Source organism: Solwaraspora sp. WMMB335 (genome assembly GCF_049179075.1).
GTDB lineage: Bacteria > Actinomycetota > Actinomycetes > Mycobacteriales > Micromonosporaceae > Micromonospora_E.
The window spans coordinates 7,015,785-7,246,470 of the sequence record NZ_JBMHMF010000001.1; the positions used below are offsets into that span (position 1 = coordinate 7,015,785).

Annotated in this window: 202 protein-coding genes, 1 tRNA gene and 3 pseudogenes (2 of these 206 only partly in view); 126 read left to right on the top strand and 80 right to left on the bottom strand. The window is 70.9% G+C overall.

Annotation, left to right across the window (positions count from 1 at the left end; genetic code table 11):
• The 5 genes from ACN27F_RS30245 to leuS form a co-directional block, all read left to right on the top strand.
• Positions 1 to 1,358: the 3' portion of a proton-conducting transporter membrane subunit gene (locus ACN27F_RS30245; protein ID WP_421438874.1), read on the top strand. Its footprint begins 160 nt before the window's first position; the window shows 1,358 of its 1,518 coding nt (coding positions 161–1,518); its start codon lies off the left edge, out of view; the stop codon is at positions 1,356 to 1,358.
• The gene (locus ACN27F_RS30250; RefSeq protein ID WP_421438875.1) at positions 1,355 to 1,753 is read left to right on the top strand and encodes a Na+/H+ antiporter subunit E; all 399 of its coding nucleotides are present in this window, start codon (positions 1,355 to 1,357) and stop codon (positions 1,751 to 1,753) included. Before ACN27F_RS30245 ends, ACN27F_RS30250 begins: the two co-directional genes overlap by 4 nt.
• Before the next feature lie 38 nt (positions 1,754 to 1,791).
• Positions 1,792 to 2,007, top strand: coding sequence for a monovalent cation/H+ antiporter complex subunit F (locus ACN27F_RS30255; RefSeq protein ID WP_421440547.1), 216 nt, complete (start codon positions 1,792 to 1,794; stop codon positions 2,005 to 2,007).
• Positions 2,004 to 2,426 (top strand): monovalent cation/H(+) antiporter subunit G, encoded by a 423-nt coding sequence (gene mnhG / locus ACN27F_RS30260; protein WP_421438876.1) that lies wholly within the window; start codon positions 2,004 to 2,006, stop codon positions 2,424 to 2,426. Before ACN27F_RS30255 ends, mnhG begins: the two co-directional genes overlap by 4 nt.
• Positions 2,427 to 2,618: 192 nt before the next feature.
• Positions 2,619 to 5,474: a leucine--tRNA ligase gene (leuS, locus tag ACN27F_RS30265; RefSeq protein ID WP_421438877.1), complete on the top strand. Its 2,856-nt coding sequence runs from the start codon at positions 2,619 to 2,621 to the stop codon at positions 5,472 to 5,474.
• Positions 5,475 to 5,513: 39 nt separating this feature from the next.
• Here the strand turns inward: leuS and ACN27F_RS30270 are convergent, their stop codons facing one another.
• From ACN27F_RS30270 to ACN27F_RS30280, 3 genes are read right to left on the bottom strand one after another with little or no spacing between them, the layout of a single operon-like run.
• Positions 5,514 to 6,287, bottom strand: coding sequence for a TVP38/TMEM64 family protein (locus tag ACN27F_RS30270; RefSeq protein ID WP_421438878.1), 774 nt, complete (start codon positions 6,285 to 6,287; stop codon positions 5,514 to 5,516).
• A complete protein-coding gene (locus ACN27F_RS30275) occupies positions 6,284 to 6,982 on the bottom strand; it encodes a type 1 glutamine amidotransferase (protein WP_421440548.1) in 699 nt (232 codons plus the stop codon). Before ACN27F_RS30275 ends, ACN27F_RS30270 begins: the two co-directional genes overlap by 4 nt.
• Positions 6,983 to 7,025: 43 nt before the next feature.
• Positions 7,026 to 8,249, bottom strand: a complete 1,224-nt coding sequence (locus ACN27F_RS30280) for a MurT ligase domain-containing protein (RefSeq protein ID WP_421440550.1) — start codon at positions 8,247 to 8,249, stop codon at positions 7,026 to 7,028.
• A 447-nt stretch (positions 8,250 to 8,696) separates the two neighbouring features.
• On the opposite strand from ACN27F_RS30280, the gene mraZ reads away from it, so the two are divergent.
• From mraZ to ACN27F_RS30395, 23 genes are all read left to right on the top strand, one after another.
• Positions 8,697 to 9,128, top strand: coding sequence for a division/cell wall cluster transcriptional repressor MraZ (gene mraZ, locus ACN27F_RS30285; protein ID WP_421438879.1), 432 nt, complete (start codon positions 8,697 to 8,699; stop codon positions 9,126 to 9,128).
• A gap of 261 nt (positions 9,129 to 9,389) precedes the next feature.
• Positions 9,390 to 10,529: a 16S rRNA (cytosine(1402)-N(4))-methyltransferase RsmH gene (rsmH, locus tag ACN27F_RS30290; protein WP_421440551.1), complete on the top strand. Its 1,140-nt coding sequence runs from the start codon at positions 9,390 to 9,392 to the stop codon at positions 10,527 to 10,529.
• Complete coding sequence (locus tag ACN27F_RS30295; protein ID WP_421438880.1) at positions 10,526 to 11,095, top strand: hypothetical protein; 570 nt, start codon at positions 10,526 to 10,528, stop codon at positions 11,093 to 11,095. Before rsmH ends, ACN27F_RS30295 begins: the two co-directional genes overlap by 4 nt.
• Before the next feature lie 6 nt (positions 11,096 to 11,101).
• The gene (locus ACN27F_RS30300; protein ID WP_421438881.1) at positions 11,102 to 13,363 is read left to right on the top strand and encodes a peptidoglycan D,D-transpeptidase FtsI family protein; all 2,262 of its coding nucleotides are present in this window, start codon (positions 11,102 to 11,104) and stop codon (positions 13,361 to 13,363) included.
• A 76-nt stretch (positions 13,364 to 13,439) separates the two neighbouring features.
• On the top strand, positions 13,440 to 15,029 hold the full coding sequence (locus ACN27F_RS30305) for a UDP-N-acetylmuramoyl-L-alanyl-D-glutamate--2,6-diaminopimelate ligase (protein WP_421438882.1): 1,590 nt from the start codon (positions 13,440 to 13,442) through the stop codon (positions 15,027 to 15,029).
• Complete coding sequence (locus tag ACN27F_RS30310; RefSeq protein ID WP_421438883.1) at positions 15,026 to 16,477, top strand: UDP-N-acetylmuramoyl-tripeptide--D-alanyl-D-alanine ligase; 1,452 nt, start codon at positions 15,026 to 15,028, stop codon at positions 16,475 to 16,477. Before ACN27F_RS30305 ends, ACN27F_RS30310 begins: the two co-directional genes overlap by 4 nt.
• On the top strand, positions 16,474 to 17,598 hold the full coding sequence (gene mraY / locus ACN27F_RS30315) for a phospho-N-acetylmuramoyl-pentapeptide-transferase (protein WP_421438884.1): 1,125 nt from the start codon (positions 16,474 to 16,476) through the stop codon (positions 17,596 to 17,598). Before ACN27F_RS30310 ends, mraY begins: the two co-directional genes overlap by 4 nt.
• A 124-nt stretch (positions 17,599 to 17,722) precedes the next feature.
• A complete protein-coding gene (locus ACN27F_RS30320; RefSeq protein WP_421438885.1) occupies positions 17,723 to 19,369 on the top strand; it encodes an FtsW/RodA/SpoVE family cell cycle protein in 1,647 nt (548 codons plus the stop codon).
• A gap of 113 nt (positions 19,370 to 19,482) precedes the next feature.
• Positions 19,483 to 20,589, top strand: coding sequence for an undecaprenyldiphospho-muramoylpentapeptide beta-N-acetylglucosaminyltransferase (murG, locus tag ACN27F_RS30325; RefSeq protein WP_421438886.1), 1,107 nt, complete (start codon positions 19,483 to 19,485; stop codon positions 20,587 to 20,589).
• Positions 20,590 to 20,608: 19 nt separating this feature from the next.
• Complete coding sequence (gene murC, locus ACN27F_RS30330) at positions 20,609 to 22,042, top strand: UDP-N-acetylmuramate--L-alanine ligase (protein WP_421438887.1); 1,434 nt, start codon at positions 20,609 to 20,611, stop codon at positions 22,040 to 22,042.
• A gap of 50 nt (positions 22,043 to 22,092) precedes the next feature.
• Positions 22,093 to 22,827, top strand: a complete 735-nt coding sequence (locus ACN27F_RS30335; RefSeq protein ID WP_421438888.1) for a cell division protein FtsQ/DivIB — start codon at positions 22,093 to 22,095, stop codon at positions 22,825 to 22,827.
• Positions 22,828 to 23,116: 289 nt separating this feature from the next.
• Entirely contained in the window at positions 23,117 to 24,229 is a 1,113-nt protein-coding gene (gene ftsZ, locus ACN27F_RS30340; protein ID WP_421438889.1) for a cell division protein FtsZ, read from the top strand.
• Positions 24,230 to 24,233: 4 nt separating this feature from the next.
• Positions 24,234 to 24,962, top strand: a complete 729-nt coding sequence (locus tag ACN27F_RS30345; RefSeq protein WP_421438890.1) for a YggS family pyridoxal phosphate-dependent enzyme — start codon at positions 24,234 to 24,236, stop codon at positions 24,960 to 24,962.
• Positions 24,963 to 25,147: 185 nt separating this feature from the next.
• On the top strand, positions 25,148 to 25,849 hold the full coding sequence (locus ACN27F_RS30350) for a cell division protein SepF (protein ID WP_421438891.1): 702 nt from the start codon (positions 25,148 to 25,150) through the stop codon (positions 25,847 to 25,849).
• Positions 25,850 to 25,873: 24 nt separating this feature from the next.
• On the top strand, positions 25,874 to 26,179 hold the full coding sequence (locus ACN27F_RS30355; RefSeq protein WP_282228229.1) for a YggT family protein: 306 nt from the start codon (positions 25,874 to 25,876) through the stop codon (positions 26,177 to 26,179).
• A gap of 40 nt (positions 26,180 to 26,219) precedes the next feature.
• The gene (locus tag ACN27F_RS30360) at positions 26,220 to 27,035 is read left to right on the top strand and encodes a DivIVA domain-containing protein (protein ID WP_421438892.1); all 816 of its coding nucleotides are present in this window, start codon (positions 26,220 to 26,222) and stop codon (positions 27,033 to 27,035) included.
• Positions 27,036 to 27,086: 51 nt separating this feature from the next.
• Positions 27,087 to 27,710: a hypothetical protein gene (locus ACN27F_RS30365; protein ID WP_421438893.1), complete on the top strand. Its 624-nt coding sequence runs from the start codon at positions 27,087 to 27,089 to the stop codon at positions 27,708 to 27,710.
• Between the two features lie 94 nt (positions 27,711 to 27,804).
• Complete coding sequence (locus tag ACN27F_RS30370) at positions 27,805 to 28,101, top strand: DUF167 domain-containing protein (RefSeq protein ID WP_421440553.1); 297 nt, start codon at positions 27,805 to 27,807, stop codon at positions 28,099 to 28,101.
• A gap of 346 nt (positions 28,102 to 28,447) precedes the next feature.
• A complete protein-coding gene (locus ACN27F_RS30375; protein ID WP_421438894.1) occupies positions 28,448 to 28,867 on the top strand; it encodes a TraR/DksA family transcriptional regulator in 420 nt (139 codons plus the stop codon).
• Positions 28,868 to 28,918: 51 nt separating this feature from the next.
• Positions 28,919 to 29,512, top strand: a complete 594-nt coding sequence (gene lspA / locus ACN27F_RS30380) for a signal peptidase II (RefSeq protein WP_421440555.1) — start codon at positions 28,919 to 28,921, stop codon at positions 29,510 to 29,512.
• Positions 29,512 to 30,465, top strand: a complete 954-nt coding sequence (locus ACN27F_RS30385; RefSeq protein ID WP_421438895.1) for an RluA family pseudouridine synthase — start codon at positions 29,512 to 29,514, stop codon at positions 30,463 to 30,465. The genes lspA and ACN27F_RS30385 overlap by 1 nt, the downstream gene beginning before the upstream one ends.
• A 34-nt stretch (positions 30,466 to 30,499) precedes the next feature.
• Positions 30,500 to 31,432 carry a hypothetical protein gene (locus ACN27F_RS30390; RefSeq protein ID WP_421438896.1) on the top strand — a complete coding sequence of 311 codons (933 nt, stop codon included), beginning with the start codon at positions 30,500 to 30,502 and terminating at the stop codon, positions 31,430 to 31,432.
• A 133-nt stretch (positions 31,433 to 31,565) separates the two neighbouring features.
• Positions 31,566 to 33,146 carry an AAA family ATPase gene (locus ACN27F_RS30395; protein ID WP_421438897.1) on the top strand — a complete coding sequence of 527 codons (1,581 nt, stop codon included), beginning with the start codon at positions 31,566 to 31,568 and terminating at the stop codon, positions 33,144 to 33,146.
• 9 nt (positions 33,147 to 33,155) lie between these two features.
• Here ACN27F_RS30395 and ACN27F_RS30400 read toward each other — a convergent pair whose 3' ends face one another.
• Positions 33,156 to 34,766, bottom strand: a complete 1,611-nt coding sequence (locus ACN27F_RS30400; RefSeq protein WP_421438898.1) for a hypothetical protein — start codon at positions 34,764 to 34,766, stop codon at positions 33,156 to 33,158.
• A gap of 193 nt (positions 34,767 to 34,959) precedes the next feature.
• Between ACN27F_RS30400 and dnaE the strand changes: the two genes are divergently transcribed.
• Positions 34,960 to 38,499, top strand: a complete 3,540-nt coding sequence (dnaE, locus tag ACN27F_RS30405; RefSeq protein ID WP_421438899.1) for a DNA polymerase III subunit alpha — start codon at positions 34,960 to 34,962, stop codon at positions 38,497 to 38,499.
• Between the two features lie 29 nt (positions 38,500 to 38,528).
• Positions 38,529 to 39,326, top strand: a complete 798-nt coding sequence (locus ACN27F_RS30410) for a DUF2567 domain-containing protein (RefSeq protein ID WP_421438900.1) — start codon at positions 38,529 to 38,531, stop codon at positions 39,324 to 39,326.
• On the opposite strand, the gene ACN27F_RS30415 is transcribed toward ACN27F_RS30410, so the two are convergent.
• A complete protein-coding gene (locus ACN27F_RS30415) occupies positions 39,241 to 39,942 on the bottom strand; it encodes an LON peptidase substrate-binding domain-containing protein (protein ID WP_421438901.1) in 702 nt (233 codons plus the stop codon). The two genes, ACN27F_RS30410 and ACN27F_RS30415, sit on opposite strands and share 86 nt — an antisense overlap.
• An 86-nt stretch (positions 39,943 to 40,028) precedes the next feature.
• Here ACN27F_RS30415 and hisD point away from each other — a divergent pair, with 86 nt between their 5' ends.
• The 8 genes from hisD to hisF all read left to right on the top strand — a co-directional run bounded on the left by hisD (position 40,029) and on the right by hisF (position 45,950).
• The gene (hisD, locus tag ACN27F_RS30420) at positions 40,029 to 41,366 is read left to right on the top strand and encodes a histidinol dehydrogenase (RefSeq protein WP_421438902.1); all 1,338 of its coding nucleotides are present in this window, start codon (positions 40,029 to 40,031) and stop codon (positions 41,364 to 41,366) included.
• 8 nt (positions 41,367 to 41,374) lie between these two features.
• Entirely contained in the window at positions 41,375 to 42,535 is a 1,161-nt protein-coding gene (locus tag ACN27F_RS30425; protein ID WP_421440557.1) for a histidinol-phosphate transaminase, read from the top strand.
• Positions 42,532 to 43,143, top strand: coding sequence for an imidazoleglycerol-phosphate dehydratase HisB (hisB, locus tag ACN27F_RS30430; RefSeq protein WP_421438903.1), 612 nt, complete (start codon positions 42,532 to 42,534; stop codon positions 43,141 to 43,143). Before ACN27F_RS30425 ends, hisB begins: the two co-directional genes overlap by 4 nt.
• A 1-nt stretch (position 43,144) precedes the next feature.
• Complete coding sequence (locus ACN27F_RS30435; protein WP_421438904.1) at positions 43,145 to 43,318, top strand: hypothetical protein; 174 nt, start codon at positions 43,145 to 43,147, stop codon at positions 43,316 to 43,318.
• Between the two features lie 65 nt (positions 43,319 to 43,383).
• Positions 43,384 to 44,013, top strand: a complete 630-nt coding sequence (gene hisH, locus ACN27F_RS30440) for an imidazole glycerol phosphate synthase subunit HisH (RefSeq protein WP_421440559.1) — start codon at positions 43,384 to 43,386, stop codon at positions 44,011 to 44,013.
• A complete protein-coding gene (locus tag ACN27F_RS30445) occupies positions 44,010 to 44,336 on the top strand; it encodes a hypothetical protein (protein ID WP_421438905.1) in 327 nt (108 codons plus the stop codon). The genes hisH and ACN27F_RS30445 overlap by 4 nt, the downstream gene beginning before the upstream one ends.
• 55 nt (positions 44,337 to 44,391) lie before the next feature.
• The gene (gene priA, locus ACN27F_RS30450) at positions 44,392 to 45,171 is read left to right on the top strand and encodes a bifunctional 1-(5-phosphoribosyl)-5-((5-phosphoribosylamino)methylideneamino)imidazole-4-carboxamide isomerase/phosphoribosylanthranilate isomerase PriA (RefSeq protein WP_421438906.1); all 780 of its coding nucleotides are present in this window, start codon (positions 44,392 to 44,394) and stop codon (positions 45,169 to 45,171) included.
• Positions 45,168 to 45,950 (top strand): imidazole glycerol phosphate synthase subunit HisF, encoded by a 783-nt coding sequence (gene hisF, locus ACN27F_RS30455; RefSeq protein WP_421438907.1) that lies wholly within the window; start codon positions 45,168 to 45,170, stop codon positions 45,948 to 45,950. Before priA ends, hisF begins: the two co-directional genes overlap by 4 nt.
• 19 nt (positions 45,951 to 45,969) lie before the next feature.
• Here the strand turns inward: hisF and ACN27F_RS30460 are convergent, their stop codons facing one another.
• Positions 45,970 to 46,443 (bottom strand): hypothetical protein, encoded by a 474-nt coding sequence (locus ACN27F_RS30460; protein ID WP_421438908.1) that lies wholly within the window; start codon positions 46,441 to 46,443, stop codon positions 45,970 to 45,972.
• 56 nt (positions 46,444 to 46,499) lie between these two features.
• Here ACN27F_RS30460 and ACN27F_RS30465 point away from each other — a divergent pair, with 56 nt between their 5' ends.
• Positions 46,500 to 48,017 carry a beta-N-acetylhexosaminidase gene (locus ACN27F_RS30465; protein WP_421438909.1) on the top strand — a complete coding sequence of 506 codons (1,518 nt, stop codon included), beginning with the start codon at positions 46,500 to 46,502 and terminating at the stop codon, positions 48,015 to 48,017.
• 24 nt (positions 48,018 to 48,041) lie between these two features.
• On the opposite strand, the pseudogene ACN27F_RS30470 reads toward ACN27F_RS30465, so the two are convergent.
• A pseudogene (locus ACN27F_RS30470) lies at positions 48,042 to 48,260 on the bottom strand (hypothetical protein); the annotation flags it as partial.
• A 59-nt stretch (positions 48,261 to 48,319) separates the two neighbouring features.
• Here ACN27F_RS30470 and ACN27F_RS30475 point away from each other — a divergent pair.
• Positions 48,320 to 49,783 carry a PLP-dependent aminotransferase family protein gene (locus ACN27F_RS30475; RefSeq protein ID WP_421438910.1) on the top strand — a complete coding sequence of 488 codons (1,464 nt, stop codon included), beginning with the start codon at positions 48,320 to 48,322 and terminating at the stop codon, positions 49,781 to 49,783.
• 26 nt (positions 49,784 to 49,809) lie between these two features.
• Here ACN27F_RS30475 and ACN27F_RS30480 read toward each other — a convergent pair whose 3' ends face one another.
• A complete protein-coding gene (locus tag ACN27F_RS30480) occupies positions 49,810 to 51,636 on the bottom strand; it encodes an AMP-dependent synthetase/ligase (protein ID WP_421438911.1) in 1,827 nt (608 codons plus the stop codon).
• A 389-nt stretch (positions 51,637 to 52,025) separates the two neighbouring features.
• Between ACN27F_RS30480 and ACN27F_RS30485 the strand changes: the two genes are divergently transcribed.
• Positions 52,026 to 53,240 carry a S8 family serine peptidase gene (locus ACN27F_RS30485; protein ID WP_421438912.1) on the top strand — a complete coding sequence of 405 codons (1,215 nt, stop codon included), beginning with the start codon at positions 52,026 to 52,028 and terminating at the stop codon, positions 53,238 to 53,240.
• Between the two features lie 323 nt (positions 53,241 to 53,563).
• Positions 53,564 to 54,964 (top strand): S8 family serine peptidase, encoded by a 1,401-nt coding sequence (locus ACN27F_RS30490; protein ID WP_421438913.1) that lies wholly within the window; start codon positions 53,564 to 53,566, stop codon positions 54,962 to 54,964.
• A gap of 78 nt (positions 54,965 to 55,042) precedes the next feature.
• On the opposite strand, the gene ACN27F_RS30495 is transcribed toward ACN27F_RS30490, so the two are convergent.
• Together ACN27F_RS30495 and ACN27F_RS30500 are read right to left on the bottom strand one after the other, a co-directional pair.
• Positions 55,043 to 55,987: a terpene synthase family protein gene (locus tag ACN27F_RS30495; protein ID WP_421438914.1), complete on the bottom strand. Its 945-nt coding sequence runs from the start codon at positions 55,985 to 55,987 to the stop codon at positions 55,043 to 55,045.
• Between the two features lie 87 nt (positions 55,988 to 56,074).
• Positions 56,075 to 56,704, bottom strand: coding sequence for a TIGR03085 family metal-binding protein (locus tag ACN27F_RS30500; RefSeq protein WP_421438915.1), 630 nt, complete (start codon positions 56,702 to 56,704; stop codon positions 56,075 to 56,077).
• 163 nt (positions 56,705 to 56,867) lie between these two features.
• Between ACN27F_RS30500 and ACN27F_RS30505 the strand changes: the two genes are divergently transcribed.
• Together ACN27F_RS30505 and ACN27F_RS30510 are read left to right on the top strand one after the other, a co-directional pair.
• Positions 56,868 to 58,862, top strand: coding sequence for an ABC transporter ATP-binding protein (locus tag ACN27F_RS30505; protein WP_421438916.1), 1,995 nt, complete (start codon positions 56,868 to 56,870; stop codon positions 58,860 to 58,862).
• 44 nt (positions 58,863 to 58,906) lie between these two features.
• The gene (locus tag ACN27F_RS30510; protein WP_421440561.1) at positions 58,907 to 60,670 is read left to right on the top strand and encodes an ABC transporter ATP-binding protein; all 1,764 of its coding nucleotides are present in this window, start codon (positions 58,907 to 58,909) and stop codon (positions 60,668 to 60,670) included.
• A gap of 101 nt (positions 60,671 to 60,771) precedes the next feature.
• Here ACN27F_RS30510 and rpsD read toward each other — a convergent pair whose 3' ends face one another.
• Positions 60,772 to 61,383: a 30S ribosomal protein S4 gene (gene rpsD, locus ACN27F_RS30515; protein ID WP_421438917.1), complete on the bottom strand. Its 612-nt coding sequence runs from the start codon at positions 61,381 to 61,383 to the stop codon at positions 60,772 to 60,774.
• A gap of 73 nt (positions 61,384 to 61,456) precedes the next feature.
• Between rpsD and ACN27F_RS30520 the strand changes: the two genes are divergently transcribed.
• Positions 61,457 to 62,239: a DUF2470 domain-containing protein gene (locus ACN27F_RS30520; RefSeq protein WP_421438918.1), complete on the top strand. Its 783-nt coding sequence runs from the start codon at positions 61,457 to 61,459 to the stop codon at positions 62,237 to 62,239.
• Between the two features lie 51 nt (positions 62,240 to 62,290).
• On the opposite strand, the gene ACN27F_RS30525 is transcribed toward ACN27F_RS30520, so the two are convergent.
• The 4 genes from ACN27F_RS30525 to ACN27F_RS30540 all read right to left on the bottom strand — a co-directional run bounded on the left by ACN27F_RS30525 (position 62,291) and on the right by ACN27F_RS30540 (position 65,936).
• Positions 62,291 to 62,923, bottom strand: a complete 633-nt coding sequence (locus ACN27F_RS30525) for a TetR family transcriptional regulator (RefSeq protein ID WP_421438919.1) — start codon at positions 62,921 to 62,923, stop codon at positions 62,291 to 62,293.
• A 42-nt stretch (positions 62,924 to 62,965) separates the two neighbouring features.
• Positions 62,966 to 63,721: an ABC transporter permease gene (locus ACN27F_RS30530; protein WP_421438920.1), complete on the bottom strand. Its 756-nt coding sequence runs from the start codon at positions 63,719 to 63,721 to the stop codon at positions 62,966 to 62,968.
• Positions 63,718 to 64,461, bottom strand: coding sequence for an ABC transporter ATP-binding protein (locus ACN27F_RS30535; protein ID WP_421438921.1), 744 nt, complete (start codon positions 64,459 to 64,461; stop codon positions 63,718 to 63,720). The genes ACN27F_RS30530 and ACN27F_RS30535 overlap by 4 nt, the downstream gene beginning before the upstream one ends.
• Before the next feature lie 233 nt (positions 64,462 to 64,694).
• A complete protein-coding gene (locus tag ACN27F_RS30540) occupies positions 64,695 to 65,936 on the bottom strand; it encodes a hypothetical protein (protein ID WP_421438922.1) in 1,242 nt (413 codons plus the stop codon).
• A 367-nt stretch (positions 65,937 to 66,303) separates the two neighbouring features.
• On the opposite strand from ACN27F_RS30540, the gene hisI reads away from it, so the two are divergent.
• Genes hisI through ACN27F_RS30555 form a run of 3 tightly spaced genes read left to right on the top strand, consistent with a single transcriptional unit; the run spans position 66,304 to position 68,974 of the window.
• Positions 66,304 to 66,750 (top strand): phosphoribosyl-AMP cyclohydrolase, encoded by a 447-nt coding sequence (hisI, locus tag ACN27F_RS30545; protein ID WP_421438923.1) that lies wholly within the window; start codon positions 66,304 to 66,306, stop codon positions 66,748 to 66,750.
• Complete coding sequence (locus tag ACN27F_RS30550) at positions 66,747 to 68,348, top strand: anthranilate synthase component I (protein WP_421438924.1); 1,602 nt, start codon at positions 66,747 to 66,749, stop codon at positions 68,346 to 68,348. The genes hisI and ACN27F_RS30550 overlap by 4 nt, the downstream gene beginning before the upstream one ends.
• A 29-nt stretch (positions 68,349 to 68,377) precedes the next feature.
• Complete coding sequence (locus ACN27F_RS30555) at positions 68,378 to 68,974, top strand: Trp biosynthesis-associated membrane protein (RefSeq protein WP_421438925.1); 597 nt, start codon at positions 68,378 to 68,380, stop codon at positions 68,972 to 68,974.
• Here the strand turns inward: ACN27F_RS30555 and ACN27F_RS30560 are convergent.
• Positions 68,971 to 69,294 (bottom strand): hypothetical protein, encoded by a 324-nt coding sequence (locus tag ACN27F_RS30560; protein ID WP_421438926.1) that lies wholly within the window; start codon positions 69,292 to 69,294, stop codon positions 68,971 to 68,973. The two genes, ACN27F_RS30555 and ACN27F_RS30560, sit on opposite strands and share 4 nt — an antisense overlap.
• Before the next feature lie 502 nt (positions 69,295 to 69,796).
• On the opposite strand from ACN27F_RS30560, the gene trpC reads away from it, so the two are divergent.
• The 5 genes from trpC to ACN27F_RS30585 are packed head-to-tail and all read left to right on the top strand — an operon-like array spanning position 69,797 to position 75,339.
• Entirely contained in the window at positions 69,797 to 70,600 is an 804-nt protein-coding gene (gene trpC / locus ACN27F_RS30565; RefSeq protein WP_421440563.1) for an indole-3-glycerol phosphate synthase TrpC, read from the top strand.
• The gene (trpB, locus tag ACN27F_RS30570) at positions 70,597 to 71,892 is read left to right on the top strand and encodes a tryptophan synthase subunit beta (RefSeq protein WP_421438927.1); all 1,296 of its coding nucleotides are present in this window, start codon (positions 70,597 to 70,599) and stop codon (positions 71,890 to 71,892) included. The genes trpC and trpB overlap by 4 nt, the downstream gene beginning before the upstream one ends.
• Positions 71,892 to 72,692, top strand: coding sequence for a tryptophan synthase subunit alpha (trpA, locus tag ACN27F_RS30575; protein ID WP_421438928.1), 801 nt, complete (start codon positions 71,892 to 71,894; stop codon positions 72,690 to 72,692). Before trpB ends, trpA begins: the two co-directional genes overlap by 1 nt.
• Before the next feature lie 28 nt (positions 72,693 to 72,720).
• On the top strand, positions 72,721 to 74,088 hold the full coding sequence (gene lgt / locus ACN27F_RS30580) for a prolipoprotein diacylglyceryl transferase (RefSeq protein WP_421438929.1): 1,368 nt from the start codon (positions 72,721 to 72,723) through the stop codon (positions 74,086 to 74,088).
• Between the two features lie 33 nt (positions 74,089 to 74,121).
• Complete coding sequence (locus ACN27F_RS30585) at positions 74,122 to 75,339, top strand: FAD-dependent oxidoreductase (RefSeq protein WP_421438930.1); 1,218 nt, start codon at positions 74,122 to 74,124, stop codon at positions 75,337 to 75,339.
• A gap of 114 nt (positions 75,340 to 75,453) precedes the next feature.
• Here ACN27F_RS30585 and ACN27F_RS30590 read toward each other — a convergent pair whose 3' ends face one another.
• The gene (locus ACN27F_RS30590) at positions 75,454 to 76,446 is read right to left on the bottom strand and encodes a GNAT family N-acetyltransferase (RefSeq protein ID WP_421438931.1); all 993 of its coding nucleotides are present in this window, start codon (positions 76,444 to 76,446) and stop codon (positions 75,454 to 75,456) included.
• Between the two features lie 146 nt (positions 76,447 to 76,592).
• Here ACN27F_RS30590 and gltB point away from each other — a divergent pair, with 146 nt between their 5' ends.
• The 3 genes from gltB to ACN27F_RS30605 all read left to right on the top strand — a co-directional run bounded on the left by gltB (position 76,593) and on the right by ACN27F_RS30605 (position 83,793).
• Complete coding sequence (gltB, locus tag ACN27F_RS30595; RefSeq protein ID WP_421438932.1) at positions 76,593 to 81,197, top strand: glutamate synthase large subunit; 4,605 nt, start codon at positions 76,593 to 76,595, stop codon at positions 81,195 to 81,197.
• A complete protein-coding gene (locus tag ACN27F_RS30600) occupies positions 81,190 to 82,758 on the top strand; it encodes a glutamate synthase subunit beta (protein ID WP_421438934.1) in 1,569 nt (522 codons plus the stop codon). Before gltB ends, ACN27F_RS30600 begins: the two co-directional genes overlap by 8 nt.
• 240 nt (positions 82,759 to 82,998) lie before the next feature.
• Positions 82,999 to 83,793: an SGNH/GDSL hydrolase family protein gene (locus ACN27F_RS30605; RefSeq protein WP_421438935.1), complete on the top strand. Its 795-nt coding sequence runs from the start codon at positions 82,999 to 83,001 to the stop codon at positions 83,791 to 83,793.
• 233 nt (positions 83,794 to 84,026) lie between these two features.
• Here the strand turns inward: ACN27F_RS30605 and ACN27F_RS30610 are convergent, their stop codons facing one another.
• A complete protein-coding gene (locus ACN27F_RS30610) occupies positions 84,027 to 84,242 on the bottom strand; it encodes a hypothetical protein (protein ID WP_421438936.1) in 216 nt (71 codons plus the stop codon).
• 165 nt (positions 84,243 to 84,407) lie between these two features.
• On the opposite strand from ACN27F_RS30610, the gene ACN27F_RS30615 reads away from it, so the two are divergent.
• Genes ACN27F_RS30615 through ACN27F_RS30625 form a run of 3 tightly spaced genes read left to right on the top strand, consistent with a single transcriptional unit; the run spans position 84,408 to position 88,523 of the window.
• The gene (locus tag ACN27F_RS30615) at positions 84,408 to 87,182 is read left to right on the top strand and encodes an FtsK/SpoIIIE domain-containing protein (RefSeq protein ID WP_421438937.1); all 2,775 of its coding nucleotides are present in this window, start codon (positions 84,408 to 84,410) and stop codon (positions 87,180 to 87,182) included.
• A 2-nt stretch (positions 87,183 to 87,184) separates the two neighbouring features.
• Positions 87,185 to 88,105: a hypothetical protein gene (locus ACN27F_RS30620; protein ID WP_421438938.1), complete on the top strand. Its 921-nt coding sequence runs from the start codon at positions 87,185 to 87,187 to the stop codon at positions 88,103 to 88,105.
• Positions 88,106 to 88,151: 46 nt separating this feature from the next.
• Complete coding sequence (locus ACN27F_RS30625) at positions 88,152 to 88,523, top strand: Uma2 family endonuclease (protein ID WP_421438939.1); 372 nt, start codon at positions 88,152 to 88,154, stop codon at positions 88,521 to 88,523.
• A 773-nt stretch (positions 88,524 to 89,296) separates the two neighbouring features.
• Here the strand turns inward: ACN27F_RS30625 and ACN27F_RS30630 are convergent.
• Positions 89,297 to 90,880, bottom strand: a complete 1,584-nt coding sequence (locus tag ACN27F_RS30630; RefSeq protein WP_421438940.1) for a hypothetical protein — start codon at positions 90,878 to 90,880, stop codon at positions 89,297 to 89,299.
• Between the two features lie 317 nt (positions 90,881 to 91,197).
• Positions 91,198 to 92,514 (bottom strand): annotated as a pseudogene (locus ACN27F_RS30635) (ISL3 family transposase).
• 141 nt (positions 92,515 to 92,655) lie between these two features.
• Between ACN27F_RS30635 and ACN27F_RS30640 the strand changes: the two are divergent.
• Positions 92,656 to 93,591, top strand: coding sequence for a 6-phosphofructokinase (locus ACN27F_RS30640; protein WP_421438941.1), 936 nt, complete (start codon positions 92,656 to 92,658; stop codon positions 93,589 to 93,591).
• Positions 93,588 to 93,788 carry a hypothetical protein gene (locus tag ACN27F_RS30645; RefSeq protein WP_421438942.1) on the top strand — a complete coding sequence of 67 codons (201 nt, stop codon included), beginning with the start codon at positions 93,588 to 93,590 and terminating at the stop codon, positions 93,786 to 93,788. Before ACN27F_RS30640 ends, ACN27F_RS30645 begins: the two co-directional genes overlap by 4 nt.
• 131 nt (positions 93,789 to 93,919) lie before the next feature.
• Here ACN27F_RS30645 and ACN27F_RS30650 read toward each other — a convergent pair whose 3' ends face one another.
• Positions 93,920 to 95,005 carry a hypothetical protein gene (locus ACN27F_RS30650; protein ID WP_421438943.1) on the bottom strand — a complete coding sequence of 362 codons (1,086 nt, stop codon included), beginning with the start codon at positions 95,003 to 95,005 and terminating at the stop codon, positions 93,920 to 93,922.
• Positions 95,006 to 95,207: 202 nt separating this feature from the next.
• Between ACN27F_RS30650 and ACN27F_RS30655 the strand changes: the two genes are divergently transcribed.
• A complete protein-coding gene (locus tag ACN27F_RS30655; RefSeq protein ID WP_421438944.1) occupies positions 95,208 to 95,528 on the top strand; it encodes a DMT family transporter in 321 nt (106 codons plus the stop codon).
• Positions 95,525 to 96,178 carry a TetR/AcrR family transcriptional regulator gene (locus ACN27F_RS30660; RefSeq protein ID WP_421438945.1) on the top strand — a complete coding sequence of 218 codons (654 nt, stop codon included), beginning with the start codon at positions 95,525 to 95,527 and terminating at the stop codon, positions 96,176 to 96,178. The genes ACN27F_RS30655 and ACN27F_RS30660 overlap by 4 nt, the downstream gene beginning before the upstream one ends.
• Before the next feature lie 146 nt (positions 96,179 to 96,324).
• Here ACN27F_RS30660 and ACN27F_RS30665 read toward each other — a convergent pair whose 3' ends face one another.
• The 4 genes from ACN27F_RS30665 to ACN27F_RS30680 form a co-directional block, all read right to left on the bottom strand.
• Positions 96,325 to 97,155: an SAM-dependent methyltransferase gene (locus ACN27F_RS30665; protein WP_421438946.1), complete on the bottom strand. Its 831-nt coding sequence runs from the start codon at positions 97,153 to 97,155 to the stop codon at positions 96,325 to 96,327.
• Between the two features lie 254 nt (positions 97,156 to 97,409).
• Positions 97,410 to 97,892 (bottom strand): hypothetical protein, encoded by a 483-nt coding sequence (locus tag ACN27F_RS30670; RefSeq protein ID WP_421438947.1) that lies wholly within the window; start codon positions 97,890 to 97,892, stop codon positions 97,410 to 97,412.
• On the bottom strand, positions 97,889 to 98,680 hold the full coding sequence (locus ACN27F_RS30675) for a hypothetical protein (RefSeq protein ID WP_421438948.1): 792 nt from the start codon (positions 98,678 to 98,680) through the stop codon (positions 97,889 to 97,891). The genes ACN27F_RS30670 and ACN27F_RS30675 overlap by 4 nt, the downstream gene beginning before the upstream one ends.
• Positions 98,677 to 99,018, bottom strand: coding sequence for a hypothetical protein (locus tag ACN27F_RS30680; RefSeq protein WP_421438949.1), 342 nt, complete (start codon positions 99,016 to 99,018; stop codon positions 98,677 to 98,679). Before ACN27F_RS30680 ends, ACN27F_RS30675 begins: the two co-directional genes overlap by 4 nt.
• Positions 99,019 to 99,261: 243 nt before the next feature.
• Here ACN27F_RS30680 and ACN27F_RS30685 point away from each other — a divergent pair, with 243 nt between their 5' ends.
• From ACN27F_RS30685 to ACN27F_RS30705, 5 genes are all read left to right on the top strand, one after another.
• Positions 99,262 to 99,522, top strand: a complete 261-nt coding sequence (locus ACN27F_RS30685; protein ID WP_123602538.1) for a winged helix-turn-helix domain-containing protein — start codon at positions 99,262 to 99,264, stop codon at positions 99,520 to 99,522.
• Positions 99,523 to 99,645: 123 nt separating this feature from the next.
• Positions 99,646 to 99,885 carry a winged helix-turn-helix domain-containing protein gene (locus ACN27F_RS30690; RefSeq protein WP_421438950.1) on the top strand — a complete coding sequence of 80 codons (240 nt, stop codon included), beginning with the start codon at positions 99,646 to 99,648 and terminating at the stop codon, positions 99,883 to 99,885.
• A 105-nt stretch (positions 99,886 to 99,990) separates the two neighbouring features.
• A complete protein-coding gene (locus ACN27F_RS30695; protein ID WP_421438951.1) occupies positions 99,991 to 100,224 on the top strand; it encodes a GntR family transcriptional regulator in 234 nt (77 codons plus the stop codon).
• A gap of 322 nt (positions 100,225 to 100,546) precedes the next feature.
• Positions 100,547 to 101,710 (top strand): hypothetical protein, encoded by a 1,164-nt coding sequence (locus ACN27F_RS30700; RefSeq protein WP_421438952.1) that lies wholly within the window; start codon positions 100,547 to 100,549, stop codon positions 101,708 to 101,710.
• 294 nt (positions 101,711 to 102,004) lie between these two features.
• Positions 102,005 to 103,570: an IS1634 family transposase gene (locus tag ACN27F_RS30705; protein WP_421434445.1), complete on the top strand. Its 1,566-nt coding sequence runs from the start codon at positions 102,005 to 102,007 to the stop codon at positions 103,568 to 103,570.
• Between the two features lie 389 nt (positions 103,571 to 103,959).
• Here the strand turns inward: ACN27F_RS30705 and ACN27F_RS30710 are convergent, their stop codons facing one another.
• From ACN27F_RS30710 to ACN27F_RS30740, 7 genes are all read right to left on the bottom strand, one after another.
• The gene (locus ACN27F_RS30710) at positions 103,960 to 104,187 is read right to left on the bottom strand and encodes a hypothetical protein (protein WP_421438953.1); all 228 of its coding nucleotides are present in this window, start codon (positions 104,185 to 104,187) and stop codon (positions 103,960 to 103,962) included.
• A gap of 259 nt (positions 104,188 to 104,446) precedes the next feature.
• Positions 104,447 to 104,947, bottom strand: coding sequence for a HEPN domain-containing protein (locus ACN27F_RS30715; RefSeq protein ID WP_421438954.1), 501 nt, complete (start codon positions 104,945 to 104,947; stop codon positions 104,447 to 104,449).
• A gap of 2 nt (positions 104,948 to 104,949) precedes the next feature.
• On the bottom strand, positions 104,950 to 106,083 hold the full coding sequence (locus tag ACN27F_RS30720; RefSeq protein ID WP_421438955.1) for a DUF262 domain-containing protein: 1,134 nt from the start codon (positions 106,081 to 106,083) through the stop codon (positions 104,950 to 104,952).
• A 353-nt stretch (positions 106,084 to 106,436) separates the two neighbouring features.
• Positions 106,437 to 107,138, bottom strand: a complete 702-nt coding sequence (locus tag ACN27F_RS30725) for a hypothetical protein (RefSeq protein ID WP_421438956.1) — start codon at positions 107,136 to 107,138, stop codon at positions 106,437 to 106,439.
• Positions 107,135 to 107,773, bottom strand: a complete 639-nt coding sequence (locus ACN27F_RS30730) for a hypothetical protein (protein ID WP_421438957.1) — start codon at positions 107,771 to 107,773, stop codon at positions 107,135 to 107,137. Before ACN27F_RS30730 ends, ACN27F_RS30725 begins: the two co-directional genes overlap by 4 nt.
• A 20-nt stretch (positions 107,774 to 107,793) precedes the next feature.
• A complete protein-coding gene (locus tag ACN27F_RS30735; protein WP_421438958.1) occupies positions 107,794 to 108,054 on the bottom strand; it encodes a hypothetical protein in 261 nt (86 codons plus the stop codon).
• Positions 108,055 to 108,182: 128 nt separating this feature from the next.
• Positions 108,183 to 109,112 (bottom strand): HNH endonuclease, encoded by a 930-nt coding sequence (locus ACN27F_RS30740; protein WP_421438959.1) that lies wholly within the window; start codon positions 109,110 to 109,112, stop codon positions 108,183 to 108,185.
• Between the two features lie 149 nt (positions 109,113 to 109,261).
• Between ACN27F_RS30740 and ACN27F_RS30745 the strand changes: the two genes are divergently transcribed.
• Positions 109,262 to 110,389 carry a hypothetical protein gene (locus tag ACN27F_RS30745; protein WP_421438960.1) on the top strand — a complete coding sequence of 376 codons (1,128 nt, stop codon included), beginning with the start codon at positions 109,262 to 109,264 and terminating at the stop codon, positions 110,387 to 110,389.
• Positions 110,390 to 110,417: 28 nt separating this feature from the next.
• Here ACN27F_RS30745 and ACN27F_RS30750 read toward each other — a convergent pair whose 3' ends face one another.
• On the bottom strand, positions 110,418 to 111,227 hold the full coding sequence (locus ACN27F_RS30750; RefSeq protein WP_421438961.1) for a phosphotransferase family protein: 810 nt from the start codon (positions 111,225 to 111,227) through the stop codon (positions 110,418 to 110,420).
• 52 nt (positions 111,228 to 111,279) lie between these two features.
• On the opposite strand from ACN27F_RS30750, the gene ACN27F_RS30755 reads away from it, so the two are divergent.
• Entirely contained in the window at positions 111,280 to 111,507 is a 228-nt protein-coding gene (locus tag ACN27F_RS30755; RefSeq protein ID WP_421438962.1) for a hypothetical protein, read from the top strand.
• A 20-nt stretch (positions 111,508 to 111,527) separates the two neighbouring features.
• On the opposite strand, the gene ACN27F_RS30760 is transcribed toward ACN27F_RS30755, so the two are convergent.
• A complete protein-coding gene (locus ACN27F_RS30760; protein ID WP_421440565.1) occupies positions 111,528 to 112,085 on the bottom strand; it encodes a dihydrofolate reductase family protein in 558 nt (185 codons plus the stop codon).
• Positions 112,086 to 112,546: 461 nt separating this feature from the next.
• Between ACN27F_RS30760 and ACN27F_RS30765 the strand changes: the two genes are divergently transcribed.
• Together ACN27F_RS30765 and ACN27F_RS30770 are read left to right on the top strand one after the other, a co-directional pair.
• Entirely contained in the window at positions 112,547 to 114,328 is a 1,782-nt protein-coding gene (locus ACN27F_RS30765; RefSeq protein WP_421438963.1) for a hypothetical protein, read from the top strand.
• 16 nt (positions 114,329 to 114,344) lie between these two features.
• The gene (locus ACN27F_RS30770) at positions 114,345 to 115,130 is read left to right on the top strand and encodes a CHAT domain-containing protein (protein ID WP_421438964.1); all 786 of its coding nucleotides are present in this window, start codon (positions 114,345 to 114,347) and stop codon (positions 115,128 to 115,130) included.
• Between the two features lie 49 nt (positions 115,131 to 115,179).
• On the opposite strand, the gene ACN27F_RS30775 is transcribed toward ACN27F_RS30770, so the two are convergent.
• Entirely contained in the window at positions 115,180 to 115,416 is a 237-nt protein-coding gene (locus ACN27F_RS30775; RefSeq protein ID WP_421438965.1) for a hypothetical protein, read from the bottom strand.
• 13 nt (positions 115,417 to 115,429) lie between these two features.
• Between ACN27F_RS30775 and ACN27F_RS30780 the strand changes: the two genes are divergently transcribed.
• Positions 115,430 to 116,056, top strand: a complete 627-nt coding sequence (locus tag ACN27F_RS30780; RefSeq protein ID WP_421438966.1) for an FAD-dependent oxidoreductase — start codon at positions 115,430 to 115,432, stop codon at positions 116,054 to 116,056.
• Complete coding sequence (locus ACN27F_RS30785) at positions 116,011 to 116,343, top strand: hypothetical protein (protein WP_421438967.1); 333 nt, start codon at positions 116,011 to 116,013, stop codon at positions 116,341 to 116,343. Before ACN27F_RS30780 ends, ACN27F_RS30785 begins: the two co-directional genes overlap by 46 nt.
• Here the strand turns inward: ACN27F_RS30785 and ACN27F_RS30790 are convergent.
• The 3 genes from ACN27F_RS30790 to ACN27F_RS30800 are packed head-to-tail and all read right to left on the bottom strand — an operon-like array spanning position 116,340 to position 118,374.
• A complete protein-coding gene (locus tag ACN27F_RS30790) occupies positions 116,340 to 116,846 on the bottom strand; it encodes a hypothetical protein (protein ID WP_421438968.1) in 507 nt (168 codons plus the stop codon). The genes ACN27F_RS30785 and ACN27F_RS30790 overlap by 4 nt on opposite strands.
• Positions 116,846 to 117,466 carry a hypothetical protein gene (locus ACN27F_RS30795; RefSeq protein WP_421438969.1) on the bottom strand — a complete coding sequence of 207 codons (621 nt, stop codon included), beginning with the start codon at positions 117,464 to 117,466 and terminating at the stop codon, positions 116,846 to 116,848. Before ACN27F_RS30795 ends, ACN27F_RS30790 begins: the two co-directional genes overlap by 1 nt.
• Positions 117,467 to 117,489: 23 nt before the next feature.
• A complete protein-coding gene (locus ACN27F_RS30800) occupies positions 117,490 to 118,374 on the bottom strand; it encodes a S1C family serine protease (protein WP_421438970.1) in 885 nt (294 codons plus the stop codon).
• 134 nt (positions 118,375 to 118,508) lie between these two features.
• Between ACN27F_RS30800 and ACN27F_RS30805 the strand changes: the two genes are divergently transcribed.
• The 3 genes from ACN27F_RS30805 to ACN27F_RS30815 all read left to right on the top strand — a co-directional run bounded on the left by ACN27F_RS30805 (position 118,509) and on the right by ACN27F_RS30815 (position 122,713).
• Positions 118,509 to 120,749: a sensor histidine kinase gene (locus tag ACN27F_RS30805; protein ID WP_421438971.1), complete on the top strand. Its 2,241-nt coding sequence runs from the start codon at positions 118,509 to 118,511 to the stop codon at positions 120,747 to 120,749.
• Positions 120,746 to 121,387, top strand: a complete 642-nt coding sequence (locus tag ACN27F_RS30810) for a response regulator (protein ID WP_421438972.1) — start codon at positions 120,746 to 120,748, stop codon at positions 121,385 to 121,387. The genes ACN27F_RS30805 and ACN27F_RS30810 overlap by 4 nt, the downstream gene beginning before the upstream one ends.
• Before the next feature lie 147 nt (positions 121,388 to 121,534).
• Positions 121,535 to 122,713: an alpha/beta fold hydrolase gene (locus tag ACN27F_RS30815; RefSeq protein WP_421438973.1), complete on the top strand. Its 1,179-nt coding sequence runs from the start codon at positions 121,535 to 121,537 to the stop codon at positions 122,711 to 122,713.
• An 88-nt stretch (positions 122,714 to 122,801) separates the two neighbouring features.
• Here the strand turns inward: ACN27F_RS30815 and ACN27F_RS30820 are convergent, their stop codons facing one another.
• Together ACN27F_RS30820 and ACN27F_RS30825 are read right to left on the bottom strand one after the other, a co-directional pair.
• A complete protein-coding gene (locus ACN27F_RS30820) occupies positions 122,802 to 125,033 on the bottom strand; it encodes a S8 family serine peptidase (protein ID WP_421438974.1) in 2,232 nt (743 codons plus the stop codon).
• A 107-nt stretch (positions 125,034 to 125,140) separates the two neighbouring features.
• Entirely contained in the window at positions 125,141 to 126,778 is a 1,638-nt protein-coding gene (locus tag ACN27F_RS30825) for an RICIN domain-containing protein (RefSeq protein ID WP_421438975.1), read from the bottom strand.
• 174 nt (positions 126,779 to 126,952) lie between these two features.
• Here ACN27F_RS30825 and ACN27F_RS30830 point away from each other — a divergent pair, with 174 nt between their 5' ends.
• Positions 126,953 to 127,321 carry a hypothetical protein gene (locus ACN27F_RS30830; protein ID WP_421438976.1) on the top strand — a complete coding sequence of 123 codons (369 nt, stop codon included), beginning with the start codon at positions 126,953 to 126,955 and terminating at the stop codon, positions 127,319 to 127,321.
• A 96-nt stretch (positions 127,322 to 127,417) separates the two neighbouring features.
• Here ACN27F_RS30830 and ACN27F_RS30835 read toward each other — a convergent pair whose 3' ends face one another.
• The 5 genes from ACN27F_RS30835 to ACN27F_RS30855 all read right to left on the bottom strand — a co-directional run bounded on the left by ACN27F_RS30835 (position 127,418) and on the right by ACN27F_RS30855 (position 130,031).
• Entirely contained in the window at positions 127,418 to 128,056 is a 639-nt protein-coding gene (locus tag ACN27F_RS30835; RefSeq protein WP_421438977.1) for a hypothetical protein, read from the bottom strand.
• Positions 128,057 to 128,121: 65 nt separating this feature from the next.
• Entirely contained in the window at positions 128,122 to 128,553 is a 432-nt protein-coding gene (locus tag ACN27F_RS30840; protein ID WP_421438978.1) for an HIT family protein, read from the bottom strand.
• 9 nt (positions 128,554 to 128,562) lie between these two features.
• Entirely contained in the window at positions 128,563 to 129,072 is a 510-nt protein-coding gene (locus tag ACN27F_RS30845; RefSeq protein ID WP_421438979.1) for a hypothetical protein, read from the bottom strand.
• A complete protein-coding gene (locus ACN27F_RS30850) occupies positions 129,069 to 129,515 on the bottom strand; it encodes a DUF305 domain-containing protein (protein ID WP_421438980.1) in 447 nt (148 codons plus the stop codon). The genes ACN27F_RS30845 and ACN27F_RS30850 overlap by 4 nt, the downstream gene beginning before the upstream one ends.
• 165 nt (positions 129,516 to 129,680) lie before the next feature.
• Positions 129,681 to 130,031 carry a DUF4386 family protein gene (locus ACN27F_RS30855; protein WP_421438981.1) on the bottom strand — a complete coding sequence of 117 codons (351 nt, stop codon included), beginning with the start codon at positions 130,029 to 130,031 and terminating at the stop codon, positions 129,681 to 129,683.
• Here ACN27F_RS30855 and ACN27F_RS30860 point away from each other — a divergent pair.
• From ACN27F_RS30860 to ACN27F_RS30870, 3 genes are all read left to right on the top strand, one after another.
• Positions 129,973 to 130,542: a hypothetical protein gene (locus tag ACN27F_RS30860; RefSeq protein WP_421440620.1), complete on the top strand. Its 570-nt coding sequence runs from the start codon at positions 129,973 to 129,975 to the stop codon at positions 130,540 to 130,542. The genes ACN27F_RS30855 and ACN27F_RS30860 overlap by 59 nt on opposite strands.
• A gap of 69 nt (positions 130,543 to 130,611) precedes the next feature.
• Positions 130,612 to 134,040 carry a CHAT domain-containing protein gene (locus ACN27F_RS30865; RefSeq protein ID WP_421438982.1) on the top strand — a complete coding sequence of 1,143 codons (3,429 nt, stop codon included), beginning with the start codon at positions 130,612 to 130,614 and terminating at the stop codon, positions 134,038 to 134,040.
• A 5-nt stretch (positions 134,041 to 134,045) separates the two neighbouring features.
• Entirely contained in the window at positions 134,046 to 134,750 is a 705-nt protein-coding gene (locus ACN27F_RS30870) for a hypothetical protein (RefSeq protein ID WP_421438983.1), read from the top strand.
• 72 nt (positions 134,751 to 134,822) lie between these two features.
• On the opposite strand, the gene ACN27F_RS30875 is transcribed toward ACN27F_RS30870, so the two are convergent.
• Entirely contained in the window at positions 134,823 to 136,121 is a 1,299-nt protein-coding gene (locus ACN27F_RS30875; RefSeq protein WP_421438984.1) for an endonuclease/exonuclease/phosphatase family protein, read from the bottom strand.
• A gap of 337 nt (positions 136,122 to 136,458) precedes the next feature.
• Here ACN27F_RS30875 and pyk point away from each other — a divergent pair, with 337 nt between their 5' ends.
• From pyk to ACN27F_RS30890, 3 genes are all read left to right on the top strand, one after another.
• On the top strand, positions 136,459 to 137,907 hold the full coding sequence (pyk, locus tag ACN27F_RS30880; RefSeq protein WP_421438985.1) for a pyruvate kinase: 1,449 nt from the start codon (positions 136,459 to 136,461) through the stop codon (positions 137,905 to 137,907).
• On the top strand, positions 137,904 to 138,800 hold the full coding sequence (locus ACN27F_RS30885) for an acyl-CoA thioesterase (RefSeq protein WP_421438986.1): 897 nt from the start codon (positions 137,904 to 137,906) through the stop codon (positions 138,798 to 138,800). Before pyk ends, ACN27F_RS30885 begins: the two co-directional genes overlap by 4 nt.
• Positions 138,801 to 138,866: 66 nt before the next feature.
• A complete protein-coding gene (locus tag ACN27F_RS30890; RefSeq protein ID WP_421438987.1) occupies positions 138,867 to 139,328 on the top strand; it encodes an RrF2 family transcriptional regulator in 462 nt (153 codons plus the stop codon).
• Here ACN27F_RS30890 and ACN27F_RS30895 read toward each other — a convergent pair.
• The 4 genes from ACN27F_RS30895 to ACN27F_RS30910 all read right to left on the bottom strand — a co-directional run bounded on the left by ACN27F_RS30895 (position 139,325) and on the right by ACN27F_RS30910 (position 146,460).
• Positions 139,325 to 140,809 (bottom strand): pyridoxal-dependent decarboxylase, encoded by a 1,485-nt coding sequence (locus ACN27F_RS30895; protein WP_421438988.1) that lies wholly within the window; start codon positions 140,807 to 140,809, stop codon positions 139,325 to 139,327. The genes ACN27F_RS30890 and ACN27F_RS30895 overlap by 4 nt on opposite strands.
• Positions 140,806 to 141,906, bottom strand: a complete 1,101-nt coding sequence (locus tag ACN27F_RS30900) for a LacI family DNA-binding transcriptional regulator (RefSeq protein WP_421440567.1) — start codon at positions 141,904 to 141,906, stop codon at positions 140,806 to 140,808. Before ACN27F_RS30900 ends, ACN27F_RS30895 begins: the two co-directional genes overlap by 4 nt.
• Positions 141,907 to 141,992: 86 nt before the next feature.
• Positions 141,993 to 144,932 carry a glycoside hydrolase family 3 C-terminal domain-containing protein gene (locus ACN27F_RS30905; protein WP_421438989.1) on the bottom strand — a complete coding sequence of 980 codons (2,940 nt, stop codon included), beginning with the start codon at positions 144,930 to 144,932 and terminating at the stop codon, positions 141,993 to 141,995.
• Between the two features lie 298 nt (positions 144,933 to 145,230).
• Positions 145,231 to 146,460, bottom strand: coding sequence for an ROK family protein (locus ACN27F_RS30910; protein ID WP_421438990.1), 1,230 nt, complete (start codon positions 146,458 to 146,460; stop codon positions 145,231 to 145,233).
• 299 nt (positions 146,461 to 146,759) lie between these two features.
• Here ACN27F_RS30910 and ACN27F_RS30915 point away from each other — a divergent pair, with 299 nt between their 5' ends.
• The 3 genes from ACN27F_RS30915 to ACN27F_RS30925 are packed head-to-tail and all read left to right on the top strand — an operon-like array spanning position 146,760 to position 150,516.
• Positions 146,760 to 148,439 (top strand): extracellular solute-binding protein, encoded by a 1,680-nt coding sequence (locus tag ACN27F_RS30915; RefSeq protein ID WP_421438991.1) that lies wholly within the window; start codon positions 146,760 to 146,762, stop codon positions 148,437 to 148,439.
• Positions 148,436 to 149,539 carry an ABC transporter permease gene (locus tag ACN27F_RS30920; RefSeq protein ID WP_421438992.1) on the top strand — a complete coding sequence of 368 codons (1,104 nt, stop codon included), beginning with the start codon at positions 148,436 to 148,438 and terminating at the stop codon, positions 149,537 to 149,539. Before ACN27F_RS30915 ends, ACN27F_RS30920 begins: the two co-directional genes overlap by 4 nt.
• Complete coding sequence (locus ACN27F_RS30925) at positions 149,536 to 150,516, top strand: carbohydrate ABC transporter permease (protein WP_421438993.1); 981 nt, start codon at positions 149,536 to 149,538, stop codon at positions 150,514 to 150,516. Before ACN27F_RS30920 ends, ACN27F_RS30925 begins: the two co-directional genes overlap by 4 nt.
• Positions 150,517 to 150,619: 103 nt before the next feature.
• Here ACN27F_RS30925 and ACN27F_RS30930 read toward each other — a convergent pair whose 3' ends face one another.
• Entirely contained in the window at positions 150,620 to 152,938 is a 2,319-nt protein-coding gene (locus ACN27F_RS30930; protein ID WP_421438994.1) for a TIM-barrel domain-containing protein, read from the bottom strand.
• A 115-nt stretch (positions 152,939 to 153,053) separates the two neighbouring features.
• On the opposite strand from ACN27F_RS30930, the gene ACN27F_RS30935 reads away from it, so the two are divergent.
• Both ACN27F_RS30935 and ACN27F_RS30940 read left to right on the top strand, forming a co-directional pair.
• A complete protein-coding gene (locus tag ACN27F_RS30935) occupies positions 153,054 to 155,129 on the top strand; it encodes a beta-galactosidase (RefSeq protein WP_421438995.1) in 2,076 nt (691 codons plus the stop codon).
• 325 nt (positions 155,130 to 155,454) lie between these two features.
• The gene (locus tag ACN27F_RS30940) at positions 155,455 to 157,722 is read left to right on the top strand and encodes a cellulose binding domain-containing protein (RefSeq protein WP_421438996.1); all 2,268 of its coding nucleotides are present in this window, start codon (positions 155,455 to 155,457) and stop codon (positions 157,720 to 157,722) included.
• A gap of 237 nt (positions 157,723 to 157,959) precedes the next feature.
• On the opposite strand, the gene ACN27F_RS30945 is transcribed toward ACN27F_RS30940, so the two are convergent.
• On the bottom strand, positions 157,960 to 158,937 hold the full coding sequence (locus tag ACN27F_RS30945) for an LLM class flavin-dependent oxidoreductase (protein ID WP_421438997.1): 978 nt from the start codon (positions 158,935 to 158,937) through the stop codon (positions 157,960 to 157,962).
• Between the two features lie 146 nt (positions 158,938 to 159,083).
• Between ACN27F_RS30945 and manD the strand changes: the two genes are divergently transcribed.
• Complete coding sequence (gene manD, locus ACN27F_RS30950) at positions 159,084 to 160,292, top strand: D-mannonate dehydratase ManD (RefSeq protein WP_421438998.1); 1,209 nt, start codon at positions 159,084 to 159,086, stop codon at positions 160,290 to 160,292.
• Between the two features lie 44 nt (positions 160,293 to 160,336).
• Here the strand turns inward: manD and ACN27F_RS30955 are convergent, their stop codons facing one another.
• The 9 genes from ACN27F_RS30955 to ACN27F_RS30995 all read right to left on the bottom strand — a co-directional run bounded on the left by ACN27F_RS30955 (position 160,337) and on the right by ACN27F_RS30995 (position 170,383).
• Positions 160,337 to 160,918 carry a hypothetical protein gene (locus ACN27F_RS30955; RefSeq protein WP_421438999.1) on the bottom strand — a complete coding sequence of 194 codons (582 nt, stop codon included), beginning with the start codon at positions 160,916 to 160,918 and terminating at the stop codon, positions 160,337 to 160,339.
• The gene (locus ACN27F_RS30960) at positions 160,918 to 162,075 is read right to left on the bottom strand and encodes an OmpA family protein (RefSeq protein ID WP_421439000.1); all 1,158 of its coding nucleotides are present in this window, start codon (positions 162,073 to 162,075) and stop codon (positions 160,918 to 160,920) included. Before ACN27F_RS30960 ends, ACN27F_RS30955 begins: the two co-directional genes overlap by 1 nt.
• A gap of 2 nt (positions 162,076 to 162,077) precedes the next feature.
• The gene (locus ACN27F_RS30965; RefSeq protein ID WP_421439001.1) at positions 162,078 to 163,112 is read right to left on the bottom strand and encodes a hypothetical protein; all 1,035 of its coding nucleotides are present in this window, start codon (positions 163,110 to 163,112) and stop codon (positions 162,078 to 162,080) included.
• A gap of 3 nt (positions 163,113 to 163,115) precedes the next feature.
• On the bottom strand, positions 163,116 to 163,733 hold the full coding sequence (locus ACN27F_RS30970; protein WP_421439002.1) for a hypothetical protein: 618 nt from the start codon (positions 163,731 to 163,733) through the stop codon (positions 163,116 to 163,118).
• 1 nt (position 163,734) lies between these two features.
• Positions 163,735 to 164,523, bottom strand: a complete 789-nt coding sequence (locus ACN27F_RS30975) for a hypothetical protein (protein ID WP_421439003.1) — start codon at positions 164,521 to 164,523, stop codon at positions 163,735 to 163,737.
• Between the two features lie 88 nt (positions 164,524 to 164,611).
• A complete protein-coding gene (locus tag ACN27F_RS30980) occupies positions 164,612 to 165,181 on the bottom strand; it encodes a hypothetical protein (protein ID WP_421439004.1) in 570 nt (189 codons plus the stop codon).
• Positions 165,182 to 165,250: 69 nt separating this feature from the next.
• Positions 165,251 to 165,880, bottom strand: a complete 630-nt coding sequence (locus ACN27F_RS30985) for a hypothetical protein (RefSeq protein WP_421439005.1) — start codon at positions 165,878 to 165,880, stop codon at positions 165,251 to 165,253.
• A 74-nt stretch (positions 165,881 to 165,954) separates the two neighbouring features.
• Positions 165,955 to 167,532 carry an FAD-dependent monooxygenase gene (locus ACN27F_RS30990; RefSeq protein ID WP_421439006.1) on the bottom strand — a complete coding sequence of 526 codons (1,578 nt, stop codon included), beginning with the start codon at positions 167,530 to 167,532 and terminating at the stop codon, positions 165,955 to 165,957.
• 76 nt (positions 167,533 to 167,608) lie between these two features.
• Positions 167,609 to 170,383: a helix-turn-helix transcriptional regulator gene (locus ACN27F_RS30995; RefSeq protein WP_421439007.1), complete on the bottom strand. Its 2,775-nt coding sequence runs from the start codon at positions 170,381 to 170,383 to the stop codon at positions 167,609 to 167,611.
• A gap of 452 nt (positions 170,384 to 170,835) precedes the next feature.
• Here ACN27F_RS30995 and ACN27F_RS31000 point away from each other — a divergent pair, with 452 nt between their 5' ends.
• The 5 genes and pseudogenes from ACN27F_RS31000 to ACN27F_RS31020 all read left to right on the top strand — a co-directional run.
• On the top strand, positions 170,836 to 171,627 hold the full coding sequence (locus tag ACN27F_RS31000; RefSeq protein ID WP_421439008.1) for a 2-amino-3,7-dideoxy-D-threo-hept-6-ulosonate synthase: 792 nt from the start codon (positions 170,836 to 170,838) through the stop codon (positions 171,625 to 171,627).
• Positions 171,624 to 172,832, top strand: a complete 1,209-nt coding sequence (locus tag ACN27F_RS31005; protein WP_421439009.1) for a 3-dehydroquinate synthase II family protein — start codon at positions 171,624 to 171,626, stop codon at positions 172,830 to 172,832. Before ACN27F_RS31000 ends, ACN27F_RS31005 begins: the two co-directional genes overlap by 4 nt.
• Complete coding sequence (locus ACN27F_RS31010) at positions 172,829 to 173,584, top strand: amidohydrolase family protein (protein ID WP_421439010.1); 756 nt, start codon at positions 172,829 to 172,831, stop codon at positions 173,582 to 173,584. Before ACN27F_RS31005 ends, ACN27F_RS31010 begins: the two co-directional genes overlap by 4 nt.
• A complete protein-coding gene (locus ACN27F_RS31015; protein WP_421439011.1) occupies positions 173,577 to 174,905 on the top strand; it encodes a phenylacetate--CoA ligase family protein in 1,329 nt (442 codons plus the stop codon). Before ACN27F_RS31010 ends, ACN27F_RS31015 begins: the two co-directional genes overlap by 8 nt.
• Before the next feature lie 16 nt (positions 174,906 to 174,921).
• Positions 174,922 to 175,944 (top strand): annotated as a pseudogene (locus ACN27F_RS31020) (FAD-dependent monooxygenase); the annotation flags it as partial.
• Between the two features lie 131 nt (positions 175,945 to 176,075).
• Here ACN27F_RS31020 and ACN27F_RS31025 read toward each other — a convergent pair.
• The 4 genes from ACN27F_RS31025 to ACN27F_RS31040 all read right to left on the bottom strand — a co-directional run bounded on the left by ACN27F_RS31025 (position 176,076) and on the right by ACN27F_RS31040 (position 181,476).
• Positions 176,076 to 177,326 carry a LuxR C-terminal-related transcriptional regulator gene (locus tag ACN27F_RS31025; protein WP_421439012.1) on the bottom strand — a complete coding sequence of 417 codons (1,251 nt, stop codon included), beginning with the start codon at positions 177,324 to 177,326 and terminating at the stop codon, positions 176,076 to 176,078.
• Between the two features lie 103 nt (positions 177,327 to 177,429).
• Complete coding sequence (locus ACN27F_RS31030; RefSeq protein WP_421439013.1) at positions 177,430 to 179,418, bottom strand: M48 family metallopeptidase; 1,989 nt, start codon at positions 179,416 to 179,418, stop codon at positions 177,430 to 177,432.
• 4 nt (positions 179,419 to 179,422) lie between these two features.
• A complete protein-coding gene (locus tag ACN27F_RS31035) occupies positions 179,423 to 180,022 on the bottom strand; it encodes a LemA family protein (protein ID WP_421439014.1) in 600 nt (199 codons plus the stop codon).
• 233 nt (positions 180,023 to 180,255) lie between these two features.
• A complete protein-coding gene (locus ACN27F_RS31040; RefSeq protein WP_421439015.1) occupies positions 180,256 to 181,476 on the bottom strand; it encodes a hypothetical protein in 1,221 nt (406 codons plus the stop codon).
• Between the two features lie 287 nt (positions 181,477 to 181,763).
• Between ACN27F_RS31040 and ACN27F_RS31045 the strand changes: the two genes are divergently transcribed.
• Complete coding sequence (locus tag ACN27F_RS31045) at positions 181,764 to 182,858, top strand: alpha/beta fold hydrolase (protein ID WP_421440568.1); 1,095 nt, start codon at positions 181,764 to 181,766, stop codon at positions 182,856 to 182,858.
• Positions 182,859 to 182,932: 74 nt separating this feature from the next.
• Here ACN27F_RS31045 and ACN27F_RS31050 read toward each other — a convergent pair whose 3' ends face one another.
• Positions 182,933 to 183,619, bottom strand: a complete 687-nt coding sequence (locus tag ACN27F_RS31050) for a TetR/AcrR family transcriptional regulator (RefSeq protein WP_421439016.1) — start codon at positions 183,617 to 183,619, stop codon at positions 182,933 to 182,935.
• A 111-nt stretch (positions 183,620 to 183,730) separates the two neighbouring features.
• Here ACN27F_RS31050 and ACN27F_RS31055 point away from each other — a divergent pair, with 111 nt between their 5' ends.
• Positions 183,731 to 184,717 (top strand): aldo/keto reductase, encoded by a 987-nt coding sequence (locus ACN27F_RS31055; RefSeq protein WP_421439017.1) that lies wholly within the window; start codon positions 183,731 to 183,733, stop codon positions 184,715 to 184,717.
• Between the two features lie 166 nt (positions 184,718 to 184,883).
• Here ACN27F_RS31055 and ACN27F_RS31060 read toward each other — a convergent pair.
• Positions 184,884 to 184,960: transfer RNA gene (locus ACN27F_RS31060), tRNA-Leu, on the bottom strand.
• 105 nt (positions 184,961 to 185,065) lie between these two features.
• On the opposite strand from ACN27F_RS31060, the gene ACN27F_RS31065 reads away from it, so the two are divergent.
• The 10 genes from ACN27F_RS31065 (at position 185,066) to polA (ending at position 196,290) form a co-directional block, all read left to right on the top strand.
• On the top strand, positions 185,066 to 185,677 hold the full coding sequence (locus ACN27F_RS31065; RefSeq protein ID WP_421439018.1) for an ANTAR domain-containing response regulator: 612 nt from the start codon (positions 185,066 to 185,068) through the stop codon (positions 185,675 to 185,677).
• Between the two features lie 309 nt (positions 185,678 to 185,986).
• A complete protein-coding gene (locus tag ACN27F_RS31070; RefSeq protein WP_421440570.1) occupies positions 185,987 to 187,111 on the top strand; it encodes a branched-chain amino acid ABC transporter substrate-binding protein in 1,125 nt (374 codons plus the stop codon).
• Between the two features lie 100 nt (positions 187,112 to 187,211).
• The gene (locus ACN27F_RS31075) at positions 187,212 to 188,162 is read left to right on the top strand and encodes a branched-chain amino acid ABC transporter permease (RefSeq protein WP_421439019.1); all 951 of its coding nucleotides are present in this window, start codon (positions 187,212 to 187,214) and stop codon (positions 188,160 to 188,162) included.
• The gene (locus tag ACN27F_RS31080) at positions 188,159 to 189,268 is read left to right on the top strand and encodes a branched-chain amino acid ABC transporter permease (protein ID WP_421439020.1); all 1,110 of its coding nucleotides are present in this window, start codon (positions 188,159 to 188,161) and stop codon (positions 189,266 to 189,268) included. Before ACN27F_RS31075 ends, ACN27F_RS31080 begins: the two co-directional genes overlap by 4 nt.
• Positions 189,261 to 190,058, top strand: a complete 798-nt coding sequence (locus tag ACN27F_RS31085) for an ABC transporter ATP-binding protein (RefSeq protein ID WP_421439021.1) — start codon at positions 189,261 to 189,263, stop codon at positions 190,056 to 190,058. The genes ACN27F_RS31080 and ACN27F_RS31085 overlap by 8 nt, the downstream gene beginning before the upstream one ends.
• A complete protein-coding gene (locus tag ACN27F_RS31090; RefSeq protein ID WP_421439022.1) occupies positions 190,048 to 190,758 on the top strand; it encodes an ABC transporter ATP-binding protein in 711 nt (236 codons plus the stop codon). The genes ACN27F_RS31085 and ACN27F_RS31090 overlap by 11 nt, the downstream gene beginning before the upstream one ends.
• A 40-nt stretch (positions 190,759 to 190,798) precedes the next feature.
• Complete coding sequence (locus ACN27F_RS31095; RefSeq protein ID WP_421439023.1) at positions 190,799 to 191,698, top strand: ABC transporter substrate-binding protein; 900 nt, start codon at positions 190,799 to 190,801, stop codon at positions 191,696 to 191,698.
• A 22-nt stretch (positions 191,699 to 191,720) separates the two neighbouring features.
• Positions 191,721 to 192,758 (top strand): amino acid ABC transporter permease, encoded by a 1,038-nt coding sequence (locus tag ACN27F_RS31100; RefSeq protein ID WP_421439024.1) that lies wholly within the window; start codon positions 191,721 to 191,723, stop codon positions 192,756 to 192,758.
• Positions 192,758 to 193,552: an amino acid ABC transporter ATP-binding protein gene (locus tag ACN27F_RS31105; RefSeq protein WP_421439025.1), complete on the top strand. Its 795-nt coding sequence runs from the start codon at positions 192,758 to 192,760 to the stop codon at positions 193,550 to 193,552. The genes ACN27F_RS31100 and ACN27F_RS31105 overlap by 1 nt, the downstream gene beginning before the upstream one ends.
• A gap of 50 nt (positions 193,553 to 193,602) precedes the next feature.
• Positions 193,603 to 196,290: a DNA polymerase I gene (gene polA, locus ACN27F_RS31110; RefSeq protein ID WP_421439026.1), complete on the top strand. Its 2,688-nt coding sequence runs from the start codon at positions 193,603 to 193,605 to the stop codon at positions 196,288 to 196,290.
• A gap of 65 nt (positions 196,291 to 196,355) precedes the next feature.
• Here polA and ACN27F_RS31115 read toward each other — a convergent pair whose 3' ends face one another.
• Positions 196,356 to 197,855: a SulP family inorganic anion transporter gene (locus ACN27F_RS31115; protein WP_421439027.1), complete on the bottom strand. Its 1,500-nt coding sequence runs from the start codon at positions 197,853 to 197,855 to the stop codon at positions 196,356 to 196,358.
• 349 nt (positions 197,856 to 198,204) lie between these two features.
• On the opposite strand from ACN27F_RS31115, the gene ACN27F_RS31120 reads away from it, so the two are divergent.
• Complete coding sequence (locus ACN27F_RS31120) at positions 198,205 to 198,927, top strand: spermidine synthase (RefSeq protein ID WP_421439028.1); 723 nt, start codon at positions 198,205 to 198,207, stop codon at positions 198,925 to 198,927.
• 16 nt (positions 198,928 to 198,943) lie between these two features.
• On the opposite strand, the gene ACN27F_RS31125 is transcribed toward ACN27F_RS31120, so the two are convergent.
• From ACN27F_RS31125 to ACN27F_RS31140, 4 genes are read right to left on the bottom strand one after another with little or no spacing between them, the layout of a single operon-like run.
• Positions 198,944 to 199,276, bottom strand: coding sequence for a DUF3140 domain-containing protein (locus ACN27F_RS31125; protein ID WP_421439029.1), 333 nt, complete (start codon positions 199,274 to 199,276; stop codon positions 198,944 to 198,946).
• On the bottom strand, positions 199,266 to 199,535 hold the full coding sequence (locus ACN27F_RS31130; protein ID WP_421439030.1) for a DUF2945 domain-containing protein: 270 nt from the start codon (positions 199,533 to 199,535) through the stop codon (positions 199,266 to 199,268). Before ACN27F_RS31130 ends, ACN27F_RS31125 begins: the two co-directional genes overlap by 11 nt.
• Before the next feature lie 49 nt (positions 199,536 to 199,584).
• Positions 199,585 to 200,229 carry a Uma2 family endonuclease gene (locus tag ACN27F_RS31135; protein WP_421439031.1) on the bottom strand — a complete coding sequence of 215 codons (645 nt, stop codon included), beginning with the start codon at positions 200,227 to 200,229 and terminating at the stop codon, positions 199,585 to 199,587.
• Between the two features lie 10 nt (positions 200,230 to 200,239).
• Entirely contained in the window at positions 200,240 to 201,031 is a 792-nt protein-coding gene (locus ACN27F_RS31140) for a class I SAM-dependent methyltransferase (protein WP_421440572.1), read from the bottom strand.
• 588 nt (positions 201,032 to 201,619) lie between these two features.
• Between ACN27F_RS31140 and rpsA the strand changes: the two genes are divergently transcribed.
• The 3 genes from rpsA to uvrB all read left to right on the top strand — a co-directional run bounded on the left by rpsA (position 201,620) and on the right by uvrB (position 206,876).
• Positions 201,620 to 203,137, top strand: coding sequence for a 30S ribosomal protein S1 (gene rpsA / locus ACN27F_RS31145; protein ID WP_421439032.1), 1,518 nt, complete (start codon positions 201,620 to 201,622; stop codon positions 203,135 to 203,137).
• A 168-nt stretch (positions 203,138 to 203,305) separates the two neighbouring features.
• Positions 203,306 to 204,487, top strand: a complete 1,182-nt coding sequence (gene coaE / locus ACN27F_RS31150) for a dephospho-CoA kinase (RefSeq protein WP_421439033.1) — start codon at positions 203,306 to 203,308, stop codon at positions 204,485 to 204,487.
• Between the two features lie 271 nt (positions 204,488 to 204,758).
• Positions 204,759 to 206,876, top strand: coding sequence for an excinuclease ABC subunit UvrB (uvrB, locus tag ACN27F_RS31155; protein ID WP_421439034.1), 2,118 nt, complete (start codon positions 204,759 to 204,761; stop codon positions 206,874 to 206,876).
• On the opposite strand, the gene ACN27F_RS31160 is transcribed toward uvrB, so the two are convergent.
• Entirely contained in the window at positions 206,869 to 207,294 is a 426-nt protein-coding gene (locus tag ACN27F_RS31160; RefSeq protein WP_421439035.1) for a hypothetical protein, read from the bottom strand. The two genes, uvrB and ACN27F_RS31160, sit on opposite strands and share 8 nt — an antisense overlap.
• 118 nt (positions 207,295 to 207,412) lie before the next feature.
• Here ACN27F_RS31160 and ACN27F_RS31165 point away from each other — a divergent pair, with 118 nt between their 5' ends.
• The 4 genes from ACN27F_RS31165 (at position 207,413) to ACN27F_RS31180 (ending at position 209,042) form a co-directional block, all read left to right on the top strand.
• On the top strand, positions 207,413 to 208,276 hold the full coding sequence (locus ACN27F_RS31165) for a helix-turn-helix domain-containing protein (protein ID WP_421439036.1): 864 nt from the start codon (positions 207,413 to 207,415) through the stop codon (positions 208,274 to 208,276).
• 29 nt (positions 208,277 to 208,305) lie between these two features.
• Positions 208,306 to 208,494: a DUF397 domain-containing protein gene (locus tag ACN27F_RS31170; protein WP_278115065.1), complete on the top strand. Its 189-nt coding sequence runs from the start codon at positions 208,306 to 208,308 to the stop codon at positions 208,492 to 208,494.
• A 97-nt stretch (positions 208,495 to 208,591) separates the two neighbouring features.
• Positions 208,592 to 208,807: a DUF397 domain-containing protein gene (locus tag ACN27F_RS31175; protein WP_421439037.1), complete on the top strand. Its 216-nt coding sequence runs from the start codon at positions 208,592 to 208,594 to the stop codon at positions 208,805 to 208,807.
• Between the two features lies 1 nt (position 208,808).
• Positions 208,809 to 209,042, top strand: coding sequence for a DUF397 domain-containing protein (locus ACN27F_RS31180; RefSeq protein ID WP_421439038.1), 234 nt, complete (start codon positions 208,809 to 208,811; stop codon positions 209,040 to 209,042).
• Between the two features lie 60 nt (positions 209,043 to 209,102).
• Here the strand turns inward: ACN27F_RS31180 and ACN27F_RS31185 are convergent, their stop codons facing one another.
• Positions 209,103 to 209,384: a hypothetical protein gene (locus ACN27F_RS31185; RefSeq protein ID WP_421439039.1), complete on the bottom strand. Its 282-nt coding sequence runs from the start codon at positions 209,382 to 209,384 to the stop codon at positions 209,103 to 209,105.
• Between the two features lie 203 nt (positions 209,385 to 209,587).
• On the opposite strand from ACN27F_RS31185, the gene ACN27F_RS31190 reads away from it, so the two are divergent.
• The 7 genes from ACN27F_RS31190 to ACN27F_RS31220 all read left to right on the top strand — a co-directional run bounded on the left by ACN27F_RS31190 (position 209,588) and on the right by ACN27F_RS31220 (position 216,089).
• On the top strand, positions 209,588 to 209,911 hold the full coding sequence (locus ACN27F_RS31190; protein WP_421439040.1) for a PadR family transcriptional regulator: 324 nt from the start codon (positions 209,588 to 209,590) through the stop codon (positions 209,909 to 209,911).
• Positions 209,912 to 210,802, top strand: a complete 891-nt coding sequence (locus ACN27F_RS31195) for a hypothetical protein (RefSeq protein ID WP_421439041.1) — start codon at positions 209,912 to 209,914, stop codon at positions 210,800 to 210,802.
• A gap of 106 nt (positions 210,803 to 210,908) precedes the next feature.
• Positions 210,909 to 211,832, top strand: a complete 924-nt coding sequence (locus ACN27F_RS31200) for an STM4015 family protein (protein WP_421439042.1) — start codon at positions 210,909 to 210,911, stop codon at positions 211,830 to 211,832.
• Between the two features lie 20 nt (positions 211,833 to 211,852).
• Entirely contained in the window at positions 211,853 to 212,962 is a 1,110-nt protein-coding gene (locus ACN27F_RS31205) for an STM4014 family protein (RefSeq protein WP_421439043.1), read from the top strand.
• Complete coding sequence (locus tag ACN27F_RS31210) at positions 212,959 to 213,783, top strand: STM4013/SEN3800 family hydrolase (protein WP_421439044.1); 825 nt, start codon at positions 212,959 to 212,961, stop codon at positions 213,781 to 213,783. Before ACN27F_RS31205 ends, ACN27F_RS31210 begins: the two co-directional genes overlap by 4 nt.
• Positions 213,780 to 215,171, top strand: coding sequence for an STM4012 family radical SAM protein (locus ACN27F_RS31215; RefSeq protein WP_421439045.1), 1,392 nt, complete (start codon positions 213,780 to 213,782; stop codon positions 215,169 to 215,171). The genes ACN27F_RS31210 and ACN27F_RS31215 overlap by 4 nt, the downstream gene beginning before the upstream one ends.
• A gap of 36 nt (positions 215,172 to 215,207) precedes the next feature.
• Positions 215,208 to 216,089: an STM4011 family radical SAM protein gene (locus tag ACN27F_RS31220; protein ID WP_421439046.1), complete on the top strand. Its 882-nt coding sequence runs from the start codon at positions 215,208 to 215,210 to the stop codon at positions 216,087 to 216,089.
• Positions 216,090 to 216,166: 77 nt separating this feature from the next.
• On the opposite strand, the gene ACN27F_RS31225 is transcribed toward ACN27F_RS31220, so the two are convergent.
• Complete coding sequence (locus tag ACN27F_RS31225; RefSeq protein ID WP_421439047.1) at positions 216,167 to 217,441, bottom strand: glycosyltransferase; 1,275 nt, start codon at positions 217,439 to 217,441, stop codon at positions 216,167 to 216,169.
• A gap of 37 nt (positions 217,442 to 217,478) precedes the next feature.
• Positions 217,479 to 217,772 (bottom strand): antibiotic biosynthesis monooxygenase family protein, encoded by a 294-nt coding sequence (locus ACN27F_RS31230; RefSeq protein WP_421439048.1) that lies wholly within the window; start codon positions 217,770 to 217,772, stop codon positions 217,479 to 217,481.
• 377 nt (positions 217,773 to 218,149) lie between these two features.
• On the opposite strand from ACN27F_RS31230, the gene ACN27F_RS31235 reads away from it, so the two are divergent.
• Positions 218,150 to 219,151 (top strand): TerC family protein, encoded by a 1,002-nt coding sequence (locus tag ACN27F_RS31235; protein WP_421439049.1) that lies wholly within the window; start codon positions 218,150 to 218,152, stop codon positions 219,149 to 219,151.
• A 48-nt stretch (positions 219,152 to 219,199) separates the two neighbouring features.
• Here the strand turns inward: ACN27F_RS31235 and typA are convergent, their stop codons facing one another.
• Positions 219,200 to 221,065, bottom strand: a complete 1,866-nt coding sequence (gene typA / locus ACN27F_RS31240; protein WP_421439050.1) for a translational GTPase TypA — start codon at positions 221,063 to 221,065, stop codon at positions 219,200 to 219,202.
• A 227-nt stretch (positions 221,066 to 221,292) separates the two neighbouring features.
• Positions 221,293 to 223,425, bottom strand: coding sequence for an MMPL family transporter (locus tag ACN27F_RS31245; protein ID WP_421439051.1), 2,133 nt, complete (start codon positions 223,423 to 223,425; stop codon positions 221,293 to 221,295).
• Between the two features lie 159 nt (positions 223,426 to 223,584).
• On the opposite strand from ACN27F_RS31245, the gene ACN27F_RS31250 reads away from it, so the two are divergent.
• From ACN27F_RS31250 to ACN27F_RS31260, 3 genes are all read left to right on the top strand, one after another.
• Positions 223,585 to 224,121, top strand: a complete 537-nt coding sequence (locus ACN27F_RS31250; protein WP_421439052.1) for a MarR family winged helix-turn-helix transcriptional regulator — start codon at positions 223,585 to 223,587, stop codon at positions 224,119 to 224,121.
• A gap of 434 nt (positions 224,122 to 224,555) precedes the next feature.
• Positions 224,556 to 225,383 carry an N-acetylmuramoyl-L-alanine amidase gene (locus ACN27F_RS31255; protein WP_421439053.1) on the top strand — a complete coding sequence of 276 codons (828 nt, stop codon included), beginning with the start codon at positions 224,556 to 224,558 and terminating at the stop codon, positions 225,381 to 225,383.
• Between the two features lie 698 nt (positions 225,384 to 226,081).
• Positions 226,082 to 228,535 (top strand): low temperature requirement protein A, encoded by a 2,454-nt coding sequence (locus ACN27F_RS31260; protein ID WP_421439054.1) that lies wholly within the window; start codon positions 226,082 to 226,084, stop codon positions 228,533 to 228,535.
• Between the two features lie 73 nt (positions 228,536 to 228,608).
• On the opposite strand, the gene ACN27F_RS31265 is transcribed toward ACN27F_RS31260, so the two are convergent.
• Together ACN27F_RS31265 and ACN27F_RS31270 are read right to left on the bottom strand one after the other, a co-directional pair.
• Positions 228,609 to 229,181: a hypothetical protein gene (locus ACN27F_RS31265; protein ID WP_421439055.1), complete on the bottom strand. Its 573-nt coding sequence runs from the start codon at positions 229,179 to 229,181 to the stop codon at positions 228,609 to 228,611.
• 1,169 nt (positions 229,182 to 230,350) lie between these two features.
• Positions 230,351 to 230,686, bottom strand: the 3' portion of a protein-coding gene (locus tag ACN27F_RS31270; RefSeq protein WP_421439056.1) for an eCIS core domain-containing protein. The gene runs 102 nt beyond the window's last position; 336 of the gene's 438 nt are visible here — the last part of the coding sequence; its start codon lies off the right edge, out of view; its stop codon occupies positions 230,351 to 230,353.

Consider the following 230,686-nt stretch of genomic DNA (forward strand, 5'->3'; position numbering starts at 1 on the left):
GCGACGTCATCGCCACGCGGATCGGTGACTGGCCACCGGGGATAGCGATCAGCCTGGCCGCTGACGCGCTCAGCGCCTTGCTGGTCACCACCGCCGCGGCCGTCGGGCTGGCGTGCGGGGTGTTCGCGGCCGGTGCCGGCGACGACCGCCGACCGTACCTGGTGCCGCTGGTGCTGATGATGAGCGCCGGCGCCAACGGCGCCTTCCTCGCGGCCGACCTGTTCAACCTGTTCGTGCTGGTCGAGGTCATGCTGGTGCCGTCGTACGTGCTGCTGACCACCGGCGGCGGTCGGGAACGGGTCACCGCCGGACGGATCTACGTGACGGTGAACCTGCTCGCCTCCACGATCTTCCTGGCCGGCGTCGGTCTGGTCTATGCCGTCGCCGGCACGGTCGACCTCGCCGAGTTGGCCGGTGCCGCAGCCGGATCCACCGCGCTCGCGATCGCCGGTGCCGTGGTGCTGCTCGCCCTCGCGGTCAAGGCCGCGGTGGTGCCGCTGCACGGCTGGCTGCCCCGCAGCTACCCGTACGCGCCGCCGGTGGTCACCGCGTTGTTCTCCGGCATCCTCACCAAGGTCGGGGTGTACGCGATCCTGCGGATCGTCGCGATGCTCTACGACGGCGCGCCCGCCCAGCGGTGGGTGATCGGGTGTGCGGCGGTGGTGACCATGGTGGTGGGAGTGCTCGGCGCACTCGGTGAGACCGCGATGCGGGCCGTGCTGTCGTTCCACATGGTCAGTCAGATCGGCTACATCCTGCTCGGCCTGGCCCTGTTCAGCCCGGCCGGCCTCACCGCGGCGATCTTCTTCCTGGTGCAGTACATCGTGGTCAAGGCCGCGTTGCTGCTGGTCGCCGGCGCGACGGTGGTCGGTTACGGCACGGACGCGCTGGACCGGCTGGGCGGGCTCGCGGCGAACCACCGGCTGCTCGCGCTGGCCTTCATCGGCGCCGCGCTGTCGCTGGCCGGCATGCCGCCGTTCTCCGGATTCGTCGGCAAGTTCCTGATCCTGCAGGCGGCGGCCCAGCAGGCCGCCTATCCGCTGCTGGCGGTCGCCGTGATGGTGAGCCTCGGCACGCTGGTATCGATGATCAAGATCTGGGACGCGGCCTTCTGGGGCGAACCGCCGGTAGCGGCTCGATCAGCGGCGCCGGACCAGATCCGGACGCCGGACCAGATCCGGACGCCCGACCCGGTCCGACCCCGGATCGGGTTCCAGCTGGCCGCGCCCGCGGTGACGCTGGCCGCCGTCACCCTGCTGCTCGGTCCGGCCGCGCAGCCGTTGCTCGACCTGGCCGCGGTGGCCGCCGCCGGCCTGCTGGATCCGAGCGCCTACGTGACGGCGGTGACGGGTCGATGAGCAGCCTCTTCCGTGCCCTCCGCCGCACCGCCCGGGTGCTGCGCTTCCTCGGATACTTCACGGTCCGTCTGGTGATCGCCAACCTGGTCGTCGCGCGTGAGATCGTGACCCCGGGCAGCGGGCTGTCGCCGGGCATCGTCGAATTCCGACTGCGTACCCGGACCCGTACCGAGATCGTCTCGATGGCGCTCGCCGTCGGGCTCACCCCGGGCACACTCACCGTCGCCATCCGCCAGCATCCGCCGGCTCTGTTCGTGCACGGCATGCACGCCGAGGACCCGGCGAAGTTCCGCGCCCAGCTCAGCCGACTGCAGGATCACCTGCTACCGGCCCTGCGCCCGGTCGCCGCCGGACCCACCGAGCCGATCCGGTCTGCCGGCGGTGACTCGCGGTGACCGGACTCGACCTGATCCTCGCCGTACTGGCGGCGGCGATGCTGGCAGCGATCGCCCGGCTGGTGGCCGGTCCGACCGACGCCGACCGGGCCGCCGCGCTCGATTTCGGGTTCTTCGTCTTCATCGGTGGGGTCGCGGTGCTCGCCGCCCGACTACGCACGCCGGTCCTGCTGGACATCGTGCTGACCGCGACCCTCGTCGGGTTCCTGGCCACGGTCGCCCTGGCCCGGCTGGTGGAGCGGCGGAGCCGATGACCGGATGGGGCCTGCTGGCCGGGGTGCTGCTCGGGACGGGCACCCTGCTGATCGGAATCACCGCGCTCGGCATGCTGCGGCTGCCGGACGTCTACAACCGGATGAACGCGGTGGCCAAGGCCGCCAGCCTCGGGCTGATCCTGATCCTGCTCGGCGTGCTGGTGCTGCTGCCCGGCCCGCGTACCGCCGTGGTGGTCCTGCTCGCCATCGGCCTGCAACTGCTCACCGCCCCGGTGGGCGGCTACACGCTGGCCCGGGCCGCGTATCGGGCCGGGACCCCGCTCGCCGCGCAGAGCCGGTTCGACGACCTCGCCGCCGACAGAGACGGTGCGGCCGCCGCCGGGGTGCCGGCGGACCACCCGCGACGGCCCGCACCCGACAGCCGGACCGCAACACCCGACAGCCGAAGTGAAACCTGACTTGCCCACCGGGGTACACTGCCGGTATGGCCGGCGCCTTTCCGCTCCTCCTTCTCCAGCCGTGCTGACCCACTAGGCGACAGCACGGCGGCCCCTCCTGCGTGAGGGGTTTTTTCATGCCCAGGACATGCCCATGAATGTGATCCCACGGCTGGACACAGCCGACGACCGATACCGAGGTGGCGACCGACGATGAGCGAGGCAGTCGAGACGGTGGCGGACACCCCTGCGTTCCGGTACACCGCCGCGCTGGCGGGTGAGATCGAGCGGCGGTGGCAGCAGCGCTGGGAACGCGACGGCACCTTCCACGCTCCGAACCCGGTCGGTGAGCTGGCCGATCCAGCGCACCCCCGGTCCGGCGCCGACAAGCTCTTCCTGCTGGACATGTTCCCGTATCCGTCCGGCGCCGGCCTGCACGTCGGCCACCCGCTGGGCTTCATCGGCACCGACTGCTACGGCCGCTACCAGCGGATGGCCGGGCGTAACGTGCTGCACGCGATGGGCTTCGACGCCTTCGGCCTGCCGGCCGAGCAGTACGCCGTGCAGACCGGTGCCCATCCGCGGATCACCACCGAGGCCAACATCGAGCGCTACCGCGCGCAACTGCGCATGCTGGGGCTGGCGCACGACCCGCGCCGTTCGGTGGCCACCACCGACGTCGAGTTCTACCGCTGGACCCAGTGGATCTTCCTGCAGGTCTTCAACTCCTGGTACGACACGCAGACCGACCGGGCCCGCCCGATCAGCGAGCTGATCGACGCGTACGCCTCGGGTGAGCGTCCCGTCCCGACGGCCCAGCCGTGGCAGGGCCGGCCCTGGGCCGAGCTGGACTCCCGGCAGCGCCGGGAGCTGGTGGACAGCCACCGGCTGGCGTACATCTCCGAGGCGCCGGTCAACTGGTGTCCCGGCCTGGGGACCGTGCTGGCCAACGAGGAGATCACCGCCGACGGGCGCTCGGAGCGGGGCAACTTCCCGGTCTTCAAACGCAACCTGCGGCAGTGGATGATGCGCATCACCGCGTACGCCGACCGGCTGCTGGACGACCTGGAGCTGCTGGACTGGCCGGAGCCGATCAAGCTGATGCAGCGCAACTGGATCGGTCGCTCGACCGGGGCGCACATCTCGTTCCCGACCGCCGCCGCGCCGATCGAGGTCTTCACCACCCGCCCGGACACCGTGTTCGGCGCGACCTACATGGTGCTGGCCCCGGAGCACGCCCTGGTCGACGACCTGGTGCCGGCGACCTGGCCGCAGGGCACCCGACCGGGATGGACCGGCGGCCACGCCACCCCGCGCGAGGCGGTGGAGGCGTACCGCAAGCAGGCGGCCGGCCGTACCGAGGCCGAGCGGCAGACCGAGGGCCGGGAGAAGACCGGTGTCTTCGTCGGCGCGTACGCCACCAACCCGGTCAACGGCGTCAAGCTGCCGGTGTTCGTCGCCGACTACGTGCTGGCCGGCTACGGCACCGGAGCGATCATGGCGGTGCCCGGCCAGGACGACCGGGACTGGGACTTCGCCGAGGTGTTCGACCTGCCGATCGCCCGGACCGTCGCGCCACCGGCCGACTTCACCGGCAGGGCCTACACCGGCGACGGTCCGGCGATCAACAGCGGCTTCCTGGACGGGCTGACCGTCGCGGCCGCCAAGGAGCGGATCATCGCCTGGCTGGAGGCGAACGGACACGGTCGCGGCGCGGTCACCTACCGGCTGCGCGACTGGCTGTTCAGCCGCCAGCGCTACTGGGGGGAGCCGTTCCCGATCGTCTACGACTCCACCGGGCTGCCGATCGCGCTGCCGGCGGAGATGCTGCCGCTGGAACTGCCGGAGGTCGCCGACTTCTCCCCGCGCACCTTCGACCCGGGCGACGAGCACAGCGACCCGGAGACGCCGCTGTCGCGGGCCACCGAGTGGGTCGAGGTGGAGCTGGACCTGACCGGGGTGCCGGGGGCGCCGGCCGGGCGACACCGCTACCGCCGGGAAACCAACACGATGCCGCAGTGGGCCGGTTCCTGCTGGTACGAGCTGCGTTACGCCGACCCGACCAACGACGCGGCGCTGGTCGACCCGGCCAACGAGCGGTACTGGATGGGCCCGACCGCGGCGGACGACTGCGGCGGTGTCGACCTGTACGTCGGCGGGGTGGAGCACGCCGTGCTGCACCTGCTGTACGCCCGGTTCTGGCACAAGGTGCTGTTCGACCTGGGGCACGTGTCCAGCGTCGAGCCGTTCCGCCGGCTGTTCAACCAGGGATACATCCAGGCGTACGCCTACACCGACGCCCGGGGCGCGTACGTCGACGCCGCGACGGTGACCGAGCGCGACGGCCGCTGGTTCCACGGCGAGACCGAGGTCGACCGTGAGTACGGAAAAATGGGCAAGAGCCTGCGTAACGTGGTCACCCCGGACGAGATGTGCGAGGCGTACGGCGCCGACACGTTCCGGGTGTACGAGATGTCGATGGGGCCGCTGGAGGTGTCCCGCCCGTGGGAGACCCGGGCGGTGGTCGGGTCGTACCGGTTCCTGCAGCGGGTGTGGCGGGCGCTGGTCGACGAGACCACCGGTGTCTGCCGGGTGACCGACGATCCGGCCGCCGAGGAGCTGCGCCGGCTGACCCACCGGGTGATCGCCGGGGTCCGCGCCGACATGGACGGACTGCGGTTCAACACCGCCATCGCCAAGCTGATCGAGCTGACCAACGCGCTGACCCGGCTGCCGGGCACGCCGCGTGCGGTGGCCGAGCCGCTGGTGCTGATGCTGGCACCGTTCGCCCCGCACGTCGCCGAGGAGCTGTGGCAGCGGCTGGGACACACCGGTTCGCTGGCCTACGCCGACTTCCCGGTGGCCGATCCGGAGCTGCTGCGGGCCGCGTCGGTGACCTATCCGGTGCAGGTGGCCGGCAAGGTGCGGGCCCGGGTCGAGGTGCCGGCGGAGGCGGCCGAGGACGAGGTACGGGCCACCGCGCTGGCCGCCGTCGCCGAGCACCTGGCCGGCCGGGAACCGCGCAAGGTGATCGTGGTGCCCGGCCGGATGGTCAGCGTCGTCCCGTAGCCAGCTAGCCAGCCGACCCTCCCTCCGACGATCTTGGACTTATCGATCGACGATTCGGGACAAAAGTTCTCGACCAGTCCAAGATCGTCGGGGGAGGAGACGCAGCAGCAGGGCGAGGGTGGCCAGCGCGCCCAGCCCGGCGGGCGCGGCGGCCAACCAGTTCACCTCGCCCCCGGTGACCACCGCCGAGCCGAGCACGGCGTAACCGACCGCGGTGGGCGCCGCGGCGAGCACACTGCCGACCAGGAACGGTGCCAGCCGCGCCCCGGTGGTGCCGTAGCCGTAGCTGACCATCCCGAACCCGCTGACCGGCAGCAGCCGTACCGTCATCACGCCCAGCACACTGTGCGTACTGAACCAGCCGTCCAACCGGGCCAGCCGTTCGCGTACCCGCCCGCCCGGTGCCCGCCCGGCGCCGAGCTGGCCGGTCACGAACTCGCGACCCAACCATCGGCCGACGGCGAATCCGATCAGCGCGGCGAGCGCGGCGGCGGCCAGGCTGTAGCCGGCACCGGCTACCGGGCCGAACAACGCGCCCCAGGTCAGGGTGATGAACGTCCGGGGCACCAGCGCCACCAGCAGCACCGCTCCGGCCAGGATGGCGACGACCGGGGCCGCCGGGCCGAGCCCGTCGGTCAGCCGCCCCACGGCGGCCGGATCGGGGCGGGGGAGCAGCAGTACCAGCAGGCTGCCGAGGCCGATCCCGGCGACGAGTACGGCGAACCGGGCGGTCCTCGGCCGGCGCAGCGCCCGGCCAAGCCGGCGGATTCGCGATCCCCGGTCGAGCGGATCCGGTGCCGATCCCGGTGTCATGCCCGCAGCGCGGCCATCCGCTCGGCGCGCAGCCGGTCGGTCCAGATGTCGTTGAGCGGAGGCAGGCTGGCCGCGCCGATCGCCCAGCGCAGCAGCAGATCCGCCAGCGCGGGGTTGCGGGCCAGGGCGGGACCGTGGGCGTACGTACCGAGGATGTTGCCGCGCCACGCTCCCTCGCTGGCACCGTCGTTGCCGACCCCGGCGGTGACCCGGGCCAGCGGTGACACCCCGTTGCCGAGATGGGTACGCCCGCCGTGGTTTTCGAACCCGCTGAGCGCGGGCAGCCCGAGCCGGGGATCGATGTCGCCGGCCAACTCGCCGACCGCCCGGCTGGGGCCGCGGTCGGAGTGCAGGTCGAGCAGCTCCAGCCCGGCGCACCTGGCGCCCTTGGCGAAAAACGACGAGCCGAGCAGTTGGTAGCCGGCACAGACCGCGAAGATCACCGAACCCTGGCCGACGGCCCGGTGCAGGCCGCCGTCGGCGCGCAGCCGTTGGGCGGCGAGCGCCTGCGGGCCGTCCTCGCCGCCGCCGAGCAGATAGATGTCGGCCGCCTGGGGAACCGGCTGGTCGGAACGGATCTCGGTCAGCTCGACCGGGATGCCGCGCTGCTGCGCCCGGCGGGCCAGGATCAGCAGGTTTCCCCGGTCGCCGTAGGTGGACAGCAGGTCCGGGTAGAGCCAGACCAGGCGCAGCACACTGGGGCCGCCGCCGAAGGACGGGCCGATGGCCGGGAACGACTCAGTTGACACGGTCCAGCTCCGCTCGGATGTCCTGGAATGCGGTGTAGTTGGCGATGACCTCCAGTCGCCCCGGCGGTACCGAGGCGATCGCCGCGTTCAGCGACGGCACGTGCATGAACGGTACGTCGTTGATCTCCAGCCGGACCGCCAGGTCGAACGCCCGGTCCCCGGTGATCAGCACCTGACGTCCGCGCAGCGGGGCGAAGTCGACGTCGAACAGCCAGGAGGTGTCCAGCCCGTCGGGGTCGCGGGCGTTGATGGACAGCAGCGTGGGTGCCTGCTCGGCCATGTCGAACGCCTCCAGCCAGCTGGCCGGGTTCTTCGCCAGCAGCAGCCGGATGGTGCGTCCGTTGCGGACGACCTGCGCGTATCGGCCGGCGACCGAGGTCACCACGGCCAACCGGGAGACCGCGTCCACCGGGCGTACGCCGAATTCGGCGGCGACGGCCAGTGCGGTGGCCGCGTTGCCGATGTTGACCTGGCCGGGCAGCTGCAGCACGACCTTGTGCCAGGCGCCGGTCGGGTCGATCACGCCGTCCTCGTCGACGACCCACTGCGGTTGCGGCCGGCGCAGCGGGCAGCCGGCGCACCACCACTGGTCGGCCGAGCGCTCGATCGCCGAGCCGCATTCGGGGCAGACCCACGAGTCGTCGTGCCAGCGCTGCCCGGCACTGAACCAGACGACCCCGCCGGCGGCGGTGGCCGCCGCCCACACCACCATCGGGTCGTCGGCGTTGGCGACCACCCGGACCTCGGGGTGCTCGGCCAGCGCCTCCCGCCACAGCTGGGCCATCATCGCCACTTCCTTGGCCCGGTCGAGCTGGTCGCGGGAGAGGTTGAGCAGGGCGACCACCCGGGGCGTGGTGGCCTCGAGCACCTGGGCGAGGTAGTGCTCGTCGACTTCGAGCACCGCGTACGGGGTGGCGCCGGCCTTGGCCAGCGCGGAGGTGTGCCCGGTCGGCATGTTGGCGCCGTAGGAGTTGGTGGCGACCCGACCGAGGACACCGACGGCGGCGGCGGCGAGCCGGGTGGTGGTGGTCTTGCCGTTGGTGCCGGAGACCAGTGCGATGGCCCGGCCGGCGGCGAGATGGGCCAGCAGTTCCGGGTCGATCTTCAGGCCGATCCAACCGCCGATCACCGATCCGTCGCCCCGTCCGGCGGCCCGCGACAGCGCCGCGGCGGTGCGGGACACCGAGCTTGCCACCTTTGCCCGCAGGGGCATCTTCGCGTCCGTCACGCGAGCGAGGTTACCGGACCTCATCGAGGCCGGATCGGTCCTGTCAGATGTCGCCCGCCCGCTCCGCCACTTCGTCCCTCCACTTCCCTCCACCATCTCCACTTCGCTCCACCATCGCGACCGCCGGCGGCTGACGGTGTGGGTGTCAATTCGGGTGTAGCGCTACGAACCGGCCGTGGCTGGCATCCGCTGGTGCCGATTCCCTACCGCTTGTCGGAAAGCGGACCCGCCGTGGCCGGCTCCGCCCCTCCACTCGGCACCACCCCGGTTGACGTGCGGTTTTGCTGAGAAGGCGGGCGTGTCCGTGCCGCGATTCTGGTTGCAGGTGGAGGGAAGTGGAGTAGAGTGGGGCGCAATGGCGGGGCCGGGAGGGCCCGCCGGCCCGGGGGATGCGGCACCGCGAATGCCGCGAAGGGCAAGGGGGGTTGGGCCGTGTTTCTCGGCACCCATACTCCGCGCCTTGACGACAAGGGCCGGTTGATCCTTCCAGCCAAGTTCCGGGACGAGCTGGCGGGAGGTGTCGTGATCACCAAAGGGCAGGAGCGTTGTCTCTACGTGTTCCCGACGCCCGAGTTCCAACGGATCGCGGAGCAGCTCAAGGCACAACCGATGACGCACAAGGCGGCGCGGGCCTACAGCCGGGTCTTCTTCGCCAGTGCGCATGACGAGGTGCCGGACAAGCAGGGCCGGGTCACCATCCCCGGGCACCTGCGGGAGTACGCCGGACTCGGCCGGGACCTCGTGGTGATCGGGGCCAGCAGCCGGGTGGAAATCTGGGACAGGCAGGCGTGGGAGACCTACCTCTCCGAAAGCGAGGACGACTTCGCGGACATCGAAGAGGGGGTGCTGCCCGGCGGACTGTAGGGCAACGGACGGCCGAACGGCCCGGCCGGGCAGCCGGGCGTCGGTGACTGCCGCGACAGTCGCCGGTCGGCACCGGTCGCCCGACGTACCGCGAGATCTCCAGCCGCTCCCGCACCTGGCGCCACTTCCCCGGCGCCAGGCGTGTGTTTCCGGCGTCGGCTCCGGCCGGCGGGAGCAGAGCGGATGGGGATCTGGCGGTACGACGAGGCGACGTACGCAGCAACCGGGCACAAGACGGCAGGCGGGCCACTGGGGGTCGACATGGGGGAGCTACGCGGTACCCACGTACCGGTGTTGCTTGAGCGGTGTCTCGAGCTGCTCGCCCCCGCGCTCGACCGCGGCGACCGGCCGGCGGTCCACGTCGACGCGACGCTCGGTCTCGGCGGGCACGCCGAGGCGGTGCTGGCCGCGCATCCGGCGGTCACCCTCGTCGGGCTGGACCGTGACCGCGAGGCGCTGGCACACGCGCGGGCCCGGCTGGCCGCGTACGCGGACCGGATCCACCTGGTCCACGCGGTCTACGACGAGCTGCCCGAGGTGCTCGACCAGCTCGAACTGTCGGTGGTGGACAGCGTGTTGTTCGATCTGGGGGTGTCCTCGCTGCAGCTCGACGCGCCCGACCGCGGGTTCTCCTACGCCCGGGACGTCGCGCTGGACATGCGGATGGACCAGCAGGCCGGGGTCACCGCCGAGGATGTCGTCAACGGCTATCCGCCTCGCGAGTTGATCCGGGTGCTGCGTGAGTACGGCGAAGAGCGTTTCGCCAGCCGCATCGTGGCGGCGATCGTGAGGGAACGGCAACGGCGCCGGATCACCTCGTCGGCCCGGCTCGCCGAGCTGGTCGAATCGTCCATCCCGGCAGCTACCCGGCGCACAGGAGGAAACCCCGCGAAGAGAACGTTTCAGGCTTTGCGGATCGAAGTGAACGAGGAACTGGCGGTGCTGCGCAGGGCGCTGCCAGCCGCGCTGGACGCGCTGCGGGTCGGCGGCCGCCTGGTTGTCCTGGCCTACCACTCGTTGGAGGACCGGATCGCCAAGCAGACGCTGGCCGGCCGCGCGCGCAGCAGCGCTCCACCGGACCTGCCGGTCGAACCGCCCGGCACCGGTCCGACGCTGCGGCTGCTCAGCCGGGGTGCCGAGCCGGCCAGCCCGGCGGAGATCGCGGCCAACCCGCGCGCGGCGTCGGTGCGGCTGCGTGCGGCGGAACACATTGCACAGGTGGCGGTGCCCGGCACCGCCACCCCGGACACCGGCGGGGCCGCCCGCGAACGGCCCCGCCCGGTGACGGCGCTACACCAGCCCGGCGCGGCGGCGTCCGGGCGATCACGACCGGAGGGATCCGGCCGGCCGCGGCAACCGCGACGGGGCCGCGACCCGGGAGAACAGGGGGAGGGGAGATGAACGTAGCCAAGCGCGGCCGCTCGGGGCAGATCGGCCAGCGCAGCGCCGGGGCAGGCGCACCGCGGTCGGGGGGCCGGACCGCGGCGCGTCGGACCAGCCCGGTAGGGGATCGGGTCGACCCGGTGGGCGGGTACATGACCCAGGGCAGCGCGGCGTTGCAGGATCCGATCGGGATTCCTGACGAGGTTCCGCGGTCGGCCCGGCTGCGGGTGGCGCCGCCGGTGCCGGTGGCGGTGCCCCGGGCACCGTTCATCGCGATGATCCTGGTGGTCGTCGTGGGTGGGGTGCTCGGCGTGCTGCTGGTGAATACCAAGATCAACGAGAACGCCATCCGGATCGGCAACCTGGAACAGCAGCAGTCCAACCTGGACATCCAGGAACAGCAGCTGGAGAAGGAGATCGCCCAGCACGAGTCGCCGGGCAACCTGGCCGCCCAGGCCCGCAAGCTCGGGCTGGTCGAGTCCGGGCCACCGGCATTCATCCGGCTGCCGGACGGTCGGGTGATCGGCGTGCCGCAGCCGGCCACCGGCGAGCCGGCGATCACCAGCCAGGGGGCAGGGGAGTAGGCCACGGTGGCGCAACGCTCCGATCCGCCGCGCCGGGACCCGCAGGGGTCCCGGCGCGGCGCGTCCGGTACGCCGGGCAGCGCCGGACGGCGTGGTTCCGGCGGCACCACCGCAGACCAGCCCGGGCTCAGCGGGATCGCCGACGCCCGCGCCTACACCCCACGCGGGCGCACCGTGCGCGAGTCGGCCGAGCAGCGGCGGGCCGGCAGGGCCGGCAGGGCCGACCGCAGCCGTGATCCGTTCCGGCCCGTGCTCCAGGTGCTCGACGGCGGTCAGTCCCGGGAGGCCACCAAGCGGCAGCCGCGCTCCACCGACGGCCAGTCGCGTTCCGGTGGCCAGTCGCGTTCCGGCGGGGGGTCGCGCGCCGGCGCGGCGGAGTCCCGTGCCGCCGGTACCACCGGGCGGACCGCTGGTGGACGTACCGCCGGTGGCCGGACCGGCCGGGACGCGGCGCCCGCGCGGTCGCGGCGCGCGGTGCCCACGCGCACCCGGGCGATGCGACCCGCGCGCCGGGTCCTGCCCCGGCTGGCCGACCCGCGCCGGCGGCTACGGCTGGGGACGTTCCTCACCCTGAGCATGTTCGTGGTGATCGGCATCCGGCTGATCGTGCTGCAGGTCGTCGACGCACCCGCCTACGCCGACGGCGGTGTCCGCGACCGGGTGACCGCCCCGGTCGTCGTACCCGCCCCGCGGGGCAGCATCTACGACCGTACCGGCGCCGTGCTGGTGCACAGCGTCGCCGCCCGCTTCGTCTACGCCGATCCCACCCAGGTGGCGGATCCGCAGGCCGCCGCCGACGCGCTGTCGCCGCTGCTGGGGGTGCCACGCTCGCAGCTGGTGGAGCGACTCGTCCCACAGGACCGGCTCGACGGCCAGCCGTCCAGCTTCGAGTGGCTCGCCCGGGGCGTGGACATCGAGGTCGCCGAGCAGGTGCTGGCGCTGGAGCTGGCGGGCATCGGCGTCGACTACGACGAACGCCGCGAGGTGCCCGGCAACGACCTGGCCGCCAATCTGCTCGGCTTCGTCGGTGACGACATGATCGGCCTGGAAGGGCTGGAAGCGCGCTACGACGACGTGCTGCGCGGCGTCAACGGCCAGCGCATCGTGGAGAAGGGCAACCGAGAGCTGCGGGTCGCCGAGATTCCCGGCGGCTACCGACAGGAGACCGAGGCCAAGCCGGGCAGCTCGATCGTGCTGACCATCGACCGTGACCTGCAGTACGAGGTGCAACGGATCCTGGGCACCATGATGGAACAGCGCGGTGGCAGCGGCGGTGTCGCCGCCGCGGTGGTGCTCGACGCGCGCACCTTCGAGGTGCTGGCCCAGGCGAGCCACCCCTCGTACAACGCCGCGAACTGGTGGGACAGCGATCCTGCCGACCGGCAGGACATCGCCACCGCGTTCACCGTCGAACCCGGCTCGGTGCACAAACCGCTGGTGTTCGGCGCGGCGCTGGAGGAGGGCCTGATCGAGCCGGACAGCACGGTCGACCTCGCCCCGGCGATCCGCAAGGGCGACACCACCTTCCGGGACACCCATCCGGTGGCTGCGGGCACCGCCACCACCCTGGCCGGGATGATGGCCTACTCCTCCAACGTCGGTACGATCAAGATCGCCGACCTGCTCGGCCCACAGCGGCTGCACGACTACCAGGAAGCGTTCGGCCTCGGCCGGGCGACCGGGGTCGGACTGCCGGGCGAGGCCGGCGGGCGGGTGCTCCCGGTCGACGAGTGGAGCGACTCGTCGTACGGCTCGGTGCCGCTGGGGCACAGCGTCGACGTCACCCCGCTGCAGTTGGCGGCGGCGTACGCGACGATCGCCAACGACGGCGTCTACCGGCAGCCCCGCCTGGTCCGCGAGACGATCGACGAGCACGGCGTCCGGACCCCGGCCGAGGCACCGACCACCCGCCGGGTACTCAGCGCCGACAACGCCGCCGCGTTGCGGACCGTCATGGAGGCCGTCACCACGATCCCGGACGCCACCGGCACGGCCGCCGCGATCGCGGGCTACCGGGTGGCCGGCAAGACCGGCACCGGCCGGCGGGTCGTCGACGGCGCACCGGTGCCCGGCGAGGTCGCCTCGTTCATCGGCATGGCCCCGGCCGACGACCCGCGGTACGTGATCGCGGTGGTCGCGCACACCCCGGGCGGTGGCGGCGGGGACGTGTCCGCACCCGCGTTCCGCGACATGATGCGGTTCACCCTGCTGCACTACCGGGTGCCGCCGACCGGTGCCGAGGCGCCCAGCTTCGTGGTACATCCGTGAGCGCCGGCTCGTCGGGCGTACCGGCCGGGACCCGCCCGTACGGCGGGACTCACCCGTACGGACGAAACGCCCGGCGATGCGGCGCGAGCGGTACGCCGCTGCGCGGACCCGGCACGCGGACCGGGTAGGGTCTAGCGCCGTGCCCGGCAATCCACGACCCCGCACCAACCGTCCCGTCTCGCTCGCCGAACTCGCCGTGACGCTGGCGATCCCCCCACCAGGCGGCGACGATCCGCTGGTCAGCGGGATCACCCATGCCAGCGGCGAGGTCCGACCGGGTGACCTGTACGCCGCCCTGCCCGGTGCCCGCCGCCACGGTGGCGAGTTCGTGGCCGCCGCCGCCGCCCGGGGGGCGGTCGCGGTACTCACCGATCCGGCCGGCGCTGACGCCGCCACCGCAGCCGGCCTGCCGGCGCTGGTGGTAGACGATCCCCGGGCGGCGCTCGGGCCGGTCGCCGCGACCGTCTACGGCGAGCCGAGCAAGCGGCTGGCCATGGTCGGCCTGACCGGGACCGCCGGCAAGACCTCCACCGCGTACCTGATCGAGTCGGGTCTGCGGGCCGCCGGCCGCACCACCGGCCTGATCGGTACCGTCGAGACCCGCCTCGGTGACCTCGTGGTGTCCAGCGCGCGGACCACCCCGGAAGCCACCGACCTGCACGCGATGCTCGCGGTAGCGGGCGAGCGCGGCGTGGAGGCCGTGGTGATGGAGGTGTCCAGTCACGCGCTGGCGCTGGACCGGGTGGGTGGGGTGCGCTTCGCGGTCGGCGGGTACACCAACTTCGGCTCCGACCATCTGGACTTCCACGCCGACGCCGCCGACTACTTCGCGGCCAAGGCCCGGCTCTTCGACGGTCGGTGCGCGGTCGAGGTGCTCAACTTCGACGACCCGGCGCTGGTGCCGCTGCGCAAGCCGCACACCGTCACCTACTCCGCGGCCGGCGACGCGGCGGCCACCTGGCGGGCCGCCGCCGTCAGCGACGACGGCTACCGGCAGCATTTCATCGCCGTCGGTCCGGCCGGCGTCTGTCTGGAGGCCGGCGTCGGCCTGCCCGGGCGGCACAACGTGGCCAACGCGTTGCTGGCGATCGCGACCCTGGTGGCGCTCGGGGTCGATCCGGCCACCGCCGCCGCCGGTGTGGCGGCCTGTCCCGGGGTGCCCGGCCGGCTGGAGCGGGTCACCGCCCCCGGTCCGGTGCTCGGGATCGTCGACTACGCGCACAAACCGGACGCGATCGTCGCCGCGCTCGCCGCGCTGCGTGGGCTCAGCGACGGCCGTCACGGCCGGCTCATCTGTGTGATCGGCGCCGGCGGTGACCGGGACCGCGGCAAGCGGTCGACCATGGGCGCCGCCGCCGCCAGGGGTGCCGACCTGGTCATCGTCACCGACGACAACCCGCGCACCGAGGACCCGGCGGCGATCCGTGCCGAGGTACGCCGCGGTGCCGACACCGAGCCCGACGCCGCTGTGGTGGAGATCGCCGGGCGGCGGGCCGCGATCGACGAAGCGGTCCGGCTGGCCGGGCCCGCCGACGTGATCGCCCTGCTCGGCAAGGGACACGAGCAGGGACAGGAGATCGACGGAGAGATTCAGCCGTTCGACGACCGGATCGAGTTGGCCGCCGCCCTGACCACGCGGTTCGCGGCGCTGGTGGGACAGTCGTGATCCCGCTGACGCTGGCCGAGGCGGCCGACGCCGTCGGTGGGCACCTGCGCGACGCCGATCCGACGGCCCGGATCACCGGTCAGGTGGAGTTTGATTCGCGCAAGATCGGGCCTGGTGGCCTGTTCGTCGCTTTCCCCGGGGAGCAGGTCGACGGCCATGAATTCGCGGCCGCGGCGGTGGCGGCCGGGGCCGTCGCGGTGCTCGGCACCCGGCCGGTCACCGGCGCCGGGACAGCGGACGGACGAACCGCCGGTGCGGTGCCCATGGTGCTGGTCGACGACGCGCTCGTGGCAATGGCCCGGTTGGCCCGCGCGGTGCTGGACCGGCTGCCCCGGTTGACCGTGATCGGCCTCACCGGTTCCTCGGGCAAGACCACCACCAAGGACCTGATCGCCCAGCTCGCCGCCCGCCTCGGCGAAACCGTCGCGCCGGCCGGCTCGTTCAACAACGAGCTCGGCCATCCGTACACGGTGCTGCGGGCCGGCCCGGACACCCGGTTCCTCGTGCTGGAGATGGGCGCCCGTGGGATCGGGCACATCCGCCATCTCTGTGCGGTCGCGCCGCCCAGAATCGGTCTGGTGATCAACGTCGGCGTGGCGCACATCGGCGAGTTCGGCTCGGTCGACGCCATCGCCACCGCAAAGGGCGAACTGGTCGAGGCCCTGCCGCCGGACGGGGTCGCGGTGCTCAACGCCGACGATCCACGGGTGCGTCAGATGGCCGCCCGCACCCGGGCCAGGGTCGTGCTCGCCGGCGAACACCCCGAGGCGACGGTCCGGGCCGAGCAGGTGACGCTGGACCAGCGGGGACGCGCCGCGTACCGGCTGGTCACCCCGGCCGGTACGGCGCCGGTGCGGCTCGCGGTGACCGGCCGGCACCAGGTCGGCAACAGTCTGCTCGCCGCGGCCGTCGCGGGCGAGCTCGGGTTGACCGACCCGGCGGCGCTCGCGGCGGCGTTGGGTGAGCTCAAGCTGGTGTCCACCCGGCGGATGGATGTCTTCGACCGACCGGATGGCATCACCGTGATCGACGATTCCTACAATGCCAATCCGGCTTCCACCGCGGCGGCGCTGCGGTCGTTGGCCGACCTCGGCGCCGGCCGGCGCACCTTCGCGGTGCTCGGCTACCTCGCCGAGTTGGGTGACTACGAACAGCAGGGCCACGCCGAGGTGGGGCGGCTCGCGGCGGAACTCGGCGTACACCGCTTGCTGGTGGTGGGCGAGCCTGCCGCGCCGATCCACCGGGCGGCGGCTGCGGTAGCGACGTGGGAAGGGGAATCGGTGCTGGTCGCCGATCAGCAGTCAGCCATCGAGCTGCTCCGCCGGGAGTTGGCCGACGGTGACGTGGTGCTGGTGAAAGGGTCGCGGTACCGCACCTGGGACGTGGCCGACGCGCTGCGCGGGGACGGTGCGCTGCGCGGGGACGGCGCCGGGGAGGCGACGGCGTGAGGGCGGTCATCGTCGCAGCGGCCGTGGCGTTCCTGGTGTCGCTGTTCGGCACCCCGGTCGCCATCAAGGTCTTCACCCGGCTCAAGGCCGGTCAGCCGATCCGGGCCGAGGGCCCGGCGATGCACCAGGGCAAGAAGGGCACGCCCACGATGGGCGGCGTGGTCTTCATCGTGGCCACCGTGATCGCCTACGTCGCGGGTCACCTCGCCCTGACCACCCTGCCGGAGCAGCAGATCGCCCAGATCGGGCCGACCATCACCGCGTTGGTCCTGCTCGGCCTGCTGGTCTTCTCCGGCGCGGTCGGCTTCCTCGACGACTTCCTCAAGGTCCGCAAACGCAACAGCGCCGGTCTGAACAAGCGCGGCAAGCTGCTGGGCCAGATCCTGGTCGGGGCGGTGTTCGGTATCATCGCGCTCTATTTCCCGAGCACCATGGTGGACGCCACCGGCGGGCCGACCAACACCGAGACCGTCGGCAGCACCACCATCTCGTTCATCCGCGACGTCGACGCCCTCGACGTCGGCAAGGCCATCTCGGTGATCATCTTCATCCTGGTGGTGATGGCGACGACCAACGGGGTCAACCTCACCGACGGACTCGACGGGTTGGCGACCGGCGCCTCGGTGATGGTGCTCGCCGCGTACGCGCTGATCGCCTTCTGGCAGTACCGGCACTGGTGCGCCGATCCCAACTACACCGCCCGGTACTGCTACGAGGTCCGCGATCCGTTGGAGATCGCACTCATCGCCGGCGCCGCGGCCGGTGCCTGCGTCGGATTTCTCTGGTGGAATACCTCCCCGGCGCGGATCTTCATGGGTGACACCGGGGCGCTCGGTCTGGGCGGCCTGATCGCCGGCATGGCGATGGCCACCCGTACGATGCTGTTGCTGCTGATCATCGGCGGGTTGTTCGTCATCATCACCATGTCGGTGGTGATCCAGATCATCTCGTTCCGGACCACCGGCAAGCGGGTTTTCCGGATGTCACCGCTGCAGCACCACTTCGAACTCGCCGGCTGGAGCGAGGTCAACATCGTGGTCCGGTTCTGGATCATCGCCGGTATCGGGGTGGCGATCGGACTGGGCCTGTTCTACAGCGAATTCCTCGCGGTGATGGGTTAGCGCGGGTAGCGCGGGTTACGGACGCGGTAGCGACGGTCGCGACACGCGGAAGGACCGTCGTTTCCCGGCCGGGTGGCCCGCAGCGCCGATGATGGGCCGATGGGGAGGACCAGAGGCCGCCCGGATGGGCGCTGACTCGGCCCGGCCGGCCACCGCAGGCGGCGCGGCCGGCGGTGGGGCCACCGGCGGTGACGCCACCGTGGGCGTCGCCGCCGGTGCAGCGACCGGTGGTCCCGCGACCGGTGGTCCCGCGACCGCTGGCGGCGTGGCGGCGAAGGACGCCACCGCGGCGGCGGTGCTCGCGCCGGCGGCGGCGTCCGGCTCCGTCGTGTCTGGTCGGCCCGGCGGCTCGCCGCAGTTCGATCTGGTCGGCGGCTTCGCCGCGCTGCGCGGCCTGCTGGCCCGCCCGCTCGCCTCGTACTATCTGCTGATCTTCAGCAGCGGCTTGCTGCTGATGATCGGGTTGACGATGGTCTTCTCGGCGACCAGCGTGAAGGCCTACATCACCGATGGCAGTGCGTTCAGCGTGCTGAGCCGGCAGGCGACGTTCGCGGTGATCGGCCTGGTCGCGTTCTGGATCTGCCAGCGGCTTCCGGTGCGTACCTTCCGGGCCACCGGCATCCTCGTGCTCGGCGCTTCGGTCGCGCTGCTGCTGGTGCTCAACGGACTGCTGCTGCTCGCCACGGTGGCCGGCTGGGAGACGGCCCGGGTCGGGCCGATCGAAGCCGAACTGCTCTGGCTCTACTTCGGGTCGTTCCAGCTGCAACCGTCCGAGCTGGCCAAGCTCGGCCTGGTGTTGTGGGGCGCCGACGTGGTCGCCCGCAAGGGCGCCGACGTCGGCCAGTGGCGGGAGCTGGCCATTCCGCTGTTCCCGGTGATCGGGCTGCTGTTCCTGCTGGTGGGTTACAACGACCTGGGCACCATGCTGTGCGTCCTCGCCCTGGTGGTCGGGTTGCTCTGGGCCGCCGGCGTGCCCATGCGGATATTCGCCACGCTCGGTGGCGCCGGACTGGTCGGCATCGGGTTGTTGGTCGCAGCGGCCTGGCAGGGCGCCGGCTCGGGCGCGCTCGGCGCGGACAACTACCGACTGGCCCGGCTCACCTCGTTCTTCACACCACCGGACCAGTGCGTCGACGACTGCTACCAGGCGCTGCAGGCCAGGTACGCGATCGCCAACGGCGGCTGGTTCGGCGAAGGACTCGGCTCCAGCCGGCTCAAGTGGGGCTACCTGCCACAGGCCGAGGACGACTTCATCTTCGCCATCGTCGCCGAGGAACTCGGTGTGGTCGGCTGCTTCGTGGTACTGGCGCTGTTCGCGGTGCTGGCGTACACCGGGTTGCGAATCGCCCGGCGGGTCGACGACCCGTTCCGCCGGCTCGCCGCGGCCGCGGCGGCCACCTGGCTGATCAGCCAGGCGGTGATCAACATCGGCGGGGTGGTCGGCCTGCTGCCGATCACCGGCATCCCGTTGCCGTTCATCTCCGCCGGTGGCAGCGCGTTGGTGGTGACCCTGGCCGCCGTCGGCATGCTGGCCTCGTTCGCCCGCGCCGAGCCCGACGCGGCCCGGGCGCTCAACGCCCGCCCGCCGGCACCGTGGGTACGGCTAGTCTGGGCTCCGTTGCCACCGCTGCCACGCCGGCGGCACCCGGCCAAGCCGAGGATGGCGCCGGCGCCGACACGGTCCTCGCCGGCCGCCGGTCGTCCCGGCGGGGCGGGCGCTTCCGGCGGTTCGGTGCCGCCCCGCGCACCGACCCGGCGCGGCAGGGGCTAACCTACCCGGCGCGGGCGCGCCCCGGCCGGTGGTGCGCGCAGCCGCTGTCGAACGCACCGGCCCGCGCCCCCGCCACGCCCGTGGTCCGCCGAGTCGAGCGAGAGGAGATGCTGATGGGTCCGCTGCGGTCGGTGGTGCTGGCAGGTGGAGGGACCGGCGGGCACATCTACCCGCTGCTCGCTTTCGCCGACTGCCTGCGCCGGCACGACCCGAGCGTCCGGATCACCTGCCTCGGCACCCCGAAGGGCCTGGAGAACGAGCTGATCCCACCTCATGGTTACGATCTGCGGCTGATCCCCGCACACCAGCTGCCTCGGTCGGTCAACATGAACCTCGTGCGAACCCCGGACCGGATGTTCAAGGCCGCCCGCGCCGCCGGCAAGGTCATCGACGAGGTGCGGGCCGATGTCGTGGTGGGCTTCGGCGGGTACGTCTCGGTGCCGGCCTACCTGGCCGCGTGGCGCCGGGAGATGCCGATCGTGGTGCACGAGGTGAACGTGCCACCGGGGGTGGCCAACCGGATGGGGATGAAATTCACCAAGCACGTGGCGGTCGGCTTTCCGCACCAGCCGATCCAGGCGGAGTCGCTGCGTAGCGCCCGGGTGGTCGGGGTGCCGCTGCGCCGGTCGATCACGGCGCTGGACCGGCCGGCCAGCCGGGAGGAGGCCCGTACCCACTTCGGGTTGCGTCCGGACCTGCCGACGATCTTCGTCTCCGGGGGTTCGCAGGGGGCCCGGTCGATCAACCTCGCGGTTTCCGGGGCGGCGAAGGAACTCGCCCGCCACGGCGTCCAGGTGCTGCACGCCATCGGCGCGCGCAACGAGCCGGTCTCGGTACCCAACGATCTACCGGCGCCGTACGTGACCCTGCCGTACCTGTCGCAGATGGAGCTGGGATACGCCGCCGCTGACCTGATGGTGTGCCGTGGCGGCGCGATGACCTGCGCCGAGGTGGCCGCCATCGGCCTGCCGGCCGTCTACGTGCCGTACCCGCACAGCAACCAGGAGCAGAAACGCAACGCGCTGCCGGTGGTCGAGGCCGGTGGCGGCCTGCTCGTGGACGACGCCGAGTTGACCCCGGCCTGGATCGAGCAGGTCGTCGTCCCGCTGGCGCGGGACCCGCAGCGACTCGCCACGATGGGTGCCGCGGCTGCCGCGTACGGCCGCCGCGACGGCGACGAGGCGCTGCTCGACTTCGTCTACGAGGCGGTGTCCCGATGACCCGCTACGGAGGTGACATGTGAACACCACCGAGTTCGCGCCGGCCGGCACGCTCACCGCAGAGGACCTGGGCACCGTCCATCTGATCGGCATCGGCGGGGTCGGCATGAGCGGGCTGGCCCGGCTGCTGCTCACCCGCGGCATCCCGGTGACCGGTAGCGAGCTGCATGACTGGCCGTCCTTGGCCGGGCTGCGGGCCCTCGGCGGCACCATCCACGCCAGCCATCAGGCGGCCAACCTGGACGGGGTGGACACGGTCGTCTACTCGACCGCGATTCCCGCCGACCATGTGGAGCTGGCCACCGCCCGCGAGCGTGGGCTGCGGGTGCTGCACCGCTCCGAGGCGCTGGCCGCCGCGATGACCGGCCGGCGGACGATCGCCGTCGCCGGTACGCACGGCAAGACCACGACGACATCCATGGTCACCCTGACCTTGCAGCAGGCCGGGCAGGATCCGTCCTTCGTCATCGGCGGGGAGATCTCCGAGGTCGGCTTCAGCGCCCAGCACGGTACGGGCGACTACTTCGTCGCCGAGGCCGATGAGAGCGACCGGTCGTTCCTGCTCTACCGTCCACACGTGTCGATCGTCACGAACATCGACGCCGATCACCTGAACACGTACGGTGACCTCGCCGGGCTCGCCGCCGGGTTCGCCGAGTTCGCCCGGCTGACCGACCCGGACGGATTCGTGGTGACCTGCGCCGACGACGCCGGCACCCGACAACTGACCGAGTCGCTGCGCGACGAGGGACGCACGGTCCACACCTACGGCGAGTCCGCCGATGCCGACCTGCGGCTGTCGGCGATCTCCTCGGACGCCCGGGGGGTGCGCTATCTGGCCACCCTGGACGGCGAACCGCTGGGCGAGATCCGGCTGCCGGTGCCCGGGCGCCACCTCGGACTCAACAGTGCCGCGGCGGTGCTCACCGCGGTGCGGCTCGGTCTGCCCTACGGCGCGGCGGTGACCGCGCTCGGCGCGTTTCCCGGGGTGCGCCGTCGGTTCGAGCGCAAGGGTACGGCCGCCGGAGTCACCGTCTACGACGAGTACGCGTACCACCCGACGTCGATGACCGCCGCGCTGCGGACCATGCGGGAGGTGGCCGGCGACGGCCGCCTGGTGGTGGTCTTCCAGCCGTACCGGGTCTACCGGACCCGCGATCTGCAGGCCGAGCTCGCCGCCGCACTGGCGATCGCGGACGAGGTCGTCGTCATGGAGGTGTTCGGCCCCGGCGAGTTGCGCGAGCCGGGCCAGGGCGGGGTGGCGCTGACCGCGGCGGTGCCGTTGCCGGACGAGCGGAAGGTCTTCGTCCCGTCCTGGCCGGACGTATCGGCGGAGGTGGTGCGCCGGGCGCGGCCGGGAGACCTGGTGGTGACGATGGGCGCGCCACCGATCTCGTTGCTCGGCGACGAGTTGCTGGCCGCGTTGGATACTGCGGCGCCCGGGGCGGCGTGACGCCGCCGTCCGGTCCGGGCGCGACAGCCCGGACCCGGCGGTGGCGGCTGGTGCGGGCCGGCCGTGACGCGGTACCCGCCTCGGCGCGACGCTTCATGCGCCGGGCCCGCCAGCGGCGGCTGCGTGCCGCCCTGCCATGGGCACTCGTGGCCGGGCTCGTCGTGGTGACCGTGCTCGGCTGGTGGGTGGTGTCGGCCACGTCGCTGTTCGGAGTGCGCCAGGTGCGGGTCACCGGCACGGCCGTGGCCAGCGAGCAAGAGGTACGCCAGGTGGCGGACGTGCCGCTGGGCGTACCGCTGGCCAGGGTGGATCCGGCGGAGGTGGCCGGCCGGGTCGCCGGCCTGCCCGCGGTGGAGCGGGTGGTGGTCAGCCGTGACTGGCCGCGTACACTCGTGATCACCGTGGTGGAACGGGTACCGGCCGCGGTGGTGCCGCGGTCGGACAGCTTCGTCGTGGTCGACGCCGCCGGTGTGGCGTTCCAGGAGGTGGCCGTGCGGCCGGCGGAGTTGCCGCTGATCCAGCTGGCCACGCCCGAGGTCGATCAGGCGTTGGTGCGCGATGCCGTCGCGGTACTCGACGCGCTGACCGCCAAGCTGCGCGAGGCGCTGGTCGCGCTGGAGGTCGCCGGTCCGTCCGCGATCGAGTTGCGGCTGACCGACGACCGGCGGGTGATCTGGGGCGACGCCACGGAGAACCCGGTGAAGGCGCAGGTGGCGGACGCGCTGCTGGACCAGGAGGGGAACGTCATCGACGTGAGCGCCCCGGACGTGGTGACGATCCGCTGACCCGCGGGGCATCCGCGTGATTTCAGGACGGGTCGGCCCAGAAGGTACATTACGGTGTGCCGCAGTCGGCTCAGTCCGGCCCTGCGGGCGACACGCCGTCGTGGTCCTTGGATCGCGCCGTACGTGCGCATACGTTGCCCCGAGAGGTTCAGTGGTTGACATAACCCTAAGCCTCTAGTAGAGGGTGAGGGTTCCGCCCTCGCTCTCGTGCACCTAGGGTCTGTCCTCCGTGGTCCCACTCGGGTCAGGTCAGGCCGGCGCCCGCCGATCTCGAAGGGAAGGCACCCCGATGACACCTCCGCACAACTACCTGGCGGTCATCAAGGTCGTCGGCATTGGCGGCGGCGGCGTCAACGCCGTCAACCGGATGATCGAGGTCGGCCTCAAGGGCGTGGAGTTCATCGCGATCAACACCGACGCCCAGGCGTTGCTGATGAGCGATGCCGACGTCAAGCTCGACGTCGGCCGGGAGCTGACCCGAGGGCTCGGTGCCGGTGCCAATCCGGACGTCGGCAAGAACGCCGCCGAGGACCACCGCGACGAGATCGAAGAGGTTCTCAAGGGCGCGGACATGGTCTTCGTGACCTGCGGCGAGGGTGGCGGCACCGGCACCGGCGGGGCACCGGTGGTCGCCAACATCGCCCGCAAGCTCGGTGCGCTGACCATCGGCGTGGTCACCCGGCCGTTCTCCTTCGAGGGCAAGCGGCGGCAGGTCCAGGCCGAGGCCGGGATCGAGGAGCTGCGTAACCAGTGCGACACCCTGATCGTCATCCCCAACGACCGGCTGCTCGCGCTCGGCGACCGGGGGATCAGCATGATGGACGCGTTCCGTCAGGCGGACCAGGTGCTGCTCTCCGGTGTGCAGGGGATCACCGATCTGATCACCACGCCAGGTCTGATCAACCTGGACTTCGCCGACGTCAAGAGCGTGATGAGCGGTGCGGGCAGCGCGTTGATGGGTATCGGCAGCGCCCGTGGCGAGAACCGGGCGGTCGAGGCGGCCGAGGCGGCCATCTCCAGCCCGCTGCTGGAACAGAGCATGGACGGTGCCCGTGGCGTGCTGCTGTCCATCGCCGGTGGCTCCGACCTCGGGCTGTTCGAGATCAACGACGCGGCTCAGCTGGTCACCGACGCGGCCCATGCCGACGCCAACATCATCTTCGGGGCGGTGATCGACGACGCGCTGGGCGACGAGGTACGGGTGACCGTCATCGCCGCCGGGTTCGACGGCGGGGCTCCGGCGTACAAGCCGGCCGAGTCGCGCAATCCGGTCTCGCCGGCGGCGCCTACCGGCCCGGCCGTACCGCCGGCGCAGCCGGCACCCACACCGCCCACCCCGCCATCGCGGCGGGTGCTCTTCGACGACGTCGACGTGCCGGATTTCCTGAAGAACGGCTCCTGACCGGATGACCGACCGGCGGGCGGAGCTCGCGGACAACCTGACCCGGGTCCGCGCCCGGCTGGCCTCGGCGGCAGCCACCGCCGGCCGCGATCCGGCGGGCATCACGCTGATCGCGGTGACCAAGACCTACCCGGCGACAGACGTGCGGCTGCTGGCCGAGCTCGGCGTCACCGACATCGGGGAGAACCGTGACCAGGAGGCCGCGCCGAAAGCGGCCGAGCTGCGTACGGACTCCGCCATGCCGCCGCTGCGCTGGCACTTCATCGGCCAGCTGCAGCGCAACAAGTGCCGGTCGGTGGCCGGCTACGCCGATGTGGTGCAGTCGGTGGACCGGGTCTCGCTGGCCCGGGCGCTCGGCACGGCGGCCGGTCGGCTGCGGGATCGCCCGCTCGCAGTCCTGATCCAGGTCAGTCTGGACGGGGCGACCGGCCGGGGCGGGGCGCTGCCCTCCTCGGCGGATCCCGAGCACGGCTTCTGGCCGGTGGTCGAGGCGGTTCTGGCCGAGTCCGGATTGCGACTCGACGGAGTGATGGCGGTGGCCCCGAGTGAGCAGCCGGCCGGGCCGGCGTTCGCCCGATTGGCTCAGGTGTCCGCGCAGCTCACCGCGCAGGTGTCCGGGGCGTGCGCGATCTCTGCCGGGATGAGTGGCGACCTGGCGGAGGCGATCGCGAACGGCGCGACACAGGTGCGGATCGGCAGTGCCTTGCTCGGAAACCGACCAAGGCTACGGTAGCCTGGCGGCGGACACCAAACTACATCAGTGTTGTTCGGGCCCTCCCCTGTCGTCGGGGGTCGACGCCTGGGGCCCATGTGCCGCAGGCCAGGAGAGGTGTTCCGGACCGGTGGGCACTGCAGTGTTCACGCGCGACAGCGGCACGCACGGGGGCGCGTGCCGCACGGCGGACGGAGGGGCGCGGCATGGGTGCACTGCGCAAAGCGGGGGTCTGGCTGGGCCTGGTCGAGGAGGACGACGACCGGGGCTACGACGACGATGCGTACGACAAGGGCGGATATCGTGAGTCGCGGTATCGCGACAGCAGGTACGTCGACGAGTTCGCCGACGACGAGGAACCGGACGAGCCGCCACCACGCGCCCGTACCGTGGAACGGCTACGTCCGTCGGACCGGTTGCACGCACGGGTCGCTGAACGTGAGCGACGACTCGCGGAACGCGAAACCGAATCGGCCGACGGCGATCGGGTCGAGCGGTCCAGTGTGCGTTCCATCACCCGAACCGGCAACGACGCCGCGCCGGCCGCCGCCTTCCCGACCCGGGACAACCTGGCGTTGGCACCGCAACCGGTGGTCCGGGAGCGGGTGGTGGTCGCCGAGGAAGAGCAGCGGTACCAGATCACCACACTGCACCCGACGACCTACCGGGAGGCCCGCACGATCGGTGAGCACTTCCGCGACGGCACTCCGGTGATCATCAACCTCACCGAGATGGACGAGGCGGATGCCCGCCGTCTGGTTGATTTCGCTGCCGGTCTGGCGTTCGGTCTGCGCGGTACCATCGAGCGGGTGACCAACCGCGTGTTCCTACTCTCGCCGGCCAACGTCCAGGTCACCGCGGAGGACAAGGCCAAGATTGCCGAGGGTGGGTTTTTTAGCTTGAGCTAGCCCTGACCGAGGACCTTGTCTGCCGTGTTGTCGATCTTGTTCCAAGTCCTGTATCTGCTTCTGTACGTCTTTCTGCTCACCCTGTTGGCGAGGTTCGTCCTGAGCGCGGTGCTGCAGTACGGGCGGCGCTGGCAGCCGGGGCGCGGCGCCGCCGCAGGAATGGAATCGGTGTGGAGCGTCACTGATCCCCCCCTTAAGGCGTTGAGGCGGGTGATCCCACCACTGCGAATTGGTACCGTGAGCTTCGACCTGGCCTCCCTTGTGCTCCTGGTTATCCTGTTCGTGCTGATCACGTTCGTGGTGGAGCCGCTGATCAGGGCAACCAACTGACCGGCGCGCTACGCGGCCGCAACTGACCCGAGGAGTTTCGATGCCGCTAACCCCGGCCGACGTCCACAACGTCGCCTTCAAGAAGCCCCCGATAGGCAAGCGGGGGTATGACGAGGAGGAGGTCGACGCCTTCCTGGACGAGGTCGAGCGTGAGCTCGCCCGTCTGATCGAGGAGAACAACGAGCTGCGCGCCCAGGTGGAGCGCGGCGGTCGGGGTGGACCGCCCGGACCAGGTGCCGATCCACGGATGGCCGCCGAGCTCAACGACCTCAAGGCGCAGCTCGACCGCATCCAGCGGGACAAGGCCGCCGCTGAGCAGGCGGCACGCGCGATGCAGGCCGAGCTCGAGCAGGTCAGGTCGACCGGGGGCCCGCCGGGCGTCGGCGGCGTCGGCGGCGACGGTGAGCAGCAGGCGTTGCGGGTGCTGATGATGGCCCAGCGCACCGCCGACGACCACCTCTCCGACGCCCGGCGCGAGGCGGACAAGCTGCTCTCCGACGCGCGCACCAAGGCCGAGGAGGTCACCCGTGAGGCCCGGGCCAAGGCTGACGCCCTCGAGCGTGATGCCCGCCAGCGTCACCAGGAGGCGATGGGTGGTCTGGACGCGAAGCGCACCGCACTGCAGAAGCACATCGAGGAGCTCAAGCAGTTCGAGCGTGAGTACCGCACCCGGCTCAAGGCCTACCTGGAGAGCCAGTTGCGTGACCTGGACGGCCGCGGCCAGGGACTGGAGGCCGAGATGGGTCGGGGAGGCGAGGGCGGTCGTTCCGCCAGCGGTTCCGGCGGTCTGGCCGCTGCCGGTCTGGCCGGTTCCTACGGCGGTGGCCGGTCCAGCGCACTCGAGGCGGGACGCTGAAGCCCTGCCTGTACGGGGGGCCGACCAGCAACGATGCGGCGGGGGTGAGCCGTGATAGTCGCAAGCCTGTTGCTCATCCTCGTCGCTGTCACGCTGCTCGTACTCGGCCTGGTCGGCGGATCCAGCGCGTTGCTGGTCGGCTCGATCGTGGCCAGTCTGCTGGCGGCGGTCGCGTTGGTGGTGGGTGCCCGGCAGGCGGCGACGGCGCGATCAGCCGGTGCCGAGCCCGGCACGACCGCCGGCGGCTGGCGCGAGCGTGACACCACCGTGGCAGCGACGGAGTCGGACCGATCCGCGTGGTACGGGTCCGATCAGCTGCCGCCGACGGCCGATGAACCGGTCGACGCCGGTCGACGCGTCGCGCTCGACGATCCGCCCGCCAGCGTCGACACCGCCAGCGTCGACACCGCCGGAGCCGACACCGCCGACGAGGATCCACCGGACGAGCCCGCCGCCGAGGAGACCAGCGAGGTGGACGCCGCCCTGGTAGCACGCATCGACGCCGAGGTGGTCGTGGTGGACGGCCGTCCCAGGTACCACCGGGCGGTCTGTGTACATCTGCTCGCCCGGCAGGGTGAAGCGCTGCCGGTACGCGAGGCGATCGAACTGGGGTTCACTCCGTGCAGCCTGTGCGAGCCGAACAGCGTGCTGCTCGCCGAGTCCGGTCGGGTCTGACCGGGCACCCGTGTCACCCTCCGAGTCCCGCCGCCCGGCCCGCCCGGATGCCCGCCGCCCGGCCCGCCCGAACACGGGCGAGGTCGCGGTCGATCTGGTGATCGCGGTCCGGGTGAAACCAGCCGCCGCACGTGGCCGAGTCGGTGGGAGCCACCCCGGCGTACACGGCCCGGCGCTGGTCGTCGCCGTGACGGCGCCGCCGGTGGACGGCCGGGCCACCGAGGCCGCCCGCCGCGCGCTGGCCGCGGCACTGGACGTAGCCCCTCGGCGGGTGTCGCTGCGGACCGGAGCCGGTAGCCGCGACAAACTGTTCGTCGTCGCGGTGGACCCGGGTGACCCGGCGGGGACACGGCGACTCTCCGACCGGCTCGACCAACTGCGCGCTGGCTGAGCGCTGGCTGAGCGCTCCAATATATTTCATTATATCGGGGTTTATCTGTCCTATTGGGTCTCGGTGGGACAATCGTGGTATTCGGCGTGCTGTGGTGCGCCGTTGTTGTCGGATGTCTTCACGTTCCGTATCCTTGCGGTTCTCCGGAGTGTGCAACGGATCTGTTGTACACCCGTTTTGTGCTTTGGGAGCAGCATGGCCACGGTGACGGAAGCAGCGAACAGGTCGTACCGGGAACACCCGGGTGCGGCCGGTCGCCGCGACCCGTTCCAGCTGCCAGCGCCGCAGGGATCCCAGACAGGCACCGCCGACCGCCGCGCTGCTGGGCGCGGCTGAGGGAGCGACGATGGCGAAGTCAGCTGAGACGAAGACCGCCGCCCGCCGGCCGGCCGGACGGACGGCGCGTAGTGCCGCCGAGACTGCCAAGATCCAGTCCGCGCTGCAGGCCCGCTGGGACGAGTTGCGTACCGAGTATGATCAGACGTTGAGCGAGATCACCGAGCTGCAACGGGAACGGCTGACCGACTCGGCGGGCGACGACCAGGCCGACACCGGCACCAAGACGTTCGAGCGGGAACAGGAGATCTCCCTCGCCAAGAGCATCCTGGAGCGCATCAACCAGGTGGAGCGGGCGCTGGAGCGGTTGCGGGAGGGCAACTACGGCTGGTGCGAGCGGTGCGGCACGGACATCCCGGTCGAACGGCTCGCGGCCTTTCCCTCGGCGACTCTCTGCGTGGCCTGCAAGCAGATTGAGGAGCGACGTTAGCGTTGCGGCGCCGACGTGCACGGTCGCTCCCGTGACGGAAGGGAGAGGCCGCTGTCCGCGGATCGGGAGGTGGACCGGAAGCCGGGCGTGCCGGCACCTGACGCCGGCACCGCCGACCCGGCGGCGCGGCCGGCCGGTCGGCACGCGTCGCGGGTCCTGGCGGTGGTCGCCGTCCTGGTGCTGCTCGTCGACCTCGGCACCAAACAGGTGGCGCTGAGCCTGCTGGCCGATCGCGAGCCGGTCCGGCTGCTCGGCGGTGCGCTGTACCTCACCCTGATCCGCAACAGCGGCGCCGCGTTCAACCTCGGTTCCGGCTACACCTGGATTTTCCCGCTGGTCACCGTCGTGGTCGTGGGGTGGATCGGGTGGCTGGCCAGAGGGCTGCGCTCGGTTCCGTGGGCGGTCGCTCTCGGTCTCATCCTCGGCGGTGCGCTCGGCAACTTGCTGGACCGTGTGTTCCGGGCGCCCGGCCCGTTTCTCGGACACGTGGTGGACATGTTCAGCGTGTTCCACCCGCGCGGGCAGGTCTTTCCCATTTTCAATGCCGCCGACAGCGCGTTGGTCGTCGGGGTCGCGCTCGCCGTACTGCTGGAACTGACCGGTCGCCAGCGCGATGGCCGGCGGCTGACCGCAGGAGGCCAGTGATGAGTCAGCCCACCGGACTCGGCACCGTCGGCGGCCGGCGGGCCTTGCCGATCCCTGACGGCCTCGACGGCCACCGGCTCGACCAGGCCGTCTCCCGGCTGTTCGGACTCTCCCGTACGGCGGCCGCGGCCCTGGTCGAGGCCGGTGACGCCGCGGTCGACGGGGTGCCACGGGGCAAGTCCGACCGGGTCAGCGCCGGTGCGTGGCTGGAGGTGGTGCTGCCCGCGCCGGCGCCGCCGCCGGCCGGAATCGTCGCCCAGCCGGTGGACGGCCTGCGGGTGGTCCACGCCGACGAGGACATCGTGGTGGTCGACAAACCGGTCGGGGTCGCCGCCCACCCCAGCCCCGGGTGGACCGGTCCGACGGTGCTCAGCGGTCTGGCCGCCGCCGGTCACACCGTCGCCACCAGCGGCGCCGCCGAACGCCAGGGCATCGTGCACCGGCTCGATGTCGGCACCAGCGGCCTGATGGTGGTGGCCAAGAGTGAGCGGGCGTACTCGACGTTGAAACGGGCGTTCAAGTACCGCGAGGTCGACAAGCGTTACCACGCGGTGGTGCAGGGGCATCTCGATCCGTTACGCGGGACCGTCGACGCGCCGATCGACCGCCACCCCACGCATGACTACCGGTGGGCGGTGGTGTCCGGGGGCAAGCCGAGCATCACCCACTACGAGACCATCGAGGCGTTTCCCGCGGCCAGCCTGGTCGATGTCCGCCTGGAGACCGGCCGGACACACCAGATCCGGGTGCACTTCTCAGCGCTGCGCCACCCCTGTGTGGGTGACCTGACGTACGGTGCCGATCCGACACTCGCCGCCCGGCTCGGTCTGACCCGGCAGTGGTTGCATGCCCGTGCGCTCAGTTTCCTACACCCCCGTACGGCGGAAGAAGTTCGCTTCCACAGCGACTACCCTGACGATCTGAGGCGGGCCTTGGCCGTGCTCGGCGAGTGAGCTCGCGGCCTGCCGCGGGAAAGGGGAGTCGACCGTGCGTGCCGGCGACCTGCTGCGGCAGATCGACAGGAGGCTGCTGCCGTTGCTGGCCGACGCCGTGGCCCGGTTCGCCCAGCGACCGGTGCGGCCACAGCTACTTGGTGCGGTCGTGCTGCTGTCGGTCAGCGCGGTGCTGGTCACCGCGGTGTGGGCAGCCGATCATGGACGGGTCACCGGGGTGCGGACAATGGACGACGTGGTCCGGGTCGGCGTCGCCGAGGGCGAGTCCATCCCCGACTACCTGCAGGCCGTCCGGAGCGAGCTCGCCGCGATGTCCAATGACGATACGTCGTCCGGTCCGGTCACCGGCACCTACGCGTTGGTCACGCTCACCGACTACCTGCCACCGCAACGGCTCGCCGCGGTCCTGTCCGGAGTATCGGTCGTGGAGGTCTACACCCGGGTGCCGTTGCGGCGGACCCCGACCCAGGTGGTCCGGATGCCGGCCTTCGGGCTGCCGGCGGACGTGCTGACAGGGATGGACCAGGTAGCCGAACGCAAGAGCCGGGAAGCCCGCGACTACCGTCGGCGGGCGGCGGAGCTCGGCCGGGCGGCTGAACTGGACCTCTGGACGGCGTACGACGCCGCGGCCCGGGTGGCCACCGCCGAGGCCGAAGCGTACCGGGCACATTGCGCCTGCGTGTACGCGGCGGTGGTGCAGGGCTCGCCGGCGGCTCTGCGGACGCTCGCCGGGCAGGTCGAGATCCGGGCGGTCGACCCCGCACCCGAGGTACGCCGGCTGGACCGCGCGGTCTTCCTGCCGCCGCTGCCCGAGTACGACCAGGTGGTGCCGACCGGGGCGGCGGCGTTGACCAGTGCCGGGCTGCCGCCGGGCATGTCGGACGCACCGGCGGCCGGGCCGGGATCAACCGGACGGCCACCTGTTCCGTACGCTACCCCGGGTGCCGTCGAGACCAGCACCGGGTGACTTTCCGGGTGCTGGGCGGCGGGCACCGGCGCAGATGTTGCGTCTGGGCATTCAATAGCCTTGCCCTGTGGCCTGAACAGGTTTTGCTTCGTAGCCTGTCAGGCGGGGACCGATAGCGCTGGGAGGGTGAGCCGTGGACGGCACCGAGACCGGCTGGGGCCGGCCGGCGGAACCAGCGCCGCGCTGGCGGGCGCTGCTCGACCGTGCGCGACTCGGTGGTCGTACCGGCGAGCAGCCTGAGGTCGCGCAGCGCAACGGCGTCGGTCCGGGGCCGCGCGACGGAGCCCGTGGCGGACCGGACGCTGCCCGGGGGACGGCATCGACGGCGAACGGATCGGCGCCGGTTCCCGGCTACCGGCCGGACCAGGGCTATCCACCCGACCAGGGTTATCCACCCGACCAGGGCTACTACGACCAGGGCTACCCGCCGGAGCCAGGCTACCGGGCTGGGCCGGGCTATCCATCCGACCAGGGCTATCCACCCGGCGCGGGCGATCCGGGCTATCCGCCCGAGCCACGGTCACCGTTGCCGCCGCCGAGTCCGGCGGCCGGCCGCTACTCCGCCCTGGCCCCCGCGCCGACGGCTCCGGGCGGATACGCACCGAGCTATCCGGTGATGCCAGGTCCGGGGCCCGACCGGGGAAGCTACCCGGCACCGGCACCGCCGCAGTCCGAGCCGACATACCCGCCGCAGTCCGAGCCGCCGTACCCGCCGCAGTCCGAGCCGCCGTACCCGCCGCAGTCCGAGCCGCCGTACCCGGCGCAACCCGGCGGGTACCCGGGCGCACCTGACCCGCCCTACCCCGGCGGACCTGGACCCGGACCTGAGCCAACCTACCGCACGGCAGGCGCCGAGTCCGGCGGCTATCCGGCCCGGATCGAGTGGCGCGAAAGCCGGCCGGACGCGGATGTCGATCGGGCGGCCGGCGTGCTTCGGCGTAACCTCGGGATCCCTCGGGTGCTGGCCTTCGCCAACCCCAAGGGCGGCGTGCACAAGACAACCGCCACCGTGCTGGCCGCCGCGACCATCGGTAGCGTCCGTGGCCGTGGGGTGCTGGCCTGGGACGACAACGAACTGCGCGGCACGTTGGGGTTGCGCGCCGGTAGCGCCCGGCACGCCCGTACCATCCGTCATCTCGTCTCCGACCTGGTGGGGATCGAGGCGGCGCACGGGTACGAGCTGACCGACCGGCTCGACGATTACCTGCGGCACGCCTCCGACGGCTCGTACGACGTGTTGGCCGGCGAGGAGAGCCCACGGTTCGCCCAGCGACTCGATCCACAGACCGTCCGGCGGGTGCTGGAGCTGCTGCGTCGCACCCACGATGTCATCTGCGTGGATACCGGCAACAACGTGGAGAGCGCCAACTGGCAGACCGTGCTGCAGGCGGCCGATCAGCTGGTGGTGACCTGCGTGCCGCGCGAGGACGCGGCGTTCACCGCCGACTGGATGCTCGACCTGCTCGACGACGTCGGCATGGGGGACCTGGTGGAGAACGCGGTCACCCTGCTGTCCTGCCCGAGCCCCGGGCCGGCACCGCTGCTGGAGGACCTGCGCCAGCACTTCGCGACCCGGACCCGCGCGGTCGCGGTGGTGCCGTACGACCCGGCGCTGGAGACCGGTTCGTCGATCGAGTATGTGCAGTTGCAGCCGGAGACCCGTCAGGCCTGGCTGCAGGCGGCGTCGGTCATGCTGGAGCCGTTCGTCCGCTAGCCGACGCGGTCAATCGGCGGGTGGGCTGCTGGTGGCCGGCGGGTCGGTGGCCGGCTGGCAGCCGTGTCGCGCACCCCACCGCGAGCAGCGTCCGTCCGGGTACGGCTGCAGGTGCGCCACCCAGGCGAAGTAGCCGGTGTGGTCGGTACGCCCGTCCGGCAGGTACCGGTCGACGGTGGCCGAGCCGGCCGAGGCGAGTACGAACAGCAACGGGATGAGCAGCAGGCCCACCGGTGCGATACGAGGGCGCTGCGCGGCCGTCGGCCCGGCCCGCTGCCCGGCCCGGACGGCGAGCAGGATCCCGAAGCCGGCGAGCACCAGCAGACAGTAGAGCACCACGGCGGTGGTGCGCGGGTAGAGCCGTACGGTCTGGGTCTGCCACTGTTCGCTGGCCAGCCACATCCGCAGGAACCAGGCGCTGGCCGCGCAGGCGCCCACGGCGACGACGATGGTGCGTCGCCAACCCAGCGCGATCGCCACACCGAGCCCGGCGGCGAGCAGCAGGGTGAACACGCCGACCCCGCCGAGTTCCCCGAGCGGCGGCCAGACCTCACCCACGTCGGCCGGGCGGTCGTTGCGCCACATCGCGATGTACGTCGGCTCGGTGTCGGTGTCGAAGTAGAAGTAGTCGTCTGAGGTGCCACCGGTGGGCGCGAGCAGCCCGCGCAGATGAACCCAGGCGACCAGCACGAAGGTGACCATCGTCGCGCCGCCGTAGGCCGCCAGCTGTCGCCAGCCGCGTCGCCAGGGAGCCAGCAGGGCGATCGTCAGCAACACTCCGCCGGCACACCACACGAACCAACCCGAGTAGAGCAGGAACAGCATGCCCAGCCCGGCACCGGCGAGTGCGCCGTAGCCCACCGCACGGGGCAACCGGAGTCGGTCGACGTGCCGGGCGGTGTCCAGATACCGGACCAGTACCGGGACCAGTATCACCAGGGTGAGCTGCGGGTACGGCTTGACGGGTTCGATCAGCGGGAGCATCGCGACCACGCCGATGGCCAGTGCCGACACTGGGCGCAGCACCAGACGCCACGCCAGGTAGGCCGCTGGGCCGAACAGCGCGGTGCCGGCCAGTTGGAGATCCTTGAGTGCGAAGATCAACGGTTCGTCGGTCAGCCGGGCCCAGCCGCCGATCAGCCAGAAGACGACCGGCGGGTAATGGTCGGAGATGTCCTCGCCCCGCCACAGCCGGGCGGTCCAGTCGAGGATCCACTGGTAGTCGCCGCCACCGGCCCACAGCGACAGCCGGGTGCCGCGCAGCGCCACGTCGATGCCGCCGGCGATCAGGCCGGACGCGAGGCCGGCGACGGCGGCACAGCCGGCCCGTACGGCGTACGCCTGCGTCGTCGCACCGAGTAGTCGGTGCGCCACGACCAGTGCCACGACCAGCGCCGCCGCCACCATCGTGAACCGCAACTGCAGCGCCGCCAAACCACTGACCTGACCCTTGCGGTCGAGGGGGTCGACGTCGATGGTGCGGCTCCAGGCCAGGAACCCGGCCGCGACACCCAGACTCACCAGACCTTCGATGGCGATCCCGAGCACCCGGGGGTGTCGCCCGACGGTGATCCCGGATCGCCGGAAGCGGCGGTTGCGCGGTCCGTTTCCCTCGGTCACACAGCGACCGTAAACCTTACGTAGTGACAATGCTGCATTCTGTCGTGATCCGCCGGACCGGCGGTGCGACGATGGGGTGAGTTGGGTGGATTGCCGCCTGGTGACGAGTTGGCCCCGCGCGCCGCCGGCGGCCAACCGAGGCGACCGGGATAGGGTCGTTTGGTCGTAGCCGGGACGGAGAAGGGGGCGGCCGGTGTCCGATTCGTTCGTGCACCTCCATGTGCACACGGAGTATTCGATGCTCGACGGTGCGGCCCGGCTGAAGGAGTTGTTCGCCGAGGCGAACCGGCTGGACATGCCGGCGCTGGCGATGACCGACCACGGCAATCTGTTCGGTGCGTACGATTTTTTCAAGCAGGCGACGGGTGCCGGTGTCAAGCCGATCATCGGTTTGGAGGCGTATCTCACGCCGGGTACGGATCGACGGGACCGGACCCGGGTGCGGTGGGCCGACGGTGGGGAGAACGACGTCTCCGGTGGTGGGGCCTATACCCACATGACGATGCTGGCGGCGGATGCGGACGGGCTGCGTAACCTGTTCCGGTTGGGGTCGCGGTCCAGCCTGGAGGGCTACTTCTACAAGCCGCGGGCGGACCGTGAGCTGCTGCAGTCCTACGGTAAGGGGATCATCGCGACGACCGGGTGCCCGTCGGGCGAGGTGCAGACGTGGTTGCGGATCGGCGATTTCGACAAGGCGTGCGCGTCGGCGGCGGAGTTCCGGGACATCTTCGGGCCGGACAATTTTTATCTGGAGTTGATGGACCACGGTCTGGACATCGAAAATCGAGTCAGGGCCGATCTGATCCGGCTCGGCAAAAGGTTGAATCTGAAGCCGATCGCGACGAATGATCTGCATTACACGCATGAGCGGGACGCGGAAGCGCACGAGGTGTTGCTGTGCGTACAGTCGGGCTCGACGATGGCGGATCCGAAGCGGTTCAAGTTCGACGCCCGGGACTTCTATCTGAAGTCACCGGAGGAGATGCGAAAACTGTGGGATTCGGAGGTGCCGGGGGCGTGTGACAACACCCTCGAGATCGCCGAGCGGATCGGCGACTATTCCGCGTTGTTCGGCTCGCGGGACCTGATGCCGCAGTTCCCGGTGCCGGCCGGGGAGACCGAGGAGTCGTTCCTGCGCGCCGAGGTGATGCGCGGGCTGGAGCACCGCTTTCCCGGCGGTGCCCCGGAGGGGCACCGCCGGCAGGCCGAGTACGAACTCGACGTGATCATCAAGATGGGCTTCCCGGGGTACTTCCTGGTGACCGCGGACCTGGTGGCGTACGCGAAACGGGAAGGGATCCGGGTCGGCCCGGGCCGTGGCTCGGCGGCCGGCGCGCTGATCGCGTACGCCTTGGGCATCACCGAGTTGGACCCGATCCCGCACGGCCTGCTGTTCGAGCGGTTCCTGAACCCGGACCGGGTGTCGATGCCGGATATCGACATGGACTTCGACGAGCGTCGTCGCGGTGACATGATCCGGTACGCGACCGAGCGGTACGGCGAGGAACGGGTCGCACAGATCATCACCTACGGCACGATCAAGGCGAAAGCGGCGATCAAGGACGCGGCCCGGGTGCTGGGCTATCCGTTCGCGATGGGTGACCGGATCACCAAGGCGATGCCGCCGCCGGTGATGGGCAAGGACATCCCGCTGACCGGCATCTTCGACGCCAAGCACCCCCGCTACCCCGAAGCGGTGGAGTTCCGCCAGCTGTACGAGTCCGACGGCGAGGTCCGCAAGATCGTCGACACGGCCAAGGGCCTGGAGGGGTTGAAGCGGCAGTGGGGGGTGCACGCCGCCGGGGTGATCCTGTCCCGCGACCCGCTGGTCGACGTGCTGCCGATCCAGAAGCGGGAGCAGGACGGCGCGATCATCACCCAGTGGGACATGGGCGCCTGTGAGTCCATCGGCCTGCTGAAGATGGACTTCCTCGGCCTGCGCAACCTCACCGTGATGGACGACTGCCTGGCCGGCATCAAGGGCAACCGGAGCCTCGACCTGGTGCTGGAGGACCTGCCGCTGGACGACAAGCGCGCCTACGAGTTGCTGGCCCGTGGTGACACGCTCGGGGTGTTCCAGCTCGACGGCGGGCCGATGCGCTCGCTGCTGCGCTCGATGGTGCCGGACAACTTCGAGGACATCTCCGCGGTTCTGGCCCTGTACCGGCCGGGTCCGATGGGTGCGAACGCGCACAACGAGTACGCCGACCGCAAGAACAACCGCAAGCCGGTGGTGCCGATCCACCCCGAGCTCGCCGAACCGTTGGCCGACATCCTGGGTGACACCTACGGCCTGATCGTCTACCAGGAACAGGTCATGGCGATCGCCCAGCAGTTGGCCGGCTACACCCTCGGCGCCGCGGACCTGCTGCGTCGGGCGATGGGCAAGAAGAAGAAGGAGATCCTGGACAAGGAGTACGTGCCGTTCTCGCAGGGCATGCGGGACAACGGCTACTCCGACGAGGCGATCAAGACGCTGTGGGACATCCTGGTCCCGTTCTCCGACTACGCGTTCAACAAGGCGCACACCGCCGGCTACGGACTCGTGTCGTACTGGACCGCCTACCTGAAGGCGAACTATCCGGCCGAGTACATGGCCGCGCTGCTGACCAGCGTCGGTGACGACAAGGACAAGGCCGCGGTCTATCTGGCCGAGTGCCGCCGGATGAAGATCAAGGTGCTGCCGCCGGACGTCAACGCCTCCGGCGCCCGGTTCACCGCCGTCGGTGAGGACATCCGGTTCGGCCTCGCCGCGGTGCGTAACGTCGGCACCAACGTGGTCGACGCGATCGCCCGGGCCCGCCGGGACAAGGACGCCTACACCGACTTCTACGACTTCCTGCGCAAGGTCGAAGCGGTCGCCTGCAACAAGCGCACCATCGAATCGCTGATCAAGGCCGGTGCCTTCGACTCCCTCGGGCACACCCGCAAAGGGCTGCTGACCGTGCACGCCGACGCGATCGACTCGTTCATGGACCTCAAACGCAACGAGGCGGTCGGCCAGTACGACCTGTTCGGCGACGCGTTCGGCGCCGCCGACCCGGCCGGTGGCGGGCAAGCGATGGTGGTCACCCCGCCGATCCCCGACGGCGAGTGGGACAAGACCGACCTGCTCACCTTCGAGCGCGAGATGCTCGGCCTGTACGTCTCCGACCATCCCTTGTTCGGCGTCGAGCACGTCCTCGCCGCTGCGGCGGACATGTCCATCGCCTCCCTGGCCGAGGAGGGCGCGGTCGCCGACGGCACCGTGGTCAACCTCGCCGGCATCCTGTCCGGGGTGCAGCGGCGGATCACCAAACAGGGTCGGGCGTGGGCGTCGGCCACCCTGGAAGACCTCGGCGGCGCGGTCGAGGTGTTGTTCTTCCCCAACACCTACGAGTTGGTCGGCCAGTACATCGCCGAGGACGCCATAGTCGTGGTGAAGGGCCGGGTCGACCGCCGCGACGACCAACCCCGGCTGATGGCGATGGACCTGTCCGTACCGGAGATCACCGCCGTCGACGAGATCAAACCCATCGTGATCACCCTGCCTCCGGCCCGGTGCACCCCACCCCTGGTCGACAGCCTCCGTGACGTGCTCACCAGCCACCCCGGCTCCGCCGAGGTGCACGTCAAACTCGTCAACGGCACCCGCGCCACCCTGCTGCGCCTCGGCCCGCACCGGGTCGCCCCCACGACCGCGCTGATGGCCGACCTCAAGGCGCTCCTCGGCCCCGCCGCCGTGGCCGGCTGAGCCGACGTGGGACCTGAGAGGATCACCGGGTGAGTTCACCCACCGACACCGGCCCGGCTGACGACGCAGGCGCGGACCGGGGTGCGGAGCCGGGCGGGTCGGTGCCGGCCGCGGCTCGCCCCGCCCGTCCGCGTGCCCGGCTGTCACGTCCGGCGGTGCTGACCGTCGTGGCGATGACCGCGGGCGGGGCACCGTTAGGGGTGCTCTGGTCGATGTTGGCACCGTGGGTTCCGGTGGTGAAGACCGAGCAGGGCGCCGCGGTACGCGGCGGCGACCCGGAGTACTTCGTCGCCGCCGACGGCTGGTTCACCTTTCTCGGCCTCGGCCTGGGGATCGCGGCCGGAATAGCCATCTGGTTGCTGCTGCCCCGGCTGCGTGGTCCGGTCGGGCTGTTCGCCGTGGGCCTGGGTGGGCTCGGCGCGGCGGCGGTGGCGTGGGTGCTCGGCCGCCAGATCGGCCTGGCCGACTACCGGCGTACGTTCGACGCCGCGGAACTGGGTGCGCAGCTGCAGCGACCACCGGACCTGCAGGCCGGCGCCTTCGACCTGTGGCTCGGGGTGGTGCCCGCGTGGACCGGTGCGGTGCTCGCCCCGGCCTTCGGTGCCGTCCTGGCGTACACCATGCTGGCCGGCTGGTCGCGCTATCCGAGCCTGCGACCCGAGCCCGAACCGGTCGAGCCCGAACCGGCCGGTGGTCCGGCGGACCCACCGCCGGCGGTGCCCGGGCCCGGTGCCGGGCCGGTCAGTTCGAACTCGCCGGCACCGCGAGCTCCGGCAGCGGAACCGGCACCGCCCGCACCCGGCGTAACAGGGACACCTCCCGATTGAGCATCCGTAACTCGGTACGCAGCCGCCGTGCCGTGTCCGGCTCCGCCAGCAGCGCCTGCCGCTCGGTGATGGTCAGCGCGGTGGTCGCCGCCACCAGGTGCGACAGCACGGTCGGCTGCTCCGGCAGCTGTTCGGTGATGTCCGCCGAGTCGGTGCGCACCAACTCCAGATACTGCCGGAACACCGCGAGCACCTGCGGTGCCAGCCGATCGGCCAGCTCCTCCTGGCCAACCGGCTCCGGCAGCCACTCCACCGCGGCGCTCAGGTACGGCGTCGGCTCGTCGACCAGGTCGGTGATCCGGAACCGGCGCCGGCCGACGGTGACGATGTCGAACCTGCCGTTGGGCAACTCGGTGACCTGGCGCAGCTCCGCGGTACAGCCGACCTCGTGCAGGCTCACCGCGGTAGGTGCCGGCGCCGTCGGCGGACCGGCGCTCGGTAACACCTCCCAGCCGCGCCGGATGGCCACCACACCGAACTCGCGGGTGACCCCTTCGGGCAGGCTGGTCAGGTGTCGGACCAGCTCCCGGTAACGGTCCTCGAAGATGTGCAGGGGCAACACCAGCCCGGGAAAGAGCACCGTCCCGAGCGGAAAGACCGGTAGCCGCTGACCCACCGGTCGAGCCTAGCGTGGCGACGCTCACCGTCCCGCCGGCTGGACGGCCCGAGTCCGCTGCGTGGGAGCCGCCTAGACTCGCAAGGGTGTTGAACCGGATCGACCTGCGAGGCGGGTCGCGCGACCCGCGCGGTCTGCTGCCCCGCGCCCAGCTCGACGTCTCGGCGGCGGTCGAGCGGATCCGCCCGCTGGTCGAGGCGGTACGCGAGCATGGCTACCCGGCGATCCGGGACGCGGCGCAACGGTTCGACGGGATCAGCCCGCACCAGCTGCGGGTGCCGGCCGACGCGATCGCCGCCGCCGAGCGTGACCTCGATCCGGACGTACGGGCCGCGCTGACCGAGTGCATCGTGCGTACCCGCCGGGTGCACGCCGACCAGCGACGGGCCGACGTGACCACCCAGGTGGTGCCCGGTGGCACCGTCACCGAACGGTTCGTGCCGGTCGGCCGGGTCGGGCTGTACGTGCCCGGCGGGCTGGCCATGTACCCGTCGACCGTGGTGATGAACGTCGTCCCGGCCCAGGTCGCCGGGGTGGGGTCGCTGGTCGTCACCAGCCCGCCGCAGCGGGACAACGACGGTCTGCCCGACGCCCGGGTGCTGGCCGCCTGCGCCCTGCTCGGGGTCGACGAGGTGTACGCGGTCGGCGGTGCCCAGGCGGTGGCGATGCTCGGCTACGGCGCCGCCACCGGCCCGGACGGCGACCAGCGGTGCGAGCCCGTGGACGTGATCACCGGACCGGGCAACATCTGGGTCACCGCCGCCAAGCGGCTGTTGCGCGGAGTCGTCGGCATCGACGCCGAGGCCGGCCCGACCGAGATCGCCATCCTCGCCGACGACACCGCCGATCCGGTGCACGTCGCCGCCGACCTGATCAGCCAGGCCGAGCACGACCCGCTGGCGGCCAGCGTGTTGGTCACCCCGTCGACCGCGCTCGCCGACGCGGTCGACGCCGAACTCGTCCGCCAGGTGCCGGCGACCAAACACGCCGAGCGGATCACCACCGCCCTGGGCGGCGACCAGTCCGGCACCGTGCTCGTCGACGACCTGGCCGCCGGCCTGGCCGTGGTCGACGCGTACGCCGCCGAACACCTGGAGATCCAGACCCGCGACGCCCGGCAGTGGGCGTTGCGGGTACGCAACGCCGGTGCGGTCTTCGTCGGCGCCCACTCGCCGGTGTCGCTGGGTGACTACTGCGCCGGCTCCAACCACGTGCTGCCCACCGGCGGGTGCGCGCGGCACTCCGCCGGCCTGTCGGTGCAGTCCTTCCTGCGTGGCATCCACCTGGTGGAGTACGACGCCACCGCGTTGCGCGACGTCGCCGCGCACGTGGTCACCCTGGCCACCGCGGAAAACCTGCCGGCACACGGCCAGGCGGTCCGCGCCCGGTTCACCGACCCGGCCGTCCCGCAGGTGCCGGCGTGAACGCCCCGATCACCCTGGACGACCTGCCGATCCGCGAGGAGCTGCGCGGTCGCAGCCCGTACGGCGCTCCGCAGCTGGACGTGCCGGTGCGGTTGAACACCAACGAGAACTCGTACCCGTTGCCGGACGAGGTGGTCGAGGCGATCGCCGCGGCGGTCACCGCGCAGCTGCGTCAGCTCAACCGCTATCCGGACCGGGACGCGGTGGCGCTGCGCACCGACCTGGCCGGCTATCTCGGCCACCAGCTCACCGCCGACGAGGTGTGGGCCGCCAACGGTTCCAACGAGATCCAGCAGCAGCTGCTGCAGGCGTTCGCCGGGCCGGGCCGGGTGGCGTTGGGCTTCACCCCGGCGTACTCGATGCACCCGCTGCTGTCGGTGGGCACCGGCACCGGCTGGATCGACGGCCACCGTGGCCCGGACTTCGGCCTGACCGCCGCGCACGCCGTCGCCCAGATCCGCGAGCACCAGCCGGACCTGGTGTTCCTCTGCTCGCCGAACAACCCGACCGGCACGGCGCTGGACCCGCAGGTGGTGGACGCGGTGCTCGCCGCCGCGCCGGGCATGGTGGTGGTCGACGAGGCGTACGCGGAATTCGCCCGACCCGGCACGCCGACGGCGCTGGCGTTGCTGCCCGGACACCCGCGGCTGGTGGTCACCCGGACGATGAGCAAGGCGTTCGGTTTCGCCGGCGGCCGGTTGGGCTATCTGGCCGCCCACCCCGCGGTGGTCGACGCGGTCCAGTTGGTTCGGTTGCCGTACCATCTGTCCGCGCTGACCCAGGCGGCGGCCCGGGCCGCGCTGGCGCACCGCGACACCCTGCTCGGCACGGTACGTACGATCATGGTCGAGCGGGACCGGATCGTGACCGGTCTGCGCCGGCTCGGGTTGTCGGTGGCCGACAGCGACGCCAATTTCGTGTTGTTCGCCGTCGATGCCGGCCCGTCCGGCACCGACGGGCCCGGTGGCGACCAGCGTCGGGTCTGGCAGGCGTTGCTGGATCGCGGGGTGCTGGTCCGCGACGTCGGGCTGCCCGGCTGGCTGCGGGTCACCGCCGGCACCCCCGAGGAGACCGAAGCGTTCCTCACCGCGATGACCGACCTGACGGCGGAGGCGAACCTGACGGCGGAGGCGAATGTGACGGCGACAGCGAACGGAGTGACGAGATGAGCCGCACGGCGCGGGTCGAACGGACCACCGCCGAGACCAAGGTGCTGATCGAGCTGGATCTCGACGGCACCGGCCAGGGCGACATCAGCACCGGTGTCGGCTTCTACGACCACATGCTGAACCAGATCGCCCGGCACGGCGGGTTCGACCTCACCGTGCAGACCATCGGTGACCTGGAAATCGACGCCCATCACACGATGGAGGACACGGCCATCGCGTTGGGCGCCGCGTTGCGCGAGGCGCTGGGGGACAAGGCCGGCATCCGGCGCTACGGATCGGCCACCATCCCGATGGACGAGGTGCTGGTCCGGGCTGCTGTCGACCTGTCCGGCCGGCCGTACGTGGTGCATGACGAACCGTCCCTGGCGCCGTACATCGGTCCGGTCTACCCGACCAGCATGACCCGGCACATCTGGGAGTCCTTCGGCCACTCGGCGCTGGTCACGCTGCACGTGACGGTGCTGCGGGCGGCCCGCGACGGCGGCCACCCGGACGCCCACCACGTGGTGGAGGCCCAGTTCAAGGCGGTGTCCCGGGCGCTGCGCGAGGCGGTGGCGATCGACCCACGGTCCGCCGGCGCGGTGCCCAGCACCAAGGGCGCGCTGTAGCGTGGGTACCTTCCTGCCGGTGGCGCTGTTCGCGCTTGCCGGAGCGCTGGTCGGCGGTGCCCGGTCGCTGCACCGCCAGGGCGCCGGTCGTGGCGCGGTCGGCCTGACCGTCGTACTCGCGGTGCTCGCCGTCGCCGGTGGGGTGCTGTGGCTGCTTCCCGGAGGTGACCGATGACCGTCCCACCGCCACCGCCACCGCCACCGCCACTGGCCGTGCCGCCCGCGTCGCCGCCGCGGGTCGTGGTGCTCGACTACGGATCCGGCAACCTGCGCTCGGCCGAGCGGGCGTTGGCCCGCGCCGGGGCCGCCGTCACGGTCACCGCCGACCTGGCCGCAGCGGCTGCCGCCGACGGCCTGGTGGTGCCCGGTGTCGGGGCGTACGCGGCCTGCATGGCCGGTGTCGACGAGCTTGGCGCCGGCCCGGTGATCGCGCACCGGGTGGCCGCCGGGCGGCCGGTGCTCGGCATCTGCGTCGGCATGCAGATCCTGTTCGAGTACGGCGAGGAGCACGGCGTAATCACCAAGGGTCTGGGCCTGCTGCCCGGCGGGGTGCGGCGGCTGCCCGCCGAGCGGGTGCCGCACATGGGCTGGAACACCGTCGACGTGCCTGCCGGCAGCACGCTGTTCGCCGGGCTGCCCGGTGACGCCCGCTTCTACTTCGTGCACTCCTACGCCGCGCTCGACGCCGAGCCGTTGATCGCAGCCGGCACACTGGTCACCACCAGCGACCACGCGGGCAGGTTCGTCGCGGCCGCTGAGCGCGGGCCGCTGAGCGCGACCCAGTTCCATCCGGAGAAGTCCGCGCAGACCGGGGCGACGCTGCTCGGTAACTGGCTCGCGACCGTGGCCGGTGCCGGTGGGCACCGGTGAGCAAGGAACGTGCCCGTCGCCGGGCCGCCCGCCTCGCGCAGGCCGAGCGCGAACGGTCCGCCCGGGCCCGGGCCGCCGCCCGGCGGGAGCGCCGTCGCGCCATGCTGCGCCGGGTCACCCCACCGCGCCGGGCCGGGCGTACCGGCCGGCTGTTCATCCGGCGTAGCCCGGCGCAGCGGGCCGGGATCGCGGCGCTGACCGTGGCGGTGCTGGCCGTCGTCTGGCTCGCCGTACCGGATCTGGCCCTGCGCCTGCTGCTGACCACCGTGCTGCTGCTCGCCGCGCCTGCGGTCGTGGTGATCGCCCTGGGCCGGCGGACCTGACCGGGAGCCGACACCATCCCCGAGCCGACACCGTCCACCATCGAGGAGACGTCCCGTGACCCTGACCCTGCTTCCCGCTGTCGACGTCGTCGACGGCCAGGCCGTGCGCCTGGTGCAAGGTGCCGCCGGCAGCGAAACCTCCTACGGTGACCCGTTGGAGGCGGCGTTGGCCTGGCAGCGTGACGGGGCCGAGTGGATCCACCTGGTCGACCTCGACGCCGCGTTCGGTCGGGGGAGCAACGCCGACCTGCTCGCCGAGGTGGTGCGTCAGCTGGACGTGGCGGTGGAACTGTCCGGCGGAATCCGCGACGACGAGTCGCTGGCCGCCGCGCTCGGCACCGGCGCCGCCCGGGTCAACATCGGTACCGCCGCGCTGGAGGACCCGCTCTGGTGCGACCGGGTGGTCGGTGAGTACGGCGACCGGGTCGCGATCGGGCTGGACGTGCGTGGCCGTACCCTGGCCGCACGCGGCTGGACCCGCGACGGTGGTGACCTGTTCGAGGTGCTGGAGCGGCTCGACAAGGCCGGTGCGGCCCGGTACGTGGTCACCGACATCACCAAGGACGGCACGATGCGTGGGCCGAACCTGGAGCTGCTGCGCGAGGTGTGTGGGCGCACCGGTGCCCCGGTGATCGCCTCCGGCGGTGTGTCCACCCTGGATGATCTGCGGGCGCTGGCCACCCTCGAACAGATCGGGGTGGCGGGTGTGATCGCCGGCAAGGCCCTCTACGCGGGAGCGTTCACCGTCGCCGAGGCACTCGCCGCGCTGCGCGCCGCCGGCGCGACCGGTGGTGTCGACCCGGCTGGTGGTGCTGCGGCGGGTGGACGGCCATGAGCGTCGCGGTGCGGGTGATCCCCTGCCTCGACGTGGACGCCGGCCGGGTCGTCAAGGGGGTCAACTTCGTCGATCTGCGCGATGCCGGTGACCCGGTGGCGCTGGCCGCCGCGTACGACGCGGCCGGTGCCGACGAGCTGACCTTTCTCGACGTGACCGCTTCGTCGGACGACCGGGGCACCATGCTCGACGTGGTCCGGCGCACCGCCGAGTCGGTGTTCATCCCACTGACCGTCGGCGGTGGTGTGCGCTCGGTCGCCAACGTGGACACGCTGCTGCGCGCCGGCGCGGACAAGGTCGGGGTGAACACCGCGGCGATCGCCCGCCCCGAGCTCATCGCCGAGATCGCGCAGCGGTTCGGCCGGCAGGTCCTGGTGCTGTCGTTGGACGTACGCCGGGCCGCCGCGCGGACCGTGGCCGCTGGCGACATCCCGAGCGGGTTCGAGGTGACCACGCACGGCGGCCGGCGTGGCACCGCCCTGGACGCGGTGTGGTGGGCCCGGCGCGGTGCCGAACTCGGTGCCGGGGAGATCCTGCTGAACTCGATGGACGCCGACGGGACCAAGGCCGGCTTCGACGTGGAGCTCATCGCGGCGGTCCGGGCCGCGGTCGACATCCCGGTGATCGCCAGTGGCGGGGCCGGGGCAACCGCGCACTTCCCGCCGGCCGTGGCCGCCGGTGCCGACGCGGTCCTCGCCGCCAGCGTGTTCCACTTCGGCGAGTTGACCATCGGCGCGGTCAAGCGGGAGTTGCGTGCCGCCGGTCACCCGGTGCGTTGACGGTCGCCGCCCGGCCGGTTCAGGACGGCGAGCGGTTGGCGGTGGTGTTCTCCACCGACCGCCGTGGCGCGGGCGGGCGGAACCGGCCGCTGTGCTCGAGTATCGCCGCGGTGTGCTCCTGGTCGTCCAGCTGCCACTCGCCGTCCTGGGCCGGGTAGCGACGGCCGAGTACGCCGTGCACGCTGTCCACCGTCGTGGTCAGCCCGCTGCGCGGGCGGTCGCGCCAGAGCTGCTCGCCGGCGCCGGTGAGCTGGAACCAGCCGTCGGCGACCGAGATCAGATCGGCGGCGAGGAGCCGACGGACGCCGGTCTCGATCTCCTGCCGTACGGGGACGGCATGGTTGAGATGCTCGGCGGTGGACAGCACGTCGGCCAGGCGGACTCCCTCCGGCCGCCGGCTCAGCGGTGACCGCCGGTGCCGGCCGACCTTTCCCGCGATGGCCACCGATACGAAGATCCACGCGTCCGACCAAGCCCACCCCTCGTCCGTCATCCGCCCATGATGCCGCGCCGTGCCCGTCGACGGAACTCCTGTGCTTGGCTGTTGTCATGCTTTTGCCGCGTCCTACCCGGCTGATCCGTGAGGCCGGACATTTCGCCCTCGGGCCGGCGACCGGGGTACACGCCCCCGACGAGATAGCTGACCTGCTGCGGGAGCTGATCACTCCGGCTACCGGGCTGCCGCTGCCACCGGCGACCGGCCCCGCGACGGGAGTGATCAGCCTGCGGCTGGCCGCCGACGACGCGGAGCTGGGCGCGGAGGGCTACCGGCTGGCGGTGGAGCCGACCGGGGTACGGGTGGTGGCCGCCACCGAGGCCGGCCTGCGCTGGGCGGTGCAGACCCTGCGTCAGTTGCTGCCCGAGCAGGTGTACGCCACCGGGCCGGTGCGCGCAGTCGCGTGGTGGCTGCCCTGCGTCGAGATCGTCGACGTCCCGACGTACGCGTGGCGTGGCTCCTTGCTGGACGTCGCCCGCTGGTGCCACCCGCTGCCGTTCCTCTACCGCTACGTGGACCTGCTGGCCCTGCACAAGCTGAACACGCTGCACCTGCATCTCACCGACGACCAGGGCTGGCGTTTCGAGGTGCGCCGTTTTCCCCGGCTGACCGAGATCGGCGGTTTCCGGGCCGCGTCCCCGGCCGGGCACGCCCGTGACGGCCGCACCGATGCGGTGCCGCACGGCGGTTGGTACCGCCAGTCGGACCTGCGTGACCTGGTGACGTACGCGGCGCGGCGCGGGGTGCGGATCATGCCGGAGATCGATCTGCCCGGCCACGCGCAGGCGGCGATCGCCGCGTACCCCGAGTTCGGCAACGACCCGCACCGGCGACTGACGGTCGGCACGACCTGGGGGATCTCCACCCACGTGCTGAACCTGGAGCCGGCCACCTTCGCCGCGGTCTGCGACATCATGGACGAGGTCGCCGACGTGTTTCCGTTCGAGTACCTGCACGTCGGCGGGGACGAGGTGCCGACCGCCGAGTGGGCGGCCAGCCCGGCGGCGGGCGCCCGCGCCGCCGAACTCGGCCTGTCCCGGGTGGCCGACCTGCAGGGCTGGTGGACCGGACAGCTCGCCACGCACCTGGCCGGCCGGGGTCGGCGGATCGGCGTCTGGGACGAACTGCTCGACCGGGCGGTGCCCGCCGGAGCGACCGTGTTCGCCTGGCGGGGCACCGACCGCGTCGACGCGGCCCGGGCGGCCGGGCTGCCGGTGGTCGCCGCGCCCTACACCCACACCTACTTCGACTGGGCCGAGGCCGACGGCCCGGACGAACCGTTGGCCATCGCCGGGGTGCTGCCGCTGGAGCAGGTGTACGGGTACCAGCCCGGTGCCGTACTCGGGGTGCAGGGGCAGTTGTGGAGTGAGTACCTGCCGACCCCGCAGTTGGTGCAGTGGCGGGCGTTTCCCCGGTTGGCGGCGCTGGCCGAGGTCGGCTGGAGCGGCCCGGTCGACCTGGACGGCCAGGGCGAGGTGCCGCCCGGCACGCTGACCGAGTTCCGGACCCGGCTCGGCCGGCACCTGCGCCGGCTCGACCAGCTCGGCGTCGGCTACCGGCCGCTCACCTGAACGGCCGGAACCGGTGCCGGGGCGCAGGGCACCGTACACGGCGATTCCGATGACCACGACGTTGCTGATCGTGCCGAGACCGGGACGCTGCCGCAGCGGGATCCACAGCAGCAACACGACGGCGCCCACCAGCGCAGCCACGGTGCCGAAGCTCATGCTCGCGCCGTACAGCACGAGGCCGAGGTAGAGCTGGCCGAGCCGGTGGGGAAGTCGGCCGCTGAGGTCATTGCCAATCTTCTTCACGCATGCCACTCTGGTGGCCAATATTTCGGGTGGGTATGGCCAATTGGGGGTAGGTGGCTGTGGCGGTCGTGGTCCGAGGCAGCCAATTGGCTCGGTTGCTCGGGCAGTGGCATGCCCTTCCGGGGCGGCGACGCAGTCCGGACTACGCGGCGCTCGCCGCCGCCGTCCGTGGGCTGCTCGCCGATGGCCGGCTGCCGCTGGGGGTACGGCTGCCGGCCGAACGCGAACTCGCCGAAGCGCTGCGGGTCAGCCGGACCACCGTCACGGCGGCGTACCGCAGCCTGCGTGAGAGCGGTCACCTGACCAGCCGGCGCGGGGCGGGCAGCTGGACCACCCTGCCCAGCGGCCACCAGGTGGCCAGTTCCGGGCTGTGGACCGCGACCACCGATCTGGACATGATCGACCTCGGATACGCCGCGCTGGCCGCCCCACCCGAGCTGGTTCCGGCGGCCCGGGCGGCTACCGAGGATCTGCCCCGATACCTGCAGCACGTCGGCTACTTCCCGACCGGGCTCGACGAGCTGCGGGCGGCGGTCGCGCAGGGCTACACCCGGCGTGGCCTGGCCACCAGCGCCGAGCAGATCATGGTGACCAGCGGCACCCAGCACGCCCTCGACCTGGTGTTGCGGCTGTTGCTGCCGCCGGGCGCGCCGGTGCTCGTCGAGTCACCGACCTATCCCAACGCCCTGGCGGCACTGGCCGCCCGTCGCGCCCGGATCAGCACCCACGGCCTGGGCACCGAGGGCGGCAGCGGGGGCTGGGACGCCGAGCTGCTGCTCGCCGCGATCCGGCAGGACCGGCCACGGCTGGCGTACCTGATCCCGGAGTTCCAGAACCCGACCGGGCACCTGATGTCGACGCAGTTGCGGGAGCGGATCGTCGCCGCCGCCCATGCCAGCGGAACCGATCTGGTCATCGACGAATCGTTCGTGGACCTGCCACTGGACGGCACGGTGGTACCGCCGCCGACGGCCGTCTTCGACCGCCACTCCCGGGTGATCTCGATCGGCGGGATGAGCAAACCGTACTGGGGTGGGCTGCGTATCGGCTGGGTCCGCGCCTCGGCCCCGCTGGTGCAGCGCCTCGCCGCCCTGCGGGTGGGGGTCGACATGGCCGGACCGGTGCTCGACCAGTTGGTCGGGGTGCATCTGCTGGCCGCCGCGCAGACCATCGTGCCGGCCCGGATCGCGCAGTTGACCGCCCAGCGGGACGCGCTGCTGGCCGCGCTGGCCGAGGACCTGCCCGAGTGGCGGGTGAGCGTCCCGCACGGCGGGGTGACCCTGTGGGCGGAGCTCGACGGCCCGATCTCCAGCGCGCTGGCCCGCGCCGCCGAGGAAGCCGGGGTACGCCTGGCACCCGGCCCACGGTTCGGCATCGACGGCACCTTGGAGCGGTTTCTCCGGTTGCCGTTCACGCTGCCGGTGCCGGAGCTGATCGACGCGGTGCGCCGGATCGCCGCGGTCCGCTACGACCTGGACCGCACCAGCCGCCGCCAGTGGCGGGAACCCGCCATGATCGCCTGACGGCGGCTGGTGCGCCGACCCCACGGTCAGATCTCGGCCAGCTGCCCGGCGTACATCCGATCGATCTCGGCGGCGAAGTTGTCCTCCACGACCCGCCGCTTGATTTTGAGCGATGGCGTCATCTCGCCGTCCTCGATGGTGAGGTCACGGGTGAGGATGGTGAACTTCTTGATCGTCTCCCAGCGGTTGAGTTTGCCGTTGAGCTCGTCGACGTAGCCCTCGACCAGGTCGTGCAGCTCGGCGGAGGCGACCACGTCGGCGTACGGCTTGTCAGCCAGCGACCCGCCGGCCGCCCAGCCGGCGATCGCGTCCGGATCGATGGTGATCAGCATCGTACAGTAGTTGCGGGCCTGTCCGATCACCACCGCCTGGGAGGTGTACGGGCAGGTCGCCTTGAACAGCCCTTCGATGTGCGAGGGCGCGATGTACTTGCCGCCGGAGGTCTTGACCAGGTCCTTCTTGCGGTCGGTCACGGTCAGGTAGCCGTCGTCGTCGACCATGCCGATGTCGCCGGTGCGGAAGAACCCGTCGTCGGTGAACACCTCGGCGGTCTCCGCCGGCAGGTTGTGGTAGCCGCGCATCACCGGTACGCCGCGCAGCAGGATCTCGCCGTCGGCGTCGATACGGCACTCCAGGTCGCCGAGGGCCTGCCCGACCGTACCGATCTTGATGCGACCCGGCCGGTTGACGAAGTTGGCCGCGCTGGCCTCGGTCAGCCCGTACCCCTCGCAGATCGGCAGGTTCGCCGCGGCGAAGAACTCGGCGATGTCCTTGCTCAGCGGCGCCGACCCGGAGACCAGCACCCGGATGTGCCCGCCGAGGCGGGCCTGCAGCTTGCTGAAGACCAGCTTCTCGGCGATCGCGTACCTCAGTTTGAGGCCGCCCGGCACCGGGTCGCCGGCCTGCTCCAGCGCTACCTTCCGCTTGCCGACATCGACGGCCCAGCCGAAGATCTTGGCCTTCGCGCCGGCACCGTCGCGGGCGGTGGTGACGGCCTTGTTGTAGACCTTCTCGAAGATCCTGGGTGCCGCGCACATCAGGGTCGGCCGGACCAGACTCAGCATGTCGACCAGCCTGTCCACCCGGCCGTCCACAAAGGTCGGTAGCCCTACGTGGATGATGCCGCAGAGCAGTGTCTTGCCGAACGAGTGCGACAACGGTAGCCAGAGATACTGCAGATCGTCCGGATTCATGATGTTGAGGTCGGCCTGGGCGACCGCTTCCCAGCACCAGCCCCGGTGCAGCAGCTCGACCCCCTTGGGCCGCCCGGTGGTGCCCGAGGTGTAGATCAGGGTGGCGAGGTGCTCCGGTTCGATGCTGGTGGCGATCCGCTCGACCAGACCGGGCTCGGCGGCGAGCACCTCGGCCCCGCGGGCCTCCAGATCGGCGAGGGTGAGTTGCGGTACGGCCGCTGCCGGGTCTGGTACGCCGTCGATGAGCACCACGTGGGTGAGCGTGAGCGACTCGGTGCCGGTGATCTTGCCAGCCTGGTCGGGATTCTCCGCGATGAGAACCTTGGAACCCGAGTCGCCGACGATGTACGTCGCGCCCTCGGGTTCGGTCGTCGGATAAACCGTCGTCGTCGCGCCGCCCGCACACATGACGCCGAGGTCGGCAAGCACCCATTCGATCCGGGTGCCGGAAAGGATCGTGACCCGGTCCTCGTTGCCGATCCCGAGGCTGTACAGGCCGGCCGCGATCGCCTTGGTGCGCTGGGCGACCTGGCTCCAACTCAGCCAGGTCATGCCGGAATCGTCTGGAGTGGGGTGGGCGAAGGCGTTCTTGTCCGGCGTCGCGGCTACCCGCTGGAGGAACATATCGGGAATCGACCTGTATGGGACGTCGAGAGCCATCTGGTGCGTCGCCTCCGGTATGTGATCGTGAGCGCCGTCACGTTAATTCGGTGTTACCGAACAGTAGTGCCAATGTCGCCTTCCGGGCTAGTCCCAAGCCTGCCTGGGCGACGCGAGTGCGTCCAGAACCGGGCGGCTCATGGTTCGTCTCGGCCGGACGAAACGCGCGCGGCACACCGGCGCCGGTCGGGTGCGCGCGGTACCGCCGGACCCGCGTCGCGGCGCCATCGCCGGTGTAGTGGATCACACGTCGACAGTATGGCCATATCGATATATAAATCTGCCGACGTCTCCCGCATACGATCCCATCGATCGATATCCCGATCGTCCACCCGCGAGTGAACGGCCAAAAGCCGTCGCGGGTGTCCGGCATCTTGAAGGGACAGGGGATGACAAGTCTCCGCACACACAGCCGACGGCTGCTGCTCGTCGGCTGTGCCGCCGCGGTCGCGACCGCACTGGTCAGCAACCCGGCTGCCGCCGCCCCAGCTGGTGAGATCCAGCAGGCCGGTGGCACCACCGCCGTCGCCGGCAGCTACATCGTGGTGCTCAAGGACACCATGGTGGCCGGCAAGGCGGGCTCGGCCCGCGCCGCCGCGATCACCGACCGCGCCGACAGCCTCGCCGGCCAGTACGGCGGTGCGGTCAACCGGGTCTTCGCAACCGCGGTGAACGGCTTCGAGGCGACGCTGTCCGCGGCTGCGGCCCGGCGGCTGGCCGCGCACTCGTCGGTCGCGTACGTCGAGCAGAACCACACGGTCTCCCTCGCCGCCACGCAGACCAACCCGCCGTCCTGGGGTCTGGACCGGATCGACCAGCGCAACCTGCCGTTGAGCCGCAGCTACACCTACCCCACCACGGCCACCAACGTCACCGCCTACATCATCGACACCGGCATCCGTACCACCCACAACGACTTCGGCGGCCGGGCCCGCGCCGGCTTCGACGCGTTCGGCGGCACCTCGGCCGACTGCAACGGGCACGGCACGCATGTCGCCGGCACGGTGGGCGGCGCCGCGTACGGTGTGGCCAAGGGCGTGCGGTTGGTCGCCGTGCGGGTACTCAACTGCTCGGGTAGCGGCACCATCGCCGGGGTCGTCGCCGGCGTCGACTACGTCACCGCGAACGCGGTCAAGCCGGCGGTGGCCAACATGAGCCTCGGCGGCGGGGCCAGCAGCACCCTGGACGCCGCGGTGACCCGGTCGATCTCCTCCGGCGTCAGCTACGCGGTGGCGGCGGGCAACTCCAACGCCAACGCCTGCAACTACTCGCCGGCCCGGGTTCCCACCGCGATCACCGTCGGCGCGACCACCAGCACCGACGCGCGGGCGTCGTACTCGAACATCGGCAGCTGCCTCGACCTGTTCGCACCGGGATCGTCGATCACCTCCGCCTGGTACACCAGCAACACCGCGACCAACACCATCAGCGGCACCTCGATGGCGTCCCCGCACGTCGCCGGCGCCGCCGCCCTGGTGCTGGGCCGGTTCCCGTCCTACACGCCGGCGCAGGTCGCCAGCTACCTGGTCACCAACGCCACCACCGGCGTGGTGACCGGCGCTGGTAGCGGCTCGCCGAACCGCCTGCTCTACGTCGTCAACTGAGCTGGCGGTTGGGCCGATCGACTCGATCGGTCGACCCGGTGAACTGAGTGGATCACGCGGCCCCCGGGAACTCCCAGCGTCCGGGGGCCGCACCAATACCGGATACGCGTTGTCGTGAGTCCCGGAACGAGCGATGTGCACTGATCGCTAGATCAGGGCAATGTGTAGCTGAATAGATACTGTGAGTTAGATGAGGGAATCGGTATAAGGGTTCGTCGACCAGAACCGGCCTAGGATCGGTCCGATCGGCATCGCCGATCGTCCATGTGTCCGAAGTGGTTACCTCCGCGCCACCGGACACGTAGACCGACGGAAGGACGGAGATGACACCCCTGCGCACGTACGTCCGGCGCGCCCTGGTGCTCACCGCGACGGCGACCGTGGCCACCGCGATGGTCGCTCCCGCGGCCGCCGCGGCCCCGACCGGCGAGATCCGCCAGGCCGGTGGCGCCACTGCGGTAGCGAACAGCTACCTCGTCGCCCTGCACGACAGCGCCGTGAGCGGCGCCAACGAGACCCGCATCGCCCGGATCGCCTCCCGGGCCGCCAACCTGGCCGGCGCCTACGGCGGTGTGGTCAACCGGCTGTACGGTTCCGCGTTCACCGGCTTCGAGGTGAAGCTGTCCGCCGTGGCCGCCCGACGGCTGGCGGCGAACTCCGCCGTCGCCTACGTGGAGCAGAACCACACCGTCTCGCTGGCCGGCACCCAGCCCAACCCACCGTCCTGGGGTCTGGACCGGATCGATCAGCGTTACCTGCCGCTGGACCTGTCCTACACCTACCCGAACACGGCGCCCAGGGTCACCGCGTACATCATCGACACCGGGATCCGGTTCGACCACACCGACCTCTACCCGCGAGCCACGCCCGGATTCGACGCCTTCGGTGGCACCGCCGCTGACTGCAACGGGCACGGCACCCACGTGGCCGGCACGGTCGGTGGCACCAGGTTCGGGGTCGCCAAGGAGGTGCAGCTGGTAGCCGTACGGGTGCTGAACTGCTCGGGCAGCGGCACCCTCGCCAGCGTGATCGCCGGTGTCGACTGGGTCACCGCCAACGCCCGCAAACCGGCGGTGGCGAACATGAGCCTCGGCGGCGGGGCGAGCGCCACGCTGGACAGCGCGGTGAGCAACTCGATCGCCTCCGGGATCACCTACGCGGTGGCGGCGGGCAACTCGAACGCCGACGCCTGCGGCTTCTCGCCCGCCAGGGTACCGACGGCGATCACCGTCGGCGCCACCGACCGCAACGACAACCGCGCACCGTACTCCAACTGGGGTCGTTGCCTGGACCTGTTCGCCCCGGGCTCGGCGATCACCTCCGCGTGGCACACCAGCCCGACGGCCACCAACACGATCAACGGCACCTCGATGGCGTCCCCGCACGTCGCCGGTGCCGCCGCCATGGTGCTCTACGCCTATCCCAGTTACACCCCGGCCCAGGTGACCGCCTTCCTCCTACGGATCGCCACCCCCGATGTGGTGATCAACCCCGGTACCGGATCGCCCAACCTGCTGCTCTACGTACGGTTCCGGACCGTGGTCCCGACGGTGATCCCGACGCTGACGGTGCGGCCGACGGTCATCCCGACAGCGACGGTGCGGCCGACGGTGATCCCGACGCTGACGGTGCGGCCGACGGTGGTCCCGACGGTCATCCCGACGTTCCCGACCCTGTCGCCACGGCCGACGCTCCCACCGCTGACGCCGGTGCCGCTGGACTGACGGGCCGAGTAACGACGATCGCCGGGGCGGGTCCGCCACGCCCCGGCGATTCGCCGTCAGCGGTCGCGGCCGGCCAGGTCACTGGTATCGGCTGGAGTTCATGGACCAGTCGTAGGTGCCCCGGATCCAGTGGCGGCGGGCGGCGACGAGACGGACCACCGGCGGCGGTGCGTCGGCCAGCACCTCCGCCTGGAGCCGTAGATACAGCGCCAGGCCGTCGTTGAAGGCCGTCACCGCGTCGGCGAGCGCGTTCACCGGATCCTGTCCGGTCTGGTGGGCGATGACCGCGGCCAGGTTGTGATTGTCCTGGTCGCGTTCCTTGTCGTACGAGAACAGATCGTTGCACCAACAGACGAGATCCGCGGCGACAGTGTTCAGCCTCGCGAGCTTCGGGTCAACCCGGTGACGGGAATGCGGCAGTCCGCCTCCGGCGAGGTCGGTGAGCGCGAAACTGGGCAGTACCGCGCCGGTGTGCCGGCGCATCTGTACGTACTCGGCGACTGTCGGCACCCGTCCCTGCTCGCGGTTGCCGGCCTCCCAGACCAGCGCGAAGAGGTAGTGGTGCAGCGAGGCGGCGAAGCGCAACAGGGCTCCGGGCCGCCCCTGCCGCCGGATGCGGCCACAGATGTCGGCCAGCGCCGTGGCCAGTGGCGGCCGGTCCGTCGCCGGTGCCCCGGCTGGCTCGCCGAGCTGGTCGAGAACCTGCATCAGCACGCTGACCAGCGGCGAGATCCGGCCAGGATCGGCGCCGATGCCGTCTTCGTCACAGACGTCGTCGAGCGCGAACAGCCAGGTGATGAGATCGCTCAGCAGCTGCAGCCCGGTCGGGTTGGCGTCCGGTGCGGCCCGGGCGGCCAACTCCGCGGCGTTGGCCCGGCGCAGCCGCTGCGCGGCGTCCGGGTCGGCGGCCAGGCCGTGGCGGGCGGCCCATCGCACGGACGCACGGGCCAGCACCGGTTCGTACGGGCTCGCCCGTGGGTGGAAGGGCGGAGCGACGACGGCAGTGGGCGCGAACGTGCGCATTGGTCCTCCCACCGGGCGCCCGGCGGAGGGATGGCGCACCGTGGTGATCATCATCGCGGCCGGCAGGGGCAGCGGCGAGTATCACCACTAGAAGCCGAAGGCGGCGTTACGCAATCGTTCTTCGAACACGGACGGGCAGTCGATCTCGACTCGGGAGACCCGCTGCCGCCCGGTCAGGAACATCACCAGCTCGCCCGGCGGGGCACTGATCAGTACCGGGTCGTCACCGACGCCGACGGCGAACTCCCCGTAACCGTCGGCGAGCACCCGTACCCTGCCCGGGAAGCGACGCAGGTGCAGCTTGCCCAGTGCCACGACACGCTTCCACAACGCTGCCTGCTCACCGGGCGGTACGTCCCGAGGCTGCCAATCGGGCTGGGCACGGCGTACGTCCTCGTGGTGGATGAAGAACTCCATCAGGTTGGCGACCTCGTCGGTGACCGGGTTGCTCATCGGGCTCCACGCCGGTGGTCGGCGGACCAGCTGGACCAGCTCCGGGAAGGGCCGCGCGGCCAGGCCCGTGCGCACCCGCTCGCTGTGTCGGCGCAGCAGCGGCAGCCAGATCCCCGGCATCGCGTCCGGGCGGCGTTCCCGCACGACGAGATGCGCGGCCAGGTCCCGGGTGGTCCATCCGTCGTTCACCGTCGGGGCATCCGGACCGACCGCGAGGAACAGGTCGGCCAGGGACTGACGTTCCATCTGTGCGAACCGCGCCATGTGTCGATCCTAAGGGCGAGTACGGCGACATGCCGGGGCAAGCCCCGCATCGGGTGGGCCGGACCGGACACGAGATGTGGCGGTGGACACAGTCACCGCGGCGTGACGGGGCGGCACTGGTAAGGATGGGTTTGGATGTTTGTCACTTACAACCGGGGGACGTGTGAGCAGTCGGACAAGCCGTGACGTGCTGGTACGTGGGCTGTGGGTGCTGGGCCAGGGGATCCGCGAGCAGTCTGGACTGTTCACCATCGGGGTGGTCGGCAGTGTGCTGTTCGGATTGCTCACCATCGCCAGCGCGTACGTGGTCGGGGCGATCGTGGGCGAGGTGATGGTCCCGTCGATCGAAGCCGGACAGGTGGAGACGGGCCTGCTCGCCGCCGGCGCCGCCGCGCTGGTCGGGGTGAGCGCCATCAAGGTGGTGGGGATCTTCGGCCGCCGGCTGGGCGCCGGGTTCATGCAGTACCGGTTACAGGCCTCCTACCGCCGCCGGGTAACCCGGCGCTACCTTGACCTGCCGATGTCCTGGCACCAGCGCCACCCGACCGGCACGCTGCTGTCCAACGCCAACTCCGACGTCGAGGCGACCTGGTTCCCGATCGCGCCCCTGCCGTTCGCCGTCGGCACCGTGGTGATGCTGGTCGCCGCGATCGGCGCGCTGTTCGCCACGGACTGGGTGCTGGCCCTCGTCGGCTTGGCGGTCTTCCCCGCGCTGTTCGTCCTCAACGTGGTCTACTCCCGCCGGATGGCACCACGACAGGTCCGGGCGCAGCGGCTGCGTGCCGAGGTGAGCGCGATCGCGCACGAGAGCTTCGACGGCGCGTTGGTGGTCAAGACCATGGGCCGGGAGGCGCAGGAAACCGTCCGGTTCTCCGACCGGGCCGCGCAACTGCGCGACGCCTTGATCTCCGTCGGCCGGCTGCGAGGGTTGTTCGACCCGTTGCTGGACACCCTGCCGAGCCTCGGCACCCTCGCCGTGCTGCTGGTCGGCGCGCTACGCCTGCGCGAGGGCGCGATCAGCGTGGCCGATCTGGTCAGCGTCGCGTTCCTGTTCACCGTGCTGGCCTTTCCGGTGCGGGCCATCGGCTGGGTGCTGGCCGAGTTGCCGCGCAGCGTGGCCGGCTGGGACCGGGTGCGGCACGTGCTCACCGCCACCGGCGAGATGCCGTACGGCGACACTGTTCTGCCCGGCGACACCCTCGCGCCCGGTGGCGCCACGGTCCCGGCGAGCCTGGTCTTCGACCGGGTCTGGTTCAGTTACCGGCCGCCGGCGGTGGAACCGGCGACGCCGCAGGCCGCGGTCTCGGCGGTGGACCCGTCGGTGGACCCGACGGCGGTGCCGGACCAACCGGCCGTCCTGCCACCGGTCCTGCGTGAGGTGTCCTTCACGGTGCCGGCCGGACGGACCGTCGCCCTGGTCGGCCCGACCGGATCGGGCAAGTCGACGATCGCCGCGCTCGCCGCCCGCCTGGTCGACCCGACATCGGGTCAGGTCGGCGTCGATGGCGTGGACCTGCGCGAGCTGACCGCGGATTCGCTGGCCGGCACCGTGTCCCTGGTCGCCCAGGTGCCCTTCGTCTTCGACGACACGGTCCGGGCCAACGTCACCCTCGACCGGGCCGGGCTGACCGACGAGACGGCGTGGTCGGCGCTGCGGCTGGCCGAGGCGGACGGGTTCGTGGCCGCGCTCGACGACGGGCTGGACACCATGGTCGGGGAACGCGGCACCACCCTGTCCGGGGGCCAGCGGCAGCGGCTCACCCTGGCCCGGGCGCTGGCCGGCCGCCCGCGTCTGCTGGTCCTCGACGACGCCACCAGCGCGGTCGATCCCCGGGTCGAGGCGGCGATCCTGGCCGCGTTGCGGGCCAGCGAGGTGGCGACCTCGATCCTGGTCGTCGCGTACCGACGGGCCACCATCGCGCTGGCCGACGAGGTGATCTACCTGGACCAGGGGCGGGTGGTGGATCACGGCACCCACCGCGAGCTGCTGGCCCGCTGCCCCGGCTACGCCGACCTGGTCACCGCGTACGAGCAGGCCGAAGCCGAGCGGGAACGGACGCGGGCCGACGGGACGCACAGCGCTGGTCCGGGTGGCGTCAGCGCGGGCGGCACGGGCCCGCAGGAAGCCGGCTCCCGGGCGGCGGAGGTGATCGGGTGAGCACCCCGCTGCGACGGCGGTCGGAACGCGTTGAGTCGGCCCGGGTGGAACCGGCCGAGTCGACGTGGCGGACGCTGCGTCGCGGGTTGGCGCTGTCCCCGGAGCTGCGTACCGGGCTGGCCGGCACGCTGGCGCTGGCACTGGTGTCGATGATCGGACGGGCCGCTGTCCCGGTCGCCGTGCAGCAGGCCATCGACAACGGGCTGCGTGCGCCGGGCGGCCCCGATCTGACCGTGGTCGCCGTGATCGTCGCGCTGACCGGGGCGGTCCTGGTATGCACCACGACCGCCGGCTACTTCATGATGCGGCGGCTGTTCACGGTCAGCGAGACGGCGCTCGCCGCGGTGCGGACCAGGGCCTTCCGGCATGTGCACGACCTGTCCATGCTGCACCAGCAGGCCGAGCGACGCGGTTCGCTGGTCAGCCGGGTCACCAGCGACGTGGACCAGATCACCCAGTTCCTGCAGTGGGGCGGCGTGATCCTGCTGATCAGCATCGGCCAGGTGGCGGTCACCGCCGTCGTCATGTCGGTCTACTCGTGGCAGCTCACCTTGGTGGTCCTGGCCGCGTTCGTCCCCGCGTTGCTGATCATCCGGGCGTTCCAGCGCCGGCTCGCCGCCGCCTACGGCGTGGTCCGTCAACGGACCGGCACGCTGCTGGCCGCGATCGCCGAGAGCGTGGTCGGTGCGGCGGTCATCCGGGCGTACGGAGTGTCCCGGCGTACCGCCCGGCGGCTCGACGAGGCCATCGAGGGCCAGCGTCGGGCCCAGCAGCACGCCCTGCGGACCAGCGTGATCAGCTTTTCCACCGGTGAGATCGCGGCCGGTCTGGCCCTGGCCGGCGTCGTGGTGATCGGCATGCGGATGGTGGTGGCCGGCAGCCTGACCATCGGGCAGCTGACCGCCTTCCTGTTCCTGGTGACCCTGTTCATCCAGCCGGTGCAGATCGCCACCGAGGTGCTCAACGAGGCACAGAACGCCATCGCCGGCTGGCGGCGGGTGCTGGATGTGCTCGATGTCGCCCCGGACGTGGCCGATCCCGGCCGCGACGGGGTGGACCTGCCGCGTGGGCCGCTCGACGTACGGTTCGAACAGGTCTGCTTCGCCTATCCGGGTGGCCCGCAGGTGCTCTCCGACGTCGACCTGGAGATCCCGGCGAAGACGCGGGTGGCGGTGGTGGGGGAGACCGGCAGTGGCAAGACGACCTTCGCCAAGCTGCTGACCCGCCTGATGGATCCGGTCGTCGGCCGGGTGCTGCTGTCCGGCGTGTCACTGGACCGGATTCGTTTCGAGTCGCTGCGTTCACGGGTGGTGATGGTGCCGCAGGACGGGTTCCTGTTCGACGCGACGGTCGCGCAGAACGTCCGCTTCGCCCGGCCGGAGCTCACCGACGACCAGTTGGCCGCCGCCTTCACCGACCTGGGGCTGGCTGACTGGGTGGCCGGTCTTCCGCAGGGTATGCACACCCCGGTGGGGGAGCGTGGTGAGGCGTTGAGCGTGGGCGAACGCCAGCTGGTCGCACTGGTCCGGGCGTACGTGGCCGACCCGGATCTCCTGGTGCTCGACGAGGCGACCAGCGCGGTCGACCCGGCGACCGAGGTACGCCTGCAACGCACCCTGGAAGCGGTGACCCGTGGACGGACCACGGTGGCGATCGCACACCGGCTGTCCACCGCGCAGGCGGCCGACGAGGTCATCGTCGTCGACCGTGGCCGGGTGGTGCAACGTGGCCGGCACGAGGAACTGGTCGCCGAGTCGGACTCGGTGTACGGCCGGCTCTTCGCCTCCTGGCTGGAACAGACGCGCTGACCCGAGAGGTGCCGGACCGGGCCTGCCCAGGCGCCGGACCGGTACCTCAGCGGGAGCGGCAGACGCTCAGCGGGAGCGGCAGACGCTCAGCGGAAGGGGAATCAGCGGGAGTAGAACTCGACGACGAGCTGCTCGTCGCAGATCACCGGAACCTCCCGGCGGGCGGGCTCACGAACCAGGGTGGCGGTCAGGTCGGTGAGGCTGACCGACAGGTACGGCGCGGTCGGGCCGTCACCGGCGTGTGCCCCGGCGGCGGCGATCTGGAACGGTGGCTTGGTTCGGCTACGCTCGCGTACCTGCACGACCTGGCCTGGCCGCAGCCGGTACGACGGACGGTCCACTTTGCCGCCGTCGACCGCGAAGTGCCCATGGCTGACCAGCTGGCGTGCCTGGTAGATGGTGCGGGCCAACCCGGCCCGGTGCACGACCGCGTCGAGGCGCCGCTCCAGCAGGCTGACCAGTTCCTCGCCGGTCTTGCCGGCGCCGCGGACCGCGTCGTCGAAGGCGCGGCGCAGCTGGGTCTCGCTGATGTTGTACTGGTGGCGCAACCGCTGCTTCTCCAGCAGCCGCACCTGGTAGTCGGAGGGCTTGCGGCGTTGCCGGCCGTGCACGCCGGGCGGGAAGGGCCGCCGTTCGAAGTAGCGGGTGCACTTGCGGGTCAGCGGGATGCCGAGGGCGCGGGAAATCCGCGCTTTGGGTCTTGGGTGGTTCACGTGGACGTCTCCGGTCAAGTAGGTTAGCCTGCCCTCACTAAGGTGAGCCTAACTGATCTCGGAGGTCCGTGTCATGCAGCCCAGCCCCGCGGAGATCGCCCGGACCCTGGTCGCCGGCCGACTGCCCGGCACGGCGCACGTCGCCTGCCGACCCGGCCCGCACGCCGTACGGCACGCCACCGACCCGATGGGCCAGATTCTGCTGCTGACCGGGGAGACCGACCCGATGGGTGCGGCGCTGCGGCCGACCGACGGCGCCGCAGACACGGCCGTGGTCCTCGACGTGACCGACACCCCGCCGGTGGCCGGCGCGCCGTCGCGCGGACGGGTGTGGGTTTCCGGATGGGTGAGTCCACTCGACGGCGCACCCGCCCGGCTGGCCGCGTTGGACTTCGCCGACGTGCACGCCACCGGCGACCTGCTCGACGTCGGCCGGGGCGCCAGCATCTACCGGATGGAGGTGGCCGAGATCAGACTGGACCAGAGCGGGGTGACCACCGACGTGGACCCCGACGAGTACGCCGCCGCGGAGCCAGATCCGCTGGACGGGATCGAGACGGAACTGCTCACCGACCTCGCCGACCACCACCAGCCGGAAATGTCCGCGTTCATCCGTCGCCAGCTACGCGACGTCGGGCACCGCAGGTTCGCCGGCGAACCACAGGTGGTCCGGCTGGACCGGTACGGCTTCGTGGTGTCGCTGGGTACCGGCGGACCCCGCGCCCGGCTGGCGTTCCCGGCCCCGGTGCGCGACCGCGCCGAGCTGGCCCGGCTGCTGCATCCGGTGCTCTGCCGCCGCTGCGCCTCGCCGGCCACCGCCGGCCGACACACCTCGGCCGACCCGGCCGGCAGCTGAGGCTGACTGGCCGCCGGCTGGCAACCGGTCGACGTGCTATCGGTCGACGGGCTATCGGTCGGTCGGCTTGTCACCGGCCGGCAGTGGCACCGCTGCCAGGTCTCCGGTCAGGTAACGCTGGACCGTCGGGCCGACCATGGCGGCGGCCACTGCCGGATCGGCCCCGGCGAGCGGCTCCAGCCGCAGGATGTAGCGCATCACGAGCAGCCCGGCCAGCTGCGAGGCGACCAGCGCCGTACGCATCGGTATCTGCGCCGGATCCACGTCCAGTTGCCCGATCACCCGGCGCAGGATCTGACTGGTGACGAACTCGCGCAGCATCCGGGCGGTCCAGTCGTTGCTCAGCGCCGAGCGCAACAGGGCCAGCGCGGCGGTGCCGGCGGGGGAGTCCCACACCCCGAGCACCAGCCGGACCAGCCGTTCGCCGATCTCGTCCGGCCCGCCCGCGAACGCCTGCGGCAGCAACTCGCCCGGGTCGATCGGCGCGTTCATCGCGGCCAGGAACAGCTTGTCCTTGGTCCCGAAGTAGTGGTGCACCAGCGCCGGATCCACCTCGGCGGCGGCGGCGATCGCCCGTACCGAGGCCTGGTCGAAACCACGATCGGCGAAAACCCGCCGGGCGGCGGTGAGGATCCCCTCGCGGGTGTCGGGATTGCCCGGCCGTCGCCCGGTCCGTCGTGCCATCGGTCGTAGTCACTCCTTTTCGCGCCAGCCGCGCTGCGACGGTCAGCCGGTGCGCCGCCGTAGCGTGGCGGCGGCCAGGACCAGGGCGGCGACCACCGCACCGGCGACCACGGCGAGATCGCGCCAGAGCGTGGCCGTCGGCTCCGCGTTGGCACCCACCTCGGTCAACGCCGACACGGCGTAGGACAGCGGCATGACGTTGCTGATCGCCTCCAGCCAACCCGCCATCTCGTCGCGGGCGACGAACAGGCCGCAGAGCAGCAGTTGCGGGATCACCACAACCGGCATGAACTGTACGGCCTGGAACTCGGTGCGGGCGAACGCGCTGCACAGCAGGCCGAGGGCCACGCCGAGCAGTGCGTTGACCACCGCGATCAGGATGACCAGCGCGGGACTGCCGGCCGTGCTCAGATCGAACAACCAGTACGCGGCGGCGCTGGCCAGACTCGCCTGCACGGCCGCGGCCAGACCGAACGCGATGCCGTAGCCGAACAGCAGGTCGAGCTTGCCCAGCGGGGTGGTCAGCAGTCGTTCCAAGGTGCCGGTGGTGCGTTCGCGCAACATCGCGATGCTGGTCACCAGGAACATGATCACAAACGGGAAGACGCCGAGCATGACCAGTGCGATCCGGTCGAACATCTGCGGTTGTCCAGGCGGGGCGGGCTGGTCGCCGTACATGTAGTACAGCAAGGTCAGCAGCAGGGCCGGCACCACCACCAACAGCGCGACGGTACGCCGGTCGTGACGCAGTTGACGCAGGATACGCCCGGTGGTCGCGGCGAGGAGACGGCCGTTCATCGGATCCCCCCGGTGGTGGCGGTCTCGGCACTCTGGCGGTCGCGGATCAGGCGCAGGAACGCCTCGTCCAGGTCGTCGGTGCCGGCGGTGGCGCGTACCGCCTGCGGGGTGTCGTCGGCGATCAGCCGGCCGTCGCGGATCAGCAGCAGCCGGTCGCAGCGGCTCGCCTCGTCCATCACGTGGCTGGAGACCAGCAGCGTCGTGCCGGCCGCGGCCATGGCGTGAAACCGGGCCCAGAGGTCGGCGCGCAGCACCGGATCCTGCCCGACGGTAGGCTCGTCGAGCACGACCAGTTGAGGACGGCCGAGCAGGGCACAGGCCAGCGAGGCGCGGCTGCGCTGCCCGCCGGAGAGGGTGGCGACGAGTTGCCCTGCGGCGTCGCCGAGCCCGACGTCCGACACGGCCCGCTCGGCCTCGGTCACCGGCAGGCCGTACAACGCGGCGAAGTACCGTGCGTTCTCCCTGACCGTGAGGTCGGCGTAGACGCTGGGGGCCTGCGTGAGATACCCGACGGTACGTCGTAACGCGGCGGTGCCGGCAGGCTGGCCAAGGACCCGTACCTGTCCGGACCGGATCTTCTGGACTCCGACGATGGCCCGCATCAGCGTCGTCTTACCGCTGCCGCTCGGCCCGAGCAGGCCGGTCACGCTACCCCTGGCGATCGTGCAGGAGACGCCGTGCAACACCTGGCGTCGGCCGCGTTCGACCACGAGGTCGTCGATCTCGACGACGGTCTCCATCGTGCCCTCCGAATAATTCATCGAGTGTTGAAATCAACGATAGATGAATTACTCCGCCGGGCGCATTCGCGCAACCCGTCGGATCCAGTGGCCTACGTCACCCGCCACGCGCCGCCGGCGGGTGACCGACCACGGCGACGGGATGTCCGGTACGAGGCCAGACAGGGCGTGGGCCGTAGCGGTCGGATACCGCTACGGCCCACGCCACCGTCGGTTGCGGGCTGTTGGCAGGTTCAGATCGCCAGCAGCCGGTCCAGGAACTCGCGGTACTGGCGCAGCGCCACCCGCATCGACTCCGTGTCCGGCGCCTCGTCGTCGCGGCGCGGGTCGAGCTCCAGCTGTTCGGTCGACAGCCGGTCGGCCAGCGTCCGCACGGCGTGTGCGACCAACGACTGCGCTTGGGCCAGCGCGACATCCGGCTCGTCCACGAACCGGGCCTTGATCTCGTGCCACTCGTCGCGAAGCTCGTCGGCGGCTTCTTCGGTCCAGATCGTGATCGGCGGCAGGGACACCTCGCCCGGCCGCTTCGGTGCGGCCACCGGCTCCGCCTCCGGCGCGGCTGCCCGGTCGGCCTGTTCGTCCACTGCGGTCAGCACAGCATCCAGCTCCTCGTCCTCGTCCTCGTCGTCTTCCTGGTCGTAGTCGTCGTCGTAGAACAGGTCGCCGGCATCGCCGTGCGCGCTGAGGGCATCAGCGTCGTCGTCGCCGGTCTCGACGGCGTCGTCGGCCTCGGCGACCCCGACCGGCTCGTCATCGTCGTCCGGCTCCGCCCGTTGCGTTGACGCCGCCGGCTCCGCGGCGGATCCCTCGGCCTCCGGGGTCGACTGGCCCGGCGCTGCCGAATCCGCCGGCCCGGACGTCACCGCTGACTCCGATTCGGGCTGTTGGTCTGTTTGCGCATCCAGCGCCGTGTCGGCCGTACCTGCCGTCTCGACCGATCCGGCCCCGACCGCAGCCGGTCCCTCCTCCGGATCCTGATCCGCTGGCTCGCCGTCGGCCGCCGCTGGCTCGCCGTCGGCCGCCACTGGCTCGCCGACGGCCGTCGTCGGCTCCGTACCTGCCGTCGGCTCCGTTCCCGGCTCCGGCTCGGGCGCCGTCTCCGCTCCGGAAGGGTCCACCTGCTCCGCCTGGTCAGCTTGATCGGCTCGCTGGGTCTGGTCGTCCGGGTCCGTTCGGTCGTCCGGGTCCGGCCGATCCGCCGGCTGGGCCGGTGTCGGCGTGGCGACCACCAGCGGTGGGGTGTCCGTTCCACCGAGTAGCGCGGTCGCGATCGGCGGCAGCGGGTTCGGCGTCTGCTGCGCCGGCTCCTTCGGCACGATCAGCGGGATCTCGGTGGTCGCTTCGTTGATGACATTGCCGTCGACCACGGGCCGGGGCGCCGGCACCGGAGTGCCATGTGCCGGAGCGTCGCCGGCCCCGGCATTCTCCTCCAGCTCCGCCGGCCCTGGATGTTGAGGGATGGGCATGGGCTGCATCAGTGATCCTCCGTCCGCTCTGGTGGGTATCCGATCGGGGGTACGACCGGACGATGCCCGTGCGCGTGTGGCTGGGGTGGTACGCGGACTCGCCGCGCCGACCCGATCGGGTCGGCGCCCGCGACGCCCGTCATCAGCCCGCGACCAGGTCCCGAACAGGGGTGCGACCGACGGGATGCCGGAACCGGTGGGGTGCTGGGGCGCGCCGGCTGAACCTGGACCGTGGCGGCGCACCGACAAAGTACTCCGGATGCCGCACGGGCACAGCCCCCGAACCGTCGAATCCATCCGCCTGGTGTCGGTCACCTGACACCGCGTGCGGGAGGCGCTGCGACAGCCGTCCGGCCGTACGGAACAATCGGGCACTGTGTCCGTACCAGATGAGTCGCCAGCCGGCGCCCTGACCAGCGGCCCGCCCGCCGCGTCGCCCGACCCACCACGGCCGGCCGCCCTCGACCCGTCGATCGCGGCCCGGCTGCGTCGCAATTCCGACGGTCTGGTCGCCGCGGTCGTACAGCGGCACGGCACCGGTGAGGTACTGATGATGGCCTGGATGGACGACGAGGCGCTGCACCGCACCCTCACCACCGGTCGGGCGACGTACTGGTCGCGTAGCCGGCAGGAGTACTGGGTCAAGGGGGCGACCTCCGGTCACCACCAGTACGTTCGCTCGGTCCGGCTCGACTGCGACGGCGACGCCGTGCTGGTCGGCGTCGAACAGGTCGGACCGGCCTGCCACACCGGCGCGGCCACCTGCTTTTTCGACGAGTTGCCGATCACCGGCACGATCGCCCGGCCCGAGGAGACCCGATGATCACTGGTGCCGTCAGTCCGGACGAGTCGACCTTCCGCGAGCTGGCCCGGGACCGCCGGGTGGTGCCGGTCGTGCGCCGGCTGCTCGCCGACGGCGAGACCCCGGTCGGGGTGTACCGCAAGCTGGCCGGCGGTCCCGGCACCTTCCTGCTGGAATCGGCCGAGCAGGGCGTCGGCTCGGCGGGCACCGCCTGGTCACGTTACTCGTTCGTCGGGGTACGCAGCGCGGCCACGCTGACCGAATCCGACGGACGGGCCTGCTGGCTGGGTGATCCGCCGGCCGGGCTGCCCGCCGACGGGGACCCGGTCGACGTCCTGCGTGCCACGGTCGCCGCGCTGACCGGGCCGCCACCGGCTCCGGTCGCTGGCGCGACGTTGCCGCCGCTGACCGGTGGGCTGGTCGGTTACCTCAGTTACGACTTCGTCCGCCGGCTGGAACGGCTTCCCGAACTGACCGAGAACGATCTGCGGCTGCCCGAGTTCGGCCTGCTGCTGGCTACCGATCTGGTGGTGCTCGACCATTTCGACGGTTCGGCCATCCTGGTGGCCAACGCGGTGCTGCCGGCCGTGGACACCATACCGGCGGCCGGTGCCGAAACGGACACGATGCCGGCGGCCGGTGCCGAAACGGACACGATCGGCGCGGCGTACCACCATGCGATCGGCCGACTCGACGCGATGACCACCGCCCTGTCCCGGCCCAACCCGCCGATGGTGTCCACGGTGGATACGCCGGCGGTCGGCGCGGCACGCAGCCGGACCGCTGCCGGTGCCTATCCGAAGGCTGTCGAGGAGGCCAAGGAGGCCATCCGGGCCGGTGAGTGCTTCCAGATCGTGCTCGCGCAGCGGTTCGAGCGGCAGACCCACGCCGATCCGCTGGACGTCTACCGTGTGCTGCGCACGACGAACCCGAGCCCGTACATGTACCTGCTGCGCTTCGACGACTTCGACGTGGTCGGCTCGTCACCGGAGGCACACCTGAAGGTGACCGTCGTCGACGGGGGCACCCGGCGGGCGCTGCTGCACCCGATCGCCGGCACCCGCCGACGTGGGGTGACTCCGGAGGAGGACGCCGCCCTGGCCGCCGAGCTCATCACCGATCCGAAGGAACGCGCCGAGCATGTCATGCTGGTCGACCTGGGTCGCAACGATCTCGGCCGGGTGTGCCGGGCGGGCAGCGTCGAAGTCCCCGAGTTCGCCACCGTGGAGCGCTACAGCCACGTCATGCACATCGTCTCGACGGTGGTCGGTGAGCTGCGGGCGGACCAGAGCGCCTTCGACGCGCTGGCGGCGACGTTTCCCGCCGGGACGCTCTCCGGCGCTCCGAAGGTCCGCGCGATGGAGATCATCGAGGAGCTGGAGCCGACCCGTCGCGGGCTGTACGGCGGCACGGTGGGCTATTTCGGCTTCGGCGGTGACCTGGACATGGCGATCGCGATCCGGACCGCGCTGATCCGGGCCGGCCGGGCGTACGTGCAGGCCGGCGCCGGGATCGTGGCGGACTCCGATCCGCAAGCGGAGGAACGGGAGACCCAGAGCAAGGCCGCCGCGGTGCTGGCCGCCATCGCCGCCGCCGAAACCCTGCGTCCGGCACGGTGACCACCTCGCCCGGCAGTCGGCGCCAGACGGTGGGCGCCGCGCGCGTCGGCCGGCGCGGGTTGGTCGTGTCGGTCGCCGTCTGCCTGGCCGGTTCCGGCCTGGCGCTGTACGCCGCCGGCCGGGGCTGGGCGGTGGTGAACACCGAGCGCCCAACGCCGCTGCCCGACGTGGTGACCGTGCGTACCGGGGCGCAGCTGTTGCCATGGCTACCGGCGGTCGCGCTGGTGGGACTGGCCGGGGCCGGCGCGGTACTGGCCACCCGGGGCTGGCCCCGCCGGCTCGTCGGGGTACTGCTCGCTGGCGCCGGTGCGGTGCTGGCCGCCGGCTCGTCGGCGTTCATCGCCGGCATGGTCGCCGTCGACGACAGCGCCGCAGGGACGGTGCGCACCGTCGTGAGCTGGCCGGTCGCGGCGGCCGGTGGTGCGGTGCTGCTGGTCGCCGGTGGTCTGTCGACCATTCTGCGCAGCGGTCCCTGGCCGGCGATGGGTGCCCGCTACGAACGGTCAGCCGGACGACGTCGGCCCGACCGTCCCGCCGGGCCGGCAGGCTCGACGTCGCACACCCGGGCAGGCTCGACGCTGGACGCCTGGAACGCCCTCGACCGGGGCGAGGACCCGACGGACTAGCCGGCCACGGTAGCCGCGGTAGCCGCCGCCGGTGCTGCCAGCCCGTCCGGAAGGGGCTGACCGGCGACATCCCGCGCGGGCTGATCCGTCCGGGCCGCGGTCAGCGCGGCCACCAGCCGGCGGATCTCGTCCCGCTGGTGGGCGCGGGCCCGGTCGGCACAGATCGCCTCCCAGGCGTTGCCGGCCGCGGTGCGTACCCGGTCACCGCCGACCACGGCGCGTTCCATGGTCTGGACGACCTCTGCGGCCAACGAGACGACGGCCCGGGGGATGGCGATCAGGTCGACGCCCGCGTCGCGGTCGCGTGGTGCGGTGTTCATGGCCTCCCCCAGACGATCTGCGCAACCGACGGCTACCGCCGCTCAGTCTGCCCGAACGCAATGCTCGCCGGGGGCTGTTTCGTAGCGGTGACCCGTACGTCAACTATCGCCGTCGGGCGCGCCGAACGCCCGTCCGGCCAGCATTGATCTGCACCACACCGCGATTGATCTGCACCACACCGCGCGGATCCGATACCGCACCGTGGGCCGGGTCCGGCTGACACGATACGATTTTTGTCGATGGAGCGCCGATGGAGCGTCAAGGGGGTTCGGGATTGCTCCGCATCGTGCGTTCCGGGGGTCGCGCGTTGGCACGTTGGGTGATGGCTCTCTCACCGGAGGTTCGGCATTATGCCGCAGGCCGTTTCGTGAGGCGCGCCATACCCCCGACTCTGGCTACCCTGCGCCGCCCCATAGCATCGGGCGCATGACACCCGGAGGGAGTCCGTTGGTGACTGCTGACCAGGACGATAGCGCCGGACCGGCCGTGCCGGCGCTCAGCGTGCTCGATGAGATCCTCGCTGGCGTACGAGCCGACGTCGAGCGGCGCGAGCAGACGGTTCCGCTGAGCCGCATCCGTGAACTCGCCGCCGCCGCGCCGCCGCCGATCGACGCCTGCGCGGCACTGCGTCGGCCGGGCGTCGGGGTGATCGCCGAGGTCAAGCGCTCCTCGCCGTCGAAGGGTGCGTTGGCCGACATCCCGGATCCGGCCGAGTTGGCGAGCGAGTACGCCGCCGGTGGTGCCCGCTGCATCAGCGTGCTCACCGAGGGCCGCTGGTTCGGCGGCTCGCTGGACGACCTCACCGTGGTCCGGGCCGCGGTCGACGTGCCCGTGCTGCGCAAGGACTTCATCGTCTCCAGCTACCAGGTGCACGAGGCCCGCGCCTACGGCGCCGACCTGGTGCTGCTGATGGTCGTCGCCCTTGAGCAGAACGTGCTGGTCGGTCTGCTGGAGCGGATCGAGTCTCTGGGCATGACCGCGCTGGTCGAGGTGCACACCGAGGAGGAGGCCGACCGGGCGTTGGAGGCCGGCGCCCAGGTGATCGGGGTCAACGCCCGCGACCTGCGGAGCCTGGAAGTGGACCGGTCGGTGTTCGAGCGGATCGCCCCGGGGCTGCCCAACAACGTCGTCAAGATCGCCGAATCCGGCGTGCGTGGCCCGCACGACCTGATCCGGTACGCGTCGGCCGGTGCCGACGCCGTCCTGGTCGGGGAGGGCCTGGTGACCCAGAAGAGCCCACGCGCGGCAGTCGCCGAGCTGGTCAACGCGGGTAACCACCCGGCGACCCCGAGGCCGGCCCGATGAGCGCCCCGGCCGGCACCTCGGCCGGCTCGCGAGCCGGCGGTCCGCGAGCCGACGGTCCTCAGGTCGATGGTCCGCAGGCCGACAGCCAGCTGCCGGACGGCACCGGGCACTTCGGCCGCTACGGCGGGCGGTTCGTGCCCGAAGCGCTGGTCGCCGCCCTCGACGAACTCGACGTCGCGTACCGGCAGGCGATGGCCGACGACGGCTTCCGGGCGGAGTTCGATCGGCTGCTGCGCGACTACGCCGGCACCCCGTCGATGCTCTACCCGGCGCACCGGCTGTCCGCCCAGGTCGGCGCCCGGGTGCTGCTCAAGCGGGAGGACCTCAACCACACCGGGGCGCACAAGGTGCGCAACGTCCTCGGTCAGGCCCTGCTGACCCGGCGGATGGGCAAGCCGCGGATCATCGCCGAGACCGGCGCCGGTCAGCACGGTGTGGCCAGCGCCACCGCCGCCGCCCTGCTGGACCTCGAATGCGTGGTCTACATGGGTGAGGTGGACACCGAGCGACAGGCGCTGAACGTGGCCCGGATGCGGATGCTCGGCGCCACGGTCGTCCCGGTCACCACCGGTTCACGCACCCTCAAGGATGCCCTCAACGAGGCGCTGCGCGACTGGGTGGCCAGCGTCGACCACACCCACTACCTGATCGGCACGGCCGCCGGGCCGCACCCGTTCCCGGCGATGGTCCGCGATTTCGTCCGCGGCATCGGCGACGAGGCCCGCCAGCAGTGCCTGGACGGCTACGGCGGGCTGCCGGACGCGATCGCCGCCTGTGTCGGCGGCGGGTCCAACGCCATCGGCATCTTCCACGCCTTCGTCGGCGACGAGCAGGTGCGGCTGTACGGCTTCGAGGCCGGCGGGGACGGGGTGACCACCGGCCGGCACGCGGCCAGCATCACCGGCGGTGCCGCCGGAGTGCTGCACGGTGCCCGCACGTACCTGCTGCAGGACGCCGACGGACAGACCCTGGACTCGCACTCGATCTCGGCCGGGTTGGACTACCCGGCGGTCGGGCCGGAGCACGCCTGGCTGCACGACACCGGCCGGGCCCGCTACCGCCCGGTCACCGACGCCGAGGCGATGGAGGCGTTCCAGCTGCTGTGCCGCACCGAAGGGATCATCCCGGCGATCGAGAGCGCACACGCCCTCGCCGGCGCGGTGAAGATCATCCCGGAGCTCACCGCCGAACTGGGCCGCGAGCCGACCGTCGTGATCAACCTCTCCGGCCGGGGCGACAAGGACGTGCACACCGCCGGCAGCTACTTCGGCATCCTCGACGGGCAGGACTGATGAGCATCACGGTCGCGTTCGACAAAGCCCGCGCGGAGGGCCGGGCGGTCCTGGTCGGCTGCATGCCGGCCGGCTTCCCGACGGTCGACGGCAGCATCGCCGCGATGCGGGCGATGGTCGACGCCGGAGTCGACGTCATCGAGGTCGAGCTGCCGTACTCCGATCCGGTGATGGACGGTCCGGTGATCCAGCGGGCCAGCGACATCGCCCTCGCCGGTGGGGTCCGCACCGCCGACGCGCTGCGGATCATCGAAGCGGTCGCCGCCACCGGCGCCCCGGTGGTCACCATGACCTACTGGAACCCGATCGAGCGGTACGGGGTCGACGCCTTCGCCCGCGACCTCGCGGCGGCCGGCGGCACCGGCCTGATCACCCCCGACCTCATTCCCGACGAGGCCGGCGAGTGGCTGGCCGCCTCCGACGCGTACGGCCTGGACCGGACCTTCCTCGTCTCCCCGTCGTCCACCGACGCCCGGCTGGCGATGACCGTGCGGCACTGCCGGGGCTTCGTCTACGCGACCGCGCTGATGGGCGTCACCGGTGCCCGGGAGCAGACCTCCAGCGCCGCGCCGACCCTGGTCCGGCGGCTGCGCGAGGTCACCGACCTGCCGGTGGGCGTCGGCCTCGGGGTCGGCAACGGCGCCCAGACGGCCGAGGTCGGTTCGTTCGCCGACGGGGTGATCGTCGGCAGTGCGCTCGTCCGCTGCCTGCTCGACGCGCCGGACCAGGCCGCCGGGCTGTCCACGCTGCGCCAGCTCAGCGCGGACCTGGCCGCCGGGGTCCGGGCGGTGCGACGCTAAAACGCGACATCACGGCGCTAGACACGCGATGTCAACCGGGACCGGGGTGCCCGGTTCGCGGTCCGCGACGGTAGCGTGTGCACCCGTGACACTCGCCGCGATCCCCAGCCCGGCCACCGCGGTCTGGCAGCTCGGTCCGATACCCATCAGGGCGTACGCGCTCTGCATCGTCGCAGGCATCGTCGTGGCCTGCGCGGTCACCGAATACCGGCTGCGCCAGCGCGGTGCCCGGCCGTGGGCGGTGCTCGACATCGCCATCTGGGCGGTGCCGTTCGGCATCCTCGGTGCCCGGCTCTACCACGTGATCAGCTCGCCGCAGGGGTACTTCGGTGCCAACGGCAACCCGATCGAAGCCTTCTACATCTGGCAGGGCGGCCTCGGTATCTGGGGCGCGGTCGCCGGCGGCGCGGTCGGTGCCTGGCTGGCCGCCCGTCAGCTCGGCATCCCGCTCACCGTGGTCGCCGACGCGCTGGCTCCCGGTCTCCCGCTCGCCCAGGCGGTCGGCCGGTTCGGCAACTGGTTCAACAACGAGCTGTACGGCGGCCCGACCACCCTGCCGTGGGGGCTGCAGGTGCACCAGATGGATCCCGTCAACCCCGGCCAGGCGTTGCGCGGCCCGGACGGCGAACCGGTGCTGGAGCCGGGGCTCTACCATCCGACGTTCCTTTACGAGGCGGTGTGGAACGTCGGGGTCGCCGCTGTGGTGATCTGGGCGGAGCGCCGGTGGAAGCTCGGTGTCGGGCGGGCGTTCGCGCTGTACGTGATGGCGTACACCGCCGGTCGATTCTGGATCGAGATGATGCGCACCGATCCGGCGACCGAGTTCGTCGGCATCCGGGTCAACGTGTTCACCTCGGTGCTGGTCTTCCTCGGCGCGCTGGTCTACCTGCTGCGGGTGCACGGTCCGCAGCAGTTCCTCATCCCGGTCGATGCCGCCGGGCAGCCGTTGCCACCGGCCGAAGCACCGACGGCGACGGGAGCACCGGCGCCAGCCGAAGCACCGACGGCGACGGGAGCACCGGCGCCAGCCGAAGCACCGACGGCGACGGGAGCACCGGCGCCAGCCGAAGCACCGACGCCGGCCGCCGACGGCCAGGCCCAGCCGGCGCCGGCCGCCGACGCCGAGCCGGCGGGCGGGGTCTCGCAGGTCGACGTTTCCGGCAAGCCGGCGCCGAGCAGCGAACCCGCCGGCTACCGGCCGGTCACCGAGCAACAGTTCCGTGAGTACGAGCGAACCGGCGCGCTGCCCGCAGCGGTTACCGGCGATGACGCGGCCGACCCGGAACCCGTGTCCGCCGCGGCCGATGCCGTCCCTGAGGCCGATGCCGCCACCGACTCGGGCACGGCCGCCGATCCGGTCGCCGTCGCCGACACCGATCACAAGACCGACCGATGAGTGCCGGCAGCTAGCCATCCAGGGGGCGGGCGGATGCGGACAGCCGTCGTGGTGGGGGCCGGGATCGGTGGTCTCGCGGCCGCAGGTGCGCTGGCGCGTACGGGTTGGCGGGTCACGCTGCTGGAACGCGCGGACCGGATCCGGTCCGATGGCACGGCACTCGTGTTGTGGCCCAACGGGGTGCGTGCGCTGACGGCGCTTGGCCTCGGCGCCGGCCTCGACGCTGTCGCGACCCCGCTGACCGAGACCGGGGTACGTCGCCCGAACGGGCAGTGGCTGGTGCAGCCCCGGTCCGCGCCACCGGAGCGGACTCCGGTGGTGGTGCACCGTGAGGACCTGTACGACGCGCTGATGGCCGGGCTCGGCGAGCAGGTGGAGATCCGTACCGGGGTCTGCGCCCGTGGGCTGCGGCCGACGTCGGCGGACCAGTCGGCGGACCGGCCGGCGGTCGTCACCGACCGCGGCGCGGTCGACGGTGACCTGGTGATCGCTGCCGACGGGGTACGCAGCACGCTGCGTCCGGCGCTGGCTCCGGCGAGTGCGGTGATCAGCTCCGGCTGCGCCGCGTGGCGCGCGGTCATTCCCTGGTACCGGGCACCGCAGCTGCCGGCGGACCGGCCCGTGTCGGGCGACGTTCTCGGCGCCGGCTACCGGTTCGTCTCGGCGTCGCTCGGGGAGCGCGGCTCGGCGGGGGCGTCCAGCCGGGGCGGGATCTACTGGGTGGCCACCGCGGCCGGCGCCTCGCGTCCGGAGCCGCCCACCACCCAGTTGACGCTGCTGCGCCGCTGGTTCGCCGACTGGCCGAGTCCGGTCGGTGAACTGCTCGCCGCCACCGAGCCGGACGATCTGGTGCAGCAGGAGGTCCGCGAGTTGCGGCCGTTGCCGCAGGCGTACGGCTTCGTGGCCGGACCGGGCGGCGTGGCGTTGCTCGGCGACGCGGCGCACGCCATGCCACACCATCTGGGGCAGGGTGCCTGCCTGGCCTTCGAGGACGCGGCGACGCTGTGCGCCCTGGTCCGGGACGCGGTGCCGGGTCGGCAGCTCAACGCGGCGATCGAGGAGTACGGCCGGCTGCGTCACCCCCGGACGGTGGCCGTGGTGCGGCAGACCCGTCGGATGGCCGCGGTGCTGCAGGCACGGGGCCGGCTGATGCTGCGGGCCCGGGACGCCCTGCTCGACACCCTCAGCCCACGCCTGATGGGCAGCGTCGCCGACACCGCCGCCCAGTGGCAGCCACCCGCACCGCGCTGATCCACCCCGTCACCCCTCACGCGCGATCCTGGACTTGTCAAGCGACAAAGCCGACAAAAGCGCGCGACCAGTCCAAAATCGTCGGGGACGTGGCGGGGCGTTAGGGGTCAAGGATCAGGGGTGGGTGCTGGGGGCGGCGATGCAGGAGGTGCCCACGCGGCGGAAGCCGAGGCGGTGGTAGAGCACCGCCACGTCGTCGTCGTTGGCGGCAAGGAAGATCAGCTCGACGCCATCGGCCAGGGCGTGGCCGGCCAGCGTGAGGGTGACGGCCGAGGCGAGCCCGCGCCGACGGGCCGCAGGCAAGGTGCCCACGCCGGCGATCTCGGCGACGTCGCCGACCCGATGTAGCGAGCCTGCCGCGGTGGCCCGTACGTCGCCGGGCAGGCGGGCCAGGGCGATGGCCCGGGCACCGGAGCGGATCGCGAGCCGTTCGGCCGTGACCAGCCCGGCGACTCCGGCAGCAGCCGGATCCGCCACCGCCGCCAAGCCGTCGGCGCTGTCAGCGGCGCTGCCGACGGCACTGTCAGCGGCACCGGCACCGTTCGCGTCGGCCTGAACCGTGCCCGAATGACCATCATCGACAGTGGGAAATGTCACTGTAACAATCTCCGGGCTCTCCGACGCGACTGACGGCAGCGCGGTGGGGCCGTCGGCGTGCGATCCGAAGGCGGCCTGGGTGACCGCGTACCAGGTGGCCAGTTCGGCGGCGAAAGTAGGCGAATCCGGGTCGAGCAGCCGCACGGACAGGTCGGCGAACCGGTCCGTCGGCGCCAGCGCGGCCGGGTCGAGGACCATCAACGGTGCCTGCTGTACGCCGAGACCGGCCGAGCGCGCCACGGCCAGCAGGTCCGGGTTTCGTTCATGGATCCATTCAAAGGACTCGGGCAGGCCCAGTTCTCTTTGTCGAGCGCGTACCGTGGTGATGTCGGCGGCGGCCGGCCGTGCGGTTACGCCTACCCGGGGGCGGGCGTAGAAGGGCCAACCCGCCGCCCCATCCCGCACGAAAAGTACATAATCGCCCAGCTCTTCGAAATGGGCGGCGGCACGCGGCACGGCATCGCAGAACCGGTCCAGCCGGGCGAGGAGTCCGTTCTCCTGGTTGGCCACCTTGTGAGACTACACGTCCCAGATCGTGGACCTGTGATCAATTCGCACTGGTGGTGTCCGGTGGCCCCTCACGTAGACTCTATAAACTCTCCAGGGCCGACGTCGTCCCGATTTCTGTACGACCGCGAGTGACGACAGGAGGCCCGGTGGTTCTTCCGTACCCGCAGGGACCGCACAGTTCCCTGCCGCAGGCGCAGGGTCTCTACGACCCGGCCCAGGAGCACGACGCCTGCGGTGTGGCCTTCGTGGCCGATCTCAACGGCCGTCGCTCGCACGACGTGGTCGCCAAGGGGCTCGGCGCGCTCTGCCGGCTGGACCACCGCGGCGCCCGGGGCGCGGAACAGAACACCGGCGACGGCGCCGGCATCATGATCCAGGTGCCGGACGGTTTCCTGCGCGCGGTGGTCGACTTCGAGTTGCCACCCGCCGGCCAGTACGCCACCGGTCTGGCCTTCCTGCCGACCGACGACGCCGACGAGGCCCGCGCCCGCCGGATCATCGAGAAGTACGCCCTCGTCGAAGGTGCCGAGGTGCTGGGCTGGCGGGACGTGCCGATCGAGCCGGACGACCTCGGCGAGAGCGCCGACGCCGCCCGCCCCCGGATCCGGCAGCTGTTCCTGGCCGCCGAGCGGCTCACCGACTCGCCGTCCGGGGCGGCCGGCACCCCGTTGACCGGCCTCGACCTGGACCGGGTCGCGTTCTGCGTCCGCAAACAGGCCGAGCGGGAGAGCGCCGAGCGCGGGATCACCGCCTACTTCCCGTCACTGTCCGGGCGCACCATGGTCTACAAGGGCATGCTCACCCCCGACCAGTTGCCGCAGTTCTACCCCGACCTGCGTGACGAGCGGGTGGCCAGCGCGATCGCCCTGGTGCACTCCCGGTTCTCCACCAACACGTTCCCGTCCTGGCCGCTGGCCCACCCGTACCGGTTCATCGCGCACAACGGCGAGATCAACACGATCCGGGGCAACAAGAACTGGATGAACGCCCGCGAGGCGCTGCTCGCCACCGCCGACATCGCCGGCAACATCCGCCGGCTGTTCCCGATCTGCACCCCGCAGGCCTCCGACTCGGCCAACTTCGACGAGGTCCTCGAACTGCTGCACCTGGCCGGGCGGAGCCTGCCGCACGCCGTACTGATGATGATCCCCGAGGCGTGGGAGAACGACCCCGGGATGGACCCGGCGAAGCGGGCCTTCTACCGCTTCCACGCCAGCCTGATGGAGCCGTGGGACGGCCCGGCCTCGGTCGCCTTCACCGACGGTGAGCTCGTCGGTGCCGTGCTGGACCGCAACGGCCTGCGGCCCGGCCGCTGGTGGCGCACCAGCGACGGCCTCGTCGTGCTCGGCAGCGAGGCCGGTGTGCTCGACCTGGACCCGGCGACCGTGGTCGCCAAGGGCCGGCTGCGTCCCGGCCGGATGTTCCTGGTCGACACCGTGGCCGGCCGGATCGTCACCGACGAGGAGATCAAGGCCGAGCTGGCCGCCGCCCAGCCGTACGCCGAGTGGCTGCACGCCGGCCTGATCGAGCTGCGGGACCTGCCCGAACGCGACCACATCGTCTACGCCCACGACTCGGTGCAGCGCCGCCAGCAGACCTTCGGCTACACCGAGGAGGAGCTGAAGATCCTGATCGCGCCGATGGCCCGCAGGGGCGTCGAGCCGATCGGGTCGATGGGCACCGACACCCCGATCGCTCCGCTGTCCACCCGGCCGCGGCTGCTGTTCGACTACTTCCATCAGCTGTTCGCCCAGGTCACCAACCCGCCGCTGGACGCCATCCGGGAGGAGATGGTGACCAGCCTGCAGTCCACCATCGGCCCGGAGGGCAACCTGCTCGCCCCGGGCGCGGCCAGCTGCCGGCAGATCGTGCTGCCGTACCCGATCGTCGACAACGACGAGCTGGCCAAGATCCTGTCCGTGGACGAGGACGGCGACCTGCCCGGCTTCAAGGCGGTGCGGGTCTCCGGGCTCTACCCGCTGCGCGACGGCGCGGCCGGCATCAAGGCCCGGCTGACCGAGATCTGCCGGCACGTCTCCGAGGCGATCGAGGACGGCGTCCGCATCTTCGTGCTGTCCGACCGCGACTCCACCCCCGACCTGGCGCCGATCCCGTCGCTGCTGCTCACCGCCGCCGTGCACCAGCACCTGGTCCGCGAGCAGACCCGCACCCAGGTGGCGCTGCTGGTCGAGTCCGGCGACTGCCGCGAGGTGCACCACGCCGCCGTGCTGATCGGCTACGGTGCCGCCGCGGTCAACCCGTACCTGGCCTTCGAGTCGGTCGAGGACCTGATCGCCACCGGCGCGCTGCCCGGCATCAGCTCGACCGAGGCGGTGCGCAACTACGTCAAGGCGCTCGGCAAGGGCGTGTTGAAGATCATGTCGAAGATGGGCATCTCGACGGTCTCCTCGTACTGCGGGGCGCAGGTCTTCGAAGCCGTCGGCCTGGACCCGCGACTGGTCGAGCGCTACTTCGCCGGCACCCCGGGCACCGTCGGCGGGGTCGGCCTGGCCGGCATCCACGCCGAGATCGCCGTCCGGCACGCCCGCGCCTACCCGGCGAACAGCGCCGAACGCGCCCACCGCCGCCTCGACGTCGGCGGCGAGTACCAGTGGCGGCGCGAGGGCGAACTGCACCTGTTCAACCCGGAGACGGTGTTCCTGCTGCAGCACGCCACCCGCTCCGGGCAGTACGACGTGTTCCGCCGCTACACCCGTACCGTCGACGACCTGGCCGCCCGGGCCGGCTCGCTGCGCGGGCTGTTCACGCTGCGCGCCGGGGTCCGCGAGCCGGTGCCGATCGACGAGGTCGAACCGGTCGGCGAGATCGTCAAGCGGTTCGCCACCGGGGCGATGAGCTACGGCTCGATCTCCGCCGAGGCGCACGAGACCCTGGCGATCGCGATGAACCGGCTCGGCGGGCGGTCCAACACCGGCGAGGGCGGCGAGGACGTCGATCGGCTCTACGACCCGGCGCGGCGTTCGGCGGTCAAGCAGATCGCCTCCGGCCGGTTCGGCGTCACCAGCGAGTACCTGGTCAACGCCGACGACATCCAGATCAAGATGGCGCAGGGCGCCAAGCCGGGCGAGGGCGGGCAGCTGCCCGGCAACAAGGTGTGGCCGTGGATCGCCAGGACCCGCCACGCCACCCCCGGCGTCGGGCTGATCTCCCCGCCGCCGCACCACGACATCTACTCCATCGAGGACCTCGCCCAGCTGGTGCACGACCTCAAGTGCGTCAACCCGGTCGCCCGGGTGCACGTCAAGCTGGTCAGCGAGATCGGCGTCGGCACCATCGCGGCCGGGGTGGCCAAGCTCAAGGCCGACGTCATCCTGATCTCCGGCCACGACGGCGGCACCGGCGCGTCGCCGTTGAACTCGCTCAAGCACGCCGGCACCCCGTGGGAGCTGGGCCTGGCCGAGACGCAGCAGACGCTGCTGCTCAACAAGCTGCGCGACCGGGTCACCGTCCAGGTCGACGGCCAGCTCAAGACCGGCCGTGACGTGCTGATCGCGGCGCTGCTCGGCGCCGAGGAGTACGGCTTCGCCACCGCCCCGCTGATCGTCGAGGGCTGCGTGATGATGCGGGTCTGCCACCTGGACACCTGCCCGGTCGGCATCGCCACCCAGAACCCGGTGCTGCGGGAACGCTTCACCGGCCGACCGGAGTTCGTCGAGAACTTCTTCCTGTTCCTCGCCGAGGAGGTCCGTGGCTACCTGGCCGAGCTCGGCTTGCGCAGCCTCGACGAGGCGATCGGCCGGGCCGACCTGCTGGACACCGCACCGGCGGTGGACCACTGGAAGGCCCGGGGCCTGGACCTGTCCCGGGTGCTGCACGTGCCGGCGCTGCCGGCCGGGGCGGCGCTGCGCGGCGTCCGTGCCCAGGACCACGGGCTCGACAAGGCACTCGACAACACGCTCATCGCCCTCGCCGCGCCGGCGCTGACCGAGCGCGCCAAGGTCCGGGCGGCGGTGGCGGTGCGCAACGAGCACCGCAGCGTCGGCGCGATGCTCGGCGGCGAGGTGACCAGGGTGGCCGGCGGCGCCGGACTGCCCGACGACACCGTCGAGTTCACCCTGACCGGCACCGCCGGGCAGTCGTTCGGCGCGTTCCTGCCGCGCGGGGTGACGCTGCGGCTGGTCGGCGACGCCAACGACTACGTCGGCAAGGGCCTGTCCGGTGGCCGGCTGATCGTGCGGCCGGACCCGGCTGCCCCGTTCGCCGCGCCCGGTGGCGCCGGCGCCGAGGAGCAGATCATCGCCGGCAACACCATCCTGTACGGGGCCACCGCCGGTGAGCTGTTCCTGCGCGGGCGGGTCGGGGAGCGGTTCGCGGTGCGCAACTCGGGCGCGGTCACCGTCGTCGAAGGCGTCGGCGACCACGGCTGCGAGTACATGACCGGCGGTACGGTCGTGGTGCTCGGCACGACCGGGCGTAACTTCGCCGCCGGCATGTCCGGCGGTACGGCGTACCTGTGGCGGTTGGACCCGGACCGGGTCAACCGGGAGCTGGTCGAGCTGGAGTCGGTGTCGCCCGAGGCCGAGGTGCTGCTGCGCGAGCTGGTGGAGCGGCATTTCGCCGAAACCGACTCGGCGGTTGCCGAGTCGCTGCTCAAGCGCTGGCCGGAGGCGGTGGAGGAGTTCACCGCCGTGGTGCCACGGGACTACAAGCGAGTGCTGGACGCGATGCGGGCCGCCGAAGCCGCCGGCCGTGACGTGGATGAGGCCGTCATGGAGGTGGCTCGTGCCTGACCCGACCGGTTTCCTACGGATCGGGCGGCGGCTGCCGGCACGCCGCCCGGTGCCGGTGCGGATCTCCGACTGGCGGGAGGTCTATCCGCCGGCCACCGACGAGCTGATCCGCGAGCAGGCCACCCGCTGCATGGACTGCGGCATCCCGTTCTGCCACGACGGCTGCCCGTTGGGCAACCGGATCCCGGACTGGAACGACCTGGTGCGCACCGGTGGCTGGGCGGCGGCGATCGAGTCGCTGCACGCCACCAACAACTTCCCGGAGTTCACCGGCCGGCTGTGCCCGGCGCCGTGCGAGGCGGCCTGCGTGCTCAGCATCGCCGGTGGCGCGCCGGTGACCATCAAGCAGGTCGAGGTGGAGATCATCAACCGGGCGTTCGGCGCAGGCCTGGTCACTCCGCAGGTGGTGCCGGCACCGTCGGGTAAGCGGGTGGCGGTGGTCGGCTCCGGCCCGGCCGGTCTGGCCGCCGCCCAGCAGCTGGCCCGCGCCGGGCACGCGGTGACCGTGTACGAGCGCGACGACGCGATCGGCGGCCTGATGCGTTACGGCATCCCCGACTTCAAGCTGGAGAAGGAGCACATCGACCGGCGGCTGGTCCAGCTGGAGGCCGAGGGCGTGCAGCTGCGTACCGGGGTGAACGTCGGGGTGGACGTGACCGCCGAGCAGCTGCGGGCCGACCACGACGCGGTGCTGCTGGCCTGCGGCGCGCTGGCCGGCCGGGACACGCCGGCCACTCCGGGTCGGACGCTGCGCGGGGTGCACCTGGCGATGGAGCACCTGGTCGAGTCGAACCGGGTGGTGGCCGTCGCGGCGGCGCGGGCCCGCTCGGCCGAGGCCGCCGGCGTGGTCGCCGTCGAGCCGCCCGCCGGCGATGATTCGTCGCATGTGGACGGCGTACCGGTGGGGCGGCCGGCGATCGACGCGGCCGGCAAGCATGTGGTGATCATCGGCGGTGGTGACACCGCCGCCGACTGTCTCGGGGTGGCGCACCGGCAGGGCGCGGCCGGGGTCTACCAGCTCGACCTCTACCCGGAGCCGCCGAGCGCCCGCGACGAGGCCCGGGACCCGTGGCCGACCTGGCCGTGGGTGCTGCGCGAGTACCCGGCGCACGAGGAGGGCGGCGAGCGGGTCTTCGCCGTCGCGGTGCAGGAGTTCGTCGACGACGGTTCCGGCGCGGTGCGGGCGGTGCGCATCGCCGAGGTGACGGTGACCAAGCGCGACGGCGAGCGGATCCTGACCGTCGTCCCGGGCACCGAGCGGGAGCTGCCGGCGGACCTGGTGCTGCTGGCCATCGGCTTCGAGGGCACCGAGCGGCAGCCGCTGCTGGAGCAGCTCGCGCTGGTGCGTAACCGGCGGGGCGCGATCGACTCCGACGGCACCTGGCAGACCGCCACCAAGGGGGTCTTCGTCGCCGGCGACATGCACCGGGGCGCGTCGCTGATCGTGTGGGCGATCGCCGAGGGGCGGGCGGCGGCCGCGGCCATCCACTCGTACCTCGGCGGGGTGGGGGAGCTGCCGGCGCCGGTGGAGCCCTCCGCCCAGCCGCTCGCCGCCCGCTGACCGCCCTCACCGCCCGCCACCCTCGCCCGCCACCCTCGTCCGGCTCCCGCCGCCCCGGCGATCTCGGACTTATCGAGAGCTTTTGTGCCTTTTGTCCATCGATAAGTCCAGGATCGTGAGGGTGGATGGCTTCCGGGTATGTCGATGTTTCGATAGCATTACCGACTAGTAACAACAGTTACTTCCCACGGCCACGCGCGCGGCCACGAGGATCCCCCCATCCTTCGTGGAGGTCCGTCAATGACCCTGCGTCCCCTGGTCCGCGCCGCTGTCGCGCTGGCCGTCACCCTCGGCGCCGTGCTCGTCGTCGCCCCTGCCCAGGCCGCCCCCACCCAGGCCGTGCACTACGTCGCCCTCGGCGACTCGTTCTCCTCCGGCGTCGGTGCCGGCTCGTACGAGACGAGCTGCCTGCGCAGCGACCGCGCGTACGCGCCACTGTGGGCGGCGGCCAACTCGCCGGCCAGCTTCCGCTTCCCCGCCTGCACCGGAGCGGTCACCTCGGACGTCATCAACAACCAGGTGTCCGCGCTGGACGCCGGCACCACGATGGTCACCATCACCATCGGCGGCAACGACGCCGGGTTCGTCGACGTGGTGCTCAGCTGCCGGCTGGGCAGTGAGTCGTCGTGCGCCAGCGCGGTCGACCGGGCCGAACGGTTCGCCACCGACCAACTGCCGGGCCGGCTGGACGCCACGTACGCCGCCATCAGGCAGCGGGCGGCGAACGCCCAGTTGATCGTCCTCGGCTATCCGCGGCTGTTCGAGGAGTCGCGCTACTGCGGACTGCTCAGCATGAGCCTGTCCCGACGCGCCATGATCAACGATGCGGCGGACCTGCTCGCGCAGATCATCGAGGGTCGCGCCACGGCCGCCGGGGCGACCTTCGTGGACACCCGGGGGCAGTTCGCCGGGCACGGGGTCTGCGGCGCGAGCCCGTGGATCAACGACTTCTCGGCGTTGGTCGCCGCGTACCACCCGAACGCCGCCGGATACCGCGAGGGCTACCTGACCGCGCTGCGCACGGTCACCGGCTGAGTCCGGCTCCGGCGCTACGCCGGGCCGGCGATCGGGCCGGGCGGTCCGGTCCCCGACCGCACCACGGGGACCGGGCCGCCACACCCCGGGCGGTCCGGGTGGGAACCTCACCAGCTCCAGGCCTTGGGCGAACGGATCCTGGGCGACCATCCGTTGCCCGGTGATCGTGGTGAGCGTGACGTCATGCAGCGCCTGAATCTCAGCACCGGGACGGCCAGGAAGATCAGCTGCCATCAGTTGCGCCGCCGGAAGCGGCCGGGGTGGTGGCGGGCCAGCCAGGCGCGCAGCGAGAACTCGGCGACGACGACCGCCCACAACACCCAGCTCGCCACGACCAACACGGCCGACGTCGTCGGGTGGGTGCTGACGAACTGCCCGATCACCAGGAGCAGGAACAGGACACCGAGGACACCGAGCGGCTTGTCGAGCCGATCGACGAGCCGGCGCAACTTTCGACAGTTGTGGTCCTGCGCAGATTACGAATAGTAGGTGCATTTCGGGTACCTTGACGTCATCACCAGCCGCTCCGGAGTGTCGGGCAGACTGTCGGTCCAGGCGACCGGGCGGTCCGGTGGCCGGCTTAACAGGGCGTGGCCGATTCGGATAGTGTTCCCGTGGCTACCCGAGTGCACGGTGGGGGTGCGGGTGAACGGTCTGCGCAGGGCACCGTCCCGGGCGGGCGCGGTGCCGTCCCGGGCGGGCAGGGCACTGCCGGGGGCGATACCGCAGAAGACGACACCGCAGGGCACGGCGCGATCGGGGACGGCGTGATGAGCTTCGGTGCCGCGTACCGTCGGGCGGTGGCCGCCCACCGGCAGGCAGCGGCCCACCTGGCCACCGCGCGATCGGCCATAGCGGACAGTCCCGCACCGGCACCACCGGACCTCGGCGACGTCACCGATCAACTGCGTGCCGTCGGCGAGACCCTGACCACCGGCGCCACCGGGTCCGTGCAGGACCTGGCCGCCGGGCCGGCCCCGGTACGGGTCGGCATGGCCCGCCCCGGCACGCTCGGCAGCGCTGTGTCCGGCCGCCCCGGCGGCGGTGCCGTCGAGTTCCCCGCGCTGGTGCCGCTCGGCGCCGGTGCGCACCTGGCGATCGACGCCGACGCCCGCCAGCCGCGCATCGCCGCGCTGCTGCGCAGCCTCGTCGTCCGGCTGCTCGCCGCCGCGCCGGCCGGCACCGTGCGGGTGCTCGCCCTGGACACCACCTCGATGGGCGCCACGTTCCTGCCGCTGCGTCCGCTCGTGCAGGCCGGGGTGATGGGGCCGCCGGCCGCCACCGACGCCGAGGCCAAGGCGCTGCTCGACGACGCCGACCAGCATGTCCGCGCCGCCCAGTCACGCACCGGCGCGACCGGCGAGCTGCTGGTCGTGGTCGCCGGAGCGCTGCCGGACAACCGGGGCGACCTGATGCGGCTGGCCGCGTTCACCCACGCCGGCACCGCCGCCCGGGTCTGCGTGGTGGTCGCCGGCTACCCGCCGCAGGGCACCGGGGTGCAGCCACCGGCGCTGGGCGCCGCCACCCAGCTCAGGTTGGACGGCAACCGGGGCTGGCTGGGTGATCCGCCCGGACACCCGTTCAGCTCCGACGGCACCGGCCTGGCCGCCCCGGTCGCCCTGGACGGCGACCCGCCCGCACGGGTGGTGGAGGCGATCGCCGACCGCCTCGGCGAACTGCACCGGCGCGGCACCGCCCTGGAATTCGCCGACCTGCTGCCGCCGCAGACCTGGACCGAGAGCTCCGACACCGGCCTGCACACCGTGGTCGGCCGGGCCGGCAGGGAGCCGGCGATCCTCGCCTTCGACGACGCCACCCCACACTGGCTGGTCGGCGGGCGCACCGGTGCCGGCAAGACCGTCTTCCTGCTGGACCTGCTCTACGGCCTGGCCGCCCGCTACCCACCCGACGAGCTGGCGCTGTACCTGCTCGATTTCAAGGAGGGCGTCAGTTTCACCGAGTTCGTGCCGACCGGGCGGGACCCGTCGTGGATTCCGCACGCCCGCGCCGTCGGCATCGAATCCGACCGCGAGTACGGCGTGGCGGTGCTGCGCGAGCTGCGCCGGGAGCTGAACCGGCGGGCGTCGGCGATGAAGCGCCACGGCGTGACCAAGCTGGCCGACCTGCCCCGCGACGGCAACCCGGTGCCGCGCACCGTCGCCGTGATCGACGAGTTCCACGTGTTGTTCGAGGGCAACGACTCGGTCGCCCGGGAGGCCGCCGCGCTGCTGGAGGAGCTGGCCCGCAAGGGCCGCTCGTACGGCGTACACCTGGTGTTGGCCAGCCAGAGCATGTCCGGCATCGAGGCCCTGTACGGCAAGACCGACTCGATCTTCGGCCAGTTCCCGTTGCGGGTGGCGCTGCCCGGCGGTGGCGGGGTGCTCGACGTGCTCAACGACGCGGCCGGCGCGCTGTCCATCGGCCAGGCGATCGTCAACGCGTCCGCCGGCATCGCCGGTGCCAACACGGTCATCCGCTTCCCGGACGCGCACGGCGGCGCCCGCCGGGTCGCCGCGCTGCGCCACGAGCTGTGGCAGGCGCGGGCGTCCGGCTCCCGGCCCCCGGCGATCTTCAAGGGGTACGAGGCGGCGCACCTGGACGACGACCCGACGTACCGCTCGTTGGCCCCCGGCGGGCGTCGCCCGCTCGCCCTGGTCGGCCGGCAGGTCGACGTGGACCGCACGTCGGCGCTGTTCGCCCTGGACGCCTCCCCGGGCCGGCACGTCGCGGTGGTCGGCACCACCGGGCACGCCGCCGACGTGCTGCACGCCGCAGTGGTCAGCCTGGCCAGGCAGGAGCCGGCCGGGCAGGCCCGGTTCCTGCTCGCCCCGCTGGTCGCCAGCGCCGACGAGGTCGCCGAGACCACCGCCGACGTGCTGCACGCGCTCGGGCACCCGATCACCCGGCTGGGCGCCGCAGACCTGCGCGAGGAGCTGCGTCAGCTGGCCGAACCGGACGCCACCCCGCCGGCCGGTGCCGGCCGCACCGACCAGGGGCCGGCCGGTGCCGGCCGTACCTATCTGGTGGTGTTCGGGATGGACGCCGCCGCCGGGGTGCTCGGCGCCAAGGACGACATGTTCAGATCTGGGCTGGACGACCTGCAGGTGGTGCTGCGCCAGGGGCCGGGTCACGGCGTACACCTGTTGGGCTGGTGGCGCGGGCTGCGCCGGCTCGCCGACGACCTCGGCGGCTCGCACAACCGCGACGACCTGGCCTGCCTGGTGGCGTTGAACGTGCCCGGCGGTGAGCTCGGCTCCTACCTGGGCACCCACGACGTGGCGTACCGGCCGCGACCCAACCGGGCGCTGCTGATCGACCGGCACGACCAGCGGACCCGGTTGATCGTGCCGTTCGCGCTGCCCGGCCGCGAGCTGGACGAGGAAGGCTGAGCGTGGTGAGCGACTTCGACGAGTACGCCGCACTGGCCCGCCACCTGCACGACCTGCACCGTACCGGGCAGGCCGGTGCCGCCCACCACGTGACGAGCCGGCAGCGGCTCACCGCGCACGCCGACCAGCTCGGCCAGCGGCTCTACGCCCAGCGGCAGCGGCTGGCGGCGATCGGGCAGGCCGCGGGGGAGCAGGTGCCGGCCGCACCGCCGCCGGTCGCGGTCACCCCGGCCGCCGCCGACCCCGCCGGCCCCGCCGGGGGCCAGCCACGATCCGGTGGGTACGCCGTACCGCCGCCACCGCGCCGTCCCGAGGTCGCGCCCGGCCCGCCGCAGCGGATCCCGTTGCCGTCCGGTGGCCCGCCGGTATTCGGTGGCCCGGCGACGCCCGGTGGGTTGCCGGTGCCCGGTGCGCCGAGCTCGGCCGCCCCGGCGGCCGGTGATCCGGTGCCGGGTGGCCCGGCGGCGGCCGGATCCGCCGCGACCGTCGACGGCGCCGGCCCGACCGACCCCGAGCAGGAGCTGGCGGCGGCCCGCCAGCGGCTCGACGAGGCCGACGCGGCGGCGTACGAGGCGGAGCAGGCCGCCGGCCGACCGCCGCTGCTGCCCGGCTGGTCACCGCTGGGCCGGGCGGTCGCCGTCTATCTAGGGTTCGCCGTTGCCGTCGCCGTCCTGCAGTTCACGTTCTTCCTGAACCCGTTGACTCTGACCGTCGACTACAGCACCAAGTGGATCTGGTCCTGCTCCGGCTTTCCGGCGGTGGGGTTCTTCGCCGCGTACTTCGTGATCAGCAAGTGGGGGCGGTCGCGATGGGAAACCGACGGCGGCCCGCGCTTTCCGAAGCTCGGGTTCCTGATCAGCTTCGGCGGTGCCGCCGCCTCGATGGTCCTGCTGCTGGTGTTCCTCAAGATCGGCCCGCTCTGATACGGTCGGCCAACTGCTGGCGGTGCTGCCGCGAGACGGGGTGCGGGTGACGACCGCGACCCTGCCGACCGGGGAATCCTTGCCCGATCCTGACTGCTGGGTGCGTCGGGCCGGCGCTGATCCGGTGGGGACCGTGGCTGCACGGCTGTCGGTCTGGGATGCCGCCGATGTGCTGCTCGCGGTCGAGGCCGCCGACGAGACGACGATCCAGGACCTCAACGTCAAGACCAGGCTCTACGGCCAGGCGGGCTACCCGGTCTACTGGGTGGTCACCCAGCGGGCGATCTACGAGCACACCGGGCCGATCCCGACGGGATACCGGACGCGGGTCGAGTACCTGCATGGGGAGCGCATTCCGGTGCCGTACACCGCGTCGGAGCTTGCCGTCGACGACCTGATCGCGGCGCACTCGGGCTGAGCGCGGCGCTGCGGGCGGCCGAGTGGTCGCCCACAGCGCCGGGGCTGGTCGGGGCGGTCGGCGGCGGCACTTTACGGTTCTTCCTCTGAGCAAATCGAAGCGTTGCGGACGCCTGTGCCGTAGCGGAGTAAAATATGTCCTCGTCATGAAGATGTCATTTTCGGGACAGTAGATTGACTAACGTGCAATATTGAGCGTATATAGACTTTGACTTCCATGAGTGTCATGATTGTCCATATCATCGATACGCACACGGGGGCAATGCGATGGTTAATCGTTGTTTGTTCCCGTGCAGAGCTACGGGAGGCGCAGATGGTTTCGAATTCGCGGATCCGCCGCTTTATCAGGCGAGTCGGGGTGGTAGGAGCGGCTTTCGCGCTGATCTCCGCAGTGGCAGTAGCACCATCCGCAATGGCAGCCCCGCCAGCATCCGGCGCCGCGGTCGTGGTCCCGAATGACTGGAATGGGTACTGCCAGACGGACAAGTACAGCACGAGCGCCTGGGGCTGGTGCGATGGCACTGGCCCGCAGCGCTACCGAATCTGGGTTATTTGCAGCAATAGCGTGGCGTACGGGAGCTCTAGCACCCCCTGGTTCGGTGACCGGAATGGCGCAACTGCCTACTGCCCGAGCGGAACCACAGCGGTTTCTGCTTTTGGTACACGGGCCTGAGATCTGCCTCCAATAGGGGTCGGAACGGCCCGGAGCTTCACGCTCCGGGCCGTTCCTCGCTAATCCGTTTATCCTGACATGGCTTAGCTACTCGACATGGCTTAGCTACTCGGGAAGTAAATGTGGTAGCCGGGTACGTTCACGACGGTAGGTACGGATTGACTCGTTGAAAGGAGTTGAATAACTAGCGGGTTGGCGGGCGAATCGACAGGAAGAACATATGCTGGATCGTTTGAATCCTGCACGGCTTCCAGATATGGCAAGTATCTGTTTAGGCCCGGAGTCAGGTCGCCCTCGTCAATGACAGCGCACGCGATGCGCTCGTTTGTCGCGAACGTGATGTTATTGCATGTCCAGTACTCGCTATATACATGGGTTACACCTAGCTGATCGAGCCGTGCAGTCATGTTATCCCGTTGTCGCGCAAGATCTTTCATGTCGGGGGCAATCATTGCGACGCCAACGGTGGCAACAAAAGCTGATGCTGCGGTGGCGGTAAGAACGGTGGCTGATACCATCCACCAAAATACCGTGCGACGTTGCGGTGATTGCCAAAGTGGCCACAACACGGCTGGCATGGAAATTAGTAGGCACGAGAGGTACCTGGCACTTTCTACTGGGGTGTCTGCTGCGGCGCTGCTCCGGACATATGCGAGAACCGTCAATACTGCGCTGAGTAACAAACCTAGGTGGGCTACCGAGCGAAATTTCTGACTTCCCACCTGGTGTCGAATCGAAGCTAGCGCAGCTATTGCTGCAACCAGGAGAAGCAGCGGAAAGGCGAGTCCCCACCAGAGTTGCCACGGTGCACACTTACTCGGCGCGCAGAATCCCATCCCCATTGGGATGCCAAATATCACGCCGCCATACAGGTGATCCAACCATGGCGACGCCTCACCGCCCCCGCTCAAATTAAGCAGAACGGAAATTGGATTGGTGCGGTAGCCGATTGAGTGCGCGATGAGGGGTGCTGCGCCCACCAGGGTGCCCCCAGCAAGAAGGGCGCCGGACCTCCCGATGATCTCCTTCCTTGTGAAGATAACTAGGACCGCACCTGCGCAAAGAATATATGGCAGGACAAGTGGGTCAACCCATATCATCAATCCTGCGATGAGTCCCCATGTCGCGAAGGCGACGCCGCGAAGGTGAAACCGGTTCGTCGCGAGCCCAACTGCGAGCAACATCAACCCGGCGCCCGCCGGATTCATTTCGGGATAGCCGCCACCGGCAATCATTTGATTTTTCAGCAACCGGTCCGAGCCGAGTGCCAGAATTCCGACTACCAGTAGAGTAAACCAACGGCTGCCGTAGAGCTGGTCGACGAGCCGCCACATTATGACGAGAAAAGCGCCAAAGAGGAACAGGTTCGGGATTCGCAGCGAAATTACCGATGGGCCGAATAGTGCAAATATCGGTGCGGCCAGATAGGCTTCGAGTGTTCCCATGTAGTTTTGCCCATAGAAAAATGTTGGGAAACTCTCGGCCTTCGATATGTGGATCGCGGCCAGTCCCATAGTCGCTTCATCGCTGTTGGTAGGTGGCACACTCCACAACAGTGCAAGGAATCTGTATAGGACGCCAAGTGTGACAAATAAAGCGGTCAGAATCGTTGCCGGGTGAAGTCTACCGGCGACTCGCAATCGAATGTCGTCCGACCGAGCACTGTCCACGGTGAGCGCTGCCATGCTCAGATGATGTCATACGCCCTCAGACCGCAAGTAATCCCAGGTCTCGTGGGCATACTGACGGTCGGCGTGGCCGGGTGCGGCGGCGCCGTGGTGGTGGGGTGCGGGTGCCAGCCGGTCGGGGCCCCGGGTGTGCAAGCCGGCGGAGAGGAATTGTCACGTACCCGCCGTCGCGATCACCCGATGACAATCCTGGCTGCCAGCAGGCTCCGGATTCGGGCTAACGCAGTGGTGAACATCGATCATCCTCGTGGGCTGAAGGTGGCGAACCTGGCAAAGTCCAGCACCGGATCCCGGAGGTTGGCGGCTCTTCGAAGTTAAGCGGGGTTGAGGTGGCCGCGGCTTTTTCGGGTGGTCGCGCAGCGGGTTCGTAGGCGTTGGTTGATCGGGTTGCGGAAGCCGTAGGCGTCGCGGGCGACGGTCTTGATGACCCGGTTGGTGCCTTCGGAGCCGGCGTTGGTGATACCGGTGTGCAGGAACGCGAGGATCTGGGGCCACCAGATCTCGATCGTGGTCGCGAGGCGGGCAAGCTCGGGTAGAGCGCTGTCGGCGCAGCGTTGGTAGAAGCGGTGCAGCAGCCGGGCGACGTGTTCCCGGTCCGGGTGGGTGCGGGCCAGGGCCAGCAGGTCGAGGAGGTCTTCCTTGGCGTTCCACGCGGCGAGGACCGGCACGCTGATCCCGGCGGGTAGCCCGGCGATCTCGTCGCAGAGCGTGTCGACGCGGTCAGCGCGCATCCGCCTCGCGGAGCGGGTCAGCCGGTTACGCAGGTCCCATTCGCGGTCACCGGCGCGACCCCGGCGGCCCCGGACCTGCACGGTGACCCGACGGCGGACCTCGTTGAGCGCCTGGTGGGCGAGGCGCACGACGTGGAAGTGATCGACGACGAGGACGGCGTGCGGCAACGCCTCACGGACCGCGGACTTGAAGATCGCGTACGTGTCGATCGCGACGTACCGGACCTGGTCGCGCCACGCCTGGCCGCGTTGGCCGAGCCAGTCGACGACCACCTGGGCGGTGCGGCCCTCGACCTGGCCCAGGAGTCCCTGACCGCCGGACAGGTCACACATCCCGACGTGTCACCGGTCCACACTGCTCTGCCACGCCTGGCTGGCCTGGTCGAAGACCCACTTCGGCCGGCCCCGGCGGGTCTCGTCGATCCCGAGGACCTCCACCGGTTCCGGTTCGTCGGGCAGCACCACGCCCGCGTGGGCGGTGAACGCCGCCGCGACCACCGGCCAGGACAGGTCATGATCGCGGGCCGACTGCACGATCGTGCGGGCGCCGTCGGCGACCGCCGCCCCGGCGGCCTGCCGCAACCGGGCGGTCACCCGGTGCCGGGCTGGGATCTGCGCCACCTGCTCGGTGAACGTCCGGCGTCGGCATCCGCCCTGGTCGCAGTGCCAGCGGCGTTTGCGCCACCGTAGCCGCGTCGCCCGGCCCGCGACGGGCAGGTCCCGGGGCCGGGTCGTCACCCGGTCCTTGACCCGCCGGGCCCGCGTGCCGCAGTCCGGGCAGCATCGTGCCTGCTCATCGGCGGTAGACAGAGCGACCACCGGGACACCGTCGGGGTCCAACCTGACCCGGTCCACCACCAGGCCGTCCAGGCCCAGCAGCCGGGTCGTATCGTTGACCATGCTCGCAGCTCTCCGCTTGTGACCATCCGATCTAGACACTCAGATGGTCACCGAAGGGCTGCGAGCCCTCTACGCCAGGGTCGCCGTCAACCGCGAACCCCGCTCAACTTCGAAGAGCCAGGTTGGCGTGAGTACTGTTGCGTGGCGTTCAAATTGGTGTGGCGGCTACTCACCCGGCGCTCGGCCTGGGACAGTCGCTGCCGACCCGTCCCGTTTCTTGATCGGGGAGTACCTGGCCGACCTGGCCGACCGGGCCGGGCGCTGACCGAGCTGAAGCTGTACCTGGCCGCAGCCCGCAGCCCCGAGCTGCGGCCACTGGCCCGCGCCTGGCGGGACCGTCTCTGCGAGACCCTGACGCCGCTGACCGGCGACCGCGCGGCGTACGCGGTCGCTGTCTTCGTCGACGGTGTCCTGCTGCAACACTTCGCCATCGGTGAGCCGCTGGACGCCGCCGTCGAGTCGTCGATCGCCGCCCTGATCAGGTCGGATCAGCCGCGGGTGCGGTTCGGTAACTCCGTTGAAAACTACGGCCGGGACCATGGGCGGATGGTCGACGAGGCGGTGCGAGTGGAGATCCGGACGCTGGGCGGGTGCCTGTTCGACTCGCCGCTGGCCCGGCTGCTGCTCGGGCGCAACACCAGTTGGCACTACGTCGACGAGTCCGACCGGGTGCTGCTCGACGACACCGTCGGGATGCTCGCCGGCCGGGGTGAGCCCGTTGACGAGTTGCCCAGCCTGGAGCCGGGCGGACCCCGGCAGAAGATCTTCTTCGAGCCCGCCCGGACCCAGGTCGGGATCGTGACCTGTGGCGGGCTCTGCCCTGGTCTGAACAACGTCATCCGGGCGCTGGTGTTGGAGTTGACCACCGGCTACGGGGTGCGTCAGATCGTCCGTTTCCGTAACGGCTACCAGGGGCTGGTCGCCCGGTACGGCCATCCGGTGGTGCCGTTGACCCCGGCGGTCGTCGACCGGATCGACGAATACGGCGGCACGATCCTCGGTACGGCGCGGGGCGACCAGGATCCGAGGAGATCGCCGACGCCCTCGACCAGCTCGGTATCGACATCCTGTTCGTGATCGGTGGCGACGAATCGATGCGTGGCGCGTCGCGGATCAGCAAGGTGCTCGCCCGGCTGGTGGTGGGTCGGTGGCGGGGCAGGTTCGTCCACCTGCCAATGCCGCTGGTGGTGCGTGCCCGCAACCAGGTCGACTCGTACGGCGACCTGTGGCTGTCGGCCCTGGAGGCCACCGGCCAGCCGCCACCGATCGCCTGATCGAGCGGTCGAGTCGGCCGTCGACGACCTGATCGCGCCGTACGCGAGCTGAGCGAGGCGCGCGTCTGAACAAGGTGTAGTGGGCGGCCGGTTGGCCGCCCACTACACCGAGGATGCTCACCAGCAGCGGCTCACCACCACTGGCGTACGGTCACGGTCGCGGCTCCGCTGTTGTCGCTGAGGTTGTTGTCGTTGATCGTGACCTGGAACCTTCCGCCGGCCAGCCCGGCGGACTCGTACAGCAGGCACGGCGAGGTCGACGGCGTGCCGGTGTCCCTGGTGCCGACGATCGGGAACCAGCTGCCGGCCTCGTACCATCCGCGTCCGCTGACGAACGTCGCGCCGGCCGTCACCGAGCCGATCAGGGAGTAGGGAGGCTCGCCGGGTGCCGGGTAGCCGGGTACGGCGTGCTCCCAGGAGTATCCGTGCACCGGCTTGACGCTGCCCCAGAAGTCGGTCCTGATCTCGCCGGTCGCGTCGACGCGCAGGGCGTCGCCGTTCTCCAGGCCCATCCGTGCCGACCAGGTGCTCACGTGGTTGCCGGGGGCAGACCAGGGGTCGGACGTGTGGTTGGGCGTGGTCGTGGGCGGTTGGCATCTCTGCAGGGTCGACGACTCCGGGGGCAGCAGGTAGCCGGTCTCGCGGCGGTACAGGCCCCAACCGGCGGCGGGCGAGCTGTAACCCGTGACACGGTTCCACGTCGCCAGGGCGGCGTTGTCCTCGGTGGCCGGGTTCCAGTAACTGTAGAGGGCCATGCCGCCGCCGACTGGCAGCGCGATCGGCACGTAGCCTTCGATCCGGAACAGCGTGTACTCGTGGCCGGATGTCTTGCGGTCGCCGATGTTGCCGGCCCAGCCGGGGTCGGTGGTGAGGAAGTTGTCCGCGCGATCGGGGCTCCACCAGTGGTAGAGCGGGGTGGTGCCGGCCGGCTGGGGGTTGTCGGGGTTGAAGACGTGCCCCTGGATGCCGACGCTGTGGTAGAGCGGGTCGGGCGCGCAGCCCGCGAGGCGGAAGTATTTGCAGGTCCACGCCGACTGGCTGGTGGTGAAGTGGTCACCCCGGGCGGGGCTGTAGAAGGTGACGAGCGGGACCAGGGTGGGACCGCCGGCAGCGGCCGGGGGTGCCGCGAACGTCACCGCACCCGCCGTCGCGATCGTCCCGGCGATGATCCCGGCTGCCAGCAGACTCTTCATCCGGGCTGACGCTGTGGTGAACATCGATCCTCCTCGTGGGCAGAAGGTGGCGAAGCAGGCACAGTCCAGCACCGCATCCCGGTTGTTGGCGTGAGTACCGGGTCGCTCAAGTTCTCGCGGCGGATACTCACCCGGGCCGCCGGCGATGAGTAGTCGGACGGAACCCGGACGCCGACATCTCGTGTACGTTAGTACATGTACGTATGTACAAGAACGGAGACCGGCCATGGCCTACCTGCTCCTCGCCGCCGCGATCACCGCCGAGGTGATCGGGACGAGCCTGCTCAAGTCGACCCACGGCTTCACCCGGCTGTGGCCGACGCTGGCCCTGATCGCGGCGTATGTCACCGCGTTCGCCTGCCTCGCCCAGGCGGTGAAGACGATCCCGGTCGGTGTCGCGTACGCGCTCTGGGCCGGGCTCGGCACGGCGGCCATCGCCGCGGTCGGCGCGGCATTCCTGGGCGAGCCGTTGACCCTGGCGAAGGTGACCGGGATCGGGCTGGTCATCGCCGGTGTGGTGGTGCTCAACCTGGGCGGTGCCCATTGACCGCCAACCCGCGCGGCGCGGCCGGTCGCCCGGCCGGCAGCCCGGACCGCCGCCCGGTGCGGCCCCGGGACCCGGAGGGCCGGCGCCGGGCGCTGACCGCCGCCACCCTGGACGTGGTCGCCGAGGTCGGCATCGGCCGCACCACGCACCGGGCGGTCGCCGCCCGCGCCGGTGTCCCGCTCGGAGCGACCACCTACTATTTTCCGACCCTGGCCGATCTGATCGTCGCCGGGCTGCGGCAGGCACAGGCGGACGTCGAGGCCGAGCTGCACCGCTGGGCGGACCAGCTCGGCGACGGCACCGACCTGCCGGCCCGACTCACCAGCCTGATCGGCGGATATCTAGCCGATCAGGGCCGCGCGCTGACCGAGCTGGAGCTGTACCTCGCCGCCGCCCGCAGCCCCGAGCTGCGGCCGCTCGCCCGGTGCTGGCGCGATCGCCTCTTTGAGATCCTGGCTCCGCTGACCGGCGACCGGGCGGCGCACGCGGTCGCCGTCTTCGTCGACGGGGTCTTGCTGCAACACTTCGCCATCGGTGAGCCACTGGACACCGGCGCTGTCGAGTCGGCGATCGCGGCCCTGGTCCGGTCGGACCCGCCGAGCCCCACCGCGCCAGTGCCGACCGGCAGCCGCCGTCACCGCCGTCAGTGACGACACAGCCGTCAGTGACGACACAGCCGTCAGTGACGACACAGCCGTCAGTGACGACACAGCCGTCAGTGATGACACCCGACCTGACGGCGGGGGTGGTCGACGGCCGGTGTGGACGTCGCCGGGCCCTGCGGTCCGGCGATCCGTCACACGATCCGGCCGGTCGCCCCGTAACCGAGCTGTCGTGACGGCGTCTGGGCATCCACGTCCTGGCCGGGGGTCGGACGCCAGTCGGCCATCAGCGTCACCCCCGGCTCCACCAGTTGCATCCCGTCGAACCAGGAGGTGAAGGTGGCCTTGTCCCGCGTGTACAGGTTGGCGTTGACCCCGGCGCGGTAGGCGGCGATCATCCGGTCGACCTGCTCGCAGGTCTGGGCATCGGCGGTGTCGACGCTGAGATGTGAAATCGCGATGAAACTGCCAGACACCAGCGCGTCCCGATACGCCGCGACCACCCCGGCCGGGTCCTCGTGGTCCTGGACGAAGACCAACAGCCCGCCCATGACCACCCCGATCGGCTGGTCGCGGTCGATCAGCTCCTGGACCGCCGGGTGTGCCCACACCTGCCTGGCGTCCTTGCCGTCGACACCCGCCATGGCGGCGAAGGGCTCACCGGCGAGAATGTCGTTGCCGTGACGCACCGCCGTCGGCTCGTTGTCCACGTAGACCACCCGGGCTCGCGGGTCGATGGCGTGCGCCACCTCGTGGGTGTTGCCGGCCGTCGGCAGCCCAGAGGCGAGGTCGATGAACTGCCGAATCCCCTCGCCCATCAGGTACCGCACGGAACGGCGGAGCCAGTCCCGGTTGGCGCGGGCCAACAGATCGACGCTGGGAAGCATCGACTTGATGCGTTCCGCCTTTTCCCGGTCGATGGCGAAGTTGTAGAGGCCGCCCAGATAATAGTCGTATATCCGGGCGATGTTGGCATCCTGCACCTCGGCATCGGGGTGCAGCGGATAGTCGGCGGTCGTCGTCATCAAAGCCACCTCTCCTGTGCCGGGCCCGTCCGACGGCGTACCCGAACCCGAGGACAATGCGATCACTATAGACACTCGACGAGGAATCACCGTGCCTGCGAACAGCTTTCGCAGGTGGTGGCCGCGAGCCGCAGCCACCACCGGGTACGAGCGATCACCTGGGTGAAAACGATTGCCCGACGGATTCGAGACACCCCACCCGCTGATGCCCGCAACGATGCCTCGAATCGGCACGGTGGGTGGTCAGGCCGGAGTCAGGTCGGATCTGTCGGCTGGTGGTCGGCCGGCTGCCCGTCCGGGGTGACGGCGGCCGGCTGGTCCGGCTCGGCGGCGAGCATCGTGGTGGTGTCGTCGATCAGGTCGGCCAGTCCGGCCGGGCTGAGTCCTTCGTCGGTGACCAGAGCGACGACGAGTAGCGTCTGCGCGGTGATGGTTTCGGCGGTGGCGGGCAGGGTGTCGTGCTGGCCGAGGGCGGCGTGCATCAGGGTTTCGGCCACGGTCGGGTCGATGGCGGTGCCGGCGGGGTCGAAGCGTTCCCGGACGCTGGCGACGAAGCGGATCACCGCGGCCGGTTCGCCGGGCCGGAAGCGTCGGTCCACGGTGAGCACGAACAGCCCGCTGAGCAGGTCAAGATACTCCTGCCACTGGTCGTCGTCGAAGCGGGCGAGTTGGCGTTCGTGTGCGCCGGTCTGCCCGGCGACCAGGTAGGTCAAGGCGGCGGTGGGTGCGCTGGTCACCGGCTCCTCCAGGTGTGGAAGGCGTCTTGCCAGATGTGGTGGCGGACGAGCTGCCAGAAGGTGCGGAACCTGACGTGGTGGCGGCCGGTGGCGACCAGCGACGCGGCGGTACGGGCGGCGAGTCCGCGTACCTCGGTCGGTGGCTGCCGTGCGGCGGAGTCGGCACCGTCGCCGGGCGGATTGCCGTCGGCGTCGGTGGCGGTGGCGGGTGGGGTGCTGGTGAGCGGGCGTCGTGCGGCCAGCCGGCGCAGCCGCTGCTGCGGCGGGTCGTCGCCGTTGGCGAGGGCGTTGAAGTAGCGGTCGAGGGCGCCGGTGCCGACGCCGAGGCTGCCGCCGAGCTGGTCGAGGCGGGCCAGGGCGGAGCGTAGCCGAGCGGCGGCGGCCTGGGCGTACGGGTCGTCGCTGCGGGCCAGGCGGTCGGCGGCGGCCAGCACCCGGGGCCGGGCGTCGCCGGTGGTGCCGGCGGCGTGGCCGGCATGCTCACGGGCGATCCGCAGGCCGCGCATGATGGTGGTGACGCCGACCGGGCGGCTGCCCGGCAGCTGCGGCCGGGCGACGGTGACGGCATCGAAGACTTCGCCGTACGCCTCCCACGCCTGGTGCAGGGCTTCCTCGTAGCGGTCGACGGTGAGCCGGGCGTCCGGGGCGAGCGTGTGGGCGTCGCCGAGCTGCTCGGTGACGTGGGTGACGGCGGTCTCCAGGGCCAGGCAGACCGCCCGCAGCGCGCCGATCGTGTCGGCGGCGACCTGCAGGGCAGCGGCGTCGGCGGCGTACTCCCGGGTACTCATGCCGACCTGCTCAGCCAGGAGAAGCGCGGGCGGTCGGGGGTGTCGGCGACCCGGCTGGGGTCGAGCAGGGTCGCGCAGGGCCGGCGGAACGGCAGCCGGTGGTAGCGGTGCATCGTCGCTTCGGCTTCGGTCAGGTCCGCGCACGGTCCGGGCCGTCCACAGCCGAGACAACAGCCGGTGTACGCCGAGGTGGTGTGACTGTCGATGGTGCGTTGCGCCTCGACGACGCGGCTACGGGCGTACCGGGTGTAGTAGGTCGCGGAACGCTGGTCGCCGGCCGGGCGCTGCCGGGTGGGTGGTGGTGGGACGGTCGGGGTGGGGCGGGGGTCGGGTGTCACCGGACGTTGCCTCCCGTACGCGTGGAGATGGCACCCACCGCTGATACGACTGTTGTCGCAGGTGGCGGGCAGGTTGACGCACCCGGCCGACCGACAGGCGGCGCCGGCCGACCGGGCTTCTTGCGGGGCAACCACTCCGGTTTGCAGACCAGGGAGCGGCGCGAGGACAGCTTTACATATGCGCACATGCCAAGCAACCCATGAGCGCCAATTTTTTGCCATACAAAGCTGGCGCGTGATCAAATGGGTGCGCAGATCAGGGAGCCGCCCATGCCCGCCAAGCCCAAGTGGGAGAAGATCGCCGACCACCTCCGGAGCCAGATCGTCTCCGGTGAGCTGGCACCAGGCGACAAGCTTCCGTCCACCGCACAGCTGTGCAAGGAGCACGACGTGTCGGCGATCGTCGTGCGCCAAGCCATCTTCAAGCTGCGGACCGAAGGGCTGATCGAGGGCGTGCAGGGCGTCGGCGTGTTCGTCGTCGACCCGAACGACCAGCAGGGCTGAACCCCTGCTGGTCGGCAGGGTAGACGTTCAGACGCCCTGGTGGCCTGGCGGACATTGACGGTGACCTGGCGAGTCAGCCGCTACCGGCCGAGTGGCGACAACGTTGATCAGGGGAGGGCTGGCGTGCCACCGAGTGCCAAGTGGGTGGAACTCGCCGCCCACATCCGCAAGCAGATCGCGACCGGCGAGCTGTCGCCCGGCGCGAAGTTGCCGTCCACGTCGCAGCTCTGCGCCGAGCACAACGTGTCGGCGATTGTCGTCCGCAACGCGATGATCGCGCTCAAGGCCGAAGGCCTGGTCGTCGGGGTGCCCGGTGTCGGCGTCTTCGTCGTCGACACCAACGAGGCCACCGGTGGATTGTAGCTGGAAGCCCGCGTTTGTATCTGCGAACGGCTTGACTGGCCGTGGTTTGGCTACGCTGGGTTCGTTGCCCATCTACTCGGGTGCTTGGAGTGGTGACCTCGGATCATGCCTTACGCCGTGCCCCTTTGGAAATCGATCCGTGATGACCTCCGTGCGCAGGTCAAAGCAGGGCTGTTGAAGCCGGGCGACCGGATTCCGACCACCCGGAAGCTGATGGAGCAACACTCGACGACCTCGGCAACCGTGCGCCGTGCCGTCGACTCGATGATCGAGTGCGGCGAACTCGTCGGCAGGCAGAGCCTCGGCGTGTTCGTCGCCGATCGATCGGACAACGTCTGATCTTTGGCCTGCTACAGAGCTGCGGCGTCCGCTCCTGCCGAATTGAGGACGCTGGCACGCCGCGAACAGACTCTGCACAGCGACGTCGCGCTGGATGTCATGCCTCAACGTTCAGAGATCGAACCGGGGGACCGGACTGGCGCGGCCTGCTGTCGCTATCGCGGTCCGCTTCGGTGACGTGGAGCCGACGGAGACGGTCGTGACGGCCGGGGTCGGGGATGTGACTGCCGGCGGAAGGTTGAGCATGTCCCGATACATTCCGTAAAACTTCGATGGCGGCCCCGTGATCGCTAGAGTTAGCGAGACTTTGTACGCTCGTGCGATGTTGTCCGACGCGGAGCAGCCGACCCGCTACAAAACTGTGCTCATCGTTCTTGCCCTTGCGCTCACCTGCTCGGCGGCGATGTTGTCCTACAAGATTGCGTCCGAGCAGTTCGCGGAGGCGCCGCGAATTGGAAGCCCCGGAACCATCGGCATCGCGGCTGAGACGCCTTCAGCGAAGCAGCCACCGCTCGACATTCAGATGTACTTCGACGCCGACGAGGATCCGGGGCGGACATCGGTGGAAGTCTCGATTACGCAGATCGTGGCAGACTCGTCGCTAGACGAGTTGCGTGTCCGGATCTTTCTATGTGGCGCGGCCTCCTCGGATCCAAGGTTTACCGACAATGTAGGACGTCAACTGACCTGGCTTCCGTTCCCGGCGAAGGAGGGGGTCACCATCTTCGCCCAGCCTCTAGGGTATCTCGAGCAATGCGTCTATACATCACTTCCCGTTAACGCATCATCAGGCTCTAGTGGGTTCCGGCAAGCACTAATGATCGGGACCAACGGAAAGCGGCCGAGTGAGACATCCGGTGTGCGGACCACATACGCGATTCCCGGCATAGCGCAGCTACCGGCACTTCCCAAGGAGATGGATTTCCGATATACTCAACTGCCGGCTAGGTCGTCGGTAACAATATCGTTGCACGATCTTCCTGGCGATCTCGAGAGCGTGAGTACAAGCCCGCAGGTAGCCGACGCCGGACGCCTAGAATGGAAGTACTCGCTCGATCCCGCTACAAGGCCGGTAAGCAACATCCGGCTCACGGGGCAGCGCGCCAACCTCCAGGCGGCCCGCGATCGGAACATCTTCATCGCCGGTGGCCTCGTCGGCGTCGCAGGTAGCGGACTCGTCTGGTTCCTCGAGCTGTCGGCCGCAGAGATTAGCTCACGAATGTCACGCAGGCGCAAGGAACAAGTCGACCCCGATGCAGGGGAGCCCTCCCTCGACACGCCCGACGGCATTGAACAGGCGCAATCATTGAGCAAGGTCGAGGAGGTAGTGCACCCTCGTGTTAGGAAGCCTTCATGGCAGAGTCGGCTGCCATGGGTCCTGGCCGCGATATTTGTCGCTGTAGGCCTGGTCGCCGCCGCCCGCCGAGCCCTTCACTCAAACAATCCCCGCTATTCCGACCGTCGCGATCCTAGGCAACCTCGATAGGCCAGGCGATGCTGTCGTGCAGGCACCATCTAGCGGTCCGCCACGCGGGCCGACCCGGCGCGATCTGATGACACTGTGTGAAGAGAACGGCCTCAATTGACCGCGTCCGGCTCGTCCTCATCGCTGTCAGCTCGGGAGAGGGCTTGAGGATGCCCCGCCAGGGTGAGCTGTCCCCTCGGACTCGGCCCGGCCCGACTTGGCTCACGGTTGGCTGATTTCGGGGTCTGCGGGGCTGTGACCTGGGGTGTTGTGTCGGGAGGCACGCACTAAACGGCCGGGTTCTAGGGTGTCGGCGTGGCGTACGTGCGGACGGTGAAGACCGCGTCGGGGGCGCGCGCGGTGCAGATCGTGCACTCGCAGCGGCGGGGATCGCGGGACATCGAGCACATCGGATCCGCGCACACCGACGCGGACCTGGAACTACTCAAGGCGGTAGCCCGGCAGCGACTCGCCGCCGGGCAGGGCGAGCTGGACCTGCGTCTGCCGGACCAACCGGCCAACGGCGGCGCCCCGCTGCCGATCACGTCATCGCGGGCCGGGCACCTGCTCGACGCGTTGGGCCGCGGCTACGAGACGCTGGGATTCGCTCGGGCCACCGGCCGCGATGAGGTGTTCAAGGCGTTGGTGCTGGCCAGGATCATCGAGCCGACCAGCAAACTCGATTCGGTGCGGGTCCTCGACGAGGCCGGCGCGTGGGCGCCGTCGTACGCGACGATCAAACGGCGGCTGCGGGTCTACGCCGGCGGTGACAGCGCCTCCGACCCCGCAGCGCCGGCCGGCGCCGAGACCCCAGCGGATGCGGCGGGTGGCCCGTGGCGGGCACGGCTGGCGCGCGCCTGCGCCGAGCACGTGCGGCTGGGTCCGGCGACCCTGCTGCTCTACGACGTCACCACGCTGTACTTCGAGGCCGACGAAGGTGACGGGTTCCGTGAGCCCGGCTTCTCCAAGGAACGGCGTCTGGAGCCGCAGATCACCGTCGGTCTGCTCACCGACGGGGCCGGGTTCCCGTTGATGGTGCACGCGTTCGAGGGAAACCGGGCCGAGACCACCACCATGCTGCCGGTCCTGCGAGCGTTCCTGGAGGCGCACCGGCTGTCCGACGTCACCGTGGTCGCCGACGCCGGGATGGTGTCCGAGGCGAACAAACGCGCCATCGAGGCCGCCGGTCTGTCGTTCATCCTCGGCGCCCGTGTCCCCGACGTGCCCTACACCGTCCAGCAGTGGCGCGACGCCCACCCCGAGGCGGAGATCCCCGACGGGCACGTGTTCGTCCAGCCCTGGCCCGCCGGCCGTGGCGACAACCGCCGTGACCACACGTTCTTCTACCAGTACCGCGCCGACCGGGCCCGCCGCACGTTGAAGGGGATCGACACCCAGATCACCAAGGCCGTCAACGCCGTCGCCGGCCGGACCCCGGTCAAACGCAACCGGTACGTACGCCTGACCGGCGCGACCAAGACCGTCAACCGCGCCCTCGAAGCGAAAAACCGCGCCCTGGCCGGGATCAAGGGCTACGTCACCAACCTGCCGAACCCCGACCCCGACCAGGTCATCAGCGCCTACAGCCGACTCCTGCAGGTCGAGAAGTCCTTCCGCATGTCCAAGACCGACCTGGCCGCCCGGCCGGTGTTCCACCACACCCGCGAATCGATCGAGGCCCACCTGACCATCGTGTTCGCCGCCCTGGCCGTGTCCCGCTGGATCGAGAACACCACCGGCTGGAGCATCAGACGCTTCGTCACCACCGCCCGCCGCTACCGCACCGTCACGATCCAGGCCGGCGACCACACCATCACCGCAGCCGACCCCATCCCCGACGACCTCCACACCGCACTCAACGCCATCCACCGCACGCACTAAATGAGCCAAGTCGGGTTGACCGCGTCCGGCTCGTCCTCATCGCTGTCAGCTCGGGAGAGGGCTTGAGGATGCCCCGCCAGGGTGAGCTGTCCCCTCGGACTCGGCCCGGCTCGAATGGGGCTACCGCCTCCTGATCGGGGGCGGGGTCATCCGGAGTTATCGCGCGTTGGGCGAGGATGGAAACGCGTTTAGCAGTCAGCCGCAACCAACGGACATGCCGCTGACCGAGCGTCACGGTGAGTGATGGATGCGCGGTGGCGCTCGACGCGCGGTCGTTGCCACAAACCGGTCGTCACCGTGGGTCACGGTGGTGCCGATCGCCGCCTTCCTGGCGTGCTGATGAGAGCTCACCCGATCATCAAACCGACGGCGTAGGCATCGCGTAGGGATTAAGGACTCTGGTTCCATACCTTGGGCGAGGGATGGACGTCCTTCGTGCTCTTATGGGTCAGTCCCGCGGCGGTGGTCCGGCGAAGCGTCTCGTCCGGGACGGCGATGCCGATGACGTCGTGGGCGAACGCCGCCGGAGCGTTGGCATATTCGGCGAACCTGTTCAGCGGGGTGATCAGTGCCGTGGCAGACCTCCATTGCGGGGCTTGGTCGCGGGGCGGCTGCATGGTCGAATGATCACTCCCGGGGCCAGATTCACCTGATTGATGACGATGCGAGATACCCTGCTTTGATCCGCGTATGGCCAAGAAGAAGCACCGCAAGCTGCTGCGCAAGCGGGAGAATCTGGATCTCGCTTGTTCGTACTCCACGATGCCAACCCGTGAGCGATTCCGCTGCTGGCGCGGAATCGCGAGTGGCTTTGCGGAGACGGACGGGGTCGCGTCGGACACCGGCATGGGTCGGACCGTTGCTTTCAGGACGCAGTCACCGTGGATCAAAATTGAGGATGAACCAGTCCGTCAACGTCCTGGAATGTTCCAAAAGACTCAGAGCTTTGCGGGAACCGATACCCTCGCTCTCGCCGTGGGCAATGGCGTTTCGCTTATCGATCAGAAGCGAGATCTCTCGTTTCAGTTCGAAGTCATTCGCTTCAAATAGCGCTCGTAGATCACTCTGAAGGCCCGGGTCGAATCGGCCAACTAGCTCAAGGAGGCGTTCTGGTTCCGGGTTATTCATTCTGGCGAGCCAGGAATGTGAAAACAGTTTTATCCGCCCAAAAGATTTGTTCTCAACATATGCCCGAAGGCACTCTTGGACCGTCTTCTCCAAGTGGCCGCAGGTCCGAATAATCAAGAATCTGGCCAACGCCCGCGTCACGTCATCTGGCTCATTTGGGCTAGGGCGCTCCACCAACGAAGCAACGCGACTCAGGCCGCGATCGAGGTTTTGAATTGTCAATGACGGCCATGCGATGACAGTCGGCATTGTTACATTCTCGCAAACCGCTTAGTTGCTATTTCGAGGCGCGTCTTGACTGCCTCTTCGTCGGCCGTTGATCTACTAATGGCGTCATTGAGCCTCGGATCCTGTCGAATGTCGCTGATTGCGCTCGCAACAGCGTTTACGGCCACATCTCCATCGAAGTTGAGCCGACGCATCAGTCCGACGAATAGGGCCTCGGCGAGGGCCACATTCACCTGGCTGCTCTGAAAGCGCACCGCCCGACGACCGGCGGCGTTTGCTATCAATCTGCTCGCGCGTTCGAAGAGTCCACTAAGTCCGTCGTGGTCGAGCCTTTGAAGATGCCGGTGTTCGGCGGCGAAAGAGTTCAAGAATGTCTTGAGGGGGCGTCTGTACGTCGGGGCTACCGCATAAAGGGCGAGAATTCGCAGAATGAGCTCCTGGTCCCGCAGTCGCGGAGACACCTTACCGTATACCGAGCGCCAAGTATCAATCCTGTTAAGTCGCTCTAGGAAGTCGATAAATGGGCCGGCATACAGGGCAACCCGTATTTCATGCGCCGTTAGCTGCGTTCCACCTGAGTTGAGCCTTTCGAAGATTTGATATACTGCTTCCAAAGACTCCCGCGAGCCGTCAGTATCCACAACGGTGGCCTGAAAGAATGTATTGTCAAGCAATCTGCGCTGATTTTCGGGTAGTGTTCTGTAGGTAAGCCCATGAGAAGCCTCGCCCACATTGCGGAGGGAAAACTCCTTGCCGCCCACCGCTCCGCCATAGAAGTGCTGCAACGTTCTCAATCGCTGTTGCCCATCGAGAACGAGATAGCGCCGATCCGCTTGGCGAACCAGGAAGATGCCGGGTATCGGGTAGCCAAGTAGCAGGGATTCAATAAACCGATCCATCTGGGGTCGGGTCCACACGAAACCGCGCTGAAATCCTGCAGACGTGATCCGTGCGTCGTCATGGCCAAACGTAGGTACTAAAATGTCGCCTTTGTCCAACCGGCGGACCAAGCCCTCAACGTCAAAGTCTTGTCCCGAGTAAGTGACCGGCTGTGGTGTGGGTTCCGGCTCCAAGAGATCAAGTTCTTCAGCCTCGACCAGCCCGCTGGGCTCGTCGACTTCTTCCTCAACTTGCCCAGAAGCGCTCTCGTTGGTCACGTCGAAGAAGACTACACACCATCCCGCACCGAAGTGACCCCCCGGGCTGTCAGAGAAGGTTGGGGATGCCAGATGGTGACTGACGGATCGGTCCTCTCATGCGACTCATGCGACGCGGCGGACTCGGGCGGTGTGGAGTTGAAGGGTGAGCCCGGCACTGCCGCGCCGCAATGGCAGGCGGTGTTGCGGGAGCAGGTGGGCTCTTCGCCGACCTGTCCAGGCGGTTGGCGTCCGCCCAGATCCTCGGGCGGCAGTAGGTTGAGCAGCCACCGCCGGCCGGCCACGCAAAACATGGCCAGCAGTGCCCTACCGCCTCACTCATTTGCCGCGATCCGGGCGCAACTCGTCCCGAGCTACAGGTTGGACAGATATCCCTTCAGGCTCTCCTTGGCCTGGTGGGTGAGGACGGCAGCGTCTTCGATGTTGGCGCGGGACAGCTCGGCCCAGGTGTAGATCTCCTGCGTACGGTCCTGCCGGCCGCCTGCGAGCAGCTGCGCCAAGCCGAGCTGGCTGGCCCGCATCGCGTTCGCAACGTTTGCCAGCTTGGCCTGCTGGGTCTCGATCTCGTCGAGGATTTGCCGGAGTCGCCCGAGGTATCCGGCGGCCGGCCCTACCTCCGACCCGGCCCGGGGCTGAGTCAGCCGACGCGGCCGGTGTGGTGGTGCGCGTCGCGGCTCCCGTCTCGCCGGGTCGATCGCACGAAGGACCTGCTTTGGCTCACCCGTACCCGGGATCGCTGTTTGCGGCTTGCCGCCCGATGTCTCTTGCTTGCCCTCGTCGGCCTTCCGGCTCATCAGGCGGTCCACGGCTGTACCGGCGGCTGACTTGCCCAGGATCCCGAGCATCGCGCCCGCGATCGCGCCACCGGTCGCGGCTGTCGACGGCGGCACGGGAAGACCGGCCTTCGTCGAGGCCAGCCCCAGCAGCATGCCGACGGCGGCACCGCCCAGCTCGGCCAACTTGCCGAGTGACTCCTTCGACAACTCCCGGCGGAACTGCTGACCGTAGGTCTCGGCCTGCTGCTGGCCCTTGCGCTGCTTCCGGCCGTACCTCATGTCCCGACGACCGGATCAAAGAAGGCGCATCCGGTGACGACCATCATCGGGAGGTTGATCGCTACGTCGCGGGCTACCCCCGCTGCCGTCAGGTCCATCAGCTTCTCGCCGGCAGCTTCCTCCTCCGACTGGTCGGCGTAGAAGGCGCACGCGTCCCACAAGTTGGCGTGCAGGAAGGCGTACGACCATTGGGTGTAGACCTGGATGGGCACCGCGACCGCCGCCTTGTCGCCGACGCCGATGCGGTGCAGGTCGGGTTCCTCGGGCGTTGTGCCGAGGCCCTGGGCGAGGGGGAGCAGCTTGTGGCGGCTGAAGACTGGTTGCAGGTCGCCGTCGGGGTCGAACTCGACCAGCAGGCCACGGGCGATCAGGTCGTCGACGTAGCGTGCGGCGTGCGGCTCCGGCTTCGGCGCGGTCTCCAACATGCGTACCAGGGAATCGCGGTTGACCGTGAGCTTCGCGTGCTGGTCCGGGTAGAGGAAGGCGGCGGCCCAGACGGCGGCCTCGATTTCGGTCAGCTCCACCAGGTCGTCACCGAGATGCACCTCGTAGCACTCCGGGGTCGGGTCCGGCGGGCGGACGTACCGGTAGCGGGGACCCATGCTCAGCCCGGCGGGCACGATCACAGTCGACATCAGGTGATCCTCCCAGCCGGTCAGAAGCTCGCCGCGTAGCCACGGCTGGACTCGATCGCGCTCTGCGTCAGCGCCGCAGCCTCGGCCAGCTTCTGCTTTGCCTGCTCGACCTTGGCGATCGTGTCGGACACCTGCGAGTGGCTGGACCCGCTGGTGATGCCGCGCAGCGCGGCCGTGCTGCGGTCGAGGGCTTCCGCGCTGGCCCGGATCGCGCCCACTTGCTGGCCGACCTCGTCACCGAACCGGGCGACGCCCGCCTTGACCTCTTCAACCGAACTCACGCCGACATCCTCCCCATCGGACCGTCTTGGCTACCCTGACCGTACAGCGAGTGAACAACGGGAGCCATGACCTCCGGTAGGCACCCGGTGCACGGATCATGGGACAGACTGCCGGGTGGGCTGCAGTGTCAGCGCTTGAAGACTGTGTCGGTGTGCCATTCGAGCAGGTCGTGGTCGGGGCGGCGGGCCTTCTGCTCGGGCACGGCGATCTGGGTGCCGGCGCGGGCGTAGAACTGCTCGCCGTTGCCGAAGTCGTCGCGCAGGCGTCGGCTGACGAGCAGCCGGTACTTCGGGTCGACGCCCAGGTAGCCCTGGTCGAAGAGGATGTGCACGTCGGCCCGTAGCAGCATGCCATTGTCGATGCGGTGCTCGCCGCCAGCGGCCACCGGGCGGATGTGCGCGGCCTGCAGCGCCGGCCGCAGCTTGCTGTCGGTGATCGCGCAGCGTCGGGAGTACGTGTCCAGGACAACCGCCTTGAACGACTGCTGGCCCAGGCGCTGCGGCCGGATCCGGGGGTCGCCGAACACCGGCCCCGGCCGGTGCCAGGAGCCTTCCGGGTCGACCCGCACCTCCCCACCGAGCAGCAGTTTCGTCAGGTGCTCGAAGTACTCGAAGTGCGTGCCTGACGACAGGCCGTACGTCTTGCCCCGGGTGAGGTTCGGCGAGAATTCCGGCGGCGGCTCCGGCTGCCGACCCTCGGGGAAGAAAACTGTGTCGCGGATGAAGATGCAGCCGATGACCGGGTCCTCGCCGGGGCCGATCGGGTCCTTGCGGTACTTGCCGATGTCGCGGGCCATGTCGGCGAGGGAGCCCGCGCCGTTGGCCTCGCCGAACAGTCCCCAGGCTTCCGAGAGCCGCAGCTTCGCGAAGCCGCTGAAGAAGCCGCCGCCGACAATCCGGTTGTGCGGGTAGCGGCTCTTGAAGAAGAACGGCTCGCCGGGGGTGAGGGTCTTGAAGCTGCCGCCGCCGGGCCGCCAGAAGTTGACCTCGTTGATCTGCGGCCGGGCGGCGAGGAAGCTGCGCCACTCGCCGTCGGTGACCCCCACGAACGCCTTCACCCGGCCACATTGCTCGGCAGGCGGCACAGCCCGGAATGGGCCGACCGGCTGACAGTCGAGAGTGCACCGCCGCGACGGGTGATTCGAGAACTCGCCGTAGGTGAGGCGGCAGGCGCGGGCGGTTGACGGCGGTGGTTAGCGTCGGGCGCATGATCAGTGGGCTTCTCCGACGAATCGCGACCGTCCTTGGTGCCGCGGCGGTCGGCGCTGCCGCCACCGTCACGGCGGCTGTACCGGCTGCGGCGGACGTCACCCCGGCCGTCACCAGCTACGTGTGGGCCAGCAACCCCACCGCCGCCAGTTACACGGTGCCGACGTGGACCTCCGGCGGCCACACCTACTACTCGTACGCGAAGAATCCCGGCGGCGGGCCAATCACCGTCACCAGGTCCGGTGCCGGCGCCTACCAGGTGCGTTTCGGTGGGCTCGGGTCGCTGGTGACCAGCGGCGGGGGAGTGGTGCACGCCCAGGCGTACGGCGCGGCGGCCCGGTTCTGCACAGTCGGCTCCTGGTATCCGTCCGGCACCGATCTGCTGGTCAACGTCTACTGCTTTGGGTCCAGCGGCGCCCGGCAGGACGCGTACTTCGTGGCGAACTTCGTCGAGGCCAGCGGCTCCACGCTCGCCGCCGACGGCGTGTCGTACCTCTGGTCCAACAATCCGACCTCGCCGATGTACACCCCGAGCGCGTGGTACCGCTACGACGCCGGCGGCGGCACACCGTGGGTGGCGCGGGACGCGCCCGGCTCGTACGCGGTGGAGCTGCCCGCCTCGGCCGCCCAGACGCAGACCACGTTCTACCAGATCACCGCCTACACGTCGGCGGCCGTGAAGTGCAAGGTGGACTCGTACCTCGCCGACGGGATCGCCCGGGTACGGTGCCGGGACGCCTCCGGAGCCTTCGTCGACTCCCGGTTCACCATCACCTGGACGATCCACAACCTGCTGCAGCAGATCGCTCCGACGGCGTTGGCGACGGTCGACGACACGTACCCGTCAGGTGGGCCGGCACCGGCGATCACCTGGACCAACGACAGCTCGGTGAGCGGCGACTACGCCGTCACCCGGACCGGCACCGGACGGTACGAGATGTTCTTCCCGCAGATCATCGACTACTCCGGCCACGCCGTGGCCCACGCGTTGGGCTATCAGGACGCGCACTGCCACGTGCAGTACTGGCACCCGGTCGGCACCACAGACATGAAGGTCGGCGTGACCTGCCTGAACAGCGCCGGCAGCCCGGTCAACACCCCGTTCATGGTCGGCTTCACCTGGTAGGGCAAGGCGCGCAGACAACCGGCGGGCGTCAGGATTTCCGGAGTTGGCTCAGCCACTCGATGCCGAGCCGGTGGCCGTCGGGGAACTGGTCGTCGCGATCCCAGCGCCAGGTGGTGATCATCGCCAGCACGAGGGTCCGGCAATCTCGGAGCAGGTGGTGATCGACGCCCGGGTACCGGTCTGCGACCTCGTCGGGTGCGTGGGCCAGGTCGAACTCGACCGGTCCCCGGCAGCACGTCTCGAAGTCGACGAAGAGCAGGCCGACCGGGGTCGAGAGCAGGTTGCCCGGGTGGGGTTCGCCGTGCAGGAGCTGTTCGGGCCGGCCACTGTCGCTGACCACCCGGCGCAGCCGGTCCAGCGTGCCCGCCAGGAAGATCCGGTCCGTGTCGGCCAGCCTCGGGGTCCGGTCGCGGTCCGCCACGAGCGTTTGAGCCTCGGAAACCCGGTCGGTGAAGTGCGGGGTGGGCAGGTCGACCCGGCGCATTCCGGCGTGCAGACGTCCGAGCGCTTCGGCGTAGCCCGCAGGTGGGATCGCTCGATTCAGCGGTTCGTAGTAGGTCCACAGAGTGACCACGTAGTCGTCCCGGGCGAAGACCTCGGGAGCTTCCAGCGCGGCCACCGGGCTGCCGACCTCGAACAGTCGCTGAGCGATGTCCACTTCACGCTGGGCGTACTGGTGCGCCGCCGGTGCCATCTGCGCCAGCACGTCGCAGGGCCGCAGCCGCAAGGTGAGCTTGTTCGAGTTGTGCAGGACGACGGAGTCGTAGACGGTCAAGCCGAGCGATGAGGCGATCGACACGGCGGCCTGCGTCGCCTGCTGGGCCGCCTCCACCTGCATCGGATCACCGTAACGTCAGCTAGGTTTCACGGCCATGAGCCACGATTGTCAGGTGGGCAGGGTGCGGCTGGTCGCCGAGGTCGTCACCGCGACCCCACGGTGCGTGGTCCCGGCGCTGCGCCACGGCGACGGCGAGCCGGATGTCGCGCTTCTGCAGGTGCTGAGCCGACACAACCGTCTGCGCCTGGCGGCTGTCGGTGTTCTGCCGTGTGCCGGGGTATACGCCCGGCCGCTGGAGTTCGGCGTCATTCACTGCGGTGACCCGGTCGAGTTCTGCTGACCGTACCCGTACCCGGTGACTCAGCGCGCGCGGCGGTAATGCATGGCCACCGCGCCGTTGCGCAGCGGCTGCGCCGAGAGCAGTTCGAGCTGGCGCGTGCCGGGCAGCCCGCCCTGGTACAGCGTCGGGCCGTGGCCGGCGATCCTGGGATGGACGAGCAGTTGGTACTCGTCGATCAGGCCCAGCCGGTCGAGCTCGGTCGCGAGCGTGCCGCTGCCGAGGAGGACCCCGGCCGGGGTCGCGTCCTTGAGCCTCTGCACGCCCTCGCGCAGATCACCGGCGATGTGGTGGCTGTTGGTCCACGGGAAGTCGGTGCGCGTCGACGACACCACGTACTTGGGTTTGGCCTCCAGCTTCACCGCCCACTCGCGGATGGCCGGCGGCGCCTCCTGGTCGCCGCGGGCGACGGCCGGCCAGTAGCGTTCCATCATCTCGTAGGTGACCCGGCCCCACAGCATCGCCCCGCTCTCGTCCATGAGCCGGGTGAACAGGGCGTGCGTCTCATCGTCAGCGATCCCCTCCTGGTGGTCGACGCAACCGTCCAGGGTGAGGTTGAGGCTGAAGGTGAGCAGACCCATGGCCGGCGAGTCTAACGCCACTACAGCGTCCTGGCAGGCCCGCTGGACGTAGGTGCGGTTGCCGGGCGCGGTGACGTCGATGTCGCCCAACGGTCACCCTGGTCCCGCCCGATCAGCGCTTGGCCAGGTACGTCTCGAGGCTTTCCGCATCCTGACGGGTGAGATAGCGTCTTTATGATCTTGATTTGACGTTGTCGGGATGTCGATAGAGCAGCGCCATGCTGTTGAAACCAGAAATGATCGATAATTGACGATCTGGCCTGATGGTTGGCGGGCAGTATCTCAAAGCGCGCATGATCGAGACCGAAGTGGCTCGAACCGAGTCGTAATATCTTGGTACCTTCGGCCAGGCCGGTCCTCCCGTGTGGACGACAACTGCGGCTGATCTCTTGATCCTGGGGTGTCGCGTCCGGCTCTAATCTGGCCGTCCTTCGTGTAGTCACCGACCTTGGGACGCTTTCATGATCGATAGTACGGAGATCGATGAAACGAAGCCGGGAGAGCAGCCCGTCCCGTTCTTCTACACGCCACCGCCGCCGCAGCCTCCGCCCACGTTCAGCACGATTACCCGGATGCTGTGCAGCGCGGCCTATCTCAACAACGACTTCGCCCGTACGGTGATCGACGAGGTGGTCGGAGACGAGCAACGCGCCGTCGCGAACTCCGTCGACTTCGACCTCGATCCAGTGGTCCGGCACTCTTTCCAGGCCCGGAAGATGCTGGTCATCAGGGATTCCGTCCTGACCGGGCTGCTGCTGGTCGGCCTCATCACTTTCCCGTTCGTGACGCTCGCCTGGATTTTGGTGGCGGCGGGGCTGCTCCACCGGAGTAAGTACCGCGGAGCCCCCAAGTACACGAGGGGACCTCGTGGTGCGGCGTACTTCGTCGCAGCGGCCATCGTCTTCTGCTGCCTCGGCATCTACTCGCCGCTCCTGCTCCTGTTCGCCAGTTTGGCGCCAGAAAACAGCGATCCGACAGGGCTGGCCGGCGATGACCCGTTGAGTGGTGCCCTGCCGGTGATCGACGCGTTCTTCACGTTCGCGCTGGCCCTGCCGCTGGCCCTCGCGGTCGGCACCCTGGCGGCCCTCGCCGTGCACCGGATGATGGCCTTCCGGACGATTCTGCAGGCGTTCGGCGCGGATGTGCCGGGCACCGCTCCGCAGTTGCCCAACGAGCGGATCGCGCAGCGGCTGCACTGGGTACGCGGGACCCAGAACGGCAACGTCACCGTGCATGCCCGTAACCCGCTCCTCGGAGCGGGCGCCTCGGTCGGCAACGCCTCGTGGACGATGGCCCTGAGCCTGCGGTCCGACCCGACCCTGCTGCCCCCCACGGATTCGACGCCCCAGCCGCGCGTCAGCGTCCACGACTCGGTCGATCCGTACGAGATCCACGTCGCGATCCGCAAGCGGGTCTGGGCGCTCACCGACTCCGCGCTGCCCGAGCACCAGCGGGTGCCCGGCGTACGGGTAGCGGACCACATCGTCGCCGACGGCGAGCGCCGCGAGGGCGACCCGCTCCTGGACCCGGCCCACCGGCCGCACTCGGTGGCCTCACCCGAAGCCATCGCCGCGATCATCCGCCACCCGCAGGGCGGACTGCGCTACTACCAGCGCATCACCATCGGCGTCGAGGGCAAACCGGTCGTCACCGGCGACGGACGCCTGGTGCTGCCGGCGCAGAACCAGGAAGTCGTCATATCCGCCTTCGTGCATGTGGCGGTCGAAGGCGGCCGGCTGTACGCCGAATTCCTCGGCATGATGTTGCCGCCGATCGTCGAGGAGTACCACGTCGCCGACCGGCTGCGGAAGTCGGCGGCACTGCGGCTCGGTGAGGCGGTGTCGAGCGCGCTGAAACTGTGGCCGGAAACGATCAAGGCTCCACTGCACGCGGCGCGGTCACTCTGGCAGATCATGACGCTGTCGAACCGGATGGACCGGGCACGCGACGACAGCCAGCAGAACCTCATCCACGACTACGGTGCGCGGATCAGCGTGCGGGAACTGGCGAGCGAGGAGACCCCACAGAAGTTCCTCCAGTCCCTGGACGCCGAGAAGTACCTGAAGCTCGTCGAAAAGGCGGTGTCCGAGGCCCTGATCGACTACCTCGAGGAACACCACGTCGACACCTCCGAGTATCGGACCCGGATGACCTACATCCAGAACAACAGTACGACGATCTCGGAGAGCACGTTTGTCAACAGCGCGGTGGCCGTCGGCTCTCAATCGTCGGCAAGCAACTGAGAGGTGTGGCCGAACAATGGGCGGTGACAACTTCAACATCAGCAATATGAACGTCGATGAGTCGGCGGTGGCCATCGGCAATAACGCGAAGGCCGAAAAAAGCGCCGCGAAAGCCGAAAGGAGCGCGCCGTCCGGCGCCGGCCAGGCGCCGGTCGCCAGGGTCGACGCGGCGCCCACGACCGGTGTCCCACAGGCGGCCGGGTCGCTGCGAATCCTGTACCTGACCGCTGCCCCCCACGGCGACCTGCGGGTGGACCAGGACCTCCGGATCGTCCGGGAAGCGGTGCGGGCAGCCACGTACCGGGAGATGGTCGCCGTAGAACCGATGACCGCCGCCACCGGTACCGATCTGCTGGACGGCCTGGCGCGCTGTCGCCCGCACGTCGTCCACTTCTCCGGACATGGCAGCGGATCCATGCTGGATTTCGACAGCGGCAGCGGTCCGCTCGCCTCCGGGTCGGCGATGAGCGCCCGGACGTTCGTGAACGCGTTGAACGCCGTCGACCGGCCGCCCCGCCTGGTGGTGCTGAACTCGTGCCACTCGGCGGCACAACTGGAGGTGCTGACGACGGTGGTCTCCGCCGCCGTCGGGATGAGTGATCGGATCAGCGACAAAGCGGCGATCGCGTTCGCCGCCCGCTTCTACGCCGCCCTGGCCGAGGGTCAGTCGGTCGCCAGCGCTCTGGCGTTGTCCAGGGTCGGTCTTGAGATGAGCGGGTTTCCCGACGCGGAGCTGCTGACTCTCCGCACCGCACCCGGCGTCGACCCGGCGAGCCTGTTCCTGGTCGACGCAGGTCGATAACCTAGGCTGAAAGGTTTGACCAGGCGGGACCCGCGCAGGTCCCGTCTGGTCAGAGATTCGAGGCCACCGTCCCGGCGAGGTACTGGATCCGCCACGGCGTCATCGCGTATGCGGCGAGACCGGCCACGCACAGCCCGACCGCCAGCAGCAGGCTCGGCAGATGGCCGGCCGGCTGGACGGTGAATCCCACCAGCGGTAGGGCGGACGGCACCGCGAACGCGCCGCCGAGCACCCAGCCGCGCAGCCGGTGGTACGCCGCCCCGCCAGCGGCTTCCAGGGCGTGCATCGGGCTGGCCAGGGTGAGTACGGGCAGCGTGCCCGGCCGCCTCGCCCAGCGGCTCGACCCCACAGACGTCGCCGTCACCGTCGTCAACGCCGAACCCGACTTCGTCGAACGCGTACGGATGCACCAGCTGGCGACCGGCCAGGACCTCAAGCCCCGGCCACTGCGCGACATGTTCGCCGGCACCGGAGTCGACCTGCGGATTGCCACGGTCACCGGCGTGCTCGGCTACGACACGCTCGTCTACGCCCTCGGCAGCAGCTGGAACCCCGGAGCCGTCCCCGGGCGTCGCCGAGTACGCCGCCGAGATCGCCGGCCGACCGGGGCGCTGCGGCTGCGGGACCGCCTGACCCGCCTCGCCGCCGGCCGATCCGTCGTCGTGGTCGGCGGCGGACTGACCGGCCTGGAAGCCGCGACCGAGATCGCCGAGGCCCGCCCCGACCTCGACGTCGCCCTCGCCGACGGCGGCACCATCCCGGCCGCGGTCACCGTCTGGACCGCCGGCTTCGCCGTACCGACGATCACCCGTACGACCGCACTGACGCTCGCCGCCACCGGCCAGGTAGCAAACCGCTGCGGATGTCGTGCGCCTCGGGCGTGCCGACCGCGTGGCAGGTCGCCGACGCGGTCGCCGCCCGACTGACCCGCGGGAAGCTGCCGAACGTCCCGATCCGCTACGTCAACCAGTGCATGTCGCTGGGCCGCCGCCAGGGCCTGATCCAGTACGTCACCGCCGACGACCGGGCCAGGCCGGCGGTGCTGACCGGGCGGACCGCCGCCGTCTACAAGGAGCTCGTCTACAAGGAGCTCGTCTGCAAGGGCGCAGCCTGGGGCGTCGTCAACCCGACGCTCGGGCTGCCGAGCCGTCGTCGTCGCGTCACGCGGCCGGATGTCGCCGCCGGTTCGACGGTCGACAGCCGGGCGCTCTAGCCGACGCCCAACGCCTGACGCAACGCCTGCTCGCGTTCGGCTATGACGGCCTCGGTCCTGGGCTGCAGTTCGTCGAGCGTGGACTCCAGCGGAGCTTTCGAGAAGAATCCGGCGGCGTTCACCATGAGGATCCTGCCTGCCTCGATCGCGTTCGCCAGCTGCGTCGCGGCCTGCTCGGCTTCCGCGGGGAACTCGATGGCGGCCAACGCCTCACCGTAGGCGACGAACAGGTCCGCCAGGGCCCGGGCGTCCTGCTGGGCGGCTGACAGCCCAGGGTCGAGCAGCCCGTCGCCGGCCCGGTTCAGGTTGGCCGCGAGTTGCTCCGCCAACGGCTCGTACTGGCTGTGGAACCGCTCGGCGGCCTCGTCGAACTCGTCGGCGGGGCCGCCACGGGTCAGCAACGACACCACCACGACCGCGGCCACGGCCAGCACCACGACCAGCGCGCCAGCTACCGCGATGACGGCGACGGGGGAGCGACGGCGCTCATCCATGGTGGTCATCAGGAATCCACGCCCGCCTGGGCCCTGCTGCAGGCGGTGTCGGCCTGGCGGAGCGCGGCGTCCAACTTGGCTTCGTCTCCGGCGCGGGCCGCGTCGAACATCTCCTGCGCCCGCCGCATGCACGGCAGCAGGACGTCGCGTTCCTCGGTGACGCCGGACAGGTTCTCCTTGGTGCTGTCCAGCTCCTCGGTCAGCTCGCCGACCCGTACCTCGGTTTCAGCGATCTTCTCGTCCCGTTCCGTCACGATGTCGCGCTGCTCCTGCAGTTGGGTGCTGAGGTCTGATCTGGTCTCGCGCAGCTCGCCGCGCTCGTTGAGGTACAGGCCGAAGCCGACGGCTCCGAGAGCGAGCAGCAGCACCGACAGGACCGCCAGAACCACGGTGGCGCGTCCTCTCGGCGCGGGCGGCGGCGCCTGCGCGTACGGTGCCTGCGCGTACGGTGCCTGCGCGTACGGCGGCGGCCCGTACTGCGGTGGCGGGGATGTCGGCGGGACCGACGTCGGCGGGGCGGAGATGGGCGGCGGTGCCGCCGGTGGGAAGGCGTTGGCCGGGTGGGTCGGTGCAGGAGCCGCCGGGGCGCGGTACTGACGGTCCTCCGGCCCGTACGACGGGTACGACATCAGTTTCCTCCGATGTTTTTCGATCAGCAGACGTGGAAGGTCTCGCAGGCGGTCTGGATCGGAACGGCGAGCCCGATGCCCTCGGCGTCCCGTGCCTTCGCGTTGGCGATCCCCACGACCTCCTTACGGGTGTTGATGACAGGGCCACCGGAGTTGCCGGGATTGACGGACGCATCGAACTGGATCACCGATCCGGGCCCGTCCGTGCGCTCACGCACCGCGCTGACCACGCCGGTCGTGATCGTCTGGGTGAGACCGAGTGGCGCGCCGACGACCAGGACGCTCTCGCCGGCACCGGGGGGATCGGCGGCGGCGGGCAGGCCGGCGAACACGGTGTCGACCCTCAGCAGGGCGATGTCCTGCGACTGGTCCACATCCGTGATCACCGCCGTGTACCGCTTGCCGTCCCGCTCGAGCCGCACCGATCTGCCGTTGCCCGACCAGACCGCCTCGATCACGTGAAAGGCGGTCAGGACGTTGGTGCGGCCGGTGCCGCCGGACGCGGTCCCGCTGGACGACCCGACGGCGAACGCGCTGCCGGTGACGTCGTCCGCGATCACCTGGAAGACGCTGGGCAGGACGGCGGCCGCGACCGCCGGCGGGTCGAAGTCCTGCTGGTTCTGATCCTCGACCGCGGCCAGCCGACCGTCCAGACTGTCCAGCCGCTGGTCGGTCCCGGCCGCGGCCTCCTGCGCGCTCTGTCGTGCCCCGGCCACATCGTCCCGCAGCTGGTCGATCTGCGCCGCCTGGATGGCGACGGTCACCGCGAGCGCGATCAGGACGGCGGTGACCCCCACCGCCGCGACCCGGCGCAGCGCCCCCGCCCACCGTCGCCCGCCGACCGGACGAAACGGCGCGGGCGGCCGGGGCGGAACCTGAGCGCTCCAGTACGGCCCTCCGCCTGCCATGGCACCCCCCGTCCAGCCCCCACGGCATCGCCTGCGTCATCGCAGCGTATCGATTCCGGTGGGTCACCAGTGGTGGTCGTTCGACCCCCATCGGCAGGCCGGGGAGGTGGCCCGACGGCGATACCATCAGCCGCGTGCCGGGTGCGGTGGAACAGCGGCTTCTCCGTCAGGGGCTGATCTACGCTCTCGGTCTCCGTTGCGTCGTCATCAGCCTGTCCAGTGTGGTCTCCTTGGCGCTCGCCCCGATGCCCGACCGGGCGGTGGCGGTGGCGGTGGTGGCGGCGTTCAACGGCTGGAGTCTGTGCTACGCCGTCGCGCTGGTGCGGGGCTCCCGGCCCACCCGTCGCTGGCTGCCGCCGGTCGACGTCGCGGTGGTGTGCGCGGCCTGCCTGACGCAGCCCTGGACCGTCACCTCGGACCCGCGCGGGGGAGCGACCTGGATTCTCATCGTCGTGAACCTGGTCGTCGTCACCTACCCCTGGCAGGTCGACTGGCCGGTGCTCACCGGGGCCACCGTCGCGATCGTGACCGCGTACTTCGTCGGCGCGACCCTGGCGGATCCGGGTGGCTGGCTCGGCGACCCGGCGATCGCACCGTGGACGGCGGCGCAGGCGGCACTGTCCTGGGGACTGTACCGGTTCGTCCGGCGCGGTGCCCGCGCCGCGGACCGCGCCGTCGACCGCGCCGCGCAGCTGCGGCGCGCGGCGGTGATCGCGGCGGCCCGGCGGCGCGACGAACGGGAATACCTCGCGGCGCTGCATGACACCGCCGCCGCGACCCTGCTGATGATCGGCAACGGCGTGGTGGCCCGCACCGAGCCGTGGCTCGCCGAGCAGGCCCGCCGCGACCTGCGGGAACTGCGCCGTTCCGAGGAGGCCGCCCAGGGCGAGGCGGATCTGGTCCCGCTGCTGCGTGACGTCGCCGGCACCGTCGCGTTGCGCATCGCCTGGCGGACCCCCGGCTGTCTGCCGTTGCCGGCGGCGGACGCCGTGTCACTCAGCCGCGGCGTACGCGAGGCGTTGACCAACGTGGTCCGGCACGCGGGGACCGGCCAGGCCGGGATCCGGGTGGACCACGACGCCGAGCAGGTCACGGTGACGATCACCGACCAGGGCGTCGGGTTCGACCCCGCACACGTCGCCAGCCACCGGTACGGGGTGGCCCGGTCGCTCGTGGAGCGGATGATCCAGATCGGCGGGCAGGCCCGGATCGACAGCCGCCCCGGCCATGGCACCACCGTCACCCTGACCTGTCCCCGCGCCGTTCCCGACGTCGGCCGCAGTGACCGGGGTGTCATCGCGTCCTCGTTCCAGCGAGGGCTGCGCTGGGCCGTCGTCGTGATGAGCCTGGCGATCCTGGTCTTCCTCGACCTGCCCCGGCTGCTGGCCAGCCGGGAGGCGTACACCGTTCTCTGGCCGCAGTTCGTCACCTGGTCCGGCCTGCTGGCGGTGACGGTCACCGTGGCCGTCGCCACCTGGCGTGACCGCCCCCTCGGCCGGTGGCGTGCGCCACTGGTCGTGCTGGTCTTCGTGCTGTCCGCGTTGGCGACCTCGTCGGTGCGGCCGGAATACCTGCTCGGCCCCGCGCACTGGTCCGAGGGTGACGCCGGCTGGCAGGTGGTGCTGCTGATGATGGACGGCCGGATCGCCGCCTTCGCGGCCGTCCTGGCCGCCCAGTATCTGATGACGTTCGGGCAGGCCGTCCTCGTCGGCGAGGCGGCGTTGAGCGTCGCCGGCGCGGTGAGCGCCACCTGGGCGGTGCTCGCCTTCCAGTTCGCGATCGCGATGATCGCCGCCGTGCTGCAGGGGATGGCGACCTCGTCGGCCCGGGCGATGGGCGCCGCCGAGCGGGTGCGCACCGCTGAGGCGGTCGCCCGGCACCTGCACACCGACCGGGCCGACCGGATGTCGGCGCTGGCGGCCACCACCGTACCGTTGCTGGAGGGCCTGGCCAGCGGAAAGCTGGACCCGGGCGACGGGTCGGTGCGCGGCTCGTGCATGGCCGAGGCGGCCCGGATGCGGCGGCTGATCGCCGAGGACGCCGCCACCGCCGATTCCCTGTCGCACGAGCTGCGGGCCTGCATCGAGCTGGCCGAGCGCAACGGCGTCACGGTCTCCTTCGCCGAGCGTGGCACCCGCCCCGAGTTGTCACCGCCGGTGCGCCGGCGGCTCATCGAGCCGGCGATCGCCGCCCTCGCCACGGCCAGCGGCAAGGCCCGGCTGACGGTCGCCAGCACCCACGAGTCGGTGACCGTCAGCGTCGTCGCCGCGTGCCCGCCTCTGCCGCCGATGCCCGACGGCGACGGGGTCCGGCAGTCCAGCGTGGTCTCCGGTGGCCGGCTGTGGGTCCAGGCGACCTGGCAGGGGGAGCGATGATCACTGCGGTAGTCGTGGACGACCATCCTGTCGTCGTCGCCGGGGTGCGCACCTGGTGCGCCCTGGCCGACCCGCCGATCGAGGTCGTCGCCGCCGGCCCGACCGTCGCCGCCGCCTGGCTCGAACCCGGCGACAGGGCCGACGTCGTCGTCCTCGACCTGCAGCTCGACGTCACCGGCCCCGCCTACGGCGACCTCAAGCGGCTCGTCGATGCGGGCCGCCAGGTCGTCGTCTACAGCATGCGCGACGACCGGGACAGCGCCCTCACCGCTCTCGACATCGGCGCCTCCACCTATCTGACCAAGGCCGAGGGCGAGGAGCACCTGGTGGCCGCGATCACCGCCGCAGCGGCCGGTACGCCGTACACCCCGCCGGCGCTCGCCGGCGCGTTCGGCACCGACGAGCGTTCCCAACGCCCTCGGCTGTCCCCGCGCGAGCAGCAGGTCCTGATCGAGTGGTTCCACTGCGAGTCGAAGGAGATGGTCGCCCACCGGCTGCGTGTCACCGTCCGCCGGGTCAACTCCTGCCTGGAACGGGTGCGCGTCAAGTACGCCAACGTCGGCCGGGAGGCGCCCACCAAGGCCGCCCTGGTGGCGCGCGCCCTGCAGGACGGCCTCATCACCACCGACGAACTCTGACGCGCTTTCGACGATGAGTTCTGTGGTCATCAGGCGGGGTCCTTCCCGCGTGGCCGACCCGGACCTCCGCTTGGCCTGCGGCAGGCTCCGCAGCCCAACAGGGTCGGGCCTGCCTGCCCAGGGCCGTGCAGTGGGTAAAATGCCGCGATGGGTTCGTCAATCTACCGCTTCGGACCATTCGAACTGGACCCGACCGGTGGTCAGCTCTGCCGCAACGGACAGCCGGTCCGCCTCGGATCTCGGACCCTCGCCCTGCTCTGCCACCTTGTCGAGCACCGCGACCGGCCGGTGTCCAGTAAGGAACTTCTGCGCGCCGTCTGGGGCGACGAGTCGGTCACCGGGGCCGCCGTCACCACCGGGCTGTACGCCCTCCGGTCGGCGATCGGCGACACCGGCCGCCAGCAGCGGTTCATCCGCACCTTTCCCGGACGCGGCTACCGGTTCATCGCCTCGACCTGGGCGTTGCCGGCCGGGTCCCGCGACATCATCCAGTTCTGCCGGACGGCGGACGGCACCCGCATCGCCTGGGCCGCCACCAGCAGCGGGCCGCCGCTGGTCAAGACCGCCAACTGGATGAGCCGGATCGACCTGGAACGTACGACGTCGCTGTTCACGCACTGGTTCGAGGGCCTGGCCCGTGGCCGACGATACATCCGGTACGACGAGCGTGGCTGCGGACTGTCCGACCAGACGTCGGGCTTCACCCTCGACGAGTGGATCGAGGATCTCGACGCGGTGGTCGACGCGGCGGGCCTCGACCGGTTTCCGCTGCTCGGCGTCTCGCACGGCGGTGCCCTGGCCGTCGCGTACGCCGCGCACCGGCCCCACCGGGTCAGCCGGCTGGTCCTGAACGCGGCGGTCGCCCGTGGCCGGCTGGCCAGGGCAGACGAGGACGCCGACACGGACGCGGCGGACCTCGACCTCAAGATTTCCCTGACCGGATGGGACACCCACGACCGCAGCTACCAGCGGTTCCTGAGCACCCAGTTCTTTGCTGGGAGCCCGCCCGAGCAGGGGGACGAGTTCATCAGCTTCCTGCGACGCTCGGTGTCAGCCGACAACGGCGCGCGGTTCCTGGAGGCGTTCTCCCGGATCGACGTGGCGGACCTCGCCCGTCAGGTCCGCTGCCCGACGCTGGTCACGCATTCCCGCGATGATCCACGCAATCCCGTCTCGCAGGCGATGGAACTGGCCGAGCTCATCCCCGACAGCCGGCTGGTCCTGTTCGACGGCCGCAACCATCTGCTGACCGCCGGCGAACCAGCCTGGCCGGCGTTCCTGGCCGAACTGGACGCTTTCCTGGCCGAGGAGCCCGGCAGCGGCTGAGCGGGCGTTCCTGCCGGCCGCGGCGACGGCCGGTCCCCGCAACCGGGTGACCGGCCGTCGCCGCCGCGTACCTCCCGTCACCGGCCGGTCAGAAGGTCAGCCTCCAGCTGTCGATGTACGCCGGCCCGGACACCCCCCAGTAGTGGTCCTCGACCCGTAGCTTCCAGGTGCCGTTCGCGGGTTGCCCGGACGGGTTGACGACGAAGGTCCGGAACATGTTCGGCAGACCCATGCCGTTCACGCCCTGCAGGGTGAACACCTGCCCGTTCGGCGCGACGAGCTGGTAGCTGAGATCCCGGGACCACGGGTGCACCACGCGTACGTCCACCCAGGCGCTGCGGCCCGGGGCGCGGTCGCACCCGGTCACCGCGATCGGGCTCTCGGCGACCTCATGGTCAGCGATCGGCACGTCGGCGGTCGCCACACCGCCGCACACCGGCACGGGCAGGTCGGCCCCGGCGAGGTTCAGCGCCCAGGAGTCGAAGAATCCGGTGCCCTGCGGGCCGGCGTCGCGCACCTGCAGACGCCACGTCCCGTTGGCCAGCTTGTCCGACAGGTCGTAGGTGAACGTGTGGTCGACGTCGGGGCCGGCCCCGTTGCCGGTGCGGGCCAGCAGGAAGTAGCGGGTGCCGTCCGGCGCGAACAGCTCCACCTGCAGATCGAAGATGGCGGTGTGCTCGATGCGCACCTCGACGGTGCTGTTGGCGGCGGCGTTGCCCGCACAACCGGTGATGTGGATGGGAATGTCGACGGCTCCGCTGAACGGCAGCGGCGTGTCGGTGTCGTTGACGGCGGCACAGCCCGGCAGCGCCTCGACGGTGAGGGTGAACCTGGTCGTCCGGGTGGCGTCCGTGCCGGTGCCGACGATCAACAGCGGGTACGTGCCGGCACCGGTGAGCGCTCCGGTGGTGATGGTCAACGTGGTGCTGCCGGCGGAGCCGATCGAGGCCGGGGCGAAGGTGGCAGTCGCGCCCCGCGGCAGCCCGATCGCACCGAGGCTGACGGGCTGCGTCGCGCCGGCGGTGACCGTCGCCGTGACAGTGGTGCTGACGGTGCCGCCGGCCGGCGTGGTGGCGCTCGCCGGGCTGGCGGTCAGGGTGAAGTCGTCGTCGGCGGTGACGTCGTCGACGTAGAGCAGCCGGTTGGGTGAGCCGGCGCCGGGATCGGTCACCACACCCGGCGTGGCCTCGGCGAGCAGCTCGGCGGTGACCTGGGCCGGGGTGTAGTCGGGATGGTCGGCGAGGATCAGCGCGGCGGCACCGGTGACGTGCGGCGCGGCCATCGAGGTGCCGCTGGCCGGCCCGGCGGCGGTGTCGCTGTCGAGGTACGCCGAGACGATGTCGACGCCGGGGGCGAAGATGTCGACACAACCGCCCACGTTGGAAAACGGGGCACGGGCGTCGTCGGGTCCGGTGGCGGCGACGGTGATCGCCTCCGGCACCCGGGCGGGAGAGCCGGCGCACGCGTCGGCGCCGTCGTTGCCGGCCGCGACCACGTAGGTGATGCCGTCAGCGATGGATCGGGCCACGGCCTGGTCCATCGGGGTGTACGCGAGCCCGCCGAGGCTCATGTTGGCCACTGCCGGCTCGCCCGGATCGTGGTCGGCGGTGACCCAGTCGATGCCGCCGATCACGGTGGCGACGTTGCCCTGACCGTCGCAGTTGAGCACCCGTACGGCGACCAGCTCCACGTTCTTGGCCACCCCGTAGGTGGTGCCGCCGACCGTACCGGCGACGTGCGTGCCGTGCCCGCGACAGTCAGTCGCGTCGTCGTCGCCGTCGATGGTGTCGCGTCCGGAACGCACCCGTCCGGCGAACTCGTCGTGGGTCAGCCGCATCCCGGTGTCGATGATGTAGGCCCGCACGATCGGCGCGACGTCCGGATAGGCGTACGTGTCGTCGACCGGCCGGGTCCGCTGGTCGATTCGGTCGAGACCCCAGGACGGCACCGGGGTCTGGATGTCCGACGCGGTCACGGTGTGGTTCTGCGTCACCGACGCCACCCGGGGGTCGGCGGCCAGCCGGCGAGCCTGGCGCGGCGAGAGCCGGACCTCGAAACCGCGCAGCGCGTGCCGGTAGACCTGGGCGACCGCACCCCGGTAGCGCTCGGCGAGCGAGTACGCGGCGCGCGCGACCGCGTCGCCCTCACCGGCACCGGCGGTCGCCGCGTCGGCGAGGACGACGACGTACGAGTCAGCCACGGCGGTCGGGCCGCCGACGGCGTGCACCGTCGCCTCGGGCGGTGCGGCCACCGCCGGCGTGGTCGGGACCAGGGCCAGCAGCGCCGCCGCCACCAGCACCTGTGTTCTTGCCGATACCATCGCTCGTTCCTCCCAACGCGTCGAAAGCGGCGTTTCCATGGAGCTGCGCCAATATGATGCGTTGGGAAATTCAGAGCCTTCTGAGAGCCGGTGTCAGCGGGCCAAGGTCAGCACCAGCTCAGCGACGAGTTGACCCGGGTGACGTTGCGGATGACGTTGTTCGCTCCGCCGCAGGGGTTCTGCACGATGTTGGTGTTGGTGACGGTCAGGTTCTGGAAGGTGATCCCGGACGAGATCGGGAACTCGCTGCGGGCCGCGATGCGCACCTCACCGCCGCCGGTCACCGTGCCGGATACCCCGGCGATGGTGACGTTGTAGCAGTTCTCGATCAGGATCGAGTTGTTGCCGGTGTTGGCGATGGTGACCCGGTCGATGACCGCGCCGCCGCTTTCGGACACGCAGAAGATGCCACGTCCGCCGCCGCTGGCGATGACGTTGCCGACCCGGATGTTGGTCGGGTAGCTGCTGCCGACCCGGCCGTTGCGGTTGGCCATCCGGAACGCGGCGTAGCCGGTGCCGGTGCCGGCACCCTGGGCGTCGACCGTGCCGACGGTGGCGTTGATGGTGTCGTTGAGCAGCAGGCCGGAGTAGCCGGTGTTGCGTGCGGTGACGGTGCCGATGGTGACGCCGTCGACGCCGTACGTCTCCACGCCGTGCGCGCTGGTGCCGGAGACGTACACGTTGTCGATCCGCACGTTGCGCACCTTCACCGCGCGGTCGCCGCCGTGGTTGTCGATCCGGACGCCGAGCCCGCCCGACAACCGCATGTCGATCTGGCCGAGAGTGAGGTTGTTGACGTTGCGCATGAAGATGCCGTACAGCGGCGAACCGGTCAGCCGCAGGTTCTGCACCTCGACGTCGGTGGTGCCACGGGAGTACACCGGGGCCATGTCACCGGAGCCGGAGCCGGTCACGTTGATGGTCCCGCACACGTCCAGCACGGTGTAGCTGGGTAGCGAGAGCCGGGAACTGGCCGGCACGTTGCCGGAGCCCCGGACGACGACCCGCTGCTTGCTGGTCCGGCCGGCGCTGAGACCGTTCACTGCGGCCTGCATGGCCGCGAGCATGTCGCCACCGGTGTAGCGGACCGTGCTGCCGTTGCGGGCGGTCCAGGTGCTGCCGCTGACGGTGACCTCGCCGTGGAACGTCCCGCTGCCACAGCCGCTGGGCGGCGGGGTGCTGCCGCCGTCGATCCGGACCAACTGCCACTGCTGGTTGGCGCCGTCGAGATCGTCCCACTGCGAGATCCGCCCGCCGTCGGCGGTGGACCACTCGAAGACCTCCAGGGCCATGTTGCTGTTGCGGTTGATCAGTCGGACGTATCCGTCGGCCGAGTCGACGAGTCGGAACTGCTGGTTGGCGCCGTCGGTGTCGGTCCACTGGACGACCTCGGCGCCACCGGCGGTGGACCATCCGTAGATGTCCAGGACCTTGCCGCTGTGCCGGGACCGCAGCCGGTAGTAGCCGCCGCCGGAGTCGACGAACTGCCACTGCTGCTGGTTGCCGTCGTTGCGGGCCCACTGCACGATGGGCGCGCCGTCGCTCGTGTCGAAGTTGTAGAGGTCGAGTGCCTTGCCGCTGTGCCGGTTGACCAGCACGTAGTACGCGGACGTGTCGACGGTGGCGGCGGCGGCCGGCTGGACGGCGATGGCCGTGCCGGCGACCGCGAGGCCGGCGGTGACGGCCAGGGCGAGCGCGGCACGCCACCGGCGCCCGGGTCTGGCCTGGCTGGTACGTAGTCGCATGGGGTCTCCAGGTGGTGTGGACGGTTCGCCGGACGGAGTGGCAGTCTGCCCGGCGTCGAAGCAGGTGCGGAGCTACCGATGTTGGCGCTAACATCGATATTCGTCAAGACCTGAGTGGGTCGACGATGAAGGTGAAACCGCGCTCGACGTGGCTCCGGGCCGAGGAGGGTGCTGATGGCCACCGGTGGAGCTGGTCGACGCCTGAGTGCCCACCTCGTCGGCGGTGCCGACGCTGACGGGCTGCGCGAGCGCGCCGAGGCACTCGCCGCCGATCGCGGTCGCCGGTCCGCCGGTCCACACGAAGCCACGGACACCACCGGCATGGTCGGCGTGACGGTCGACGACCGTGCCCGGGTCCTCGATGTCGCCGTCGCCCGCCGCTGGCGGGAGCGCCTGCCGCCGTCCGGCTTCGCAGAGGCGCTGCACGAGGCGTACGTCGGGGCGGTGCGGGCGTCGTTCGAGTCCGCCGCGCTCGCCGCCGAGGCAGGCGACCATTCGCGGCTGCCGGATGGCTCGTGGCCGCGCGCGGTGCGTAACGGCTAGCCGCCGGCGGCCAGGTGGACCGAGCGGTGACCAGGTGGACTGAGCGGTGACCAGGCCAGCCGGACGGCGCCCAGATCACTGCCGATGCGGCAGCTGTCACGCGTACGGCACCAGGGCGAGCGTCGCCTCGGCGATCGTTCTCGTCGGGGTCGCGAGTTGTTCGCCCGGGACGAACTCGTTCCCGCCGACGGCCAGCCAGACCAGGACCATCAGATTGGCGAGCTGAACGTGGATCATGTATTCGGCGTACTTGAAGCCTGGCTCCGTCCGCCGGGAGAACGCCGCAGCCTGGTCACCGAGGCCCGGCACACCGCCCTCCGGCAGCATGACGGTGAACTCACCCCGGTCGTGGTACAGCTTCTCGGCCTCCTCCACCGTCGCCGGCGTCGACGTCTCCACCCGCAGGTTGGCGAGGTGCCCACTGCGGGTGACGAGCTTGAACAGGCACGCCGCGCCGGGCGCCGACTGCGGCGGCGTGGCATCGGTGGACTCCACGGTCAGGGCGAGAGCCGCCAGCGGATCGAGGTCGACCAGCCCGCACAGGTCGAGGCCGGTGGCGCCGTACCGGGCACCGGCGGGCGTCGGCTCCGACTCGACCGTCGCTGTCGACGATGCCGATGCCGATGCTGGGAGCGTCAGCTCCGGTAGGGACGACCCATCGCCGCATCCACCCACGAGCACGACGACGGCGAGCGCCACCGCTGCCCGCCACCAGGGACCGTCCGATCCAGCCATCGCTGCTGACGGTAGCCGTTGATGCTGGTGGTAGCTACCCGGTTACTCAGTCATGTCGATTCTTGTCATCGCGGATCCGGACCGGGCGGCAGTGCGGCGGTGATCCGTTCGGCGTACCGCTGGGCCTCGGTGTCGTCGGCGTAGCGGGTGCGTGGCCAGAAGAAGCCGCGCAGCCCGTCCCCCTTGGTGCGCGGCACCACGTGGGTGTGCAGATGCGGCACCGACTGCGACACCCGGTTGTTGACCGCCACGAAGGTGCCGCCCGCGCCGAGCCCCGCCTCCACCGCCGCCGCGACCCGCTGCACCAGCGCGAAGTAGCCCGCCACCATGGTCGGTGGCAGGTCCGTCAGTGTCACCAGGTGCGGGCGCGGGCAGACCAGCACATGTCCCCGGAACACCGGCCGGGTGTCCAGGAAGGCGACCCCGGCCGGCTCGTCCGCCACCCGCCAGGCCGGCGCGTCGGCCGTGACGATGGTGCAGAACACGCATCCGCTCACCGCCGCAGCCTAGTCTCCGGTTGGTCCGGCGGATGTTTCGACGAGCAGGTTCCAGCGCACCTCCGGGCCGGTCTCGACGCGGATGGTGACCGGCCCGCCCGGGTGGTCCTGGTCGAGGTCGCGGGTTCGGGTCACCGTGTCCCCGGCGCACTGGAACTCGACCCGGATCCGCGGCTCGACGACCACCACGAGATCGCCGGGGCCGCTACCGGCCCGGACACAGTCGACGCTGACCCACAGCCGGCCGGCAGCCGTTTCCACCGTGCCGACCCACGCCGGCCCGCTGGTGGCGGTCACCGCGGCGACTCTCCCGGTGCCGGGCACCGCGTCGGGCAGCGGTGCGATCGTCGGGCCGGGGACGACCGGCGGGGTCCGCCGGGGTGTCCGCTCGACGGTCGGGGAGACAGTCTCGGCGGCTGCGTCGGCGGGCGTGCCCGGCGGCGTGGCGGTGCAGGCCACGATGGTGACCCCGACGATCGCGACGAGGACGGCGACCACGCCGGCCCTGGCGCTGCTCACTCGTACCGCTGCAGAATCTGCTTCATCTGGTCGATCTCCTCCTGCTGCGACTCGACGATCTGCCCGCACAGTTCAATGATCTCCGGGTCGGTGATGTCCGACCGCTCGCACACCAGGATCGCCCGGGAGTGGTGGGGGATCATGGACTTGAGGAACTGCTCGTTGCCGATGAAACTCTCCTGCCGGCCGAGAAAGAACGCGACGCCGAACAGCGCGACGAAGCCCAGCATCAGGACGATGTTGAGGGTACGGTTCCTGAACATCAGCCACATCACCGCGAGCATGATCACGCCCATCGGCGCGACCATCATCAGCGCCATGTAGGTGTTGCTCAGGTTCAGGTAGAAGTCGTCGATGGTCCAGATCATCGAGTACGTCAGCAGCAGCATCACCACGAAACTCAGCACGAGCGCGACACCGAGCCGCAGGTAGCTCCGGTTCATCGTGGTTCCTTCCGCACGGGACAGCCCGGTCGCGGCGGCTCACCCGACCGGACGGACCGCCGTGACCTTCGCATACCCCTTCTATCGGCGCGGAAACGTCCAGAACACGGCGCGGACACGGTTACGCGACGCGACGTCACCCCGCCGCGGCGGCAGCTGTCCTGGTTACCGCTGACCAGATAGAGGGTCTGGACGGTCGGTGCGGCGTCGCCGATCGGATCGGCCGAGATCTCCACGGCCGTGGCAAGCATCGCCCATCGCCACGCTTGCCATGATCGCGACCGAGTTGACGAACCCGAACGCGCCGATGCTGCCGGCGGCCACCGCGTCGGCGGTGCGGAAGAGGCGGTAGAACCAGACGGCGGCGAGCGCCTGGGTGACGACGACGCCCAGTTCGAGCGCGACACCGTTGCGCCAGCCGTCTACCCTGGAGCCCGTCGACGCGACGGGAGGTGCGATGTCCCTGGTGGAACACCTGCCGACGATCCTCGCGGTGGTCGTGGGCGGGGTGCTCACCTACGTCGGCACCGGCATCACCGAGCGCAACCGGTGGCGCCGTGAACAGTCCGTCCGCTGGGACGAGCGGCGGCTCGCCGGATACGTCGAATTCGCCGCCACCGCCAAGCAGATCGCCCTGCTCACCTCCCGGGTGATGGCCAGCCGCGGTCTGGTCACCGCGATCAGCCCGATCGGCCGTGCCGAAGGGCTGGCCCTGCTCGGGCAGGCCGAGTCGGACCGGTCCGTACGGTTCGAGTCGATCCTGCTGCTCGCCGACGGGCCGACCATCGCCGCCGCGCAGTCGCTCACCGAGACGCTGTGGCGGCTGGAGGGGTTCGCCACCGGTGACGAGCCGGTCGACGAGCAGATCTGGCGTGACGGGTTCGCCGACTACCGTCGCGCCCGGGCGCAGTTCTACCAGCGGGCCCGGCTCGACATGGGGGTGCGCGCGGCGCAGATCCCGATGAACGCGATCGCCTCCCGCGACGCCCGCCCGCCGGGGTCGCTCGCCGCCACCGGCACGGACTGACCGCTCGGCCGGCTCCGCCGAGGCAGGGGCACGGCCGGCCGGTTGACCGCCGACGGCAGACTGTCCCCTGTGACCGAGCGTGGACCCAGCGTCAGTTTTCGTGTCGACCGCCGCGAGTTGCTCGCCCAGGGCCGGTACGCCGAAGCGCTGGCCGCGGTCGCGGCGGTCGCGCCGTCCGCCGTCGACTATCCGGCGGCCCGGCTGCTCGGCCTGCGTACCCTGCTCGAACAGGCGCGATTCGCGGACCTCGCCGACTGGCTCGCGGCGACGGAGGCACGGGCATACACCGCCACCGGAGCGGGCGCGGAACTCGCCTGCTGGCGGGCGTACGTACAACTGCTCACCCTGACCGGCGACGATCCGACCGGCACGGCCGAGCGACTGCTCGTCCCGCTCCAGGCCGACCGTCCCGATCGCGTCTACCAGCCCGATCGCGTCGACCGTCCTGACCTCGCCGACCGCGCTGACGGCAGCGCCGACGGCGCAGACGGCCCGCCATCGGCCCAGCAGGTGGTCGCCGCCGACCTCGCCACGCGGGCGATCCGGCTCCAGGTGGTCTACGCCGAACGACCGGTCTCGGCGCTACCCGCCGCCGCCGACGCCTTCGCCGAGGTCGCGCACGCCTATCGACGCCTCGGTCGGCACCTCGACTCGTGGCAGGCGACGTTGTCGCGGGCCGCGACGCTGCGGGCGGTGCCGTACCAACCGGACCGGCCGGTGCTGCACCTGCTGGACGACCTGGTCAGCCGCACCCGCTCGGCCGGCGATCCGCTCGCCGAGGCGCAGGCGCGAATCGCCCGCCTGGAGGTGACCGCCACCGCCCGATTGTCCACTCCCGGAGCGGCCGACCTGACGATGGAGATCGCCGAGACCGCGGCGATCGAGGAACTGCTCACCGACGGTGGTCACGCCTTTCCCGCCGCCCGTGCCGGCTGGCCACTCACCGCCGTGCTGCTGCGCCACGGTGCCGAACCCGCCGTCGACCTCGCCCGCCAGTGCGCCGAGCAGTTCCACGCGGCCGGCGCCGATCACCTGGCGCACGAGGTGTGGCGGGCCCTGCACCAGTGGCACGCCTGGCGGGGCGAGACCATCGAGCAGCAGGCCGCCGCAGAGCAGGCCGGGCGGACCGGAGCCGGCCAGGGCTGGCAGATGTACGACCTGATCGACGCGGTCGGCACCGCCGACGGGCTGTTCCGCGCCGGGCAGGTTGGCCGGGCCCGCGCACTCGTCGCCGAGGCACTGACCCGGGCACCGCACCGCGCCGCCCGGGTGTCGCTGCGGGTGATGCTGGCCGCCAACCTGTCCGCCGTCGGCCGGGACGTCGACGCCCGCGCCACCCTCGACGCCGCCCGTGACGACCTGGCGCAGGTCGGCCCGACCCCGCTCACCGCTCAGGTGCTGGGCCAGCTCGCCGCCCTGTCAGTCGCCAGCGACCCGGCGGCGGCGCTGCGCCTGACCGGTGACGCCGCCGACGCGGCCCGCGCGCTGGCCGACCATGCCGAAGCCGGCCGTTTCCTGGCGCAACGGCTGCTGCTGCGGGCCCAGATCCGACACCGGCAGGGGAGTCGGCCGGTGGTCGACACCGCCGGCGCGGACGACTTCGCCGCCGCGCTCACCGAGGTCGAACCACTGACCACGATGGAAGGCCGTCGGGCGCTCGCCACCGCGCACCAGATCCGTGGCCAGGCCGCGTTCCTCGACGACGATCCGCAGACCTGGTCCCGGCACTTCGCCCTCGCCAAGGAGATCGCCCGCGCCTGTCAGTTGCGTCCCGAGCTCGGTTTCACCCTGGCGTACGAGGCGATGGCCGGCCTGTCGCTCGCCCGGCGGCGTGCCGACCCGGCCGCGTTCGACGCGGTCACCGCCGTCTTCCACGACGCGCACCGGGCGTTTCGCGAAGCCGACCTGAACGCGGTGGCCTGGCGGGCCCGCTGGCTCGCCGCCGACGCGCAGATGGAGGCGGCCGCGCGCGACCCGGACCCGGACGGCGTGACGCGGCGGCTGGCCGAGGCAGCGGCCGGATTCGAAGAGACGGTCTGGGAGATCGACGTGCTGCGGGGCGCGGCGGCCGGTCCCGACGCCGCCGACCCGGTGGAGGACCAGCTCACCCGGATCGGGTTCGGCGTCGACAAGCAGCAGGTCTACCGGGCCGGTTTCACACTCGCCGTGGACCATCTCGGCGACGTGGCGCTGGCCTCGCGGTGGCTGGAACGTATGAAGGGACGCGCTCTGCTCGACGCGCTGGCCGCGGCGACCCTGCCGCAGCAGGCGGTCGCCGGGCATCAGTTGCTCGTCGCCGAGCGTGAGCTGCGCGCTGCGGCGCGCCGCGCCACCCGGTACGCCCAGCTGGCCGACCTGCACCGGCGGCTCGACCAGCTCTTCGAGCGGATGGCCGCCGATGCCACGACCGCCGGTTACGCCGCGCTGCGCCAGGCACGGCCGCCACAGTGGTCGCAGGTACGGGCCGCGCTGGTCGCCGAGGCGGACCAGCCGCAGGGGCGTCGCCTGGTCGTCGCGCAGTACCACTGCCCGCCCGAGGGGCCGCCCATGCTGATCGCCTCGGCACCCGACTGGGACGCCCCCCGGCTGGTCCGCCTCGACGTCGACCTGCCGACGCTGGCCGACTTCGCCGCCGCCACCTTCCGCACCTCCGGCGGGGTACGCATGCTGATGCAGGACAGCCCCGACGGCGGGTACGCCGACTGGGCCGGCTTCGCCGGGCTGGTCGCCCCGCTGGCCGGCTGGGCGGGCGCGGACGACGTGGTCTATCTGGTGCCGCACGGGATCCTGCACGACCTGCCGTTGCACACGCTGCCCGTCGATGGCCGTCCCGACGGCGTGCCGCTGGGCCGGCGCAACCCGGTCTGCTACGCGCCGAGCCTGTCGGTGCTGCTGCACACGCTGGGCCGGCCGCGGCCGCCGGCGGTGGCCGCCCGTCCGGCGGTGTTCGCCGATCCGTCCGGTGACCTGCCCTGGGCGCGGGCCGAGGCGGCGACGATAGCGGCCACGCTGCGGGCCGGCGAGGTCGTCTCGGGTGCCGCGATGACCCGCGACGCCGTGCTCACCGCGCTGCGCGACGCCACCACGGTGCACATCGCCGGACACGCCCGCGCCTCGGCCACCGACGGGCTCGTCTCCGGTGTCGACCTGGCCGGCGGCGACCTGCTCACCGCGGCCGACGTGCTCGTCAACCCGGTCGGTGCCGATCTGGTGGTGCTCAGCGGCTGCGAGACCGGAGTCAGCCAGCGGCGGCCCGGCGACGAGTTGCTGGGGCTGCCCCGGGCCCTGCTGCACGGTGGGGCCCGAGCCGCCCTGACCACCCAGTGGCGGGTCGACGACCGGTCGGCTCAACTGCTGCTGACCGCGTTCCACCGAGGTGACCGGACCCTGTCGCGTGCGGACGCCCTGCGACAGGCGATGCGCGACACCGCGACCCAGCCGGGTCGGGCGCACTTCTACCATTGGGCCGGCTTCGTGCTGACCGGCGACTGGAGGTGACCACAGTGGATCAGTGGCTGGCTGTCGACCTCGACGTAGACGACGCCGCCCTCACTGAACGTGCGGTGTGGGCGGACCCGACACATCCGGACCCGAGCCGGTCCATCCTGCCGGGCTCGATCGTGCTCGACGAACCGGTGCGGGCGCTGCTGCGGGAGAACCGGCTGTCGTTGTGGCGGGCCGCGCCGGTCCCGGTCACCGGCACCGACGGAGCCTCAGGCCTGGACCTGGCCCTGCGGGTCGTCGCGCACGCGCACCCGGACTGCCGGTTCCGCTGGGTACGCTGCCGCGTCGACTTCACCGCCCCCGGCGCCCGGGTGTGCGATCTCAGCCCCCGCGACGAGATCGCCACCGAGCCGGTCAAGGTGACGACCACCCGTGGTGTCGGGTTGACCTTCGAGATCGCGACCGTCCCGCTCGGCCCGCAGGCGGCCCTGTCGCGGGTACGTGAGCAGGATGTCTTCCTGCCCAAGGTGACCGCGTCCGGAGTGCGGTTCCGCCACGCGCTGTGGGACTTCACCGCCGTCGGTGAGCAGCCGCTGCACGTCGACCGGGGCCTGCGGGTGCTGCTCGCCGTGCCCGCCGCGACCGACGCGCTGCCGGTCAGCTTCACCTTGCGCGCCTCGGTCGCCGTCGCCGGCCTGCCCGGTGTGGTTCCGCTGCTCGGCCGGCGCAGCGCCGAGTTCCGGGTGCACCAGCACCTGCTGTGAGCCGTACCCGACCGGCGGCCAGCGGTGACCACCGGCCGGGTGGCCCGCACGGGGCCACCCGGCCGGTGCCGATCAGCAGCGCAGGTCGAGCCAGACGAGCCGGTGGTCCGAGGTCGGGAACCCGCCCGGCAGCGCCGGGTCGTAGTCGCCGACCAGCCGGAACAGCGGATCCTCGGGCACCGGCCAGAACACCCCGCCGCCCGCCGTGCGCAGGCCCCGGCTGGGCAGCACGTAGTCCACCCGCAGGTTGCCCGGAGTGCCGTCGGCGAAGTCGGCGGTGTCGTAGCGCGGATCGCCCTGGTGGGTCAGGTTCGCCCCGCCCTGGCGTTCGGTGGCGGCCGGTCCGCCCGCGCTGGTCGGTGCACGGCGGTCGTCGACCAGCGGGTGCCCGGTCAACTGCTGGGCCGCGCCGGGGATGCTGTCGCCGTCGTACGGATCGGAGTTGAGGTCGCCGGCGATCACGAACTGCGCTCCTGGGCGCAGCCCGCCCCGGCGGCCCCGGTCGTCGTAGATGTAGCCGGACCGCCACGGCGAGACGTAGTCGGCCCAGAACCGGATCTCGTCGTGGTTGCGCCGACCGTTGCGGTCCTCCGGGCCGTCGAACACCGGCGGGGTGGGGTGGCTGGCCAGCAGGTGGACGGTCTGCCGGCCGATCCGGACCGGCACGTCCCAGTGGCTCTTGGACGACAGCCGCACGTCGGCCAGCGCCTCGGGGGAGTACCAGTCGGCCGGTTCGGGGGTGTCCGGGTCGTCGGGCAGCAGCGCGTTGGGCATGTCCCGCCACCGGAACGTCTGGAAGGTCCGCAGCGACCGCCGGTCGATCGGGTGGCGTGAGTAGACCGCCATGCCGTACTGGCCCGGGAACAGTCCGAAGCCGTACGCGTCGTCGGGGCCGCCGATCGTGCCATCACGGTTGAGGTCGTGTCCGGACGCGACGCCGGTGTTCGACGGCGCGCTGAACCGGTACGGGTAGTGGATCGGCTTCGCCCCGCCCTGACCCCGGGACAGGTAGTTGCGCTGGAACAACTCGACGGCCAGTCCGTCGGGGTCGTAGTCGAACTCGTTGATCAGCAGCACGTCCGGTCGTACCCGCTGGATCACCTCGGCGACGTTGGCCGCCTGCGTGTTGCCCGTGGTCGACAGGTCGGCCACCAACGCACCTTCGGTCGCCCGGTTCAACGACGCGTTGAACGTCGCGAACCGGGCCCCGCCCGTCTGGCCCGGTCCGCCGTGTCCGCTGCTGGCGGCGGCCGGCCCCGCTGCCAGGCCGGCGCCGAGCAGCGCGACCAGTCCGACGGCGAGCCCGGCCGAGCGCCCAACCCGTTGCCCGCGTCGCGTACCCGTTAGTTGATCGTGCTGTTCCACCTGCACCTGACCTCCCCGGCCATGCCGGCCGTCACCTGTCCGTCGTCGTAGCCGCACCGGCGCGACCAGCGTCGATCGCGGCGTGAGTGACCAGTTAACCGGGCCGATGTGACGGCGTGGCAAATGATCGCGAAACGATGTGGCCGTACCGTCGGGACCCGCCCGCACGGTACGCTGGCAGGCGCGGTCGTCGATGCCCGCTGGTCCACCACCGCTGTAGCGCCCGCCAGTACGATGTCCTGCGGATGTGGTGTGCCACGGCGCAGGCGGGCCGTTGGCGGGCACGTCCGTTGGACATCCGTCGGGTCGGCCAGCGAGCCGATCAAGGGGAGAGACTAGCCTGATGGCCGTGACACGCCGCGCGAAAATCGTCTGCACGCTTGGCCCTGCGACATCGTCTCTGGAACGCATCCGGGGGCTGGTGGAAGCGGGCATGGATGTGGCCCGGCTGAACTTCAGCCACGGCAGCCACGCCGATCACGAGCAGGTCTACCGCCTCGTCCGCGAGGCGGCCAAGGCATCAGGGCGGGCCGTGACGGTCCTCGCCGACCTGCAGGGTCCCAAGATCCGCCTGGGCCGGTTCGCCGACGGGCCGCACGAGTGGCGTACCGGTGACTCGGTCGTCATCACCAGCGACGACATCCTCGGCACCCGGGACCGGGTGTCCTGCACCTACCGCCGGCTGCCGCAGGAGGTGCGCCCCGGTGACCGGCTGCTGATCGACGACGGCAAGGTCGCCGTCGAGGTCAGCGCTGTCGACGGCAACGACATCCGGGTGCTGGTCGTCGAGGGCGGGCCGGTCTCCAACAACAAGGGGGTCTCGCTGCCGAACGTCGCGGTCAGCGTGCCCGCGTTGTCGGACAAGGACGCGGCGGACCTGCGGTTCGCGCTCGGACTCAGCGCCGACTTCATCGCACTGTCGTTCGTCCGATCGCCTGAGGACATCAAGCTCGTCCACGCGATCATGGACGAGGAGGGGGTGCGCCGTCCGGTTCTGGCCAAGGTCGAGAAGCCGGAGGCGGTCACCCATCTGGAAGCGATCATCGACGCGTTCGACGGGGTGATGGTCGCCCGGGGCGATCTCGGTGTCGAGATGCCACTCGACGAGGTGCCGCTGGTGCAGAAGCGGGCCGTGCAACTGTGCCGGGAGAACGCCAAACCGGTCATCGTGGCCACTCAGATGCTCGACTCGATGATCGAGAATTCACGGCCGACCCGGGCGGAGGCCTCCGACGTCGCCAACGCGGTGCTCGACGGCAGCGACGCGGTGATGCTCTCCGGAGAGACCAGCGTCGGCAAGTACCCGGTGCTCACCGTCAGCACGATGGCGAAGATCGTCACGACCACCGAGCACGGCTCGATCATGGTGCCCCGGCTGCAGCACGATCCCCGTACCCACGGTGGCGCGCTGACCTCGGCCGCGTCGAACATCGCGCGGGCCATCAACGCCCGGGCGCTGGTGGCTTTCACCCAGACGGGTGACACCGTGCGCCGGCTCTCCCGGCTGCACTGCGAGCTGCCGTTGCTCGCCTTCACCCCGGTCGCCGAAGTGCGTGACCAGCTCGCGCTGTCCTGGGGGGTGGAGACCTTCCTGATGCCGTTCGTGCAGCACACCGACGACATGTTCCGCCAGGTCGACCAGGCGCTGCTCGGGCTCGGCCGGGCCCACCCGGGCGAGTACGTGGTGATCGTCGCCGGCAGCCCGGTCGGCACCCCCGGATCCACCAACACGCTGCGGGTGCACCAGTTGGGTAGCCTCGTCGACGCGGCGGCGGCCCGGGCGTTGCAGTGAGCGACGAACCGGCGCAATCCGATCCGATCAGCGGCCAGGCCGCGGTCGATCATCTGCTGGAGGTCCTCGACCTGGCCCCGACCGGCCCGGCCGCTTTCCGGGGCATCAGCCCGAAGGTCGGGCCGCAGCGGCTCTTCGGCGGGCAGGTCGCCGGCCAGGCGCTGGTCGCCGCCGGTCGCACGGTCGACCGGGAACGGCTGGTGCACTCGCTGCACGGCTACTTCGTCCGGCCCGGTGACAGCACCGAGCCGATCGACTACGAGGTGGAGAACATCCGCGACGGTCGGTCGTTCTCGGTCCGCCGGTCCGTGGCGTACCAGCACGGCAAGCCGATCTTCTTCATGTCGGCGTCGTTCCACCGTCATGAGGAAGGGCTGGAACACCAGGCGCCGCAGCCGCCGGACGTGCCGGCCCCGGAGACCGTGCCGACGATGCGGGAGCGGCTGGCCCGCTATCCGGAGCGGCTCGGCGTGTGGGCGGTCGTACCGCGGCCGATGGAGGTCCGGTACGTGGGCGAGCCGGGTTACGTCGCCCCGGGCGCGCGACCCGCCGACCCGTACCAGCGGGTGTGGATCCGCGCCGACGGCAAGCTGCCCGACGATCCGCTGCTGCATGCCTGCGTGCTCACCTACGCGTCGGATCTGACGTTGCTGGACTCGGTGCTGTCGGTGCACGGCGAGGTGTGGGGACCGGGCGGCGTGGTCGGGGCGAGCCTGGATCACGCGCTGTGGTTCCACCGGCCGTTCCGTGCCGACGAGTGGTTCCTCTACGACTGCTGGAGCCCGTCCGCCGCCGGCGCGCGAGGGTTGGCCACCGGCCGGTTGTTCACCCGCGACGGCCGGCACATCGCCAGCGCTGTCCAGGAGGGACTCGTCCGCCGGGTCGGTGGGTGATCGTCGCGGACGGTGTGCGGACGTTGCTCTGTCCGTCAGTGGAAACCGTGCCGTAACCTGACTGGTATGCGCCTCTCCGCTCGGGTGGACTACGCGTTGCGGGCCGCCGCCGAGTTGGCCCTGGCCGCCGCCGCACCGGTACGCACCCTGCTCACCGCCGAGCAGGTCGCCCGGGCACAGGGCATCCCGCCGAAGTTCCTGGAGAGCATCCTGCTGCAGCTGCGTCGGGCCGGTGTCGTGCAGGCACAGCGTGGTCCCGACGGCGGCTACTGGCTGGCCCGGCCGGCCGAGCAGATCAGTCTCGCGGAGCTCATCCGGGTGATCGACGGCCCGCTCGCCCACGTGCGCGGGCACCGGCCGGAGGAACTCGGATACCAGGGCGCCGCGGCCGCACTGCAGGAAGTCTGGATCGCGCTGCGGGCCAGCGAGCGGGAGATCCTGGAGGCTGTCTCCGTGGCCGACGTCGCCACTGGAAAGCTGCCCGAGCGGGTCCGCGATCTCACCGCCGACCCGAACGCCTGGAGCTAGCGCCGGTCGCGGGCGAGCAGCGCGGTGGCGGCGTCGGCGAGCAACCGCCAGGCGTCGGCGACGTGCCGCCGCTCGGTACGCGGCGCGCCCACCGCCAGTCGTAGGGTGAACCGACCAGCCACCCGGGTGTGCGTCAGGAACGCGTGGCCGCTGGCGTTGACGCTGGCCAGCAAGGCCGAGTTGATCTCGTCGGACTGCTCGCGCAACCGGAAGCAGACCAGCGAGAACGGTGCCGGAGCGACGAGTTCGAACCGGTCGTCGGCGCGGACCTGATCGGCGAACCAGGCCGCGTGGGCCACCGCCGAGCGGATGTGTGCCTGCAGCCCCTGCGCGCCGTAGTGACGCAGCACGAACCACAGTTTCAATGCCCGGAACCGCCGCCCCAGCGGCACCTGCCAGTCGCGGTAGTCGATCACCGCGCCGGCGTCGGTCACCGCGTTGCGCAGGTACTCCGGCATCACCGTCAACGCCTCGACGAGCCCGGCCCGGTCGGCGACCCAGAAGGCGTCGCAGTCGAATCCGGTCAACAACCACTTGTGCGGATCGAAACAGTAGGAATCGGCCCATTCCAGGCCGGCATGCGTCCATCGCAGCTCAGGGCAGACCGCTGCGGCGCCGGCGTATGCGGCGTCCACGTGCAGCCAGACGCCGTACTCGGCGCAGATCCGGCCGATCTGCTCGACGGGGTCGATCGCCGTGGTGGAGGTGGTGCCGATGGTCGCGACCACGATGGCCGGGCGCCGTCCGGCCGCCCGGTCGGCGGCCAACGCCGCCCGCAACGCCTCCGGCCGCATCGCCAGGCTGTCCGGGTCGGCCTCGACCAGCCGTACGCCGTCGTCACCGAGCCCGGCGATCCGGGCTGCCTTTTCGATCGAGGAGTGTCCCTGCGATGAGGTGTAGACGACGTACTCGCCGTCGACGCCGGTGCCGCGCCAGCGGCCCTCGCTGACCCGGTGCAGGGCGGCCAGGGTGGCCACCAGGGTGGCCGAGGACGCGGAATCCTGGATCACCCCACCGCCGGGCGAACCGGAGCGGAACCGCTTCGGCAGGTCCAGCAGCTGCGCCAGCCAGTCCAGCATCACCGTCTCGACCTCGGTGCACGCCGGGCTGGTCGCCCAGAGCATGCCCTGGACACCGAGTCCGGCGCTGACCAGGTCGCCCAGCACGCTCGGCCCGGAGATGTTGGCCGGGAAGTAGCCGAAGAAGCCGGGGTGCTGCCAGTGGGTCAACGCCGGGGCCACCACCCGGTCCAGATCGGCGAGGATCGCCTCGAACGGCTCGCCGGTGCCCGGCGGTGCGCTCGGCAACGCTGCGGCTACCGCTCCGGGATCGACGGCCGGCGCGACCTGGCGCCCGTCCAGCGATCGCCAGTAGTCGGCGATCCAGTCGACGACGGCGTACCCGTGGCGGCGGAACTCGTCGGCGTCCCAGTGCCCGCCGGCCGCCGACGCCGGGGCGGTGGGAAGGTGGTCGTCGGTCACCCACTGACCGTACGCGCGGCTGGCAGCGTCGCGTCGCCGGCCTCACCCCGGCGGCCGGTCCCGCCGGCCACGTCGGTGTCCCCCCGGTCGCCGCCCGGCGGCGGCACGGTGCTGGCCCGTACGGTCAGTCGCGGGTCGAGCAGCGTGGCGGCCGGCACGCTCTCGCCCTCCACCTTGCGCATCAGCAGGCTGACCGCCTGCCGGCCGACCTCTTCGGCGGGGATCAGCACCGAGGTCAACGCCGGCCCGGCCCGCTCGGCCACCTCGTCGGGACAGATCGCCACCACCGAGATGTCCCGCGGGACCTGCCGGCCCAGCGTCGGCAGGGCGGCCAGGACGTGCCCGACCGCGGCCTCGTTGTGCACCACCAGTCCGGTCAGGCCGGGACGGCCGTGCAGCAGGCTGGCCAGTTCCCTGCGGATCGCGGTGTAGTTCTCCTCGCCCGGTGCCGCCACGGCGGCCAGCCCGTGCCGGGCGGCGGTCTCGGTGAAGCCGGCCCTGGTCCGGTGGGCGAAGCCGGTGTCCCGTTCGTACACCACGGCCGGTGCCCCGAGCAGCGCGATCTCGGTGTGTCCGAGGGCCGCCAGGTGCTCGACGCATGCCTGGCCGGCCCGGTAGAAGTCGAGGTCGACGCAGGTCAGGCCGGCCGCCTCGGCGGGGAAGCCGATCAGCACGCTGGGGCGTTCGAGCTCGCGCAGCAGCGGCACCCGGGGGTCGCGCATCTCGACGTCCATCACCACGATGCCGTCGACCATCGCGCTGGCCGCGATCCGGCGCAGCCCGGCCGGGCCCTCGTCGGCGGTGACCAGCAGGACGTCGTGGTCGAACTGCCGGGCGGTGGTGACCACGCTGGTGGCGAACTGCATCAGCACCGGCAGGTGCATGCCGGAGCGCAACGGCAGCACCAGGGCGATGACGTTCGCCCGTCGGCTGGCCAACGCCCGGGCACCGGCGTGCGGGTGGTACCCGAGGACGTGGATGCTGGCCAGAACCCGTTCCCGGGTGGTCGCCGAGATCGCCCGCTTGCCGCTGAGGACGTACGACACCGTGCTCACCGCGACGCCGGCGTGGCGGGCGACGTCCGCGATGGTGACCATGTCGGCCCGCTTGCCGCCGGCGCGGGCCGGTTCGGCGGCGGGCATCCCGGCCGGGCCGGCTGCTGGCGGCTGGGTCGGGGTGGACACTAGGCGCCTCCCTCCTTGTTCCCGGCCGACCCGTTGTCTGTCGAGCCGGCGAAACTCAGGTAGCTCACCGTAGCGCCTGCGGTACTGAACAATAGATACAGGTCCCGCACTCCGGACGCGCCGTGCAATTCGCCCCGTACCTCCGCCCAGTCGTGCGGCCCGCCGGTGGCCGGTACCGGCAGGGTACCCGCCACCGGTCCGGCCAGCGGATCGTCCAGCCGCAGGGTGAGGACCGCCGGGCCGGCGGCCGGGTGTGGTCGCCGCTGGGCCACCCGGGCGGTGACCATGGTCGATCCGGCACCGAAATCGACCGCGCTGAACGCGATCCAGCCGCCGGCCTCGGCCGCGCCGATCGCCGCGTCGCGGTCGTCGACCGGTGCCGTCCCCGCGTAGTCGTCGTTGTCCGCCGCCCGCAGCGGCCCGGCCAACGGATCGCGCGGGCCGATGCGCTCGCCGCGGACGGTCAGCGTCGCGGTCACCAGCACGTCGGTGCAGGAACGCCCGACCGACACCGTGTGCCGAGCGGACTCCACCACCGGCCGGCCCTGGGTGACGTCCCAGCTGGCCAGATCGGCGGCGGCCAGTCGGAACCGGACCGTGGCACGCTCACCCGGTGGCAGGTCGAGCTTGTGGAAGCCGCGCAGCCGGCGCAGCGGCTGCTTCACCCGCGAGTGCCGTTGCCTGGTGTAGAGCTGCACCACCTCGGTGCCGGCACGGTTGCCGGTGTTGCGTACCGTCACGGTGATCTCGACCGTGCCGTCCGTGTCCACCGTGCTGCTCGACAGCCGCAGATCGGTGTACTCGAACGTGGTGTAGCTCAGTCCGTGGCCAAAGGGGTAGCGCGGCTCGCCGCGGAAGTAGAGGTAGGTGGCGTCCGAGGCGATGATGTCGTAGTCGAGCAGGTCGGGCAGGTCGGCGGTGTGCCGGTACCAGGTCTGGGTGAGCCGCCCGCCCGGATCGGCGTCGCCGCAGAGCACCTCGGCCAGCCCGGTGCCGTACTCCTGGCCGCCGTGCGCGGACCAGACGATCGCCGGGACGTGCCGGTCGGCCCATTCCACGGCGTACGGGTAGCTGCTCGTCACCACCAGCACGGTGCGCGGGTTGGCGGCGTGCACCGCGCGCAGCAGCGCCTCCTGCGCCCCGGGCAGGTCCAGACCGGTACGGTCCTGGGTCTCCCGTCCGCACACCATCGGATGGTTGCCGAGCACCACGACCGCCACGTCCGCGTCCCGGGCCAGCGCCGCGGCCTCTCGGGCACCGTCGCTGACCAGCTCGACGGTGAACGTGCTGGCCGCGTCGACGCTGGTGGCCTCGGCCCGCAACACGCCGTCCGGGTCGATGATCACGTACCGGTCACGGGCCAGGTGATGCAGCGCGAGCCGGCCGTCGGCGGTGCGTACCAACCGGAAGGTCTCGCGGACCACCCAGCCGCCCGGGCCGGTGCGGTCGTTGACCAGCACTCCGTCGTCGTCGGCGGCGAGGTAGCGCCCGTTGGCGACACTGCGTAGCGCGATCACGCCATCGCCCCAGTTGAACACGTCGAACCAGCTCTCCGGCACCGCCTCGGGGGCGGTGGCGCGCAATGGGCCGCCGTCGCTGGAAGCGCCGGCCCGCAGGTACGCCGCTGCGGCCCCGGCCCGCAGGTAACCCGCCCCACCGCCGACCCGCAGCGCGATCCGGTCGACGCCCTCGTGGTGCACCACCGTGGCGTCGGCCAACCGGCCGGCCAACCCGGCCCGTGGGGTGACCGCGTACGGCAGGGTGCCGCTGTACCAGTCCTCCAGCACCGTGTCGGCCAGCGGGCCGACGACCGCGACCCGCCGGGTGCCGGCCGCGTCCAGCGGCAGCAGCGGTGGCCGCCCGGCGGCGACCGGCGCGTTGCGCAGCAGCACCACCCCCTGCCGGACCGCGTCGCGGGCGAGCTCCTGATGCGCCGGACAGTTGATCACTTCGGTGCCGGTTCCGGCGTACGGGTTGTCCTCGGCCGGGTCCAGGTCGCCCAGTCGGATCCGGACGGCCAGGATGCGCCCGGCCGCCCGGTCGATGTCGGCCTCGGTGAGCAGCCCCTGGGCTAGGGCCTGGGTGACCCGCTCGATGGTGGGCGTCGGGTCGGCGTCGTCCTCGGTGAAGCTGTCGACGCCGGCGCGCAGCGCCGCCGCGAATCCGGTGACGTGGTCGGGGCAGTAGCCCTGGGAACCGGCCAGGTTGCTGGCCGCGCCCGCGTCGCCGACCACCAGGATGTCGTCCTGGCTCCACCGGCGCAGCTCGCTGTCGATCAGCGGACTGAGGTGCGCCGGCCGGCCGTTGACCAGGTTGTACGAGGCCATCACGGCGACCGCGGCGCCGGCGGCGATCGGGGCCCGGAAGGCGGGGAGTTCGTATTCGTGCAGTACCCGGGGTGGCAGGTTGCTCGATGTACGGTCTCGGTCGGTCTCGTTGTTGTAGCCGAGGAAGTGTTTCAGCGTCGGGGCGGTACGCAGGTACGTCGGGTGGTCGCCGCGCAGTCCACGGGCGTAGGCGGTGGCGAGTTCACCGGTCAGCCAGGGGTCCTCGGCGTACCCCTCCTCGTTGCGTCCCCACCGTGGGTCCCGCAGCGGGTTGACCACCGGCGCCCACACGTTGAGGCCGGCACCGGCCGGATCCTTGTGGTGCAGGGCACGTACCTCGGTCCCGACGGCCTCGCCGACCGAGCGCAGCAACTGCGGGTTCCAGCTGGCGCCGAGCCCGATCGCCTGTGGGAAGACGGTGGCCGGGCCGAGCCAGGCGACGCCGTGCAGCACCTCGGTGCCGGTGCGGAAGCCGGTCAGCCCGAGCCGTGGCACCGGCGGCTGGTGCTGGTGCAGCAGCGCGACTTTCTCGTCGAGGGTGAGCTGGCGGAGCAGGTCGGTGACCCGGGCGCCGACGGGCTGGTCGGTGTCGCGGAACGTGCTGTCGCTCATCGGTTGATCGCCTTCCGGGATCTGCGAGGCGCCCGCGCACCGGTCGCCGCGGTGCCCTACCGCTGCGACCGCCGTGCGGCAGGCAGGCGGCGGTGCGATGTGGACCCGGTGGCCGCCAGCCCGGGAAGCGCCGAGCTCGAAGCGCTTCGACGACCGTCCGAAAAATACTCCACCGTCGACACCATTTCGCACGTGTTAACCGCGGAGCCCTTTGAGGTTGACATCCACCCATGGCAACGGTCAAGAGCCCGTACGCCACGAATTGATGTCAGTCAGCCACCGGCGTCGTGTCCGCAGGTCAGCCGGCGGGCTTGGCGAGCGGGGTGGGCATCCGGCCGCTGTCGATCGCGGCGATCGCCCGGGCCGCGCCGCCGGTCGCCGCCGCGCCACCGGACAAGGTGGACGCGGCCAGTCGCGCGCCGCCGGCCGCCGGCGCCACCGTGCGGGCGGTGAGCTCGTCCTGCGCGGCCGGCAGCAGCCACGGCGCCAGCGGCACGAAGTAGCCGCCGAGCAGCACGACCTCCGGGTTGACCAGGTTGGCCAGGATCGACACCCCGGTGCCCAGGTGCCGGCCGATCTCGGCGAGCGCGGCCAGCGCGGGCGCGTCGCCGGCCCGGGCCAGCGCCCGTACCCGGTCGATCTCCGGCGCGAAATCGGTGACCGGGCCGTCGATTTCGGCGTCGGGCAGCACCCGGCGGATCAGCGCCGGGATCCCGGCGAGCGCCTCCAGGCAGCCGTTGGCCCCGCAGCGGCAGGCCGGCCCGCCCGGGTCGAGCTGGACGTGCCCGATCTCCCCGGTGAATCCCCGCGCACCGTGCAGCAGCCGGCCGTCGATCACCAGGCCCGCACCGATGCCCGCGCCACCGGTGAGATGTACCAGGTTGGCGGTGCCGGCGTACGGACCGTGCCGGTGCTCGGCCAGGGCGGCGAGCTGGGCGTCGTTGTCCACCACCACCTCGTACCCCGGTGCGCGCAGTGCCCGGATCAGGTCGGCGCGCAGGTCCACGTCGCGCCAGCCCAGCTCGGGGGAGAGACAGACCCGGCCCTCGTGGTCGACCAGCCCGGGCACCCCGACCGTCAGCCCCAGCACCTGGCGACCGGCGCGCAGCACCCGACCGACCGCCCGGCCGGCCAGCGCGGCCACCGTGCTCGCGGCCCTGCCCGGGGTGGCGGCCAGTCCGGTGAACGCGCGCCGCCAGGAGAGCACCTCGCCGCCGGCCAGGTCCAGCGCCACCGCGGTGAGGTGGTCGGCGCTGATCTCGATGCCGATGGCGGCGTACGCGTCACCGTCGATCACCAGCATCGTGGCCGGCCGGCCGATGCGGTGCTCGGTGAGCCCGGTCTCGCGGACCAGCCGCCGGTCAATCAGGTCGGCGACCAGGCTGGAGACGGTGGCCTTGTTGAGACCGGTGGCGGCGGCGATGTCGGCCCGCGAACACGGCGCGTGGGCGCGTACGTAGCGCAGTACGACCGCGAGATTGGTGGCGCGTACGTCGGTGAGGTCCGCCGGCTGCGGGCCGCTCTGCATGGTGATCACGTTACGCCCCGGCCGGCGGGCAGTTCCGGCAGCGCACCGGGTGCCGGAGCGGGGCCGTCGGGTGGGCGCGACAGGTCGTCGGAGGAGGCCCGCTGCTGGTCGGTCGCGTCATGTCGGCCTCCCTCGTGGTACCCGCCTTGTGGCACCTGTCACCGTCGGCTACTTTGTTTAGTCATCAGACGAACTAACTCTAGCGTGCAAACCGTACCCCCACATCCCCATTGCGAACCGGGTCCCACCCCACGCCCACGCGCCGGGACACCCGCTCGCCGATACGAAGGGAGCGCGCCGTGGATCCATCCCTCGCGGGCGCGGCCACCAACCGACGTCGATTCCTGGGCCTGGTCGGCCTGGGCGCCACCGCGATGGCCGGTGGCGGATTGCTCGCCGGCTGCAGCCGGCAGGCCGGGACCGAGGGCGCGGCGACCAACGTCGACGCGATCAGCGCGGTCCTGCCCAAGTACCAGCCGGTCGATCTCGTCACGCCGGACATCACCGGGGTCCGCCCGATCGCCGACGGCTACCTCAACTACCCGAGCGAACTGGTCAAGGCGGTCACCGACACGCCCGGCGGCAGCGGTGAGACGATCACCGCGATGACCCCGTGGTGGGGGCCGACCCCGCCGGGCATCGACCGCAACACCTACCTGCAGGCGGTCAACGCCGAACTCGGCGTGCCGGTCGACTTCAGCGTCCAGGACGGCAACACGTACGCCGACAAGCTCAGCGCCGCTCTCGGTGCCCGCGACGTGCCGGATCTGCTCTGCGCGCCGAACTGGGAGATCGACAAGATCCCGAGGTTCTCCGACGCGGTGTCGGCGCTGTTCGAGGACCTCACCGACTATTTGGCCGGCGACGCCGCGCTGGCCTACCCGCATCTGGCCAGCTTCCCGACCGGTGCCTGGCAGTACGCGGTCTGGGGCGGGCGGCTGGCCGCCGTCCCGTGGCCGACCGACGGCCCGTTCCCGTACGCGCTGTTCTACCGCAAGGATCTGACCGACGCCGCCGGCGTGCAGGCTCCGAAGAACATCGAGGAGCTGTACGAGTTCGGCAAGGCGATGACCGATCCGGGCAACGGGGTCTGGGCGTTCGGCTCGGTGTTCCACATGGTGCAGATGTTCTACGGTGTGCCCGGCTCGCAGGGCGGCTGGCGGCAGACCGACGGCGGTGGTCTGGAGTTCAAGTACGAGACCGAGGAGTACCGCGCGGCCCTGGAGTTCACCACCAAGCTGTTCGCCGAGGGTCTGGTGCATCCGGACGTGGTGGAGAGCAAGGGCTCCGATACCAAGCAACTGTTCAACAGCGGCCGGCTGATCTGCTACGAGGACGGTGTCGGCGCCTGGCGGGGGATGTACTCCGAGCAGCGGCAGATCACCCCGACGTTCGACATGCAGCCGGTGCCGATCTTCTCCGCCACCGGCGACGGCGACCCGATCGCCTGGGGCGAGGAAAAGCCGGTCTTCTACACCTTCATCAAGAAGGGACTCGGCGCCGAGCGCACCGAGGAACTGCTGCGGGTGCTCAACTGGTGTGCCGCCCCGTTCGGCTCGCAGGAGTACCACCTGCGTCAGTACGGCGTGGCGGGCGAGCACCACACGATCGGTGACGACGGCAGTCCGGTGATGACCGAACTCGGCCGCCAGGAGATCGCCGACCAGTACACCTTCATCGTCGGACGGTACCCGGCGATCGTGCAGACCGCCGATGTGCCCGGCTTCGTCGAGGATCTGCTGGCCTACTCCAACGAGACGGTGAAGTACCTGGAGTCCAATCCCTGGGCCGGAATCAAGCTGGAGTTCCCGGCGAACTACTCCCGGGTGCTGCAGCCGACCGAGGACAAGATTCTCGACGTGTTGCGTGGCCGGCGTCCGACCAGCGACCTCGACCAGATCATCAGCGAGTGGCGCAGCGCCGGCGGTGACGAGGGCCGCGACTTCTTCGCCAAGGCTCTCGAAGACAACGGTCGATGACGTCCACCGACACCGGCGTGATCGCTGGCTCCGGCGACCACCGGAGCCAGCGGTCTGCCGGCCACGAAGCCGACCGACTCACCGACCCGCTCACCGGTCGACGATCCGCCCGCCGGCCCGCCCGCCCGCGCCTGCCGTCGGTGTTGGGCCGGGGTCGCGGTCGGGCCACCGGCAAGCCGCCGCTGCGCGCACGGCTACGCCGCGACTGGCCGCTGCTGCTGATGGCCGCGCCGGCCGCGCTGCTGCTGCTGGTCTTCCACTACCTGCCCACGCTGGGCAACGTGATCGCCTTCCAGGACTACAACCCCTGGGTCGGTGACAACGCGTTCGAGGCGTTCGTCTACAGCGAGTGGATCGGCTTCGGTAACTTCGAGACCCTGTTCCGTGACCCGGCGTTCTGGGACGCGGTGGTCAACACCCTGACCATCACCGCGTTCCAGCTGGTGTTCTTCTTTCCGCTGCCGATCCTGCTGGCGGTCCTGCTGCACAGCGTCCTGTCGACCCGGGTGCGCGGGTTCATCCAGAGTGTCGTCTACCTGCCGCACTTCTTCAGCTGGGTGCTGGTGGTCACGTTCTTCATGCAGATGCTCGGTGGGGCCGGCCTGCTCGCCCAGCGGATGCGCGACGCCGGCCTCGAACCGCCCAACGTCATGGGCAACCCGGACACCTTCATCGTGCTGGTCACCGCCGAGGCGGTGTGGAAGGACGTGGGCTGGGGCGCGATCATCTTCCTCGCCGCGCTCAGTGCCATCGACCAGAATCTGTACGAGGCGGCGGCGGCCGACGGCGCCGGCCGGTGGCGCCGGCTGTGGCACATCACCCTGCCCGGCCTGCGTCCGGTGATCATCCTGCTGTTGATTTTGCGCCTGGGCGACGCGCTCACCGTCGGCTTCGAGCAGTTCATCCTGCAGCGTGAGGCGGTCGGCCGGCAGGCCGCGGAAGTGCTCGACACGTACGTCTACTACCAGGCGATCATTCCGCAGCAGTGGGGGATGGGTGCCGCCGCGGGCCTGTTCAAGGGCGTCATCGGGCTGGTGCTGATCATCGCTGCCAACAAGTTCGCCCACCGGCTCGGTGAACAGGGGGTGTATTCCAGGTGAGCATCGCGAACCAGCCGATCCAGGACCGACGCGGCCGGGACCGACGCGGCCGGGACGGTGGCGGCCAGGCCCGGCGCGGGCCGTCGCGTCCGGTGTGGGAGGAGCCGCCGAGCCCGGCCGGCCAGGGCCTCAAGGGACTCGTCCTGACGGCGATGGTGCTCGCCGTCCTCTTCCCGATGTGGTCGGTGCTGGTGACCAGCCTGTCCTCCCGGGAGACGATCAACGCGGCCGGCGGCATGGTGGTGGTCCCACGGGAGCTCGACCTCTCGGCGTACGTGAACATCTTCTCCGGTGGTCAGGTCAGCCGGGCGGTGTGGGTGAGCACCATGGTCACCGTCGTCGGCACCCTGTTCAGCCTGGTGCTGACCGTGCTGGCCGCGTACGGGCTGTCCCGCAAGGACTCGGTGGCCCACCGCCCGCTGCTGTTCCTGTTCCTGCTCACCTTCCTGATCTATCCGGGCATGGTGCCCAGCTACCTGGTGGTCACCGGACTCGGGCTGAAGAACAGCCTGTGGGCGCTGATCCTGCCGACCGCGATCAGCGTGTTCAACCTGGTCGTCATCCGGGCCTTCTTCATGAACGTGCCGGCCGAACTGATCGACGCGGCCCGCATCGACGGCGCCGGAGAGATCCGGATCCTGTGGCGGATCATGCTGCCGCTGTCCAGGGCGGTGATCGCGGTCGTCGGTCTGTTCTACGCGGTCGGCTACTGGAACGCGTACTTCAACGCGGTGCTCTACATCGACGACAACGACAAGTGGCCGATCCAGCGGGTGCTGCAGAGCTACATCCTGGCCGGCCAGTCCCCGTCGGTGACCGGCGCTCCGGTGAACATCCCGGGCGTCACCGCGTACCCACCGACCCTGGCGGTCAAGATGGCCGTGGTGGTGATCACCGTACTGCCGGCGATCGTGATCTTCCCGTTCGTACAGCGGCACTTCACCAAGGGCGTGATCACCGGCGCCGTCAAGGGCTGACGCTGACGGCCCGCCACCCCTGCCCCGGCGATCGTGGGCTTGTCGACGGACAAAGCCGACGAAAGCTCTCGACCAGCCCACGATCGCGGCGGAGCGGGAGCGGTCAGGTGGGGATGCCGTTGACCGACACCGTGGTCGGTGGCTCGGTGCCGGCCACCGGGGCGCACCGTACCCGGCGGACCGGCAGCGGACCGTCGACGGTGACCCGCAGGGTGTCACCGTCGCGGACCGCCCGTACGGTGGTGTCGCCGTCTGAGTCGCAGACCACCGTCTCGGCGTCGACGCCACCCCAGCTCACCACCGTCACGTCGGAGAACGGGCCGTCGCCGACGGTGTCGCGTACCTCGGTGGTCGGGATCAGCGCGCCGTACCGGACGAACAGCGGCACCTGCTCCAGCGGCGCCCGCACCCGCAGGTAGCGGCCGCCGGCGTGCACCTCACCGGTCCAGTAGTCGATCCACCGCCCGGCCGGCAGGTACACCTGGCGCCGGCCGTCCGGGTTGATCATCGGAGCGACCAGCAGGTCGGTGCCGAGCCGGTACTCCAACTCCGCGCCCCAGGCCGCCGGGTCGGCCGGCGAGTCGACCAGCAGCGCCCGCAGCATCGGCGCACCGGTACGGGCGGCGGTCACCGCCGCCGAGTAGATGTAGGGCATCAGCCGGTAGCGCAGTCGGATCGCCTCGACCGCGTGCCCGGCGGCCTCGTCGGGAAAGTCCCACGGCAGCCGGCTGGTGGTGCCGTGGAAACGCACCAACGGCGACAGCGCACCGAACTGCGCCCAGCGTACGTACAGGTCAGGGGTCGGGGTGCCGTGGAAGCCGCCAGCGTCGTGACTCCAGAACGGCACGCCGGACAACCCGTGCGACAGGCCGCCGCGCAGGGTGCTGGCCATCCCCGGGTAGGTGGCGTTGACGTCGCCGCTCCACTGTGCCGCGTGCCGCTGCCCGCCGAGGAACGACGAGCGGGCCCACACCATGGCGTGCCCGGCGACCTCGCGGGTCACCGCCGCGACCGCGTCGTTGAACAGCAGGGTGTAGACGTTGTGCAACTCGACGCCGGTCATCCCGTTGTGCGCCACCGCGTCGGCCGGCACCCCTTCGGCGAAGTCGGTCTTGAACACCATGACACCCTGGCGCAACAGGTCGCGCAGCAGGCCGGTGAACCAAGCGGTGGCCGCCGGGTTGGTGAAATCGACGATGCCGCACACCGGATAGGAGCCGTGCCACACGTCGGCGATGTAGGTGGAGCCGTCCGCGCGGCGCAGGAAGTATCCGGCCGCGTCGGCCTCGGCGAACACCGGGCTACCGGTCATGACGTACGGGTTCATCCAGAGGCTGACCTTGAAGCCCTGCTCGGCGAGGGTGGCCAGCATGCCGGCCGGGTCGGGAAAGGTGCTCGTGTCCCAGGCCAGATCCGACCAGGCGCCGTCGACCTGCCAGTAGCAGTCCAGGTGCAGCACGTCGCACGGGATGCCACCGGCGCGGATTCGCCGGGCCCGCTCCAGCACCTTCTCCTGGGTGTCCACGAAGAAGCCCGAGGAGATCCAGGTGCCGAACGCCCACTTGGGCGGCAGCACCGGCCGGCCGGTGAGCCCGTCGTAGCGGTCCAGGATCTCGGCGGGGGTGGGACCGGCGATGACGTAGTAGTCGATCAGGTCGTCCGGCACCAGGATCTGTACGCAGCTGTGCGTGGACGAGCAGATGTCGAACTCGACCGGCATCCCGCTGTCGACCAGCACCCCGTAGCCCCGGTCGGACAGGTACAGCGGGATGCTCTTGTGCGAGCGGTCCGACTCGCTGCCGAAGGCGTCGAAGTTCCACATCAGCGCCCGCTGGCCGCGCTTGTCCAGCCGGGTGAACTTCTCGCCGAGCCCGACGAAGCGTTCGTCGCCGGGGGCGTCGAAGCATTCGTGGTACGCGGCGACCGAGCCGTCCACCAGGGACCGGCCGAACGGGAGGGTGCGCAGCCGGCCGCTGATGTCGCGCTCGCCCCGGTTCTGGGCGATGAGCACCCGGCCGTCGGGGCCGAGGAAACGCAGGTGCCACGGGTCGAGACGGATTTCCGCGACGACCCCTCCGGCGTCGACCCGTACCAGGTCGCCGGCCACGGTGATCCGGGCCGGGTACGGCTGAGGTCGGGGCTGGGGGTCGACCAGGGACAGCGCCCGGGCGGACCGGCTGCGCGCGTCCGGCGTGGCGCTCAGCCGCACCCGGATCACGCCCTCCCCGGCGGCGCTGACCACGACCGCCAGCGACTCACCGTCGGCGGTGGTGCCCTTGCAGGTCACTCCGGTGCCGTCGGTGCCGGAGACCTCGGCGCGCACCAGCGCGGAGAGACCCTCCTCGCCGGGCCGGCGTACCGGCAGGTCGGGCGGATCGGCCACGAACGTCTCATGGGGCACCAACGGCGGACGGTACGGCATGCGGTCTCCTCGTCGGAACCGGCGTTCCGCACCTGTCGGGACGGCCGGCATCGGGATCGACTAATTTAGTTTCTTTGCCAACCCAACAAACTGTCAACGGCGGGAGGGGTCGGCGATGCGCTGGCCGAGAGGGCTCGACGGGCTCTGCTACGGCGGGGACTACAACCCCGAACAGTGGCCGGAACAGGTCTGGACCACCGACCTGGCGTTGATGCGCCAGGCCCGGGTCAACCTGGTCACCGTTGGCGTGTTCGCCTGGTCACGGCTGGAACCGCAACCGGGGCGCTACACCGTCGACTGGCTCGACCGGGTGCTCGACCTGCTGCACCAGGGCGGGATCAAGGTCGTACTGGCCACCCCGACCGCGTCACCCCCGCCGTGGTTCTCCCTGGCCCACCCGGACGCGCTGCCGGTCACCGCCGACGGGGTACGGCTGCACCACGGCAGCCGCGACACGTACTGCGCGGCGGCTCCGGCGTACCGCGACGCGGCCCGGCGGATCGCCACCATGCTCGCCCGGCGCTACCGCGACCACCCGGCGCTGGCCATGTGGCACGTGCACAACGAGTACGGCACCACCTGTCACTGCGGGCACGTGGCCGAGGCGTTCCGGCGCTGGCTGCGGGACCGCTACGGTGAGCTGGGCAGGCTCAACGAGGCGTGGACCGGGTCGTTCTGGAGCCAGTGCTACTCGGACTGGGCCCAGGTGACCACCCCGCGCGCCACCCAGTACCTGGCCAACCCCACCCAGGTGCTGGACTTTCGTCGGTTCTGGTCCGACGAGCTGCTCGCCGCGTACGTGGAACAGCGCGACATCCTGCGCCGGCTCACCCCGGACGTGCCGGTGACCACCAACTACGTCTTCGGTGACTGGGTGCCGGTGGACCACGCCCGGTGGGCGCGGGAGGTCGATCTGGTCGCCATCGACCACTATCCGAGCGAGACCGACGGGCGGGCCGAACAGCAGACCGCTCTCGCCGCCGATCTGGCCCGCTCCTGGTCGCGACCGGCACCGGCACCGGCACCGGCACCGGCACCGGCGGCGGCGGCACACGGCGGATCCGGGGTGCCGGCGCGGCCGTGGCTGCTGATGGAAAGCGCTCCCGGCCAGATCCACCAGCACGCCGACGGCGTGTCGTACGCCAAGGAACCCGGCCGGATGCTGCGGCACAGCCTGGCCCATGTGGCCCGGGGCTCCCGGGGCGCGATGTTCTTCCAGTGGCGGGCGTCGCGCGGCGGCGCCGAGCTGTACCACTCGGCGCTGGTGCCGCACGCCGGTGCCGACAGCCGGGCCTTCCGTGAGACGGTGACGTTGGGGGAGATCCTGGCCCGGCTGGGCGACATCGACGCCGGTGCGGTGACCGCCCGCGCGGCGATCGGCTGGGACGCGGCCAGCGGCTGGGCGTTGCAGCACCCCGGCCTGCCGTCGCGGCACATCTCGTACGCCGACGAGGTGGCCGCCGCGCACCGGGCCCTGTGGCACTGTGGCATCGTCACCGATTTCGCCTGCCCGGCGGCGGTGCCCCCGGGTGCGGAGCTGGACCTGTCCGGCTACCGGATGCTGGTGCTGCCGGCGCTGTACCTGATGAGTGACGACCTGGCCGCCAGCCTCGGTCGGTGGGTGCACGACGGCGGACACCTGGTGGTCAGCTACCTCAGCGGGGTCGCCGACCCGTCCGCCCGGGTGCGCCTCGGCGGCTACCCGGGCGCGCTGCGCGACCTGCTCGGCGTACGCAGCGAGGAGTTCCTGCCGCTCGGGCCGGCGGGTACGGTCGCGCTGACCGGCGGCCGGACCGGTCGGCGATGGCGGGAAGCGGTCGAGTTGCTCGGCGCCGAAGCGGTGTACGACTACGTCGACGGGGTGCTGGCCGGCCGCCCGGCGGTGACCCGACGACCGGTCGGGGCCGGCGCGGCCTGGTACGTGTCGACCCGGCTCGACGAGCCCGGCTACCAGGAACTGCTCGCCGTCGTGGCGGCCGAGGCCGGGGTGGCGCCGGTGCTGCCGACGGCGCCGGCCGGGGTCGAGGCGGTGCGCAGGGTCGCGGGGGAATCGAGCTGGCTGTTCCTGTTCAACCACGGCTCGGCGCAGGTCACGGTCCGGGCCTCCGGCCATGATCTGCTGACCGGGATGACGGCCAGCGGCCGGGTGCGGCTGGCGCCGGGTGGGTTCGTCGTACTGCGGCAGCGGTGACCCGAGGACAGTGGCGACCCGAGTTGAATCCTTCAAATCGTGGCCTGTCGATGTTGAACTGAGGAAAGCGATTGCCCTAGCATGAGCGCCACGGGAGCCGACCCCGCGCGCCGCCGTCGCCACAGCCGACCTGATCGCGCACCGACCGCTGGCGACGCACCGACCCTGGCCTGGGCAGCCAGGACGCCCTCGGCCATGCGGTGCGAAGCTGTCGCCGCCTTCCCCGGAGTCAACCATGCGGAAATCCCGCCCCCCGTCCGTCCTCCGCTCCCTGCCCGTCCTCCGCCCGTCGTCCGGAAAGCTCCGGACGACCAGGTTGGCCGCGTTGACCGCGGTCGCCACGGTCGCCGGCGCCGGCGTCCTCACCACGATCGTCGCCACGTCCGCCGCCGCGGCCGCCGGCTGCGCGGTCGACTACCGCGTCACCAACCAGTGGCCCGGTGGATTCGGCGCCAGCGTGACCATCACCAACCTTGGTGATCCGCTCAACTCCTGGCGGCTGACCTGGGCCTTCGGCGCCGGTCAGACGATCACACAGGCGTGGAACGCCACCGTGACGCAAAACGGTGCCCAGGTGAGCGCCGACAACGTCAGTTACAACGGCAACCTGGGCACCAACGCCAGCACCTCGTTCGGTTTCAACGGATCCTGGAACAACAGCAGCAACCCGGTGCCGGACAGCTTCGCGCTCAACGGCGTCACCTGCACCGGCGGGGTGGCGCCCACCACCACCCCACCCCCGACGACGGCACCGCCGACCACCCCACCCCCGACGACGGCACCCCCGACCACCCCGCCGCCGACCACGGCACCCCCGACGACGCCACCACCCACCCCGGGACCGGGCGCCAAGCAGATGGAAGATCTCGACCGAGGTGTGATCAGTGTCCGGTCCGGCTCCGGCAACCTGGTTTCCTGGCGCCTGCTCGGCACCGAGGCGGCCAGCACCGGGTTCCACGTCTACCGCGGGTCGACCCGGCTCACCTCGACGACGATCACCAATTCGACCAACTACTACGACTCCGGCGCCGCGGCCAGCGCCAGTTACACGGTCCGGGCCGTGGCCGGCGGTGTCGAGCAGCCCGCCTCGCCGCCGTCGTTGACCTTCGCCAACGGCTACCTCGACGTACCGCTGCAGGTGCCGGCGGGTGGCAGCACGCCGTCGGGGGAGGCCTACACCTACTCGGCCAACGACGCCAGCGTCGGTGACCTCGACGGCGACGGCCAGTACGAGATCGTGCTCAAGTGGGACCCGTCGAACGCCAAGGACAACTCGCAGTCCGGCTACACCGGCAACGTCTACGTCGACGCGTACGAGTTGACCGGCTCCCGCCTGTGGCGTATCGACCTGGGACGCAACATCCGGGCCGGCGCCCACTACACCCAGTTCCAGGTGTACGACTACGACGGCGACGGCCGGGCCGAGGTGGCGATGAAGACCGCCGACGGCACCCGCGACGCCCGCGGTACGGTGATCGGCAGCGCCAGCGCCGACCACCGCAACTCCTCAGGCTACGTCCTCGCCGGGCCGGAGTACCTGACCATGTTCGACGGCCAGAGCGGCGCCGCCGTGTCGACCGTCAGCTACGTGCCGGCCCGGGGCAACGTGTCGTCGTGGGGCGACTCGTACGGCAACCGGGTGGACCGCTTCCTCGCCGGCACCGCCTATCTCGACGGGCAGCGTCCGTCGCTGATCATGTCGCGTGGCTACTACACCCGAACGGTCATCGTCGCCTGGGACTTCCGTAACGGCAGCCTGACCCAGCGCTGGGTGTTCGACTCCAACAGCTCCGGCAACGGCAGCTACGCCGGGCAGGGCAACCACTCGTTGTCCATCGCCGACGTCGACGCCGACGGCCGGGACGAGATCGTCTTCGGCGGCGCGACCATCGACGACAACGGCCGGGGCCTGTGGAACACCAGCCTGAACCACGGTGACGCCGGCCACGTCGGCGATCTCGATCCCGGCCGCGCCGGACTGGAGTACTTCAAGGTGCAGGAGGACGGGGCGAAGCCGTCCTCGGCGCTGGTCGACGCCCGGACCGGGCAGATCATCTGGCAGACCCCGACCGGCGGCGACAACGGCCGAGGCGTGTCGGCCGATATCTGGGCCGGCAGCGCCGGAGCCGAGTCCTGGTCGGCCTCGGTCAGTGAGCTGCGGTCACCATCCGGGTCCACCGTCGGGCGCAAGCCGTCGTCGATCAACTTCGTGATCTGGTGGGACGGTGACCCGGTGCGGGAACTGCTGGATCAGACCCGCATCGACAAGTACGGCACGTCCGGCGACAGCCGGCTGCTGACCGGATCCGACGTGGCGTCGAACAACGGCACCAAGGCCACCCCGGCGTTGTCGGCGGACCTGTTCGGCGACTGGCGCGAGGAGGTGATCTGGCGGACGAGCGACTCGCGCGCGTTGCGCATCTACGCCACCGGGCACACCACGGACCGGCGGATCCACACCCTGATGCACGACGCGCAGTACCGGGTGGCCATCGCCTGGCAGAACACGGCCTACAACCAGCCGCCACATCCGTCGTTCTTCATCGGCGACAACATGCCCACCCCGCCACAGCCCAACGTCTACCTGCGCTGAGCTGGCCCGACGGCTGAACAAGACGTTGGCGGGGGACCGGAACCCGGCCCCCCGCCAACGGACGCGACGACATCCACCCCACGCGTGATCTCGTGCGTCGAACCATCACCTGGCACAAACCTTAGCCAGCCGATGGTCGCGTGGCGGTGACCAGCTGATGAAGCTCCTGTTTCGCGATCGGCGGGTCCGTGTCGACGGTCACCCGACCCAGGTCAGGTCGGCACGAGCTCGAACGAGTCACGTCAGCACGAGCTCGAACGAGCGCACCCGGTCCTCGATGTCGTACACCATCGTGGTCAGCATCAACTCGTCGGCGCCGGTGCGTTCGCGCAGGTCGGCGAGTGCCCGTCGGACGGTCTGCGGCGATCCGATCGCCTGGCCCGCCAGCCGCTGGCGCACGAAGTCGCGCTCCAGATCGGTGTACGGGTAGGCGGCCGCGTCCTGCGGGCTGGCCATCGGTTCCGGTCGTCCGGTGCGCAACCGCAGGAACGACAGGCCGGCCGGGCCGGACAGCCACTCGGCCCGCTCGTCGGTCTCGGCGCAGACCACGTTGACCGCGACCATCGCGTACGGCCGGTCCAGCCACTGCGAGGCGCGGAAATGCTGCCGGTACAGCGCCAGCGCCGGCAGCGTGTTCGCCGCGCTGAAATGATGCGCGAACGAGAACGGCAGCCCCAGCGCACCCGCCAGCTGGGCGCTGAATCCGCTCGAACCGAGCAGCCAGATCGCCGGCATCTGCCCGGCCCCCGGCGTCGCGGTGATCGCGCCCGGGTCGCCGCGGAAGTAGCTGATCAACGCCGCCAGCTCCTGCGGGAACGACTCCGCCGTCAACCCGGCCATCGTGCGGCGCAGCGCCAGCGCGGTCGCCTGGTCGGTGCCGGGCGCGCGGCCGATGCCCAGGTCGATCCGGCCGGGGTGCAGCGCCTCCAGGGTGCCGAACTGTTCGGCGACCACCAGCGGTGGATGGTTGGGCAGCATCACCCCGCCGGAACCGACCCGGATCGTGGCGGTGGCCGCGGCCAGATGGGCGAGCAGCACGGCCGGGGCGGCGCTGGCGATCGCCGGCATGTTGTGGTGCTCGGCCACCCAGAACCGGTGGTAGCCGAGCTGCTCCACCCGGCGGGCCAGTTCGGTGGTGTGCCGCAGCGCCGCGCCGGTGGTTGCGCCGGCGGCGACTGGGGCGAGGTCGAGGACGGAAAGCGGTACGTCGGTCACACCGCAGCCCAACCACGCGGCCAGCGGCGATCTTCCCGGCGGTGGTCCGGCGGGCCCGGTGACGTCACCGGGCCCGCCAGGTGTCGGGTTAGCCTCTGCGGCGGACCGGTGGCGCAGCGCCGCCGGGCGATGCGAGGAGCTGGCTGATGCGGATCGTGGACGCCCGGGTGATCGTGACCTGCCCGGGGCGAAACTTCGTCACCTTGAAGATCGTCACCGCCGACGGGGTGACCGGCGTCGGTGACGCCACGCTCAACGGCCGGGAACTCGCCGTCGCCAGCTACCTGCGCGATCATGTGGTGCCGACGCTGATCGGGCGGGACGCGACCCGGATCGAGGACACCTGGCAGTATCTGTACCGGGGCGCGTACTGGCGGCGGGGCCCGGTGACGATGAGTGCCATCGCGGCGGTGGATACCGCGTTATGGGACATCAAGGGCAAAACCGCCGGATTGCCGGTCTACCAACTGCTCGGCGGCCGGTGCCGCGACGGAGTGACCGTCTACGGCCACGCCAACGGGGAGACCGTCACCGAGGTGCTCGCCGAGGTGGCCCGCTACGTCGATCTGGGCTACCAGGCGGTCCGCGTCCAGTCCGGTGTACCCGGGCTGACGACGACCTACGGCGTCGGCAAGGACCGGATGTTCTACGAGCCGGCCGACGCTGCGGTCCCCACCGAGGCCACCTGGTCGACCGAGCGCTACCTGGTGCACGTGCCGCAGGTGTTCGCCTCGGTGCGTGACGAGTTCGGCCCCCACCTGCGGTTGCTGCACGACGCCCACCACCGGCTCACCCCGATCGAGGCGGCCCGGCTGGGCAAGGACCTGGAACCGTACCGGCTGACCTGGTTGGAGGATCCGGTGCCGGCCGAGCTGCAGGAGGGTTTCCGGCTGATCCGCCAGCACACCACGACTCCGATCGCGGTGGGCGAGGTCTTCAACACCATCTTCGACTGCCAGCAGCTCATCCGGGAACAGCTGATCGACTACGTCCGTACCACCGTGGTGCGCGCCGGTGGCATCAGCCACCTGCGGCGCATCTTCGACTACGCCGCGCTGCACCACGTACGCAGCGGGTCGCACGGCGCCACCGACCTGTCGCCGGTGTGCATGGCCGCCGCCCTGCACGTCGACCTGAGTATCCCCAACTTCGGGCTACAGGAGTACATGCGGCACACGGAGGACACCGACGCGGTGTTTGCCCACTCGTACCACTTCGCCGACGGCTACCTGCATCCGGGCGAGGAGCCCGGCCTCGGGGTCGACATCGACGAGTCCGCGGCGGCCCGCTACCCGTACCGGCCGGCGTCGTTGCCGGTCAACCGGCTGGCCGACGGCACCATGCACAACTGGTGACGCGGGCGCGGTGCGGCGACCGCGGTAGCCACCCGGCTCGCAGCTCAGCCCTGGTCCCGGTCGTCGGTCGTGGTCCGGTCGTCGGTCGCGCCGCTGAGCACGGCCACGATCCGACGGGTCACGGCCTCGGCCCTGGCCGGGGCGAGGCCGGCGCGTCGGGCCAGCCACCGGCAGTGCCGACCGATTCGCTCGGCTTCCGTCGACGACAGCACCGGGACGAGGCTGTACTCCCCGGCGGGAGCTCGGCGCCGGTACAGCCGCCAGGCCAGTCGCCAGCGTGACCACCGGTCGGTGCCGGGCACGTCGAACGCGCCGCTGGTGACTCCGTCGAGGATGACGAGGACGAGCTGTGGCGTGAGTGGATTGCGTGCCGCGTTCATCGCGGTGGCGCTGCGCCCGCGCGACCAGCCGAGCACCGCCCGGACGATGCGTCGGCGTGTCGCGGGAACCGTATGGTACGAGTGAGTGGCGACCGACAGCACCGCCCGGTCCACCGCGTCCTCCGGATCGAACAACACCGGTGCCAACCGGTAGATCGGGCGTGGCGGACACCCGCGTTCGGCACCGGCACCGGCACCGGCACCGGCGGAGTCGGAGTCGGGGCCGGGCCACCCGGGTGCCGCCATCAACAGCTCACCGTCAGCGTCACCCGGCGGTTCAACTGGTCGGACCGGGGGTCCGGCGGGGCGTCCGGGGTCGGGTACGGCCCCCAACCGGCACCGGTGGCGCGAATCCGTCCCGCGGCAACGCCGAGGTCGACGAGAATCGCCTTGACCCGGTCGGCGCGCTGCTGGGACAGGCCGGTGCCGGTCGCGCTCCGGCTGCCGTAGTGGGCCACCGTGCCGACCAGCTCGACCGTCGCGCTCGGATGTTCGGTGAATCGCGCGGCGACCTGCGCCAACGTCGAGCGGGCGGCGGCGAGGTCGGCGAGCTCGGCGCTTTCCGGCGCGAACCCGACGGCCCCGTCGTCCCACAGGATGAGGTCCAGGTCACAGGTGGGCGGCAGGGTCGCCACCGCGCCGACGTCCACCGAGGCGACAGCCGGCTCCTCGGTCGCCGCGACCTTCGTGTTCGCCTCCTCGGCGACGGTGACCTCGACGGCCCCGCTCGCCTCGGCGATCTGCGTCCACAGGGCGACCAGCCGCCGACGCCGGGCGTCGTCCAGATCGGGCTGAGGTGCCGCCGTGTAGCCGATCCCGGCCAGGACCACCCGCCGGTCGGTCAGGTCGGGCAGCAGGTCACGCTGCCGCAGGTCCGCCACGACGGCGCCCGGATCCGCGTCGAGCAGCGCCGGGTTCTCCGCGAAGTTCAGCGGTGCGACGGTCTGCAGGCCCGAGTCGACGAGCAGCACGGTGCCGCCCGGAGGCCCCACGGTCGCCGCGTAGCTGAGCGCCCGCAGCGGGTCCGCCTCGGGCTGCACCGACCGCACGTCCGCCAGCGCCGCGTGCACGAAAGCCTGGTACGCCCGCCGCTCCGCCGCCTTGCCGTTGGTGCTCTGCGCTTCCTGGTTGAAACGCATCCCGCAGGCGATGGTGGGATCGCCGTCGACCCGGATCGCGGTGAAGCCCTGTTCGGCGTCCATCACCTGGTCCAGTGCCTCGTCGAGGGAGGAGGGCAGCACCGGAGCCGGGCTGTTGGCCCGGGCCCCGATCGCCACGGCCAGGCCGGCCACGGCGGTGTCCGGGCAGCCCGATCGCTCCGACGCCCCGCAGCCGGCGAGCAGGCCGGCCAGGACGACGAGCGCGGCGGTGCCCGCGAGACTGCGGTCAGGTCTGGTTGACATCTCTAGCTCCTGTTCGGGTGGTGGGGCGGTGTGGGATCGGCGGGCGGCGCCTCAGCCGGGGCCGTCGCCGGTTCCGGCGGAGCCGGCCGCGATGCGGGGGCGTTCCACCTGCCGGTGCCGCGTCGGCCGTTGCTCGGCCAGGCCGAGTTGGTGTTGCGTGTGTCGGGGCCGGTCGGCTCCGCCGGGCCGGCCGGTGCCGTGCGGCCGGCGTCGCGCGTCGGACCGTGCTGGCGTAGCGGTCGCCAGTCCGGCTGGGTCATGCCGTCGGTCGCCGACGGGTTGTTCAGGTGAGCGGCGATCAGGATCTCCGAGTAGCGCTTCAGCTCCTCGGTGAAGGCGAGCCGGCGGTCACGTTCCGCCGCGTAGCAGGCGTCGTCGCGGACCACACTGAGCCGGTGCATCTCGTAGACGTGCTTGGCCCGCTCGACGGGCGGGTGCAAAGAGCGCAGCTTCCTGACCGCCCGCCGGTGACCGCGCAGCGCGCGGCGGTAGCCGGACCGTAGTGGGTTGTGGCTGAAGAACTCGCCGAGCGCCGCGACCAGACCGGACGCCAGATAGAGCGCACCGAACAGCAGCGCCCCGGCCACCTGTTCCTGCCGGCCGCCGCCGGAGTCGAAGTCGGTCGCGCCACCACCGGTGTCGACGGTGGCCAGCAGGCGTACGGCGACGGCGGCGGCCCCGAGCACCGCCCATGGGACGACGCACAGCGCGAGTCCCCAGCGGTTCGCGCCACCGTAGCCGGCCAGCATGTCGCGGGCGATCCGGCCGGCGAAGTGGGCCAGCATCACCGCCGCGACGGTCAGGCCGGCGACCAGCATGAGGTGGAGCCGGTCCGCCAGGTCGGCGAAGAGCAGCGTGACGACCTGGTAGAACGCCACGACGTCGGCACCGGCGGCGATCATCAGCGGGACGAGGTAGAACAGCTCCGCCACGGAGCGGCCGGACACCTCCGCCGGGCCCTGGTACGAAAAGCGCGGCTCGGGGCGGGCATCGGCCAGGGCTGCCGCGCGGCCCGTGTCTTCGTCAGCAGCGGTCATCGGTCACTCCATCTCGTCCGTACGCTGATCCGTACGCTGATCCGTACGCCGACCCGCAGGCCGACCCGCACGGCCGTTCGCGCGGCCGATCCCACCGTTGACGTCCGGACCGTGCAGACCCAGGTCGATGGGGCCGATCGCGGAGCGCCGTGCCTCGGCGCTGAACGGGTTCGGTTGCGCATCGACCCGGTCGGCGGGGCTGTGGCCGGTCAGCTCCTCGAAGGCGAGCGCCAGCGCGGTCTCGGCGTGGCTGGCCCGTACGGCGGCGGACTTGAGCCGCTCCCAGCGTCGGACCAACTCCTCGGCCGCCATGCCGAGCAACACCCGACCGACGGCGCGACGCTCGTCACGCGCCACGTCGAGCTCGGCGAGGCTCTGCTCGCCGAGCTCGTTGATGAGATTGGCGAGCACCTGGCGGGAGCCGGCGTCCAGGGCGCCCTGCTGCAACGATCCGATCAGCTCCCGTACCCGGGCCCGGTCGGCGTCGAGCTGGTGTTCGGGGCGCTCGTACGCCGGCGGCACGAGCAGGTCGAGCGGCGTGCCACCGCGACTGGCGAAGGCCGGGCGGCGAACCGCCCGCGCAGTGTCGCGGCGACGCCGCGGCCACGCGACGATCGGCATCTCAGGACACCGCCGCACGGGTGTGCCACGCCGGGGCGTCGGCGGGTGGCGCCGTGGTCGCCGGCTGATGGTCGGCGCGCAGCCACCGCGGTGGCTGCGGCCAGGTCGGGCGCAGCAGAGTGTTGAGCCGGGCACCCTGCGGGTGCCGCCGGACCAGCCGGGTCAGGTACGCCGCCTCCCGGCGCCGCACGTACGCCTCGATCATCGCGGCGCGTCGCTGGGTGACCCGTAGCCTGATCGCGATCTGCTCGTCGAGGTACGCGATTCGGGTCTGGGTCGCGTGCAGCGCCTCGACGAGCCGACCGACCTCGGCGGCGACGCGCTCCCGGCGGTCGGCCTGCTCACGGCGTCGGCGTTGGGCCACGATCGCCGCGTCGGTGTGCTGCTCCCCGGCGAGTCGGACGGTGGTGTCGGGCGGCTGGTCGGCTTGGCGTAGCCGGTCGCGGGCCGGCGCCAGCTGCTCGACGAACGCGTCCCGCTGTGCCTCGGCGTTACGCCGTCCGGCTGTCAGATCGGCGACTTCGGCCTGGTAGACGATCCACTCCTTCTCCCATCGGCCGGCCCCGAGCTGGCCGAGGAACATCATCCGGGGGGTGTTCAGGTGGGGTTCCGTGTCGGCGGGCGTCGACCCGGCCCGGGCGTCCTCCGGCGGCAGCTGAGGGATCCCTTTCCGGGCGTCCCGAGTGGCGCACCACCAGTCGGTGAGACGGGCGAACGGCCCGTACGGGATGGCCCGTTCCGATCGCTTGGTCCATCGGCGGCTTCGCCGACGTGCATCTCTTCTGCTCATCGATGCTCCAAAGTGGTCGACATCAGTCCGGCGCCGGGCCGGCCGCAGGGCGAGGGCGCAGGGCGAGGGCGCAGGCGGGAAAGGGTCGTCACGAAACGGCGGTCGTCGTCGCGACCCGGGTGCGCCGTTGGCCGGTGACGCCGCCGAGGACCTCGCCGTGGACGACGACGGAGTCGAGCAGGCCACGGTGCTGCCAGCCGATCGCCCCGGTCGGTACGACGGCGTACGTCCGGGTGTGGTCGGCCCGCCTCAGCGCGGCGTCGAGCGTCGCCGGGTCGTCCAAGAGAACCGTGGACGGCAGGTCACGATCGCCGAGTCCGCGCCGGGCGAAGCCGAGCGGCTTGCGTTCGGCCTGCTCTCGCTGCGTGGTGTGGGTCGTCATCGAGCCGGGGACGTCCACCGCCTCGTCGAGGTAGACCGGGCCGGTCACCCGCCGTGGTCCGGCCAGCACCGAGGTCGCCAGACTCCGCGGCTTGTCGTGCTCCGCGCAGGCGATCAGGGCGGCGAGCGACGCGATCGGGGCGAGCGGCGCCAGTAGCAGCCGCAGCCGCAGCGACCACCGGGACATCCGTCGACCTGGTGGCGGCTGACGGGGCGCGTGGGACAACGGGGATCGGGTGAAGACGTCGTGTCGGATGGACCAGGCGGGGTGGGTCATGTGGTTCGGCTCCTGGGGCGGCCGTGGACCTGACGCATCCGAGTGTTGCCACGGCCCGCCCCGCTGCCATCACGTGAACGCGTGCACTTCGCGTGGTGCCGTGTCGCGCAGCAGGTCGCCCAGCGCCTTGACGCTGCGCGACGGTGCGGTCTGTCCGGCCCGGATCACCACCAGATCCTCGGCGGCACACGCGGGCGGCGCGGCGTCGAGCGTCGCGGCCAGCCGAGGATACCGGTGCGCCCAGTCGCGTACCTCGTCGACCAGCGCGGCTTCCACGTCGGACCCGGACATCGGCCGGGCGGCGAGCCTGGCGAGCAGCCGCTCCCGGTGCGGCCAGTACGACCACACCTTCGTCTCGTCGAGCAGTTGACTGATCGCGTCGGACCGGTGGTAGCACAGGGCGAGCTGGATCGAGTCGCAGGCCCCGTCCTGGATGAGGTCCCGGATCAGCGGGTGCCGTGCCTGCCCGCCGGTGACCTCGTAGAACGTGCTGCGGTTGCCCAGCGGCGCGGCGGCGTCCACCACGCTGCGCCAGGTGAGGGTGTGCTCCGGTTGTCGGGCCACCAGGTCGGCCACCGACCGGAAGTAGATTGTCTTGGTCCGCCAGTGACTCCGCCTGCCGGACTGGTTGCTCGTCAGCCGGCGGTGCCACCGGCTGACGACCGTGTTCCGCAGCAGGTCCGGGGTGATTTCGCTCATCGTGCCCGCTCTTCTCGACGGCCGTGGACGCCTATGAGCCTGGCGAAGGTGGCCGTCGGGGCACCATCACGTGTTTACGTGGTCTGGTGACCGGTGACCCGGTCGAGCACGGCCGGCCAGTTGTCCGGCACGGTGGCGGACCGCCAGGCGATGTGCTGGTCCGGGCGGACCAGCACCAGTGGACGGTCCCAGCAGGACCGTACGGCCACGTCCTCGGTCGACAGGTGCGCCATCGGCACGCCCTGGCTGCGCGCCGCGTCGACGAGTCGGCCACCTGCCGCGTCCGGAGTCAGGTCGACCAGGGTGAACTCCGGGCCGAACCGGTCGAACATCGCGGAGCCGTCGAGCAGCCGTACGGTCGGAGCCCTGCTACCCGGCCAGGTCGCCGACCTCGATCCACGGACGCCGTCCAGCGGCTCGGGCTCCGGCCAGATCACGGCCGAGTGGCCGTACTGATGACCGGAGTGCAGGTCGAGATCGCCGATCTGCGGCAATTCCTGACGCATCAACCGCACCAGGAACTCACTGGTCGCGCCTGCGGCGTGCAGGCGGCGGTACCTGCGCAGGGTTTCCTGCGCCCGGGCGAGAATCTCCCGGTCGATGAGCGCCCCCGAACGGCGCTCCATCTCGTAGCTGGCCAGCAGCGCCGGTCCACCCCACCCGTTGATCATGGCGGCCAGTTTCCAGCCGAGGTTGACGGCGTCGCCGATGCTGGTGTCCACCCGGTCGGTCACCGGGTGGAACGGGTGGGCGGCCTCGCCGGCGAGATAGACCGGCCCCCGGCCGTACCTGGTGGCGACCGAGAGCGCGGCGTCCCATTCCGTGACACCGAGCACCTCGGGTCGGTCGAGCTGGATTCCGAGCCGCCGCCGTAGCGTGTCCACCGGATCCGTGGCCGGTCCACTCCCGGCCACCGGTAGGTGCCCGATCCAGGTGCCGTCGCCGGTGGGGGAGAGCAGCACCATGTCTCCGATGACCAGGGTGCGCTGTGCGTGGCTGCGCGGCCGCAGTCGTGGGTCGTGACTGCGGAAGTGCACCGAACAGTACCGCTGGGACGGCCCGAGCCGGTCCAGCGTGATGTCCAGGCAGCTACGCACGGTACTGCGCGCGCCGTCGCAGCCGACGACGTACGTCGCCGTCACGGCGTGGCGGTGCCCGGAGTGACCGGCGAGGACGCTACCCACCGCGCCGTCGCCGTCGACCCGTAGCCCGGTGAAGGTCCAGCCCTCCCGCAGGTCGATGAGCCGGTCCCGGCGCATCGCGTCGCGCAGCTCAGTGGCCAGCGCCGTCGCGGACACCTGGGCGTACGGTTCCAGCGTGGTCCGGCCGTCAGCGGTGAACGCGTGTCGCCGATTGGGCGGGCGACGGGTCAGGTAGACCGGGGGATGATCGAGATCCTCGGTCCACTCCACCCGGCAGGGACGGCTCGGATCGACCTCGCGTTGGCGGATCCGGTCGGCCAGCCCCAGCCGGCGGAGCAGTTCCATGCTGCGGCTGCCGAGGACTTCCAGCGTCGGCGTCCGGAGTCCGCGAACGGCGCGTTCGACGACCATGCACGGGATCTTGTGATGGGCCAGTTCCAGCGCGAGCGTCGCGCCGACCACGCCGGCGCCGACGACGAGCACCCGGGTGCGCAGCGGTGACATCGCCATGAGTCCAATCTCCAGTCGCGCAGAGTGATGTGGTCTCTCCACTCCGCTATGCTTGGGGTTCGGGCCGTCCGGCGCATCACGTACTTCCGGGATTGTCCCGCAGGTCCTCGGCGATCAACCTGGCCAGCTCCGCCCGTCGCCGTACCCCGAGCTTGATGAAGATCTTCCGCAGGTGGCTGTCGACGGTGTGGCGCGACAGGTACAACTTCTTGGCGGCGTCCCGGTTCGTGGTGCCTTTGCCGATTTCGAGGGCGACCACCCGCTCGGCCGAGGTCAGCTTGTCCAGTCGGGAACCGACACGTCCGCCGTCAAGCCCACGGCCACCGCGGAATCGACCGGCCAGCCGGGCGACGATCCGATGCGCGCCGATGTCGGTGGCGATGCGTGCCGCCTCCTCGGCGAGATCTTCGCGGTCGGGGTCGTCCGGTCCGGTCAGCGCCGCGTCGGCCAGGGCGCCGGCCAGCGCCGTCCGTCGCGGAGTCCGTCGGAACTCGTCGACCGCGGTGCGCAACGCCCGCGGATCGGATCGCAGCACCCCGTCAGCCTGTGCGGCCGCCGCGACGAGCGAGCGCACCTGTGGATTGCGGCCGGCCAGGCCACGGGCGGCGGTGACGACCAACCGTGCGCGACGCTGGTCGTCGGCCCGGGTCGCGATCCGCACCAGCGTCGCGGCCGCCGCCGGCTCCTGGCTGATCAGCACCGGACGGTCCGGCAGCGTGTCGTACAACCCGGCCAGCACCGCCATCGCCGCGTCCGCCCCGTCGGTGGCGTCGAGCAGCATCCCCTCGGCCCAGACCACATCTTCGGCGGCGGCGGTGACGCCGGTGGCCATCCGCCGGCGCATGTCGGCGCGATGACCGTGGGCCTGCTCAAGGTCGTCGCGCAGCACCGAGATCCGGATCAGCATGCCGAGCAGCGGCACGGCGAGCTGAACAGCGGTCGATCCGTCCGCGATCGACACGCCGGTCGTGGCCTCGGCGTGGGCGTCGTCCAACTGACCCCGGGCGATCAGCGCCGACGTGTTGTAGTAGTGCCACAACGGCGTCGACCAGGCGGTGCCCAACCGTTCGGACTCCGCGCGCCCCCGCCCCAGCGCCGACTCCGCTTCGTCGAACCGGTCCGCCGCCAGCAGGGCGTTGCTCAACCAGATGCGCGGGTGCCGGTGCGCGGCTTCGCCCTTGACCCGGTCGGCGATGTCGGTGGCCTGCTGTGCGTACGCCAGCGAGTCGGCCAACCGTCCCTGGGCCTGCGCGACGAGGCTGCGCGCCGCCAGGCCGAACACCGCCGCCGCGCCCACCTCGGTCGCCGCCTGCGCGTCGTGGGCCGCCGCCGCGGAGGAGTCGGCACCGGCGAGATCGCCCATGTAGAACTGGGCGTGGGCGCGGATCGCCAGGAGCCTGCCCCGGGTCGCGTCGGGCAGATTCGCGAGGCGTATGGCCCGGTCGGCGTACTCGACGGCGGTGCGGTTCTGTCCGGCGTGTTTGAAGGCCTCGGCGAGACCGAGAAGCAACGTCGCCTCGGTCGGCGGGTCGAGGCCGGCGTGTAGGGCCGCCTCGCCGAGGCGGTGCGCCGCGTCGAGCCGGCTCGACGCGGCGAGTAGGCCCACCGCGTCGGCGATCAACCGAGGCCGCAGCGGATCGGACTCGGCCAGCACGTCCAGCGCGGACAGGATCAGATCCGCCGCGGTGCTCGGTGCCGCGTCGCGGACCTGGCGGGCGGCCTCGCGCAGCATGCCCACTGCTTCGTTGGTGGACCTGCCGCCCTTGATCAGGTGCTCGGCCACCTCGACCGGGGACCGCCCCTCGTCGTGGGCCACCTTCGCCGCCTCGCGGTGGTGCACGGTGCGCGCCGCCGGTCCCATCGCGTCGTAGATGGCCAGACGTACCTCCTGATGGTTGAAGGTGAGCCCGTCGGCGCTGTCGACCAGCAGGTCGGCCCGGGTGGCCTCGGCGATCTGTGGCAGCAGCGCGGTGGGCCGCACGCCGAGCAGCCGGGCGAGCGCGTCCACGCTGAACGGCCGACCGAGCACCGACGCCGCCCGGACCATGCGCTGGGTATCCACCGTCAGTCCGCCGACCATCTGGTCGATGACGGTCACGAAACTGGACGGCAGCTCCCCACCCACCACTGTGGCCACGCCGTCGCTGACGATCAGCTGGCCGGTCATCCGCAGGCTGCGCATCAGCTGCACGATCAGCAGTGGGACACCGTTGCACCCGCTGGCCAGGGCGAGGACGGTGTGGTCGACCTCGGCGCCGGCCAGTTGGGCACACAGGCGCGCCACCGCGTCCTCGTCGAGGCGGCGCAGCTCGATCTGCGCGGTGTCCTGCCGGGCCAGCGCGTCGACCAGGCGACCGCCCGGAGTGTCGGCCGGTACCGGTCGGCGGGCCATCAGCCACCGCACCGGCGCGGCGGTCAGACCGGTGATCAGCCTTGCGACGGCCAGGGCGCTCAGCTCGTCGATCCACTGGGCGTCGTCGATGGCCACCACGAGGGGACACGCGGCGGTGTATTCCTCGAACGCCTCGACCAGCCGCTCGACCCTGCGGTACGGGTCGATCTGATCCTGTCGCAGCCAGTCGAACGACTGCGTCTCGGGCTCGATCCGACGCAGTGTGGAGGCGAGGGTGATCAGCGGGGCCGCGCGGTCCAACTCGGTCGCCGCGAAGTGGACACGCGCCACACCGAGCTCGGCGGCGTACTCGATCGCGGTTCTCAGCAGATGTGACTTGCCGATTCCCGCCGGGCCGGTAACCACCGTGCAACCACCGACCCCGTCCGCGGCATCGGTAATAGCGCTATGCAGCGTTCCCAGTTCCCACTGGCGGCCGAAGATGGTCAGGTCGATCACCCCGAAGTGTCGTGCGTGAATAGTGCAGGTGATTGTCGACTGTTTCGATGATCGACATGATTGCCCATTCGGGCGAGTCGATCATCGCCGTCAGGTGTCGTTCGCCGGCTGTCGGTCCGGGTCAGCCGGCTCAACGTGGACCGAACAGCCGAGGGGAGGCGTCACTGCCGGTCCCTCGGTCACACCAACCGTCGTTCTCGCCGACACGCCTCGTCGGCTGGCTTCAGCGTAGCCGCGTGCCGCCATCGGCCGTCCCGGCGGACTACCGTCGGGAATTGTCTCGGCGCGTCCCGGTGGTCGGTCGGTGCGCCGGCCGGGATTCCACCGGCACGACTACTCGAACGAGTAGTCCGTGGTCGGCTGCTCGTCCGAGTAGTGGAGTCCGGCGCCGGCGGATGGTTAGCGTTTCCTGCACGTCATCGACAAATGTCGGCGGTTGAGGAGGCGCGACGTTGGCAACCACGGTGAGTTTTGGCCGGCGGCTTCGTCTGCAGAGCCTGTACCGGCACGACCCGGCCGGGCTGCTCGTCGTGCCGTTGGACCACCCGGTCACCGCGGGACCGATCGTGCACGGCACCGGGATGGACCGGTTGGTGGGGCAACTGGCCGAAAACGGGGCGGACGCTGTGGTCCTTCACAAAGGAGTGCTGCACCGGCTCCAGTCCCGGTGGTTCCGGTCGTTGGCGCTGATCGTGCAGCTGAGCGCCGGAACCCGCATCGCGCCCGACCCGGACGCCAAGTACCTGGTGGCCTCGGTGGAGGAGGCGCTGCGCGCCGGGGCGGACGGGGTCAGCGTGCACGTCAACCTGGGCTCGTCGACCGAAGGGCGGCAGATCGCCGACCTCGCCGCCGTCGCCGAGGCGTGCGACCGCTGGGGCGTACCGCTGCTGGCGATGGTCTACGCCCGAGGTGCCCGACTCGCCGAACATCGCGCGGCGGATCTGCTGGCGCACGGCGCGGCCGTCGCCGCCGACCTCGGGGCCGATCTGGTCAAGTCGGCGATGCCGGCGGATCCGGTGATGATGGCCGAGGTGGCGCGGGCCTGTCCGATTCCGATGCTGGCCGCCGGAGGTGCCGTCGACGCGGACCCGGCGGCGGCGCTGCGTCGGTTGGCCGGCGCGCTACGGGCCGGCGCCGGTGGCATCGCGGCCGGCCGGCTGGTCTTCACCGCGGACGATCCGGGTCTGATGGTCCGTCGGCTTGCGGCCCTGGTCCATGACCGGGTCCCGGTGTCGACGCGATGAGCGGCGCCACCGTGCACCAGCGGCACGACGCCGCCCCTGCCCCGGCGGGCCTTCCCCCTGCCCCGGCGGGCGCTCCTGCCGTGGCGGGCGCTCCTGCCGGGCGCCGACAGGCCTGGCTCGATGTCCGGTCGGCGGGTGCGGACCTGTCGGCGCTGTGCCAGGCCGCGATCCACCACGGCTTCGACGCCATCGTTTCGGCCGATCCGGCCGACCTCGAGCCGTTGCCGCCGACCATCCGTCGGGTCCTGCTGGTCGGTCAGGCCGACCCACCGCAGGACGTCGGCGTGGCCGACGTCGTGCTGGTCGACGTGACGGCACACCCCGACCCGGACCGGCTGACCCGCAGGTATCCAGAACGGGCGACCGGGCGCTTTGTCGAGGTCAGCGACGCACGGACACTCGCCACCGCGTGCGACAGCGCGCGCCGCTGCGGCTGGACCGTGCTCCAGTTCCGCGACCCCACGAACATCCCGCTGGAGATCGTGCTCGCGGCGGCCGCCGACGCGGCCGGAACGGTCGTGTCGGTCGTGGAGCGTGCCGCCGACGCGCCGGTCCACCTGGGGGTGCTCGAGCACGGCCCGGACGGAATCATGATCGGGGCCACCTCGCCCGCCGAGGTCGGGCGGCTCGCGGCGGCCGTGCGCGCCGCATCACCAGAGGTGGCACTGGCCACTCTCACCGTCGACGCCGTGCGACGCGTCGGCATGGGTGACCGGGCGTGCGTGGACACCTGCACCTACCTGCGGCCGGACGAAGGGCTCCTGGTGGGTTCCTGGGCCAGCGGGCTGGTGCTCTGCGTCAGCGAGACGCATCCGCTGCCCTACATGCCGACCCGTCCGTTCCGGGTCAACGCCGGCGCGATCATGTCGTACACGTTGGCCGATCACACCCACACCCGGTACCTGAGCGAGCTGCGTGCGGGTGACAGCGTGCTCGCGGTCGGCGCCGACGGGCGCACCCGGGCGGTGACGGTCGGCCGGATCAAGATCGAGCGGCGTCCGCTGCTGTCGGTCACCGCGGTGGCCGGCGACGGACAGCGGGTCAACGTGATCGTCCAGGACGACTGGCACGTGCGCATCCTCGGCCCCGCTGCGGCCGTACTCAACTCGACCGAGTTGACGTCGGGGGACCGGATCCTCGGAATGCTCCCGGGACGGGCACGCCACGTCGGGCATCCCATCGACGAAATGTGTCTCGAACAGTGATCTTCGATTTCCACGCCCGGCTGACGGCCGCGCCGGACGCGGTGCCCGCCATGCTGGCCACCATGGCGGGCACCGGCATCGCCCGGGCCGCGGTGTCCGCCGGCGGCGTGGTGGACCTCGACCGGTTGTCCGACCTGATCGTCGAGGGCGGGCGCGCCGACGTCGCCGTCGACAACGAACGGGTACGCCGCGACTGTGCCCGCTCCGGCGGGCTGCTGCTGCCCTTCTACTTCGCCGACCCGTACCGTGACGTGGCCGACTACCGGCGGGTCGCGCCGTCGTACCGGGGTCTGGAGATCTCACCGGCGGTGCACGGCTTCCGCCTCGACGATCCGCCGGTCAGCGAGCTCGTCGCGGTGGCCGGGGACGTCGGCCATCCGGTCTACCTGGTGTGCCTCGGCCGTCCCGGTGCCCGGACCACCGACCTGGTGGCACTCGCCCGCCGGTTTCCCGGCGTGACCTTCGTGTCCGGCCACTGCGGGCACACCGGCCTGGACGCGGCCGGTCTGGCCCTGATCGCCCCGCTGCCCAACGTCGTGGTGGAGACCTCCGGATGCTTCACGGCCGTCGCCCGACTCGCGGTGCACCGCCTCGGTGCCGACCGGGTGCTGTTCGGCACCGAGTACCCACTGCAGCACCCCGAGGTCGAACTGGCCAAGCTCACCGCCCTGGACCTGACCGCGACCGAACTGCACCAGGTGACGAGCGGCAACGCCGCGCGTCTGTTGGGAGAGGAGAGTCCTGTTGACTGATCCGTGCCGACCGGACGACGCCGACCAGCGGCCACGTATCGGCGACTGGAAAGGGTACGGCGACCTCGCCGACCTGCAGGACGCCCGGCTCGCGGCGACGGTGGCCGCGGCGGCACGCTCGCCGTTCTACCAGCGGCGCGACGGCGGACGGCTCCCTGCCGACCGGGCCGGCCTGCACGCCTTGGCGCTGACCACGAAACAGCACCTGCGCCAGGCGTACCCGTTCGGGATGCTCGCCGTCGACCGGTCGCGGCTGGCCACGTACCACGAGTCGAGCGGCAGCGGTGGCACCCCGACCGCGTCGTACTACACCGAGACGGACTGGGCGGACCTCGCCGAGCGGTACGCCCGCAAGTGGGTGGGCATCTACCCGTCCGACACGTTCCTGGTCCGCACCCCGTACGCGTTGATGATCACGGGCCACCTGGCGCAGGCGGCGGCCCGGCTGCACGGCGCCACGGTGGTGCCCGGCGACAACCGGACGCTCGCCATGCCGTACTCGCGGGTGGTCCGGGTGCTGCGTGACCTGGCGGTGACACTGACCTGGTCGCTGCCGACGGACACGTTGCTGTGGGCCGCCGCCGCCGAGGCCGCCGGACATCGTCCCGACCAGGACTTTCCCGCCCTGCGTGCCCTGTTCGTCGGCGGTGAGCCGCTCAGCGCCGCCCGGCGGGACCGGATCGCCCGGATCTGGAACGCGCGGGTCGTCGAGGAGTACGGGGCGACCGAGACCGGCAGCCTCGCCGGGGAGTGCCCCTACGGGCGGCTGCACCTGTGGGCCGACCGCAACATCTTCGAGGTGCACGACCCGCGGTCGGGTCGTACGACCGGACACGGCCGCGGCCAGCTGGTGGTGACCCCGCTCTACCGCGAGGCGATGCCCCTGCTGCGCTACAACATCGAAGACGACGTCGAGGTCGCCTACGAGCCGTGCGAGTGCGACTGGTGGCTGCCGACGGTGCGGGTGCTGGGCCGCAGCGGCTTCGTCTGCCGCACCGGTGCCGTCGAGATCACCCAGCTGGGCGTCGAGGAACTGGTCTTCGGCCTGCCGGCCGGCTACGGCGTCATGTTCTGGCGCGCCCGACTGGTCGGTGAGCTGCTGCGGATCGAGATCGAGGCGCGCGAGCGCTACCGCGAGGCCGCCGCCGACGAACTGGTGGCCGCGGTCCGCCGCCGCTACGGCCTCGACGCCGAGGTGTCGGCCCGGGCACCGGGCGAGCTGGTCCCGCACGCGTTGCTGACCGCCGGCGGCGACGTGCTCAAGCCGCGTGGGCTGTACGGCCCGGACGAGGACTGGGACAAGGCACTGCAGTACTACTGATCCGGATCCGTGATGAATGATCCGAACTTATGGGGGAAGGGGGCGTCTGGTGCCCGATCGCATCCTGGTGGTGGGTGCCGGCGTCGGCGGACTGACGGTGGCCGTCGCGCTGGCCCGGCGGGGTCTACCCGCGACCGTGGTGGAACAGCAGCCGTCGGTGTCGACAGCCGGATGCGGGATCCAGATTCCACCGAACTGCGCCCGGATTTTGCACCGGCTCGGCCTGGCGTCGGTGTTGGCCGCACGGGCGGTGCGGCCCGTCGCGCTGGAGCTACGCCGGTGGCTGGACAACCGCCTGATCAGCCGGGTCGAGCTCGGCGCGGCGGCGGCGCGCCACGGCGCGCCGTACTACACGATGCGCCGTGCCGAACTGACGGCGGCCCTGCTGGCCATGGTCAGGGCGGTACACGGGGACGAGGCGGTCCGGTTCGGCCGGCGGGTCACGACAGTGGGCGCGTCGGCGCGGCGCGCCCGGCTGCGGCTCGACGATGGCACGTCCGTCCCGGCACGGCTGGTGGTCGGCGCCGACGGCCTGCACTCCCTGGTCCGGCGGCAGCTGATCACGGACGTGCCACGCTACACCGGACACACGGCGTACCGGACGGTCCTGCCGCCCGAGCGGGTGCCGCCCTGGCTCGGCGGCGACGCGCGGGTGACGGTCTGGCTGGGTCCGGGCCGGCACTGCGTCTGCTACCCCGTCGATCCCGGCGGCACCCTGAACGTCGTGGCGACCGTGCCCGAGCCGGCCCCACCGGTCATCGCCGACAGTGCGGGGTTGCGACTCGCCCCGGCGTACCGTGGCTGGCACCCGGCGGTGACCACGCTGCTCGGCGCGGCCGACGAGTTCCTGCACCACGGCCTGTACGACCGGCCCGTGCCCGACCGGTGGCACCGCGACCGGATGGTGCTGCTGGGCGACGCCGCGCATCCGATGTTGCCGTTTCTCGCCCAGGGCGCGGCCCAGGCCGTGGAGGACGCCGCCGTCCTCGCCGCGGTCTTGCCCGGCCGCGGCGGCCTGACCAGGTACGAAACCATTCGCCGCCGCCGCGTCGGCGAGGTAGGGGCGGCGGTACGGGCCGGTGCCCGTGACCACCACCTGCCCGACGGCCCGCGCCAACGGGCCCGCGACCGTCGCCTGGCCGGCGGCGGGCTGGCCACGATGGACTGGCTCTACGGGTGGCGCGAACCCGACGAGGAGACCAAGACGCGGGCCGCTGCGGCGGAGTCGCGGACCAGCGCGGCCAGCGCGGCCAGCGCGGCCAGCTCGACCCGCGAGGTGAGGTTGAGTTTGCGGAAGATCTGACGGAGGTGGTAGTTGACCGTGTGCGGGGAACGGCCGATGCGGTGGGCGATCTGCTGGTTGGTCATCGCCCGTCCGACCAGGTGGGCTATCTGTCGCTCCTGCTCGTTGAGCGTGTCCAGGTCGGCAGCGGTGCCTCCGGGTGTGGCCAACCGATCCCGCCGCAGCGCGACCGCCACCGGACGAGGCAGCGACGCCTCGACGATCCGTCGTACCTCGTCGTGGCTGAACGCGAGGTGCTCACCGACGCCGACGACGAGACCGGACGCCATCGCCTCGTCGATCGCCGGCAGCAGCGTCGCGGCACCGCGGCGCATGGCGTCGGCCACGTCGAGCAGCCCGAAGGTCGATCCACCCGTCGACGCGACCTGGAGCAGGTGCCGGGCGGGTGCGGAGAGCGTGGCGAGGCTGCCGGCGATCCGGGCTCGGGTTCGCGCCGGCAACCGGCAGGTCCGCAACCGTGCCTTTCCGCCGTGGACGATCACGAGCTGTTCCTCACGCAGCCCGGTGACGAACTCGACCAGCGCGCCCGGGTTGCCGGCGGCGACCGCGGCCAAGGCCAGCAGATCAGTGTCGGGCAGGGCACCCAGCAGCCTGGTCACCAGCTCCGACACGGCCTCGTCGGTCAGTGGGGCGAGCGCGATACGGGTCATCCCGGTGGGCCCGAGCAGCCGGGTTCCCGGCCAGCTGACCTCGGGCGGTCTGGTCAGGACCGCCAGGACCGGCGCGGTGGCCGCCATGGCGGCCACCGCCGCCCAGGTACGCGGCTCGATCGGATCCGGATACTCGGCGACGACCAGCTGGGCCGGCGTACCCGCCGCGCGGCGGGTCCGGTCCCGCCCCGCCCAGCACGCGAGCGGGGTCACCGGGTGTCCCGCCCGGCGGGCCGCGTCGGTGAACTCCTCGATCAGGTGGGACTTGCCGCTGCCGGGCGGCCCGACGACGACAGCGACCGTGAGACGGCCGGGTACGGCTCGGTCGAGGGCCTCGGTGAGCTGGCGTGTCTCGTGGGCCCTGCCGACGGTCGTCGGGGCGCAACGGCGGCCGGGTGACGTCCCGGGTGACCGGGGTGGCCAGGATACCCGGGACGTGACCGGTTCAATCTCGGCGTCGACCTGCATCACCTGCTCCTCGTGTCGATGCGGTGATCCGATGATGGCGTCGACGCCGACGGTGAATACCGGAGAATGAGGTGGTTGGGAGAAATCCCGACCGGTGCGAAGGTCAGTACGCCGATGGCGGTAGCGGGCTGTGCAGCAGCAGGCAGATCGTTCGCAGCAACTCCACCTCCGGCACGGTCATCACCCCGTCATGGCCGATCACCGTGACGGCGGCGGCGATCAGCTGGGCCTTCTGCTCAGGCTGCAACGTGTCCAGCTGCGGCCAGACCGCTTCCAGGTCGAGCACCCCGTCCCCGGTCGGCGTCAGTCGCGCCGGACCAGGTCGTCGCGGTGCGGGCAGCTGCCGGACACCGGCGGCGAACGCACGGGCGGCGGCGTCCGGGTCGGGCTGCCCGGCCCGCGCCAGCACGCTCAGCAGGGTGGTCACGGCCGGCCAGGTGTCGCGTAGTCGGCGCCGTCCCGTCCCGGCCCGGGGCGCGGGCCGCAACGAGTCCCGCAGCTCGCCGATGAGCAACCGGGACAGACAGTACTCCGAGACGCTGATCCGTCCGTCCGCGTGCACCAGGGTGGCGACCGTGTCGATGACCGCCGTGCGCTGCGCGGGCGGGCGGTGCCGCAGCGCTGGCAGTGCCACCTCGGCCAGCGGCAGCCGCAGCAGCGGGTGCAGCGCGGCGGTCGCGTGACCGGCCCGCAAGGCGGCGTCGGCGAGGACCTTGCCGTGCCGGTCGAACAGCTGGGCGTGCTGCCGGGTGCGTACCTCGTCGTCGGCTGAGAACAGCAGGCCGAGCACCAGCGGCACCACCGCGTCAGCCTGCCGGGCCTGGGCCAGCAGGTCCGGCGGCAGCTGACGGAGCAGCGCGGCGGCCTGCGGATGGGCTTCGGGCGGGGCCGTGCCGATCTGGTCGACGACGCCTTTCGGGTCGGCCGGCACCCGATGGCCGACATCGGGCAGCGCTTCGGCGGCCCCGGCCATGCCAGCGGGCCCGGATGCCGGGCCGGCGGCCCCGGACGCCTGCTCCCCGGTCAGGCCGAGGGCGCGGTCCTCGGCCTGACCCGACGGGAGAGTCGTGGCCCACCGACGGGACAGGCCCGCCACTTCGGCCGGGTCGAAGCGGGGATCGAGCGCGGCGATCCGGTCCAGGACCGGCGGGTGGGTGGCGAACAGCGCCGAGACCCGCGACAGCGCCGGGTGCCGGATACCGGAGCCGAAGAGCATGTGGCCGACCTCTTCGGCCCGCGGGCTGGCCAGCGCCGAGCCGGCCGGCAGCCCGGCGATCTTCTTCAACGCGCCGGCCAATCCGGTGGTCTGCCGGGTGAACTGGACCGCCGAGGCGTCCGCGAGGTACTCCCGCTGCCGGGAGACCGACGCTTTGATCAGCCGGCCGACCAACACCCCGATGTAGCCGGCGGCCACCATGACCAGCCCGACCAGGGGCAGCGGGTTGCCGCCCCGGTTGTCGCCGCGCGCCCGGCCGGTGGCGTACCCGGTGCGCAACAGCCCTCGCCCGATCACCGCGAGGAACAGGATGCCGAACAGCAGGCCCATCAGCCGGATATTGAGCCGCATGTCGCCGTTGACCACGTGACTGAACTCGTGGGCGATGACTCCCTGCAGCTCGTCGCGGTTGAGCCGGTCCAGTGCGCCGCGGGTGACCGCGATCGCCGCGTCGGAGGTGGACCAGCCGGCGGCAAAGGCGTTGATCCCCTGCTCGTCCGGCAGCAAGTACACCTCGGGCACCGGCACGCCGGAGGCGATGGCGATCTCCTCGATCACGTTGCGCAGCCGGCGCAGGTGCCAGTCGGTGGTGTCCGGGGGTACGAGGACACCACCGAGCTCCCGGGCCACCCGGCCACCACCACCGCGGAGCGTGACCGTCCGGATCAGCGCGGCCAGGCCGATCACCGCGACCGTGGCCAGGCTGGTCACCACGAGCAGCGCCGCCAGCTGCGCGGCGGGTAGCGCGGCACCGTTGAAGCCGATCAACACCGCCAGGTCGACCACCGCGACGATGCCGAGTACGGCGACCACGAACAACGCGACCAACCGGACGGAGACCCGCCGGACCTGCCGCTGGCGTTCGAAGAAGTTCATGCCGTCAGAACGTCACCCGGGGGGCTTGGCGCTGCTGCGGATCCTCCGCCTCGAACGGCGCCGCCGGGCCGAACGAGAACATGCTCGCCACCACGCTGCCCGGGAAGCGTTCCCGCTTGTTGTTGTACGCGGTCACCGCGTCGTTGTACGCCTGACGGGCGAACGCGACCCGGTTCTCCGTGGAGGTCAGCTCCTCGGTCAACTGCATCATGTTCTGGTTGGCCTTGAGATCCGGGTAGGCCTCGGCGAGCGCGAAGAGCCGACCCAGGCGTTGGGTCAGGACGTTCTCCGCGCCGGCGAGTTGTCGCATCGCCGCCGGATCTCCGGGCCGGCCGGTGGCGGCGGCCTGGGCGTCGACCGCGCCGCCCCGGGCGGCGATCACCGATTCCAGCGTCTCCCGCTCGTGTTTGAGGTAGCCCTTGGCGACCTCGACGAGGTTGGGCACGAGGTCGTGTCGGCGGGTCAGTTGCACGTCGATCTGCGCGAAGGCGTTGCGGTAGCCGTTGCGCCCGGTGACCAGGCCGTTGTAAACGGCGACGCCGTAGCCGGCGAAGGCCAGCGCAACCACCGCTATCAGGCAAAAGAGGGCAATGACGAGTTCCATCGGCTCCCGGATACCTCCTTCTGCGCTGGCCATGGCCGGGCCGCTACCCGCGGTGATGCCCGTACGAGCGTACGCCACCTGCTGGAACGCGGCCGGCAACCGCGACCGGACGCCGACCCACCCCTGGCTCCCGGTCGGGCACGGCTCCCGGTCGGGCACGGCGACCGACCCGAGTCGGCACGGCGACCCGGGTCGGTGGGCATGCGGCCGGCCGCGCGCTGCGGCCGGCGTTGTCAGCTGGGGAAGTACGAGTTGGTGGTGGCGCTGCTGTACGGGGAGTAACTCCAGTAGTGGTACATCAGCGGCAACTGGCCCCACTTGGAGCGGACGTAGTCGCCGGTGCCCACCCTGATACCCGAGTGGTCGTCACTGGAGTAGGAGATCTTCATGTTGGCGAACCAGATGTACGGCACCTGCCAGCGGGTGTAGCTGCCGTCCAGCCAGTACTTGTCGTCACCGGGGGTGTTCATCCACCGGTCGTTCGACGACGAGGTGCTGTACCACGCGTACGAGTGGCAGTTGTACTTGCGGGAGGCGTTGCGTTCCCGTGTCGCCGACGGGTAGTTGCTCGCCACGTAGCTGTTGTAGCTGGTGATCTGGGCGCTGGTCAGCTCGCTGGTCATGGTGATCACCGACACCGGGGTGCCGTAGGGCGTGTAGACGGTGCTGGCGTAGTCCAGCGTGCCGAAGCCGTCGTGCAGCTCGTGGGTGACCTCGGGGTCGGCCAGGTGCTGGCGGACCGCGGTGACGGTGGCGCTGACCGCGCCAGGGTGCACGGCGACGCCTTCGCGCAGCAGGTGCGACTGCGACCAGTTCCAGCCTTCGCGCAGCGCGAGGGCCCGGCCCAGCAGCACCGCGGTCGGCTCCAGGCCGGCCTCGCCGTAGGTGGCGGCGTCGGCCCGCTTGGCCCGGTGCTTCGCCAGCCCGAGGCGCAGCAGGGCGGTGGACTCCTGGTGGTCGAGCGTGGCCAGCACCGTCGGCTGGGCCAGGATGCTTTCCAGCTTCCAGGCGGCGAGCGCGCGGTCGCCGGCCTGCGCGAGAGTCTCGTCCGCCGGCACCGCAACGTCCAGGTCGCGGTAACGCTGCAGCAGGACCTGCCCGGCGTCCGGGCGGGTGAGCAGTTCACCGAGGCCGCTGAAACGCCGCGCGACGACGTCGAGGCCCTGCTGGACGCTGTTGAACGCCAGCGCGTCGGGCAGCAGCGGGTAGGCCAGCACCGCGTCGACGAGTTGTGTGGTGCGCAACCGTTGCGCGAGCGCCGGCGGCATCTGCACCGCGTCCACCATCTCCTGATGGCTGCCGAACGCCCGCCACTGCGCGGTGCCCGGCCGGATCTGGTACTCGAACCGCTGATCCGCCGCGTTGGCGGGTGTGCCCGGCGCCAGCGTGGCGACGACGGCGGCGGTGACCGCGACGACGATGCCACGCCGGGTGAGACGAGCAGGACTGATCATGCTCGATCCTCTCGTGAGAACGGCCGGTCGCCTGAGGTTGTCGATCGATGACCGGCGATGACCTGATCGAGTCGAACGTATCAGTGACTGTGGATGTGGGAGTAGTTCGAGTGGGGGTCAGGATTCATGTGTTGTCAGCAACGCGCCATGACGCCGGTAGGAAGAGGGCCGACTCGCCCGATGACCGGGGTCGCCTCATCCGTTCAGTTGGGAAGACTCAACCCGTAACATGAAGCGCCGACTTCGCGGGAAGAATAGGGACATCCACGAGCCGGGACAGGAGCGTGATGAGAACGAGCAGGAGCAGCGCGGGCTGGAAGAGCGCCCTGATCGCGGTCGGCAGCGCGGCCGCCGGCGCTGGGGTCGGCGTTGCGCTCGTCAAGCGAGCCATCGATAGATACGTCGATCCCTGGAAGGGGAGAGTTGCCGCGGCCGGACTCGTCGTGAAGTCGGCTCAGGTCGGCGAGGTCGGGCTCAGCTATGCGGAAGGGCCGGATAACGGGCCGCCCCTGGTGCTGCTGCATGCCCAGCATATGGACTGGTTCAGCTACAGCCGCGTCCTGCCGGGCCTGTCCGAGCGGTTCCACGTCTTCGACATCGACTACCCGGGTCATGGTGCCACCACCGTGCCCGCGGACTACCCCATGTCCGCGAACCGGATCGGCGCCGACCTCGCCGCGTTCATCGAGACCACCGTCGGGGGTCCGGCCTTCGTGACCGGCAACTCCTCCGGCGGGCTCCTCGCCGTCTGGCTTGCCGCGAACCGGCCCGAGCTCGTGAAAGGCGTCGTGCTGGAGGATCCACCGCTGTTCTCCGCTGAGTACCCGCGGATCGCGACCACGATCGCCGACCGGTCCTTCGCTACCTGCGCCGAAGCCGTCCGCGCTGGGATCACCGCCGACGACGACTTTCTGCTGTACTGGATCGCCAGCAACAAGAAGTTCTTCACGAACAACGTCGCCCCCGGCACCGCATCCCTGCTCACCGCCGCGATCAAGACGTATCGGCGCGCTCACCCAGGTGAGCCGGTCGATGTGGGGCTGCTCCCCAACGACACGGTGCGATTGCTCCTGCGCGGCATGGACCGGTTCGATCCTCGGTTCGGCGCCGCCTTCCACGACGGCACATGGAACAAGGGCTTCGACCACGCCGACGCCCTCGCGGACGTCAGCTGCCCGGCACTTCTGCTCCAGGCCGACTTCTCGATCCTCGCCGACGGCACCCTCAATGGCGCCATGAGTCAGGAGGACGCCGACCGGGCCGTCTCGCTCCTCCGCACGGGCAGCTATCGCAAGATCGACGCCACCCACGTCATCCACCTCGCCCAGCCCGAGTTCTTCGCGCGCACCCTGGAAGAGTTCTTCCTCGACCACGAGGCATGATCCCCGGGCGTGCCTGGCCAGTCCGGCGGTCCTTTTCATTCAGGGCCCGGACGTTCCCCTGGGCCTCGGGTCTCTCACCGACGCGGGGGCAGGATCCCGGTCATCGCCTCGTCGAGTTCGGCTCCGCTGAAGGCGCGCCCCGGCAGCGGGACTGCATCCCTGGGACGGATCCCTTCGAGCAGGACCGGGAGGAACCGGCGCCAGGGGTCGATCGGGCCGGATCGTGGTGAGGCGGGGAGGGCGAAGAGCATCATCTGCACGAGCACCACATCGGTCGTCTCGACACCGGGCCGTAGCACACCGGCGCTCTTCGCCCGCTCCACGACCTCATCGAGCCGCGGGCGCAGCCGGCCCTGCGCCTCGTCGTCCAGCCGCCGGGCGCGAGGCGAGGTGAGGAAGATCTCCTTCAGACCCCGGTCGCCGGCATGCAGAGCGAGCCAGTCCTCGAGATAGCCGACGATCGCCCGCCACGGATCGGGCTCGGCCAGCGCACGGTCCAGGATCGCACCGACGCCCGCGATCCTCTCCTCCGACAGGGCGACGATCAACTCGTCCTTGTTGACGAAATGCCGGTAGGCCGTGCCCACGCCGACCTGGGCGCGCTCGGCCACATCGTCCATGGTGACCCCGAAGCCGCGCTCCGCGAACAGCTCCCGTGCGGCGTCGAGCAGCCGACGCCGGTTCCTTTCGGCATCACGGCGACGCGGACGCGACGGCGCCCGAGCGCCACCGTCCGCTGCTGATCCCGAAATCTGTGCCATCGCGAGGAGTCTAGCAAAACGATAGTTGCGCCTCCGATTCTGCTAGCATGGACGAAGCGGAGGTTTACCTCTCACTTCAACCGGGCTTCGGCCCATGGAAGGACCACCACCATGCGCTACACCAAGTTCGGCTCGACCGGGATGGACGTCTCGGCGATCTGCCTCGGCGGCATGTCGTTCGGCGACCCCGCGCTCCCCGAACACGACTGGACACTGCGCGAGCCCCAGACCCGCGAGATCGTCAAGCAGGCCCTCGATGCCGGCATCAACTTCTTCGACACCGCCAACATCTACTCCGGCGGCACCAGTGAGAAGTACGTGGGACGGGCGCTGGCCGACATGGCCAACCGCGACGAGGTCGTCATCGCGACCAAGGTCGCCGGCCCGACCCGCCGCGGCCCCAACGGCTACGGCCTGTCCCGCAAGGCGATCCTCGCCGAGATCGACAACAGCCTGCGACGCCTGGGAACCGACTACGTCGACCTGTACATCATCCACCGCTGGGACCACAGCACCCCGATCGAGGAGACCATCGAGGCACTCAACGACGTCGTCCGCTCCGGCAAGGCCCGCTACATCGGAGCCTCCGCGATGTACGCGTGGCAGCTCGCCACCGCGCTGGCCACCAGCGAACAGCACGGCTGGGCACGCTTCGTCTCGATGCAGGACGCCTACAACCTGCTCTACCGCGAGGAGGAACGCGAGATGCACCCGCTCTGCGCCGACCGCGGACTCGCGGTCACCCCCTTCAGCCCCCTCGCCCGCGGCAAGCTCACCCGCCCGTGGAGCGCCCAAACCGAACGCGAGAAGAAGGACGCGCAGACCGCGAAGCAGTACGGTGCGACGCTCTACCAGCCCGAGGACGAGCAGATCGTCACCCGTACCCTCGAGGTCGCCAACCGTCTCCGCCTACCGCCCGCACAGGTCGCGCTCGCCTGGCTGCTCTCCAAGCCCGTCGTCACCGCACCGATCATCGGCGCCAGCAAACCTCACCACCTCACCGACGCCATCGCCGCCCTCGACCTCCAGCTCTCCGACGACGACATCGCCGCCCTCGAAGAGCCCTACCGGCCCCACCCGATCGAACACAACCGCTGAGCAGACCCCGGAACGCGCGCTGCACGCCTCCACGCCGCCACTTCAGTTCCTCAGAAACCCCATGTGGCGCGGCCCCATCCGTTGCCCCGTCGCGGAACGAGGTCGAGTGAGGTCAGAGTTCGAGACTCACTCTGCCGGGTTGAGGCAGCGCACAAGGCTCGAACTGTGGTGCCCCCGGTGGGATTCGAACCCACACTGTCGGAGGTTTGAGCTCCGCCTCTCTACCGGTTGGAGTACGGGGACTTTGTCGGGTCTGGGGCCTGGCTCCGCTAAGCCTACCTACTACGCTGATGGCTGCGACACCCAACCCGGTGGGTGTCGGTTGGCAAGCGTTGGGGGTAGGGGTACGTGGCCGAGACGCAGGCGGGTACCGAGCGCAGGCGGGTGTTGATCGCCGAAGATGAGGCGTTGATCCGGCTCGATCTGGCGGAGATGCTCGTCGAGGAGGGCTACGACGTGGTCGGCGAGGCCGGCGACGGCGAAACCGCCGTCCGGCTCGCCGAGGACCTCAAGCCCGATCTGGTGATCCTCGACATCAAGATGCCGATCATGGACGGGCTCGCCGCCGCCGAGCGGATCGCCGACGGACGGATCGCACCGGTGGTGATCCTCACCGCGTTCAGCCAGCGCGAGCTGGTCGAGCGGGCCCGGGCGGCGGGCGCGATGGCGTACCTGGTCAAGCCCTTCCAGAAGAGCGACCTGGTGCCGGCGATCGAGATCGCGCTGTCCCGCTACGCCGAGTTGGCCGCGCTGGAGTCCGAGGTCGCCGGGCTGACCGACCGGTTGGAGACCCGCAAGTTCGTGGAGCGGGCCAAGGGCATGCTGATGACCTCGTACGGGATGACCGAGCCACAGGCCTTCAAATGGATCCAGCGGATGGCGATGGACCATCGGATGACCATGCGTGACGTCGCGGAGCGCATCCTCGCCGAGACCCCGGGGGACACCCCCGGCCAGTAGGGCGGCGACCGCCGGCCTCCCCGGGTAGGGACCGGCCTCCCTGGGCAGGTATTTCGATGGCAGCCCGGGCCTGGTGTTACAGCCAGGCGGGCGATCAGGCCACGCTACGTAACGTTTTTGTCAACGGCCCTTCCTGGACCTTACGGCGTGCCCGGCAGGTGGGATAACGTCCCGCCCCAAGGCCGGGATAGCGGCTGGGTGCGTGCTTCCCGCAAGAGCCAATCGGCAGTGGGTGGCTCGGACCAATTGGATCGAGGAGGGTTTCGAGCCTTGAAGCGTAGTCTTGTACGCGTGCTCGGCGGCGTCGCCATGATGGCGCTCGTCGCGGGCGGTGCCGCCTGTAGCAGCAGCGACGGCGAGAGCACGGAAGCTGGCGGCGATGCGTGCGGTTACAAGATCGCCTTTTTTGGGGCGCTGACCGGTCCTTCGGCGGCGCTCGGCATCAACGAGAACAACGGAGCGGCCCTCGCGGTCGAGCAGTACAACGAGGAGAACTCGGACTGCACCGTCGAGCTGGTCGGCCTGGACTCGCAGGGCAGCCCGGACCAGGCGCCCGGCCTGGCCCAGCGGGCCATCGACGACGAGAAGCTACTCGGCATCGTCGGTCCGGCGTACTCCGGTGAGTCCGAGGCGGCGGGTCCGCTGTTCGCCGAGGCCGGACTGCCCACCATCACCCCGTCGGCGACCCGGCCGAGCCTGGCCGACCAGGGCTGGCCGACCTTCTTCCGGGGCGTGGGCAACGACCTGAGCCAGGGCCCGGCGGCGGGTGTCTACATCCGTGACGTGCTCGGTGCCGAGCGGGTCTTCGTCATCGACGACCAGTCGGCGTACGGCGCGGGCCTGGCCGACGAGGTCAAGAACGTCCTCGGCGACCTGGTGGTCGACTCGGACAAGGTGCAGAGCGAGGGCAAGCAGGTCGACTTCTCCGCCACCGTGACCAAGGTGCGTTCGGCCAACGCGGACGCGGTCTTCTTCGGCGGCTACTACCAGGAAGCCGGGCTGATCCGTAAGCAGCTCACCGACGCCGGTATCACCGCGATCATGGTCGCCGGCGACGGCGTGAACGACCCGGCCTTCGTCACCTCCGCCGGCGCAGCGGCGGCCGAGGGCACCATCCTCACCTGCCCCTGCCAGCCGGCCACCGAGGCCCGGGGCAGCTTCGCGGAGGACTACGAGGCGCTGCACGGCACCCCGCCGGGCACCTACAGCGACACCGCCTACGACGCGGCGAACATCTTCCTGCAGGGCATCGGGGAGGGCAACACCACCCGTGAGGCGATGCTCGAGTGGGTGCGTGGCTACGAGGGCGAGGGCGTCGCGGCCAACTACAAGTTCGACGACAAGGGCGAGTTGGACGCCTCGCAGGTGGTCGTCTGGGCGTTCAAGGTCGAAAACGGCGAGGTCGTGCCGGACCAGGAGATCCCCAAGGCCTGACCCGCCGCCCGATCGGCAGGTCAGCTGTTAACGGGTGCGGCCGGGAGCACGCTCCCGGCCGCACCCGACTCTTTTCCCAGCCCTTGATGGAGCACCCTCCTTGGACGTCAACGGACTGCTCTCGAACTTCGGAGAGCTCACCACGACCGGCTTGACACAGGGCGCCATCTATGCCCTGGTCGCTCTGGGTTACACGCTGGTATACGGCGTACTGCGACTCATCAACTTCGCCCACTCCGAGGTCTTCATCGCCGGCGCGTTCGCCGCGTTGTGGACGTGGTCGGCTCTTGGACTCACCCAGAACTCGGTGGTCTCCGGAGTCGGTCTGATCATCTTCTACTTCCTGATCGCCATGGTCGCCGCGGCGCTGGCCTCGGCGGCGACCGCTACCCTGGTCGAGCGGGTGGCGTACCGGCCGTTGCGCCGGCGCAACGCGCCGCCGCTGGCCTTCCTGATCACCGCTATCGGCGCGTCCATCGTGATGTCCGAGGCGTTCGGCGTCTACACCCGCCGGCTGCCGCAGGGCCTGCCGACCATCGTCAGCAACGAGCCGTGGTTCCACGTCGCCGGGGTGCCGATCAGCATCGTGCAGGTGCTGACCGTCGTCGCCGCGCTGGCCATGATGATCGGCCTCGACTTCTTCATCAACCGCAGCCGGGTCGGCCGTGGTGTGCGTGCGGTCGCGCAGGACCCGAACACCGCCGCACTGATGGGGGTCAACAAGGACCGGATCATCATGATCATCTTCGTACTGGGTGGTCTGATGGCCGGTGTCGCCGGCCTTCTCTACAACGTCCGCATCGGAGTGCTGACCTACAGCGTCGGCTTCCTGCTCGGACTCAAGGCGTTCACCGCGGCGGTGCTCGGCGGGATCGGCAACCTGCGGGGTGCGTTGCTCGGCGGTTTCCTGCTCGGCGTGGTGGAGAACTACGCCTCCGGCCTGTTCGGCACGCAGTGGAAGGACTTCGTGGCCTTCGCCGTCCTGGTCGTCCTGCTGATGTTCCGCCCGACCGGACTGCTCGGCGAGTCACTGGGGAGGGCACGGGCATGACAGACCTGCGGGCCAAGCTGCACGACGCACGCGGCAAGTTCGCCGACCGGTGGCACGACATGCCCAAGTGGGTGCGTTGGGCGCTGATCGCCGCCGTGGTGGTGTTCTTCTACGCGTTGCCCAACGAGGGCTTCTACCAGTACCTCGGACCGATCCCGACGACCGAGTCCAACTTCGCGCAGGTGCTGTTCACCGTCTCCATCTACGTGCTGCTGGCGGTCGGCCTGAACATCGTGGTCGGCTTCGCCGGCCTGCTGGACCTCGGCTACTTCGGCTTCTTCGCCGTCGGGGCGTACACGGTCGCGGTGCTCACCTCGCCCAGCAGCGACCTCAAGACCGAGTGGCAGTGGCTGGCGGCGCTGCCACTCGCCATCGGTATCACCATGATCTCCGGGCTGCTGCTCGGCACGCCGACCCTGCGACTGCGCGGCGACTACCTGGCGATCGTCACCCTCGGCTTCGCCGAGATGATCCGGATCGCCGCGGTCAGCTCCGAGTTCCTCAAGGGCCAGCGTGGGCTCAACCAGATCCCGCACCCGCCCGGCGAGTACGCCGACGGAAAGCCGGTCTTCGGCGTGCTGGACGCCCGGCCGTACTACTGGCTGGTGTTGACCCTGATCATCGTGGTGGTGATCGGAGTCCACAACCTCAGCAACAGCCGGGTCGGCCGGGCCTGGATCTCCATCCGGGAGGACGAGGACGCCGCCCAGCTGATGGGCGTGCCGACCTTCAAGTTCAAGCTGTGGGCGTTCGCCATGGGTGCGGCGATCGGCGGCCTGGCCGGCGCGTTGTTCGCCGGCAAGCAGAACTTCGTCAGCTCGCAGAACTTCGAACTGCTCAACTCGATCATCATCCTGGCCGCGGTGATCCTCGGCGGCTCCGGCAACATCGTCGGGGCGATCGTCGGCGGCGGCCTGGTCGCGTACCTGATCGAGCGGTTCCGCGGCATCGAGCTGTTCGGCATCGAGCTGTACGAGTACCGGTTCCTGGTCTTCGGGCTCACCCTGGTGGTCATGATGATCTTCCGGCCGCAGGGTCTGATCGCCAGCCGCCGGCGTTCGGCGGAGTTCAAGGACCGGCGTAAGGAGGTGGCAGTCGGTGGCTGAGAACGAGAACGGCGCACGTGAACCGCTGTTGGAGGTCGACCACGTCACGCTGCGCTTCGGCGGCGTCGTCGCCCTCGACGACGTGGACTTCACCCTCTACAAGGGGGAGATCCTCGGCCTGATCGGCCCCAACGGTGCCGGCAAGACCACCTGCTTCAACGCGATGACCGGCATCTATCGCCCCACCGAGGGCGAGATCCGGTTCCGCGGCCAGCGGATCACCGGCAAGAAGCGTCACCACATCACCAGGATGGGCATGGCGCGTACCTTTCAGAACATCCGCCTGTTTCCCGAGATGACCGCCCTGGAGAACGTCCAGGTCGGCGCCGACGCCCACCACAAGACCAGCGTGATCTCGGCGATGCTACGCCTGCCACGGCACTGGCGTGAGGAACGTGACGGCCGTGCCAAAGCCCGCGACCTGCTGGACTTCGTCGGCATCGGGCACCGCATCGACGAGATGTCGCGCAACCTGTCGTACGGCGAGCAGCGTCGCCTGGAGATCGCCCGGGCGCTCGCCACCGACCCGGTGCTGCTCTGCCTCGACGAACCGGCGGCCGGCTTCAACCCGGCGGAGAAGGAGGACCTGCTCCAGTTGATCCGCCAGATCCGCGACCGGGGCGTCACCGTGCTGCTGATCGAGCACGACATGCGCCTGGTCATGGGGGTCACCGACCGGATCGTGGTGCTGGAGTTCGGAAAGAAGATCGCCGAGGGCCTGCCCGCCGAGGTACGGGAGGACCACCGGGTGATCGCCGCCTACCTGGGAGTGCCGGACGATGCTGCTTGAGATCGAGGACGTCAGCCTGCTGTACGGGCGGATCCAGGCGCTGCACGGCATCAGCCTGACCGTGGACGAGGGCGAGATCGTCGCGCTGATCGGTGCCAACGGTGCCGGCAAGTCCACCACGATGCGGGCGATCTCCGGGATCCGCGCGATCGCCTCCGGGCGGATCCGCTTCGCCGGTGAGGACATCAGCAAGCTCCGGGCCGACCTGCGGGTCCGTCGCGGGCTCTGCCAGGCGCCGGAGGGCCGGGGAATTTTCCCCGGCATGTCGGTCCTGGAGAATCTGGACATGGGGGCGTACACCCGGCACGACCGGGCCGGCATCGCCGCCGACCTGGACCGGGTGCTCACCCTGTTCCCCCGGCTCGCCGAGCGGCGCAGGCAACCCGGCGGCACCCTCTCCGGTGGCGAGCAGCAGATGCTCGCGGTCGGCCGGGCGCTGATGAGCCGGCCGAAGCTGCTGCTGCTCGACGAGCCGTCGATGGGGCTCGCACCCATGCTGATCCAGCAGATCTTCGACATCATCGTGGAGATCAACCAGCAGGGCACCACCGTCCTGCTGGTCGAGCAGAACGCCCAGCAGGCACTGTCCCGGGCACACCGGGCGTACGTGTTGGAAACCGGTCGGATCGTCAAGTCCGGCACCGGTGCGGACCTGCTGCACGACCCCGCTGTCAAGGAGGCGTACCTGGGTGTCGCCTGACCCGGCACCGGTACGACCCGACCCCCTCTGGAGAGACATCGTGACAACCGCATACCACCGGACCCGGCGCGCCGCCGCCGGGATCGCCGGTGCCCTCGCCCTGGTCTTCACCCTGGCCGCCTGCGGTGAGCAGGAGGCCGTCGAGCAGCCCGGCGCCGGCGCGCCGAGTGCCGAGGCCGACGACGATCTGGCCGCGCTGGTGCCCGACGAGATCGTGGCCGACGGCAAGATCCTGGTCGGCATCGACGCCACCTACGCCCCGGCCGAGTTCCTCGACACCGACGGCAGCACCGTCATCGGCTTCGACGTCGACCTGTTCAACGCCGTCGCCGGCAAGCTCGGCCTGACCACCGAGTACGTGCCCAGCCAGTTCGACGACATCATCCCCGGGGTGATGTCCGGCAAGTACGAGATCGGGGTGTCGTCGTTCACCATCAACGACGAGCGCAAGGCCCAGGTCGACATGGTCTCCTACTTCGCCGCCGGCACCCAGTGGGCGGCACGGGCCGGCGAGACCGTCGACCCGGACGACGCCTGCGGCAAGCGGGTGGCGGTCCAGGCCGCCACGGTGCAGGTGGAGGATCTCGAAGCCCGCTCCGCCGACTGCGTCGCCGCCGGCAAGCCGGAGATCACCATCGAGCAGTTCCAGGGCCAGGACCAGGCGACCGCGTCGGTCGTCACCGGCAAGAACGACGCCATGCTCGCCGACTCGCCGGTGTGCGCGTACGCGGTACAGCAGACCGACGGCGAGCTGGAACTGGCCGGTGACATCTACGACTCGGCCCCGTACGGCTACGTGGTGGCCCAGGAGCAGACCGAGTTCGCCGAGGCGCTCGCCGAGGCACTCACCGCGGTCATCGACGACGGCGCCTACGAGCAGGCGTTGAGCAACTGGGGTGTCGAGGCCGGCGGGATACCCGACCCGGCCGTCAACCCCTGATCGGCGTACCTGTCCGATGTCGGTGAAGTCCCCATCCGCTGCGGACGGCCCGGCGCCGTCCGCAGCGGGGCGGGCGCGCCCCGAACCGATCAAGGCGGTTCCGGTACGTCACCCGGGTCGCTGGGTCGCCGTCGGTGTGCTCGCCGTACTCACCACGATGTTCGTCCACCTGCTGGTCACCAACCGCCGGTTCCAGTGGGCATTCATGATCGACAACATGTTCCGGCCGCCGATCGTCGAAGGTGTCCGGACCACCATCACGATGACGCTGATCGCGATGGTGCTGGGCGTCGGCCTCGGCGTACTGGTCGCGGTGATGCGGTTGTCCGGCAACCCGATCCTCGCCGCGGTCGCCTGGCTCTACACCTGGTTCTTCCGGGCGGTCCCCCGGGTGGTGCTGCTGGTCCTCTTCGGCAACCTCGGCATCCTGTGGGAGCGGCTGGAGTTCGGCCTGCCGTTCGACCGGCAACTCGGCGCGTTGTTCGGCGTCGCCGACTTCGAGGCCCGTATCTGGGGATTCGACGCCCGCACGGCGCTCAGCGGCTTCGTCGCCGGGCTGCTCGGACTGGCGTTGTCCGAGGCCGCCTACATGGCGGAGATCGTCCGCGCCGGCATCCAGTCGGTCGATCCGGGCCAGGCCGAGGCGTGCGCCGCGCTCGGCATGAGCCAGGGGCTGACCCTGCGCCGGGTGGTCTTGCCGCAGGCGATGCGGGTGATCGTGCCGCCGACCGGCAACGAGACGATCGCCATGCTCAAGGACACCTCGCTGCTGGCCTTCGTACCGGTCACCAATGAGCTGTTCTTCCAGCTGTCCGCCGTCGGCGCCCGTACCTTCCAGGTCTTTCCGATGCTGGTCGCGGCCTGCCTGTGGTACCTGGCGCTGACCAGTGTGCTGATGGTCGGCCAGTACTTCGTCGAACGGTGGTTCTCCCGGGGATTCGGCAGCACCGGTCGGCGGCCCAGGCCACGGGCCGGTGCCGGGCCCGACCCGTCGGCCGGGCCCGGGCCCGACGAGGTGACCGCCGGCCGGCCGGCCGGGCCTGACCGGGAGGGGTCGTGATGAACACGACGGACGCCGGCGACGCCGGACCGGCCGGCACGATGGTGTACGCGGAGAACGTGCACAAGTCGTTCGGCCAGCTCGACGTCCTCAACGGGGTGGACCTGACGGTGCGCCCGGGGGAGGTGTGCTGCGTGATCGGGCCCTCGGGCTCCGGCAAGTCGACCTTCCTGCGCTGCGTCAACCACCTGGAGAAGATCAACGGCGGGCGGATCTGGGTGGATGGCGCGCTGGTCGGTTACCGCGAACACGGCGGCAAGCTGCACGAGTTGCCGGCCCGGGAGGTGGCCGCCCAGCGTCGCTCGATCGGCATGGTGTTCCAGCGGTTCAATCTGTTCCCGCACATGACCGCGCTGGCCAACGTGACCGAGGCCCCGCTGCGGGTACGCCGTCAGCCCAGGACCGACGTCCGCGAACGCGCCCTCGCCCTGCTGGAACGGGTCGGCCTGGCGGGCAAGGCGGACGCCTATCCCGGCCAGCTCTCCGGCGGCCAGCAACAGCGGGTCGCGATCGCCCGCGCCCTGGCCATGCAACCCAAGCTGATGCTGTTCGACGAGCCGACCAGCGCGTTGGATCCGGAGCTGGTCGGCGAGGTCCTGGACGTGATGCGCGACCTGGCCCGGGACGGGATGACCATGATCGTGGTGACCCACGAGATCGGGTTTGCCCGTGAGGTCGGCGACTCGCTGATCTTCATGGACGGCGGCGTGGTGGTCGAGGCCGGGGCGCCCCGGCAGGTGCTGGCCGATCCGCGGCACGAGCGCACCCGGTCGTTCCTCAGCAAAGTGCTGTGACCACGTGAGCCGCCCGGCGTGGTGTCGTATCCGGCGACTAGAGTCGCGGCGTGACCGACGACGCACCCCGCCTGCTGTTGCTGGACGGCCACTCGTTGGCCTACCGGGCGTTCTTCGCCCTGCCGGTGGAGAATTTCTCCACCAGCACCGGGCAGGCCACCAACGCGGTCTACGGCTTCACCTCGATGCTGATCAACGTGCTGCGCGACGAACGGCCGACCCACATCGTGGTCGCCTTCGACGTCTCCCGTCGTTCCTTCCGCACCGAGCGCTACGCCGACTACAAGGCCGGCCGGGCGGAGAGCCCGGCGGATTTCGCCGGTCAGGTCAGCCTGGTCCAGGAGGTTCTCGCCGCGTTGCGGATCCCGGTGGTGAGCAAGGAGAACTACGAGGCCGACGACGTCATCGCGACCCTGGCCCACCAGGCGCGTGACGCTGGCATGCAGGTGCTGATCTGCACCGGCGACCGGGACGCGTTCCAGCTGGTCGACGACCGGACCACGGTGCTCTACCCGCGCAAGGGCGTCTCCGACCTGGCCCGGATGGACCCGGCGGCGGTCACCGCCCGGTACGGTGTCGGCCCCCAGCAGTACCGTGACCTCGCCGCGCTGGTCGGCGAGTCCAGCGACAACCTGCCGGGCGTGCCCGGCGTCGGCCCGAAGACCGCGGCCAAGTGGATCAGCCAGTACGGCGACCTCGACGGCGTGATCGCCCAGGCCGACAAGATCAAGGGCAAGGCGGGGGAGAGCCTCCGGGAGCGACTCGCCGACGTGATCCGCAACCACGAGATCAACTGCCTGGTGGCCGACCTGGAGCTGCCGCTGACCCCGGCGCAGGCGAAGTGGACCGGCTGGGACCGTGAAGCCGTCCACCAGGTCTTCGACACGTTGCAGTTCCGGATCCTGCGGGATCGGCTCTACCAGTATCTCGACGCCGTCGAGCCGGAGGCCGAGGCCGGATTCGACCTGGCCGGTCAGGTTCTCGCCGCCGGGGCGGTGACGCCCTGGCTCGCCGCGCATACCCCGGCGGGTGCCGCCGTGGGCATCGCGGTCGCCGGCGCCTTCGGCCGTGGCACCGGCTCGCTCACCGCGGTGGCGGTCGCCACCGTCGACGGCGCTGCCGCCTGGTTCGACCCGGCGACGCTCGACGCGGCCGACGAAGCCGCCGTCGCCGCCTGGCTGGCCGATCCGCAGCGGCGCAAGGTGCTGCACGACAGCAAGCCGGCCCGGTTGGCCTTCGCCGCCCACGGCTGGGCGTTGGACGGCATCGAGCGCGACACCGCGCTCGCCGCCTACCTCGCCCGACCGGACCAACGGTCCTACGACCTGGTCGACCTGGCGCTGCGCTACCTGCACCGGGAGCTGCGTGTCGACGTCCCGGACAACGGCCAGTTGATGCTCGACGGGCTCGGCCCGCAGGGCGAGATCGAGCAGAACCTGATGCTGCGTGCCCGGGCGACGCTCGACCTGGCCACCGCCATCGACGCCGAACTGGCCCGCGACGGCGACGCCGCCACCCGGCTGCTCGCCGACGTCGAGTTGCCGCTGGTCGAGGTCCTCGCCGGCATGGAACAGGCCGGCATCGCCGCCGACACCGACTACCTGACCGACCTGGAGACGCTGTTCGCCGCCGAGGTCAAGGCGGCCGCCCAGGCGGCGTACGAGGTGATCGGCCGAGAGTTCAACCTGGGCTCGCCCAAGCAGCTGCAGGAGATCCTCTTCGGCGAGCTGGGCCTGCCCAAGACCAAACGGATCAAGACCGGCTACACCACCGACGCCGACGCGCTGCAGTGGCTGTTCGCCCAGACCGAGCACCCGCTGCTGGCCCATCTGCTGCGCCACCGCGACGTCGCCCGGCTCAAGTCGACGGTCGACGGACTGCTCAAGTCGGTCTCCGACGACGGCCGCATCCACACCACGTTCAACCAGACCGTCGCGGCCACCGGTCGGCTCTCCTCCACCGACCCGAACCTGCAGAACATCCCGATCCGCACCGAGGAGGGCCGCCGGATCCGTCGCGCGTTCGTCGTCGGCGTCGGGTACGAGTCGCTGCTGACGGCCGACTACAGCCAGATCGAGATGCGCATCATGGCGCACCTGTCCGCCGACGCGGCGTTGATCGAGGCGTTCAACTCCGGCGCGGACTTCCACGCGGCGACCGCCTCGTCGGTGTTCCAGATGCCACTGGAGTCGGTCAGCGCCGAGCAGCGCCGCCGGATCAAGGCGATGAACTACGGCCTGGCGTACGGGTTGAGCGCTTTCGGCCTGTCCCAGCAGCTCGGCATCGCCACCGACGAGGCCCGCGCGCTGATGGAGGAGTACTTCAGCCGCTTCGGCGGGGTGCGCGACTACCTGCAGGCGATCGTCGCCCAGGCCCGCACCGACGGCTACACCTCGACCGTGCTGGGCCGCCGCCGCTACCTGCCCGACCTGGTCAGCGACAACCGTCAGCGACGGGAGATGGCCGAGCGGATGGCGCTCAACGCCCCCATCCAGGGATCCGCCGCCGATCTGATCAAGGTGGCGATGCTGCACATCGCCGCCGCGCTGCGGGCCTCGACGCTGCGGTCCCGGATGCTGCTGCAGGTGCACGACGAGCTGGTCTTCGAAGTCGCCCCCGGGGAGCGGGCCGAGTTGGAGACGCTGGTCCGCCGCGAGATGGGATCGGCGTACCCGCTGTCGGTGCCGCTGGAGGTCTCGGTCGGTGTCGGCACCGACTGGCACAGCGCCGAGCACTGATCGGCACCGACTGGCACAGCGCCGAGCACTGAATCCGGCCCAGCCGGCCGCCCGAGGCCGATCGATCAGTGGCCGAGTCCCAGTTGACCGGCGAGGCTGCCGTGGATCCGGGCACTCGGCTGATTCAGTTCGACGATCTCGGCGGTCTTGCCGCGCGCGGCGTACTTGGTGGTGATGGCGTCGAGCGCGGCGACCGACGAGGCGTCCCAGACATGCGCGTGGGTCATGTCGATGATGACGTGGTCGGGGTCGCCCAGGTAGTCGAACTGGTAGACGAGATCGTTGCTGGAGGCGAAGAAGAGTTCGCCGTGCACCGAATAGATCCGGGTGCCGCCGTCGGGGTCGAGCACGCTGGTGACTGCCACCATGTGCGCCACCCGGCGGGCGAAGATCACCATCGCGACCAGGACGCCGACGACGACCCCGATGGCGAGGTTGTGGGTGGCCAGCACCGCCGCGACGGTGGTGACCATGACCAGTGTCTCGCCCCACGGCATCCGCCGCAGGGTGGCTGGGGCGACACTGTGCCAGTCGAACGTCGACACGGCCACCACGATCATGACCGCGACCAGTGCGGCCATCGGGATCGTTGCCACGACGTCGCCGAGCGACACCACCAGGACGAGGAGGAAGACCCCGGACAGGAAGGTCGACAGCCGGGTGCGGGCGCCGGCGGCCTTCACATTGATCATCGTCTGGCCGATCATCGCGCAGCCGCCCATGCCGCCGAACAAGCCGGTGACGACGTTGGCGACGCCCTGGCCCCACGACTCCCGCGTCTTGTTGGAGTGGGTGTCGGTGATGTCGTCGACCAGCTTCGCGGTCATCAGCGACTCCATCAGCCCGACCAGCGCGATGCCGAGCGCGTACGGGGCGATCACCTGCAGCGTCGCCCAGGTGTACGGCACCTGCGGGAGACCGGGTACGGGCAGGCTGTCCGGCAGGGCACCCTGGTCGCCCACGGTCGGCACGGCCAGGTTGGCCGCGACGGTGACCACGGTCAGCACCACGATGGCGACCAGTGGTGCCGGAACCGTCCTGGTGAGTCGGGGGAGCCCCACCATGATCACCAGCGCGGCGCCGACCAGAGGATAGACCAGCCACGGCACCCCGATGAGGTACGGCACCTGAGCGGCGAAGATCAGAATCGCGAGCGCGTTGACGAAGCCGACCATCACGCTGCGCGGAATGAACCGCATCAGCCGCGCGACACCGAGCACGGCGAGGACCACTTGGACGATGCCGCCGAGGATCACCGCGGCCACCAGGTGACCGAGCCCGTGATCACGGGCCAGCGGCGCTACGACCAGCGCCACCGCGCCCGTCGCGGCGGAGATCATCGCCGGCCGGCCGCCGCAGATCGCGATGGTGACCGCCATGGTGAACGAGGCGAACAACCCGACCCGTGGATCGACCCCGGCGAGGATCGAGAACGAGATCGCCTCCGGGATCAGCGCGAGCGCGACCACCAGCCCGGCCAGGACCTCGGTTCGCAGCACCCGTGGCGACAGCCACGAGGGACGGGACAGGCGCGGTCGAAGCACCGCAGGCAGCAACGCAGACATACCGTCGTTTCCGGATCAGGCGCGCATCGGCGCGCGACGTTTCTTCGGGCCCGCCGCCGCTCGCGCGAAGCGCACGGCGTAACCCGGCGGCGAAGGGCGCCTCGACGCACTCCGACAGGTGATCTCCCCCCACCCTGCCGGTCGGACGTGACCGCCCTGTTTCCATCCGCCGTCGCCTCGGCTACCAGCGCCATCGGCTATCGGAACGGCCGTCGTCCGGCGGGCCCGAGCGACCTTATCCACCTGGCCGATCCGATCGCAGTCAGCGGTGACGATCGTCACGGGCGTACCGTGGACCGGCGCGCCCAACAGTTCGCGGTGCGCGATACCCGGCCCGGGAGAGGTGTCGATGCCGGCGCGCTTGCAGGAACTCGACTGGCGGAACACCCCGATGGGGGAGATCAGCCTGCGACGCCGGTGGGATCCGGTCGTCGGCCAGGACGTGTACGAGGTCAAGCTCGGCGACGAGTACCTCATGTCGAGCCTGTTCACCGTCGCCGAGGTGGAGATGGCCCGGCTGGCTCTCGCCGCCGTACCGGCCGGGAGCACCGAGGTGGACGTGGTCGTCGGCGGGCTCGGTCTCGGCTACACCGCGTCCGCCGCCCTGGACGCCGCCGTCGTCCGGTCGCTGATCGTGGTCGAAGCGGCCGACGCGGTCATCGACTGGCACCGCCGGGCGCTGGTGCCGGCCGGCCGCCGGCTGACCGCCGACCCACGGTGCACCCTGTCGCAGGCCGACTTCTTCGCTCTGGCCGCCGGCGCCGCCGGATTCGATCCGCGCTCACCCGGGCGGCGGTTCCACGCCGTCGTCGTCGACATCGACCATTCGCCCCGGCACCTGCTGCACCCCGGGCACGCCGAGTTCTACCGCCCGGCGGGGCTGCGCCGGCTCACCCGCCACCTGCACCCGGGCGGAGTGTTCGCACTGTGGTCCGACGACCCACCCGACGAGGAGTTCCAGGCCGTGCTGACGGAGGTTTTCGTCACCGCCCGAGCCGAGGTGGTCACCTTCGCCAATCCGCTGACCGGAGGAACCTCGGCCAACACCGTCTACCTGGCGACCTGCCGCTGAGCGCGGTTTCTGCCGGTCAGGACCGCAGCGGATCGTGGCCCCAGTTCATCAGCGAGTACCGCCACCGGGTCTCGGTGACGTCACCGGACGGGCGCTGGGCGAGGTGGCGGTGCACGTACCCGACGACCTTGCGCATGTGCGCGTAGTCGTCGTCGGACAGTGCCTCCCGCTTGGTCCGCAGCAGCTCCACGATGCGCCGGCCCGACGCATGCCCGACGGACTCGCCGCCGTCCTTGTGCTGACCGGCCTCCTGGGACTGCGAGCTGCGCAGCCACTTCTCCAGGTCGCCGGGACTCATGTTGACCGCCTCGACGAACGAGCGGTACGCCTGCGCGCCGTCACCGTTCATGGCGCAACGCCTCCGGCCGGTGCACCGCGTCCCGCCCCGACTTGTCGCTGCGGACCCGGTACTGCGGATGCTCGGGGTCGGCGGCCACGGTCCGGCCGGCGGCCCGTCGGCGGGAGGTGATCTCCTCCTCGACCGTGCCGGGCACGGTCACTCCGTGGCTACGCCAGTTGACCCGGTCCCCGGGGCGCGGGTGTCGTACGGGCTCGCCGGGACGCTGCTCGGGGCGGTCGCCCTCGCGGGGTCGCTTGTTCCTCGCCATGCCGACCGTCTACCCACCGTGTCGGCCGCGAACCGCGTCGGCCGGCCGGCTACGGGGTGATCTCGTCGATCGGCAGCTTCACCGGGAACGGGTGGTCGAGCTCCAGCAGGTCGGCGCTCTCGGCGACGAGGGCGTACTCCCGCTCGCCGCTGGCGCCGGGCCGGTCACCGGCCCGGTACGCGTAGATCCGCACCGGGTCCTGTTCGACCCGCCAGTAGTGGGCGATGCCGGCCGCCGCGTACCCGGCGGGCTTGTCGAACCGGTCCCGCCGCCGGGTCGCCGGGGAGACCACCTCGACGACCAGCAGCACCTGGTCCGGGGTGAGGTAGTGCCGGTCGCCGCTGCCTTCGGCGCGGTACACCAGCACGTCGGGCTCGTAGGTGTTGCGGGGGCCGACCGCGATGCCGACCGCCTGGGTGGCGCGGTACCCGTCCGGCGCGTGCCGCCGCAGCCACAGCCACAGCAGGCTGGCGATGTTCTGGTGGTCAAGAGTGGGGGAGGGAACCACGGTGAGGACTCCGTCGAGGAGCTCGACGCGGGGGGCGTCCGCGGGCAGGGCGAGGACGTCTTCCAGGCTGTAGTCGGCCAGTCGCTGCCGGATCGGGTCCGGCTGCCAGGGCGCTGGCTGCCAGGGCGCTCCGGCCCCAGCCGCGCCGCGCTGCGGCCCGGCAGGAAGCATCGGCTCGGCGCTCACCTTTGTCACCCTACCCGTGACGGGCCCCCGACGGGCGGCACCCGGCCGGCTTGTCCGCGACGAAGACCGCGGTGCCGGGAAACAGCCGTCCGCGCAGCGGACTCCACTGCCCCCAGAGTTGGTCGTGCCCGTCCGGCCACTCCGGCTCGACCAGGTCACGCAGCCGGAAGCCGGCGCCGACGAGTTCGCGGATCCGGTCACCGAGGGTGCGGTGCTGTTCGACGTAGCTGGGCACTCCGTCGGCATCGGTCTCCACGTAGGGGCGCCGGTCGAAGTAGGAGTGCACCGCGGTCAGGCCGGCCTCGCCGGGGTCGTCGAGGAAGACCCAACGCATCGGGTGGGTGATGGAGAAGATCCAGCTGCCGCCGGGACGCAGCACCCGGTACGCCTCGCGCATCACCGCCGCCGAGTCGGCGACGAACGGCACCGCGCCGAACGCCGTCCACACGGCGTCGAACGCGCCGTCGACGAACGGCAGCGCGAGGGCGTCGGCCTGCACCAGCGGTACCCGTACGCCGGTGCGTCGGGCGCCCAGCGTGGCCTGGCGCAGCATCCCGCCGGACAGGTCGAGCGCCACGGCGTGCGCCCTGCGACCGGCGAGCCAGCGGCTACCGGCCGCCGCGCCGCAGCCCAGTTCGAGGACACGTCGGCCGGCGACGTCGCCGAGCAGCCCCACGTCGGCCTCGCGCAGTCCTTCCGGGCACCAGCGCAGGTCGGCGTCGCCGAGGAAGTCGCCGTGTTCGGCCTGGTAGTCGTCAGCGTCGCCGTCCCACCAGCGGCGGTTGGCCCGCTGGGCCTCCATGTCGGTCACCGGCCGCCGGTCGACCCGGGGCCGGTCGACCACCGGGGCGGTCGGCGCCTGGTCGACCGACGCCTGCCCGACCGGTGCCTGGTCGCCGGTCACTGCGGGTAGGCCTACGGGTTGTCGGCCGTCGGTCCGAGCCGGTGCGGTGTCCACGGACCTGACGGTACGACCCGGGCGTCATGGGAGCGCGCCCGGCCGGTCGTGCTAGGGTTGACTCTCACTTCATGCTGTGTGATCTCGGTCACATCTTTCCTGAAAAGCGGCCTGGAACCTCGCCGGTGAGCCCGATTTTTCCCAACCCTCGCACACCTCGGCCGGATAGCTCCCGGAAGGGCTTGCACGCTGTGGTAATGCAACCGGTAGGCTAGTCGATGCGCTCGCGGATCGTGTGCCTCGGCAGGGAGCAGGTTCGCGGTCGGCGGTTACATCCCGATGATGGCAGCGGCGGTCGATGATCCTCCGGTCACGTTCGGTGACGAAGACGTCATCGTCGCGATGTGTCCGCCGGCGGATCCGTGAGCCACGCCAGGTCACCGCAATGACAAACCAGCTGTGACAACCATCCGATCCGGAGCAACCGCCCACATGACGAGCAGCATCGAGGCCACCTCGAGCGCACCCAAGGTCACCGTCGACGACCTCGGCACCGAGGAAGCGTTCCTCGCGGCCATCGACGAGACCATCAAGTACTTCAACGACGGCGACATCGTGGAAGGCACCGTCGTCAAGGTCGACCGGGACGAGGTCCTGCTCGACATCGGCTACAAGACCGAGGGCGTCATCCCCTCACGCGAGCTGTCGATCAAGCACGACGTGGACCCTGCCGAGGTGGTCTCGGTCGGCGACCACATCGAAGCACTTGTCCTGCAGAAGGAGGACAAGGAAGGTCGGCTGATCCTGTCGAAGAAGCGTGCGCAGTACGAGCGCGCGTGGGGCACCATCGAGAAGATCAAGGACGAGGACGGGGTCGTCCGCGGCTCGGTCATCGAGGTGGTCAAGGGCGGTCTGATCCTGGACATCGGGCTGCGCGGCTTCCTGCCCGCCTCGCTGGTCGAGATGCGGCGGGTGCGTGACCTGCAGCCGTACGTCGGCCGGGAACTCGAGGCCAAGATCATCGAGCTGGACAAGAACCGCAACAACGTGGTCCTGTCCCGCCGGGCATGGCTGGAGCAGACGCAGTCCGAGGTGCGCACCGAGTTCCTCAACAAGCTGCAGAAGGGCCAGGTCCGCAAGGGCGTGGTGTCCTCGATCGTCAACTTCGGCGCCTTCGTCGACCTCGGCGGCGTGGACGGCCTGGTGCACGTCTCCGAGCTGTCCTGGAAGCACATCGACCACCCCTCCGAGGTGGTCGAGGTCGGCCAGGAGGTCGAGGTCGAGGTGCTCGACGTCGACCTGGATCGCGAGCGGGTCTCGCTGTCGCTCAAGGCGACGCAGGAGGACCCCTGGCGCCAGTTCGCCCGGACCCACGCCATCCAGCAGATCGTGCCCGGCAAGGTCACCAAGCTGGTGCCGTTCGGGGCCTTCGTCCGCGTCGACGACGGCATCGAGGGCCTGGTGCACATCTCCGAGCTGGCCGAGCGGCACGTGGAGATCCCCGAACAGGTCGTCCAGGTCGGCTCGGACGTGATGGTCAAGGTCATCGACATCGACCTGGAGCGCCGGCGGATCTCGCTGTCGCTCAAGCAGGCCAACGAGGGATTCGTCGAGGGCGAGGAGCACTTCGACCCCACCCTGTACGGCATGGCCGCGACGTACGACAACGAGGGCAACTACATCTACCCCGAAGGCTTCGACCCGGAGACCGGGGAGTGGCTGGAAGGCTTCGACAAGCAGCGGGAGACCTGGGAGCAGCAGTACGCCGAGGCCCGTACCCGTTGGGAGGCGCACACCCGGCAGGTCCAGACCGCCCGCGCGGCCGACGCGGACGCGGCCGCCAACCCGGCGCCGCCCGCTGCCGCCGCCAGCGGTGGTGGCAGCGGCGGTGGTGGTGGCGCGGCTGCCAGCGCGGCCCCGTCGCGGGCCAGCGAGGAGCCGTCCGGCACCCTCGCCACCGACGAGGCACTCGCCGCGCTGCGGGAGAAGCTGGCCGGCGGTAAGAGCTGACCCGTACCGCCTGAAACACCACGACGGTCCTGCCGGGCATCCCGCCCGGCAGGACCGTCGTTGTCGTCCGGCCGGCTCGTCGTCCGGCCGGCTCGTCGTCGGGCGGGCGACCGTCGGCAGCCACCCCGATCGTGGGTGTGGCAGGGCGGATCAGGTTCACTTGACAGCATGCTGAGGGTGGGACTCACCGGTGGGATCGCGGCCGGCAAGAGCGCGGTCGCTGCCCGGCTGGTCGAGCACGGTGCCACGCTGATCGATGCCGACCGGCTGGCCCGGGAGGTGGTCGCGCCCGGCACCGACGGGCTGGACGAGATCGTCGCGGCCTTCGGCGCAGCGGTCCTCGACGCCGATGGCGCGCTGGACCGGCCGGCGTTGGGCGCCCGGGTGTTCACCGACCAGAGGGCCCGGGGCAGACTGGAGAGCATCGTGCACCCACGGGTGCGGTCCCGGACCGCCGAGCTGACCGCAGCCGCGCCGCCGGACGCGATCGTCGTCAACGACGTACCGTTGCTGGTCGAAACCGGGCTCGGGGCCACGTACCATCTGGTGGTCGTGGTGGCCGCGGCGGCGCAGCTGCGGATCGAGCGGATGGTCCGTGACCGGGGGATGAGCCGCGACGACGCCCAGGCCCGGATCCAGGCACAGGCCAGCGACGCGCGGCGGGCCGCCGCCGCCGACGTGCTGGTGCGCAACGACGGCACCCACGAGGACCTGCACACGGCGGTGGACCTGCTCTGGCGTGACCGGCTGGTGCCGTTCGAGGCGAATCTGCGGCTCGGGCGCCCGGCGGCCCGCCCGCCGCTGGCCAGCCTCGCCGCGCCGGACCCGACGTGGCCGGCCCAGTACGACCGGATCGCGGCCCGGATCCGGCACGCGGTCGGGGCCGACCGGCGGGTCGACCATGTCGGCTCCACGTCCGTGCCCGGACTGGCGGCCAAGGACGTCATCGACGTCCAGCTGACCGTCGCGTCGCTCGCCGACGCCGACGCCTGCGCCGGCGCGCTCGCCGACGCCGGGTTCCCGCGCATGCCGGGCGAGTGGTGGGACGTGGCCCGGGCGGACCCGACCACGGACCGGTGGCCGAAGCGGCTGCACGCGAACGCCGACCCCGGCCGGGCGGTCAATCTGCATGTCCGGGTCGCCGACTCGCCAGGCTGGCGGTTCGCCCTGCTGTTCCGCGACCAGTTGCGCGCCGACGGGCAGGAACGGGCCGACTACCTGGCTCTGAAACAGCAACTGGCGGCGCTTGGCATACCGACCCGGGAGTACGCCGAGGCCAAGGAGCCGTGGTTCGACCAGGCCTGGCACCGGGGGCAGCAGTGGGCTCGCGACACCGGCTGGCGACCCTAGCGGGAAAGTGGGGCGCTCGCGGCGGGCGGGTCACGCGTCGCGTGACGACTCCGGGTGCGCTCGCCGGCTGGTGCCGGGGCAGCTACCCGAACATCCGGACCCGGCGCGCCCGGTGTGGGGCGCTGCCGCCGATCCGCGCGGCCGCCGCGAGCGGCCTACGGCGTAACGGTAGCGCGGGTGAGGTTACCCACACAACGACAATATCGAAGCTGATCGGCAGCGCTGCGTACACCGCCGGCAGGTTGTCGGATCCGGGGCGTACGTTTGTGCCATGGCGCTCGACATCCCGCGACTGGACGGCCGCTTCCAGGTCGTCAGCGACTACTCGCCGGCCGGCGACCAACCGGCCGCCATCGATGATCTTGAGCGTCGAGTGCGTCGCGGCGATCGGCACACCGTGCTGCTCGGGGCGACCGGCACCGGCAAGAGCGCGACCACCGCCTGGCTGGTGGAGCGGCTGCAGCGGCCCACCCTGGTGATGGCCCCCAACAAGACCCTCTGCGCCCAGCTGGCCAAGGAGTTCCGCGAGCTGATGCCGCACAACGCGGTGGAGTACTTCGTCTCCTACTACGACTACTACCAGCCCGAGGCGTACATCCCGCAGACCGACACCTACATCGAGAAGGACTCCTCGATCAACGAGGAGGTGGAGCGGCTGCGGCACTCGGCGACGATGTCGCTGCTCACCCGCCGCGACGTGATCGTGGTGGCCACCGTGTCGGCCATCTACGGCCTGGGCACCCCGCAGGAGTACCTCGACCGCGCGGTCCGGGTCGCCGTCGGTGACGAGCAGGACCGCGATTCGTTGCTGCGCCGCCTGGTCGACATCCAGTACGCCCGCAACGACCTGGCCTTCAACCGGGGCACCTTCCGGGTCCGTGGCGACACGCTGGAGATCATCCCGGCGTACGAGGAGCTGGCGGTCCGGATCGAGTTCTTCGGTGACGAGATCGAGCGCCTCTACTACCTGCACCCGTTGACCGGTGACGTGGTCCGCGAGGTCGACCAGCTGCTGATCTTCCCGGCCACCCACTATGCCGCCGGACCCGAGCGGATGGAGCGGGCGATCCGTGACATCGAGGCCGAGCTGGCCGACCGGCTCGCCGAGCTGGACCGCCAGGGCAAGCTCCTGGAAGCGCAGCGGCTGCGGATGCGTACCACCTACGACATCGAGATGATGCGTCAGGTCGGCTTCTGCTCCGGCATCGAGAACTACTCGATGCACATCGACGGCCGCAGCTACGGCAGCCCGCCGCACACCCTGCTGGACTACTTCCCGGACGACTTCCTCACCGTCGTCGACGAGTCACACGTGTCGATCCCGCAGATCGGCGGCATGTTCGAGGGCGACGCCTCCCGCAAGCGGATGCTGATCGACCACGGGTTCCGGCTGCCCAGTGCCGCCGACAACCGGCCGCTGCGGTTCGACGAGTTCCTGGAGCGGGTCGGCCAGATGGTGTTCCTGTCCGCCACCCCCGGGCCGTGGGAGCTGGAGCAGTCCGCCGGCGAGGTCGTCGAGCAGGTGATCCGCCCGACCGGCCTGGTCGACCCGCAGGTCGAAGTCAAGCCGACCAAGGGCCAGATCGACGACCTGATGCACGAGATCCGGCTGCGCACCGACCGCGACGAGCGGGTGCTGGTCACCACGCTGACCAAGAAGATGGCCGAGGACCTCACCGACTACCTGCTGGAGCACGGCATCCGGGTGCGCTACCTGCACTCCGAGGTCGACACGCTGCGCCGGGTCGAGTTGCTGCGCGAGCTGCGTAAGGGCGACTACGACGTGCTGGTCGGCATCAACCTGCTCCGTGAGGGCCTGGACCTGCCGGAGGTGTCGCTGGTGGCGATCCTCGACGCCGACAAGGAGGGCTTCCTACGCAGCGGCCGGTCGCTGATCCAGACCATCGGCCGGGCGGCCCGTAACGTCTCCGGCGAGGTCCACATGTACGCCGACAAGATGACCCCATCGATGGCGGACGCGATCGACGAGACCAACCGGCGCCGGGCCAAGCAGGTGGCGTACAACGAGGCCAACGGCATCTCACCGGAGCCGCTGCGCAAGAAGATCCACGACATCCTCGACGACATCTACCGGGAGGCCGACGACACCGACGGCGCGCTCGCCGGTCGGTCGGTCGGCGGCTCCGGCCGGCAGATGTCGCGCGGCAAGGGCCCGGTGCCGGAGACCCGCAGCAAGGGCCGGGGCACCGCCACCCCGTCCAGCGCCGGGATGGCCCGCGCCGACCTGGCCCAGCTGATCCAGGAGCTCAACGACCAGATGCTGAATGCCGCACGCGAGCTGCAGTTCGAGCTGGCCGCCCGGATCCGCGACGAGATCTCCGATTTGAAGAAGGAGCTACGGGCGATGGACGTCGCCGGCGTCAGCTGAGCCGCTGCCCGGGGCGGTACAGCTGGGCCAGCTCGGCGCCGGGGCGCTGACTGGCCCGCCACAGCAGCCCCCACGTGTCGTCGAAAACCGCCTCGTCGTCGTCTCGCTGGTCGGCGGGGTCGTTGTCGGGGGCCGCCTGCCCGAGCGGTGGTGTCGCCTGGGCAGGTGGGGCGGGCCAGCCCGGCTCGCCGGGGCGGATCAGCTCCAGCTCACCCCATTGCAGGTAGAAATCCCAGGCGTCCTCGACGGTACGGAATACGCCGACCTCACGGATCTCCCGCTGCGGGTGCCGGAAGTAGACCAACGCCTCGTCGGTGTACTCCAGACCCCACCCGACGGCCGGAAACTCAGGTGCTCCGTCCGCCGGGTCGACCGGCTCGATCAGCAGGAACTGCACCGGAACCGAGGTGTCGCTCACTGTTCCTCCAAGTTGTGTTTCATGGGATTCCCATGTTTCTGGAGGTATGCCAGACATTCAAGCCTTGAAGTTTGGCGATGCTCCGCTTACCCTCTGTCGCGGATGGAGGTGGACAGAAGTGGCGATGCCTGCAAGTCCCACGATCAGACGCCAGCGGCTCGGCGGTGAGCTGCGGCGGCTCCGCCGCGCGGCCACAATGACGCTGGAGCAGGTCTGCGACCAGCTCGGCTGGGCGTCGACGTCGAAGCTGTCCCGGCTCGAACTAGGCCAGAGCAGACCCGATCTGGCCGACATCCTGGACCTGCTCGACGTCTACCACGTCGTGCCGGCCGAGCGGGAGAAGCTGGTCATCATCGCCCGCGACGCCGCCGCCACCCGTGGCTGGTGGAAGGCGCTCGGGTCGATGGGTCAACGCCAGCGTGGCTACACCGAGCTCGAAGCCAGTGCTGCCACGATCTTCGAGTACCAGCAACTGCTGGTGCCTGGGCTGCTGCAGACCCCGGAGTACGCCCGGCTGAGGGTCCGCTCCGGTCGCGACGTCTACGGTGACCTCGACATCAACGCTGACACCTTGGCGCGTACCGCCCGACAGGAAGTGCTGCGTCGCGAACATCCGCCGCACTACGAGGCGGTCATCGACGAGAGCGCACTGCTGCGGGCCAGCGTGCCACCCGAGACCCGGCGCGGCCAGCTGCGCCACCTGACCGCGCTCAGCGAGCTGGACAACGTCACCATCCAGGTGCTGCCGCTCGAAGCGGTCGTGCACGATTCGTTCATGCCGCACACCAGCTTCTCGCTCTACTCGTTCCCCGACCCGGCTGATCCCCGCACCGTGGTGCTGGAGACGTTGACCAGCGACATCCACCTCACCGACGACGAGGACGTGGTCCTCTACGCCCGGATCGGCCGCTGGTTGCAGCAGGCGGCGCTGCCGGTCGATGACAGCCGGGATCTGCTGGCTAAGCTGGTGGCAGAGAGTTGATTGAATCGCCTGCCGAAAGGGGGTGCGGCATGGAGTCGACCCCAACCGAGTGGCTGCGTTGGCGTAAGAGCAGCCGCAGCAACGCCAACGGTAACTGCGTCGAGGTCGCCCCGGCCGGCGGGGTGGTGGCGGTCCGCGACTCCACCGACCCGACCGGTCCACGGCTGGCCTTCCCCGCCACCGCCTGGCGCTCCTTCGTGGACGGCCTGCGCGGCTGACCAACTGCTTCGGTGCCTTGCGAACGTCAGTGTCGAAGCTTTGATCAGCACGCGTTGAGGGACATGGTTCACCAGGCAGATGAGGAGCTACTCCCAGATGTATGACCTGACCGGAGCGGTGTGGCGCAAGTCCAGCCGCAGCAACAACAGCAACAACTGCGTCGAGGTCGCGACCGGCGTACCTAGCTGCGACGGGGTTGTCGCCGTACGTGACAGCAAGGAGCAGAACGGTCCGGCGCTGATCTTCGGCCGTGACGAGTGGAGGGCGTTCCTCGTCGGCGCTCACGCGGGCCACTTCGACCTCAAGCCGTGACATGACTCGCCTACCGACAGCTTCCGTACCAGCTATCTCTGGTTCATCGGCAGGTGACCCCACCGAGCCGCTGTGGTGGCGCAAGAGCAGCCGCAGTAACGCCAACGGTGACTGTGTCGAGGTCGCCCCGGCCGGCGGGGTGGTGGCGGTCCGCGACTCCACCGACCCGACCGGTCCACGATTGGCCTTCCCAGCCGCCGCCTGGCGCTCCTTCGTGGACGGCCTGCGCGGCTAAGGCCCTGTGGGTGAACCAGAGCTGCCGGGAGCTACGACTGGCAACCGGTCTGGTGTCCGGTCACGACTCCTGGGTGCCGCCGAGCCCTTCGAGTAGCCGCACGATCTGTGCCACCCCGGCTTTGATCTCCGCTGCGTCTGCCTTGTGCTCGGCGTAGTGGTCGAGCTGTGTCTCCCGCAAGGCCGACAGCACCCGCGTGTGCCCGCGCAACTCCGCCCGGTACTCGGCGACATCGCGGTCCGCGCCGGCCGCCAGTGCCCGCGCGGCGGCGGCTTCCTGCCGCACGACCGCGAGCTCGGCCTCCATCGCCGAGATCCGCCGCTCCAAGTCCTCCAGACTCATGACGGCGATTCTCCCAGATCCGAAGAGCCTCAGACCACAGACCACCGCCCCATCGAGGTCGGCGCCAGTCTGGCCCGGCCCGGCGCGCGTTGCACGGGAAGCCCGCGCTCCTTCTGTCTGCGTGTCTGCGATGGGCGGCCTGACAGTCGGACCGGGTCCCCAGCACTGGACGAGACTGTGTGCCGCACAGTACTGTGTGCTGCATGGTTGGCGACAGGCTGGAGCTTGAGCTGCGCCGGGGCGTTGTCGTCCTGGCGGTGCTGTCACAGCTGGGCGAGTTCCGCTACGGCTACGAGCTGCGCCAGTCGCTGTCCGACAACGGCCTCCCGATCGAGGAGGGCACGCTCTATCCGCTGCTGCGGCGGCTGGAGAGTCAGGGCGTCCTGGTCAGCGAGTGGCGGACCGAAGGGCAGCCACGCCGCTACTACCGCCGCAGCCCCGCCGGCGAAGAGCTGTACGACCGGCTCCGGGACTCGTGGTACGGGATGAACGAGGCCATGGGCCAGCTGCTGAAGGGTGACAGGTAGATGCTGACCACCGAGGAACTGATCGACGCGTACGTGGCCGACGTGGCGCGGTTGCTGCCGCGCCGGCAGCGTAGGGACGTGGCCCTCGAACTGACGACGCTGCTGCGCGACGAACTGGCCGACAGCGACGATCCGGTGGCCCGGCTGCGGGCCTTCGGCCGCCCCGCCGAGGTGGCCGCCCGGTACGGGCAGCCGCCGATCGCCGTCGACCCGGCCGACACCCGCCGCTTCGTCCGGCTCGGCGTCGCCGGTGTGCTGGTGATCTGGCTGCTCGGCGTGGCCGCCGCGTCCGACGTCGTCGACTGGTACCGGACGTACGGCCTGCCGGCGTTCTGGTGGCCCGGATTCCTCGTCGTGGCGTTCGGCCTCGGCGGCTGGGCACGGCGTCGGTGGCCGGACCGCTTCGCCTGGCGGCCCCGCAGATCAGCCGCCGGCCGGATCGTCCGGTCCGGTCGGATCGCCGCCTTCGCGTTCTACGTCGCCGGTACGGTCGTCCTGGTCAACGCCGCCTGGCTGCTGGATCAGCTCGGGGCCGCGCCGCAGGCCGTGCAGGCACTCACCTTCACCCGTGAGTTCGCCCAGTTCCGCGGCCCACTCGTACTCGCCCTGCTGACCGCCACGCTGGTGCACCATCTCGTGGTCACCATCCACGGCCGGTGGCGGCCGGTCACCCGTACCGTCGGGATGCTCCTCGGACTGGCCATCTGCGCCGTGCTGACCTGGGTGCTGTTCGCCGGACCGGTCTACCTGAGCGCGGATGCCGACCGTACCGCCAAGTTCTGGGTCGCCGTCATCGTCGCGGTGAGCCTCGTCGACCTGCTGATCGAGGTCGGGCGGCTGGTGCGGCAGCGGGCCGCCGGGCCGATGGCGCCCCCGCTGGGCGCGATCTGAGCTGACGAACCCACGGCACGACAGCGCGGGTACGGGCAGCGGGGCGTCGTACCGGATTGTTATCGTGCCGGGTCCGCAGCCCCACGCCCTCCCCGGAGCGCCGCCGATGACGATCAACGAGCACATCACCACCTTCGCCGGCCTGCCGGTGGTCACCTTCGATCCGAGCACGCCGCCGACCGACCCGGCTGCGCCGGCCGCCTGGCGGCTCAGCGTGACCGAGGACGAAGGCGGGGACGCCTTCGCGGAGCTGGCCGCCGCCTGGCTGGACGTCGTCGACCCGACCAGCGTGCAGGCACTGGTCATCGGCGACTGGGGCGAAGCCTGGGACCGGGCGTTTCCGGTGCGGGTGCTGGTCGACGCCGCGCCCCGGCTGACCAAACTGCGGGCGGTCTTTCTCGGCGAGATGACCTTCGAGGAATGCGAGATCTCCTGGATCCTGCAGCCGGACGTCACGCCCCTGCTGGCCGCGTACCCGCACCTGGAAGTGCTGCGGGTGCGCGGCACGTCGTCGCTGGAACTCACCCCGGTGCGGCACGCCGGGCTGCGGGAGTTCGCCATCGAGTCCGGCGGGCTGCCGGTCACCGTCACCCGTGCCCTCGCCGACAGCGAGCTGCCCGCCTGCACCCACCTGGAGCTGTGGCTGGGCACCGGCGACTACGGCCGGGACACCACCGTGGACGAGCTTGGGCCGATCCTCGACGGATCGCGGCTGCCCGCCCTGCGTACCCTCGGGTTGCGCAACGCCGAAAACGCCGACGAGGTCGCCGCGGCCCTGGCCACGGCGGCGGTGGTGCCCCGGTTGGACACTCTCGACCTGTCGCTCGGCACGCTGACCGACACCGGGGCGGCCGCGTTGCTGGCCGGGCAGCCGCTGACCCACCTGCGCCGGCTCGACCTGCACCGGCACTACCTCAGCGCGGAGATGACCGCCCGGCTACCGGCCGTCCTGACCGGAGTCGAGGTGGACGTCACCGACCGGCTCGAAGCCGACGAGTACATGGGCCGGTACGTGGCCGTCGGCGAATGACCGGTTGTTAACCTCGCCGGATGAACCACAACCCGCCGCTGGTCGTGGTCGGCAACCCGGACAACCGGCGGGTCGGATCGTTCCGGGCCGCCGCGCACGCCGCTGGCCTGCGGGTTCGGGTGCTGCCCTGGCGGTGGCTCGCCGGCGGGGAGGCCAGCCTGCCGCAGCGGGCGCTGGTGCGCGTCGACTCGCCCGGCGAGGACGCCGAGGTCGACCGGTTGCTGCGCGGCGCCGACCGGCCGCTCGCCCTCGGTGAGATCGGCGGCGCCGCCGCCTGGTACGTCGGCCTGCTCGCCGCCCTGGACCGACTCGTCGGTGCGGCTCACCAGGCCGGGGCGACGCTGCTCAACGACCCGGCGGACATCGCGGTGCTGTTCGACAAGCGTGCCTGCCAGCGGCGGCTGGCGGCGGCCGGGGTGCCGCAACCGGCCACGCTGGACGCCGCGCCCGTTGGGTGGGCGCAGCTGCGCTCGGCGCTGGCCGAGGCCGGTTGGGCCCGGGTGTTCGTCAAGCCGGTGCACGGCTCGTCCGCCTCCGGCATGCTGGCCCTGCACGTCACCGCCCGCCGGGTGCAGGCGGTCACCTCGGTGGAAGTCGTCGGCGACCGGTTGTTCAACTCACTGCGGGTCCGGGCATACCGTAGTGAGCGGGAGGTGGCGACCATCGTGGACCAGTTGGCGCCGGACGGGTTGCTGGTGCAGCGCTGGTTCCCGAAGGCCGGCCTGCACGGGCGGGTCGTCGACCTACGGGTGCTGGTGATCGCCGGCGAGCCGGGCCACGTGGTGGTACGCGGCAGCGACGGCCCGCTGACCAACCTGCACCTGGGCAACCGGCGCGGTGACCCGGCGGCGGTGCGGGCGGCGTTCGGCCCGCGCCGGTGGGCGGCGGCGCTGACCGACTGCGTGCGCGCGGCCCGTTGCTTCACCGGCAGCCTGCACGTCGGAGTGGACCTGATGATCGGAAGTGACTGGCGGCGGCACGCCGTGGCGGAGGTGAACGCCTTCGGCGATCTGCTTCCCGGGGTGTACGACGCCGCCGGGCGGGACAGCTACGCTGCCCAACTGCACGCCATGCGTACCGGCCGGTCCGCCAGCTGGCGGGGCACGGCCCGGATGGAGAGGTCGGCATGAAGGACCTGATCGGCAGCCACGACCTGCTGTTCGTCACGCTCGACACGCTGCGCTACGACGTCGCGGCCGAGCTGCTCGCCGCGGGACGCACACCCCAGCTGGGCCGCGCCCTGCCCGGTGGGCAGTGGCAGCGCCGGCACAGCCCGGCCAGCTTCACCTACGCCGCGCACCAGGCCTTCTTCGCCGGGTTTCTGCCGACACCGGCCGAGCCGGGCAGCCACCCTCGGCTGTACGCCGCGAAGTTTCCCGGTGCCGCCACCACCGACGAGCGGACCTGGGTGTTCGACGCCCCCGATCTGGTCACCGCGCTGCGCAAGGAGGGCTATCACACGGTCTGCGTCGGCGGGGTCGGGTTCTTCAACCGGTCGTCACCGCTCGGGGCCACCCTGCCCGGACTGTTCGCCGAGGCGCACTGGGAGTCGTCGTTCGGGGTGAGCGCGCCCGGCTGCTTCGAGGCGCAGCTGGATCGGATCGCCGAGGTCGTCCCCGGCGTGCCGGGCGACCAGCCGCTGTTCCTGTTCGTCAACGTCGCCGCCATGCACCAGCCCAACCGGCACTATCTGCCGGGCACCGAGCGGGACAACCGGGACTCGCACGCCGCCGCGCTGGAGTACGTCGACCGGCACATCGGTCGGCTGTTCGCCCTGGCCTCGTCACGTGACCGGCCGTGCATGGTGATCATCTGCGCCGACCACGGCACCGCGTACGGCGAGGACGGCCACAGTGGCCACCGGGTCGGTCACGAGGTGGTGTGGACGGTGCCGTACGCCGACTTCGTGCTCGCCCCGGGTGAGTGGGCCGACGCCACAGACACCCCGTGACCGCGGTCCATCCTGGTACGGCGTACCTCGACGGCTCGCCGTACCAGGGATATCTGTACGGCTACCCGCACAAGACCGCGTACCGGCCGCTGCGCCCCCGCCCGGCGCTGCGCGACGTCTGGTCCGCCCAGCGCGACGGCCCACGCTCGCTCTACCTGCATCTGCCGTTCTGTGAGATGCGTTGCGGTTTCTGCAACCTGTTCACCCGGGCCAACCCGCCGGCCGGGCAGGTCCGGGCCTACCTCGACCAGCTGCGCCGGCAGGCTGCCCGGGTGTCCGTCGCGCTCGACGGGCTTGGCCGGACAGCCCGGGTCACGATCGGTGGCGGCACTCCGACCTACCTCGACGCGGCGGAACTCGCCGAGCTGTTCGACATCGTCGACCTGTTCCTGCCTGCCGGTGGAGCTGGCACCGTGCCGATCGCGGTCGAGACGTCGCCGGCGACCGCGACCCCCGACCGACTCGCCGTGCTCGTCCGGCGCGGCACCACCCGGGTCAGCATCGGCGTGCAGAGCTTCCTCGACAGCGAGGCCCACACCGCCGGCCGGCCGCAGCGGCGCGCCGAGGTGGATCGGGCGTTGGACGCCATCCGGGCCCACCCCGGCCTCGAACTCAACATCGACCTGATCTACGGCATCCCCGGGCAGACCGCCACCACCTGGGAATATTCCCTGACCGCCGCACTGGACCGAACGCCGGAGGAGGTGTACCTCTATCCGCTGTACGTACGCCCGCTCACCGGGCTGGCCCGGCGCACGTCGGCCGGCAGCCCGGACCGGAACCCGGACTCGGACCCGAACTCGGACTGGGACCGGGACTGGGACGCTCAGCGGCAGGCGCTGTACCACCAGGGTGCCGACCGGTTGCGGGCGGCTGGCTACCAGCAACTGTCCATGCGCCACTTCCGCCGCCGCGACCTGCCCGCCGACCCGGCCGGTGCCGACTACTCGTGCCAGGCCGACGGCCTGGTCGGACTCGGTTGTGGCGCCCGGTCGTACACCACGACGTTGCACTACTCGTTCGACTACGCGGTCGGCGTCAGCCAGGTCCGGGCGATCGTCGACGACTATCTGCGCCGCCCGGCGTCCGACTTCGACCACGCCGAAATCGGGTTCCGGCTCGGCCCGGACGAACAGCGGCGACGCTGGCTGATCACCTCGCTGCTGCGCGCGGACGGCTTGGACGTCGCCGGTCACGTCGCCCGGTTCGGTCGTCCACCGATCGACGACTTTCCGCAGTTGTCCACCCTGGCCGACCGGGGCTGGCTGGCCGTTACCGGGGACCGGTTGGTCCTGACCAGCGCCGGGCTGGCCCGGTCCGACCTGATCGGCCCGTGGCTGGTCTCCGCACCGGTACGGGCGGCGATGACCGCGCGGGCGGTCCGGTGAGCGCGCCCGGCAGCCGACGACGGCGTGGGTGACCGGGTGGACCTGAGCATCCTCTACCGAGGTCCGCTGGCCAGCTGCAACTACGACTGCGCGTACTGCCCGTTCGCCAAGCGTCGCGACGACCCGGCGGCGCTGCGGGTGGACCGGGCGGCGTTGGAACGGTTCGTCGACTGGGTGGCCCGCAACCCGGACGGCGACCGGATCTCCGTGCTGTTCACCCCCTGGGGCGAGGCGCTGACCCGGTCCTGGTATCGCCGGGCACTGCTGCGGCTGGCCGGGCTCGCGCAGGTGCGGCGGGTGGCCATCCAGACCAATCTGGCCGCCCGGCTCGACTTCCTCGCCACCGCGACCGCCGGACAGGTGGCGCGGCTGGCGTTCTGGGCGACCTACCATCCCGGTCAGGTGAGCCGGGGAGCCTTCCTGCACCGGTGCGCGATACTGCGTACCCACGGGGTGCGCTTCTCGGTCGGGATCGTCGGCCTGCCGGCGCACCTGGCCGAGGCCCGATTGTTGCGGGCGGCGCTGCCACCCGAGGTCTATCTGTGGGTGAACGCGGCGGACGGGCACCGCTACAGCGCGGCGGAGGAGTTGGCGTGGACGGCCATCGACCCGCTGTTCGGGTTCAACGTCCGCCCGCACCCGTCGCTCGGCCGGTTCTGCCGCACCGGGGAGTCGGTGATCTCGGTCTCCGGTGACGGTACGGTGCGCCGCTGCCACTTCGTCGCCGAGCCGCTGGGCAACCTGTACGACGGTTCGTACCGGCCGGCGTTGCGGCCCCGGCCGTGCCCGTTGGCGTCCTGCGACTGCCACATCGGCTACGTCCACCTGCGGGCGCTGCCGCTGTACGAGGTGTTCGCCGGCGGCATCCTGGAACGCATCCCCGCCCACGACCCCCGCGATCTTGGACCTGTCGACTGACGAAACGGACAAAAGTTCTCGACGAGTCCAAGATCGTGCGGGGTGGTCAGGGCGGGAGGCGGCCAGGCGCGGAGTGGTCAGGGCGGGAGGTCGGCCAGGGCACGGCGGACCGCCGTGGTGCCGTCCTCGGCGGCGATCCGGGTGGCGATCCGCCGCGCGTTGGCGGCGATCTCCGGCCGGTGTACCGCGTCGCGGATGGCGGCGGCCAGCCGGCCGGCGCCCGACCTGCCCGTGCCTGACCTGCCCGTGCCCGAGCCGTCGACGGTGAGCAGGCGGACCGGCACGGGACGGGTACCGGCACCGAGCCGGGCCAGCCGGCTGGCCCAGAACGGTTGATCCGCCAGCACCGGCACCGGCACCGCCGGGACCCCGGCCCGCAACCCGGCCGCGGTGGTGCCGGCCCCGGCGTGGTGCACCACTGCGGCGACCCGGGGCAGCAGCCAGTCGTGCGGCACCTCGCCGACGGTGAGCAGATCGTCACCGTCGACCCGCAGATCGGACCAGCCGGCCTGGACGATCCCGCGTACCCCGGCCTGGCGTAACGCCTGCGCGACGACCCGCGCGGTGGTCGCGCCCAACCCGGCCATGCTGCCGAAGCTCACCAGCACCGGTGCCGGCCCGGCGGCCAAGAAGTCGACCAGGTCGGCCGGCGGCTCGACGTGCGGCTGCGCCGGTGGCCACCAGTAGCCGACCATCTCCAGGCCGGGACGCCAGTCGGCCGGGCGGGGCAGCACGGCGGGGCTGATCCCGTGCAGCACACGCCAGCGTTGCCGCTCGGCGCGCCGGTTCAGTTCCGGCAGGTCCACCGAGGGCAGGCCGAGGCGGGCGCGCAGCCGCCGGGACACCTCGGCGTAGGCGCGGGCACTGACCGCGCCGCCCGCCCGGCCGAGTGCCCGGTTGCCCCATCGCCCCCAGGACCGGCGGCCGAGTACGACCGGCGGGAAGTCTCCGGTCGGGGCGGCCGGTTGCAAAAACACCCCGAGGCTGGGAATGCCACGTCGCTCGGCGACCGAGTAACCCAGTGGCGCGGCGGCGGTGGCGAGCAGCAGGACGTCCGCGTCGGCACCGGCGTCGAGCAGACCGGTGCCGAGTTCGTCGAGGAAACGCCGGCCGAGCCGGAGGAACTCGACCGCGCCGCGCAGACCGCCGCCGTGGCGGTGCAGCCGGGCGCCGGCAGGGGAGCGCTGGGCGGCGAGCGGGTCGCCGGGCAGTGGGCGAAACGCCAGCCCGGCCCCGGTGACCAGGCCGTCGAAGATAGCGTGGGTGGTCACCGTGACCTGGTGTCCGGCGGCGTGCAGCGCCTGTCCCAGGCCGGCGTAGGGCGCGACGTCGCCGCGGGTGCCGGCGGTCACGATCTCTACCCGCATCGGTACGGGGCCGGTCGGCCGGTCAGCCGGGCACGTCGACGTAGTGTTCGACCTGCGGTGGCGTGGCGAAGTACGGCCCGATCAGCGCCCGCCACCGGTCGAACCGGTCGCTGGCCCGGAAGTTGTCCTCGTGCGCGGCGAGCGAGTCCCATTCGACCAGCAGCACGAACCGGGTCGGAGTCTCCACGCCCCGCGTCATCCGCACCGAGCGGCAGCCCGGCGTGGTCGCGAGCAGTTCCTGCCCGATGGCGTACGCCCGGGTGAAGTCTGGTTCCTGGCCGGGCTGGACGTCGATGAGGGCGATCTCTAGCACCATGGCGGGAAGCCTCGCACACCGTGTCACGGCGCAGGACGGGTGACCGCCATTTCCAAAATCCAGCTAGCCTCCTAGGACACCTAGGAAAGGTGCAAGTCGTCACTCAGCGCCGGCCTGGTGTGTTCTTTCCACCTCCGGTGCGCCACAATGGCGGGAAAGGGAGGGGAGTATTCCCTCGCGCTGGTGTCGTCAGCACGGTTGGCCCGGTTCGCCGGACCGGCCCGGCACAGCGGTCACCGCCTGCCGACTGGCGACTCAGTGGGACAGCGGTGGCGGAAGAGACCTCCGTCAGTCACTGCTGTGTGCATCTCCACAGGTCGGGCCGTTTCGCGATCCGACCATGTTCGGCGGTGCCATGTGTCTGCCGGAGGTCCGAGTTGAATATCCCCGCCTGGGTGTGGCTGGCGACTCTGGTCGTGCTCACGGCCGTACTCATCGCCGATTTACTGATCATCGTCCGTCGCCCGCACGAGCCGAGCATGCGGGAATCGGCGGCCTGGACCGTGCTCTACGTCGGGCTGGCGATCATCTTCGGGTTCGGCGTGTGGGCGGCCTCGGGCGGCCGGTACGCAGGCGAGTTTTTCGCCGGATACGTCACGGAGAAGAGTCTGTCCGTCGACAATCTGTTCGTCTTCGTGATCATCATGAGCCGGTTCGTGGTACCCCGCAAGTACCAGCAGAAGGTGCTGCTGGTCGGGGTCGTCCTGGCGTTGATCCTGCGGGGTGGCTTCATCGCCGCCGGTGCGGCGTTGATCACCCAGTTCTCGTGGGTGTTCTACATCTTCGGGGCGTTTCTCATCTACACTGCGGTCGGACTGGTGCGCAACGGCGAGCCGGCGCCGGACGAGTACTCGGAGAACGCGCTGATCCGCTGGAGCCGCCGGGTACTGCCGGTCTCCGGTTCCTACGACGGGGGCCGGCTGACCACACTCACCGACGCCGGTCGGCGGATGTTCACCCCGATGCTGATCGTGATGATCGCGATCGGCACCACCGATGTGATCTTCGCGCTCGACTCCATCCCGGCGATCTTCGGCATCACCCAGGAGCCGTACCTGGTCTTCACCGCGAACGTGTTCGCGTTGATGGGGCTGCGGCAGCTGTACTTCCTGCTCGGCGGCCTGCTGGACCGCCTCGCCTATCTCAGCTACGGGTTGGCGATCGTGCTCGGCTTCATCGGCGTCAAGCTGGTGCTGGAGGCCTTGGCCGACAACACGCTGTTCTTCCTCAACGGTGGTGAGCCGATCGGCTGGGCGCCGCACATTCCGATCTGGCTCTCACTCAGCTTCATCTTCGTCACGCTGACCGTGACCACGGTGATCAGCCTGGTCAAGTCTTCCCGGGACCGCAAACGGGAGCTCGTCGACATCATGACGTGAGCGACATGACGTGAGCGGCGGCGACCGGCTCGCCGCGGCGGCGACGGTTCAGTTCTGGTGTTTGCGCCGGGCCGCGGCGCGGGCCCGGACCGTCTGGTCGAGCACGACCTTGCGCAGCCGGACGGCCTCCGGGGTGACCTCCACGCATTCGTCCTCGCGGCAGAACTCCAGCGCCTGTTCCAGGGACAGCCGCCGCGGCGGCACGAGCCGTTCCAACTCGTCGGCGGTGGAGGAGCGCATGTTGGTCAGCTTCTTCTCCTTGGTGATGTTGACGTCCATGTCGTCGGCCCGCGAGTTCTCCCCGACCAGCATGCCCTCGTAGACCGGCGTGCCCGGCTCGACGAACAGCGAGCCGCGTTCCTGCAGGTTGAACATGGCGAAGCTGGTCGCCACCCCGGTCCGGTCGGCGACCAGGGAGCCGGTCGGGCGGGTCCGCAGCTCACCGAACCAGGGCTCGTAGGACTCGAAGACGTGGTGCAGGATGCCGGTGCCGCGGGTCTCGGTGAGGAACTCGGTCCGGAAGCCGATCAGGCCGCGCGCCGGGACCAGCCACTCCATCCGGATCCAGCCGGTGCCGTGGTTGACGAGTTGTTCCATCCGGCCCTTGCGGGTGGCCAGCAGTTGGGTGATGGCGCCCAGGTACTCGTCCGGTGCGTCGATGGTGAGCCGCTCGACCGGCTCGCAGGTGCGTCCGTCGATCTCCCGGGTCACCACCTGCGGCTTGCCGACCGTCAGCTCGTACTGCTCGCGGCGCATCTGCTCGACCAGGATGGCGAGCGCGAGTTCGCCGCGGCCCTGCACCTCCCACGCGTCGGGACGTTCGGTCGGCAGCACCCGCAGCGACACGTTGCCGATCAGTTCGCGGTCCAGCCGGTCCTTGACCAGCCGGGCGGTCACCTTGGCACCCTTGACCTTGCCGGCCAGCGGCGAGGTGTTGGTGCCGATGGTCATCGAGATCGCCGGCTCGTCCACGGTGATCAGCGGTAGCGGCCGCGGATCGTCGGCGTCGGCCAGCGTCTCGCCGATCATGATCTCGGGAATGCCGGCGACCGCGATGATGTCGCCGGGGCCGGCGGAGTCGGCGGACTTGCGTTCCAGACCTTCGGTCATCAGCAGTTCCGAGATGCGGACCTTCTGCACGCTGCCGTCGGTGCGGCACCAGGCGACGGTCTGGCCCTTGCGGATGTCGCCCTGCCGGATCCGGCACAGCGCGAGCCGGCCGAGGAACGGAGAGGCGTCGAGGTTGGTCACGTGTGCCTGCAGCGGAGCCTGTGGGTCGTACGCGGGCGCGGGGATCGTCTCCAGCAGGCTGCGGAACAACGGCTCCAGGTTGTCGCTGTCGTCGGGCACCGAGCCGTCGGCGGGCTGGGTGAGCGAGGCGATGCCGTCGCGGGCGCAGGCGTAGACGATCGGAAAGTCGATTTGTTCCTCGTCGGCGTCGAGGTCGAGGAACAGTTCGTACGTGTCGTCGACGACCTCCTTGATTCGGGCGTCCGGTCGGTCCACCTTGTTGATCACCAGGATGATCGGCAACCGGGCTCGCAGCGCCTTGCGCAGCACGAACCGGGTCTGCGGCAGCGGGCCCTCGCTCGCGTCGACGAGTAGCAACACGCCGTCGACCATGGTGAGCCCACGTTCGACCTCGCCGCCGAAGTCGGCGTGCCCCGGAGTGTCGATGATGTTGATGGTGACCGGGTCGCCCTGGTCGGGCAGGTAGCTGATCGCGGTGTTCTTGGCCAGGATGGTGATGCCCTTTTCCCGCTCCAGGTCCATCGAGTCCAACGCCCGGTCGGGCAGCTCGGCGCGGGCGTGCAGTTGGCCGCCCTGGCGCAGCATCGCGTCCACCAGGGTCGTCTTGCCGTGGTCGACATGCGCGATGATGGCCACGTTGCGGAGATCGGAGCGGGTCTGCATACGCCTATCCTCCCGGTCTCCGGTCCTCGGCCGTGCAGCGGGGCCACCGACTGGCCGGGTCGTGACCGGGACCCCGCCGTACGCCGTCGGCCACGACGCTCGACCGACGGCGGTACCTGTCCGGGGCCGTAGACCACCATGGGAGGCCGAGATGCCGGTACGGCGTGCTGGTGCGTTGCCGGCACCGACCGGGTGCGTACCGAGCCGGTCCGGTCCCCGAACGCCCGTTACGTGGAGAACGTGCGGGCGCTGATGACCGGCTGCGAGTGCTTGTCGTTCTGAACGGCGTCGTGCGGTGGGTCCGGCTGGCGGGCGAGCGGGCTGGGCCACCAGAATCGGCGGCCGGTCACCATCGCGATCGCGGGCACCAGCAGGGTCCGTACCAGCAGGGTGTCCAGTAGCACCCCGAAGCCGACGATGACACCGATCTCGGTGAGGGTGACCAGCGGCAGTACGCCGAGGACCGCGAACACCGCGGCGAGCAGGACGCCGGCGCTGGTGATGACGCCGCCGGTGACGGCGAGCGCGGTCCGCATGCCGTGCCGGGTGCCGACCGACGGTGCCTCCTCGCGGGCCCGGGTGGCGAGGAAGATGTTGTAGTCCACGCCGAGCGCGACCAGGAAGAGGAAGGCCAGCAGCGGCACGCTGGTGGCCAGCGCCGGGTAGCCGAGGACCCTGGTGAACAGCACGGTGGCGGCACCGAGCGCGGCGAAGTAGGTCGCCACCACGGTGCCCACCAGGACCAGCGGGGCGACCAGGGACCGTAGCAGCACGACCAGCACCAGCAGAACCATGACCAAGACCAGTGGTACGACGACCCGCAGATCGCGCAGGGCCGCGTCGCGGGTGTCGAGGTTGGCCGCGACGGTGCCACCGACCAGCGCCTGCGCGTCGGCAACGGCGCCGACCGCCGCGCGCAGGTCGCGGACGGCCTGGTAGCTGGCGGCGCTGTCGGGTTCGGCGCGCAGGACGACTTCGACGACCGTCAGGTCGGCGTCGCCGCCGCCCGGGTGGACACTGGCCACGCCGTCGACCGAGCCGGCGGCGACGAGCACCTGCTGCTGATGGTCGGCGTCGGCGACGACGATCACCGGGTCGGCGGTGCCGGGTGGGAAGGATCGGGACAGGGTGGCCAGCCCGTCGATCGATTCGGCGCTGACCCGGAACTGTTCGGTCTTGCTGAGCCCGAGCCGGGTGTCGACCAGGCCGGTGGCGAGGACGGCGAGCAGCAGCAGCGAGCCGGCCAGGACGGTCCGGGGGCGACGGCTGACCAGGTCGCCGGCTCTGGCCCAGAGTCCGGTGCGGGTGGGATCGGGCTGGCCGGGCCGGGGCACGAAGGGCCAGAACAGGCCGCGGCCGCAGACCGACAGCCCGGCGGGAAGCACGACCAGGGCGTACAGGGCGGCGGTGGTGATGCCGACGGCGCCGGCGAGGCCGATCGCACGGTCGTTGGCCAGTATCGCGGCGAGCAGGGTGAGCAGGCTGAGGACGACGGTGAGGGCGCTGGCGGCGACGGCCGGGCCGGCGGAGCCGAGGGCCCGGCGCAGTGCGTGGCGGCGGTCGGGTTCGCGGCGTAGTTCCTCGCGGTAGCGCGCGATGAGCAGCAGGGCGTAGTTGGTGCCGGCACCGAAGATGAGGACGTCGACGATGCCGGTGGTGGAGGGGTCGATCTGTAGATCGACGGCGCGGCTGACGATGGCGATGAGTCCGTTACTGACCACGTCGGCGGTGCCCACCACGGCCAGCGGTACGAGCCAGAGCCATGGGCTGCGGTAGGTGATCAGCAGCAGGGTGGCGACGACCGCGACGGTGACGACCAGCAGGGTGATGTTGGCACCGTCGAAGGCGGCGGCGACGTCGGCGGTGAATCCGGCGCCGCCGGTGAGTTCGGCGGTGGTTCCCGCGGGCAGGCCGCTGCTGGCCTGGGCGCGTAGCCGGCCCACCACGGTGTCGAGTTCCTCGATGCCGATCTCGGCGGGCAGCGGTACGGCGACCAGGGCGGCGGTGCGGTCGGGGGCGAAGACGGGTGGGCCGACCTCGCCGCCGACGGCCGCCTCGGTGAAGGCCTCGCGGTCGGCGGCGATGGCCGCTTCGTCGGCGGCGGTGAGTGGCCGGCCACCGCGTGCGTACACGATCAGCGCCGGGTTGATCTGGCCGCCGGGCAGTTGCCGGCGTAGCTCGGCGACCTGGACGGATTCGGCGGTGTCGGGCAGGGCACCGGTCGGGTCGTCACCGGTGCGGGGGTCGCCGGCCAGGGCGACGACCAGGGCGGAGGCCGCTGCGGCGGTGAGCAGGACGAGCCAGGCGCTCCATTTTCCGCAGATGATGCTCGCCAGTCGTGTTCCGGCGCTGGTTGTCATAGGTGACCTCGTTTCGGATCCACGCCGATCGCGCACAACCGGTCCATCTGCGGCAGTCAGCCGGCGGTGGCAAGATATTGCGACCGCCGAGTATCTCGACCATCGAGGCTACAGCGTGGCTGGGATAGTGTGGCGACCGGACGAGCCGCGGAGGGTGGATTGGGCACGGACGGATACGGATCAGGCACCGGCGTATGGGGGCGCCGGCCGGGTGGCCGGCAGGCTGTGGTGGCCGAGATCATCCGCCGGCTGCGTAGCTACACGGTCGACGCCGGGCAGGTCGGCCACGCGTTCGCTGCGGCGCACAGCCTGCACACCACCGATCTGCAGGCGCTGATCGTCGTGATGGACGCCGAGCAGGCCGGTACGCCGATCACGTCGGGTGAGCTCGGTGCCCAACTGAATCTCACCTCCAGTTCGGTCACCGCCTTGGTGGACCGGCTGGAGCGAGGCGGGCACCTGCGTCGCGACCGCGATGCGAGCGACCGGCGCAAGGTGCGGCTGCGGTACGCCGCTGCCGGCGCCGCGCTGGCCCGCGAGTTCTTTGCGCCGCTTGGTCGACGTACCGACGTGGTGATGGCCGAGTTCAGCGACGCCGAACTCGACACGATCCGCCGTTTCCTGGCGGCGATGCAGGCCTCGACCCGCGCGCACCGGGACGAGGTCAGAGCCGCCGCGCACGACCGGCCCGGGTAGCGCGGCGCGGCGGCGCCACGGGCGAGTCCGACCGGTCGACCAACCACAGGGGATGGCTATGCCTCTGTGTATCGGTTTGCATACTCTGAGTTATTTCCCCTGGTCAGAAGCTTGCTGGTCGCGCTATTCTTGAGGCAAGGCACTGCCGGAGGGGCCTTTCGTCCACTAGTGATGGCGGCACTGGACGATCGGCCGGGCGCGTGGGCGCCGTTGGCGGCGCAGCGGCCGAAGCGAGCCACCGGGGCGACCGTCCGGGGCTCGCACTGGACATTCAGCGGTGGGTGGCGCCCGCCCGGCCGCTGGCGCCCCGCGCCGGACCGGTCCACCGGCCGGGTCCGGCCGCACCCGTACAGCTTGGTCGAACAGGTTTCCCACACCACGCAGCGCGGCGACCGACTGGGAAAGCGACCGGCTGGGAAAGGAGGCAACCCCTCATGGGAATCTGGACCGACCTCGCCACCTGGCGGGGTCCGACCGTCAACAGCGGCAACGGTACCGGCGGGCTGAACGAGCCGGAGGACCGCCTCGACGCACACCACGGCATCGTGGTGCACATCGCCGCCGGCTACTTCGAGGGCACGATCGCCTGGCAACGCAATCCCGCGTCCCGGGTCTCCTCACACTTCGTGGTCGCCAAGGACGGACGGATCGCCCAGATGGTGGACACCGAGATCCGGGCGTGGACGCAGCGGGCGGGCAACCGCGCCTGGCTCAGCATCGAAAACGAGGGGTTCCTGCCGGACCGGCTGACCCCGCAGCAGGTGGAGGCCAACGCGCAGCTGCTGGCCCGGTCGCACCAGGAACATGGCATCCCGGTCCGCAACGCCAGCAGCCCGAACGAGCGCGGTCTCGGCCACCACAGCATGGGCGCCGAACACGGCTTCGACTGGGGCCACAGCCAGTGCCCGGGGCCGGCGATCGTCGCCCAGAAGCCGACGATCGTGGCCAGGGCGCAACAGATCATCACGCCGAAACCGCCGCCACCGCCGCCGCAACCACCGGCTCCACGATGGATCATCGACGACCTCGACGACGCGGGAGACCCTGCCATGTACCTCGTACAGTGCACCACCCAGACCCCGAACCCGATCTTCGTCGTGCACGACAGCGGTAAGGTCCGGCACATCGGACCGGCCGAACTCGGCTACCTACGCAGCCTCACCGGCGACGACGTGGTGCCCACCATCGTCGAGGCCGAGCCCGGCGCCTGTGCCCGGCTGTTGGCCGAGGCCCGGGTGTCCCAGGGTTTCCTGCAGACCTGACCGGCGGCGACCGGGACGCACGGCACCGCGCTCAGCGCCCGGGTCAGGTCCTCCCACCGCACGCCGGGGGTGGTTCGAGCAGCAGAACCGCCCGGTGTCAGGCACTGCCCGCCCAGCCCGGGCCGTCGGCCCCGGCAGCAGATGCCGGTGCGGGGTGGAGGGCCCCGAGCCGCCGATGGTACGGAGCGCAGCGTCCACGGGGCGAACGGGTGGGCAGGGTTATGGGTGCGCTGATGGGCCTGCTCCTGCTGGGCGTCGCGGTGGGGTCTGCGGTGTCCTTGACGGCGAGGCTGGACGGCGATGCCGGGTTCGGGCCGGGTTTCGTACTCGGTGTCGGGCTGGCAGTGCTAGCGCATCTCTTCGATCTCGTGGTCATGGACTGGATCAGGTCCTGGTGCCACGACCGCTTCCCTGGCCGCTGCTTCTGGTGCCTGCCTACGGTGTGCTCGTCGGCACCGCCACCGTGGTGGTGGGGGCGCTGTCCTGAACATCGGTCGTCGACTGACCGTGCTCTCCGTGTTGCGGCTGCGTCGCGGCGACCTGGTCGTGGTGGCCCATCGTCCCGGCACGATGATCGGAAACCGGGCGGAAGCCGGGAGCGGTACCATGCGGCCGAACAGGTGGCCGGCCGACGGATCGAACCGGTGGATTTCGCCGGTGTGACCTGCGCCGGTGTGACCCGTTGACACAGTGGGTGGATGACGCAGGGCGGACCTCGCCAGGCTGCGCTCGCGCGGCGGCTCCTGGTGGCCCGCACGCAGGCGGCCGGCGGCGATGTGAGCTGGATGGAGCTCTTCATCGACCTGTTCTTCGTGTACGCCTTCCTCAGCGTCACCACCCTGGCGGCCAACCGGCTGGGGTGGCTCGGGCTGGCCGAAGGTCTGCTGCTGGCGTTGCTGCTGTGGCAGTGCTGGACGCCGTGCGCCTGGCTGGGCAACATCGTGCAGCTGGACCGGGGCGCCATGCCGCTGGTCGTGTTCGTCATCGCGATCACTCTGCTGGTGATGGGGGTGGCGATCCCACGGGTGTTCGACCCCACCGGCGTGGCGCTCGGGCCCGCCGTCGTCGCCGGTGGCTACCTGGCGATTCGGTGCATCGTGCTGGGGATCATGACCTACCTGTGGTGGCCGGACGGCCCCTCGGCGCGTCGCCCGGTCCGGCTCGCCTGGCTGACCGTACTCGCCGGTGGGCTGGCGCTGGCCGGTGCCGTCGTGGTGCCGCCGTACCTCCCACCGACGGTGGACGAGGAGTACGCGCGGTTCGCACTGTTCGCGATCGCCGTCGTCGTCGATTTCGGCATCGTGCGCGCGGTCGGGCGGGGTCGCTGGCGGGTGGTGTCGATCCGGCACATCGGTGAGCGGCACGGCCTGGTCGTCCTGGTCGCCCTCGGGGAGACTCTCATCGCGGTCGGCACCAGCCAGGGCTTCGGCGGGGATCAGCCGATCACCGGGCCGCTGCTGGCCGGTGCGGTGTTGAGCATCGCCGTCGTCGCGGTGCTGTGGTGGGTCTATTTCGACGTCGCGAAGGCGGTCACCGAACGGGCGATCGAGCAGGCCGGCAAGGACACCCGCTCACAGGCGGTGCGCGACGCGTACAGTGGGTTGCACCTGCCGATGATCGTCGGTCTGCTGCTGCTGGCGCTGGAACTCAAGCAGGCGGTGCGGGCCGCGGCGGGCGGAGGCGGGCACCCGTGGCACGCGCCGAGCGCGGTGCTGCTGTTCGTCGGGGCCGGGATCTACCTGGTCGGCCTGGTCGGCTTTCACCGGCGTGCCACCGGCCAGCTGGGACGCAGCCCGCTTGTCGGCATCGGGCTGCTGGTGGTGCTGGCCCCGGTCGCCGCCGGATCGCCACCGCTGGGCTCGTTGGGGTTGCTCGCCGGCGCGGTCGGCGCGATGGTGGTCGCCGACCGTACGGTGTTCCGGCGCCGCCATCGCGAACTGCACCAGGTGGCCGACCCGGAGATCGCGCACATCGACCGGGTGACGTCCAAGGAGCTTTTCGTCGATCTGGTCTTCGTGTTCGCGTTTCTCCAGGTGACGGTCCTGATGGCCCGGCAGGAGTCGGCGGTCGGGATCCTGCAGGGGATGATCCTGCTCGCGTTGCTGTGGTGGGGCTGGTCCAGCGTGTCGTGGGTGACCAACGCGGTGCGTGCCGAGGACGCGACGCTGCGGGTGGCGATGGTCGTGGTCGTCGCGGCGACGTTGGTGTTCGGCATCGCGTTGCCGCAGATCTTCGAACCCGATCCGGCCGCGATACCCGGGCTGGCGGTGATCGCGGCCGCTTACGGCGTCGCACGGCTGGCCCAACTGCTGTTGGCCAGACAGGTGGGCCGACAGGTGGCGCAGCTGCGCCGGATCGTCCGGCACGCGGCCGTCGGGGCCACCGTGTCGTTCCTGCTGCTGAGCGCCAGCGCATTGGCCGAGTTGGTGGGAATCCGCACCGCGGCCGACGACGCTGTCGTCACGGTCGTGCTGGGTGTCGTCGTCGTGATCGAGTTTTTCGGGCGTTACCGCACCGGACTGCGGCCGTGGCAGATCCGATCGGCGCGGCACTGGGCCGACCGGTTCGCGTTGATCATGTTGGTGGCGTTCGGGGAGGTGGTCATCTCCACCGGTGTCCCCGGCACCGATCGGGGAGTCACGACCCTCACCCTGGCCGTCCTCGGCTGTGCCGCGGCGGTGCTCTGCGCACTGTGGTGGTCGTACTTCGACGCCGACGGACACCTCGCCCAGCACACGCTGGCAATGGCCCACGGCGACGAGCGGGCCAGGCTCGCCCGCGACGCGTACACCTACCTGCATCTGCCGATGGTGGCCGGGCTGATGCTGTTCGCCTTCGGGTTGCGCGACATGCTGGCGCTGCACGGCGACCGCCCGCAGGCGGTGCCGCACCTGCTGGGCCAGGTCGCGCTCTACGGCGGGGTGGTGGGCTATCTGACGGCCAACCAGATCTTCTGGTGGCGGGTGTGGCACCGGCTCAGCGGCTTCCGGATCGGCTGCGCCGCCACCCTGGCGGTGTTGGCCCCGGTGGCCGCGTCCTGGCCGACGGTGTGGAGTCTTGCCCTGCTCGCCGTCGTGGTGATCGGCTTCGTAACGGTCGAGACGCTTTCGTCCGGGGAACGGCGTGCGGTGCACCGCACGCCGGTGCGCTGAGAAGGGTCCCGGCCACCGGTGACCGTATTCCCTCTGTTGCGACGCCGCGAGCCGGGCGAGCGGGTCAGCTCGGTCAGTCGCGAAGCGGCAGTCGATCGGTGAACGACAGCGGGTAGCCGGCGAAGCTGTCCGAACCGGTCCACCGGCCGTGCCAGGTCTCCGCTTTGGCGTCGGTGCCGTAGAGGTAGAAGAAGAGCGGGTCTTCGCCACCACCGGTGTTCGCGCTCCGTAGTGGTACGGGAACGGGCCGGGCACGTCCCGCCACTTCCCGCGCGCCAACGTCACCAACTGTGAGCCGATCTTCGGCTTCATGAGATGATTCACATTGCGTTTCTTTGAAAGCCTCTTCCAGAGCTGGGGGGAGTTTGTTGCCGTACTGCTCGTCGAGCGCTCTGAGCGCGTCGATCGTCTCATTCGCAAGACGGTTGGGGGCTCCGATCAACAGATCCTTGATCTGATCGGGGGTTGCCTTCGTCGCCTTGTAACCAAAGTCCGCCAGTTCGTACGCGACCTCGTCGACGACCGCGGACAGGGTGTCGAACCAGCGCTTGACAAAATCGTGGTCCTGGTAGCCGAGAACGTGTCTCGACATCTGCTCGCAGTCCTGCGAGGTGCGCAGGGCGAGGCCGCTGGGAGGTGGGGTCACGGGCTGGACCGGGGCCGAGGAGTTTTCGTCGTACAGCGCCGCGACCTGCGCCTGGACGACCTTCTGCGGCTCGACCTGGTACAGCCGCTTCGTTACCCCTGCCCGACGTCGACGGTGAGATGCCGGGTCGTCCTGACGAACCGTACCTGTCCGTTGAGTCTGCTCAACGTGTTGTTCGACTCCGTTATCCGGGCCTCGGTGGCGTAGAACACCTTCGCCTCGACCCCGGCCTGAACGGCGAGGTCGAAGTCGTCGGAGAAACGGATGACCGGGTTGTCGGCCCATTCCAGGTTGATCCGCAGCTCCTGGTGGTTCAGTTTGTCGGGGTCGAAGACGCTGCCGTTGGCGAACCAGCTTCCCCGCTCCTCGACCTACGTGTCGTCGTCGAGCGTCACATCGACGTACCCCGAGTTGGGTCACGTTGAAGATCATTTTCTGATCTCGGCGCTGTGACCTGCCGTGTTGCTCGCGACCGTGTCGAAATCTGCGCACTAACCGACACCCTGACCTCGGCACGATGTTCCATCTTGGCGACTTCCCTACGCCCCGGAAGAGACGCGAGCATCTGATGTGGATGATCAAGCCTAGCCGCCACGCCGCCATCCAGAGCGAAGGTGCTCCTCCGGTCGGGGCGCTCAACGGGCGGCACCGCTGCCACCAGCGGAAACGCCGCACCGATCGTCGTACGCACCACATGACCCCAGTCGGGTCACTCACGGTGACCAGGGAGCTGGAGCCGGCCCGGGTAACACGGGATCTCCATCGCGAGTGGACTCTGGCACACCTCAAAAGCCAAGGATTACGTCAGTCTGGCTCCACTCGCCGCGGACATGACGATGGCTGGACGGAGGCAGCACGACGCAGTGCCCGAAATGGGCAGGAGGTGACATCACATTCGTGACCGTGCGTGATTACGCCGGCTCATCCACCGACGGTCAGCCGCCGTCCAGCCGGACACAACGGGCTCAGCGGCGGCAGGCAACGGGTAAGCCGGCAGCCGAGCACGGGCGGCGGCATGGTGAACCCCGACCCGGGCCACGATCACCTTCCGGTCTCGGCGCGGCGACCTGCCGTGAAGTATCCGTCAAGCCGACGCGCCGCCATCCAGTGCGAAGGTGCTCCTTCAGCGGAAACGCCGCACCGATCGTCGTACGCCTACATGACCCAAGTCAGGTTCGAAGTCGTCGGAGAAACGGATGACCGGGTTGTCGGCCCATTCCAGGTTGATCCGCAGCTCCTGGTGGTTCAGTTTGTCGGGGTCGAAGACGCTGCCGTTGGCGAACCAGCTTCCCCGCTCCTCGACCTACGTGTCGTCGTCGAGCGTCGCATCGACGTACCGCTACGGTGGCCGCCGCGTGAACGCCCCTCGAACCCAACGCGTCGTTGAGTCGATCGGCCTCGGCGTCGACGTGCAACCGCACCGGGCCAAGATGAGCCCCGGTCGCCTGCTCCATCCGGTCCCGTACCCGTCGTGGCACCGTCCGCCCGCCACCACGCGCCCGTGC

Coding starts and splice junctions, on each gene's coding strand:
- ACN27F_RS30540 (WP_421438922.1), bottom strand. CDS start 65,936: ATGCAGCCCATGCCCATCCCTCAACATCCAGGGCCGGCGGAGCTGGAG.
- ACN27F_RS30800 (WP_421438970.1), bottom strand. CDS start 118,374: ATGGCAGGCGGAGGGCCGTACTGGAGCGCTCAGGTTCCGCCCCGGCCG.
- ACN27F_RS31255 (WP_421439053.1), top strand. CDS start 224,556: ATGGGAATCTGGACCGACCTCGCCACCTGGCGGGGTCCGACCGTCAAC.
- uvrB (WP_421439034.1), top strand. CDS start 204,759: ATGGCGCTCGACATCCCGCGACTGGACGGCCGCTTCCAGGTCGTCAGC.
- ACN27F_RS30585 (WP_421438930.1), top strand. CDS start 74,122: ATGCGGACAGCCGTCGTGGTGGGGGCCGGGATCGGTGGTCTCGCGGCC.
- manD (WP_421438998.1), top strand. CDS start 159,084: ATGCGGATCGTGGACGCCCGGGTGATCGTGACCTGCCCGGGGCGAAAC.
- ACN27F_RS30655 (WP_421438944.1), top strand. CDS start 95,208: ATGGCCTACCTGCTCCTCGCCGCCGCGATCACCGCCGAGGTGATCGGG.
- ACN27F_RS30385 (WP_421438895.1), top strand. CDS start 29,512: ATGAGTCAGCCCACCGGACTCGGCACCGTCGGCGGCCGGCGGGCCTTG.
- ACN27F_RS30320 (WP_421438885.1), top strand. CDS start 17,723: ATGGGCGCTGACTCGGCCCGGCCGGCCACCGCAGGCGGCGCGGCCGGC.
- ACN27F_RS31080 (WP_421439020.1), top strand. CDS start 188,159: ATGACAGACCTGCGGGCCAAGCTGCACGACGCACGCGGCAAGTTCGCC.
- ACN27F_RS31210 (WP_421439044.1), top strand. CDS start 212,959: ATGAAGGACCTGATCGGCAGCCACGACCTGCTGTTCGTCACGCTCGAC.
- ACN27F_RS30305 (WP_421438882.1), top strand. CDS start 13,440: ATGCGGCGCGAGCGGTACGCCGCTGCGCGGACCCGGCACGCGGACCGG.
- ACN27F_RS31025 (WP_421439012.1), bottom strand. CDS start 177,326: ATGCAGGTCGACGCCGAGATTGAACCGGTCACGTCCCGGGTATCCTGG.
- ACN27F_RS31185 (WP_421439039.1), bottom strand. CDS start 209,384: ATGAGTCTGGAGGACTTGGAGCGGCGGATCTCGGCGATGGAGGCCGAG.
- ACN27F_RS30775 (WP_421438965.1), bottom strand. CDS start 115,416: ATGCACGCCCTGGAAGCCGCTGGCGGGGCGGCGTACCACCGGCTGCGC.
- ACN27F_RS30715 (WP_421438954.1), bottom strand. CDS start 104,947: ATGCCGACTGTCATCGCATGGCCGTCATTGACAATTCAAAACCTCGAT.
- ACN27F_RS30255 (WP_421440547.1), top strand. CDS start 1,792: ATGCTGGCAGCGATCGCCCGGCTGGTGGCCGGTCCGACCGACGCCGAC.
- ACN27F_RS31175 (WP_421439037.1), top strand. CDS start 208,592: ATGTATGACCTGACCGGAGCGGTGTGGCGCAAGTCCAGCCGCAGCAAC.
- ACN27F_RS30710 (WP_421438953.1), bottom strand. CDS start 104,187: ATGCAGCCGCCCCGCGACCAAGCCCCGCAATGGAGGTCTGCCACGGCA.
- typA (WP_421439050.1), bottom strand. CDS start 221,065: ATGCAGACCCGCTCCGATCTCCGCAACGTGGCCATCATCGCGCATGTC.
- ACN27F_RS30910 (WP_421438990.1), bottom strand. CDS start 146,460: ATGCAGAGCGGCCCGCAGCCGGCGGACCTCACCGACGTACGCGCCACC.
- ACN27F_RS30485 (WP_421438912.1), top strand. CDS start 52,026: ATGACAAGTCTCCGCACACACAGCCGACGGCTGCTGCTCGTCGGCTGT.
- ACN27F_RS30810 (WP_421438972.1), top strand. CDS start 120,746: ATGATCACTGCGGTAGTCGTGGACGACCATCCTGTCGTCGTCGCCGGG.
- ACN27F_RS30900 (WP_421440567.1), bottom strand. CDS start 141,906: ATGGTCACCATCGCGGACGTCGCCCGCCACGCCGGCGTCGCGGTGAGC.
- hisF (WP_421438907.1), top strand. CDS start 45,168: ATGAGCGTCGCGGTGCGGGTGATCCCCTGCCTCGACGTGGACGCCGGC.
- ACN27F_RS30520 (WP_421438918.1), top strand. CDS start 61,457: ATGCAGCCCAGCCCCGCGGAGATCGCCCGGACCCTGGTCGCCGGCCGA.
- ACN27F_RS31030 (WP_421439013.1), bottom strand. CDS start 179,418: ATGAACTTCTTCGAACGCCAGCGGCAGGTCCGGCGGGTCTCCGTCCGG.
- ACN27F_RS30890 (WP_421438987.1), top strand. CDS start 138,867: ATGCGCCTCTCCGCTCGGGTGGACTACGCGTTGCGGGCCGCCGCCGAG.
- mnhG (WP_421438876.1), top strand. CDS start 2,004: ATGACCGGATGGGGCCTGCTGGCCGGGGTGCTGCTCGGGACGGGCACC.
- ACN27F_RS30480 (WP_421438911.1), bottom strand. CDS start 51,636: ATGGCTCTCGACGTCCCATACAGGTCGATTCCCGATATGTTCCTCCAG.
- ACN27F_RS31045 (WP_421440568.1), top strand. CDS start 181,764: ATGAGAACGAGCAGGAGCAGCGCGGGCTGGAAGAGCGCCCTGATCGCG.
- ACN27F_RS30860 (WP_421440620.1), top strand. CDS start 129,973: ATGTCCCTGGTGGAACACCTGCCGACGATCCTCGCGGTGGTCGTGGGC.
- ACN27F_RS30345 (WP_421438890.1), top strand. CDS start 24,234: ATGACCGACCGGCGGGCGGAGCTCGCGGACAACCTGACCCGGGTCCGC.
- ACN27F_RS31140 (WP_421440572.1), bottom strand. CDS start 201,031: ATGGAGGCCCAGCGGGCCAACCGCCGCTGGTGGGACGGCGACGCTGAC.
- murG (WP_421438886.1), top strand. CDS start 19,483: ATGGGTCCGCTGCGGTCGGTGGTGCTGGCAGGTGGAGGGACCGGCGGG.
- ACN27F_RS30630 (WP_421438940.1), bottom strand. CDS start 90,880: ATGGCAGCGCTCACCGTGGACAGTGCTCGGTCGGACGACATTCGATTG.
- ACN27F_RS30920 (WP_421438992.1), top strand. CDS start 148,436: ATGACGTCCACCGACACCGGCGTGATCGCTGGCTCCGGCGACCACCGG.
- ACN27F_RS30820 (WP_421438974.1), bottom strand. CDS start 125,033: ATGGTATCGGCAAGAACACAGGTGCTGGTGGCGGCGGCGCTGCTGGCC.
- rpsA (WP_421439032.1), top strand. CDS start 201,620: ATGACGAGCAGCATCGAGGCCACCTCGAGCGCACCCAAGGTCACCGTC.
- ACN27F_RS30535 (WP_421438921.1), bottom strand. CDS start 64,461: ATGGAGACCGTCGTCGAGATCGACGACCTCGTGGTCGAACGCGGCCGA.
- ACN27F_RS30975 (WP_421439003.1), bottom strand. CDS start 164,523: ATGAGCAGAAGAGATGCACGTCGGCGAAGCCGCCGATGGACCAAGCGA.
- ACN27F_RS31200 (WP_421439042.1), top strand. CDS start 210,909: ATGACGATCAACGAGCACATCACCACCTTCGCCGGCCTGCCGGTGGTC.
- ACN27F_RS31190 (WP_421439040.1), top strand. CDS start 209,588: ATGGTTGGCGACAGGCTGGAGCTTGAGCTGCGCCGGGGCGTTGTCGTC.
- ACN27F_RS30770 (WP_421438964.1), top strand. CDS start 114,345: ATGGGCGGTGACAACTTCAACATCAGCAATATGAACGTCGATGAGTCG.
- ACN27F_RS31050 (WP_421439016.1), bottom strand. CDS start 183,619: ATGGCACAGATTTCGGGATCAGCAGCGGACGGTGGCGCTCGGGCGCCG.
- ACN27F_RS30955 (WP_421438999.1), bottom strand. CDS start 160,918: ATGGCGGCACCCGGGTGGCCCGGCCCCGACTCCGACTCCGCCGGTGCC.
- ftsZ (WP_421438889.1), top strand. CDS start 23,117: ATGACACCTCCGCACAACTACCTGGCGGTCATCAAGGTCGTCGGCATT.
- ACN27F_RS30765 (WP_421438963.1), top strand. CDS start 112,547: ATGATCGATAGTACGGAGATCGATGAAACGAAGCCGGGAGAGCAGCCC.
- ACN27F_RS30295 (WP_421438880.1), top strand. CDS start 10,526: ATGAACGTAGCCAAGCGCGGCCGCTCGGGGCAGATCGGCCAGCGCAGC.
- ACN27F_RS30375 (WP_421438894.1), top strand. CDS start 28,448: ATGGCGAAGTCAGCTGAGACGAAGACCGCCGCCCGCCGGCCGGCCGGA.
- ACN27F_RS30280 (WP_421440550.1), bottom strand. CDS start 8,249: ATGCCCCTGCGGGCAAAGGTGGCAAGCTCGGTGTCCCGCACCGCCGCG.
- ACN27F_RS30685 (WP_123602538.1), top strand. CDS start 99,262: ATGGGTGCGCAGATCAGGGAGCCGCCCATGCCCGCCAAGCCCAAGTGG.
- ACN27F_RS31230 (WP_421439048.1), bottom strand. CDS start 217,772: ATGGTGCTAGAGATCGCCCTCATCGACGTCCAGCCCGGCCAGGAACCA.
- ACN27F_RS30835 (WP_421438977.1), bottom strand. CDS start 128,056: ATGGCTGGATCGGACGGTCCCTGGTGGCGGGCAGCGGTGGCGCTCGCC.
- ACN27F_RS30850 (WP_421438980.1), bottom strand. CDS start 129,515: ATGAACCGGAGCTACCTGCGGCTCGGTGTCGCGCTCGTGCTGAGTTTC.
- ACN27F_RS30525 (WP_421438919.1), bottom strand. CDS start 62,923: ATGGCACGACGGACCGGGCGACGGCCGGGCAATCCCGACACCCGCGAG.
- ACN27F_RS30830 (WP_421438976.1), top strand. CDS start 126,953: ATGGCCACCGGTGGAGCTGGTCGACGCCTGAGTGCCCACCTCGTCGGC.
- ACN27F_RS30985 (WP_421439005.1), bottom strand. CDS start 165,880: ATGAGCGAAATCACCCCGGACCTGCTGCGGAACACGGTCGTCAGCCGG.
- ACN27F_RS31090 (WP_421439022.1), top strand. CDS start 190,048: ATGCTGCTTGAGATCGAGGACGTCAGCCTGCTGTACGGGCGGATCCAG.
- ACN27F_RS30930 (WP_421438994.1), bottom strand. CDS start 152,938: ATGCCGTACCGTCCGCCGTTGGTGCCCCATGAGACGTTCGTGGCCGAT.
- ACN27F_RS30750 (WP_421438961.1), bottom strand. CDS start 111,227: ATGCAGGTGGAGGCGGCCCAGCAGGCGACGCAGGCCGCCGTGTCGATC.
- ACN27F_RS30495 (WP_421438914.1), bottom strand. CDS start 55,987: ATGCGCACGTTCGCGCCCACTGCCGTCGTCGCTCCGCCCTTCCACCCA.
- ACN27F_RS31040 (WP_421439015.1), bottom strand. CDS start 181,476: ATGATCAGTCCTGCTCGTCTCACCCGGCGTGGCATCGTCGTCGCGGTC.
- ACN27F_RS30665 (WP_421438946.1), bottom strand. CDS start 97,155: ATGACGACGACCGCCGACTATCCGCTGCACCCCGATGCCGAGGTGCAG.
- ACN27F_RS30560 (WP_421438926.1), bottom strand. CDS start 69,294: ATGAACACCGCACCACGCGACCGCGACGCGGGCGTCGACCTGATCGCC.
- leuS (WP_421438877.1), top strand. CDS start 2,619: ATGAGCGAGGCAGTCGAGACGGTGGCGGACACCCCTGCGTTCCGGTAC.
- ACN27F_RS30990 (WP_421439006.1), bottom strand. CDS start 167,532: ATGGCGATGTCACCGCTGCGCACCCGGGTGCTCGTCGTCGGCGCCGGC.
- ACN27F_RS31180 (WP_421439038.1), top strand. CDS start 208,809: ATGACTCGCCTACCGACAGCTTCCGTACCAGCTATCTCTGGTTCATCG.
- ACN27F_RS30970 (WP_421439002.1), bottom strand. CDS start 163,733: ATGCCGATCGTCGCGTGGCCGCGGCGTCGCCGCGACACTGCGCGGGCG.
- ACN27F_RS30250 (WP_421438875.1), top strand. CDS start 1,355: ATGAGCAGCCTCTTCCGTGCCCTCCGCCGCACCGCCCGGGTGCTGCGC.
- hisB (WP_421438903.1), top strand. CDS start 42,532: ATGAGCCGCACGGCGCGGGTCGAACGGACCACCGCCGAGACCAAGGTG.
- ACN27F_RS31055 (WP_421439017.1), top strand. CDS start 183,731: ATGCGCTACACCAAGTTCGGCTCGACCGGGATGGACGTCTCGGCGATC.
- ACN27F_RS30730 (WP_421438957.1), bottom strand. CDS start 107,773: ATGTCGACTGTGATCGTGCCCGCCGGGCTGAGCATGGGTCCCCGCTAC.
- ACN27F_RS31260 (WP_421439054.1), top strand. CDS start 226,082: ATGACGCAGGGCGGACCTCGCCAGGCTGCGCTCGCGCGGCGGCTCCTG.
- ACN27F_RS30965 (WP_421439001.1), bottom strand. CDS start 163,112: ATGACCGCTGCTGACGAAGACACGGGCCGCGCGGCAGCCCTGGCCGAT.
- ACN27F_RS30350 (WP_421438891.1), top strand. CDS start 25,148: ATGGGTGCACTGCGCAAAGCGGGGGTCTGGCTGGGCCTGGTCGAGGAG.
- trpB (WP_421438927.1), top strand. CDS start 70,597: ATGAGCGCCCCGGCCGGCACCTCGGCCGGCTCGCGAGCCGGCGGTCCG.
- ACN27F_RS31125 (WP_421439029.1), bottom strand. CDS start 199,276: ATGAACGGTGACGGCGCGCAGGCGTACCGCTCGTTCGTCGAGGCGGTC.
- lgt (WP_421438929.1), top strand. CDS start 72,721: ATGTCAACCGGGACCGGGGTGCCCGGTTCGCGGTCCGCGACGGTAGCG.
- ACN27F_RS30725 (WP_421438956.1), bottom strand. CDS start 107,138: ATGAGGTACGGCCGGAAGCAGCGCAAGGGCCAGCAGCAGGCCGAGACC.
- ACN27F_RS30360 (WP_421438892.1), top strand. CDS start 26,220: ATGCCGCTAACCCCGGCCGACGTCCACAACGTCGCCTTCAAGAAGCCC.
- ACN27F_RS30460 (WP_421438908.1), bottom strand. CDS start 46,443: ATGACGGACGAGGGGTGGGCTTGGTCGGACGCGTGGATCTTCGTATCG.
- ACN27F_RS31005 (WP_421439009.1), top strand. CDS start 171,624: ATGAGCGGCGCCACCGTGCACCAGCGGCACGACGCCGCCCCTGCCCCG.
- ACN27F_RS30530 (WP_421438920.1), bottom strand. CDS start 63,721: ATGAACGGCCGTCTCCTCGCCGCGACCACCGGGCGTATCCTGCGTCAA.
- ACN27F_RS30695 (WP_421438951.1), top strand. CDS start 99,991: ATGCCTTACGCCGTGCCCCTTTGGAAATCGATCCGTGATGACCTCCGT.
- ACN27F_RS31115 (WP_421439027.1), bottom strand. CDS start 197,855: ATGTCTGCGTTGCTGCCTGCGGTGCTTCGACCGCGCCTGTCCCGTCCC.
- ACN27F_RS30905 (WP_421438989.1), bottom strand. CDS start 144,932: ATGAGCGACAGCACGTTCCGCGACACCGACCAGCCCGTCGGCGCCCGG.
- ACN27F_RS31035 (WP_421439014.1), bottom strand. CDS start 180,022: ATGGAACTCGTCATTGCCCTCTTTTGCCTGATAGCGGTGGTTGCGCTG.
- ACN27F_RS30675 (WP_421438948.1), bottom strand. CDS start 98,680: ATGAGTACCCGGGAGTACGCCGCCGACGCCGCTGCCCTGCAGGTCGCC.
- ACN27F_RS31205 (WP_421439043.1), top strand. CDS start 211,853: ATGAACCACAACCCGCCGCTGGTCGTGGTCGGCAACCCGGACAACCGG.
- ACN27F_RS30960 (WP_421439000.1), bottom strand. CDS start 162,075: ATGTCAACCAGACCTGACCGCAGTCTCGCGGGCACCGCCGCGCTCGTC.
- ACN27F_RS30790 (WP_421438968.1), bottom strand. CDS start 116,846: ATGACCACCATGGATGAGCGCCGTCGCTCCCCCGTCGCCGTCATCGCG.
- rsmH (WP_421440551.1), top strand. CDS start 9,390: ATGGGGGAGCTACGCGGTACCCACGTACCGGTGTTGCTTGAGCGGTGT.
- ACN27F_RS31245 (WP_421439051.1), bottom strand. CDS start 223,425: ATGACAACCAGCGCCGGAACACGACTGGCGAGCATCATCTGCGGAAAA.
- ACN27F_RS30815 (WP_421438973.1), top strand. CDS start 121,535: ATGGGTTCGTCAATCTACCGCTTCGGACCATTCGAACTGGACCCGACC.
- ACN27F_RS30270 (WP_421438878.1), bottom strand. CDS start 6,287: ATGACACCGGGATCGGCACCGGATCCGCTCGACCGGGGATCGCGAATC.
- ACN27F_RS30935 (WP_421438995.1), top strand. CDS start 153,054: ATGCGCTGGCCGAGAGGGCTCGACGGGCTCTGCTACGGCGGGGACTAC.
- ACN27F_RS31120 (WP_421439028.1), top strand. CDS start 198,205: ATGCCGGCGCGCTTGCAGGAACTCGACTGGCGGAACACCCCGATGGGG.
- ACN27F_RS31070 (WP_421440570.1), top strand. CDS start 185,987: ATGATGGCGCTCGTCGCGGGCGGTGCCGCCTGTAGCAGCAGCGACGGC.
- ACN27F_RS30605 (WP_421438935.1), top strand. CDS start 82,999: ATGACCCTGCGTCCCCTGGTCCGCGCCGCTGTCGCGCTGGCCGTCACC.
- ACN27F_RS30500 (WP_421438915.1), bottom strand. CDS start 56,704: ATGGCGCGGTTCGCACAGATGGAACGTCAGTCCCTGGCCGACCTGTTC.
- ACN27F_RS30760 (WP_421440565.1), bottom strand. CDS start 112,085: ATGGGTCTGCTCACCTTCAGCCTCAACCTCACCCTGGACGGTTGCGTC.
- ACN27F_RS31195 (WP_421439041.1), top strand. CDS start 209,912: ATGCTGACCACCGAGGAACTGATCGACGCGTACGTGGCCGACGTGGCG.
- ACN27F_RS30825 (WP_421438975.1), bottom strand. CDS start 126,778: ATGCGACTACGTACCAGCCAGGCCAGACCCGGGCGCCGGTGGCGTGCC.
- ACN27F_RS31170 (WP_278115065.1), top strand. CDS start 208,306: ATGGAGTCGACCCCAACCGAGTGGCTGCGTTGGCGTAAGAGCAGCCGC.
- coaE (WP_421439033.1), top strand. CDS start 203,306: ATGCTGAGGGTGGGACTCACCGGTGGGATCGCGGCCGGCAAGAGCGCG.
- ACN27F_RS31130 (WP_421439030.1), bottom strand. CDS start 199,535: ATGGCGAGGAACAAGCGACCCCGCGAGGGCGACCGCCCCGAGCAGCGT.
- ACN27F_RS30550 (WP_421438924.1), top strand. CDS start 66,747: ATGATCACTGGTGCCGTCAGTCCGGACGAGTCGACCTTCCGCGAGCTG.
- trpA (WP_421438928.1), top strand. CDS start 71,892: ATGAGCATCACGGTCGCGTTCGACAAAGCCCGCGCGGAGGGCCGGGCG.
- ACN27F_RS30795 (WP_421438969.1), bottom strand. CDS start 117,466: ATGTCGTACCCGTCGTACGGGCCGGAGGACCGTCAGTACCGCGCCCCG.
- ACN27F_RS30465 (WP_421438909.1), top strand. CDS start 46,500: ATGCTTTTGCCGCGTCCTACCCGGCTGATCCGTGAGGCCGGACATTTC.
- ACN27F_RS30980 (WP_421439004.1), bottom strand. CDS start 165,181: ATGACCCACCCCGCCTGGTCCATCCGACACGACGTCTTCACCCGATCC.
- ACN27F_RS30745 (WP_421438960.1), top strand. CDS start 109,262: ATGATCAGTGGGCTTCTCCGACGAATCGCGACCGTCCTTGGTGCCGCG.
- pyk (WP_421438985.1), top strand. CDS start 136,459: ATGGCCGTGACACGCCGCGCGAAAATCGTCTGCACGCTTGGCCCTGCG.
- ACN27F_RS30650 (WP_421438943.1), bottom strand. CDS start 95,005: ATGTTCACCACAGCGTCAGCCCGGATGAAGAGTCTGCTGGCAGCCGGG.
- ACN27F_RS30700 (WP_421438952.1), top strand. CDS start 100,547: ATGTTGTCCGACGCGGAGCAGCCGACCCGCTACAAAACTGTGCTCATC.
- ACN27F_RS30490 (WP_421438913.1), top strand. CDS start 53,564: ATGACACCCCTGCGCACGTACGTCCGGCGCGCCCTGGTGCTCACCGCG.
- ACN27F_RS31105 (WP_421439025.1), top strand. CDS start 192,758: ATGAACACGACGGACGCCGGCGACGCCGGACCGGCCGGCACGATGGTG.